The organism is Pseudomonas sp. SWI44, from assembly GCF_002947915.1.
In the GTDB taxonomy this organism is placed as follows: Bacteria; Pseudomonadota; Gammaproteobacteria; order Pseudomonadales; family Pseudomonadaceae; genus Aquipseudomonas; species Aquipseudomonas taiwanensis.
The window spans coordinates 5,585,181-5,815,058 of sequence record NZ_CP026674.1 but is presented as its reverse complement, the minus strand read 5'-3'; the positions used below and the strand labels follow the sequence as shown (position 1 = coordinate 5,815,058).

General features: G+C 62.1%; 194 protein-coding genes and 7 pseudogenes (1 of these 201 cut by a window edge). 104 read left to right on the top strand and 97 right to left on the bottom strand.

Annotated features, from left to right (window positions below):
• Positions 1 to 116 precede the first annotated feature (116 nt).
• Entirely contained in the window at positions 117 to 1,346 is a 1,230-nt protein-coding gene (locus C4Q26_RS27290) for a pyridoxal phosphate-dependent aminotransferase (protein WP_104883997.1), read from the top strand.
• On the opposite strand, the gene C4Q26_RS27285 is transcribed toward C4Q26_RS27290, so the two are convergent.
• Complete coding sequence (locus C4Q26_RS27285) at positions 1,272 to 1,919, bottom strand: DUF1345 domain-containing protein (RefSeq protein ID WP_023380354.1); 648 nt, start codon at positions 1,917 to 1,919, stop codon at positions 1,272 to 1,274. The two genes, C4Q26_RS27290 and C4Q26_RS27285, sit on opposite strands and share 75 nt — an antisense overlap.
• Positions 1,920 to 2,081: 162 nt before the next feature.
• Between C4Q26_RS27285 and xerC the strand changes: the two genes are divergently transcribed.
• Both xerC and C4Q26_RS27275 read left to right on the top strand, forming a co-directional pair.
• Complete coding sequence (xerC, locus tag C4Q26_RS27280) at positions 2,082 to 2,996, top strand: tyrosine recombinase XerC (protein ID WP_023380355.1); 915 nt, start codon at positions 2,082 to 2,084, stop codon at positions 2,994 to 2,996.
• Between the two features lie 83 nt (positions 2,997 to 3,079).
• A complete protein-coding gene (locus C4Q26_RS27275) occupies positions 3,080 to 3,826 on the top strand; it encodes an SDR family oxidoreductase (RefSeq protein ID WP_104883996.1) in 747 nt (248 codons plus the stop codon).
• Between the two features lie 8 nt (positions 3,827 to 3,834).
• On the opposite strand, the gene C4Q26_RS27270 is transcribed toward C4Q26_RS27275, so the two are convergent.
• From C4Q26_RS27270 to ccoG, 3 genes are read right to left on the bottom strand one after another with little or no spacing between them, the layout of a single operon-like run.
• Positions 3,835 to 5,910, bottom strand: coding sequence for a PAS domain-containing sensor histidine kinase (locus C4Q26_RS27270; RefSeq protein ID WP_023380357.1), 2,076 nt, complete (start codon positions 5,908 to 5,910; stop codon positions 3,835 to 3,837).
• Between the two features lie 56 nt (positions 5,911 to 5,966).
• Complete coding sequence (gene mapR, locus C4Q26_RS27265; protein WP_023380358.1) at positions 5,967 to 7,376, bottom strand: GntR family transcriptional regulator MpaR; 1,410 nt, start codon at positions 7,374 to 7,376, stop codon at positions 5,967 to 5,969.
• Between the two features lie 52 nt (positions 7,377 to 7,428).
• On the bottom strand, positions 7,429 to 8,826 hold the full coding sequence (ccoG, locus tag C4Q26_RS27260) for a cytochrome c oxidase accessory protein CcoG (protein WP_023380359.1): 1,398 nt from the start codon (positions 8,824 to 8,826) through the stop codon (positions 7,429 to 7,431).
• 192 nt (positions 8,827 to 9,018) lie between these two features.
• On the opposite strand from ccoG, the gene C4Q26_RS27255 reads away from it, so the two are divergent.
• On the top strand, positions 9,019 to 9,549 hold the full coding sequence (locus C4Q26_RS27255) for an MgtC/SapB family protein (protein ID WP_023380360.1): 531 nt from the start codon (positions 9,019 to 9,021) through the stop codon (positions 9,547 to 9,549).
• A 532-nt stretch (positions 9,550 to 10,081) separates the two neighbouring features.
• Here the strand turns inward: C4Q26_RS27255 and C4Q26_RS27250 are convergent.
• Genes C4Q26_RS27250 through C4Q26_RS27240 form a run of 3 tightly spaced genes read right to left on the bottom strand, consistent with a single transcriptional unit; the run spans position 10,082 to position 12,339 of the window.
• Positions 10,082 to 10,981, bottom strand: coding sequence for a hydroxymethylglutaryl-CoA lyase (locus tag C4Q26_RS27250; protein WP_023380361.1), 900 nt, complete (start codon positions 10,979 to 10,981; stop codon positions 10,082 to 10,084).
• Positions 10,982 to 11,001: 20 nt separating this feature from the next.
• Positions 11,002 to 11,400, bottom strand: a complete 399-nt coding sequence (locus C4Q26_RS27245; protein WP_023380362.1) for a MerR family DNA-binding transcriptional regulator — start codon at positions 11,398 to 11,400, stop codon at positions 11,002 to 11,004.
• 54 nt (positions 11,401 to 11,454) lie between these two features.
• The gene (locus C4Q26_RS27240; protein ID WP_023380363.1) at positions 11,455 to 12,339 is read right to left on the bottom strand and encodes a helix-turn-helix domain-containing protein; all 885 of its coding nucleotides are present in this window, start codon (positions 12,337 to 12,339) and stop codon (positions 11,455 to 11,457) included.
• A 173-nt stretch (positions 12,340 to 12,512) separates the two neighbouring features.
• On the opposite strand from C4Q26_RS27240, the gene pobA reads away from it, so the two are divergent.
• The 9 genes from pobA (at position 12,513) to ureG (ending at position 19,597) form a co-directional block, all read left to right on the top strand.
• Entirely contained in the window at positions 12,513 to 13,700 is a 1,188-nt protein-coding gene (gene pobA / locus C4Q26_RS27235) for a 4-hydroxybenzoate 3-monooxygenase (RefSeq protein WP_023380364.1), read from the top strand.
• 356 nt (positions 13,701 to 14,056) lie between these two features.
• Positions 14,057 to 14,890 carry an urease accessory protein UreD gene (locus C4Q26_RS27230; RefSeq protein ID WP_027907612.1) on the top strand — a complete coding sequence of 278 codons (834 nt, stop codon included), beginning with the start codon at positions 14,057 to 14,059 and terminating at the stop codon, positions 14,888 to 14,890.
• Between the two features lie 9 nt (positions 14,891 to 14,899).
• Positions 14,900 to 15,202, top strand: a complete 303-nt coding sequence (locus tag C4Q26_RS27225; protein WP_023380367.1) for an urease subunit gamma — start codon at positions 14,900 to 14,902, stop codon at positions 15,200 to 15,202.
• A 10-nt stretch (positions 15,203 to 15,212) separates the two neighbouring features.
• Positions 15,213 to 15,530: an urease subunit beta gene (locus C4Q26_RS27220; RefSeq protein WP_023380368.1), complete on the top strand. Its 318-nt coding sequence runs from the start codon at positions 15,213 to 15,215 to the stop codon at positions 15,528 to 15,530.
• On the top strand, positions 15,527 to 17,230 hold the full coding sequence (gene ureC, locus C4Q26_RS27215) for an urease subunit alpha (protein WP_104881837.1): 1,704 nt from the start codon (positions 15,527 to 15,529) through the stop codon (positions 17,228 to 17,230). Before C4Q26_RS27220 ends, ureC begins: the two co-directional genes overlap by 4 nt.
• A gap of 10 nt (positions 17,231 to 17,240) precedes the next feature.
• The gene (ureE, locus tag C4Q26_RS27210) at positions 17,241 to 17,726 is read left to right on the top strand and encodes an urease accessory protein UreE (RefSeq protein WP_023380370.1); all 486 of its coding nucleotides are present in this window, start codon (positions 17,241 to 17,243) and stop codon (positions 17,724 to 17,726) included.
• 16 nt (positions 17,727 to 17,742) lie between these two features.
• On the top strand, positions 17,743 to 18,288 hold the full coding sequence (locus C4Q26_RS27205) for a HupE/UreJ family protein (protein WP_023380371.1): 546 nt from the start codon (positions 17,743 to 17,745) through the stop codon (positions 18,286 to 18,288).
• On the top strand, positions 18,288 to 18,962 hold the full coding sequence (locus C4Q26_RS27200; RefSeq protein WP_023380372.1) for an urease accessory protein UreF: 675 nt from the start codon (positions 18,288 to 18,290) through the stop codon (positions 18,960 to 18,962). Before C4Q26_RS27205 ends, C4Q26_RS27200 begins: the two co-directional genes overlap by 1 nt.
• Positions 18,963 to 18,973: 11 nt before the next feature.
• Positions 18,974 to 19,597 carry an urease accessory protein UreG gene (gene ureG / locus C4Q26_RS27195; protein WP_023380373.1) on the top strand — a complete coding sequence of 208 codons (624 nt, stop codon included), beginning with the start codon at positions 18,974 to 18,976 and terminating at the stop codon, positions 19,595 to 19,597.
• On the opposite strand, the gene C4Q26_RS28570 is transcribed toward ureG, so the two are convergent.
• The 4 genes from C4Q26_RS28570 to C4Q26_RS27180 form a co-directional block, all read right to left on the bottom strand.
• The gene (locus C4Q26_RS28570; protein WP_256583346.1) at positions 19,560 to 20,099 is read right to left on the bottom strand and encodes a GGDEF domain-containing protein; all 540 of its coding nucleotides are present in this window, start codon (positions 20,097 to 20,099) and stop codon (positions 19,560 to 19,562) included. The genes ureG and C4Q26_RS28570 overlap by 38 nt on opposite strands.
• Entirely contained in the window at positions 20,089 to 20,535 is a 447-nt protein-coding gene (locus tag C4Q26_RS28565; protein WP_256583345.1) for a hypothetical protein, read from the bottom strand. Before C4Q26_RS28565 ends, C4Q26_RS28570 begins: the two co-directional genes overlap by 11 nt.
• A 73-nt stretch (positions 20,536 to 20,608) precedes the next feature.
• Entirely contained in the window at positions 20,609 to 21,337 is a 729-nt protein-coding gene (locus tag C4Q26_RS27185) for a thioredoxin family protein (RefSeq protein ID WP_023380374.1), read from the bottom strand.
• A gap of 209 nt (positions 21,338 to 21,546) precedes the next feature.
• Entirely contained in the window at positions 21,547 to 22,206 is a 660-nt protein-coding gene (locus C4Q26_RS27180; RefSeq protein WP_023380375.1) for an HAD family phosphatase, read from the bottom strand.
• Positions 22,207 to 22,300: 94 nt separating this feature from the next.
• On the opposite strand from C4Q26_RS27180, the gene lexA reads away from it, so the two are divergent.
• The 4 genes from lexA to C4Q26_RS27160 are packed head-to-tail and all read left to right on the top strand — an operon-like array spanning position 22,301 to position 28,040.
• Positions 22,301 to 22,918: a transcriptional repressor LexA gene (lexA, locus tag C4Q26_RS27175; RefSeq protein ID WP_027907615.1), complete on the top strand. Its 618-nt coding sequence runs from the start codon at positions 22,301 to 22,303 to the stop codon at positions 22,916 to 22,918.
• The gene (gene imuA / locus C4Q26_RS27170) at positions 22,918 to 23,538 is read left to right on the top strand and encodes a translesion DNA synthesis-associated protein ImuA (RefSeq protein ID WP_104883995.1); all 621 of its coding nucleotides are present in this window, start codon (positions 22,918 to 22,920) and stop codon (positions 23,536 to 23,538) included. The genes lexA and imuA overlap by 1 nt, the downstream gene beginning before the upstream one ends.
• A 6-nt stretch (positions 23,539 to 23,544) precedes the next feature.
• Positions 23,545 to 24,963: a DNA polymerase Y family protein gene (locus C4Q26_RS27165; protein ID WP_023380378.1), complete on the top strand. Its 1,419-nt coding sequence runs from the start codon at positions 23,545 to 23,547 to the stop codon at positions 24,961 to 24,963.
• Positions 24,960 to 28,040 (top strand): error-prone DNA polymerase, encoded by a 3,081-nt coding sequence (locus tag C4Q26_RS27160; protein ID WP_104883994.1) that lies wholly within the window; start codon positions 24,960 to 24,962, stop codon positions 28,038 to 28,040. Before C4Q26_RS27165 ends, C4Q26_RS27160 begins: the two co-directional genes overlap by 4 nt.
• A 114-nt stretch (positions 28,041 to 28,154) precedes the next feature.
• Here C4Q26_RS27160 and C4Q26_RS27155 read toward each other — a convergent pair whose 3' ends face one another.
• Positions 28,155 to 28,976, bottom strand: coding sequence for an aldo/keto reductase (locus tag C4Q26_RS27155; RefSeq protein WP_104883993.1), 822 nt, complete (start codon positions 28,974 to 28,976; stop codon positions 28,155 to 28,157).
• Positions 28,964 to 29,869, bottom strand: coding sequence for a LysR family transcriptional regulator (locus C4Q26_RS27150; RefSeq protein WP_104883992.1), 906 nt, complete (start codon positions 29,867 to 29,869; stop codon positions 28,964 to 28,966). Before C4Q26_RS27150 ends, C4Q26_RS27155 begins: the two co-directional genes overlap by 13 nt.
• Positions 29,870 to 30,010: 141 nt before the next feature.
• Between C4Q26_RS27150 and C4Q26_RS27145 the strand changes: the two genes are divergently transcribed.
• From C4Q26_RS27145 to C4Q26_RS27125, 5 genes are all read left to right on the top strand, one after another.
• The gene (locus tag C4Q26_RS27145) at positions 30,011 to 30,709 is read left to right on the top strand and encodes a CoA transferase subunit A (protein WP_023380382.1); all 699 of its coding nucleotides are present in this window, start codon (positions 30,011 to 30,013) and stop codon (positions 30,707 to 30,709) included.
• A gap of 35 nt (positions 30,710 to 30,744) precedes the next feature.
• The gene (locus C4Q26_RS27140) at positions 30,745 to 31,401 is read left to right on the top strand and encodes a CoA transferase subunit B (protein WP_023380384.1); all 657 of its coding nucleotides are present in this window, start codon (positions 30,745 to 30,747) and stop codon (positions 31,399 to 31,401) included.
• 153 nt (positions 31,402 to 31,554) lie between these two features.
• Complete coding sequence (locus tag C4Q26_RS27135) at positions 31,555 to 32,973, top strand: short-chain fatty acid transporter (RefSeq protein WP_023380385.1); 1,419 nt, start codon at positions 31,555 to 31,557, stop codon at positions 32,971 to 32,973.
• 183 nt (positions 32,974 to 33,156) lie between these two features.
• A complete protein-coding gene (locus C4Q26_RS27130) occupies positions 33,157 to 35,379 on the top strand; it encodes a TonB-dependent siderophore receptor (RefSeq protein WP_104883991.1) in 2,223 nt (740 codons plus the stop codon).
• A gap of 17 nt (positions 35,380 to 35,396) precedes the next feature.
• Positions 35,397 to 36,173, top strand: coding sequence for an AraC family transcriptional regulator (locus C4Q26_RS27125; protein ID WP_023380387.1), 777 nt, complete (start codon positions 35,397 to 35,399; stop codon positions 36,171 to 36,173).
• 239 nt (positions 36,174 to 36,412) lie between these two features.
• Here C4Q26_RS27125 and C4Q26_RS27120 read toward each other — a convergent pair.
• From C4Q26_RS27120 to C4Q26_RS27105, 5 genes and pseudogenes are all read right to left on the bottom strand, one after another.
• A pseudogene (locus C4Q26_RS27120) lies at positions 36,413 to 36,751 on the bottom strand (IS5 family transposase); the annotation flags it as partial.
• Between the two features lie 459 nt (positions 36,752 to 37,210).
• Complete coding sequence (locus tag C4Q26_RS27995; RefSeq protein WP_158664930.1) at positions 37,211 to 37,543, bottom strand: hypothetical protein; 333 nt, start codon at positions 37,541 to 37,543, stop codon at positions 37,211 to 37,213.
• 38 nt (positions 37,544 to 37,581) lie between these two features.
• Positions 37,582 to 37,668 (bottom strand): annotated as a pseudogene (locus C4Q26_RS29010) (polymorphic toxin type 37 domain-containing protein); the annotation flags it as partial.
• 204 nt (positions 37,669 to 37,872) lie between these two features.
• A pseudogene (locus C4Q26_RS29005) lies at positions 37,873 to 38,079 on the bottom strand (RHS repeat-associated core domain-containing protein); the annotation flags it as partial.
• Positions 38,057 to 38,230, bottom strand: a complete 174-nt coding sequence (locus C4Q26_RS27105; RefSeq protein WP_023380396.1) for a CHC2 zinc finger domain-containing protein — start codon at positions 38,228 to 38,230, stop codon at positions 38,057 to 38,059. The gene C4Q26_RS27105 and the pseudogene C4Q26_RS29005, both read right to left, overlap by 23 nt.
• A 129-nt stretch (positions 38,231 to 38,359) precedes the next feature.
• Between C4Q26_RS27105 and C4Q26_RS27100 the strand changes: the two genes are divergently transcribed.
• Complete coding sequence (locus tag C4Q26_RS27100; RefSeq protein ID WP_049818826.1) at positions 38,360 to 38,719, top strand: helix-turn-helix domain-containing protein; 360 nt, start codon at positions 38,360 to 38,362, stop codon at positions 38,717 to 38,719.
• Between the two features lie 71 nt (positions 38,720 to 38,790).
• On the opposite strand, the gene C4Q26_RS27095 is transcribed toward C4Q26_RS27100, so the two are convergent.
• The 9 genes and pseudogenes from C4Q26_RS27095 to C4Q26_RS27060 form a co-directional block, all read right to left on the bottom strand.
• Positions 38,791 to 39,039, bottom strand: a complete 249-nt coding sequence (locus C4Q26_RS27095) for a hypothetical protein (RefSeq protein ID WP_104881831.1) — start codon at positions 39,037 to 39,039, stop codon at positions 38,791 to 38,793.
• A gap of 15 nt (positions 39,040 to 39,054) precedes the next feature.
• Positions 39,055 to 39,294: a hypothetical protein gene (locus tag C4Q26_RS27990; protein WP_158664929.1), complete on the bottom strand. Its 240-nt coding sequence runs from the start codon at positions 39,292 to 39,294 to the stop codon at positions 39,055 to 39,057.
• 93 nt (positions 39,295 to 39,387) lie between these two features.
• Complete coding sequence (locus tag C4Q26_RS27085) at positions 39,388 to 39,669, bottom strand: YrhB domain-containing protein (protein ID WP_104881828.1); 282 nt, start codon at positions 39,667 to 39,669, stop codon at positions 39,388 to 39,390.
• Positions 39,669 to 39,950, bottom strand: a pseudogene (locus tag C4Q26_RS28560) (toxin glutamine deamidase domain-containing protein); the annotation flags it as partial. The gene C4Q26_RS27085 and the pseudogene C4Q26_RS28560, both read right to left, overlap by 1 nt.
• A gap of 156 nt (positions 39,951 to 40,106) precedes the next feature.
• A pseudogene (locus C4Q26_RS28555) lies at positions 40,107 to 40,683 on the bottom strand (RHS repeat-associated core domain-containing protein); the annotation flags it as partial.
• A 141-nt stretch (positions 40,684 to 40,824) separates the two neighbouring features.
• Positions 40,825 to 41,460: pseudogene (locus C4Q26_RS27075) on the bottom strand (IS30 family transposase); the annotation flags it as partial.
• Positions 41,461 to 41,518: 58 nt separating this feature from the next.
• Positions 41,519 to 41,926, bottom strand: coding sequence for an Imm44 family immunity protein (locus C4Q26_RS27070; protein WP_023380392.1), 408 nt, complete (start codon positions 41,924 to 41,926; stop codon positions 41,519 to 41,521).
• Between the two features lie 9 nt (positions 41,927 to 41,935).
• Positions 41,936 to 46,615: an RHS repeat-associated core domain-containing protein gene (locus tag C4Q26_RS27065; RefSeq protein WP_158664928.1), complete on the bottom strand. Its 4,680-nt coding sequence runs from the start codon at positions 46,613 to 46,615 to the stop codon at positions 41,936 to 41,938.
• Between the two features lie 153 nt (positions 46,616 to 46,768).
• On the bottom strand, positions 46,769 to 47,350 hold the full coding sequence (locus C4Q26_RS27060) for a LysE family translocator (RefSeq protein WP_027907766.1): 582 nt from the start codon (positions 47,348 to 47,350) through the stop codon (positions 46,769 to 46,771).
• A gap of 259 nt (positions 47,351 to 47,609) precedes the next feature.
• On the opposite strand from C4Q26_RS27060, the gene C4Q26_RS27055 reads away from it, so the two are divergent.
• Positions 47,610 to 49,181, top strand: coding sequence for a TerC family protein (locus tag C4Q26_RS27055; protein WP_023380403.1), 1,572 nt, complete (start codon positions 47,610 to 47,612; stop codon positions 49,179 to 49,181).
• Here C4Q26_RS27055 and rarD read toward each other — a convergent pair.
• Complete coding sequence (gene rarD, locus C4Q26_RS27050) at positions 49,144 to 50,031, bottom strand: EamA family transporter RarD (RefSeq protein ID WP_023380404.1); 888 nt, start codon at positions 50,029 to 50,031, stop codon at positions 49,144 to 49,146. The genes C4Q26_RS27055 and rarD overlap by 38 nt on opposite strands.
• 35 nt (positions 50,032 to 50,066) lie before the next feature.
• Positions 50,067 to 51,653: an EAL domain-containing protein gene (locus C4Q26_RS27045; RefSeq protein WP_027907767.1), complete on the bottom strand. Its 1,587-nt coding sequence runs from the start codon at positions 51,651 to 51,653 to the stop codon at positions 50,067 to 50,069.
• A gap of 301 nt (positions 51,654 to 51,954) precedes the next feature.
• Here C4Q26_RS27045 and hppD point away from each other — a divergent pair, with 301 nt between their 5' ends.
• Positions 51,955 to 53,031 (top strand): 4-hydroxyphenylpyruvate dioxygenase, encoded by a 1,077-nt coding sequence (gene hppD / locus C4Q26_RS27040; protein WP_023380406.1) that lies wholly within the window; start codon positions 51,955 to 51,957, stop codon positions 53,029 to 53,031.
• Between the two features lie 19 nt (positions 53,032 to 53,050).
• Here the strand turns inward: hppD and C4Q26_RS27035 are convergent, their stop codons facing one another.
• Together C4Q26_RS27035 and C4Q26_RS27030 are read right to left on the bottom strand one after the other, a co-directional pair.
• A complete protein-coding gene (locus C4Q26_RS27035) occupies positions 53,051 to 53,890 on the bottom strand; it encodes a CSS-motif domain-containing protein (protein ID WP_256583340.1) in 840 nt (279 codons plus the stop codon).
• 96 nt (positions 53,891 to 53,986) lie between these two features.
• Positions 53,987 to 54,673, bottom strand: a complete 687-nt coding sequence (locus tag C4Q26_RS27030; RefSeq protein WP_023380408.1) for a type 1 glutamine amidotransferase domain-containing protein — start codon at positions 54,671 to 54,673, stop codon at positions 53,987 to 53,989.
• Positions 54,674 to 54,918: 245 nt separating this feature from the next.
• On the opposite strand from C4Q26_RS27030, the gene C4Q26_RS27025 reads away from it, so the two are divergent.
• The gene (locus C4Q26_RS27025) at positions 54,919 to 56,985 is read left to right on the top strand and encodes an ATP-binding protein (protein WP_371919572.1); all 2,067 of its coding nucleotides are present in this window, start codon (positions 54,919 to 54,921) and stop codon (positions 56,983 to 56,985) included.
• A gap of 6 nt (positions 56,986 to 56,991) precedes the next feature.
• Here the strand turns inward: C4Q26_RS27025 and C4Q26_RS27020 are convergent, their stop codons facing one another.
• From C4Q26_RS27020 to C4Q26_RS26985, 7 genes are all read right to left on the bottom strand, one after another.
• Positions 56,992 to 58,587, bottom strand: coding sequence for a response regulator (locus C4Q26_RS27020; protein WP_104883990.1), 1,596 nt, complete (start codon positions 58,585 to 58,587; stop codon positions 56,992 to 56,994).
• A 111-nt stretch (positions 58,588 to 58,698) separates the two neighbouring features.
• Positions 58,699 to 59,754 carry a tetratricopeptide repeat protein gene (locus tag C4Q26_RS27015; protein WP_104883989.1) on the bottom strand — a complete coding sequence of 352 codons (1,056 nt, stop codon included), beginning with the start codon at positions 59,752 to 59,754 and terminating at the stop codon, positions 58,699 to 58,701.
• A gap of 189 nt (positions 59,755 to 59,943) precedes the next feature.
• Entirely contained in the window at positions 59,944 to 61,359 is a 1,416-nt protein-coding gene (locus tag C4Q26_RS27010; RefSeq protein WP_104883988.1) for an efflux transporter outer membrane subunit, read from the bottom strand.
• Entirely contained in the window at positions 61,356 to 64,535 is a 3,180-nt protein-coding gene (locus C4Q26_RS27005; RefSeq protein WP_023380413.1) for an efflux RND transporter permease subunit, read from the bottom strand. Before C4Q26_RS27005 ends, C4Q26_RS27010 begins: the two co-directional genes overlap by 4 nt.
• 12 nt (positions 64,536 to 64,547) lie before the next feature.
• On the bottom strand, positions 64,548 to 65,789 hold the full coding sequence (mexE, locus tag C4Q26_RS27000; RefSeq protein ID WP_023380414.1) for a multidrug efflux RND transporter periplasmic adaptor subunit MexE: 1,242 nt from the start codon (positions 65,787 to 65,789) through the stop codon (positions 64,548 to 64,550).
• 318 nt (positions 65,790 to 66,107) lie between these two features.
• On the bottom strand, positions 66,108 to 67,694 hold the full coding sequence (locus C4Q26_RS26990; RefSeq protein ID WP_104881824.1) for a rhodanese-related sulfurtransferase: 1,587 nt from the start codon (positions 67,692 to 67,694) through the stop codon (positions 66,108 to 66,110).
• Positions 67,691 to 68,299 (bottom strand): cysteine dioxygenase type I, encoded by a 609-nt coding sequence (locus tag C4Q26_RS26985; RefSeq protein WP_023380416.1) that lies wholly within the window; start codon positions 68,297 to 68,299, stop codon positions 67,691 to 67,693. The genes C4Q26_RS26990 and C4Q26_RS26985 overlap by 4 nt, the downstream gene beginning before the upstream one ends.
• A 275-nt stretch (positions 68,300 to 68,574) precedes the next feature.
• On the opposite strand from C4Q26_RS26985, the gene C4Q26_RS26980 reads away from it, so the two are divergent.
• Together C4Q26_RS26980 and C4Q26_RS26975 are read left to right on the top strand one after the other, a co-directional pair.
• A complete protein-coding gene (locus tag C4Q26_RS26980; protein WP_104881823.1) occupies positions 68,575 to 69,537 on the top strand; it encodes an ABC transporter substrate-binding protein in 963 nt (320 codons plus the stop codon).
• Between the two features lie 20 nt (positions 69,538 to 69,557).
• The gene (locus C4Q26_RS26975) at positions 69,558 to 70,877 is read left to right on the top strand and encodes an LLM class flavin-dependent oxidoreductase (RefSeq protein WP_027907772.1); all 1,320 of its coding nucleotides are present in this window, start codon (positions 69,558 to 69,560) and stop codon (positions 70,875 to 70,877) included.
• 42 nt (positions 70,878 to 70,919) lie between these two features.
• On the opposite strand, the gene C4Q26_RS26970 is transcribed toward C4Q26_RS26975, so the two are convergent.
• Together C4Q26_RS26970 and C4Q26_RS26965 are read right to left on the bottom strand one after the other, a co-directional pair.
• Positions 70,920 to 72,920, bottom strand: coding sequence for a U32 family peptidase (locus tag C4Q26_RS26970; RefSeq protein ID WP_023380419.1), 2,001 nt, complete (start codon positions 72,918 to 72,920; stop codon positions 70,920 to 70,922).
• A 198-nt stretch (positions 72,921 to 73,118) separates the two neighbouring features.
• Positions 73,119 to 73,478 (bottom strand): RidA family protein, encoded by a 360-nt coding sequence (locus C4Q26_RS26965; RefSeq protein ID WP_104883987.1) that lies wholly within the window; start codon positions 73,476 to 73,478, stop codon positions 73,119 to 73,121.
• Positions 73,479 to 73,624: 146 nt separating this feature from the next.
• On the opposite strand from C4Q26_RS26965, the gene C4Q26_RS26960 reads away from it, so the two are divergent.
• On the top strand, positions 73,625 to 74,320 hold the full coding sequence (locus tag C4Q26_RS26960; RefSeq protein WP_104883986.1) for a tRNA (adenine(22)-N(1))-methyltransferase TrmK: 696 nt from the start codon (positions 73,625 to 73,627) through the stop codon (positions 74,318 to 74,320).
• Between the two features lies 1 nt (position 74,321).
• Here C4Q26_RS26960 and C4Q26_RS26955 read toward each other — a convergent pair whose 3' ends face one another.
• Positions 74,322 to 74,588, bottom strand: a complete 267-nt coding sequence (locus C4Q26_RS26955; RefSeq protein ID WP_023380422.1) for a DUF2790 domain-containing protein — start codon at positions 74,586 to 74,588, stop codon at positions 74,322 to 74,324.
• Between the two features lie 125 nt (positions 74,589 to 74,713).
• Between C4Q26_RS26955 and C4Q26_RS26950 the strand changes: the two genes are divergently transcribed.
• Positions 74,714 to 75,646: a LysR family transcriptional regulator gene (locus C4Q26_RS26950; protein ID WP_104883985.1), complete on the top strand. Its 933-nt coding sequence runs from the start codon at positions 74,714 to 74,716 to the stop codon at positions 75,644 to 75,646.
• A gap of 49 nt (positions 75,647 to 75,695) precedes the next feature.
• On the opposite strand, the gene C4Q26_RS26945 is transcribed toward C4Q26_RS26950, so the two are convergent.
• Both C4Q26_RS26945 and C4Q26_RS26940 read right to left on the bottom strand, forming a co-directional pair.
• Positions 75,696 to 76,055 (bottom strand): hypothetical protein, encoded by a 360-nt coding sequence (locus tag C4Q26_RS26945; RefSeq protein ID WP_023380424.1) that lies wholly within the window; start codon positions 76,053 to 76,055, stop codon positions 75,696 to 75,698.
• Positions 76,056 to 76,169: 114 nt separating this feature from the next.
• Complete coding sequence (locus tag C4Q26_RS26940; protein WP_104883984.1) at positions 76,170 to 77,465, bottom strand: MFS transporter; 1,296 nt, start codon at positions 77,463 to 77,465, stop codon at positions 76,170 to 76,172.
• Positions 77,466 to 77,872: 407 nt separating this feature from the next.
• On the opposite strand from C4Q26_RS26940, the gene C4Q26_RS26935 reads away from it, so the two are divergent.
• Positions 77,873 to 78,748, top strand: coding sequence for an AEC family transporter (locus C4Q26_RS26935; protein WP_104883983.1), 876 nt, complete (start codon positions 77,873 to 77,875; stop codon positions 78,746 to 78,748).
• Positions 78,749 to 78,843: 95 nt separating this feature from the next.
• On the opposite strand, the gene C4Q26_RS26930 is transcribed toward C4Q26_RS26935, so the two are convergent.
• On the bottom strand, positions 78,844 to 79,476 hold the full coding sequence (locus tag C4Q26_RS26930) for a hypothetical protein (RefSeq protein WP_104883982.1): 633 nt from the start codon (positions 79,474 to 79,476) through the stop codon (positions 78,844 to 78,846).
• Positions 79,477 to 79,764: 288 nt separating this feature from the next.
• On the opposite strand from C4Q26_RS26930, the gene C4Q26_RS26925 reads away from it, so the two are divergent.
• The 4 genes from C4Q26_RS26925 to C4Q26_RS26910 all read left to right on the top strand — a co-directional run bounded on the left by C4Q26_RS26925 (position 79,765) and on the right by C4Q26_RS26910 (position 84,639).
• Positions 79,765 to 80,940: a M20 aminoacylase family protein gene (locus C4Q26_RS26925; protein ID WP_104883981.1), complete on the top strand. Its 1,176-nt coding sequence runs from the start codon at positions 79,765 to 79,767 to the stop codon at positions 80,938 to 80,940.
• Between the two features lie 91 nt (positions 80,941 to 81,031).
• Positions 81,032 to 82,342, top strand: coding sequence for a citrate-proton symporter (locus tag C4Q26_RS26920; RefSeq protein WP_104883980.1), 1,311 nt, complete (start codon positions 81,032 to 81,034; stop codon positions 82,340 to 82,342).
• Positions 82,339 to 83,796, top strand: a complete 1,458-nt coding sequence (locus C4Q26_RS26915) for an amidase (protein WP_104883979.1) — start codon at positions 82,339 to 82,341, stop codon at positions 83,794 to 83,796. Before C4Q26_RS26920 ends, C4Q26_RS26915 begins: the two co-directional genes overlap by 4 nt.
• 69 nt (positions 83,797 to 83,865) lie before the next feature.
• Positions 83,866 to 84,639: an IclR family transcriptional regulator gene (locus C4Q26_RS26910; RefSeq protein ID WP_104883978.1), complete on the top strand. Its 774-nt coding sequence runs from the start codon at positions 83,866 to 83,868 to the stop codon at positions 84,637 to 84,639.
• Positions 84,640 to 84,807: 168 nt separating this feature from the next.
• Here the strand turns inward: C4Q26_RS26910 and C4Q26_RS26905 are convergent, their stop codons facing one another.
• Positions 84,808 to 85,686, bottom strand: a complete 879-nt coding sequence (locus tag C4Q26_RS26905; protein WP_027907780.1) for a helix-turn-helix domain-containing protein — start codon at positions 85,684 to 85,686, stop codon at positions 84,808 to 84,810.
• A gap of 178 nt (positions 85,687 to 85,864) precedes the next feature.
• On the opposite strand from C4Q26_RS26905, the gene C4Q26_RS26900 reads away from it, so the two are divergent.
• The 4 genes from C4Q26_RS26900 (at position 85,865) to C4Q26_RS26885 (ending at position 90,163) form a co-directional block, all read left to right on the top strand.
• Entirely contained in the window at positions 85,865 to 86,692 is an 828-nt protein-coding gene (locus C4Q26_RS26900) for an SDR family NAD(P)-dependent oxidoreductase (RefSeq protein ID WP_104881817.1), read from the top strand.
• Entirely contained in the window at positions 86,689 to 88,410 is a 1,722-nt protein-coding gene (locus C4Q26_RS26895) for an FAD-dependent oxidoreductase (RefSeq protein WP_104883977.1), read from the top strand. The genes C4Q26_RS26900 and C4Q26_RS26895 overlap by 4 nt, the downstream gene beginning before the upstream one ends.
• Positions 88,410 to 88,742, top strand: coding sequence for an NIPSNAP family protein (locus tag C4Q26_RS26890; protein WP_023380435.1), 333 nt, complete (start codon positions 88,410 to 88,412; stop codon positions 88,740 to 88,742). Before C4Q26_RS26895 ends, C4Q26_RS26890 begins: the two co-directional genes overlap by 1 nt.
• A 71-nt stretch (positions 88,743 to 88,813) precedes the next feature.
• A complete protein-coding gene (locus C4Q26_RS26885; RefSeq protein ID WP_104883976.1) occupies positions 88,814 to 90,163 on the top strand; it encodes an aromatic acid/H+ symport family MFS transporter in 1,350 nt (449 codons plus the stop codon).
• A 24-nt stretch (positions 90,164 to 90,187) separates the two neighbouring features.
• On the opposite strand, the gene C4Q26_RS26880 is transcribed toward C4Q26_RS26885, so the two are convergent.
• On the bottom strand, positions 90,188 to 90,535 hold the full coding sequence (locus C4Q26_RS26880) for a hypothetical protein (RefSeq protein WP_023380437.1): 348 nt from the start codon (positions 90,533 to 90,535) through the stop codon (positions 90,188 to 90,190).
• Between the two features lie 86 nt (positions 90,536 to 90,621).
• The gene (gene bamA / locus C4Q26_RS26875) at positions 90,622 to 92,985 is read right to left on the bottom strand and encodes an outer membrane protein assembly factor BamA (protein WP_104883975.1); all 2,364 of its coding nucleotides are present in this window, start codon (positions 92,983 to 92,985) and stop codon (positions 90,622 to 90,624) included.
• A 191-nt stretch (positions 92,986 to 93,176) separates the two neighbouring features.
• Between bamA and C4Q26_RS26870 the strand changes: the two genes are divergently transcribed.
• On the top strand, positions 93,177 to 93,869 hold the full coding sequence (locus C4Q26_RS26870; RefSeq protein ID WP_023380439.1) for a response regulator transcription factor: 693 nt from the start codon (positions 93,177 to 93,179) through the stop codon (positions 93,867 to 93,869).
• On the top strand, positions 93,866 to 95,167 hold the full coding sequence (locus C4Q26_RS26865; protein WP_104883974.1) for a sensor histidine kinase KdpD: 1,302 nt from the start codon (positions 93,866 to 93,868) through the stop codon (positions 95,165 to 95,167). Before C4Q26_RS26870 ends, C4Q26_RS26865 begins: the two co-directional genes overlap by 4 nt.
• 98 nt (positions 95,168 to 95,265) lie before the next feature.
• On the opposite strand, the gene C4Q26_RS26860 is transcribed toward C4Q26_RS26865, so the two are convergent.
• The 5 genes from C4Q26_RS26860 to C4Q26_RS26840 form a co-directional block, all read right to left on the bottom strand.
• Entirely contained in the window at positions 95,266 to 96,231 is a 966-nt protein-coding gene (locus C4Q26_RS26860; RefSeq protein WP_023380441.1) for a 2-oxoglutarate and iron-dependent oxygenase domain-containing protein, read from the bottom strand.
• Positions 96,232 to 96,353: 122 nt separating this feature from the next.
• A complete protein-coding gene (locus C4Q26_RS26855; protein ID WP_104883973.1) occupies positions 96,354 to 97,436 on the bottom strand; it encodes a BMP family ABC transporter substrate-binding protein in 1,083 nt (360 codons plus the stop codon).
• A gap of 201 nt (positions 97,437 to 97,637) precedes the next feature.
• Positions 97,638 to 98,564: an ABC transporter permease gene (locus C4Q26_RS26850; protein ID WP_023380443.1), complete on the bottom strand. Its 927-nt coding sequence runs from the start codon at positions 98,562 to 98,564 to the stop codon at positions 97,638 to 97,640.
• 11 nt (positions 98,565 to 98,575) lie between these two features.
• Positions 98,576 to 99,679 (bottom strand): ABC transporter permease, encoded by a 1,104-nt coding sequence (locus C4Q26_RS26845; RefSeq protein WP_104883972.1) that lies wholly within the window; start codon positions 99,677 to 99,679, stop codon positions 98,576 to 98,578.
• 10 nt (positions 99,680 to 99,689) lie between these two features.
• A complete protein-coding gene (locus C4Q26_RS26840; protein WP_104882364.1) occupies positions 99,690 to 101,228 on the bottom strand; it encodes an ABC transporter ATP-binding protein in 1,539 nt (512 codons plus the stop codon).
• Between the two features lie 340 nt (positions 101,229 to 101,568).
• On the opposite strand from C4Q26_RS26840, the gene C4Q26_RS26835 reads away from it, so the two are divergent.
• Positions 101,569 to 102,084: a peroxiredoxin gene (locus C4Q26_RS26835; protein WP_104883971.1), complete on the top strand. Its 516-nt coding sequence runs from the start codon at positions 101,569 to 101,571 to the stop codon at positions 102,082 to 102,084.
• 22 nt (positions 102,085 to 102,106) lie between these two features.
• On the opposite strand, the gene C4Q26_RS26830 is transcribed toward C4Q26_RS26835, so the two are convergent.
• From C4Q26_RS26830 to wecB, 5 genes are all read right to left on the bottom strand, one after another.
• Entirely contained in the window at positions 102,107 to 103,198 is a 1,092-nt protein-coding gene (locus tag C4Q26_RS26830) for a diguanylate cyclase (RefSeq protein WP_023380447.1), read from the bottom strand.
• A gap of 70 nt (positions 103,199 to 103,268) precedes the next feature.
• The gene (locus C4Q26_RS26825) at positions 103,269 to 104,108 is read right to left on the bottom strand and encodes a DUF4434 family protein (RefSeq protein WP_023380448.1); all 840 of its coding nucleotides are present in this window, start codon (positions 104,106 to 104,108) and stop codon (positions 103,269 to 103,271) included.
• Positions 104,108 to 107,107, bottom strand: a complete 3,000-nt coding sequence (locus tag C4Q26_RS26820) for a phage receptor (protein ID WP_104883970.1) — start codon at positions 107,105 to 107,107, stop codon at positions 104,108 to 104,110. Before C4Q26_RS26820 ends, C4Q26_RS26825 begins: the two co-directional genes overlap by 1 nt.
• Positions 107,104 to 109,278, bottom strand: coding sequence for a cyclic di-3',5'-guanylate-activated glycosyltransferase NrfB (gene nrfB, locus C4Q26_RS26815; protein ID WP_104883969.1), 2,175 nt, complete (start codon positions 109,276 to 109,278; stop codon positions 107,104 to 107,106). Before nrfB ends, C4Q26_RS26820 begins: the two co-directional genes overlap by 4 nt.
• A complete protein-coding gene (wecB, locus tag C4Q26_RS26810) occupies positions 109,275 to 110,429 on the bottom strand; it encodes a non-hydrolyzing UDP-N-acetylglucosamine 2-epimerase (protein WP_023380451.1) in 1,155 nt (384 codons plus the stop codon). Before wecB ends, nrfB begins: the two co-directional genes overlap by 4 nt.
• A 178-nt stretch (positions 110,430 to 110,607) precedes the next feature.
• Between wecB and C4Q26_RS26805 the strand changes: the two genes are divergently transcribed.
• The gene (locus C4Q26_RS26805; RefSeq protein ID WP_023380452.1) at positions 110,608 to 111,039 is read left to right on the top strand and encodes a PACE efflux transporter; all 432 of its coding nucleotides are present in this window, start codon (positions 110,608 to 110,610) and stop codon (positions 111,037 to 111,039) included.
• Positions 111,040 to 111,219: 180 nt separating this feature from the next.
• Positions 111,220 to 112,782: a threonine ammonia-lyase, biosynthetic gene (gene ilvA, locus C4Q26_RS26800; protein ID WP_027907586.1), complete on the top strand. Its 1,563-nt coding sequence runs from the start codon at positions 111,220 to 111,222 to the stop codon at positions 112,780 to 112,782.
• Between the two features lie 317 nt (positions 112,783 to 113,099).
• Here the strand turns inward: ilvA and C4Q26_RS26795 are convergent, their stop codons facing one another.
• The 3 genes from C4Q26_RS26795 to C4Q26_RS26785 all read right to left on the bottom strand — a co-directional run bounded on the left by C4Q26_RS26795 (position 113,100) and on the right by C4Q26_RS26785 (position 116,610).
• Positions 113,100 to 114,275 carry a hypothetical protein gene (locus C4Q26_RS26795; protein ID WP_104883968.1) on the bottom strand — a complete coding sequence of 392 codons (1,176 nt, stop codon included), beginning with the start codon at positions 114,273 to 114,275 and terminating at the stop codon, positions 113,100 to 113,102.
• Between the two features lie 84 nt (positions 114,276 to 114,359).
• Positions 114,360 to 114,827, bottom strand: coding sequence for a VOC family protein (locus C4Q26_RS26790; RefSeq protein ID WP_023380455.1), 468 nt, complete (start codon positions 114,825 to 114,827; stop codon positions 114,360 to 114,362).
• A 163-nt stretch (positions 114,828 to 114,990) separates the two neighbouring features.
• The gene (locus C4Q26_RS26785) at positions 114,991 to 116,610 is read right to left on the bottom strand and encodes an NADP-dependent glyceraldehyde-3-phosphate dehydrogenase (protein WP_104881811.1); all 1,620 of its coding nucleotides are present in this window, start codon (positions 116,608 to 116,610) and stop codon (positions 114,991 to 114,993) included.
• 140 nt (positions 116,611 to 116,750) lie between these two features.
• Between C4Q26_RS26785 and C4Q26_RS26780 the strand changes: the two genes are divergently transcribed.
• On the top strand, positions 116,751 to 118,994 hold the full coding sequence (locus C4Q26_RS26780) for a bifunctional diguanylate cyclase/phosphodiesterase (RefSeq protein WP_023380457.1): 2,244 nt from the start codon (positions 116,751 to 116,753) through the stop codon (positions 118,992 to 118,994).
• A gap of 29 nt (positions 118,995 to 119,023) precedes the next feature.
• On the opposite strand, the gene C4Q26_RS26775 is transcribed toward C4Q26_RS26780, so the two are convergent.
• The gene (locus C4Q26_RS26775) at positions 119,024 to 119,197 is read right to left on the bottom strand and encodes a hypothetical protein (protein ID WP_189673033.1); all 174 of its coding nucleotides are present in this window, start codon (positions 119,195 to 119,197) and stop codon (positions 119,024 to 119,026) included.
• Between the two features lie 457 nt (positions 119,198 to 119,654).
• Here C4Q26_RS26775 and C4Q26_RS26770 point away from each other — a divergent pair, with 457 nt between their 5' ends.
• From C4Q26_RS26770 to C4Q26_RS26745, 7 genes are all read left to right on the top strand, one after another.
• A complete protein-coding gene (locus C4Q26_RS26770; RefSeq protein WP_023380458.1) occupies positions 119,655 to 120,803 on the top strand; it encodes a hypothetical protein in 1,149 nt (382 codons plus the stop codon).
• Between the two features lie 69 nt (positions 120,804 to 120,872).
• Positions 120,873 to 121,982: a glycosyltransferase 61 family protein gene (locus tag C4Q26_RS26765; protein ID WP_104883967.1), complete on the top strand. Its 1,110-nt coding sequence runs from the start codon at positions 120,873 to 120,875 to the stop codon at positions 121,980 to 121,982.
• Positions 121,983 to 122,532: 550 nt separating this feature from the next.
• A complete protein-coding gene (gene eppA, locus C4Q26_RS28185; RefSeq protein WP_023380460.1) occupies positions 122,533 to 122,709 on the top strand; it encodes an EPS-associated small membrane protein EppA in 177 nt (58 codons plus the stop codon).
• Positions 122,710 to 122,976: 267 nt separating this feature from the next.
• Entirely contained in the window at positions 122,977 to 123,534 is a 558-nt protein-coding gene (locus C4Q26_RS26760) for a polysaccharide biosynthesis/export family protein (RefSeq protein WP_023380461.1), read from the top strand.
• A gap of 26 nt (positions 123,535 to 123,560) precedes the next feature.
• Entirely contained in the window at positions 123,561 to 124,676 is a 1,116-nt protein-coding gene (locus tag C4Q26_RS26755) for a hypothetical protein (protein ID WP_027907581.1), read from the top strand.
• A 20-nt stretch (positions 124,677 to 124,696) separates the two neighbouring features.
• Complete coding sequence (locus C4Q26_RS26750; protein ID WP_104881810.1) at positions 124,697 to 126,259, top strand: Wzz/FepE/Etk N-terminal domain-containing protein; 1,563 nt, start codon at positions 124,697 to 124,699, stop codon at positions 126,257 to 126,259.
• A gap of 12 nt (positions 126,260 to 126,271) precedes the next feature.
• Positions 126,272 to 127,072 (top strand): CpsD/CapB family tyrosine-protein kinase, encoded by an 801-nt coding sequence (locus tag C4Q26_RS26745; RefSeq protein WP_023380464.1) that lies wholly within the window; start codon positions 126,272 to 126,274, stop codon positions 127,070 to 127,072.
• Positions 127,073 to 127,100: 28 nt separating this feature from the next.
• Here C4Q26_RS26745 and galE read toward each other — a convergent pair whose 3' ends face one another.
• The 3 genes from galE to C4Q26_RS26730 form a co-directional block, all read right to left on the bottom strand.
• Positions 127,101 to 128,063: a UDP-glucose 4-epimerase GalE gene (gene galE, locus C4Q26_RS26740; RefSeq protein WP_027907579.1), complete on the bottom strand. Its 963-nt coding sequence runs from the start codon at positions 128,061 to 128,063 to the stop codon at positions 127,101 to 127,103.
• Between the two features lie 76 nt (positions 128,064 to 128,139).
• Positions 128,140 to 130,737 (bottom strand): cellulase family glycosylhydrolase, encoded by a 2,598-nt coding sequence (locus C4Q26_RS26735; RefSeq protein ID WP_104883966.1) that lies wholly within the window; start codon positions 130,735 to 130,737, stop codon positions 128,140 to 128,142.
• 5 nt (positions 130,738 to 130,742) lie between these two features.
• Positions 130,743 to 132,269, bottom strand: a complete 1,527-nt coding sequence (locus tag C4Q26_RS26730; protein WP_027907577.1) for an O-antigen ligase — start codon at positions 132,267 to 132,269, stop codon at positions 130,743 to 130,745.
• A 429-nt stretch (positions 132,270 to 132,698) separates the two neighbouring features.
• On the opposite strand from C4Q26_RS26730, the gene C4Q26_RS26720 reads away from it, so the two are divergent.
• From C4Q26_RS26720 to C4Q26_RS26675, 10 genes are all read left to right on the top strand, one after another.
• Positions 132,699 to 134,165 (top strand): FAD-dependent oxidoreductase, encoded by a 1,467-nt coding sequence (locus C4Q26_RS26720; RefSeq protein ID WP_104883965.1) that lies wholly within the window; start codon positions 132,699 to 132,701, stop codon positions 134,163 to 134,165.
• Positions 134,166 to 134,308: 143 nt separating this feature from the next.
• A complete protein-coding gene (locus C4Q26_RS26715; protein ID WP_027907576.1) occupies positions 134,309 to 134,926 on the top strand; it encodes an acyltransferase in 618 nt (205 codons plus the stop codon).
• A complete protein-coding gene (locus C4Q26_RS26710) occupies positions 134,919 to 135,875 on the top strand; it encodes a glycosyltransferase family 2 protein (protein WP_023380470.1) in 957 nt (318 codons plus the stop codon). Before C4Q26_RS26715 ends, C4Q26_RS26710 begins: the two co-directional genes overlap by 8 nt.
• Before the next feature lie 8 nt (positions 135,876 to 135,883).
• Positions 135,884 to 136,408, top strand: a complete 525-nt coding sequence (locus C4Q26_RS26705; RefSeq protein WP_027907575.1) for a serine O-acetyltransferase — start codon at positions 135,884 to 135,886, stop codon at positions 136,406 to 136,408.
• A gap of 63 nt (positions 136,409 to 136,471) precedes the next feature.
• Positions 136,472 to 137,446, top strand: coding sequence for a glycosyltransferase family 2 protein (locus C4Q26_RS26700; protein WP_104883964.1), 975 nt, complete (start codon positions 136,472 to 136,474; stop codon positions 137,444 to 137,446).
• 7 nt (positions 137,447 to 137,453) lie between these two features.
• Entirely contained in the window at positions 137,454 to 138,458 is a 1,005-nt protein-coding gene (locus C4Q26_RS26695; RefSeq protein ID WP_104883963.1) for a DUF535 family protein, read from the top strand.
• Between the two features lie 61 nt (positions 138,459 to 138,519).
• A complete protein-coding gene (locus tag C4Q26_RS26690; RefSeq protein ID WP_023380474.1) occupies positions 138,520 to 139,722 on the top strand; it encodes a glycosyltransferase in 1,203 nt (400 codons plus the stop codon).
• Positions 139,719 to 140,906 carry a glycosyltransferase family 2 protein gene (locus tag C4Q26_RS26685; protein WP_023380475.1) on the top strand — a complete coding sequence of 396 codons (1,188 nt, stop codon included), beginning with the start codon at positions 139,719 to 139,721 and terminating at the stop codon, positions 140,904 to 140,906. Before C4Q26_RS26690 ends, C4Q26_RS26685 begins: the two co-directional genes overlap by 4 nt.
• Positions 140,906 to 141,646 carry a WecB/TagA/CpsF family glycosyltransferase gene (locus C4Q26_RS26680; RefSeq protein ID WP_104883962.1) on the top strand — a complete coding sequence of 247 codons (741 nt, stop codon included), beginning with the start codon at positions 140,906 to 140,908 and terminating at the stop codon, positions 141,644 to 141,646. Before C4Q26_RS26685 ends, C4Q26_RS26680 begins: the two co-directional genes overlap by 1 nt.
• 200 nt (positions 141,647 to 141,846) lie before the next feature.
• The gene (locus tag C4Q26_RS26675) at positions 141,847 to 143,265 is read left to right on the top strand and encodes an undecaprenyl-phosphate glucose phosphotransferase (protein ID WP_104883961.1); all 1,419 of its coding nucleotides are present in this window, start codon (positions 141,847 to 141,849) and stop codon (positions 143,263 to 143,265) included.
• 50 nt (positions 143,266 to 143,315) lie between these two features.
• Here C4Q26_RS26675 and C4Q26_RS26670 read toward each other — a convergent pair whose 3' ends face one another.
• The gene (locus tag C4Q26_RS26670; RefSeq protein ID WP_023380479.1) at positions 143,316 to 144,260 is read right to left on the bottom strand and encodes a LysR substrate-binding domain-containing protein; all 945 of its coding nucleotides are present in this window, start codon (positions 144,258 to 144,260) and stop codon (positions 143,316 to 143,318) included.
• 146 nt (positions 144,261 to 144,406) lie between these two features.
• Here C4Q26_RS26670 and C4Q26_RS26665 point away from each other — a divergent pair, with 146 nt between their 5' ends.
• Positions 144,407 to 145,783, top strand: coding sequence for an L-serine ammonia-lyase (locus C4Q26_RS26665; protein ID WP_104883960.1), 1,377 nt, complete (start codon positions 144,407 to 144,409; stop codon positions 145,781 to 145,783).
• Between the two features lie 335 nt (positions 145,784 to 146,118).
• On the opposite strand, the gene C4Q26_RS26660 is transcribed toward C4Q26_RS26665, so the two are convergent.
• From C4Q26_RS26660 to C4Q26_RS26650, 3 genes are all read right to left on the bottom strand, one after another.
• Positions 146,119 to 147,414 (bottom strand): FAD-binding oxidoreductase, encoded by a 1,296-nt coding sequence (locus tag C4Q26_RS26660; RefSeq protein WP_104883959.1) that lies wholly within the window; start codon positions 147,412 to 147,414, stop codon positions 146,119 to 146,121.
• Between the two features lie 13 nt (positions 147,415 to 147,427).
• Positions 147,428 to 148,516, bottom strand: coding sequence for a polyamine ABC transporter substrate-binding protein (locus C4Q26_RS26655; protein WP_027907571.1), 1,089 nt, complete (start codon positions 148,514 to 148,516; stop codon positions 147,428 to 147,430).
• Positions 148,517 to 148,632: 116 nt separating this feature from the next.
• On the bottom strand, positions 148,633 to 149,991 hold the full coding sequence (locus C4Q26_RS26650) for a glutamine synthetase family protein (protein WP_023380483.1): 1,359 nt from the start codon (positions 149,989 to 149,991) through the stop codon (positions 148,633 to 148,635).
• Positions 149,992 to 150,141: 150 nt separating this feature from the next.
• Between C4Q26_RS26650 and C4Q26_RS26645 the strand changes: the two genes are divergently transcribed.
• Together C4Q26_RS26645 and C4Q26_RS26640 are read left to right on the top strand one after the other, a co-directional pair.
• The gene (locus C4Q26_RS26645) at positions 150,142 to 151,041 is read left to right on the top strand and encodes a helix-turn-helix domain-containing protein (protein WP_027907570.1); all 900 of its coding nucleotides are present in this window, start codon (positions 150,142 to 150,144) and stop codon (positions 151,039 to 151,041) included.
• 88 nt (positions 151,042 to 151,129) lie between these two features.
• Positions 151,130 to 153,043, top strand: coding sequence for an AAA family ATPase (locus C4Q26_RS26640; RefSeq protein WP_104883958.1), 1,914 nt, complete (start codon positions 151,130 to 151,132; stop codon positions 153,041 to 153,043).
• Positions 153,044 to 153,078: 35 nt separating this feature from the next.
• Here C4Q26_RS26640 and C4Q26_RS26635 read toward each other — a convergent pair whose 3' ends face one another.
• On the bottom strand, positions 153,079 to 154,464 hold the full coding sequence (locus C4Q26_RS26635; protein WP_023380486.1) for an aldehyde dehydrogenase family protein: 1,386 nt from the start codon (positions 154,462 to 154,464) through the stop codon (positions 153,079 to 153,081).
• Positions 154,465 to 154,569: 105 nt separating this feature from the next.
• Between C4Q26_RS26635 and C4Q26_RS26630 the strand changes: the two genes are divergently transcribed.
• The 4 genes from C4Q26_RS26630 to C4Q26_RS26615 all read left to right on the top strand — a co-directional run bounded on the left by C4Q26_RS26630 (position 154,570) and on the right by C4Q26_RS26615 (position 157,493).
• The gene (locus tag C4Q26_RS26630; RefSeq protein WP_023380487.1) at positions 154,570 to 155,436 is read left to right on the top strand and encodes a LysR family transcriptional regulator; all 867 of its coding nucleotides are present in this window, start codon (positions 154,570 to 154,572) and stop codon (positions 155,434 to 155,436) included.
• Positions 155,437 to 155,513: 77 nt separating this feature from the next.
• On the top strand, positions 155,514 to 155,957 hold the full coding sequence (locus tag C4Q26_RS26625) for a hypothetical protein (protein WP_023380488.1): 444 nt from the start codon (positions 155,514 to 155,516) through the stop codon (positions 155,955 to 155,957).
• A gap of 70 nt (positions 155,958 to 156,027) precedes the next feature.
• On the top strand, positions 156,028 to 156,774 hold the full coding sequence (locus tag C4Q26_RS26620; RefSeq protein ID WP_041925664.1) for a phytanoyl-CoA dioxygenase family protein: 747 nt from the start codon (positions 156,028 to 156,030) through the stop codon (positions 156,772 to 156,774).
• A gap of 197 nt (positions 156,775 to 156,971) precedes the next feature.
• Positions 156,972 to 157,493, top strand: a complete 522-nt coding sequence (locus C4Q26_RS26615) for an acyloxyacyl hydrolase (RefSeq protein ID WP_023380490.1) — start codon at positions 156,972 to 156,974, stop codon at positions 157,491 to 157,493.
• Positions 157,494 to 157,580: 87 nt separating this feature from the next.
• Here C4Q26_RS26615 and C4Q26_RS26610 read toward each other — a convergent pair whose 3' ends face one another.
• The 3 genes from C4Q26_RS26610 to C4Q26_RS26600 all read right to left on the bottom strand — a co-directional run bounded on the left by C4Q26_RS26610 (position 157,581) and on the right by C4Q26_RS26600 (position 162,305).
• The gene (locus C4Q26_RS26610; protein WP_023380491.1) at positions 157,581 to 159,722 is read right to left on the bottom strand and encodes a TonB-dependent siderophore receptor; all 2,142 of its coding nucleotides are present in this window, start codon (positions 159,720 to 159,722) and stop codon (positions 157,581 to 157,583) included.
• Positions 159,723 to 159,878: 156 nt separating this feature from the next.
• On the bottom strand, positions 159,879 to 160,769 hold the full coding sequence (locus tag C4Q26_RS26605; RefSeq protein ID WP_023380492.1) for a universal stress protein: 891 nt from the start codon (positions 160,767 to 160,769) through the stop codon (positions 159,879 to 159,881).
• Between the two features lie 180 nt (positions 160,770 to 160,949).
• On the bottom strand, positions 160,950 to 162,305 hold the full coding sequence (locus tag C4Q26_RS26600) for a delta-60 repeat domain-containing protein (RefSeq protein WP_104883957.1): 1,356 nt from the start codon (positions 162,303 to 162,305) through the stop codon (positions 160,950 to 160,952).
• A gap of 178 nt (positions 162,306 to 162,483) precedes the next feature.
• Between C4Q26_RS26600 and hisN the strand changes: the two genes are divergently transcribed.
• The 15 genes from hisN to C4Q26_RS26515 all read left to right on the top strand — a co-directional run bounded on the left by hisN (position 162,484) and on the right by C4Q26_RS26515 (position 179,954).
• Complete coding sequence (hisN, locus tag C4Q26_RS26595; protein ID WP_104883956.1) at positions 162,484 to 163,275, top strand: histidinol-phosphatase; 792 nt, start codon at positions 162,484 to 162,486, stop codon at positions 163,273 to 163,275.
• Between the two features lie 1,986 nt (positions 163,276 to 165,261).
• Positions 165,262 to 165,993, top strand: coding sequence for a hypothetical protein (locus C4Q26_RS26580; RefSeq protein WP_027906992.1), 732 nt, complete (start codon positions 165,262 to 165,264; stop codon positions 165,991 to 165,993).
• A gap of 305 nt (positions 165,994 to 166,298) precedes the next feature.
• Positions 166,299 to 167,255 carry a benABC operon transcriptional activator BenR gene (gene benR, locus C4Q26_RS26575; RefSeq protein ID WP_023380496.1) on the top strand — a complete coding sequence of 319 codons (957 nt, stop codon included), beginning with the start codon at positions 166,299 to 166,301 and terminating at the stop codon, positions 167,253 to 167,255.
• Positions 167,256 to 167,349: 94 nt separating this feature from the next.
• Entirely contained in the window at positions 167,350 to 168,273 is a 924-nt protein-coding gene (locus C4Q26_RS28550) for an RHS repeat-associated core domain-containing protein (RefSeq protein ID WP_238546551.1), read from the top strand.
• Positions 168,274 to 168,356: 83 nt separating this feature from the next.
• A complete protein-coding gene (gene benA / locus C4Q26_RS26565; protein WP_104881796.1) occupies positions 168,357 to 169,715 on the top strand; it encodes a benzoate 1,2-dioxygenase large subunit in 1,359 nt (452 codons plus the stop codon).
• The gene (gene benB / locus C4Q26_RS26560; protein WP_104881795.1) at positions 169,712 to 170,197 is read left to right on the top strand and encodes a benzoate 1,2-dioxygenase small subunit; all 486 of its coding nucleotides are present in this window, start codon (positions 169,712 to 169,714) and stop codon (positions 170,195 to 170,197) included. The genes benA and benB overlap by 4 nt, the downstream gene beginning before the upstream one ends.
• A 72-nt stretch (positions 170,198 to 170,269) precedes the next feature.
• Complete coding sequence (gene benC / locus C4Q26_RS26555) at positions 170,270 to 171,280, top strand: benzoate 1,2-dioxygenase electron transfer component BenC (protein ID WP_023380501.1); 1,011 nt, start codon at positions 170,270 to 170,272, stop codon at positions 171,278 to 171,280.
• Between the two features lie 159 nt (positions 171,281 to 171,439).
• Positions 171,440 to 172,201 carry a 1,6-dihydroxycyclohexa-2,4-diene-1-carboxylate dehydrogenase gene (locus C4Q26_RS26550; protein ID WP_104881794.1) on the top strand — a complete coding sequence of 254 codons (762 nt, stop codon included), beginning with the start codon at positions 171,440 to 171,442 and terminating at the stop codon, positions 172,199 to 172,201.
• A gap of 54 nt (positions 172,202 to 172,255) precedes the next feature.
• Complete coding sequence (locus tag C4Q26_RS26545) at positions 172,256 to 173,584, top strand: MFS transporter (RefSeq protein ID WP_023380503.1); 1,329 nt, start codon at positions 172,256 to 172,258, stop codon at positions 173,582 to 173,584.
• Between the two features lie 29 nt (positions 173,585 to 173,613).
• Positions 173,614 to 174,735, top strand: a complete 1,122-nt coding sequence (locus C4Q26_RS26540) for a muconate cycloisomerase family protein (RefSeq protein WP_023380504.1) — start codon at positions 173,614 to 173,616, stop codon at positions 174,733 to 174,735.
• A gap of 120 nt (positions 174,736 to 174,855) precedes the next feature.
• Complete coding sequence (gene catC, locus C4Q26_RS26535; RefSeq protein ID WP_023380505.1) at positions 174,856 to 175,146, top strand: muconolactone Delta-isomerase; 291 nt, start codon at positions 174,856 to 174,858, stop codon at positions 175,144 to 175,146.
• Between the two features lie 39 nt (positions 175,147 to 175,185).
• On the top strand, positions 175,186 to 176,100 hold the full coding sequence (gene catA, locus C4Q26_RS26530) for a catechol 1,2-dioxygenase (RefSeq protein WP_027906990.1): 915 nt from the start codon (positions 175,186 to 175,188) through the stop codon (positions 176,098 to 176,100).
• A 143-nt stretch (positions 176,101 to 176,243) separates the two neighbouring features.
• Entirely contained in the window at positions 176,244 to 177,443 is a 1,200-nt protein-coding gene (locus C4Q26_RS26525; RefSeq protein WP_104883954.1) for a benzoate/H(+) symporter BenE family transporter, read from the top strand.
• A gap of 74 nt (positions 177,444 to 177,517) precedes the next feature.
• Complete coding sequence (locus C4Q26_RS26520) at positions 177,518 to 178,768, top strand: OprD family porin (RefSeq protein ID WP_104883953.1); 1,251 nt, start codon at positions 177,518 to 177,520, stop codon at positions 178,766 to 178,768.
• A gap of 127 nt (positions 178,769 to 178,895) precedes the next feature.
• Positions 178,896 to 179,954 carry a metal-dependent hydrolase gene (locus C4Q26_RS26515; protein WP_104881790.1) on the top strand — a complete coding sequence of 353 codons (1,059 nt, stop codon included), beginning with the start codon at positions 178,896 to 178,898 and terminating at the stop codon, positions 179,952 to 179,954.
• Between the two features lie 88 nt (positions 179,955 to 180,042).
• On the opposite strand, the gene C4Q26_RS26510 is transcribed toward C4Q26_RS26515, so the two are convergent.
• From C4Q26_RS26510 to C4Q26_RS26500, 3 genes are all read right to left on the bottom strand, one after another.
• Positions 180,043 to 181,053, bottom strand: a complete 1,011-nt coding sequence (locus tag C4Q26_RS26510) for an aldo/keto reductase (protein ID WP_023380511.1) — start codon at positions 181,051 to 181,053, stop codon at positions 180,043 to 180,045.
• 47 nt (positions 181,054 to 181,100) lie between these two features.
• Positions 181,101 to 182,621 (bottom strand): FAD-dependent oxidoreductase, encoded by a 1,521-nt coding sequence (locus C4Q26_RS26505; protein WP_023380512.1) that lies wholly within the window; start codon positions 182,619 to 182,621, stop codon positions 181,101 to 181,103.
• Positions 182,622 to 182,768: 147 nt separating this feature from the next.
• A complete protein-coding gene (locus tag C4Q26_RS26500) occupies positions 182,769 to 184,097 on the bottom strand; it encodes an MFS transporter (protein WP_023380513.1) in 1,329 nt (442 codons plus the stop codon).
• 243 nt (positions 184,098 to 184,340) lie between these two features.
• Between C4Q26_RS26500 and C4Q26_RS26495 the strand changes: the two genes are divergently transcribed.
• The 11 genes from C4Q26_RS26495 (at position 184,341) to asnB (ending at position 195,970) form a co-directional block, all read left to right on the top strand.
• The gene (locus tag C4Q26_RS26495; protein WP_023380514.1) at positions 184,341 to 184,607 is read left to right on the top strand and encodes a hypothetical protein; all 267 of its coding nucleotides are present in this window, start codon (positions 184,341 to 184,343) and stop codon (positions 184,605 to 184,607) included.
• Between the two features lie 67 nt (positions 184,608 to 184,674).
• Positions 184,675 to 185,322: a zeta toxin family protein gene (locus C4Q26_RS26490; protein ID WP_023380515.1), complete on the top strand. Its 648-nt coding sequence runs from the start codon at positions 184,675 to 184,677 to the stop codon at positions 185,320 to 185,322.
• A gap of 40 nt (positions 185,323 to 185,362) precedes the next feature.
• Entirely contained in the window at positions 185,363 to 186,460 is a 1,098-nt protein-coding gene (locus tag C4Q26_RS26485) for a sugar diacid recognition domain-containing protein (protein WP_023380517.1), read from the top strand.
• A 118-nt stretch (positions 186,461 to 186,578) separates the two neighbouring features.
• Positions 186,579 to 187,733, top strand: coding sequence for a glycerate kinase (locus C4Q26_RS26480; RefSeq protein ID WP_104883952.1), 1,155 nt, complete (start codon positions 186,579 to 186,581; stop codon positions 187,731 to 187,733).
• A gap of 299 nt (positions 187,734 to 188,032) precedes the next feature.
• Positions 188,033 to 189,349, top strand: a complete 1,317-nt coding sequence (locus C4Q26_RS26475; protein ID WP_023380520.1) for an AMP-binding protein — start codon at positions 188,033 to 188,035, stop codon at positions 189,347 to 189,349.
• The gene (locus C4Q26_RS26470; protein ID WP_104883951.1) at positions 189,346 to 191,061 is read left to right on the top strand and encodes a prenyltransferase/squalene oxidase repeat-containing protein; all 1,716 of its coding nucleotides are present in this window, start codon (positions 189,346 to 189,348) and stop codon (positions 191,059 to 191,061) included. Before C4Q26_RS26475 ends, C4Q26_RS26470 begins: the two co-directional genes overlap by 4 nt.
• A 9-nt stretch (positions 191,062 to 191,070) precedes the next feature.
• The gene (locus C4Q26_RS26465) at positions 191,071 to 191,478 is read left to right on the top strand and encodes a hypothetical protein (RefSeq protein WP_023380523.1); all 408 of its coding nucleotides are present in this window, start codon (positions 191,071 to 191,073) and stop codon (positions 191,476 to 191,478) included.
• Positions 191,475 to 191,759 (top strand): acyl carrier protein, encoded by a 285-nt coding sequence (locus tag C4Q26_RS26460; RefSeq protein ID WP_104883950.1) that lies wholly within the window; start codon positions 191,475 to 191,477, stop codon positions 191,757 to 191,759. Before C4Q26_RS26465 ends, C4Q26_RS26460 begins: the two co-directional genes overlap by 4 nt.
• On the top strand, positions 191,756 to 192,751 hold the full coding sequence (locus tag C4Q26_RS26455; protein WP_023380526.1) for an AMP-binding protein: 996 nt from the start codon (positions 191,756 to 191,758) through the stop codon (positions 192,749 to 192,751). Before C4Q26_RS26460 ends, C4Q26_RS26455 begins: the two co-directional genes overlap by 4 nt.
• Positions 192,738 to 194,123 (top strand): amidase, encoded by a 1,386-nt coding sequence (locus tag C4Q26_RS26450; RefSeq protein ID WP_027906974.1) that lies wholly within the window; start codon positions 192,738 to 192,740, stop codon positions 194,121 to 194,123. Before C4Q26_RS26455 ends, C4Q26_RS26450 begins: the two co-directional genes overlap by 14 nt.
• An 11-nt stretch (positions 194,124 to 194,134) precedes the next feature.
• The gene (asnB, locus tag C4Q26_RS26445; RefSeq protein ID WP_104883949.1) at positions 194,135 to 195,970 is read left to right on the top strand and encodes an asparagine synthase (glutamine-hydrolyzing); all 1,836 of its coding nucleotides are present in this window, start codon (positions 194,135 to 194,137) and stop codon (positions 195,968 to 195,970) included.
• Here asnB and C4Q26_RS26440 read toward each other — a convergent pair.
• Entirely contained in the window at positions 195,959 to 196,930 is a 972-nt protein-coding gene (locus C4Q26_RS26440) for a LysR family transcriptional regulator (RefSeq protein WP_104883948.1), read from the bottom strand. The genes asnB and C4Q26_RS26440 overlap by 12 nt on opposite strands.
• Before the next feature lie 175 nt (positions 196,931 to 197,105).
• Between C4Q26_RS26440 and C4Q26_RS28545 the strand changes: the two are divergent.
• Both C4Q26_RS28545 and C4Q26_RS28540 read left to right on the top strand, forming a co-directional pair.
• Positions 197,106 to 197,693: pseudogene (locus C4Q26_RS28545) on the top strand (SDR family NAD(P)-dependent oxidoreductase); the annotation flags it as partial.
• 27 nt (positions 197,694 to 197,720) lie between these two features.
• Positions 197,721 to 198,830 carry an SMP-30/gluconolactonase/LRE family protein gene (locus C4Q26_RS28540; RefSeq protein ID WP_371919408.1) on the top strand — a complete coding sequence of 370 codons (1,110 nt, stop codon included), beginning with the start codon at positions 197,721 to 197,723 and terminating at the stop codon, positions 198,828 to 198,830.
• Between the two features lie 107 nt (positions 198,831 to 198,937).
• Here C4Q26_RS28540 and C4Q26_RS26430 read toward each other — a convergent pair whose 3' ends face one another.
• The 3 genes from C4Q26_RS26430 to C4Q26_RS26420 all read right to left on the bottom strand — a co-directional run bounded on the left by C4Q26_RS26430 (position 198,938) and on the right by C4Q26_RS26420 (position 205,855).
• Positions 198,938 to 201,268: a bifunctional diguanylate cyclase/phosphodiesterase gene (locus C4Q26_RS26430; RefSeq protein ID WP_104883947.1), complete on the bottom strand. Its 2,331-nt coding sequence runs from the start codon at positions 201,266 to 201,268 to the stop codon at positions 198,938 to 198,940.
• Positions 201,269 to 201,349: 81 nt separating this feature from the next.
• The gene (locus C4Q26_RS26425; RefSeq protein WP_027906971.1) at positions 201,350 to 202,336 is read right to left on the bottom strand and encodes an SCO family protein; all 987 of its coding nucleotides are present in this window, start codon (positions 202,334 to 202,336) and stop codon (positions 201,350 to 201,352) included.
• A 123-nt stretch (positions 202,337 to 202,459) separates the two neighbouring features.
• Positions 202,460 to 205,855, bottom strand: coding sequence for an Ig-like domain-containing protein (locus tag C4Q26_RS26420; protein ID WP_104883946.1), 3,396 nt, complete (start codon positions 205,853 to 205,855; stop codon positions 202,460 to 202,462).
• Positions 205,856 to 206,523: 668 nt separating this feature from the next.
• Here C4Q26_RS26420 and C4Q26_RS26415 point away from each other — a divergent pair.
• Positions 206,524 to 207,843, top strand: coding sequence for an ammonium transporter (locus C4Q26_RS26415; protein ID WP_023380541.1), 1,320 nt, complete (start codon positions 206,524 to 206,526; stop codon positions 207,841 to 207,843).
• 11 nt (positions 207,844 to 207,854) lie between these two features.
• Entirely contained in the window at positions 207,855 to 208,193 is a 339-nt protein-coding gene (locus C4Q26_RS26410) for a P-II family nitrogen regulator (RefSeq protein ID WP_027906968.1), read from the top strand.
• Between the two features lie 41 nt (positions 208,194 to 208,234).
• Here C4Q26_RS26410 and C4Q26_RS26405 read toward each other — a convergent pair whose 3' ends face one another.
• The 8 genes from C4Q26_RS26405 to C4Q26_RS26370 all read right to left on the bottom strand — a co-directional run bounded on the left by C4Q26_RS26405 (position 208,235) and on the right by C4Q26_RS26370 (position 217,444).
• The gene (locus C4Q26_RS26405) at positions 208,235 to 210,580 is read right to left on the bottom strand and encodes a DUF1989 domain-containing protein (protein WP_104883945.1); all 2,346 of its coding nucleotides are present in this window, start codon (positions 210,578 to 210,580) and stop codon (positions 208,235 to 208,237) included.
• Between the two features lie 70 nt (positions 210,581 to 210,650).
• Positions 210,651 to 212,021: an NAD(P)-binding domain-containing protein gene (locus C4Q26_RS26400; protein ID WP_023380545.1), complete on the bottom strand. Its 1,371-nt coding sequence runs from the start codon at positions 212,019 to 212,021 to the stop codon at positions 210,651 to 210,653.
• A complete protein-coding gene (gene folD / locus C4Q26_RS26395) occupies positions 212,018 to 212,920 on the bottom strand; it encodes a bifunctional methylenetetrahydrofolate dehydrogenase/methenyltetrahydrofolate cyclohydrolase FolD (protein WP_104883944.1) in 903 nt (300 codons plus the stop codon). The genes C4Q26_RS26400 and folD overlap by 4 nt, the downstream gene beginning before the upstream one ends.
• Positions 212,917 to 213,771 (bottom strand): formyltetrahydrofolate deformylase, encoded by an 855-nt coding sequence (gene purU / locus C4Q26_RS26390; RefSeq protein ID WP_023380547.1) that lies wholly within the window; start codon positions 213,769 to 213,771, stop codon positions 212,917 to 212,919. The genes folD and purU overlap by 4 nt, the downstream gene beginning before the upstream one ends.
• 18 nt (positions 213,772 to 213,789) lie before the next feature.
• Positions 213,790 to 214,920 carry an aminomethyltransferase family protein gene (locus tag C4Q26_RS26385; protein WP_027906965.1) on the bottom strand — a complete coding sequence of 377 codons (1,131 nt, stop codon included), beginning with the start codon at positions 214,918 to 214,920 and terminating at the stop codon, positions 213,790 to 213,792.
• Positions 214,921 to 214,958: 38 nt separating this feature from the next.
• Positions 214,959 to 215,975, bottom strand: a complete 1,017-nt coding sequence (locus C4Q26_RS26380; protein ID WP_104883943.1) for a DUF3445 domain-containing protein — start codon at positions 215,973 to 215,975, stop codon at positions 214,959 to 214,961.
• A gap of 15 nt (positions 215,976 to 215,990) precedes the next feature.
• Complete coding sequence (locus C4Q26_RS26375; protein ID WP_023380550.1) at positions 215,991 to 216,920, bottom strand: PDR/VanB family oxidoreductase; 930 nt, start codon at positions 216,918 to 216,920, stop codon at positions 215,991 to 215,993.
• A complete protein-coding gene (locus C4Q26_RS26370; RefSeq protein ID WP_027906962.1) occupies positions 216,917 to 217,444 on the bottom strand; it encodes a dimethylamine monooxygenase subunit DmmA family protein in 528 nt (175 codons plus the stop codon). Before C4Q26_RS26370 ends, C4Q26_RS26375 begins: the two co-directional genes overlap by 4 nt.
• A 171-nt stretch (positions 217,445 to 217,615) precedes the next feature.
• Here C4Q26_RS26370 and C4Q26_RS26365 point away from each other — a divergent pair, with 171 nt between their 5' ends.
• Complete coding sequence (locus tag C4Q26_RS26365) at positions 217,616 to 218,281, top strand: LuxR C-terminal-related transcriptional regulator (RefSeq protein WP_104881779.1); 666 nt, start codon at positions 217,616 to 217,618, stop codon at positions 218,279 to 218,281.
• Positions 218,282 to 218,402: 121 nt separating this feature from the next.
• Here C4Q26_RS26365 and C4Q26_RS26360 read toward each other — a convergent pair whose 3' ends face one another.
• From C4Q26_RS26360 to C4Q26_RS26340, 5 genes are all read right to left on the bottom strand, one after another.
• Positions 218,403 to 219,113, bottom strand: coding sequence for an SDR family NAD(P)-dependent oxidoreductase (locus tag C4Q26_RS26360; protein ID WP_104883942.1), 711 nt, complete (start codon positions 219,111 to 219,113; stop codon positions 218,403 to 218,405).
• A 30-nt stretch (positions 219,114 to 219,143) separates the two neighbouring features.
• Positions 219,144 to 219,800 carry a DsbA family oxidoreductase gene (locus tag C4Q26_RS26355; protein WP_104883941.1) on the bottom strand — a complete coding sequence of 219 codons (657 nt, stop codon included), beginning with the start codon at positions 219,798 to 219,800 and terminating at the stop codon, positions 219,144 to 219,146.
• Positions 219,797 to 220,012: a 4-oxalocrotonate tautomerase family protein gene (locus C4Q26_RS26350; protein ID WP_023380555.1), complete on the bottom strand. Its 216-nt coding sequence runs from the start codon at positions 220,010 to 220,012 to the stop codon at positions 219,797 to 219,799. The genes C4Q26_RS26355 and C4Q26_RS26350 overlap by 4 nt, the downstream gene beginning before the upstream one ends.
• 214 nt (positions 220,013 to 220,226) lie before the next feature.
• Positions 220,227 to 221,381 (bottom strand): gamma-butyrobetaine dioxygenase, encoded by a 1,155-nt coding sequence (locus C4Q26_RS26345; RefSeq protein ID WP_104883940.1) that lies wholly within the window; start codon positions 221,379 to 221,381, stop codon positions 220,227 to 220,229.
• Positions 221,378 to 222,361: a DMT family transporter gene (locus C4Q26_RS26340; RefSeq protein WP_023380557.1), complete on the bottom strand. Its 984-nt coding sequence runs from the start codon at positions 222,359 to 222,361 to the stop codon at positions 221,378 to 221,380. The genes C4Q26_RS26345 and C4Q26_RS26340 overlap by 4 nt, the downstream gene beginning before the upstream one ends.
• Before the next feature lie 100 nt (positions 222,362 to 222,461).
• On the opposite strand from C4Q26_RS26340, the gene C4Q26_RS26335 reads away from it, so the two are divergent.
• Positions 222,462 to 223,367, top strand: coding sequence for a LysR substrate-binding domain-containing protein (locus C4Q26_RS26335; protein ID WP_023380558.1), 906 nt, complete (start codon positions 222,462 to 222,464; stop codon positions 223,365 to 223,367).
• A gap of 94 nt (positions 223,368 to 223,461) precedes the next feature.
• Here C4Q26_RS26335 and C4Q26_RS26330 read toward each other — a convergent pair whose 3' ends face one another.
• Entirely contained in the window at positions 223,462 to 224,640 is a 1,179-nt protein-coding gene (locus C4Q26_RS26330) for an MFS transporter (RefSeq protein WP_104883939.1), read from the bottom strand.
• A gap of 4 nt (positions 224,641 to 224,644) precedes the next feature.
• A complete protein-coding gene (locus C4Q26_RS26325; RefSeq protein ID WP_023380560.1) occupies positions 224,645 to 225,271 on the bottom strand; it encodes an isochorismatase family cysteine hydrolase in 627 nt (208 codons plus the stop codon).
• 133 nt (positions 225,272 to 225,404) lie between these two features.
• Here C4Q26_RS26325 and C4Q26_RS26320 point away from each other — a divergent pair, with 133 nt between their 5' ends.
• Both C4Q26_RS26320 and C4Q26_RS26315 read left to right on the top strand, forming a co-directional pair.
• The gene (locus C4Q26_RS26320) at positions 225,405 to 225,923 is read left to right on the top strand and encodes a helix-turn-helix domain-containing protein (protein ID WP_104883938.1); all 519 of its coding nucleotides are present in this window, start codon (positions 225,405 to 225,407) and stop codon (positions 225,921 to 225,923) included.
• A 123-nt stretch (positions 225,924 to 226,046) separates the two neighbouring features.
• A complete protein-coding gene (locus C4Q26_RS26315; protein ID WP_104883937.1) occupies positions 226,047 to 227,024 on the top strand; it encodes a DNA-binding protein in 978 nt (325 codons plus the stop codon).
• Between the two features lie 15 nt (positions 227,025 to 227,039).
• Here the strand turns inward: C4Q26_RS26315 and C4Q26_RS26310 are convergent, their stop codons facing one another.
• A complete protein-coding gene (locus C4Q26_RS26310; RefSeq protein WP_023380563.1) occupies positions 227,040 to 227,753 on the bottom strand; it encodes an MgtC/SapB family protein in 714 nt (237 codons plus the stop codon).
• Between the two features lie 417 nt (positions 227,754 to 228,170).
• Between C4Q26_RS26310 and C4Q26_RS26305 the strand changes: the two genes are divergently transcribed.
• Complete coding sequence (locus C4Q26_RS26305; RefSeq protein ID WP_023380564.1) at positions 228,171 to 228,638, top strand: sterol desaturase family protein; 468 nt, start codon at positions 228,171 to 228,173, stop codon at positions 228,636 to 228,638.
• A gap of 1 nt (position 228,639) precedes the next feature.
• Here the strand turns inward: C4Q26_RS26305 and C4Q26_RS26300 are convergent, their stop codons facing one another.
• Positions 228,640 to 229,539 (bottom strand): bile acid:sodium symporter family protein, encoded by a 900-nt coding sequence (locus C4Q26_RS26300; RefSeq protein ID WP_023380565.1) that lies wholly within the window; start codon positions 229,537 to 229,539, stop codon positions 228,640 to 228,642.
• A 103-nt stretch (positions 229,540 to 229,642) separates the two neighbouring features.
• Positions 229,643 to 229,878, bottom strand: the 3' portion of a protein-coding gene (locus tag C4Q26_RS28535) for a hypothetical protein (RefSeq protein ID WP_238346476.1). It continues 4 nt past the right edge of the window; the window shows 236 of its 240 coding nt (coding positions 5–240); its start codon lies off the right edge, out of view — the gene reads right to left on this strand; its stop codon occupies positions 229,643 to 229,645.

Here is a 229,878-nt window from a genome sequence, read left to right as displayed (position 1 = left end):
ACGTTTTCCTTCGCGGCCTGCCGCTAGCTGAGCCGTGGCCTCTGCTATGTTTAACCCCAGTTGGCGCACAGCGTTTTCGGACGAGCGGTGCGGGCTGGGCAGACAGGGAGACAGTCATGCGCTATTCCACGCTCACGCAACGCATCGCCGGGGACGCCAGCTCTGCCTGGGACATCCATTATCAGGCTCAGGCCCTGCGACGCGAAGGGCGAGAGATCTTCCTGCTATCGGTGGGCGACCCCGATTTCGACACGCCCAGACCCATCGTCGAGGCGGCGGTCAGCAGCCTGCGCCGCGGCGATACCCATTACAGCGATGTGCGCGGCAGCCTGGCCTTGCGCCAGGCCATTGCCCGGCGTAGCGGCCCGCAAGTCACGGCGGACCAAGTGGTGGTGCTGGCGGGCGCGCAGTGTGCCTTGTACGCCGTCGCCCAATGCCTGTTCGAGGCGGGAGACGAGGTGATCGTCGCCGAACCCATGTACGTTACCTACCCTGCGGTACTCGCCGCCTGTGGGGCGCTACCGGTCGTGGTGTCGGTCAGCCCCGAGCAGGGGTTCCGGCTCGATCCGCTGGCCGTGGCCCGGGCCGTCACCCCCCGTACCCGGGGCTTGTGGCTCAATACCCCGCACAATCCCACCGGCGTCGCCATCCCAGCCCAGGACATGGCGCAACTCGCGCAGCTATGCCGCGAGCACGACCTGTGGCTAGTGTGCGACCAGGTCTACAGCGGGTTGTTGTTCGAGGGCGAGGTGATCGACCCGACCAGCCTGCCGGGCATGGCCGAGCGCTGCGTGATCATCGACAGCCTGTCCAAGTCCCATGCCATGAGCGGCTGGCGAATCGGTTGGGTGGTCGGACCGCTCCCGCTCGCCGCGCACTTGGCCAACCTGGCCATGGCCATGCTGTTCGGCTTGCCGGAGTTTGTGATGCAGGCAGCCTGTGTTGCGTTGGAAGGAGACCTGCCGGCGGTGCGGGAGATGCGCGAAGCGTATCGACAGCGTCGTGACCGGGTGTGCTCGGTCCTGGCCGATTGCCCGGGGGTCAGGGCTCACAAGCCCTCAGGCGGCATGTTCGTCATGCTCGACATCAGCGCGACCGGGCTTAGTGCCCAGGCGTTCGCCCAGCGTCTGCTAATGGAGGAGGGCGTAGCGCTGCTACCGGGCGATGCCTTTGGCCCCAGCGCGGCAGGGCATGTACGCATGGGGCTGGTGCTGGAGACTGGTCAGTTGGAGGACGTTTGTCGCCGTGTCGCTGCTTGTGCCTGGCGTGCGCTAGCCCAGCAACCCGGCGGCGATGTTGATCGTGAACCCCAGGATGGCCGTATTGAACACGAAACCTACCAATGAGTGCGCCAGCACTACCCGTCGCAAAGCCCGCCCTGCGACGCCGACATCCGACGTTTGCACCGCCACGTTGAGGGTGAACGAGAAATAGTGGAAGTCCCAGTAATCCGGGTTGCATTCATTGTCCGCGAAGCGCAGGGGCGGTGCCTTGCCATCGTCGGTGTAGAACAGGCGGGCGTAGTGCAGGCTGAAGATGCAGCCAATCATCAACCAGGAGCCGGCAACGGTCAGCCCAGTATAGAGGTAGTGCAGGACAAGGTCGCTGCCGTGCAGCCCGCGGCTGGATACCAACTGCAGGGTGACCGCCGCCAGGCTGGCGATGGCTGCGATGCAGACGGTGAACAGCACCAGGCCTGCGTTCTCGTCTTCGATGCGGGCGACCCGGCGCACGGTATCGGGACTGGCCCGCCAGGTCAGCCACAATACCAGCAACAGGTAAAGCCAGACGCCGATGTTCCAGCCGATCAGCACCTGCTGGACGGTGTCGTCGGCGGGAACCAGCCAGGCGCCGACAACGCCTGCCAGGGTGGCGATGCTCAGGCGGGGATGGGTGCGGGTCAGTCGATGGAACGCCATGCGGCCTCGGCGATGGTGAGTCATGGCTACCACGATAGCCTATGGGGTACCATCATGGGCCGTGCCACCGTCAAACCCCTTGAATATCAAGGTGATGGCATTGATTCGCTTCACGCCTGGCGTGGCGTCACGCCGCCCTGGGCTTCGCTACAGGATCACGTTTTGTCCGACCTCACGCAAAACCCGCTGCTGCAGTACCTGGCCCGGCTGGCGCCCTCCAGCCAACAGACGATGCGCTACATTCTCCAGGATGCCGCCGACCGGCTTGGTTTCGTCGATTACGATATCGTCGATGTACCCTGGCACCAGCTCGAGCCTGGGCATGTCATCGGTCTGGTGGCCGCGTTGCGGTCGGACGGTTACGCGCCGAACAGTTCGTCGTTGTACGTCAATGCGGTGCGCGGGGTGATGAACGAAGCCTGGCGCCAGGGGCTGATCGAGCATGAGCGGCTGCTTCGAATCCGCGAAGTCAAGCCAGACACCGGCAGCCGTCTGCCACCGGGGCGCAACCTGCGACGCAGTCTGATTCGCGAACTGATGGACGTCTGTGCAGCCGACCCACGCCCACAAGGCGTGCGTGACGCGGCGATCATTGCGCTGTTGTATGGCACCGGCATGCGCAAGTCCGAGTCGGTGGACATCGACCTGACACAGGTCGATTTCATCGAACGCAGCTTGCAGGTGGTGGGCAAGGGTAATCGGCAGTTGGTCAAGTACGCGCCAGCCTGGGCCTTCGAAAAGCTTCAGGCCTGGCTCGACCTTCGTCGCCAGGCGTTGCCCGAGGGGGCTGCGGACGACCCGTTCCTGTTCAACCGTATCCGCCGTGGCAACCACATCACCCGCGCGCGCATCACCAAGCATGCGATCTACTACATCGCTCGCCAACGCGGTGCCCAGGTGGGGGTCAAGATCATGCCCCATGATTTTCGCCGTGCGTTCATCACCCGGGTGATCGAAGAGCACGACCTGTCGATTGCCCAGAAGCTTGCGCACCATGCCAACATCCAGACCACTGCCAGCTATGATCGGCGGGATGACAACGAACGGCGGCGTGCGGTCGATCGCTTCGATTACTGAAAAAGCGCCGGTGCCCAAGGCATTCCCATGCGCAGGCTTTTCCCCTATTGTCGGTGACTCCCAACCAAGCGATTGGCAGTGACATGGACAACGTTATCGTCATCACCGGTGCCAGCCGTGGCATCGGCGCCGCAACGGCATTGTTGGCGGCAAAGCAGGGTTACCGTATCTGTATCAATTACCACGCCGATGATCAGGCCGCCGAGAGCGTTCTGACCCAGGTCCGGGCGTTGGGCGCCGACGCCATTGCCGTGCGTGCCGATGCCAGCGTCGAGGATGAGGTGATCCAGTTGTTCCAGCGGGTCGACCACGATCTCGGTCCGGTCACCGCGCTGGTCAACAATGCCGGCACCATCGCCCAGCAAAGCCGGGTCGAGGACATGTCGGAGTTTCGCCTGCTCAAGGTGATGAAAACCAATGTGGTCGGGCCGATGCTATGCGCCAAGCACGCGCTGCGGCGTATGTCCCGACGCCACGGCGGTCAGGGCGGCGCCATCGTCAATGTCTCATCGGTGGCGGCGCGCCTGGGTTCTCCTAACGAATACGTCGACTATGCCGCATCCAAAGGGGCGCTCGATACCTTCACCCTCGGCCTGGCCAAAGAGGTGGCGGGCGAGGGCGTGCGCGTCAACGGTGTGCGGCCCGGCTACATCCACACCGGTTTCCATGCCCTGTCCGGCGACCCGGGGCGGGTGAGCAAGCTCGAACCGGGCCTGCCCATGGGGCGCGGGGGGTACCCCGAGGAAGTCGCCGAGGCGATTCTCTGGCTGCTATCGGACAGGGCGTCCTATTCCACCGGCAGTTTCATTGACCTCGGCGGTGGGCGCTAAGCCCGCCGTCACTTCTGCCCATTGTCGAGCAACTGGCGCACCTGGTCAGCCAGTGCTCCGAGTTCGAAGGGCTTGGTCAGAACGCGCGTGCCCTGGAGCAGTTGCCCCTCGCTAAGCGCCGCACTCTCGTCGTAACCGGTGATGAACAGCACGCTCAGGTCCGGGTAGCGGGCCCGGCAGCGCTCGGCCAATTGGCGACCATTGATCCCGCCGGGCAGGCCAATGTCGCTGAGCAGCAGGTCGGGCCGTTCGCCATTTTGTAGATGATCCAGTGCCGCCAGGCCGTTTTCGAATGCCTCGACCTGGTACCCCAGCTCTTCCAGCACCTCGCTGACCACCATGCGCAGCGCCACTTGGTCCTCTACCAGGAGGATTCGCTGGCCGCTCGGGTGTGTGGACGCTGTCGGATTGCTTGCCGATTCGACACTGCAAGCAACCGGCTGCTCGTAATGGCGAGGCAAGTAGAGTGCTACCTCGGTGCCCTCGCCGAGGGTCGAGCGCAGGCGCATTTGCCCGCCGGACTGGCGCACGAAACCGTAGGTCATCGACAACCCCAGCCCCGTCCCTTGGCCCATCGGCTTGGTGGTGAAGAACGGATCCACCGCCCTTGCCATCACCTCCGGCGTCATCCCACGGCCGTTGTCCGAGATGGTCAGGCACACATATTCACCGGAAGGCAGCTCCACTGCACGTGCCTGGTCGGCATCCAGCACCCGATTCTCGCCCTCGATGACGATGGTGCCACCAGCAGGCAGCGCATCGCGAGCGTTGATGCACAGGTTCAGCAGAGCACTTTCCAGCTGAGGTGGATCGATGAACACCGGCCACAGGGGCGAATGGAACCGACTGCTCAACTCAATCGATGGCCCGATGGAGCGGCGCACCAATTCCTCCATGTCATGCACGAGCGCGGTGATGTGGGTGGAACGTGGTTGCAGGGTTTGCTGGCGGGAGAAGGCCAGCAGGCGGTGCACCAGCGATGAGGCGCGCTTGGCCGAGCTGTTGGAAAGGTCGAGCAAGCGGTGCAGGTCGTCGTACTGCTCCCGGGCCAGGCGCTGGCGCATCAGGTCCTGGGCGCCAAGTATGCCGCCGAGCAGGTTGTTGAAATCATGGGCGATACCGCCGCTGAGCTGTCCCACGGCCTCCATTTTCTGTGCCTGGCGCAAGGCTTCTTCGGCCTTTAGCCGCCGTTGCTGCTCCTGGAAACGCTCGGTGACGTCGTAGGCGAACAGGTAAGCGCCCTGGATCGTGCCGTCATGGTCGCGCAAGGCGTTGAAGTGCAGCTCGAAGTGGCGCACGTAGTGCTCGCTGCCGAAGACGCTCATTTCGAGGAAGCGCTCGCCTGCCAGGGCCCGACGCCACATTGGCAGGAACCGCGCGCGGTCGTCATCGGCATCGCCCATCAGGGCCGGCATGGACGCACCGACTTGCGGCGTGTGCCCATACAGTTTGTGGAAGTCTTCCTTGGCCTGCCGGTTGACGGCCAACCAGCGCATGTCGGTGTCGACCACATGCACATTGACCACGCTGTGCTCGATCAACTCGGCAAATAGCCGGCGTTCGGCCAGTGCTTCGCTGACCCGTTGCTCGAGTTCCTCGTTTAGCCGCTGCAGGGCAAGCTCGGCCTTGCGGCGTTCGGTGACATCCTTGAACAGCACCGCGACCTGACGTTTCTCGGGGGGCTCGACACGAAAGGTGGTGACCGAAAGTACACGGCCGGTGGCGACCAGTTCCTGCTCGAAGTGCAGCGGTTCGCCGGTGCGCAGCACCGCGCCGTAGCGCTCCACCCAGTCATCGGCCTCGTCGGGGACCATCTGGCGAAGCTTTTGCCCCACAACGTTGGGGATGCCGGCGTGCTTGGTGTAGGCGGCATTGGCCAGCACATGCACATAGTCGCTCAGTGGGCCATGGGGGCCATCGAAGAACTCGATGATGCAGAAGCCTTCGTCCATGGTGTCGAACAGGAAGCGATAGAGACCATCACCGAGCGTCTGTTGCTGCGCCAGCGTGGCTTCGAGTTGGCTGGTGCGCTGTTGCAGTGCGTCGAGTTGCTGGCGCAAATGGAGCAATTCGCGAGAGGGCATGCGGTCGTCCGACAGTGGGGCATGGCCCCACTGTAGCCTGCCCGTCATGGTGGCGGCTAGAAGGATCGCACGATGCGGCCCAGTGTCTCCATGGCCTGCTCGGCGCCATCATGCCAAGGGCTGCCGTAGTTCAGGCGAATGCAATTGCCGAAGCGTCGGGTCGGCGAGAAGATCGGCCCCGGGGCGATACTGATGCCTTGGGCCAGCGCCATGTGGAACAGCTTCAGCGCGTCCATCTGCTCGGGCAGTTCCAGCCACAGGAAGTAGCCCCCGGAAGGCTGGCTGACCCGTGTCTGCGCCGGGAAATACCGGGCGATGGCCGCCAGCATGTTGGCCTGCTGGCCTTCGAGGGCATAGCGCAGCTTGCGCAGGTGGCGGTCGTAGCCACCGTGCTGCAGGTAATCGGCAATGGCGGCCTGGGCGGGCATCGAGGCGCATAGCGAGGTCATTAACTTCAAGCGTTCGATTTTCTGGGCGAATCGCCCGGCTGCGACCCAGCCGATCCGGTAACCGGGTGCCAGGCTCTTGGCGAAGGAGCCGCAGTGCATCACCAGGCCTTCGGTGTCGAACGCCTTGGCCGGCTTGGGGGCTTGCTGGGCGTAGTACAGTTCGGCATAGACATCGTCTTCGATCAGCGGCACCTGGTGGCGGCGCAACAGTTCGACCAATGCCTGCTTCTTGGCCTCGGGCATGCTGGCGCCCATGGGGTTCTGGAAGTTGGTCATGCACCACACAGCCTTGATCGGGTGCTTGTCCAACGTTTGTGCCAACACGCCGAGGTCCATGCCTTCGCGTGGCTGCACGGGAATTTCCACCGCCTTGAGCTTGAGTCGCTCCAGTACCTGCAGGCAGGCATAGAAGGCAGGGGCTTCGATGGCTACCAGGTCACCGGGTTCGGTGACGGCTTGCAGGCACAGGTTCAGCGCTTCGAGTGCGCCATTGGTGATCAACAGCTCTTCCATGGGCAGCATCAGGCCGCCGACCATGTAGCGCAGTGCGATCTGCCGCCGCAACTGCGGGTTGCCAGGCGAAAGGTCGGTCACCACCATGCGCGGGTCCATCGTGCGGCTGGCGCTGGCCAGCGAGCGCGACAGGCGCTGCAAGGGGAACAGTTCGGGGCTGGGGAACGCCGAGCCGAACGGCACGGTGTTGGGGTCCTTGATCGACTCGAGGATCGAGAACACCAGGGCGCTGACATCTACCTCGGTGGATTCGCTGAGCGGCTGTAGCGTTTGCGGCTCGCTGAACGGGCGCGGTGCGTGAGCGTTGACGAAATAGCCTGAGCGCGGCCGGGCACGAATCAAGCCGCGTCGCTCAAGCAGGTAATAGGCCTGGAACACCGTGGACGGACTGACCCCATGGGTCTGGCTGGCATAGCGCACCGAAGGTACGCGCTGGCCTGGGCCGAGCACCCCGGTGCGGATCAGTTCGGCGATGTCGTCGGCAAATCGTTCGTAGCGTTTCATCGTGGCTGTTTGTCGTGGCCTGGCGGGCAAGGTGAATGGGCAGTGTAAGGGATCAGCGGTTCATCGGTGCCACGAAGCGGCTCTGGGCCACGCTCCGCACCTCGGGCTCGTCGCTGTCCTGAACCACGAAACTCAGCGCCTGCGAGCTGCTGGTCGGGCGCTCGGCGAGCAGGGCGACCGATACCGGCACTTCGCTCATTTCCCCGGCTGGCACGATCAGTTCGTCCGGGCCTTGCAAGGCAAAGCCTTCGGCGTCGTCCAGGCGCAGCCGATAGCGCTGTGTCTGTTCGGTCTTGTTGATGATTTTCAGCAGGTAGATGTTCTCGATCTGGCCCAGGGCATTCTCCCGGAACAGGCCGCGGTCCTTGATCACGTCCAGCGACACCATCGGGCGCACCTGCAAGGCCACCACCAAGGCGCCGAGCATTACCACCAGGGCGCAGGCATAGCCTAACAGACGTGGGCGCAGCCAGTGGGTGGTGCCGCCTTGCAGGCTGTGTTCGGACTTATAGCCGATCAGGCCACGTGGGTAGCCCATCTTGTCCATCACGCCATCGCAGGCATCGATACAGGCGGCGCAGCCGATACAGGCCATCTGCAAGCCGTCGCGGATGTCGATGCCGGTGGGGCAGACCTGCACGCACAGCGTGCAGTCGATGCAATCGCCCAGGCCCTGGGCGCGGGCCTCGGCGCCCTTCTTGCGTGCCCCGCGTGCCTCGCCTCGGCGTGGGTCATAGGCCACGGCCAGGGTGTCCTTGTCGAACATCACGCTCTGGAAGCGCGCGTACGGGCACATGTGCAGGCACACCGCCTCGCGCAGCCAGCCGGCGTTGATGTAGGTGGCGGCAGTGAAGAACAGCACCCAGAACAGTGCCGTCCCCCCCAGTTGCAGGGTGAACAGCTCAGCCGCCAAGGGGCGGATCGGCGTGAAGTAGCCCACGAAGGTGAGGCCGGTTAGTACACCGATCGCCATCCACAAGCTGTGTTTGAGTGTACGGCGGGCCGCCTTCGCCAGGCTCCAGGGCGCAGTGGCGAGTTTGATGCGCTGGTTGCGGTCGCCTTCGGTGACCTTTTCGCACCACATGAACAGCCAGGTCCAGGTGCTCTGTGGGCAACTGTAGCCACACCACACCCGGCCGGCGTATACGGTGATGGCGAAGAGGCCGAAGGCACAGATGATCAGAACTGCCGAAAGCAAGATGAAGTCCTGTGGCCAGAAGGTGGCGCCAAAGATGTGGAACTTGCTGTTGGACAGATCCCACAGCACGGCCTGGCGCCCGTTCCAGTCGAGCCAGGCGGTACCGAAGAACAACACGAACAGACTGCCGGCGAAGACGATTCGCAGGTTGCGGTACAGACCTTTGAAGCTGCGGGTATGGATGCCGCTGTCGACGGGTTTGGCGGTGCTTCGCGGGGCAGCGATCTCGACGAAGGGAATGCGTTCGCTCATGGTTCTGTGCTCATCAGGCCTGCATCAGGGTTGCTGCACTATCGCCGTCAAACTGTTTTCAGCACAGACTCAGGTTTTGCAATAAAAACCGTATCAGATGGCCAGGCGTGTTGCTCGCCAGCCGGTAGGCGGCACTCCTGGCACACAGCGCGGTCCACCGTTCATGTGAGTGGCCTGATGCGGGAGGCGGTTATGGAACCTTGGTGGCGACCTGTGGTGCTGGCCATTGAGTCCGAATTTGCCGATGTGACCGACGAAGGCGAGGTGACGCGGATTCTGCTGCGTTTGCTGATGGCGGCATTGCTGGGGGCGGTGCTGGGGTTCGAGCGTGAGCACAAGGGTAAATCGGCAGGTGTGCGCACCCATATGTTGGTGTCGCTTGGGGCCGCGCTGTTTGTCCTGGCACCAGCGATGGCCGGGGCGGATGAGCAAGCCTTGAGCCGGGTGATCCAGGGCATCGTCGCGGGCATTGGTTTTCTGGGGGCGGGCACCATTCTCAAGGGCAATGGGCAGGACACCAGCCATGTGAAGGGGTTGACCACCGCTGCCGGACTCTGGATGACCGCTGCCATCGGCACGGCGGCAGGCATGGGGCGAGAAGTGACGGCGCTGGTAAGCACGGTGATGGCGCTACTGGTGCTGGGCACGATGCCCAAGGTGGTGGAAAAGGTCGAAGGGCATGAGGAGGCGAAGCAGGAGGAGGGCGAAGGCAGGAAGCACTGAGGGGAGCCGGAGCTCCCCTCAAAGCGTTGTTGCTTGCTCTTTTTTATTATTGAAGACCGACCATTTGTTGTTTTTGTTAGCCTGTCTTGGTACTGCGGCCGACCCCCATCCGGGGTCAAGAGCAAACGTATTTTTTTGAGCGCTGATCTGCTTTCACCAGGGCTGGTCCGGTCCTGACCGTCTCTACCTGAAGGTAGTTTTATTGTTCTGTGTCAGACCGCGGGGCGAACCCCTGAAAAGCGTATCTACTCCAAAAAAATCTGCTTGCTACGCCTCTGCCGTGTTGTTTTTTTTATGTCAGAGCCGTTATCTGTTGTTTTTATTGGGTATCACGTTTTTGTTCTTGTTATGCCAAAGATATAGCAGGTGGCGTGCCAACTTTTCAAAATCCTTTAAAATCAATAGGTTGGCGTTCTGGGCGTGTGGCGGGTGACCTGAGATTTTGTCGATTTGTTTCCCTGTTACCCGATTTTTTGCTGGTTTTTGTGGGGGCGGTAACACTCCACCCACACAAATGTGACAGCCGTGTGAACTAGCCCGCAGTGCGCGCCCGCGCCACCCGTGAACCATTGGCTCGGCCCAGCACGGTACTGATACGCTGACCGGCTGCAATCAGTCGGTCCAAATCGATACCGCTGTCGATGCCCAGCCCCTGCAGCAGGTAAAGCACGTCCTCCGTGGCGATATTGCCGGTGGCGCCCTTGGCGTAGGGACAGCCCCCAAGGCCTGCGACCGAGCTGTCGAACACGTTGATACCCTCCAGCAGGCTGGCATAGACGTTGGCCAGGGCTTGCCCATAGGTGTCGTGGAAATGCCCGGCCAGTTGCTCGCGTGGCACCTGTTTCGACACCACCTCGAACAGGCGCCGGGTATCGCCGGCGGTTCCGGTGCCAATGGTGTCGCCCAGCGACACCTCGTAGCAGCCCATGTCATGCAGGGCACGGGCGACCGGTGCGACCTGTTCGGCGCTGACCTTGCCTTCATAAGGGCAACCGAGCACGCACGACACATAGCCGCGAACACGCACGCCGTGGCTGCGTGCCGCGTCCATGATCGGTTCGAAGCGCGTGAGGCTTTCACTGATCGAGCAATTGATGTTGCGCTGCGAGAAGGCCTCGGAGGCGGCGGCAAATACCGCGACCTCCTTCACACCGGCCGCCAATGCGTCTTCGAACCCGCGCAGGTTGGGTGCCAGGGCGGCATAGGTAACGCCTGGGCGCTGACGAATACCGGCGAACACCTCGGCGGAACCGGCCATCTGCGGTACCCATTTGGGCGAAACGAAACTGCCGACTTCGATGTAGCTCAGCCCGGCTTCGGTGAGGTCGTCCACCAGGCGCACCTTGTCGGCAACACTGATAGGTTGGGCTTCGTTCTGCAGGCCGTCGCGCGGGCCGACTTCGACCAGGCGAACGTGTTTGGGCAAGGACATGGCAGGGTTCCTGTGGCGGATCAACGGTTGTCGTTCTTGTTCAAGGTGGCAGCCAGGGCTTGTTCGCAGCGCTCCTGGGCGGTGTCCAGTTCCAGTTGCATCTGGTGGATATCGAGCATCTGCTGTTCCAGCTGCGCACGGCGCTCGGCGATTTTCGCCAGCATGCTGTTGAGCTGCTTGAGGTTGCCGCTGGTGGGGTCGTATAGCTCGATCAATTCACGGCATTCGGCCAGCGAGAAACCGATACGCTTGCCGCGCAGGATGAGCTTGAGGCTGACCTTGTCGCGCGCCGAATAGATTCGCTCCAGGCCGCGGCGCTCTGGGCTCAGCAGGCCCTGTTCCTCATAGAAGCGGATAGCGCGGGTGGTGATGTCCAGCTCGCGGGACAGGTCGGAAATACTGTAGGTCTGGCTGCTCATGCTCGGGCTCGCAGGATGGTATGTGGCTAACCTAATGGCAGGTTGACGTATACGTCAAGCAGGCGCGTGCGAAGCCGAACGCCTGAATGCATTGGGCGTCTGGCCGGTCAGCCGTTTGAAGAACCGTGCAAAGTAGGTGGGGTCGCTGAACCCCAGGCTGTCCGACAGTTGGCTGATGCTCATACGCGTGTAGATCAGGTTGCGCCGGGCCTCCAGCAGCAGGCGCTGATGGACGACCTGCAAGGCCGTCTGGCCGCTGAGCTCGCGGCATAGCTGGTTCAGTTGCAGGCTGGAAATATTCAGGTGCGCGGCGAAGTCCTCCACCGACAGGTGTTCGCGGTAATGAGCCTCGACCAGGCGCAGGTACTGGCCCAGCAACAGGCGGTCGCGTTCATCGCGGTTGCGTGGTGCCAAACCTTGTTGCTGGCGACGGCTGATCCACACCACCAGTGCGGTGACCAACGCCTGGAGCATGGTCGACCGCGCCGGGGCACTGCCCTGGTATTCCTGCTGCAAGGTGTCGATCAGCGTGCGCAGGTGCTGACGATCCTTGCCCAACGGGTAGCAGGCCGGTGTCGAAAGCACCCGCAGCGGCGTGCCCAAGCGCTGTTCCAGATCGGCTACCAGGGCTGCGCCGAACGTCACCACATGCCCTTGAATGTCCGCGCTAAAGCGAAAGCCATGCACCGTCAGTGGCGGCACGACCTGGATCGCGGCCTCGCGGATTTCGCTGTGCCGGCCCTCGATCTCCACCTCGGCCCGACCCCGCTGCACGTAGAGCAACTGGAACAACTCGGCATGTTGGTGCGGCTTGATTTCCCAATGGTGCAGGCGGCTGCGCACCGGGATGGTCTCGCAATGCAGCAAGTCGGTGGCGGGCCAGGCTTGGTTTTCGCCATACAACTGGAACAGCGGGACGCCGGGGAGGGTGGATTTCATTGTTCTTGTTCCTGTCCGTTAATCGAACGCTTTTTGCAAAAGTGCAGTTTTTATATTGGATAGCACACTTTTTAGCGGTGCATTGCCAGTAAAAATGCAGGGGCAAACCCTAACAGCAGATGCCCAGCCACTGCCAGTCGTGGGCTGGCATCGCCAGACAAGAGACAAGAACAATGAACACTCAGGTTGCAATCATCGGCGCAGGTCCGTCCGGCCTGCTGCTTGGCCAGTTGCTGCATAACGCTGGCATCGACACGGTCATCGTCGAACGCCAGACCCCTGAATACGTGTTGGGCCGGATCCGTGCAGGCGTCCTCGAACAGGGCACGGTCGACCTGCTGCGCGAAGCCGGTGTGGCCGCCCGCATGGACTGCGAAGGGTTGGTTCACGAAGGCGTCGAGCTGCTGGTTGGCGGGCGTCGCCAACGCCTGGACCTTAAGGCCCTGACGGGTGGCAAGACCGTCATGGTGTACGGCCAGACCGAAGTGACCCGCGACCTCATGGAGGCCCGCAAGGCCAGCGGCGCACTGACCATCTATTCCGCCAGCAACGTCCAGCCCCACGAACTCAAGGGTGAACGCCCTTACCTGACCTACGAGAAAGACGGCCAAACCTATCGCCTGGACTGCGACTACATCGCTGGCTGCGACGGTTTCCACGGTGTGTCGCGACAGAGCATTCCTGAAGGTGTGCTCAAGCATTACGAACGGGTCTACCCCTTTGGCTGGCTGGGTATGTTGGCCGACACCCCGCCGGTGAACCATGAACTGATCTATGCCCACCATGAACGCGGCTTCGTGCTGTGCAGCCAGCGTTCCCACACCCGCAGCCGCTATTATTTGCAGGTTCCACTGGAAGATCGCGTGGAGGAATGGTCCGACGAGCGCTTCTGGGAGGAGCTCAAGGCGCGCCTGCCTGATGACGTTGCCGAACGTCTGGTCACCGGCCCTGCACTGGAGAAAAGCATCGCTCCGCTGCGCAGCCTGGTGGTCGAGCCCATGCAGTACGGGCACCTGTTCCTGGTTGGCGATGCCGCGCACATCGTCCCGCCCACCGGCGCCAAGGGCTTGAACCTGGCCGCTTCCGACGTCAACTACCTGTTCCGTATCCTGGTCAAGGTGTACCGCGAGGGCCGCACCGACCTGCTGGCGCAGTATTCGCCACTGGCGCTGCGCCGGGTGTGGAAGGGCGAGCGCTTCAGCTGGTTCATGACTCAGTTGCTGCATGACTTCGGCGACCACAAGGATGCCTGGGACCAGAAGATGCAGGAGGCCGATCGCGAGTACTTCCTGACCTCGCCGGCTGGTCTGGTGAACATCGCCGAAAACTACGTCGGGCTGCCCTACGAAGCGGTGGAGTAGGCGCAGTTTCCGTGGGAAATTCCAGGGTTGGGGGCAAAGCTTTCTTGCCCCCGCCAACTCTTCACCCCAGGTAAAACCAGGGGCCACCAAACGATCCCGTCCGAACCCACGCCACTTCCACCGCCATGGCCCAAAACGGGGCTCTGTACCGCCCCTCGTTTGTGCGCCATAGCCCTGTGTGCCCGATGCCAGAGCAGTCGCCACACACGTTTCATTTTCCTTCACCTGCGTAGTTGGCCCGCAACCTGCTATATCCAGCCATCGAATTTGATCGAGTGGTCAGGCAGGCAATGCTCAGCGGCGCCGCGCCAAACCCTCACAACGGCCGTCAGGCCACGGATATCAGGGGCCGCAGGATGTCGCTCGCGGAGCAGATCGAACATACCGAACAGGATGCTGGCTGGAGCGCGCACTTGCAGTTGCGCTTTGTCGAACGCGCCGGCGTGACCCGTCTTGGTGCGCGCCATCATTTTGGTCCTCTTTTGGTGCAGCGACCGTTCTACCCGGAAGGTGCACCGTGTCACGTCTATGTGCTGCACCCACCCGGCGGCATCGTTGCTGGCGACCGCCTGGAACTGGACATTCATCTGGAACCAGGCAGTCACGCGCTGCTGACCATGCCCGGCGCCAGCAAGTTCTACCGCAGCATCGGCCCTACCGCCCGATTACGTCAGCGCTTTCACCTGCAGCCGGGCAGCACGCTGGAATGGCTGCCTCAGGACAGCATCTTCTTCTGCGGTGCCCGAGCGAGCCTCGACAGCTGTTTCACCTTGGAGCCTGGTGCCCGGCTACTGGCCTGGGAAACCCTCTGCCTGGGGCGGCCAGTGATGAACGAACGCTTCGAGCAAGGCGCCCTGGATAGCCGACTGCGCATCGACATGCCCGGTGACCCGGGGCTGCACGAGCGCCTGCGTATCGAAGGCGGGCGCCTGGACAAGGTCGCTGACCACCCGCTGCTGGCCACCTTCTGCGCCGCGCCCGCCGACCAGGCGCTGCTGGAGCAGGTGCGGCCTTTGCTCGAAGCACTGGGCAACCCCGCTGGCGCCACGCTGCTGGGGCAACTGCTGGTGATCCGTCTGCTCGATCACGACAACCAACATCTGCAACGCACCCTGCAGCGCCTCTGGCATGTGCTGCGGCCGGCCGTTCTCGGCCTGCCGGCATGTCCGCCGCGCATTTGGGCTACCTGAGAACGCGCCATGGAACTGACCCCGAGAGAGAAAGACAAACTGCTGCTGTTCACCGCCGCGCTATTGGCGGAGCGGCGCCTGGCCCGCGGCTTGAAGCTGAATTACCCGGAAGCGGTGGCATTGATCAGCGCCGCGGTGCTCGAAGGTGCCCGCGATGGCCGGACTGTGGCCGAGCTGATGAGCCTGGGCCGCGAAGTGTTGAGTCGCGAGCAGGTCATGGAAGGCGTCGCCGAGATGCTCCACGACGTGCAGGTCGAAGCCACCTTCCCGGACGGCACCAAGCTGGTGACCGTGCATGACCCCATCGTCTGAGGAGCCACCCATGATTCCCGGAGAAATCCAGGTCGCCGATGGCGACATCGAGCTCAACGTCGGCCGCGCCACTGTCAGCGTCAGCGTGGCCAACCATGGCGACCGGCCGGTGCAAGTCGGCTCGCACTACCACTTCTACGAAGTCAACGACGCGCTGGTGTTCGAACGTGAACCTACACGCGGCTTTCGCCTGGACATCCCCGCCGGCACCGCCGTGCGCTTCGAGCCCGGCCAGTCACGCACCGTGCAACTGGTGGCCTACGCCGGCAAGCGGGAAGTCTACGGCTTCCAGGGCAAGATAATGGGCGCACTGGAGGGCCAGGCATGAGCCGTATTTCCCGTCGAGCCTACGCCGACATGTTCGGCCCCACTGTCGGCGATCGCGTGCGCCTTGCCGACACCGCGCTGTGGGTAGAGGTGGAGAAGGACTTCACCCTCTATGGCGAAGAGGTCAAGTTCGGAGGTGGCAAGGTCATCCGCGACGGCATGGGGCAAGGCCAGATGCTGGCGGCCGAGGCCATGGACCTGGTGCTGACCAACGCGCTGATCATCGACCACTGGGGCATCGTCAAGGCCGACATCGGCGTCAAGCATGGCCGCATCGCCGTCATCGGCAAGGCCGGTAACCCCGATGTGCAGCCTGGCGTGACCGTGCCGGTCGGGCCAGGCACCGAAGTGATCGCCGCCGAAGGCAAGATCGTCACCGCCGGGGGCATCGATTCGCATATCCACTTCATCTGCCCGCAGCAGGTGGAGGAGGCGCTGACCAGCGGCGTCACCACCTTCGTCGGTGGCGGCACCGGGCCGGCTACCGGCACCAACGCCACTACCTGCACCCCAGGTCCGTGGTACCTGGCGCGCATGCTCCAGGCCGCCGATTGCCTGCCGATCAACATCGGCCTGCTGGGCAAGGGCAACGCCTCGCAACCTGAAGCCTTGCGCGAGCAGATCGCCGCGGGAGCGGTGGGCCTGAAGCTGCACGAGGACTGGGGGTCGACACCCGCGGCCATCGACTGCTGCCTGGGCGTGGCGGAAGAAATGGACATCCAGGTGGCCATTCATACCGATACGCTCAACGAATCCGGCTGCATCGAGGACACCCTGGCCGCCATCGGTGACCGCACCATCCACACCTTCCACACCGAAGGTGCCGGGGGCGGTCATGCCCCGGACATCATCCGTGCGGCAGGCCAGGCCAATGTGCTGCCATCCTCGACCAATCCGACGCTGCCTTACACGGTCAACACGGTCGATGAGCACCTGGACATGCTCATGGTCTGCCACCACCTGGACCCTAGCATTGCCGAAGACGTGGCTTTCGCCGAGTCGCGCATCCGCCGTGAAACCATTGCCGCCGAAGACATTCTCCACGACATGGGCGCCTTTGCCATGACCTCGTCCGACTCCCAGGCCATGGGCCGGGTCGGCGAAGTGGTGCTGCGCACCTGGCAGGTCGCGCACCAGATGAAATTGCGCCGTGGACCGCTGGCCCCGGATACCACCTACAGCGACAACTTCCGGGTCAAGCGCTACATCGCCAAGTACACCATCAACCCGGCGCTGACCCATGGTATCGCCCATGAAGTCGGCTCGGTGGAAGTGGGCAAGCTGGCCGACCTGGTGTTGTGGGCACCAGCCTTCTTCGCCGTGAAGCCGGCCCTGGTGATCAAGGGCGGCATGATCGCCACTGCACCGATGGGCGACATCAACGGCTCGATCCCGACGCCGCAGCCGGTGCACTACCGTCCGATGTTCGGCGCCCTGGGCGCTGCCCGGCATGCCACGCGCATGACCTTCCTGCCCCAGGCCGCCATGGACCGCGGTCTGGCCGAGGAGCTGGGCCTGCGCAGCCTGATAGGGGTGGCCCACGGCTGCCGCCGGGTGCGCAAGGCCGACATGGTACACAACACCCTGCAACCGGTGATCGAAGTCGATTCGCAAACCTATCAGGTGCGTGCCGATGGCGAGCTGCTGGTGTGCGAGCCAGCCACCGAATTGCCGCTGGCTCAGCGTTATTTCCTGTTCTGAAGGAGCAAGCATGATTGTCCTGACCCGCCGGATCCCTGCATCCGACACTGTTACCGGCACTGTCACCCTGGATGTGGACAGCCGAATCAAGAGCCGCTTGCGCGTCACGCTCGACGACGGTCGCGAGGCTGGCCTGATGCTCGAACGTGGCCACCTGCTGCGTGGCGGCGAGTTGTTGGCCGATGCCCAAGGCAGTCAGGTGATACGTGTGCTGGCTGCCCCGGAAGCGGTGTCGACGGTGCGTTGCGCTGATCCACACCTGCTGGCCCGTGCCGCGTATCACCTGGGCAACCGTCATGTGCCGCTGCAGATCGAACCGGGCCTGCTGCGCTTTCAGCACGACCATGTGCTGGACGACATGCTGCGCGGCCTGGGCCTGACGGTGGAAGCCGAACAGGCCCCTTTCGAACCCGAGGCCGGCGCCTACCAGAGTGCGCCGCATAGCCACAGCCATGGCCACGATCACCCGTTCGTGCGCATGCCAGCCCATTCTTGAGTACACGGAGTCAACCATGAAAAAAACGATCGCCTTTGCCTTGCTGATGGTGGCCTTGCCAGCCTTCGCCCACCCTGGCCACGATGCCAATCCGTTGCAGGACGGTCTGCTTCACCCGCTGACTGGCCTTGACCACTTGCTGATGCTGCTAGGTACCGGCGTGCTTGCTGCGCTGACCCGCCGCAACCTGACACTGCCGCTGGCCACCTTGGCGGCGATGTTCGGTGGCGCCATCTGCGGTCACGTGTTCGGTGACGTGTTAGGCATGGAAACCCTGATTACCGTCTCGCTGCTGGTTGCCGCTGGCGCGTTGTTGCTGCCCAGCCGCCAGCTGGTGTTGGCTCTGCTCATGCCGGTGTTCGCGCTGTTCCACGGCTGGGCCCACGGTGTGGAAGCTACCCCTAGTGCCTTCTGGCTGTTCAGTGCAGGCTTCGTCACCGTCAGCGGCCTGCTGCTGGTGGTCGGGTTCGCCGTCGGTTGCCTGCTGCGTCGCCATAGCGGCCTGCAGAAGGCCTTCGGCGGTGGCCTGCTGGCCGGCGCCGCCTTGGTGCTGGCCGGTTGATGAACAGCGACCTGGCACTGCTACGCCTGCTGCAGCTGGCCAGCCCCGGCCTGCCAGTAGGCGGGTTCACCTATTCGCAAGGTCTGGAGTGGGCTGTCGAGGCAGGTTGGGTGCGCGACATCGCCAGCTTCAGTGCCTGGCAACGAGAGCAGTTGCACGACACCCTCGGCCACCTCGACTGGCCGCTGCTGGCGCGCTTGTACCGGGCCAGCCAGGCCGATGATGCCGAGGCGTTCGGCCGCTGGAGCCGGTTCCTGCTGGCCAACCGCGAAACCGCCGAGCTGCGCCTGGAAGAACAGCAGCGCGGCTCGGCCCTGGCGCGCATGCTCGACGGCTGGCAATTGGGCCAGGACCCGGCCTGGCGCGCCAGCCTGGAACTCAGCCAGCTCGGCGGCATGGCCTGGCTCGGCGCCCACTGGTCGATCCCGCTACGCCAGTTGGCCCTGGGCCATGGTTTTGCCTGGCTGGAAGGCGCCGTGATGGCAGGCGTGAAGCTGGTGCCCTTCGGCCAACAAGCGGCCCAGACACTGCTGCGCGACCTGGGCCAAGCGCTGCCCGGCGTGCTCGACCATGCCTTGGCGCTGGACGACGATCAGCTCGGTGGCGGCCTGCCGCTGCTGGCTATCGCTTCGTCGCGCCATGAAACCCAATACACCCGTTTGTTCCGTTCTTGAGGACTGCCTGCATGCAAAACTATCAGCAACCCCTGCGCGTCGGTGTCGGCGGCCCGGTCGGCTCGGGCAAGACCGCCTTGCTCGAAGCCCTGTGCAAGGCCATGCGCGATCACTATCAGATCGCCGTGGTCACCAACGACATCTATACCAAGGAAGACCAACGCATCCTTACCGAGGCCGGCGCCTTGGAACCTGAGCGCATCGTCGGCGTGGAAACCGGCGGCTGCCCCCATACCGCCATTCGTGAGGACGCTTCGATGAACCTCGCGGCGGTGGAAGCCCTGGCGCGCAAGTTCGGCAACCTCGAAGTGATCTTCGTGGAAAGCGGCGGCGACAACCTCAGCGCCACCTTCAGCCCTGAATTGGCCGACCTGACCATCTACGTGATCGACGTGGCTGAAGGCGAGAAGATTCCGCGCAAGGGAGGCCCTGGCATCACCAAGTCCGACTTCCTGGTGATCAACAAGACCGACCTTGCGCCCTATGTCGGCGCTTCGCTGGAGGTGATGGAGCGCGATACCCAGCGTATGCGCCCCGAGCGCCCCTGGACCTTCAGCAACCTGAAGAAAGGCGAAGGCCTGCAGGCGGTGATCGACTTCATCGTTGAGCGGGGGATGTTGGGTGTGCGGGGCTGAAGCCCAGCACTTCCACACGGTTGCGGCCATTCTGCTTGGCCTTGTAGAGCTGCTCGTCCGCCTGCTTGAGCAGCGTCTCGGCTTGATCGCTATCGGTCTGCCGGCAGACCACGCCAATGGACAACGTGAGTCGGCCAACATGGGCGGTATCAGCTTGTTCGACCGCCTCACGAATTCGCCCGGCGATGCGCCGTGCATCGGCATGGCCGGTGTCGGGCAGCAGCAGGGTGAACTCCTCGCCAGCCACCCGGCAAGGCAGGTCTTGCTGGCGTGACTGCTGGCGCAGCAAAGCGGCGAGGTGTTTGAGCACTTCGTCGCCTGCGTCATGGCCAAAGGTATCGTTGACCCGTTTGAAATGATCGATATCCAGCGCCAGCACGGCGAACGGGCGTGTGCCTTGCATCAGGGCGTCGAGGGTATGGTACAGCGCCCGTCGGTTGGCCAGGCCGGTGAGCGCATCGCTCTGCGCTCCCTGGCGCAAACGACCGAATTTATCCCGCAACAGTTGATCGCACGTCAGCAAGGCCTGGCGGATGGATTTCCGGCGAGCGCTGGCGGCGGCTGGCGATCTGGCGGATGTCGGGGTAGGCCATCAGTACCTGGCTATCGGGGTTAACCATGACGATCGAGTTGAAGTCCTTGTCCTGCGCTTGCAGGCGGTGCGCTTCGCTTTGCAGCAGGGCTGTATCGTCCAGGCCTGTGGCCAGTTTTCGAGCGCTGTAGCGCAGGTGGCTGTGGGGCGAGCGCAGAAACTCGGCGATGCTGGACGCTACCTTGCTGGCGTGGGCCTGGTTGGCCCGTAGGGAAAGCTGTATCAGGGTGCCGTGCTGGACCCGATTGGTCACGTAGAGGGTGTTGCCCAAGGTGGCCAGGCAGGCCAGCAGCACCATGCCCAGCACAAGGGTACGCATATCGGTACGCGGACGGATACTGGGCATGGCGGGCCTGTGAGGCGGGGGACGGCCTCAAGTATGGCTGCTTTCCTGGCGAATGCCCGCCATGGGCGTAGTGCTACTGATGGCAGCAATGCGGTGCTGCTGGCGCCTGTTCGTAACGGTCGTGGTGGCGTACCCAGTCCATGGTGCCGCCCTCGTTGCGGCCCAGGGGCGCGATATCGAGGAAATTGTAGGTGTTGACCAGGATGTCGAGGCCGCGGGCATAGGTGGAGTAGGTGTGGAAGACCGTCCCGTCGTGGTCGCGGAAGAACGCGCTCAGGCCGGGCAATTCGCTTTCGTTGCCGGTGTATGGCGCGTAGTTGTACTGGCGTTGGCCCTGGCTGGCGACACTGACGCCAAAGTCTTCGTTGAACGTGCTGCCGTGGGAGGAGTACCACGGGAAGCGCCAGCCCATGCGCTGGCGGAATGCCTGGAACTGGGGGTAAGGCGCCCGCGAGACGGCGACCAGCGAGACATCGTGGTGCGCCAGGTGCAGGTTGGCGCCGTCGAAGTGGTCGGCGAGGAACGAACAGCCTGGGCAACCTTCGCTCCAGCCTTCGGCGAACATGAAGTGATACAGCAGCAACTGGCTGCGGCCAGCGAACAGGTTGGCCAGGCTCAGATCGCCGTCGGGTCCCTGGAAGCGATAGGGCTGCTCGACCTTGACCCAGGGCAGGGCGCGGCGGGCGGCAGCCAGTTCGTCGCGTTGGTGGGTGAGGGCTTTTTCGTGCAGCCACAGTTGCTGGCGGGCGGCCAGCCATTGACTGCGTGAGACCACTTCGTGCTTCGGTTCCGGGGTGCTCATGATACTGACTCCGCGCTTGGGGATTCAGTAATGGTCGTGTGGGAGGGGTGAGATTCGACCGGGGAATCGAGAGGGCGACGAATGGTGGTTGGCCGGTGGCGTTTTGGGCGTATGCCGGAAGTGGTGTAGCGCCTGGGCGATCGAGCGCCGCCCGCGCGGCGCTCGATCGTCCAGGCGCTACACCGCTTGCGTCATGCACCAGCAAACCCTCACCCCTGCATCCGCTCGACCACCTCCCACAGCCGCGAATCAGCGAAATCCGCGACCACTAACTGTGCACCTGCCGCCAGCAACCGCTCAGGCGTCTGGGTCGTGGCAATCCCCACGGTGAAGATCCCGGCCCCGCTGGCCGCCTTCACCCCCGGCAACGAGTCCTCGAAGGCAAGTGCCTGTCCGGCCTCTGCCCCAAGGCGTTGCAGGCCGGTGAGGTAAGGCAGGGGGTCTGGCTTGGGTCGGGCCAATTCCTCAGCCACCAGCACATGCTCGAATCGCGCGCCCAGGCCCATGGCCGAGAGCATGTGCTCGGCGTTGAGCCTAGGGGCGTTGGTCACCACGCACATGCCGATGCCTTGCGCCTGGGCATGCTCCAGCAGGCGCAACAGCCCTGGCATGGGCTCAAGCGCCGGGGCCAACTCGCGGAACAGCGCCTCCTTGCGGTCAGCCAGCGCCAGGCGCTGCACCGTACTGGCCTTGGGAAACAGCTCGGCAAACAACTCGCCATTGGCCCGGCCACTGACCTGGGCATCGAACTGCGCCTGGGTCAGCTCGCGGCCATCATGTTCGCGCAGCAGTTGGCGAAAGGCCTGCAAGTGCAGGGTGTCGGTGTCGGTAAGGGTTCCATCGAGGTCGAACAGCAGGGCAGTCAGCATCAGGCATCCAGGCATTGAAAAAACACACGCCTGGGGATGATAACCAAACCTGGCGACGAGGGGGGCTGTTCAGTGCGCTCCGAAAAGAGTACAAATGTGCTCCATGGACAACTTGACCCCCAAACGCCGCGCAATCCTCGACTTCATCCGTGAACGCATCGCCGATCACGGCCAGCCGCCGAGCCTTGCCGATATCGCCACACGCTTCGGCTTCGCCTCGCGCAGCGTGGCGCGCAAGCACATCACCGCCTTGTGCCAGGCTGGCTACATCGACGTCACGCCGAACCAGGCGCGGGGTATTCGCCTGGCCGAGCCGCTGCGGCGCCCGGAAATCCTTGAAGTGCCCGTGCTGGGTCGCGTCGCGGCGGGCGCGCCTATAGGCCCGGACCTGGACATCCACGAGCAACTGTTGCTCGACCCCAGCCTGTTCCGCCGCCCCCCGGACTACCTGCTGAAAGTGCGCGGCGACTCGATGGTCGACGATGGCATCTTCGACGGCGACCTGGTGGGCATCCGTCAGCAGGCCGATGCCCGCGATGGCGAAATCGTGGTGGCGCGCCTGGACGGCGAAGTCACCATCAAGCGCCTGCAACGCCAGCCTGGCGGCTACCGGCTGGTGCCGCGCAACCCGGCCTATGCGCCGATCGAAGTGGGGCCGGAGCATGAGTTCTTCATCGAAGGCGTGTTCTGCGGCCTCTTGAGGCGTGACTGATGGGCGCGGTGGTCGAACTCGACAGGCTGCTCGACCAGCGCCAGGTGTGGCGCGGTCGGCAGGTCCGGGCACGCCCACTCGGGTTGCAGCCTACCGGTCACGACGCCCTCGATCAGCGCCTGCCCGATGGTGGCTGGCCCGCCGCCGCACTGACCGAACTGCTGCTGGTCAGCCCCGGTTGCGGTGAACTGCAACTGTTGTGGCCCTCCCTGGCGCGCCTGAGCGCCGACGGGGGGCGGGTGGTGCTGGTGGCACCGCCTTTCATCCCCTATGCACCGGCCTGGCAGGCGGCCGGCGTCGACCTGCGCTGGCTGGCCCAGGTCGACGCCGAGCCAGCCGACGCGTTGTGGGCCGCCGAGCAATGCCTGCGCTCCGGCAGTTGCGCCGCCGTGCTGTGCTGGCCGCAGCGGGCCGACGACCGCTCCCTGCGGCGCCTGCAGGTGGCCGCCGAGACCGGTCAGGCCCTGGCGTTCGCCTGTCGACCCCAGCAGGCCGCGCACAACCCGTCGCCGGCCGCGTTGCGCATAGCCATCGACACCCGACCGGCGCAATGGCGGGTGCTCAAGTGTCGGGGTGGCCTGCCGCCGGCGGTTCCCATTGCCTGTCCAGGGCGGGGCTGATGCGCCATGCTCTGGGCCTGCATTCTTCTGCCACAGCTGGCGCTGGATTCGGTCCTGCGCGAGCGGGACGATGCCGATACGCCGTTGGTGTTGATCGGTGGCCCGACCCAGCGCCGTGTGTTGCAGGCGGTCAACCCGGCTGCAGCGGCGCTGGGCCTGCGCGCCGGGCAGACCCTGACCGCGGCACGGGCCCTGGCCGATGGCTTTACCTGCGTTGAGGTCGATGCGGCGCACATCGAGCAACTGCAACAGCTGCTGGCCGCCTGGGCCTACCGTTTCAGCGCCCAGGTGAGCCTGCATTATCCCCGCGCCTTGCTGTTGGAGGTGGGCTCCAGCCTGCAGTTGTTCGGCCCCTGGCCTGCGTTCGAGGCCCGCTTGCGTCAGGAGCTGGGTGAACTGGGGCTGCGCCAGCGCATCGTGTTGGCCAGCAACCCGGTGGCGGCCCGCATGCTCGCCAACGCCCACGACGGCCTGGCCGTGGCCTGTGCTGAAGATACCCGCGCAGCGCTGGCACGCCTGCCCATCGAGCGGGTCGGCTTGCCCCGTGACGCCGCCGAGGCCTTTGCCCGCATGGGCCTGCGTCAGCTCGGGCAGGTCCTGGCATTGCCCCGTGATGCCCTGGCCAAGCGTTTTGCTGCCCAAGTGCAGTTGCATCTGGATCAACTGCTGGGCCTGCGCAAACTGGCGCTGGACTTCTACCAGCCGCCTGACCGCTTCGAGACGCGGCTTGAACTCAACTTCGACGTCGAATCGCACCAGGCCCTGCTGTTTCCGTTGCGGCGCATGCTCGGCGACCTGGCCGCCTTCCTTGCTGGCCGTGATTGCGGCGTACAGCGCTTCAGTCTGCACCTGGAGCATGCCGAAGGGCCGGACACTGTGCTCAAGGTCGGCCTGCTGGCCGCCGAGCGCGACGCCGGCATGTTGTTCGAGCTGTCTCGCGGACGGCTTGAACCATTGCGCATTCCCGCGCCGGTGCGCAATCTGCGTCTGGTTGCCGATGACCTGCCGCCATTCGTGCCCCAGCACCAGGCCTTGTTCGACTCCCGTGCGCAACAGGCCCAACCCTGGGAGCAGCTGCGCGAACGCCTGCGCGCACGCCTGGGCGACGAGGCCGTGAAGGGACTGCGCGCCGAGGCCGACCATCGTCCCGAATGCGCCTGGCAGCGGGCAGAGCAGGGCGCGCAGGGCAGCCTGCCGGTGGCGCCTGGCAGCCGCCCGGGCTGGCTGCTTCCGACCCCCCAGGCGCTGGACGAGGCAGGCCACCGCCTGCTGGGGCATGCCGAGCGCATCGAATCGGGCTGGTGGGACGGTGGCGACGTACGCCGTGACTACTATCGCATCGAAACCCGTGAAGGCTTGCGCGGCTGGGCCTACCGCGACCTGGCCCAGCCCGGTCCGCTGTGGCTGCAAGGCTGGTTCGCATGAGCACCCCCGGCTATGCCGAGCTGCACTGCCTATCGAACTTCAGCTTCCAGCGCGGCGCCTCGAGCGCCGACGAGCTGTTCCGGCGCGCCCTTGAGCAGGGCTATGAGGCGCTGGCGATTACCGACGAGTGCACCTTGGCGGGCATCGTGCGTGCCTGGCAGGCGGCCAAGGCCCACCCGCTGCGGCTGATCGTCGGCAGCGAGGTGCGTCTGCAGGACGGGCCGAAACTGGTGTTGCTGGTGGAGAACCTCACGGGTTACCAGAACCTCTGTGCGTTGATAACCCGGGCGCGGCGGCGGGCGCGGAAGGGGGCTTACCAACTGTTGGGCGAAGACCTGCAACACCATCATCAGGGGCTGCTGGCGTTGTGGGTGCCCGATGACCTGGGCGACACGGCTTCCGGCCAATGGTTGCAAGCGCTGTTCGGCGAGCGCCTGTGGCTGGCGGTGCACCTGCACCGGGGCAGCGATGACCAGGCTCGTTTGGTCCGCCTGCGGGCCTTGGCGGCAGGCTTGGGTGTTCGCGCCGTGGCTTGTGGCGATGTGCACATGCATAACCGCCGCCGTCGTGCCCTGCAAGATTGCATGGTCGCCATCCGCGAGCATTGCAACGTGGCCGAGGCCGGTCGTCACCTGTTCGCCAATGGCGAGCGGCATCTGCGCAGCTTGGCGCAGTTGAGCGAACTGTACCCCGACGACCTGCTCGCCGAGACCCTTGTCATCGCCGAACGCTGCCGCTTCGAGCTGAGCGAAGTGAAGTATCAATACCCACGGGAATTGGTGCCCGAAGGGCACTCCCCGGCAAGCTGGCTGCGCGAACTGTGCGAGCGCGGCCTGCCCATGCGCTGGCCGCAAGGGCCAAGCGACAAAGTACGCACGGTGCTGGCCCGGGAGTTGGCGCTGATCGCCGAGTTGGGCTATGAAAGCTACTTCCTGACCGTACACGACATCGTCGCCTTCGCCCGTAGCCAGGGCATCCTCTGCCAGGGGCGGGGCTCTGCGGCCAACTCGGTGGTGTGCTTCGTGCTGGGTATCACCGAACTCGACCCCGTGGTGCATCGCCTGCTGTTCGAGCGGTTCCTGTCCCGTGAGCGCAACGAGCCGCCGGATATCGACGTGGATTTCGAGCACGACCGCCGGGAGGAGGTGATCCAGTACATTTTCCGCCGTTATGGCCGGCACCGGGCGGCGCTCACCGCGGTAGTCAGCACCTATCATGCCGCGGGTGCGGTACGGGACGTGGCGCGCGTGCTGGGGCTGCCGGCCGACCAGGTGGATGCCCTGGCCAAGTGCTGTGGCCGTTGGAGCGACCGCATCCCCGATGCCCAGCGCCTTGCAGAGGCCGGTTTCGACGCTGCCAGCCCTTCGCTGCGACGCATCCTGGTGCTGGCAGGCGAGCTGATCGGCTTTCCACGGCACCTGTCGCAGCATCCGGGGGGCTTCGTCATCTCCCAGCAGCCGCTCGACCAACTGGTGCCCGTGGAAAACGCCGCGATGCCCGAACGCACGGTCATCCAGTGGGACAAGGACGACCTGGACATGCTCGGCCTGCTCAAGGTGGATGTGCTGGCTCTGGGCATGCTCAGCGCCTTGCGCCGCTGTTTCGACCTGCTGCAGCGCCATCGTGGGCGGCACCTGACTCTGGCGACCATCCCCGCCGAGGATGCCGCCACCTACGAGATGATCGGGCGCGCCGAGACCATGGGGGTGTTCCAGATCGAATCACGGGCACAGATGGCCATGTTGCCCAGGCTCAAACCCTGCAAGTTCTACGACCTGGTGATCGAGGTCGCCATCGTGCGTCCGGGGCCGATTCAGGGCGACATGGTGCACCCCTATCTGCGTCGGCGTCTGAAGCAGGAGCCAGTCACTTATCCATCGCCGGCGCTTGAAGAAGTGTTCGAGCGCACCCTGGGGGTGCCGCTGTTCCAGGAGCAGGTCATGGAGCTGGCCATGGTCGCCGCCGACTACAGCCCCGGCGAGGCCGACCAACTGCGTCGCAGCATGGCCGCCTGGAAGCGTCATGGTGGGCTGGAGCCACACCGCGAACGGCTGGTGCAAGGCATGCTGCGCAACGGCTATGACCTGGCGTTTGCCGAGCGTATCTTCGAGCAGATCAAAGGTTTCGGCAGCTATGGCTTCCCCGAGTCCCACGCCGCCAGTTTCGCCTTGCTGTGCTATGCCAGCAGCTGGCTCAAGTGCCATGAACCGGCGATTTTCACCTGTGCGCTGGTCAACAGCTGGCCCATGGGTTTCTACAGCCCTGACCAACTGTTGCAGGATGCGCGGCGCCAGGGGATCGAGGTCAGACCGGTGGATGTGTACCACAGTGACTGGGATTGCACCCTTGAGCCTATGGCCAATGACGCCTTGGCCATTCGACTCGGGTTGCGGCAGATTCGTGGCTTTGCCGAAAGCGATGCCCGTCGGTTGGTGCAGGCGAGGGCAGGGCGGCCCTGGCGCGATGTCGAGGACCTGTGCCTGCGCGCCGGCCTCAACAGTCAGGCCCGCGCCCGCCTGGCCGATGCCGGTGCGCTACGGGCCTTGGCCCGCAACCGCCATCAGGCGCGCTGGCAGGTGGCGGCGGTGCAGGCGCAGTTGCCGTTGTTCGCGGATGTGCATGCGGCCCCTGAAGCCGAGGTGGTGCTGCCTGCACCCACGGTCGGGGAGGATCTGTTCGCCGATTACCAGAGCTTGGGCACTACCCTCGGCCCCCATCCACTGAGCTTGTTGCGACCCCGCTTGCGGGCGCTGGGCTGCCGCAGCTCAAGCGAACTGCCGGGCGTCGAGCATGGTGACAACATCGCCGTGGCAGGGCTGGTGGTGGGGCGGCAACGGCCGCAGACGGCCAGTGGCGTGACCTTCGTGACCCTTGAGGACGAGGCCGGCATGGTCAATGTGGTGGTCTGGCGCGACCTGGCCGAACGGCAGCGGCGGGCATTGGTAGGGTCGCAGTTGCTCAAGGTGAGTGGGCGGCTTGAGCAGGAGAATGGGGTGCGGCATCTGATCGCCCGGCGCCTGGAAGATATCACCCCGTTGCTGCAAGGGCTGGATGTACGGAGCCGGGACTTCCACTGATTGCAGCGACCTTTTCGCGGGTAAGCCTGCGCCTGCAGGTCTCCCTGGATTCTCGAGGGCAATGCAAAAGCCGTAGGAGCGGTTCTACCCGTGAAAAGGGCTGTCAACGGCCGTTCAGACCATCGCCAGGGGCTGCTTGCGTGTCGGCGCCGGAAATGCCCGGTCGATCGCCCGCAGGTCCTCGCTGTTCAAACTCAGCACCCCGGCCGCAGCATTCAAGCGCACATGCTCCGGTGTGACTGCTTTGGGGATGGCAACGACCCCATCGTTGCGCGTCACCCATGCCAGGCTTACCTGGGCCGGGGTTGCGCCGTGCCGCTCGGCGATCTCGCTGAGCACCGAGTGCTGCAACAGCTGTCCCGCCTGGGCCAGTGGGCAGTAGGCCATGGTCGGCAAGCCGCGCTTCTGGCTCCAGGGCAACAAGTCGAACTCGATCCCGCGTTGCGTCGGGTTGTACAGCACCTGGTTGGTCGCGCAGTTGGCATCGTCGAGTTCGCGCAGGTCGACGACATCGAAGTTGGATACCCCCCAACGACGGATCTTGCCTTGCTCGCGCAGCCGCTCGAACGCCTCGACGGTTTCCTCCAGCGGGTACTGCCCGCGCCAGTGCAGTAGATACAGGTCGATGCAGTCGGTGCCCAGGCGCTTGAGGCTGCGCTCGCACGCGGCCGGCACGCCGCGCTGACTGGCGTTGTGCGGGTAGACCTTGCTCACCAGAAACACTTGGTCACGGCGCCCGGCGATAGCCTGGCCGACCACTTCCTCGGCGCCGCCCTCGGCATACATTTCCGCGGTGTCGATCAGGGTCAATCCCAGTTCGATACCTTGCTGGAGGGCCGCTACCTCCGCGGCCTTGCGATGTGGGTTTTCGCCCATGTACCAGGTGCCCTGGCCAATGGCCGGAACGCTGGAGCCTGCCAGTTTCACGTAACGCATGTCACCTCCGGGGGCTGAGTGTGGGAAAGCAGTACCTCGAGCAGCGCCTGCGCTGCGGTGGACAGTTTGTGGTCACTCAAGGCGATCACGCCGATACGTCGTTCGACGATCGGGTCGACCAGCGCCACGCAACGTGCGCCGAGCTCCTGCATCTGGTTGATGCACAGCGCAGGCACTGCGCTCACGCCCAGCCCGCTAGCCACCATTCGGCCGATGGTCGACAGCTGATGGCTCTCGAACGCCACCGCCAGCTTGCCGTGCTGCGCCGCCACATTGTGTTCGAGCAACAGGCGAACCGCAGAAGGGCGTTGCAAGGCGATGAAGTCCTCGGCCAGCAGTTGGTTCCAGGTGGCCTGTTGCTGCGCTGCCAGTGGCGAATCGGCCGGCACCACGGCGACGAAACGGTCCAGGTAGAGAGGGTGGAAGTCCAGGCCTTCGTTGTTGTCCGGTTCGAAGCCGATGCCCAGTTCTACGCGACGATGACGCACCAGCTCCAGCACTTGCTCGTTGATCACATCATGCACTGTGACGTTGACCTTGGGGTACCGCTGGCGAAAGACCTTGAGCGAGTGTGGTAGCAGATTGCCGGCGAAGGCGGGTATGGCGGCCACCGACACTCGCCCCAGCTGCAGGGTGAAGCGCTGGCGCAGCATCTCCTCGGTGTCGTCCCAGTCGGCCAGCAGGCGTCGGGCCATGGGCAGCAGCACTTCACCTTCGGCCGTCAGGCTGACGCTGCGGGTGGTGCGGGTGAGCAGGGCGCCGCCGAGGTTGTCCTCCAGCGCCTTGATGGTCAGGCTCAGCGCCGGTTGCGACACATGCAGGTGTTCGCCGGCCTGGGCGAAGCTCTGGTATTTGGCCACGGTGACGAAGGCACGCAGTTGCTTGACGTTCATGACAGGGCTTGGCCTTTGTTTTGAATTTATTATCAATTGATGATTAAAACAAAATTAACAAATCAGTCGCCAGCAGTGAAGATGCCTCCACACGCTCACCGACAGCCTCGTCGGTTCAACAACTACAAAAGGCGGATCAGCATGGCCGGACTGGACAAGCGCGTAGCAACCTATGAACAGGCCCTCGAAGGCCTGAACGACAACATGACGGTACTGGCCGGTGGCTTTGGCTTGTGCGGTATCCCCGAAAACCTCATTGCCGAAATCAAGCGCCGTGGTGTCAAAGGCCTGACCGTGGTGTCCAACAACTGCGGCGTCGATGGCTTCGGCCTGGGTGTGCTGCTCGAAGACCGGCAGATCCGCAAGATGATCGCCTCCTACGTCGGTGAGAACGCCGAGTTCGAACGCCAGCTTCTGAGCGGTGAACTGGAGGTCGAACTGACCCCGCAAGGCACCCTGGCGGAAAAAATGCGTGCGGGCGGTGCGGGCATCCCGGCGTTCTATACCGCCACCGGTTATGGCACTCCAGTTGCCGACGGCAAGGAAGTACGCGAGTTCAACGGCCGCAAGTTCATCCTCGAAGAGTCCATCACTGGTGACTTCGCCATCGTCAAGGGCTGGAAGGCCGACCACTACGGCAACGTGGTGTACCGCAACACCGCACAGAACTTCAACCCGTTGGCCGCCACTGCCGGCAGGATCACCGTGGTGGAAGTCGAAGAGATCGTCGAGCCTGGCGTCTTGCTGCCCAGTGAAATCCACACTCCGGGCATCTATGTCGACCGCGTGATCGTCGGCACTTTCGAGAAACGTATCGAAAAACGCACCGTCAAGGCCTGAGCGCCGTCCTGAAGAACAACAAAGAGATCCTGACCATGGCATTGACCCGCGAACAGATGGCGCAACGCGTCGCCCGTGAACTGAAGGACGGTTACTACGTCAACCTTGGCATCGGCATTCCGACGCTGGTCGCCAACTACGTACCCGCCGATATGGACGTTATGCTGCAGTCGGAAAACGGCCTGCTGGGCATGGGCGAGTTTCCGACCGAAGGCACCATCGACGCCGACATGATCAATGCTGGCAAGCAGACCGTCACCGCCCGTCGTGGTGCCTCGATCTTCGACTCGGCCCAGTCGTTCGCCATGATTCGTGGCGGCCATGTCGACCTCACCGTGCTGGGCGCTTTCGAGGTGGACGTGGAGGGCAACATCGCCTCGTGGATGATTCCCGGCAAGTTGGTCAAAGGCATGGGCGGCGCCATGGACCTAGTGGCCGGAGCCGAGAACATCATCGTCACCATGACCCACGCCTCCAAGGACGGCGAGTCCAAGCTGCTCCCGCGCTGCAGCTTGCCGCTGACCGGTGCGGGCTGTATCCGCAAGGTGCTCACCGACCTGGCCTATCTGGAAATTGAAAACGGTGCGTTCATCCTGCGCGAGACGGCGCCAGGGGTGAGCGTCGAGGAAATCATCGAGAAGACCGCCGGCAAGCTGATCGTGCCCGATGATGTGAAGGAAATGACCTTCTAAGGTCATTCCCCATCCCCTGTGGGAGCGGATCTGCCCGCGAATGCATTGGCCAACTGACTGCTGCATTCGCGAGTGAACCCGCTCTCACAGGGTTTTTGCGTTTCCGGCAGATTTGCCGTTGCAACCAATAAAACCAATAAAAGGAAGTTTACCGTGGCCGCTGAAATTCAAGACAGCCGCTCCGCCCGCTTTGCCTTGCGCTGCTCCAACTGGGCCGAACGCTGGTTCCCCGACTCCTGGGTATTCGCTGCCCTGGCGGTGATGCTGGTGTGCCTGGGCGCCCTGGTCATGGGCGCCAAACCGACCGACACCGCCAAGGCCTTTGGCGATGGCTTCTGGAGCCTGATCCCATTCACCATGCAAATGGCCTTCGTGGTCATCGGCGGCTACGTGGTCGCCAGCTCGCCGCCGGCTGCGCGGTTGATCGACCGCCTGGCACGCCTGCCCAAGAACGGCCGCTCGGCTGTGTGCTGGGTCGCGCTGATTTCGATGTTGGCCTCGCTGCTCAACTGGGGCCTGTCGTTGGTGTTCGGCGGTCTGCTCGTTCGCGCCCTGGCCCGCCGTACCGAGCTGAAGATGGACTACCGCGCCGCTGGCGCAGCCGCCTACCTGGGCCTCGGCGCCGTCTGGGCACTGGGCCTGTCGTCTTCGGCCGCGCAGTTGCAGGCCAACCCTGCCAGCCTGCCGCCGTCGATCCTGTCGATTACCGGTGTGATTCCGTTCACTGAGACCATCTTCCTCTGGCAGTCCGGGGTGATGCTGGCCGCGCTGGTGATCGTTTCGTTGGTGATCGCCTATGCCACTGCACCCGGCCCGAACAGTGCGCGCAGCGCCGAGGATTGTGGCGTCGACCCAAGCTTCACCGCGCCGCCCGCGCCTCAGCGCACCCGCCCCGGTGAGTGGCTGGAATACAGCCCGATCCTGATCCTGCTGCTGGTGGCGCTGGCCGGTGGCTGGCTGTACCAGGAGTTTGCCACCAAGCCGGCGATCACCGCGATTTCCGGGCTGAACACCTACAACCTGTTGTTCATCATGCTCGGCGCCTTGTTGCACTGGCGCCCGCGCAGCTTCCTCGACGCTGTGGCCCGCGCCGTGCCGACCACCACCGGGGTCCTCATCCAATTCCCGCTGTACGGCTCGATCGCCGCGATCCTCACCCAGGTCAAGGGGGTCGATGAGCAGACCTTGGCTCATCATATTTCGCTGTTCTTCACCCAGATCGCTACCCATGACACCTATGCGTTGCTGATGGGCGTGTATTCGGCGGTGCTGGGCTTCTTCATCCCTTCAGGCGGCGGCAAGTGGATCATCGAGGCGCCGTACGTGATGATGGTGGCCAATGACTTGCAGTACCACTTGGGTTGGGCGGTACAGATCTACAACGCCGCCGAAGCGCTGCCGAACCTGATCAACCCGTTCTACATGCTGCCGCTACTGGGCGTGCTGGGGCTCAAGGCACGTGACCTGATCGGCTTCTCGTTCGTGCAGTTGCTGGTGCATGTACCGTTGGTGCTGGTGCTGCTGTGGGCATTGGGGACTACGTTGCAGTACCTGCCGCCGGTGATGCCTTGAAGTGACGGGCTGTTGCTGAAAGCCTCATCGCTGGCAAGCCGGCGATGAGGCCAGTACGGACAGCGCGATCTTTACGTTTCGATGACATATCGATAACGATTCTTATCCGAGATTCGTTTTCATGTGAATGCTGCCAAACGGCAGCCATGGATTTTCATCGGACGTACAAGGAGTAAGGCAGCGATGTTCGCGCCCATCAGCCGTTCCATGACCCTGACCCTGGGTCTTTGCACCACCTTCCTCAGCACTGCGACACTGGCAGAAGACAACGAACCAAGGCCGCAGGAAGGGGTGCTGGAACTCGGCTCCACGCAAATTCTTGCTCAAAGCCTGGGCAGCACCACCGAAAACAGCGGGTCTTACACCACGGGCAGCATGAGCGCAGCCACGCGGCTGAACCTGTCGATCAAGGAAACTCCGCAATCGGTCTCGGTGATCACCCGTCAGCAACTCGATGACTTCCAGCTCGACACACTGTCCGAGGCCATGGCGCACGTCACGGGCGTCACCGTGCAGCGCAACGACTCGGAGCGGCCGACTTACTACTCCCGTGGATATGCCATCAACAACTTCCAGATCGACGGGATGCTCAACACCTTCTCCGGGCTCAAGTCGGATTCGGACACCATCATCTATGACCATATCGAGGTCGTGCGCGGCGCCACTGGCTTGACCACCGGCGCGGGCGACCCGTCTGGCACCATCGCCATGGTGCGCAAGCGTCCGACCCATGAGCTGGCGGTCAACAGCGGTGTCAGTGCAGGCAGCTATGACAACTACTACAGCCACCTGGATGTCGGCGGCCCGCTGGGTTGGGAAGGGCGCCTGCGCGGTCGCACGGTGCTGGCCTACCGGGACAGCCAGTCATTCATGGACAAGTACGCCACCCAGCGCGAGGTGGCCTATGGCATCGTCGAGGCAGACCTGACCGACAGTACCGTGCTGGCGGTAGGCTACGATTACCAGAACAAGCATGTACAAGGCGCGTCCTGGGGCACGGTACCTTACTGGAGCGCCGATGGCGGCAAGGCCGATCTGCCCCGTTCGACCAACCTGGCTGCGCCCTGGTCGTCCTGGCCACTGAAAGACCAGGCCTTGTTCGCCACCCTCGACCAACGCCTGGGTAACGATTGGCTGCTCAAGGCGGCCTACACCCATCGCCAGACCGACAGCGACGGCAAGGTGTACTACGGCGGCAATGGCTTCCCCGAGGCCGACCGCAGCGGCATGAAGGCCTGGTCCAGGCACATGTCTGGCCAGGAAAAGATGGACGCGATCGACTTCAACCTGGCCGGCCCGTACCAGCTGTTCGGGCGCAGCCATGACTTCATGGTTGGCTATGGCGAGTCCGAGCGGCGCAACAGCTCGCCCTATCTGATTGCGCTCTCAGTGCCTGATGGCTACACCAGCATTCCCGACTGGAAGTACATGGGGTCGATACCCAAGTTCTACGACATCGACACGGGCCTGGATGCTTCGCGCAGCTACATCCGCCAGAAAGCCGGTTACATTGCCACGCGCCTGAACCCCACCGACCGCCTGCATGTGGTGCTGGGCAGCCGTTACGGCAGCTGGCAGACCAAAAGCCGCGACTGGACCTATGACGATGCGCTCAATGCCGCTGAAACCCAGAGCAAGCAGACCCAGAACGACCAGTGGACACCCTATGCCGGCGTGCTCTACGACCTCACCGAGCAGTACACGGCGTATGTCAGCTACACCGACATTTTCAACCCGCAGACGGTGCGTGACGTCAACAAGCAGTACCTCGAACCTATCGTCGGCAAGGTCTACGAAGTGGGCCTCAAGGGCAGCCTGTACGACGATCGCCTCAACCTGAGCACGGCGGTGTTCCGCAGCAAGCAGGACAACGTCGCCGAACAGGACGACTCGGTGCCGCCGGGGCCGGACGGTGAAATCTATTACAAATCCGGTGGCAAGGGCGTGGTGGTCGAAGGCTTCGAAGCCGAGATTGCCGGTGAGGTGATGCCCGACTGGCAAATGAGCCTGGGCTACAGCTACACCCATGCCGCAACGGGCGACAAGCAGCGCAAGAATACCGAGCAGCCGCTGAACCTAGTGCGTTTCTCCACCACCTACAAGCTAACCCCGGTCTTGACCGTGGGCGGCAACCTGGACTGGCAGAGTGACAACTTCAAGGCGGCCAATCGTCCGGTGGGGCGAGAGGCGGACGGCACGATCATCACGGTCAAGGACACCATTAGCCAGAAGGCCTTCTCGGTGGTGGGGCTGATGGCGCGCTATCAGTTCGATGAGCATGTGTCAGCGTCATTGAACGTGAAAAACCTGTTCGATGAGCACTACTACAACAACCTTGGGTTCTATAACGGGGTTTATCATGGCGAACCGAGGACGATGATGGTTAGTCTTGACTGGAAACTGTAACGCGTGAGGAGTGCTCGATGATCGAGGTGTCGCGGTTTTGGCGGGATCCAACCTTGCCTTTCGTCGAAGCCCGGCGGGTAGGGGATGGGCGCAAGGTGTGTTACGCCGCCCATTCCCATGAGAGCTTTTCCATCGGTGTGATCACTGGCGGGCGTAGCCGTTACCTGACCGGTGACACTCAGGTCGAAGTCAGCGCCGGTACCACGGTGCTGATGAACCCTGGCGTGGTGCACACCTGCAACCCGATCGAAGGGGAGGCATGGTCTTACCTGATGCTGTTCGTCGACCTGCCGTGGTTGCAGACGCTGGGGTTCGAACTGCCTGGGCACACCTGTAGCACGTCGCCGAGGCTGTACGGCCGGCTGTTGCAGGTGTTTGCCAGCTTGTTCGACGACGCTGAGCCCCAGCGTGAGGCGCTGCTGGCGACGTTTTTTACAGACCTGCCAGGTTATCTTGGGGCACCTACGCGCGTCAGCGCGTCAGGCCATCCGCGTCTAGAGACGGCCGCTGCCTTCATTCGTGCGCACCGCACCGACCCACTGAGCCTTGAAGATATCTGTGCCGCTGCCGGGCTGTCGCGGGCCTATCTGATCCGCGCATTCCGACAACGCTTCGGCCTTACGCCCCATGGATACCTGGTTGATCAGCGGGTTCAGCATGCCCGGGCGCAATTACGCCAGGGCAGGGCGATCGCCGAGGTGGCAGTGGAGGCTGGGTTTGCGGACCAGGCGCATCTGCAACGGGTGTTCAAGCAACATCTGGCGGCGACGCCTGGGCATTATCGTGATGCTTGAAGTGGGTTGTGAGCAGGCTGATAGGGTCTTGACTGGTTAAACGACACGTTGTCGGATCATGGTGTCGGTACCGATTTTAATGCAGCCGGCCTGCCGAGGTGATGACAGTGGTACCAGGCAATCGCATCGAAATCTTGCGCCCTATTTGCGCGATAGTCCGGTGTCCCCCTTTGTCGTCCCAGCAGGATTTCTGCCCTGATGGCTGACAGCTGGTGCATCGTTGTAGCCATATACCGCGGCGCTCCAGATGAAGCACGGGTTGCTCGAACAGCGGTCGAATCGATCATCCAGGTGTGGGGATCGATCAAGCCTTTGTCATTGAGTCTGAGGTGCAATCGTCTGAGCATCTGATCGAATGTTCCGCGGTTTCTCCAGACCCGGAAGCGGTGATAGACCGTCGCCCAAGACCCGAAGCGCTCGGGCATATCTCGCCAGGCTGCTCCTGAGCACAGCACCCAGAGCACACCATCGAGCATCAAGCGATCACTGCTGCGGGGCCTGCCCCTGACGTGGGCTGCCGTAAAGAGATCGGCGACCACTGCCCACGCCTCATCCGAGAGTTCATAACGCTTTGCCATCACAGAATTCCTTTCCGCAGATGGCCGGCGACTGTACAGAACCCCGGCTGTTCCGGGGGCCACATTTCAGTTTCTTGGGATTTCAGACAGAGCCTAGGTGCGCTGCCCATCTTTGGTTGGGTGGGGTTTATGGAGCGCTTACAACACTACACTGGAAATAGTATGGTTGTTCAATACTTCAACCTCTAGGCTCTGTACGAAAAGCCTTGAAACTCGGTGATGCTGTGTTGAAAACAGCCTCGGAGTGCTCATTTACAACCCGTAAACTCCGCTTCCTCGGCTGTTTTCGCCTTGCCTGACCTTCGTCTCAAGACTTTTCATACAGACCCTAGATCTGGATATTTCTCTACCACCTCTAGCCAAACAGCATCGTCTGCCTCCTCTTTTACACGATCGCGCTCTTCGCCTTGGGCGGAATCGAATATGCATTTAAACTCGTCCGCGGCCCTAATCAATTGATTACCCCTTACATTTCATGTTCTTCATGGGCATCACGCTTCCAGTTTTCCCCTTATGCTTGTCTATGAAATCACTGGAGTGTTTATTTGCAAACATGGATTCGTGCCAGTAATAATCACTATCTTTTATCCAGGCATGGCGATTCCCATTGGCGATCGCCGCAAGCGGCGTCAAGTTAACGCCGTACCTGAAAAGTATTGAAATAAGTTCTCGCGCATTCTCTTTTGAGAGTTTTCGCCTGTCTATTTTTATACTCAGCCCTTTACCGGTTCCGCGGATATCGACTATGGCGGGATTAGAGGTGATACCTTCAAAAAAGCGAACTTCATCCAAGTTGGAAAAAAACTTGGGAGCTTTATTAATATGTTCATTTATCTTCGTCTCCCACCTGGATAGACATTCTCGTATTCGCCTTTAGGTTTTTGTACATCCCAGTGTGGCCCACCATGAGCCTTTGATCCAGGACCCTCAGGACCTGTAGGAACCCAAACGTTATCATATTTGTCGAGCCATCCTTATCCACGCCCATCATCAAGTTTTGCCCAAGTCTCTCCAAACTTGCATTCACAAAAGCCTTCTGCCTTTCCAGGCTTTCCCGGGGATTTAGAACCATGGGGATCATGGGCATCCTCAGGCGGGCGGCGAACTTTATACTTATTGTTTGCTAACCCTAATGGGTCAACCCAGAGGACCGGATTGGCCGTATACGCAAATAAGTTAATTCCGCCTCTGTAGCTTATTGGGTTTTTGTTAATAAATCGCCCTGCTTTAGGAGCATAGTATCTATGTCGATTGTAATGCAGCCGAGTCTCATGATCGTGGTACTGCCCCTGGAAGCGAATCGGGTTACTCAGGCCATGCTGCTTGGCCCGACAGGCTGGGAGTGCTTTCGTCATGGAACACGCAGTGCACCCAATCCTTGCCACGCTTTTTCAGCTCATGGCCCTGCGACTGGATCAGCCGAACCAGCGACACCTCACGCTTAAGGCGTTCCAGTTCGGCTTCGGGGATGCGGGCCATCGGGGTTTCTCCAAAATACGTCAGCGCTTGTTTGAGGTTTTATTTTGATACCTTACACTGTGTCAAAGTCAAACCTTATCAGAGACAGGGCACACAGTTATGGAGTCCGAAACGATCTGGTTCCTACCCATGCATTTCCCCACACGCCTGATTCAGTTGCGCAAAGCCGCCGATCTCACCCAGCAAACTCTGGCTGACACCGCGTCAGTGCACGTTAATCAGATTCGGCGTTATGAGACAGGGACGGCTCAACCAACCTTAGAAGCCCTGATCCGGCTTGCTCAGGCTCTGCACGTCAGTCTGGATGATTTGGTGTTTGCAGAAGGGGAACGCGGGCCATCCGACGACTTGCGCCTGCGTTTCGAGGCCATTAGTCATATGCCCGAAGCCGAGAAGTCAGTTATCAAGGCACTACTTGATGGGATGATTCTCAAATACCAGGCGTCGCGAATTATGGGGACAAGCAGCAACAACCAAGCGGGCAGCTAAGAAGAAAAACTAACGCAGATAAAACAACACCGGCGCAAGGCCGGTGCTGGGAGAGTGCTACCACTGTACAGTCAACTGAACTCAATTGATTTCAGCTGCCCCTTGCCATCGCACAAAATAATGACCGTACCGTACGGACAATCTAGGGTTATTACCCTGTCCTTGAGCTCATTATCAACCATTCCGGATGCCTTACGAGTAGGGCTGTCAAATCTAATCTCTAGAAAATAGCCCTCCCCATTTGCTTGATTTGGCAAGGCATCTTTATTGCCTTGCTCAGACAAGATTTTTTGAATTTCCTCAATATGAGTTGACGCCATAAGCCCTCCGCGAACTCAAGGTAACGGTATAAAAACGCCTTTGCCTAATAAGTTTTTAACTTGATTATGTCTAATTGGTCCAGCGAAAATAATTTTCATCTCGTCTCTTGGCGCAGCAATTCGAATCACCTTCCCTTCAATTTCTTTAATTACATTGATATGCCCTGTCCTTGCGTCCATAAACCGAGTAGCGCTGGGGTTATTGGCAAGTTTCCGCAAAGCATCGGCATCAAGCTTTCCTGCAAGCTGACCCATTCGAGGATCGTTGAGCTGGCCAAATACGCGATCAGCAATTGAGAAGTTTTTTGCGGAACCAGCAATTTCGCCTGCGTCTTTTGCACCATTAAATCACTTCGATTTCAAGGACTTCTCTTTTATATAGTCATTCAAATAGCTATCTATGGGCTTTGCTGTTCCAAGAACATGAAGCTCACCAGACTGCCTATCAATTAAAAACGGGGCATTCCCTGCGAGCTGAGTTGACAACTCACCTGTTTCCAAAAATTCTTTTGATTGGTAGCAGAAATACCATCCCTCGGAAAATTCTCCCTCATATGTAATTTGCAAAGGAACTTCGGAGTCCTTTAGATATTCCTTCGCCAACTCCAAGGCATACGCATAAGTGACCATCAATTTGTCCTCAATAGCTGCAGTGTTTTGAAATTACTAAGGTTTGCTGGCTTCCCGGTCTGCCCATCAAGGAATCTAACAACACTGTTCTGATTAATCACATTGAACACATGCCCTGGCTGACCCGGCCCATAAGAACCAAACACGATACCCCGAGCACCATTGCCGGAGCTTGCCATTTGTTGCGCAATATTCTCAGACGCTATTACAGGGCCAAATTTAGAGCTGAATTGCTTTTCCAGTATACTCAATGGAACACCTTTCGTATGGTTGATTGGCAATGCAGATGCAGGATTTTCCGCCAGTGTCGCATCAGTAGCAATAGAGCAATTGACACAGTTATGAGCTCGACCTGCCTCTGGATAACCCGGATTAACATTCTTTATTGATCCGGCAGTTTGATCGGCCACATCTGTCGCTTTTGGGTCGCAGCAACTTTCTTTTGCTAATCCTAGTTGATCAATCCGACTTATAGGGTTTGGAGTATATGCATATTGATTTAGCCCCCCGGCATAGCTAATGGGGTCTTTACAAATGAATCGAGCACCCCGAGTATCATAATACCGATGTCGATTGTAATGCAGCCCCGTCTCGTGATCGTGATACTGCCCTTGGAAGCGAATCGGGTTACCCAACCCATGCTGCTTGGCCCACTCCGAACGCTCCTCCCGCACCTCTCCCCACGCCTTGTACTGCCCCGCCCAGGCAACGTTGCCGTGCTGATCGGTCAGCTCCATCGGCGTGCCGAGGTGGTCGCAGTGGTACCAGGCAATCGCATCGAACGCCTGCGGCGGCATCGTCGTTTGCCACAACGGATCCTGATCGAAGTCGTACTCGCGCTGACGCCAATCCGGCTGCCTGTGCAGCACGATCGGGCGCTTGCGCAGGGCCTGGGCCACCGGCACGAAGCTGCCCGGTTCATACAGGTAATGCACAGTACGCCCGGTATTGCCATCGTCCCGCTTCCGGCCGGTCCCAGTAGTGCGCTACCGTATACTTATGCAGCCGGCCGCCAAAAGTCGCGGTGCGAACAGTACGGAAAAGTGCTTCCCAGATATGTCAGACGCAGTTCGACACGACTCGTAGGATGCGGACTACATCAGGCGGGATGAGTAAACGTGGCCTTAAAAGGTGCGAGATTCGTGGGCAGCCTCCGCTCATTTTCACAAGCATCAAGTAACCTGTGCTGCGTTCGACCAGCGTACCCACCGCAGAAGCATTGGCTTTGCCTTTGATAAGGTCGCCCTCCCAATGGCATGGCATTTGGCGATCTTCCACCTCGGGCGGGCGAACGTGAATGCTGACCAAGTCGGGTATTTGACCACGGCGATCCACCCCGCCAGAACGTGGGCGGCGGTTGGTTTTGCCCTGTCGCAGACAGATGATCAACTCCTTGCGAAGCTCGCCCACCGGCAGCGCATAAATGGCGCTGTAGATCGTCTCGCGACAGACGTATGCATCTTCAATATTCGGAAATTCCATGGCGTTAAGCTTGCCGGCAATTTGCTGGGGAGAAAAGCATTTACGCAGCAGATAAACCACCAGGTCAAACGGTTGGCTTCCGGGCAGCAGCTTACGCTTGGGGCGGCAAGCCAGGCGCCGGTGTCGCATGTGCTGATGAGCCTGACTCGCCGAGTACCGGCCCGCCTCAGGGGCGTTGCGACGAAGCGCTCGGCTAATGGTCGAGGGGCTGCGATCAAGCAGCCTGGCAATAGCCCTCTGGCTCATGCCTTGGAGTTGGCCAAATTGAATCGTGATGCGCTCTTCGATGCTGAGTTCTTGATAGGACATAGGCACACTGTACCGGGTTGGTCAGGTGTTGCACTCAGTTTTTGCCGTCGCCCTATGTTTATGCATTCAGCTTCGCCCGAGCCTTGTCAATGGCGTCCATAAGCACACGAGCATCGTCCACCGTCAGCTTTAAACTTTTTATTCCGCCCATCATTTCGACAGAGCGAGCCAAAGCGTCAAACATCAGATTAGCCTGCTGAAGGCCTTCAGACTCCTTAAACTCACGAAATGGTAACTGCACACGCAACTCAACAACATTATTTGATTTATGGTAGCGCTTAACCTCCGGATAGTCCTCGACTATATCATCCGGCATAACAATAGATATAAAACTCCACTGTTTCGCACCACATGATAGGTCTACACCTTTAAGCAACTCAGAGATGATAGGCTCTACCGCTTTGCGAGCAGCTCTCTCTGAGTCACCTACTTGCACATCCTTCTCACTTGACATCCAGAAATCCATCAAAACCTCCTAGTAATCACTTCTATTTAGCGGGGGTCTATCCCCACCATTTTTAGCCTTGTGCTCAAGAATTTTCTCATGTTGCCAAGAGTGCATCTCCCTCTTACTACCGGATGCTTCCCTGAACATTTCAAGATTATTTTGCCGCATATACTTTTCTGGATAACGCCGCGTACCCATGGTGGTTTCTCCATATTTCATTATTTCACCCGTATCGCGATCCCTAAGCGTATATCCAATTGCTGGCTTGGTAGTGTTATGACTATTTCCATGGGTACCCTCCGTCTTACACGGACACGGTTTCGAAGGATCTTTTCCCGCACCAAACTGCCCATTCGCCTGCCGCGGCTGGCCTTTCCATAGCCCTAACGGGTCAATCCATTCAACAGGGTTCGGTGCGTAGACAAACAGATTGAACCCACCGATGTAACTGATCGGGTCCTGATTCAGGAACCTTCCAGCTCTTAGGTCATAGTACCGATAGCGGTTGTAGTGCAGCCCCGTCTCGTGATCGTGATACTGCCCTTGGAAGCGAATCGGGTTACTCAGGCCATGCTGCTTGGCCCACTCCGAACGCTCCTCCCGCACCTCTCCCCACGCCTTGTACTGCCCCGCCCAGGCAACGTTGCCGTGCGGATCGGTCAGCTCCATCGGCGTGCCGAGGTGGTCACAGTGGTACCAGGCAATCGCATCGAACGCCTGCGGTGGCATCGTCGTCTGCCACAACGGATCCTGATCGAAGTCGTACTCCCGTTGACGCCAATCCGGCTGCCTGTGCAGCACGATCGGGCGCTTGCGCAGGGCCTGGGCCACCGGCACGAAACTGCCCGGTTCATACAGATAATGCACGGTACGCCCGGTATCGCCATCGTCCCTTGGCGGTGAGCTTTCCCAGGCCAGGGTGTCGCCGTCCCAGCCGAACAGGGTGAATCCGCAACCCAGTTCACGTTGGCGCTTGGCCCGCTGCATCTGGTTCCAGCCGGTACCCGCTTCCGGCCTATCCCAGTAATGTGCGACCGCGTTCTTGTACAGACGTCGACCCAGGGCGTCGTAGGCGAAGTCGACCTTGAGCTTGTCGTCGCTGTAGCTGGCCAACCGGTCGAACAGGTCCCAGGTGAAGTGGGCGTGCGCGCCGTTTTGTAAGCGGTGCACCAGGTTGCCGCGTTCGTCGTACTTGTAGTGGGTGCCGGCATATTCACGCAGCAGGTTGTCCATCAGCTTGTTGCGACGTGGGTCGGCTTCCAGCGGGCGGTTCAGCTCCTGGGTCTTCTGGTCCAACAGGTTGCCGGCGGGGTCGAAGGCGAAGGTTTCGATGCCCAGGCGGCTGGTGGCTTTGAGCAAGCGGCCGACGGGGTCGTACTGGTACTCCAGCGGGCCGCGTCGGGTGTCGTGGATGTTGGTGAGCTGGCCGGCGGCGTCGTAGCGGTACTGGCGCTTGAGCAGCGTGGATTGGCTGTCGTGGCTGCCGAGCCACTGCTCCTGCAAACGCCCGACCGGGTCCCAGGCTTGGGTCTGCATCAGCTGGTTGCCCTGGTGCCGAACCCCTTCGCGGTGCAGGTCGTCGCGCTCGTAGGCGAGCATTTCGTGGTGGTCGAGGGTCATGCCCAGCAGGTGGCCGCTGCCGTAGGTGAGCCAGCTGACTTTGTGGCCGTCCGGGCGGAGGGTCGAGATGCGCTGGTTGAGGGCGTCGTAGGTGTGCTGCCAGACCGCAACCATCGGCGAACCCGTCATCAGGTAGTGCTGGTGCTCGCGGGTCAGGTTGCCGGCTGCGTCATGGAACCACTGCAGTTTGCTGACGGCGTTGATGGCCTGGATCAGCTTGCCGTTGCCGTCGTAGGCGAAGGTTTCGGTCTGGCTCTGATCGCCCAGGCGTGCGGTGCGTTCGACCAGCCGGTTCATGCGGTCGAAGCGCAGGTCGAGGCGGCGTTGGCCGACCTGGGTGGAGGCCAGGCGACCGGAATACGGGTCGTATTGGTAGCGGGTCACCAGACCATCGAATCCAGTTTCCTGGAGCAAACGACCTACTGGATCGTAGAAGAACGTCGCCTTGCTTTCGTTTTCGTTCTCCAGGCCGATCAGGCGTCCGAGCTTGTCCCAGCGGTAGCGCAGGGTGTGTTCGTTGGCGTCGATGCGCTCAGCCAGCAGACCGGCGGCGGTGTAGGACCAGGAGGTGCAACGATCAAGGCCATCGGAGTGAGCCAGCAAGCGACCTTCGGCGTCGTAGTCGAAACGCTCTTCGGTGTTGTCAGGGTGGGAGACCTTGGCCAACTGACCGGTCTTGTACTCATAGGCGGTTTTGTTGCCTAGTGCATCGGCGAACTCGATCAACTGGCCGAAGGCGTTGTAGGCCCAAACACTGGTCTTGCCTGAGCAGTCGGTGTACGCCAGCAATTGCCCTGCGTCGTTGTAGGCGAGTGTCTTTTCGTTGCCGTTGGCGTCCTTGATCGCCTTGACCAAGCCCGCCGGGGTATAGGCAAACTCGGTCTTGTTGCCCAGCGGATCGGTGGTCTCGACCAGGTTGCCGCGCGCGTCGTAATCGCGCAGCCACAGCCCGCCTTCGGCATCGCGAATCTTGATCAGTTGGTCGTGGTCGTCGTAGGCATAGTGCTCGACGCTGTGATCGGGGCGGATGTGCTGCAGCAGATTGCTGCGCTCATCGTAGGCGTAACGGTCCTGGCTGCCGTCGGCATGGACGTGGCGGATGACGTTCTTGCGTGCGTCGCGGAACAGCCATTCGGAGTTGCCGTCCGGGTGCTTGATCCGGTAGGTGTAGCCTTGGGCATCGTAGTAATGCCAGGTTTCCTGACCCTGGGCGTCGGTGACGTAGGTCAGGCGGATGCGCGTGTCCCATGCCAGTCGGGTTTCGAAGCTGCCATCGTCGGCCCACTCGCGAATGACCTTGGCCTTGGCGCCAGAGCCATCCCACTGCAGGTTCATCCCGCGACCCGTACGATCGGTGTAACGGGTGATCAGGTGATGGCGGTAGCGGTAGTGCCAGGCGGCGCCGTTTTCATCCTGGGCGCCGATCAGGTCGCCCTGGCCATCGTAGTGATACCCGCACAGCTGACGCAGCGGCTTGCCGTCGACCACCTGCCACAAGCCTTGAATGTGGCCGTGATCGTCGAGCAGGGTGCCCAGTTGCAGGTGGACCTTGTTTGGGTCGTTGTCGAAATAGGTGTTGATGTCCGACAGCACCGGCTGGTCGTGGTGACGATGCTCGTAATGCAGCATCGCCCCCGCGCCACTGCGCAGCTGGATATGGGTCAGGTAGAAGCGGTCACCGTGACGGGCATAGGTTTCCCGGCGGCTCAGGCCGCGCAGCAGCACCAGTTGCTGTTCACCGGTGCGCACCCAGGTGAAGTACTCGACTGCGTCATACTGCGGCTTGCCCTTTTTCGGCAGCGCGAAGGCATGGCTGCGTCCGTCCATGTCGTGGAACAGCAGGCCTTTGTCGACCACGTCGATGCAGGTGGTGAACTCGGTGATCCAGCGGGCGCCGAGGATGCCGTTGTCCAGCTTGTCGAGGCGCGAGTTGTAGGTGCGAGTCCACGTGACCGGGAACGGGCCGGACAGGCTGAAGTCGGTGTGCGACAGCAGCTCGTTACCCAGTGCATAGCCAATGCTGTGCGCCGTGCACGGGCATGGGCCGTTCTTGCGGGGATTGGGCGCCTGGCGCACCGGGGCCTGCCGGGACAGCGACTCGTTGTGCCCCTCGCTGAGCACGTGACGGGCCTGCCGGGTGGTGTCGGCCTTGACCGCCGCTGCCATCCCTCGCTGGGGCGGGTGGGCGCGCACGGTCTGCAGCAGGCGTTGCAGCAACCAGGCGATGCTCTGTTCGCGCTTGGCCTGGCCCAGCGTGTCGAGGAAGCGCGGAACACGGGCGGCCAGGCGCTCAAGGGTATCGATCAGGGGCTGCAACAGTTTCGGCAAGGCTTCGTCGAACTGTCGCGCAACGCCGTTGTAGGCGCTCTTGAGCAGGCCTTCTCCAGCATTGGCGAGGGCCGCGGCGGCCAGGGTCCAGGCGTCGACTTCGAACAGGGAGTCGTACAGCGCCACCTGGGCCAGTTGCTGGCGGGCCCGGGCATGATTGACCTCGGCGTCGAGGTTGCCGCTAGCGGCGTCCTTGAGCAGCCCGGCCAGCCCACCGAACAGTTGGCTGGCGGTCTGGCCGGCGGCTTCGAGCATGGCAGGCAATTGCTCGAGGGCGCCGTCGACGTAGTGCTCCAGCTCACCGCGAAGGTTGGCGTGCAGGTGGCCTTCGAGGATTTCCAGGAACACCGCGCCCAAGTTGGCCCGGGGGTTGCGCCGCAGCTTCTGCCGGGTCAGGTGCAGCACCGGCCGCAGCACCATGCGCGCCCGTGCCAGGCCGAGCGGAACCGGCACCACGCCAATCAGGTTGATGCCCAGGCTGACCCATTGCAGCGGATCGTTGCTGGGATTTCGTACCAGCTCGGCGATGTCGAGCAGCGCATCCACTAGGGCGAAGGCGTTGGCCACAACCGGCACCGAGGCTTCGAGGTGGTAGCGCACCGATTGCAGGTCGAGCAGGCCGCAGCTGATGTCCTGCAGCCACTGGTCGACGGCGGCGGCAGCGGCACCGAGGTCTTCGCGCAGCAGGGTTTCCAGCGGGGCGATGGCGATCTGGACCTCGCGCTCGGACAGCGCGGATCCGGGGGAACCTTGGGGCATTTGGCAGGCCTTCCTAGCCGGGGGATTACCCCGGGAAATCCGAGAAGGCCAAAGGGTATGAGTGGGGTTACCTGACTAGATGCCAGGCAAATTCGATCCGCACTGTAGGAAAAGTCGACGCGTGCAGATCGGATCTTGTGCGCCGATCTTCCATTAAATGACCAGATACCCCGCACTGGCCACCAGCAACGCCGCCAACCCTCGATTGAACACCCGCACTCGCCGTGGGTTACCCAGATACCGTCGAATCACACTGCCGGCCCAGGCCCAGCCGGCCACCGACACGAAACAGATCGGCCCGTAGATCCAAGTGAACAACCACAGCAAGTGCTGCTCGCCACCGGTGTAGGCACCGACCCCGGCCACCGCCGCCAGCCAGGCCTTCGGGTTGAGCCATTGCATGACTGCGCCATGCCAGGCAGTGGGGGCACTGTGGTGCAGTGCACTGTTCAGCTGACCGTCATCCAGGGCCAGCTTCCATGCCATGTACAGCAAGAATGCTACGCCCCCCCAATGCAACAGCACACCAACCATGGGCCAGCGCGCAAGGAGTTCGTGCACCCCGAGCCCGACCAGCAGCAACAGTGCACAGAACCCGAGCGTGGCGCCTGCCACGTGGCCCAGACTGGCCCGCAGACCATGGCGGGCACCGCTGCCCAGGGCAACGATGTTTACCGGGCCCGGTGAAATGGAAGCTGCCAGCGCAAAGGCGGCCATGGAAAGCGCGAGAGTCATGGGTGCATTTCCTCGTGTGGAAGATGCCACGATCCTGGCCTGGTAGGTGGGCGATGTATTGAAGAAAAGTCCCTCACAGCGGCGGTTACAGCTTTTGTAATATTTTTGCGCTGTCGAAAGAACCCACGGTGATTGTAGGATCACCTTCCTATTTCTTGATCAAGGTACGTATGAGCACCTTCGCGGAGCCCCCCAGTCTCCGGCCTTCCTGGCCATCCTTCCCCCGTCCTTGTGACGCTTTCCCCGTGAGTACCCGCTAATGGAATGGCTAGCCGACCCCACGGCCTGGCTGGGCCTGCTGACGCTTATCGTCCTCGAGCTGGTGCTGGGTATCGACAACCTGGTGTTCATCGCCATTCTGGCCGACAAGCTGCCACCCCATCAGCGCGATCGCGCGCGGGTGATTGGCCTGAGCCTGGCCTTGATCATGCGCCTGGGCCTGTTGGCCAGTATCTCGTGGATGGTCACTCTCACCGCGCCGCTGTTCGAGGTATTCGGCAAGAGCTTCTCCGGCCGTGACCTGATCATGCTGTTCGGTGGTGTGTTCCTGCTGTTCAAGGCCACCATGGAGCTGCACGAACGGCTGGAAGGGCACGTGGCCCAGAGCAGCGGGGTGGCACGCCATGCCGCGTTCTGGCCTATCGTGGCGCAGATCGTGGTGCTTGATGCGGTGTTCTCGCTGGACGCCGTGATCACCGCCGTGGGTATGGTCGAACACCTGTCGGTGATGATGATCGCGGTGATCTTCTCGATCGGCATCATGATCGTGGCCAGCAAGCCGTTGACCCGCTTCGTCAACGCCCACCCCACGGTGATCATGCTGTGCCTGGGCTTTTTGATGATGATCGGCTTCAGCCTGACCGCCGAAGGCCTGGGCTTCCATATCCCCAAAGGCTACCTGTACGCGGCCATTGGCTTCTCGCTGCTGATCGAGCTGTTCAACCAGTTGGCCCGGGCCCGTCGCAAGCGCAGCCTGCAACAGCACCGACCGCTGCGTGACCGCACCGCCCATGCCGTGCTGCGCCTGTTGGGCGGGCGACGGGTGGAAGCTGACGAGGTGGGCGAAGAAATTGCCGACCTGGTCGAAGGTGGCGAGGAGCAAGTGCTGTTCGACCGTCGCGAGCGGGTCATGATCAGTGGTGTGCTGAACCTGGCCGAACGGCCGATTCGCACAGTGATGACGGTGCGTACCCAAGTCGATGCCATCGACCTGGCGCAACCGGCCCAAGCCATTACCCAGGCGCTGGCCCATTCTCCGTATTCGCGTCTGCCGTTGATTCGCGATGGCCGGATCGACGAGCCGCTGGGCTTCGTGCACAAGAAGGAACTGCTCAAGGAGCTGTTGTCAGGCAGCCAGTTCGATCTCGAACGCATGGCACGGGCGCCGCTGAACCTGCTGGAGAGTTTCAGCATCCTTAACGCGTTGGAGCAGATGCGCAGCCAGTCGACCCACATCGCGTTCGTGGTCAACGAGTTCGGTGATTTCACCGGTCTGCTGACTATGACCGACATCCTCGAGTCGATTGCAGGCGAGCTGCCCGATGCCAGCGAAGTCGAGGGCCCAGGCGTAGTCGAAGACAGCGATGGTTTCGTGGTCAACGGCGCCCTGAACCTGAGCCAGGTGCAGGCGCGAACCGGCTTCAGCGCCCGTGCCACCGAGGACTACCAGACCCTCGCGGGCCTGGTCATGAGCTTGCTGGACCGCTTGCCGGTGGTCGGTGACCGTCTGGCCTGGAATGGCTGGGTCATGACGGTGGTGGCGGTGGAGGAGCGCCGGGTGCGCCAGGTGCGCCTTAAACCGGACGACGACGTTGGCGTAGCAGGTGCTTGATTCCTTCGAGCACCAGCACCAACACCGCGGCCCAGATCGGCAGGTAGGTCAGCCACTGGTCTGGGCCGATGGTCTCGCCCAGCAGCAACGCTACACCTACCAGCAAAACGGGTTCCACATAGCTGAGCAGGCCAAACAGGCTGAACGGAAGCAGCCGGCTGGCAAGCACGTAGGCGATCAGGGCGCAGGCACTGATCGCTCCCAATAACGGAATCAGACCGTATAGGGCAGGGTGCTGCAGCAGGTCGTTGGCGCTCAGGGGGCCTTGGGTCACAAAATACACGGCCCACGGCAGCAGCAGGCACATGTCGCACCAAAGCCCGCCCAGGTGGTCGGTGCGACAGCGGCGACGCAGCACGAAGTAGATCGGGTAACCGAGGGTCACCAGCAAGGTTTCCCAGGCGAAGCTGCCGTTCTGGTACAACTCGTGCCCCACGCCCAGCGCGGCGCAGGCCACTGCCACTTTCTGCAGGCGGGACAGCCGTTCGCCGTACACCATGCGCCCGGTCACCACCATCGCCAGGGGCAGCAGGAAGTACCCCATCGACACTTCCAGGCTACGCCCGTGCAGAGGAGCCCAGAGAAACAGCCACAACTGCACGCCCATCAACCAGGACGTGCCAACCATGCCCAGCAACAGCAGCGGATTCTGCCGCACTCGGCCAAGCAGCCCGCCGACCAGCTTGATGTCCTTGGTCAGCAGCATGAACAGGGTAAGGCAGGGAAGGGTCAACAGCGTGCGCCAGCCGAAGATTTCTTCGCCGTCGAGCGGTGAGAGCAAAGAGGTATAGAAGTACATCACAGCGAACAGACAGGACGCCATGACCGACGAGAGAATGCCTTTTGACACGAATGCCTCGAAATAGGGGGAGTTAAGCCGCTGGATCAGCCGCGCATGATCTCAGGGGGCGCGCCCTGCGGCAACTGCGTGATGCCTGGGCGGGCCGCCAGTGCCTGGAGAAACTGCGCCGCCGGCATGGGCTTGGCGAACAGGTAGCCCTGCTGGAAATCCACCTGGTGGTGTGCCAGGTAGTCCCGTTGGGCAGTGGTTTCCACACCCTCGGCGACGATGCCCAGGCCCAGCTTGCCCGACAGTTCGATAATGCTGTCGAGGATATGCTGGGACAGGGCATCGCCACCGATCATGGCAACGAAACTCTGATCGATCTTCAGGTAGTCGACCTGGAACTGCCGCAGGTAGTTGAGGCTCGATTGGCCGGTACCGAAGTCGTCCAGGGCGATCATCACCCCCATTTCATGAAGTTTCTCGAACAACTCCAGGGTGACGGGTGTGGGCTCGATCAGTTTGCGCTCGGTCAATTCCAGAGTCAGGATCACTCGGCCGGGCGGGAAGTGCTGGAGGAAAGTTCGACAGTCGTCGAGCAAGCCGAGGTCGCGGCAATGGTCGGCGGTAATGTTGATGCCGATGTGGAATCCGTCTTCGATCAGCGAGCAGTAGGGTGCCAGGGTCTGTGCCGTGTGCACCATCAGGGCGCGGGTCATGGCGACGATCTGGCCGCTGTGTTCGGCATATGGAATGAACAGGTCGGGGCGCACCAGTCCTTCGCGAGGATGGTTCCAGCGCATCAGCACCTCGGCCCCCGCCCAGCGATAGTCACCCTTGCGCACCACCGGCTGGAAGTACGGCAGGAACTCGTCGGCCTCCAGGGCGCGCCTTAGTTCATTGCGCGGCGACGAGGCACGGCGGATCTGCCAATGACATGCAACCCCGGCCACCGCGCCGATGAACAGCAACAGGCTGAGCAGCGCCGGGTAATGACTGCGCAGCACCGCGCCTTGCTTGCCTGCCTCATAACCGCCGTGGATGCTGAAGGGATAACGGGTGGAGCTTCGTTCGACACTGGCGATGGGCGCAACGGGGGGCATGCCCTGGCGTACCACGCCGTCCTTGCCCATCCATTTATCGCCGACACGGATCTGCAATACTTCATCTGGGCCGATCAGGCGCAGCGCCGTAAGCAGGTGTTCACCATCGACCGTGGTGATGGCGCCCCGGTCACCTTCGCTGGCACGGTACACCAGCAATGGATGACCGGGAGTCACCGAATTGCCGTCCATCAGCCACAGTTTACCCTCGGTGTAATCGCGGGCATCGACTGGCTCATCGAACTCGCCGAACAATGAGGTGCAGTACAGGCTGTTGTGCTGGAACAGGTTGGTCGAGCGCACGAACGCGTTGCGGGTTACCTGGCCGCGCAGGTTGAGCTTGATCTGCTCGCATGGGCTGCCGGCCAGTGGCAGCAAGGCCTGGGCGGCTCCAGAGAGGTTGTCGAGAATGCGCTCGACATGGGTCACCACCTGGCTCGTGGTGGCCAGGCTGTTGGCGCGCAGCTCGCGTTGGGTTTGCCAGTCGATGACCACCAGCCCGCACGCCAGTGGCAATACGCCAATGAGCCAGGGGAGCAGTGCTCGCCAACTCCAGCGGGCGGGGCGTTTAACCGTGAGGGGCATGCTGACCTAATCTTGTAAAGGAAGACCTGCACAGGATAGCCGCTCGTCGGCGTGCAGCGCGAACTAAAGCGCGACAAAGGTATTTACGCAATGTAGAATCGGTTTACGAATACAACAATAAGGTCCTTCGCCTACGGAGGATCCAGCCCGCCGAGAATGGGTCCATATGACATACCATGGGTTCAAGCTGATCATTGGTGACTTCCTCGCCCGCAGCGTGCGGGGTATCCCGTGCTCCCCACCATCTACGTTCCGCATCACAGGCAATTGATCATTTTTCGCTGCAGATGAGGACACGAACATGGCTGATATCTTCGACAATCCAATGGGCCTGATGGGCTTCGAGTTCATCGAGCTGGCGTCGCCGACGCCGGGGGTGCTGGAGCCGGTATTCCAGATGCTCGGTTTCACCAAGGTGGCGACCCACCGCTCCAAGGATGTGCACCTGTACCGTCAGGGTGGCATCAACCTGATTTTGAACAACGAACCGAAAAGCATCGCATCGTACTTCGCAGCCGAGCATGGCCCGTCGGTGTGCGGCATGGCATTTCGTGTTCGCAATTCCCATGAAGCCTACGCCCGGGCCCTGGAGCTGGGCGCTCAGCCGGTCGAAATCGAGACCGGACCGATGGAGCTGCGCCTGCCGGCAATCAAAGGCATCGGGGGGGCACCGCTGTACCTGATCGACCGTTTCGAGGAAGGCAGTTCGATCTACGATATTGACTTCAATTTCATCGACGGCGTGGATCGCAACCCCGTCGGTGCTGGCCTGAAGATCATCGACCACCTGACCCACAACGTCTATCGCGGGCGTATGGCTTACTGGGCCGGCTTCTACGAGAAGCTGTTCAACTTCCGCGAGATTCGCTACTTCGACATCAAGGGCGAATACACCGGTCTGACCTCGCGCGCCATGACCGCGCCCGATGGCATGATCCGTATCCCGCTCAATGAAGAGTCGTCCAAAGGTGCAGGGCAGATCGAAGAGTTCCTGATGCAGTTCAACGGCGAGGGTATCCAGCATGTGGCCTTCCTCACGGACGACCTGCTGAAGACCTGGGACGCCCTCAAGGGCTTCGGCATGCGCTTCATGACCGCACCGCCGCAGACCTACTACGAGATGCTCGAAGAGCGGCTGCCAGGCCACGGTGAGCCCGTGGCCGAGCTACAGGCTCGCGGCATTTTGCTCGACGGCGCGTCCGAAGCGGGCGACAAGCGCCTGTTGCTGCAGATTTTCTCGGAGACCCTGCTGGGGCCAGTATTCTTCGAGTTCATCCAGCGCAAAGGTGATGACGGCTTTGGTGAAGGCAACTTCAAGGCCCTGTTCGAATCCATCGAGCGCGACCAGGTGCGCCGCGGTGTCCTGAACGTCGATTGACGACACAGGGGTGCTGCCGTCATGACCTGCTGGCGGTGGCACCCAACGCCTTGCGACGCACCCTTACCATCCCCCAGTAGACGATCGAGCCTGTCAGTATCCCGACCAGGGCGATTGACGGCATTGTCTGCAACAACGACTGGCGGGCTTCTCGAGCGGTAAACCCTGTTTCATAGCCGCCTTTGACGGTATAGCCGTACTTCTCGGAGTGAGCCGTTTCAAAGAACTCCGATTGGGAAGGCCGATCAGCGTCGCGGCTGTCGCCATGACTCCAGATATAGTCCTCGCCAAATTCAAGGAGCAGCGTCAGGCCATCCTGGAAGCCGCGCAGCTCGTTACGGAGTTCCATGCCATAGGCTGATGCGTAGACACGCAGGTTGTCCTGCCTCAGCTGATACACGACCAACACTGCGTTAGGCGCAGTGGGCGGGTCGAAGACGAGCATTGCAGGGTGGTCTTGGTCGATGAACAGGCTGTCGTACAACAGCGCGTCATCCATCGACGAGCAATAGCCCTTGCCCTCCTGCGCCAGCACCAGCGATTGAAGGCGTTGCCCTCCCTGCAGCAGGCCCACCAGCTTCTCTTGGGCTTGCGAACAGGGTTTGCCAGCCAAAGGCAAAACCAGTTCTGCCGACGCGTGCAACCGATCCAATGCGCCATCGATCGCGTAGACGGCTTCCTGAACGGAAACTCGCGCGTTTTCTTCGAGCTTGCGCTCCAGTTGGTAGAACATCACCACCAGCCCACTGGCAACCGGCATCAGGCTGGTGGTCAAGGCCAGCATCGGTGCCAGCATGATGCGGCCGATCTGTGTGAGTTTCGCCATAGCCTGCATTTCCCCCTCGTAGGTCTGCCGCATGAGCAAACGAAGGGTGAGCCTAAGTAAGCTGTGTTACTCAGGCTGTAATCCGCAGGCGATGCGTAGGTAGGGATCAGGGGGAAATCGCTGTAAGGTTCATCGCACCTTGAGCTTTGCCAGTACCTTTTCCGCCAGCGCGCCCGTGGAGGCGGGGTTCTGACCTGTAATGAGCCGGCCATCTTCAACCACGAAGGGCTGCCAAGGGTCGTCGTGTTTCAGGTACTGACCGCCCCGCGCTGTCAGTTCGTTCTCGGTCAGGAAGGGCACCACGGCATCGAGCTCGGCCAGTTTCTCTTCAATATTTGAAAATCCGGTGACTTGCCGATCTTTCAGCAACAGGCTGTTGTCACTGAGTTTTATGTTCAGCAAGCCCACGACACCGTGGCAGACGGCGGCAACGATGCCTTGGTTTTCGTAGATTCGACGCGCAAGGTCCTGCAGCGCCGGGTTGTCGGGGAAGTCATACATGACCCCATGTCCCCCCGTGTAATAGATGACCTTGTACTCATCGGCCTTGACCTGCCCGGGCTGCAGCGAAGCGCCTAGCCGGTTCATGAACGTCTTGTCGTTGTACCACTGCCAGTCCAGGTCTGGGGCCAGTTGCAGGCTGTGAGGGTCGATCGGCACATAGCCGCCGCTGGGGCTCACGTAGTCCACGGCATAGCCGGCCTGTTGCACTTTTTCGACGAAGTGCACTGCCTCCCCCAGCCACAGTCCGGTCGCTCGCTTGAGTGTCGGGTACTTGGCTGTATTGGTCAGCACAACCAGAATCTTCTTACTCATGACCAGGCTCCATTGGCAGCGAAGGAATAAAGCAACAGGCGGCAGGTGAGGCCTAATCAGCATAGCTGGGGTTTTCGCTCACGCCATTGTGATGGTGGCGTTATGCTATCTTCCTGAGGGCGCGCCATTTCGCAGCGCGTGTGGTGCACGCGTAATGGTTAACATTACAGATGTCTTGCAGAGGCGCTCGTTCGCGCAGATGATGCAGCCAATCCTTTCTTCTACCCCACAGTGGAATCGACATATTGGGCGCAAACCGTACGCCACACCCACCCGGTCCGCGGGGCGTTCCCCAGGCGACAGACACCGATGCCGCAGGCACCCTCGCCGAGCGAATCGCGCGCTTCGACTGGGGGCGTACTGCTTTGGGCCCCTTGCCGCGTTGGCCAGCTCCGCTGCGCATTGCGGTCGACATGGTGCTCAACACCCCATTCCCTAGCGCCTTGGTCTGGGGGCCGGACCTGACGGTCATCCACAACGAGGCTTACCAGGCGCTGCATCCCGTGCAACAGGATACCTTGGGCCAAGGGTTCGACAGGCTATGGCATGAGGCCTGGGACGAAGTGGGGCCGTGGGTATTCAAAGCGCTGCAAGGCCACGCGAGCTGCATCGGGGACAAGCCCATTGTGGTCGGTCGTGGCGCCCAGGGAGAGCAGGGCTCCTTCGCCTTTTGCTACTCCCCTGTGCGTGATGACCATGGGGAGGTGGCAGGTTTTCTGCACACGGTGATGGAAACCACGGCCGGCGCCGAGTTGCAGCGAGCGTGGCGGGACCAGGTGCAGGTGTTGCAGGCGCAAATCCAGAAATACATGGTCGACCGCGAGCACCTCTGGGCGCTGTCGCGCGATGCGATGGTGACTGTCACCTCGGAACTTGTGTTGAAGGATGCCAATCCCACCTGGTACCGCATTCTGGGGTGGAGTGAAGACCAGGTACGCGACCGTTCGGTACTTGAGTTGATCCATCCGGCGGACCGCGCCGAGGTGCAGGTGGCGGTGGTCGACTTCATCCTTGGCAATGCCGACGATACGTTCGAAACCCGTTTGCGTCATCAGGACGGGCACTACCGATGGTTCCGCTGGACCGCCAAGTTCGACGGCTCGCTGTTGACCGCGGTCGGCCGCGACATCACCGATGATCGTGACGAGGCCATGCGCCAATCCCAGGCGTTGCTACGCAACAGTCAGCGACTCGAAGCCGTTGGCCAGCTGGCAGGCGGTATGGCACATGAGATGAACAATTTGCTGTCCGGCATCGGCGGTAGCCTTGAGTTGTTGCAGCGACGCTTGGACCAAGGGCGTATGGAGCGTTTGGGGGACTACGTCGACATGGCGCGCGATTCAGTGCAGCGCGCCATGAACCTGACCCATCGGTTGCTGGCTTTTTCCCGCAATCAACCGCTCAAGCCCCGTCCGTTGAACCTCAACCGGCAGTTGTCGGCACTTCAGCCCGTGTTACTTCAGACCCTGGGTGCCGAGATGCGCCTGCAATGGCAACTGGATATCGAACCCTGGACCGTTTGCCTTGACAGTACGCAGTTCGAGACGGCCTTGATCAACCTGTGCAGCAATGCTCGCGAAGCCTGCCTGGAGCGTGGCTGCGTGACCATTCGCTGCGCCAACGAGCGCCTTGCCACCGCGTTTCCCGATGAGACGGGTTTGCCGCCAGGGGATTATGTAGCGGTGCACGTGGAGGACGATGGCCATGGTATGTCCGAGGTGGAGATGGCCCGTGCCTTCGAACCGTTTTTCAGCAGCAAGTCCATAGGTAGCGGTGCTGGGCTGGGGCTGCCGATGGTCTACGGTTTCGTTCGCCAGTCCGGCGGATACGTATGGATCACTTCAGCACCGGACAAGGGTGCCAGGGTCTCGATGCTGTTCCCGCGCTGCCACCAACCACTGCCCGTTGAGCCCCCCCCACCGACGCCGGTGGTGGAACGGGCCCGCGGACAACGCCTGCTGCTGGTGGACGATGAGCTGAACTTGCGCGCGCTGATGCGCGAGTATCTGCACGAGTGTGGCTTCGACGTTCACCAGGCCAGCGATGCTGACGAGGCCCTGCAGCGTTTCCGCCAAGATGGCCCCTTCGACCTGGTCATCACCGATATCGGCTTGCCGGGTGGATTCAGCGGTCGGCAGCTGGCACGGGCGATGCGCCAACTGGTGCCCGAACAGCGGGTCCTTTTCATCACGGGTTTTGTCGAGCCTGCATTGCAAACCCAGTTGTTCGAAGAACCGGGCACCGCGCTGCTGCTCAAGCCTTTTGAGCTCCAGAGTCTCGCCAGCCAGGCCTTACGGTTGCTGGCCGAGTGAGTCATCTCAAGGTTTGCCCAGCATCCTGGCAACCTGTCGCTGCAGCTCCTTGAGCTCGAACGGCTTGCTGATCAACTGCATGCCAGGCGCCAGGAAGCCTTCGCGGGCCATGGCCGTCTCGGCATAGCCAGTGATGAACAGCACCGCCAGCCCCGGCCGGAGGGTGCGAGCAATCTCGGCCAATTGTCGGCCATTCATGCCAGGCAGACCGACGTCGCTGATCAGCAAATCCACGTTTTGCGCAGAGCGCAACAACTTCAACGCGTCGTTGGCATTGCTGGCGCTCTGGCAGTTGGCCCCGTCCTCCTGTAGTGCCTGGCACAACAAGCAGCGCACATGTGGGTCGTCCTCGACCACCAGCACGTCACGGCTCTCCATGGGCGAGGTCGGTGGGTCCACGGCCTGCACTGTCTGCGCCGGCCCAGCATGGCGTGGCAGGTAAAGGTCCACCCGCGTACCCTGGCCGATCTGGCTGTACAGGGCGACATGGCCACGGGACTGTTTGCTGAAACCGTACACCATCGAAAGGCCAAGGCCGATACCCTGGCCCACGGGCTTGGTGCTGAAGAACGGTTCGAAAGCGTGTTCGAGGGTACTTTGCGACATACCTTGGCCATCATCGATGATGCTCAGCCGCAGATAGTCGCCGGTACTCAGGCTGTCACCCCTTCCGGGATCGGCTTCTACCCGCTGGTTGCTTGCCTCTATCCTCAACGCGCCGCCGCTGGGCATGGCCTCACAGGCGTTGAGCAGCAAATTGTCGAGGGCCTGCTGCAGTTGCACACCGTCCGCCTCGACGGCCCATAGTGTATCCGGCAGCTGCAGCTCAAGCGTGACCGAGTCGCTGTAGTTGTCCTGCAACCGCTGAGCCTCCAGTAAGGCGCGCAGTTCGATGCGCTGGCTGTGCAGCGACTGTCTGGAAGAAAATGCCAGTAGACGGTGGGTCAGCAGGGATGCCCGGCTGACGGCCTCCCGGCCCATCCGCAGCACGCTTTCGAGGCCCTCGCTGCGGCCTTGCTTCAAGCGGCGGTCGATCAGTTCGAAACTGCCTCCGATGCTGGTCAGCAGGTTGTTGAAGTCATGCGCCACGCCACCAGCCAACTGGCCGATGGCTTCCATCTTGCGTGCTTGATGCACAGCCAACGCCGGCGTCTGGCTGCGCGAATCGAGTTGTTGTTGCAGCGCTTGGAGCTGGTCGCGTGCCAAGTACTGGCGGCGACGATTACGCAGCGCATTCCTGGCCAACAGCAGAAGTTGTTCATCGGCGAAGGGTGAGCCCAAAAGGGACAAGTTTCCCAAGGGGTGCCCAAGGGGGGCGGTGAGGGGGGAGCGGGGGGCGGTGAGCAGCACGATGGGCAGGTCCGACCAGCAGGGCTGATCCTTGATGAACTCCCGCAACAACGTATCTTTGCAACTTTTGAGTGTCTTTTCGGCGATGATCGCTAAGCCTGCGCCCTCGACCAGGCAGCCATGCAGATGGTCGATATCGCGCGCGCACAGGCAGTCTATACCGGCTGTCGCCAGTAGCTTCGAGGTGCTCGCGCCGAGCTGGGCGGGGGCCAGGATCAGGGCGCGCTCATCCAGCGACAATGAACTGGCCAAAACGACTCTCCCGTGTCGATGGGCAGCGCCTGGGGGCGCTTTCGCCTTGAGGTCCGATAACCTCTGGACCACGGCGCATCGTCAAGGGTTCAACGACAATCTCCGAGCTTGCTACAAACCTTGTTGAAGCACCGGATCATCAGGGTTCTGTCGTTCCAGTTCAGCCAACAGCACCTGCACGTTCTGCAGTTGGCCGGTCTCTTTCCAGTACTTGATCAATAACAGCCTGGCGCGCCGGTTTGCCGGTTGACGGTTGAGCAGGGTTTCCAGTTGCTTCTGCGCGGCATCGCCCTGTTCCAGGTCGTGCAGGGTCACCGCCAGGGCATAACGATAATCAGCGTTGTCGGGTTCCAGTTCCACCGCGCGGGCCAGGGCCAGCAATGCGTATTCGCGTTGTTCATGACGGTTCAGCCATCGCCCGAGCTCGTACTGCAGAAACGCCGAGTCTGGGCGCAAGGCCAGCGCCTTGGCCAGCACCTGACGTGATTCATCATGCTGTCCCTGGCGCTCGAGCAAGCGCACCTGAGTGGCCAGGGCATCGAGGCCGTCCGGCGCCACGGCCAAGCTACGTTGCAGGGCCATGGCAGCCTGGTCATAGTCGTTTTCATGCAGATACAGGCGAGCCAGGTGCACCTGCGCGGCGGCATCCTCGGGCTGCTTTTCCAGCGCCTGCTGGTACTGCTCCAGCGCCGCTTGCAGGGGGCCGAAATACAGGCCGATGGCGTCCGGGTCCAGACCCAGCAGGGCGTCCACCGCCGCGAAGCGCACACTCTGGTCGTCGTCGTCCAGCAGCGGCCCCAGCACCAGGCTGCGCTGCGCGGCAGGCAGCAACCGACGAATGCCGGCGATGGCAGCCCGGCGTACCAGCGGCTCGTCATGCTCCAAATCTTGCTGCGCAAGCTTCAGTGCTTGTGGCGACGGGTAGTTGGGCAACTCGGCGTAGAGTGCGGCGCGGCGAATCGGCGCGAGGTCGTTGCGTTGCAATTGCTGGTACAGCACCCGCGCGGCGCCTGGCAGGCCTTCATGGGCCTGGCGCAATGCCTTGGCATAACTGTGCGCAGGCAAGGTCGGCGGCGTGGGTTGGTCATCGCGGCGCAGGAAGACCAACGCAGTCGTCGCCAGGACCAGCGCCAGCAAGGCGATCAGGTAGTGGTGGCGTTTGAGCATCGGGCGATCCATGGCGGTGGGAAGGCAGAGCTTGGGGCAGAATGCCCCTGTCTGCAAGGTGCATTGGCTCAACCCTTGTCTGGGGTCGGCTCGGTGCCGCGTAGGCGAAGGATGAACAAAAAAGCCCCGCAGGCGCGAGGCCAGCGGGGCAAACGGTTGGCGGAGGATCCAACCAAAGGAGTCGTTGAATCAGTGGGCGCTGGCCACTGTCTCGGGTTGCCAGCCGCCACCGAGGGCTTTGTAGATCGAGACGATGCCGCGATACAGCTCGACTTCACCCTGGGCTTGGGCGTCTTCGGCGCTCAGGCGTTCGCGTTCGGCGTCCAGTAGCACCAGGTAGTCCACCGTGCCCTCGCGGTAGCGCACCGAAGCGAGTTCGGCGGCCTTGCGGCTGGCGTCGCTTTGGCGCATGAGCGACAGCAAGCGTTGTTGCCGCTTGCCGTAGTCGCTGAAGGCGTTGGCCGATTCTTCCAGGGCCAGCAATACCTGCTGCTCGTAGTTGGCCAGGGCGCCTTCGGCATCGGCTTTGGCTCCACGCAAGCGTGCCCGCACGCTGCCCAGATCGAAGGCGGCCCAGGTGATGCTGGGGCCAAGCGCCCAGGCATTGGCCGCGGACGAGCCTATCTGCGAACCGCGCGCGGCGGTGAAACCCAGGAAGCCGCTGAGGCTTACCCGTGGGAACAGGTCGGCGGTAGCCACCCCAACGTTTGCCGTGGCAGCGGCCAGTTGGCGTTCGGCGCTGCGGATGTCCGGGCGGCGGCGCAGCAGCTCGCCCGGGTCACCCACCGGCAGGGCCTTGGCGATGGCCGGCAGCGCCTTGGGCGAGAGGTCGACACTCAGTGCATCCGGACGCTGGCCAAGCAGGGTGGCGATGCGGTTGCGCGCCCGGACCTGTTCGGCCTGCAGTTGCGGTACGGTCGCCTCGACCCCGGCCAGCCGCGCGTCGGCGCGCACTACGTCCAGTTCGTTGCCGACCCCGGCGTCACGCAGGGTTTCGGTGATGGCACGCGACTCCTCCTGGGTCTTGAGGTTGGCCAGGGCAATTTTCTCGCGCAACTGAGCACCGCGCAGTTGACCGTAGGCGTCGACCAGTTCAGCGATCAGGCTGACCTGCAGCTGTTGCAGGTCGGCATGGGCGACTGCCTCCTGGGCTTCGCTGGCCTCGATCTGGCGTTGGATGCGGCCGAAAAGGTCGAGCTCCCAAGCCATGTCCAGGCCCAAATCATAGCGCTCGCTGTTGACTCGCTGTTCGGTCTGGCCGGGAATCTGGCCCTTGCCGATTTCGCTGCTGGCGCGACTGGTCACCACCGGCAGTTGATCGTTCGAGGCATCCTCACGGATCGCCCGCGCCGACTTGAGGCGGGCGAAGGCCACGCGCAAGTCGCGGTTGCCTTCCAGCGAGGCCTGCACCAGCTGGTTGAGCACCGGGTCGTCGAACTGCTTCCACCACACGCTTTCGAAGTGGCTGCGATCGAACGCCTGGGCTTGGGCCTGGGTGTCCAGATGCGCAGGTTCGGTGTCCGGTGTCTTGTAGTCCGGGCCCAACGCGCAGGCCGCCAGGGCCAGTGCCAGCAGGCTAGGCGTCAGGGGTTTGAGCAGGTTCATGCGTGGCTCTCCAGCGATGGCACGTGCGAAGCCTTGCGGGCCTGGCGACGCTCGACGAAACGGCGGATCAGGAAGAAGAACACTGGCGTCAGGAACAGCCCGAACACGGTCACCCCGATCATTCCCGAGAACACCGCGACACCCATGGCATGGCGCATTTCCGATCCGGCGCCGGAGGAGAACACCAGGGGTACCACACCCATGATGAAGGCGATCGAGGTCATCAGGATCGGGCGCAGGCGCAGGCGGCAGGCTTCCAGTACAGCCGCCAATGGGTCCAGGCCCTTGGCCTGTTCATCCTTGGCGAACTCGACGATCAGAATCGCGTTCTTGCATGCCAGTCCGACCAGTACGATCAAGCCGATCTGGGTGAAGATGTTGTTGTCGCCACCCGATACGATCACCCCGGTAATGGCCGACAGCAGGGTCATCGGCACGATCAGGATCACCGCCAGCGGCAGGCTCCAGCTTTCATACTGGGCGGCCAGCACCAGGAACGCCAGCAGCACGCACAGCGGGAACACCAGCAGTGCGGTATTGCCCGAGAGGATCTGCTGGTAGGTCAGGTCGGTCCATTCGAAGGTCATGCCATTGGGCAGTTCCTCTTTGAGCAGCTTCTCGATGGCGGCCTCGGCTTGGCCGGAGCTGTAGCCAGGTGCGGCCGCGCCGTTGATTTCCGCGGTGATGAAACCGTTGTAGTGCATCACCCGATCAGGTCCGGAGGTGTCGCTGACCTTGAGGAAGGTCGCCAGCGGGATCATCTCGCCGAGGTTGTTGCGTACCTTCAACTGGCCGATCTGCTCGGCATCGAGGCGGAACTGCTGTTCGGCCTGGACGTTGACCTGGTAGGTGCGACCGAAGCGGTTGAAGTCGTTGGTGTACAGCGAGCCGAGGTAGACCTGCAGGGTGTCGAAGATGTCGGTGATCGCCACGCCATGGGTCTTGGCCTTCTCACGGTCGATGGCGGCATCGACTTGTGGCACATTGACCTGGTAACTGGTGAACAGGCCAGCCAGCTCCGGCACGTTGTGGCTCTTGGCGATGATGTTCTGGGTTTCCTTGTACAGCGCTTCGTAGCCCAGGTTGCCCCGGTCTTCGATCTGCAGGCGGAAGCCGCCGATGGTGCCCAGGCCTTGTACCGGTGGCGGTGGGAAGATCGCGATGTAGGCGTCTTGGATGTCAGCGAACTGGGCATTCAACGCAGCGGCGATGGCTGCAGCCGACTGGCTCGGGTCCTTGCGCTCATCGAACGGCTTGAGCGGGGTGAACACGATGCCGCTATTGGGGCTGTTGGTGAAGCCGTTGATCGACAGCCCCGGGAAGGCTACCGAGTCGGCGACGCCGGGTTGCTTGAGGGCGATTTCGCTCATGCGCTTGATGACCGCCTCTGTACGGTCGAGGCTCGCCGCGTCTGGCAACTGGGCAAAGGCCACCAGGTACTGCTTGTCCTGGGCCGGTACGAAACCGGTCGGGGTGGACGAAAAGCCCAGGTAGGTGAGGCCCATCAGGCCAGCGTAGACGAACAGGGCGATGCCGCTGGAGCGGATGACCCGGCGCACGCCGCCGACGTAGCGATTGGAGGCACGGTCGAAGAAACGGTTGAACGGCGCGAACAGCCAGCTACCCAGCAGCTTGTCGAGGAACCGCGAGAAGCGGTCCTTGGGCGCGTGATGCTCCTTCAACAGCACGGCAGCCAGCGCCGGCGACAGGGTCAGCGAGTTGAATGCCGAAATCACGGTCGAAATGGCGATAGTCAGGGCGAACTGCTTATAGAACTGCCCGGTCAGGCCAGAAATGAACGCAGCAGGCACGAACACCGCGCACAGCACCAGGGCAGTGGCAATGATCGGACCGGTCACTTCGCCCATGGCCTTTTGCGTGGCCTCAAGCGGTTTCAGGCCAAGCCCGATGTTACGTTCGACGTTCTCCACCACGACGATGGCGTCGTCCACCACGATACCGATGGCCAATACCAACCCGAACAACGACAGGGCATTGAGCGAGAAACCGAACAGGTGCATCACCGCGAAGGTGCCGATCAGCGACACCGGGACGGCCAGCAGCGGGATGATCGAGGCGCGCCAGGTCTGCAGGAACAGGATCACCACCAGCACTACCAGCACCAGCGCTTCGAACAAGGTGTGCACTACCGCTTCGATGGAGCCACGAACGAAGATGGTCGGGTCATAGACGATGCTGTAGTCCATCCCTTCCGGGAAGTCCTTCTTCAGCTCGGCCATTTTCGCCCGCACTTCGTCGGAGATTTCGATGGCGTTCGAGCCAGGCCGCTGGAAGATCGGGATGGCCACCGCCGGCTGGTTGTTCAGCAGCGAGCGCAGTGCGTACTGGCTGGAGCCCAGCTCGACGCGGGCGATGTCCTTCAGGCGAGTGATTTCGCCATCGGCACCGGCACGGATGATGATGTTCTCGAACTCTTCCTCGTTGACCAGGCGACCTTGGGTGTTGATCGACAGCTGGAAGCTGGTGCTGCCAGGGGCGGGCGGGGCGCCCAGCTGGCCGGCGGCCACCTGGCGGTTCTGCTCGCGAATGGCGGCCACCACATCGCTGGCGGTCAGGTTACGCGAAGCGGTCTTGTTCGGGTCGAGCCATACCCGCAGCGAGTAGTCGCCCATGCCGAACAGTTGCACGTCGCCGACGCCGCCCAGGCGCGCCAGTTCGTCCTTGATGTTGAGGATGGCGTAGTTGGACAGGTAGAGCATGTCGTAGCGGTTGTCCGGCGAGGTCAAGTGCACGACCATGGTCAGGTCGGGCGATGCCTTGTCGACGGTGATACCAATGCGGGTCACTTCCTCAGGCAGCTTGGGCTGGGTACGCGTGACGCGGTTCTGTACCTGCACCTGCGCGTTGTCCAGGTCGGTGCCCAGGGCAAAGGTGATGGTCAGGGTCAGCTTGCCATCGGCGGTGGACTGCGAGGACATGTACAGCATGTTCTCGACACCAGTGATGGCCTGCTCCAACGGCGCTGCGACGGTTTCGCCAATCACCTTGGGGTTGGCGCCGGGGAAGTTGGCGCGCACCACCACGGTGGGCGGTACCACTTCCGGGTATTCGCTGATCGGCAGCTTGAACAGCGAGATCGAGCCCGCGATCAACAGCACCAGCGACAGCACGGCAGCGAAGATCGGCCGGGTAATGAAGAATTTCGAAAAGTTCATCGGTGTGATCCCTTAACCGCGTGGCGCTTGGGCGCTGGCGACTTTTTCGGTGGAGCCCGCTACCTTCTGCGTCCGATTGCTGGCCTCGAGGGCTTGGCGTTGCTGGGCGAGGGCGGCGAGGGTCTGCTCGCTGGCCATAGGCGTTTCTTCCGGCGTCACTGGCGACCCCGGACGCACACGCTGCAGGCCCTTGACCACGATGCGATCGTCCTTGGTCAGACCGCTGCGCACGATGCGCAGTCCTTCAAGCTTCGGCCCCAGTTCTACTGGGCGATAGCTGGCCTTGTTGTCCTTGTCCATGACCAGCACGAACTTCTTGCCAAGGTCCGTACCCACGGCTTCGTCGTTGATCAGCACCGCATCGTACTGGGCGCTGCCGACCAGCTTCAGCCGCGCATAGAGGCCTGGCGTGAACTGGCCGTCGCGGTTATCGAACACGGCGCGGCCGCGGATGGTGCCGGTACGTGGGTTGACCTGGTTGTCGACGAAGTTCATCTGGCCCAGGTGTGGGTTGCCGGTTTCGTTGGTCAGGCCCAGGTAAACAGGCGTGCTCTGACCGCGCTGGCCTTCGCGGGCCAGTTGGGTGTACTTCAGGTACACGCGTTCGTCGGCGTCGAAGTAGGCATACACCTTGTCGGTGGACACCACGCTGGTCAGCGGGGTGACATCGGCGGTGACGATGTTGCCGGCGGTGAACTGAGCGCGGCTGACCCGGCCGCTGATCGGCGCAGTGACGCGGGTGAAGCTCAAGTTCAGGCGGGCCAGGTCCAGTTGGGCCTGGATGGCATCGACGCCGGCACGGGCTTCGGCGGCGGCACTGCTGCGCGATTCGGCCAATTCCGCGGAGATCGCGTTGCTGTCGCGCAGGCGCTCGCCACGGCGGGCTTCGTTGGCGCTGCGAATGGCGGTGGCCTTGGCTTGTTGCAGTTGGGCTTCGAGTCGGCGGACTTCAGCCTGGAACGGACGTGGGTCGATCTGGAACAACAGGTCGCCTTTCTTGACCTGGGCACCTTCGGTGAAGGCTACCAAGTCGATCTGGCCTGAGACCCGAGGGCGTACTTCAACGGTTTCTGGCGCTTCGAGGCGGCCGGTGAACTCGTCCCACTCGTTGATCGGTTGCTCGATCACCTTGGCGACGCTGACTTTCGGTGCGGCGGGGGCCTGCACGGCGTCCGGGGTTCGACCGCATGCGCTCAGCACCACGACTGCCAGGGCAGCGAGGGGGAAGCGCAAGGGTTTGAGTGATTGTTCCATGGAGAACTCCGCCAATGTATTAGTAGTGGGCGGAGTGTGAGTGTCTTGCGCGTAGCGCACGAATCGAATGGAACGAAGGTTATTATCACGCGCAATGATAAGGCGTGGTCAGACATCGATGTGGGGCATGGATCAGCGCTGCAGGCGTCCCTCCGAGCGAAGCGGCCCCGTTTTCTCCAGGCTCTGTACGAAAAGCCTTGAAACTCGGTGATGCTGCGTTGAAAACAGCCTCGGAATGCTCTTTACAACCCGTAAACTCCGCTTCCTCGGCTGTTTTCGCCTTGCCAGACCTTCGTCTCAAGACTTTTCTTACAGACCCTAGCTCAGCACCTGGAATCCATGAGTGCCATCGCGCTCCAACTGCGCAATCAGACCAAACTCCCAATCCAGATAACCTTGCATGGCCTCGCGCGGGTTATCGGTGCCTTCATAAGGCCGGCGGTAGCGGTCGGTGCGCGCCACCGCCAAATGGGTCTCACCGCTCTCCAGCGGCTTGCCAGCGGCAATCCAGCTGGCGGTGCCCCCGCTGAGCAGATACACGGGCGTGTGGGTCAGTGCTTGCAGGTCGACGGCTGCGAAACGGGCGAGCAGGCCAGTGCCGCAAGTCAACACATAACGTTCGGCTACAGGCAACCGCTCCAGGGCCTGGGGCAGTTGCGCCCGGATAGCCCAATGGGCACCCGGAACATGATGCTTGACGTAGTTGGCACTGGCCGTGAAATCCAGCACTACGGTACTGGCGGATTCGAGCCAGCCTTGCAACTGCTCGACACTGATTTCGGTCACTTGCGGCAGTGGCGGCAGCGGGGCTTTCCAGTCACCTGTCTCGCTGAAGTGGTCCTGGGTAAGCCCATCCAACACAGCCACCTGCCAGCCCATCTGCGCCAGCCACGAAGCACTCATGTTCGCCCGCACGCCATCGTCATCGACCAACACGATACGCGCACCGCGCACGCTGGCCACATGGTCGGTCTCCTGCACCAACTGCCCGCCAGGCACCGAACGGCTTCCAGGCACATGGCCCTTGGCATATTCCTCAGGTGTGCGCACATCGAAAAGGTACGTGGTGCGGTGGCTGTCGGCCTGCCAGACCCTGAGCCCCTTGACCTCCAGGCGCAGCACACCGGCCTTATCGGCAACCTTGCGCGCACGCTTGGCTGCCACGGCACGGTTGGACTCGGTCACTTCGGTAAAGCGGCGCTGTTGGCCATGGGCCAGTTGTTGCCCCGCCAAGGTCCAGCCGATGGTGCCATTGCGCAGCGCTGCCACCGGGTTGGGGATCCCGGCATTGACCAGTGACTGAGTGCCGATGATGCTGCGGGTGCGCCCGGCGCAGTTGACGATCACCTGGGTGTCGGCGCTGGGCACCAGCTCGGCAACCCGCAGCACCAATTCCGCACCCGGCACGCTGATACCGCCCGGTATGCTCATCGTCTGGTATTCATCGAAACGCCGGGCGTCGAGTACCACCACATCGGCCTTGGCATCCAGCAACGCCTGCACCTGCTCGGCCGCCAGCGACGGGGTATGGCGCACGCTCTCGACCCACTCGCCAAAGGCTTTGCTCGGTACGTTGACGTCTCTGAACAGCTCGCCGCCGGCAGCGCGCCAGCCGGCCAGGCCATCCTGCAGCAATGCCACATCGCTGTAGCCCAGCGCCAGCAGGCGCTCCGCCGCTCGGTCCGCGAGTCCTTCACCATCGTCATACAGGGTGATGGCGGTACTGCGACGCGGTACGCGGGCGAACATTTCCAGTTCCAGTTTCGACAACGGAACGTTGGCGGCGAACAATGGGTGCGCCTGGGCAAACGGGTCTTCTTCTCGGACGTCGATCAGTGCCAGCTCCTGATGGGCCAGCAGGGCTCGACGAATGTCCTGGTAGGTCCGGGTGGTCACAGTACTCATAGGTCAGGGGTCTCTTTGGACAGGTCCCAGATGTTGGGCAAGCGGGTATTGGTGTATCCGGAAATGAAGGCTTTTTCGCTGCCGTCGGCCAGGTATACGGCGCGCCGAACGGCACCGATGTTGGCGCCATAGACATGGATGCTGATCGACACCCTGTCGTCGAAGGCATTGCTTACTTGATGGATGTCGCCGATGCGGGGCGAGACAGCTTCGACATGCCCCGGATCGATGCGTACAGGTTCGCCAGCGGGCACCAGTGCGCCCTGTTCGGTGCGGGCAAAGCCTTGCGAGTATTCGGCTCCGCGCAGCATGCCGATCAGGCCCCAGACGCGATGGTCATGGATCGGGGTGCGCTGCCCCGGTGCCCAGACGAAACTGACGATGGAAAAGCGTTGGCGCGAGTCGCAATGCAACAGGTACTGCTGGTAACGGGTCGGATCGGGCTGAGCCAGGTCCGCGGGCAGCCAGTCATCGTGAGCGACCAGGCTGCCAAGCAGACCCTGGCCGTGGTCGAGGAGGGCGGCCTCGTCGGTCTCCCGGTCCAAAAGATCGGAAAGTTCGCTTATGAACAAGCGCAAACGGTCAAGACGCAGCGGTTGGCTCATGGTAAGGGCTCGATGGAGAGGTCTGAATCACCCTAGCAAAGTTAGAAAATATTCTCAAAATGCAAAATAATAATAAGCTAATATGCATATTTGGTATTTAGTGGCGCGCATTTCAGAAGCATTAGGTTATGCCTAAAACGCATTTCACAGGGGTGTTTCGAGTCGTTAGCTTATAAGCAGGCCTCTGTTTAGATTCAAAACACATAAATAATCTGCGAGACCGCACGGGCGGATCGACTTGCCATGCTGTGCCCCAAGGGCACCTGGAGACGAACGTGCGATACCTCAAAAAATTGGCTGCAGGCGTGCTGGCCTCAGCCCTGAGCCTGGCCGTCAGTGCGCAAACCCTGGTAGTGGGTGACCAGAGCTTCAATGCCCGCTCCGTGATGGAAGCAGCGGGTGTGCTCGATGACTTGCCCTACACACTGGAATGGAAGCAGTTCACTGCCGGCTCCCCAGTGGCCGAAGCGCTGAACGTCGGTAGCTTGGACCTCGGCCTGCTGGGCGATGCACCGCCGCTGTTCCTCGGGGCCCTGGGGGCGCCGATCAAAGTCATCGCGGTGAGCCGGCAGAATCTGGACGGTGTGGCGATCCTCGCGCGCAAGGATTCGAACATACACAGCCTGGCTGATCTGCGTGGCAAGCGCGCAGCGATCTGGAAAGGCTCGTGGAGCCAACAACTGTTGTTCAGCGCCCTGGACAAAGCCAATGTGCCCCGCGACTCGCTCGAGCTGCGTTATCTCAGCGCACTGGATGCTTCTCACGCCCTGGATGGCGGTTCGGTCGACGTGATCGCCACCTGGGAACCCTACGTCACCCAGCAGGAGCGCCAAGGCGCACGGGTACTGGCCACTGCGCAAGGGCTGATTCCAGCGCAGAGCTTCGTGGTGGCGAACGCCAAGGCCGTCGAGGGCAAGCGCGCGCAAATCGCGGACTTCCTGCAGCGCCTGAAAACAGCCCGCGAATGGGCCTTGGGCGACCCGGCCAATACCGAAGCCTATGCCGACGACTGGGCCAAGCGTACCCGGGCCGACCGCGACATCGCCCACATCTGGTTCGCTCGCGCCCGTACCGACCTGGCACCGTTGAACCCACAGGTGGTGGTCGATGCGCAAAAAACCGTGGACTTCTTCGCAGGGCTCGGTTTGATCAAGGCGTACCCCGCCGCTACCCTGTTCGACACTTCGTTCTCTGCCGCCCTGCAACAGCCAGCCACGGCGCAGGCCAAAAACCAGTAGGTCCAAGGAGGCTAGCCCGTATGAGCAAGAGACAGATCAAATTGGGCGCGCTGACCATGGGTTGCGGCGGCCCTGGGCGGCACAACCTGTGGCTGGACCCGGAGTTGCCGGCTGATGCCAGCGTCAATATCGACTGGTATATCGATATCGCCCGCCAGGCCGAAGCTGCGCTGTTCGACCTGGTGTTCATCGTCGACAGCCAGTTCATCACACCTGGCTCGCCGTCGCATTATCTCAATCGCCTGGAACCGCTGACCCTGTTGTCGGCGCTTGCGGTCAGTACCCGCCATATCGGCCTGGTCGGGACCCTGACCACATCCTACAACGCGCCTTTCAACGTAGCCCGTCGCCTGGCGTCCCTGGACCTTATCAGCAAAGGCCGCGCTGGCTGGAACGTGGTCACCAGTGGCGACGCTGGCACCGCCGGCAATTATGGTCGAGACGAACACTACGATTACGATACTCGCTATGCCAGGGCCCAGGAGCACGTCCAGGTGGTGCAAGGGCTCTGGCATTCCTACGAGGACAATGCGTTCCCCCGCGACCGGGCCACGGGGCAATTTCTCGATCCGTCCAGGCTGCATGCGCTCAACCACAAGGGTGAGCATTTCTCGGTGGTGGGGCCACTGAACATCCAGCGCTCGCCCCAGGGGCAGCCGGTGGTCTTCCAGGCGGGTGATTCGCAACAAGGGCGTGACTTGGGCGCAGCCACTGCCGATGTGGTGTTCACCCATGCGTCTAGCATCGAGCAGGGGCAGGCGTTCTACCAGGACATCAAGGGCAGGGCGGCGCGACTGGGGCGCGACCCGGACCAGTTGCTGGTCTTGCCGGGCGCCGAAATCTACGTCGGTGACAGCGATGCCGAGGCCCGAGAGATCGAGCGGCACTATCACCAGCAGGACCACAGCTTCGAGCTGGCGCTCAAGGAATTCGGGCGCAATTTTGGCTGGCACGATTTCAGCCAATACGACCTGGATGCGCCGTTTCCCCAAGAAAGCCTTGAGTACGCGCGAAGTAGCTTTTTCACCAATGCCAAGCGCATTGCCGATCAAGCGCGGGACAAGGGCTTCAGTCTGCGCCAAGCCGTGGAGTATGGGCGCCAGCTGAGGCCGGGAGCGTTCGTCGGGTCGGCCGAAACCGTGGCGGCGAAGATGACTGAGTGGTTCGAGGCAAGGGCGCTGGACGGGTTCAATATCTACATTGGGCATCCGAGCCAGTTCAAGCGCTTCACCCGGGAGGTCGTACCGTTGCTGCAGGCGCGCGGGGTGTATCGCACCCAGTATGAAGGCACGACGTTGCGTGAGAGCCTCGGCCTGCGGATTCCGCGTTTCGTCCGGTAGCGAAAGCCGCTGGGAAAGGGGCGCAATGCGCCCCTCTGGCTATCAATGTGGCGCGCGGACAATGGTCTTGAGCAGGTCTTCCGGGCTGATGTGTCCCACTACCTGAGCCACCCCACTGCCAGGTGTCGGCAGGTCGATGATGTGCGGCTTCATCTTGCCGATCACATGCATCTCGCAGGGCTTGCAGTCGAACTTCAGGGTCAGTACTTCATCCCCCTGAATCAGCTGCATCGGCGCCACCTTGGTGCGAACGCCCGTCACACCCTTGGCCTGCTTGGGGCACAGGTTGAACGAGAAGCGCAGGCAGTGCTTGGTGATCATCACCGGCACTTCCCCATGTTCCTCGTGGGCTTCGTAGGCGGCATCGATCAGTTGCACACCATGGCGATGGTAGAACTCGCGAGCCTTCTGGTTGTATACGTTGGCCAGGAACGACAGGTGCGACTCCGGGTACACCGGTGGTGGGTTGGTTTCGGCTTTGCGTCCACCCCGCGGGTGAGCCTTGACCCGCGCTTCGGTCAGCGCCTCGATGGCTTCCCGGCGCAGGGCCTTGAGCTGCGAGTTGGGGATGAAATAGGCTTGCGGCGCATCCAGTTCGATGGCATCGGCGTGGTACTGGGTGGTGCCCAACTGACCGAGCAGGTCGTGCAGTTGTTCCAGCGCCTGTTGCGGCTTGTTGGCCTCGCCGAACGGGCCATCCAGCGCCACTTGCACGCTCACGCCTTCCTCGCTGGTGGCCGTCAGCGCCAGCCGCTGTTCGCGTAGCACGGCGTGCCATTCCACGCCTACACGACGCTCGGACGAAGTGCGCAGCAGGGCCTGCTGCCAGTTGTGATCCAGATTGCGCGACAGTGGGTGGTTCGGGCGCAGCTTATGCAGGCCCTCGGGCATTTCGTTGGGTTCGACCCTGTAGCGGTAGCGTTTCTGGCCGTCTTCTTCGAACTCGCCCCGTGGTTCGGCGATATTGGCGCGGAACCCCACCACCTCACGCTTGACCAGCACATTCAGGCCGTCGCCATTGGTCAGCGGCACCTCGGTGACCACCAACAGGTCGCGCTTGCCGACTTTCTCAACCACGCCTACCGGCAGACCGGTGAAGGTCGGCGAGTCGAAAGCACCGATGTCGACCTTGCGGTCGGTGACGAAGTAGTCGGTGCTGCCACGGTGGAACGTCTTGTCCGGGTCGGGCACGAAGAAGTGCTGGGTACGACCGCTGGAGGCGCGTGCCAGGTCCGGGCGGTCTTCGAGGATGGCGTCCAGCTCTTTGCGGTAGTGGGCGGTGATGTTCTTCACGTAGCCCATGTCCTTGTAGCGGCCTTCGATCTTGAACGAGCGCACGCCAGCATCCACCAGGTCGCGCAGGTTGGCGGTCTGGTTGTTGTCCTTCATCGACAGCAGGTGCTTTTCGAAGGCCACCACACGGCCCTGGTCGTCCTTGAGCGTGTAGGGCAGGCGGCAGGCCTGGGAGCAGTCGCCACGGTTGGCGCTGCGACCGGTCTGGGCATGGGAGATGTTGCACTGGCCGGAGAACGCCACGCAGAGCGCGCCATGGATGAAGAACTCGATGGCGGCGTCGGTTTCGGCGGCAATGGCGCGGATCTGCTGCAGGTTCAGCTCGCGGGCCAACACCAGTTGCGAGAAGCCGGCCTGGTCGAGGAACTTGGCCCGCTCCAGGGTGCGGATGTCGGTCTGGGTACTGGCATGCAGCTCGATCGGCGGAATGTCCAGCTCCATCACACCCAGGTCCTGGACGATAAGCGCGTCGACACCTGCGTCATAGAGCTGGTGGATCAGCTTGCGCGCCGGCTCCAGCTCATTGTCGTGGAGGATGGTGTTGAGGGTGGTGAACACTCGCGCATGGTAGCGATGGGCGAATTCAACCAACTCAGCGATATCGCTGACTTCGTTGCAGGCGTTGTGGCGCGCGCCGAAGCTCGGGCCGCCGATGTAGATGGCGTCAGCGCCGTGCAGGATGGCTTCGCGGGCAATGGCCACGTCGCGGGCAGGGCTAAGCAGTTCCAGGTGATTCTTTGGAAGGGACATGTCGTTATGGTCGGGCTGTCACGGTCAAGGCGGGCATTGTAGCGGTGAATTGGGTTGGCGGCATCCTCGGGCTGCTCAGTGGGAAAGAAACACTGGCGTTGCCGGTGATCGCCGGCAAGCCGGCCCCGACGGCAGATGCTGAAACAAACGCAGGACCGTTGGGCGCTGGCTTGCCAGCGGCGGGGTGTTGCCGGCGGATCAGCGCTTGGCGGCCATCGCCGTCACTTCGACGCGCATGGTCGGGAACGCCAGCGCCGACACGCCCACGGCGGCACGCACCGGCCACGGCTTTTGGAAGAAACGCTGATAGACCTCGTTGAACGCAGGGCGGTCAGCCATATCGGTGAGGTAGATGGTCAGGTGCATGACGCGGTCCATGCCGCTGCCGGCTTTTTCCAGCGCGTCCTTCAGGGCCTGCAGGGTACTTTCGCTCTGCGCGGTGATGTCAGCTTCGATATCGGCGGGAATCTGGGTGGTGACCAGAATGCCGTTGAACTCGGCGACGTCGGAGGAAATGGAGTCGGCGTCGGAGTCCGGGGTGTAGATGAGGTCTGCCATGGGAGTTTGCCTTGCAACGGAATGAAACCCGCAAGCCTACGCGAGCACGACGAGCGGGTCGAGCGACACCGTTGGGCCAACGTCCGTTGTAATGCCGGGCGCTGGCCGTCAGAATCGCGCCCGATTGTTGAGCAAGGGGCTTCACGTTGAACGAACAGACTTTGTCGATGCGCCTTGAGCGTGTGGCGGCCTATGTGCCGCGAGGCGCGCGGCTGGCCGATATCGGCTCGGACCATGGCTACCTGCCGGTAGCCCTGATGCTGCGCGGCATCATTGAAGCTGGGGTGGCGGGTGAAGTGGCGCAGACGCCTTTCGCCTCGGCCCAGCGCAAGGTGCGCAAGAACGGCCTGGAAGGTCGCATCACTGTTCGCCTGGCCAATGGCCTGGCGGCCATCGAACCTTCCGACCGGGTCAACACCATCAGCATCTGCGGCATGGGTGGCGAAACGATTCGCGACATTCTGGAACAGGGCAAGGCCCGCTTGCAGGGCGTGACGCGCCTGATTCTGCAGCCCAATGGCGACGAGCGGGAACTGCGTCAGTGGCTGATGGACAACGGCTACCGGATTTGCCGCGAAGAATTGCTGCGCGAAAACCGCTTTGACTACGAAATCATCGTCGCCGAGCCTTGCGAAGCCGTGAGCTACACCGCCGAACAACTTTACTTCGGCCCAATGCTGTTGCAGGAAAAAAGTCCGGCGTTCATTACCAAGTGGCAGCGCATGTTGCGTCAGAAACAGCAGACACTGGCCCATTTCGAGCGCGCCCGGGACGCAGTACCGCAGGAAAAGACCCGTGACTTCACTCGTCAGGTCGCCTGGATCACCCAGGCCCTGGCCTGAATCACTGCTGAGAACAGTTGCCCATTTCCCGGTAGGCGACTTCGTGGGTCTGGCCCTTGTGGTCGACGTACTTCATATGTGCGGTACCAACCTGGCAGTCGGCGACGTTGCTGGCTGGGGTGACGGAGATGACTTTGGCCACATCCAGCGGCATGCCGTATTCGTAGGTGGCCTCGCTGGAGGCCGGTTGGCCGGCGCTCTGGTCGGCCACGGCGCCGAACGAGGCGAGGGCGGCGGACAAAGCAAGCAAAGCGATCGAACGTTTCATGGCAGGCTCCTTCTTCAATGTTTTACTAATGATGTATTCATTGATGATCCACAATAAATGGCCTAATTCGTGATAGATTCCTGCCTTGGATGTACGAATAAGGCCGAAGAAAGGAGCCGAATACGATGGACATGCTGCACGCCATGCGCACCTTCGCCCGGGTGGTGGAGTGCGGCAGCTTTGCCGCGGCCGCCAATGCCCTGGATATATCCGCGGCGCAGGTGTCGCGCATCGTTGCCGAGCTGGAAAACCAATTGCAGACCCGGCTGCTACACCGCACCACGCGGCGCTTGCGCATGAGCGAGGCGGGGGAGCGATTTCTTGAGCGTTCACGGCACATTCTGTCGTTGACCGACGAAGCCATGGATGAGGCCCGGGGTGCCCACCTCAACCCCCGGGGGCGTCTGCGTTTTCACTGCACCCATGGCCTGGGCTTGTTGATGATGCCCTTGGTGGCACGCTACAACGCGGCGTGCCCGGAAGTGGTGATGGAGTTGACCCTGTCACAGCGCAACCCCGACCCGTTGGACGAAGGCCACGATATCGTGATCACCATCGGCAAAGGGTTGCCTGACTCGCAATTGATCGCTATCCCGTTGGGCAGCATCTACAGCATCCTTTGCGCATCACCCGAGTACCTGGCGCGGCATGGCGTGCCGACCAAGCCGGAAGACTTGAACGATCATGCCTGCCTGCGCATGGTCGACCCCTTGTTCGAAGAGGACTGGTCATTCGAGCACGACCAGGGACGCAGTGTGGTCGTGCCCCAGGACACCTTCCTCACCAACGTCGCCGATGCCATGCTCAAAGCCACTGAACTGGGCATGGGGGTGGGCTTGTTGCCATACTACTCTGCCAGCCATGCCATCGAGGAAGGCCGCCTGTTCCGCCTGCTGGCGCCGCACCGGTTGCGCCAGCGGGAAATCTACGCCATCTATCCGTCGCGTCATTACCTCGATGCCAAGGTACGCACCTGGCTCGATTACCTGAAGGAGCAACTCCCGGCGTTGTTCGAAGCCCATCAACAGGTGGTGGACGACCCCAGGTTCTGGCGCTGACCGCGAACCCGTGCCTCGGGTCGCGGTGGGGGCCTGACCGGGTTGCTTCTCAACGGCTGTCCTGGTCCTCGGCGGTACCCCCCGTACTGCCCGCGCCAGACCCTGTCGCTTCACCGGTGCTGTTGGAACCACCGCTGGCGCCATCGGCGGCGTCGGAGTCGCTTCCCGTGTCACTGCTGTCGTTATCCTTACTGCTGCCCGGGCTATTGACGCTGCTGCCTTTTTCGCCAGCAGTCTTGCCTTCGTCGTACGTTTTGCCTTCATCGTAAGGCTTAGGCTTGGAAGGGGCGCCAGACGGGGTTGCCGGGGGCTGGGTGTCGTTTCCATACCCGCCGCTGGCGGCGAAGCTGCCTGAGGCAATACCCAAGGTCAGGGCGAGGCACAGCGAAAGCGAACGAATGCGGACCATGTTAAATCTCCCGTGGGAACGATCTGTCATTCATTCGGCTTTCGCTGGACCTTGACGTGCCTTTCGGGCGACGGGCGGTCACCGGAAGTATCGTGGACCCGCCTGCGATGGATATCACCCGATGTCAGCCTTTGGCGCTGCCTGCGAGGGAGCAGGCTGTTGGGGGGGATGCTCCTGGCACGCGTGCATCAAATCTTCTGTCACCCGCAGCTCTGCGCCAGTGGGCGAGAAGGTCGTGGCCGGGGCGAAGGGAGCAGGGTGTTCAGGTGCCGGTCGCTTGCCCCTGCGCCACATGAAGAAGCTGACCATGGCCAGGTTGATGACGGCGAAGGCCCAGAACAGCCCGACTTCGCCGTAGCTGGTCATAACCGGCGAGATAGCCAGCGGGGCCAGCGCCGAACCCAGTGAGTTGATCAGCAGCAGGCCTTGGATCATCGGTACCAGCGCTTCGGCCGGGGCGCGGTCGGCTGCGTGGCTGACTGCAACCGGATACAGTGCGAACACCCCGCCACCCAGCAGGAACAGCATCGCCGGCAGCAACACCGACTGCGAGGGCAGCAACACGATCACTACCGACAGTACCGTGCACAAGGCGCCAAGGGCTATCAGCACGTCCTGGCGGTCCTTGCGGTCCGACCACCGGCCCACCGGGTACTGCAACAGCATCGCACCCAGGATCACCCAGGCCATCATGGTGCCGACCTCGCCCACGTCCAGGCCGATACGTTGCAGGTACAGTGGCAGCAAGGCATAGACGCCAGCGATGGCCGCGCCCGAGCCGAAGCAGCCGACCAGCCCGGTTGGGGCCACGCCCAGCAGTTGGCGAGGCTTCAGCGGTTCGACCTGCTCCAGCAGCGGCGACACCTGCGGCAGAATCACGATAGGCATCACCGACAGCGCCGCGAGCATGCCCGCGACCATGAACGGTGCGGTTGCGCCCCAGCCAGTGATTTCGCCCAGGGCCGCCTGGGCTACCACGCCAGCACCGTAGAAGGCGATCATGTACAGCGCCAGCAAGCGCCCCCGGATCTTCGCGTCGCCCGCCAGCAGCAACCAGCTTTCGATGACCAGGAACACACCGACGGTTGCCCAGCCGTTGATCAGGCGCAGGGCGATCCACCCGTGGGTATCGTAGAACAGTCCCTGCAGCAGGATGGTCGCGGCGATCAGCGAGGCGAAACTGCTGTAAGCGCGGATATGGCCGATGCGCAGGATCAGGCGGTCGTTGAAGATCGCGCCCAGGGTCAGGCCGACGAAGTAGGCCGAGGAGACGATACCGATCATCGAGGGCGACTCACCAGCGGCGTCCAGGCGCAGGGTCGTCAGGGAAGACATGAAGCCGTTGCCCAGGGCAATGATGAACAGCCCGAGCAGGGGTGCCAGCGCCATGGCCAGCAAACGCGGAGACATAGGTACCTCTGGTTGAGTAAGCGAAAAAAAGCGCCTTTTCTGACGCGCACGCTTTCCCGGCCTTGAACGGCCAGGGTTGTTGCACGGGTGTGCCTTCGTGATGCGACCTGGGCAAGACTCAACCGGAACCTTGGCAAGGGCGGTCGGGTGGGGTCGATTGAGCCTATTTCACATGTGCGGCCATGTGCTTAGGCGCGGACTCTGTCATTGCTGCCGGTTGCCACCGTTCAAGGCGACGGGCGAAAAGGAGGCGCGATTCTAAGGCCTTGGAAGGTTTTGCCCAAGAGCCTGCAGCCTGCGGCATAATGCCGCTTTTTGCCCTTTGGGATGTCGCGCGCTGGGGCTGGATCGGTCAACGCTCGTCACGCCTTCACGTGCACAGGGCAGCTCCATGGAGGGCTTGGTAGATGTTCGCTTCGTTGTTCGCCGTACTGGCGCCGGTGTTTATCGTCGCCGGTATCGGTTACGCCTGGGCCCGCAAGGGCTTGAGCTACCCCACTGAGTTCATTGCCAGCCTGGTGATGACCATTGGCACGCCGTCGTTGGTGTTGTCGACGCTGAGCCGCACCGAACTGGACCCGACGGCTTTCGCCAGCATGGCTCTGGGCTGCCTGCTTTGCCTACTCGGCATGGTCGTGGTCGGCTTGCTGGTATGCCGCAGCTTCGACCAGCACTGGCGGGTGCTGCTGCCAGCGTTTCTGTTTCCCAACACGGGCAACATGGGCCTGCCGATCAGTCTGTATGCCTTTGGCGAGCATGGCCTTGCGCTGGCGGTGGCGTTTTTCCTGACGCTGTCGATATTCCAGTTCACCGCCGGCATGGCCATCTCCGGTACCGCGGCGTCACCCAAGGCGCTGTTGCGCAACCCCATCGTCATCAGCCTGGCCGGTGCGATGCCGATCATTTTCCTGGACGTCGAATTGCCCCGCTGGCTGGCCAACACGGTAGACCTGCTGGGCGGCATGACCATTCCGTTGATGTTGTTGACCCTCGGGGTATCGCTGGCCAGCATTCGTCTGCGGCACATTGGCAGCGGCATGCTGCTGGGTGGCCTGCGCATCGTGCTGGGGGCTGCGGTGGGCTGGGCGGTCGGTGCCCTGCTGGGTATGGAAACCCTGGAGCGGGCGGTGCTGATGGTGCAGTCGGCAATGCCGGTGGCGGTGTTCAACTACCTGATGGCGGTACGGGCCAACCGCTCACCAGAGCAGGTAGCGAACCTGGTGATGTGTTCGACGGTGCTGTCCTTTGTCTGGCTACCGGTGGTGTTGGCGTGGTGGTTGTGAACCTGCTCCGGCCTTATCGCCCGCAGACTCCCAAAGGGACCACGCAGATCCTGCAGGAGCCGGCTTGGCGGCGATAGGGCCCGTACAGGCAAACATCACTTGTCGAACAACCGTTCGTGTACCCAACCCTGTTCTGTCAGCACCATCAGGCGCTTTTCCCGCATGGGTACGTCGTGGGTCGCCACCGCCCGATCCAGGTCTTGAATACTGGACCTGACGTTGTCATTCGCTGCCCAGGCCGGCAATCCGGTGATCTTGTAGGTATAGGTCACGTCGGAAACCGTGTGCCCCATCTTCTCGCCAGGTTCGCTGAACTGTTCAATGGCCATGACCTGTGCCTTGCCGAAGCACAGCCCGCCGCGGGTCTTGCCGTTGACCGTCCGTTGTGCATCGGCCTTGTAGTACTTGCGACCTTCTTCGGTGAGGTCGTAGGCGTAGTAGATATCCGTGCGGGCTGGTTGCCACAGACGTTCGGGAACCTGCGTGCGCGAGATTTCCTTCTCGCTGACCACTCCGACCTGGGCCAGGGCGTGCAGGGCCTTGTTGGTGCCGTTGACGTCGAAGTCCTTGGTTTTGGTCGGGAACGAGCTGACCACGAAACAGTGGGGGTATTGAGTGTCGAGATAGGCTTGGGCGGCCTTGTGAAAACTGGCCTCAGTGGCCTCAGGCGTGTCGGAGCAGCCAGCCAGGGTTGCCAGCAGCGCCAGCGGTACGATCTTCCTGTACATGATGAAGCGTCCTTGGATTGCGAAGATAAAACCGGTGGGTCGGAATTAGAACCCACGCGCTAGAGCGGGTGCAATCATGGCAGGACGGCATCTCGACGGAGGTCTCAAAACTGGCGGGGCGAATGATCGCCCCGGACAGCACCAAGCGTGTTCCACTCCTCGGAACCACATTCGATTGTGCTTGCGCACTACACGCGTTTATCTGTCGCCAAGCACGACCTGCCTTACCTGTCGTGATCTCGAAGCGAACAACAAGAACGGGAACCCACCCGCGCGAGGAGATTTCACATGTCCCGACATCAACACATCCTGGCCTGGCTCGACGATGTGGCCAGTGACCTGCATGCCATCCGCCACGACATCCACGCCCATCCCGAACTGGGTTTCGAAGAAGACCGCACCTCGGCACTGGTCGCCCGGTTGCTCAAGGACTGGGGATACCAGGTACACACCGGCATCGGCAAAACCGGAGTGGTTGGTGTACTGCGCAACGGCAGCAGCGCGCGCACGCTTGGGTTGCGCGCGGACATGGACGCGCTGCCGATCGTCGAGGCCACGGGCGCGGCCTACAGCAGCCGACACCAGGGCTGCATGCACGCCTGCGGTCACGACGGGCACACCGCCATGCTGCTGGGGGCCGCGCGCTACTTGGCAGCGACGCGTCAGTTCGATGGCACCCTGACGCTGATCTTCCAGCCTGCCGAGGAGGGCCAGGGAGGGGCCGAGGCAATGCTGGCCGATGGGCTGCTGGAGCGCTTCCCCTGCGATGCGCTGTTCGGCATGCACAACATGCCCGGGCTGCCCGCAGGGCAATTGGGTTTTCGCGAAGGGCCGATGATGGCGTCGCAGGACCTGCTCACGGTCATCATCGAAGGCGTCGGTGGCCATGGTTCGATGCCGCACCTGACGGTCGACCCACTGGTGGCCGCCGCCAGTGTGGTGATGGCGTTGCAGACAGTGGTGGCACGCAACATCGACGCCCAGGAAGCGGCCGTGGTGACCGTCGGCGCCTTGCAGGGGGGGGAAGCGGCCAATGTGATCCCGCAGCAGGCCCTGCTGCGCCTGAGCCTGCGTGCGCTCGATGCCCAGGTGCGCGCACTGATGCTCGAGCGAGTGCGGGCGATCATCATCAGCCAGGCCGAAAGCTACGGTTGCCGCGTCAGTATCGAGCATCGCCCGGCCTACCCGGTGCTGGTCAACCATGCCGCGGAAAACGCCTTCGCCCAGCAGGTAGGGGTGGAGCTGCTCGGCGCCGAGGCGGTCGATGGCAACACCCGCAAGCTGATGGGCAGCGAGGACTTCGCCTGGATGCTGCAGCGCTGCCCGGGCGCGTACCTGTTCATCGGCAATGGCCTGCAGCGGCCGATGGTGCAAAACCCGGCCTACGACTTCAACGACGACATCCTGCTGACTGGCGCAGCCTACTGGGGCGCGCTTGTCGAGCGCTGGCTCGAGCCTGCCTGACCACTTCATTGACGACTGCCGCTGGAACCTGGGCGCGTGCGTCCGGGCTGTTCTGAACCGTTTCTGGCCAACAGATGGATGGAGTGTTCCCATGCAGATTTCCAACACAGGCGCGTCGCGTACCCGGCAGGTGGTCGCGGCTGTCATCGGTAACGCGCTGGAGTGGTATGACTTTATCGTTTACGGCTTTCTGGCGAGCATCATCGCCCGGCAGTTCTTTCCTTCCGACGACGAATACGCCTCGTTGCTGATGGCCCTGGCCACCTTCGGCGTAGGCTTTTTCATGCGCCCTGTCGGTGGCGTGCTGTTGGGGATCTACTCTGACCGCAAGGGGCGCAAGGCGGCGATGCAGTTGATCATCCGCCTGATGACGGTATCCATCGCCATGATCGCCTTTGCCCCCAACTACCTCGCCATCGGCATGGGTGCGCCGCTGCTGATCGTGGTGGCGCGGATGCTCCAGGGCTTCGCTACTGGGGGTGAATACGCCAGCGCCACAGCGTTCCTGGTCGAGAGTGCCCCCGCCCATCGCAAGGGCCTGTACGGCTCGTGGCAGCTGGTAGGGCAATGCATGGCGGTGTTCTCAGGCGCGGCGATGGTGGCGCTGGTCACCCACCTCTGCACCCCCGAGGCGCTGGACAGCTGGGGCTGGCGGATTCCGTTCGTGCTCGGCTTGCTGATCGGGCCGGTGGGGCTGTGGATTCGCAAGCACATGGAGGAGCCGGAGGAGTTTATCGAGGCACGCAAGCAGGCCAAGGGGCAGGCGCCGAGCCTGTGGCGGGTGCTGCGTGAACACCGTCGCAGCCTGTTGGTGTCCATGGGCCTGGCCAGTGGCGCGACGGTGTCGTTCTACGTGGTGCTGGTGAACATGCCGACCTTCGCTCACAAGAATTTGGGCCTGCCGCTGGACCAGGTGCTGCTGGTGCAGATGCTCGCGGTGGGGCTGATGACCGTGGTCATTCCGTTGTCGGGTGCGCTGTCGGACCGTTTGGGCCGCAGGCCGGTGCTGATGGCCTTCACTTTGGCGTTCTTCGTGATGGTGTACCCGCTGTATGTGTGGGTGGCGGCGGCGCCGTCGATCGAACGGCTGTTACTGATGCAACTGCTGCTGTGCTCTGCCATTGGCGGCTTCTTCGGGCCTGCGCCCACTGCACTGGCCGAGCAGTTTCCGGTGGAGGTGCGCTCCACCGGGGTGTCGGTGGCCTATAACGTCGCGGTGATGGTGTTCGGCGGCTTTGCTCCGCTGATCGTGACGTGGCTGAGCAAGGTGCTGGGTACCCCCGTGGCGCCGTCGTTCTACGTACTGTTTGCCTGCCTGCTGACCCTGCTGGGCACCTATTGCCTGAAGGAAGCACCGCGTGGGGGCAGGTCTGCAGCGTTCAACCTTGGAGTGAAACCGTGATGCCGTTAGCTATCGACCCTATCGTCGCCCTCGATGCCGAAGCCCTGTCCCAGGCGATCCATGGGCGTCGGGTATCGTGCCGTGAGGTGATGCAGGCTTACCTCGGCCACATCGAGCGCTTCAACCCGCACGTGAATGCGCTGGTGTCGCTGCGCCCGGCTGAGGCGGTGCTGGCCGAGGCCGATGCCTGCGACCGCGAATTGGCCAGCGGCCGGTCGCGCGGCTGGATGCACGGCATGCCCCAGGCGATCAAGGATTTGGCAGCCACGGCCGGGCTTCGGACCACAATGGGCTCACCGCTGTTTGCCGAGCAGGTGCCGCAGCAGGATGCGGTCAGCGTAGCGCGGGTAAGGGCCAACGGGGCGATCATCCTCGGCAAGAGCAACGTGCCGGAGTTTGGCCTGGGTTCGCAGACCTACAACACGCTGTTTGGCACCACCACCAACGCCTACGATCCAAGCCGGGTGGCCGGCGGCAGCAGTGGCGGGGCAGCGGCGGCGCTGGCCCTGCGCCTGCTGCCGGTGGCCGACGGTAGCGACATGATGGGGTCGTTGCGCAACCCGGCAGCGTTCAACAACGTCTATGGCCTGCGCCCCTCCCAAGGCCGCGTGCCCCACGGCCCGGCACCAGAGGTCTTCATGCAGCAACTGGCGACCGAAGGGCCGATGGGGCGTAGCGTAACGGACGTAGCGCGGTTGTTGTCGGTACAGGCCGGTTACGACCCTCGAGTGCCGTTGTCGTTGAATGCATCGCCTGGTGAATTCGCCCAGGGTCTGCAGCGCGACTTCAAGGGTGTTCGGGTGGGTTGGCTGGGCGATTACAACGGCTACCTGCCCATGGAGGACGGGGTGATGGGGCTGTGCGAAACGGCATTGGCGGATTTTGCCGAGCTGGGTTGTCACGTCGAGGCATGCCAACCGGACTTCGCCTTGGAACGTTTATGGCAATGCTGGCTCACCCATCGCCATTTCCTGGTGCACGGCAACCTCGGCGCTGCCTATGCCGACCCCGGCAAGCGGGCACTGCTCAAACCCGAGGCGCAGTGGGAAGTGGAGGGTGGGCTGCACTTGAGCGGGGCACGGATATACCAGGCTTCGGTCGACCGCAGCGCGTGGTATCACGCCATGGGCCGCTTGTTCGAACGTTACGACTTCTTGCTGTTGCCCGCGGCGCAAGTGTTTCCATTCGAGGCCCGCGAGGCTTGGCCTAAGGTGGTCGGCGGGCGGACGATGGACACCTATCACCGGTGGATGGAGGTGGTGATCGGCCCGACCCTGGCGGGCCTTCCCAGCATCAGCGTGCCGGTCGGCTTCAATCCCCAAGGTTTGCCGATGGGCTTGCAGATCATCGGCCCGGCACAGGCCGACCATGCCGTGCTGCAACTGGCCCACGCCCATGAGCAACTCACCCATTGGGTCGAAGGGTGTCCGCCGCCATCACTGCTGGCACCGTGACAGCCCTTGGCAGGCCCGTATCTTGCTGGGCATTCTGACCATCCACGCACAGACAGGGAGGTCATACCCATGGGCAGCACGGCAGACACCGGTGGCGTACGTTCGGTGGAGCGTGCGCTGGCGATCGTCGAATTGCTTGGCGAGCACCAGGCGCTTGGGCTGGAGGAGCTGCATTACCTGACGACGCTGCCCAAGGCGACGGTGTCGCGGATGCTGTCGACCTTGCAGGAGCAGGGATGGGTGTATCGAGGCCTGAGCGACCGGCGTTACCGGCTGTGTGCCCGGCGCCTGTTCGGCGACCGCCAGCTGCGTTTCAAGCGCCAGTTGGTCGAGCGTGCGGCGCCCTTGTTGCAGGAACTGAGCGAGCGCACCGGGTTGGTGGTCGACCTGTCCAGTTTCGATGGCCAGCGCCTGGAGGTCATGGAAAGCGCGATACCCCAGGTGCTGCGCAAGCGTTACCCGAACAACTGCCAGATCGTCGGGCACTACGCCAGCCTGTTCCATTCGGCGATGGGTCGGGCATGCCTGGGCGAACTTGGGCGTGAAGAGGTCCAGCGCCTGGCGGCCGATGAGCGGCTGGGGGATGAAGCGGTCATGCGTAACCTGGAAGAAGATGCCCATAACGGTTTTGGGCAACGTACCGAAGGATTCTGGGAGTACCCGGTGCGATTGCCGTTCCTGATCCGCGCGATTGCCTTGCCAGTGCATGCCGATGGGCGGCTGGCGGGCAGCATCGCCTTGCACTGGCCGCTGGACCAGGCCCCGGTGGAGCGTGTGCTGAGCCTGCACCTGAACAGCCTGGCGAGCACCGTTGGCGAGGTGCAGCAGGCGCTGGCGGTGTGAACGCAGTCTCCAACAGTCTCCAACGCCTAGCCAGATCGGTGTGGGGGCGGCCTTGTGTCGCGATAGGGCCGCGCAGCGGCCCTTGCCGTCTGTTCACAGCCAAACAGCTGTCCCTCCACAAACGCCCTGGCATCTTGAAACACGCGCGCAAACCCGAGACAGACGCAATTACGTGGCCTTGTTGGCCCGAAAGGTACTCGGGCTCACTCCGCACTGTTTGCGAAAGAACCGACTGAAATAGCCCACATCGGCGAAGCCCAGTTCATGGGCGATCTCCTTCACGCAGGCGTCCGAGTGGCTCAATGCACGTTTGGCCTCCAGCACTAGCCGCGCATTGACTACGTTCATTGGCGTCATGCCCAAGTGCTCCTGGCACAGCCGCCCAAGGGTCGCCAGGGTCATGCCCAGTTCGCCGGCATAGAAGGCCAGTGGCGGGTGCGCACGGTAATGCATGTCCACCAGTTCACGGAACCCGGTCAACTGCTGGCTACGCCTTGAAGGTGGGCGGCGTGCTTCGTCGGGTGCGTGATGGGCGTGTCGCAGCGCCTGGATCAGCAACGCCAACAGCAATGACATGCTACTTGCCACATGTTCGCGGGCGCGGTTGTGGTACTCCTCGCTCAAGGCCCGGCACAGCGGTAGCAGCGGGTCTTCCTCCCCGCGCCATAGCGGCAGGGCGAGCACCTGCGGTTTACGTATCTGTGCCAGCAAGGTGGGCGCCAGCAGCTGGGCAATGCTCTCCAGGGGATGCTGCGCGGCAGTGATGACCTGGCCCTCGACCTGGCCGGCCCAATGGAAACCATGCACCACCTGCGCCGGCACATAGACCACGCACGGCGCGTGCACCTGCACGAGTTCACTGTCGAACAGCACCTCGCCACTGCCGCTTTGCAGGTAGAGCAATTGCAGGAGCCCGTCGTGACGGTGCGCGGCTATTTCCCAGTTGTGCGCGCCGGAACGCTTGGAGATCGACTCCACATGCAGGGACTCATGCCACACCGGCTGTGCGGTCTCGCCGTAGAGGGCGTAATTCGGGATCTTGTTCATGGTTGTTGTAATTGTTCTGGTCGTTACTCGATCACTCTGCCACAGCCGCACGCGAGCTTCAGGGGGCATGGACGAAATTGTCGGGAATGTGGGGTTGCTTGCAGGTTTTGTCCATTCTGCCGGGCGGGGCCTCGGCCCTAGGCTGACGACCAGATCAAGTAACACTCTGGAGAGCGGCATGCATAACAACAAGATTTCCTCCCACTGGTTGGGTCTGGACGGGGCCGTCTGCGTGGTCACCGGCGCGGCCGGAGGCATCGGTGCGGCGCTGGCTGGCGCCCTGGTCGAGCAGCAGGCCCATGTGGTACTGCTCGACCGCGATCGAGACAAGTGCCGGGCGCTGGCCGCCACCTTGGGTGAGCACAGCGTGGGTGAAGTGAGCGCCTTGGCATGCGACATTGCCGACCCGGCCAGCGTCGAGCAGGCCGCGGCCCAGGTGCAAGCCATGCACGGGCGCTGCGATGTGTTGGTCAACAACGCCAGTGTGCTGCGGCCTGGCGCGCTGCAGACCCTGACCCTGGAGCAATGGAACCAGGTGTTGGCGGTGAATCTCAGCGGTTATCTGCTGTGCGCGCAGGCCTTCGGCCAGGCGATGCTTGCCCGCAGGCAGGGGCGCATCGTGCACGTGGCGTCGATTGCCGCCCATTTTCCGCAGCCCAACAGCGGTGCCTACAGTGCGGCCAAGGCCGGGGTCAGCATGCTCTCGCGGCAGATCGCCGTGGAATGGGGACCGTGTGGCGTGCGCAGCAACACCGTATGCCCTGGGTTGATCCGCACGCCGCTGTCGGCGGCGTTCTATGCCGACCCGCAAATCGAACGCCAGCGCAGCGCGATGACCGCCAACCAACGCATCGGCGAGCCGCAGGACATCGTCGAAGCCGTGCTGTTTCTGGCAAGCCCGCGAGCCGACTACATCAATGGTGCCGAACTGACCGTTGACGGCGGGCTGGAGAGCATGCCCATGGCGCTCATCCCGCGCCCAGGCTTCGAGGGGGTACGTCCATGAACACGCTCACATGTGATGTGCTGGTCATCGGTGCAGGTGCTGGCGGCCTGGCCACGGCCATCACTGCCAAGCAGCATGGGCTGGACGTACTGGTGATCGAGAAAGACGACTGCTTTGGTGGCACCACGGCCTTTTCCGGCGGGGTGCTGTGGATACCGGGCAACCCATTGACCGGCAAGCGCGATAGTCATGACGCGGCGCTGAGCTACCTGCGAAACGAAGCCGGAGCCTGCTTCGAGCGGGCCGAAGTCGAAGCTTTCCTGCGTTACGGACCGCAAATGGTGGAGTTTTTCGAACGCGAGACCGCGGTCAAGTTCGTCCCGACGTTGTACCCCGACTACCACCCGCTGGTCGAAGGCGGAGTCGATGTGGGCCGCTCGATACTTGCCGCACCCTATGACATCCGCGAGCTGGGTGCCGACATGGCACGACTGCGCCCGCCACTCAAGACCATTACCTTCATCGGCATGATGTTCAATTCGTCGAACGCCGACCTCAAGCATTTCTTCAACGTTACCCGTTCGCTGACCTCGTTCTTCTATGTGGCCAAACGGCTGTTGACCCACCTCAAGGAGCTGGCGCTGTACCGCCGTGGCACCCAGGTGACCAGTGGCAACGCCCTGGCGGCGCGTTTGGTGAAGTCAGCGCTTGACTTGGGTATTCCGATCCTCACGGGCACCCCGGCCAGGCAGTTGCTGCGCGAAGGCGGGCGGGTCAGCGGGGCCTTGGCCCGTCAGGGGGCGGGCGAGTTGCGCATCGAGGCCCGGCGTGGCGTGGTGCTTGCGTGTGGCGGTTTTTCCCACGACCTGCAACGCATCGGCCAGGCATATCCCCACGTGCGCCGGGGCGGCGAGCACTTTTCGCCTGTGCCAGCGGGCAATACCGGCGATGGCGCGCGCATGGCCGAGGCGCTGGGCGCCCGGGTGGATATGCGCTTGCAAGCAGCGGCTGCCTGGATGCCGATATCGAAAGTCCCGATGGGCGCCGGACGCCATGTTGCTTTCCCGCACTTGCTTGACCGTTACAAGCCGGGGGTGATTGGTGTCTTGCGTTCTGGCCAGCGCTTCACCAACGAGTCCAATTCCTACCACGATGTGGGCGCGGCCTTGATCGAGGCATGCGCCGACCAGGCCGAAACCGCCATGTGGCTGGTCTGTGACCGCCGTACGCTGGCCAAGTACGGACTCGGTTACGCCAAACCCGCCCCCATGCCGCTGGGCCCCTTGTTGCGCAATGGCTACTTGCTCAAGGGCAACAGCCTTGCCGAGCTGGCGTGCAAGGCTGGTATCGATGCACGGGGGTTGGAGCGCACGGTTCGCGAGTACAACCTTGGCGCCGTACACGGTGAGGACCGCCAGTTCGGCCGGGGCAGCACCAGTTTCAACCGCTACTTGGCCGATCCGCAGCAGCAGCCCAATCCTTGTGTCGCACCCGTCGGCGACGGGCCCTACTTTGCGGTGAAAGTGGTGATGGGCGACCTCGGCACCTTCGATGGCCTGCGCACCAGTGTGGTCGGCGAAGTACTCGGTGCCGACCAGCGCGCCATAGCCGGGCTGTATGCGGTGGGTAACGACCGAGCCAGCATCATGGGCGGCAACTACCCCGGCGCTGGCATCACCCTGGGGCCGATCATGACCTTTGGTTACATCACCGGCCGCCACCTGGCGGGTATCGACCAAGGACTGGCCGCGGCTGGCCCGGCACAGGAGGTGGCGTGATGGACAAGGCGATTGTCGACCACCGCATCTACACCATCCGGCCTCGGTGCATGCCTGCTTTCCTGGCGGCATTCGACCAGTTGGCGATGCCGATTCTGCTGCGTCACCTGGGCCCGCCGCTGGCGTTCTATGTGAGCAGCATCGGCACATTGAACCAGGTCGTCCACCTGTGGGGCTACGACAGCCTCGATGACCTCGAACGCCGCAGCGCGGCCCGCGACGCCGATCCGGACTTCGCCGCGTATCTGCATGCCACCCGCGACCTCGTGATGGCCCAGGAGACGCGAATCATCAAGCCCGTGCAATTCAAGGCCCTGGCAAGTCGCCTGTAGGAACCGGCCCGGCGCCGCCGAAAAAAACCTATGGCCCAACGCCCTCGATAACAACAAAAAGAGGTAAGGCAATGCGAACTCCCGACCCTATCGATATTCGCCAGTTGATCGACCAGCAACCCATCGGCCGCTACCAGAAATGGGTGGTCTTCCTCGGCTTCCTGATCATCGCTCTGGACGGACTGGACGTCGCCATAATCGGCTTCATCGCCCCGCAACTGAAAAGCGAATGGCAGCTGGGCCCTCAAGCCCTCGGCCCGGTGCTCAGCGCAGCACTGATCGGCCTGGCCCTTGGCGCTCTGGTGGCCGGCCCGCTGGCCGACCGTTACGGGCGCAAGGCTGTGCTCTTGGGCAGTGTCCTGCTCTTTGGCCTGTGGACCCTTGCCTCGGCCTTTTCCCCCAACTTGGAAACCCTGGTAGCCCTGCGTTTCCTGACTGGCCTGGGCCTAGGCGCGGCGATGCCCAATGCCAGCACATTGGTCAGCGAGTACGCACCGGCGCGCAGTCGCTCGTTGCTGATTACCCTGGCATTCTGCGGCTTCTCTCTCGGTGCGGCCATGGGCGGCTTCGTCAGTGCCTGGATGATTCCCAATCTAGGCTGGCGCAGCGTACTGGCGCTGGGCTGCGTGTTACCGCTGCTGGTGCTGCCTTTGCTGTGGCTGCGTCTTCCGGAATCCGTGACCTTCCTGGTCAGCAAAGGGGGCGACCCACAACGAATCCGCGCCATTGTCAGGCGCCTGGCACCTGGACACTGCGGCCCCGACAGCAGCTTCGTACTGCCCGCATGCGCATCCGTCAAGGGTGGGGCCATAGGCACCATCCTGTCCTCTCGCTACCGCTTCGGTACGATGATGCTGTGGGTGGGTTACGTGCTGGCTCTGTTTCTGGTCTACCTGTTCAGCGGTTGGTTGCCGACGCTGGTGAAGGAGGGAGGGGGTTTTTCGGTGTCCGAAGCGGCCATCGTCACCGCTTGCTTCCAGATCGGCGGCCCGCTGGGCGCCATCACGGTGGGCTGGGCGATGGATCGCTGGCATCCGCAGCGAGTGCTGATGCTGACGTTCCTGTTCAGCGGCGCGGTGATCTTCGCCATCGGCCAGGTGGCCGGGCATTTCGCCTGGCTGTGCGCCATTGCCTGGGCCGTGGGCTTTGGCCTGAACGGCGCCAGTGTAGGCATGAATGCGTTGGCCGCGGGCTTTTACCCGACCGAGGCGCGGGCCACTGGGGCCAGCTGGATGAGTGGTATCGGCCGGTTGGGGGCGATTCTCAGCGCCTTCGCCGGTGCGCAGATGTTGGCCATGGGTTGGAGCTTCAGCCAGGTCTTCGCCGCCTTGCTGATACCGGCTGGGTTGGCAGCCTTGGCAGTGTCGCTGCAGGGCTGGCACGCCAGATTGCGAGGTTCGCAGCGGCTACAGGCGATTTAAGGTTGCCGGAGGGAAGACATGCGCTCAGGCGTCGTCGCTGATCCAGGTCAGTGGCCGCGCCGGGTCGTCACTGAGCATGCGTTCGAATGCGGGGGACTCGATCATCGCGCGGGTTCGCTGGCCCAGCGTCAGCAGTTGCTCGATGAAACCAGGTTCGACGACGCCGCTGTGCTCCAGTGAAACGCCGCTGCGACCGTGTTGGATGGCCAGATGGTAGTGGCTGATTCCCCCACCTTCACCGCTGCCACACAGCACCACCGTGTAGTGCGGCCCGACCATCTCGGCCAGTCGCCGTTGCACCAGGTCGAGCACGGCGATTGGCGCTTCGCTGTGCAGCGCTGTGGCCAGCGCGCAGACGTTGAATGGAGTCATGGGTTGACCTGCTTGGCGTGAAGGGTTTCCAGCATAGGCAAGGTCACTGTCAACTTGGGTTAAGCGGGGGTAAAACCGAGTAATCATCAGAATGTCTGCCCCAAGGAGAATTGGAACATTTCGGTTTGCGCCCCCTCTGGCTTCTTGATCGGTGCGGCCAGGCTGAAGCTCAGCGGGCCCAGGGGGCTATACCAAGTGAAGCCCAGCCCCACCGACAGCGCCATCTGATCGAGACTCACGCCCCCGCAGCCCTGGGTGGTTGACAGATAACAGGTGTCGGCAAACACGTTGCCTGCATCGACGAACACCGAGCTGCGCAACTGCCGCTGGTCCTTGACGAAGGGCAGGGGAAAGAGCACTTCGGCGCCTCCGGTAATGAGGATGTTGCCGCCCAGGGCATCGGTGTCGCGGTCGGAGTAGTACGCCTGACCGGCGCTGGCGTAGTTGCCGGTCGCGGGCGTGTTGCGCGGGCCGAGGGTGCCGCTCTTGAATCCGCGTACCGAATTCAGGCCTCCGGCGGTGTAATTTTCATAGAAGGGCAGGCTGTCGGTCGAGCCGTAGCCGTTGCCGTAGCCCAGGTTGGTGTGCAGGCGAAGCGATGTGCTCTGGGTCATGGGCAGGTAAGTCTGACCGTCGTATTCGAGTTTGTAGAACGACAGGTCGCTGCCGGGGGTGGTGGCCATGAACGTCAGACCCTGGGAGTGACCGCGAGTCGCCAGCACGCCTTTGTTCAGGGTCGACTCGGACCAGCCGACCGATGCCTTGAGGTTATTGAAACTGTCGCCTTCGCGCTGGATGAAGTCGTAGATCTCGTCGGCGCTGTAGGTGCCTGGGTTGATATCGTCGTGTTGCAGGGTCAGGCCGAAGGTCAGGCGTGATGTCTCATTGATCGGGTAGCCGAAACTGACGCCAGCACCATAGCTGTTGATGGCGTAGTACGACACGCCATCGTCGTAGTAATCGCTGTAGTCGGTGGTGCTGTAGAAGACGTTGTAACCCAGGCTGACACCGTCCTTGGTGAAATAGGGGTCGGTGAAGGCGAAGTTGTACTTGGTCTGGTATTCCGAACGGGTCAGGCCGATGGACACCTTGTTACCGGTACCCAGGAAGTTGGTCTGGCTGATCGAGCCTCCCAGGATCAGGCCGGCGCTCTGGGCGAAACCAACGCTGGCGGTGATCGAGCCGGAGGCCTGTTCCTCGACGCTGTAGTTGACGTCGACCTGGTCATCGGTGCCCGGCACCGGTGGGGTCTCGACGTTGACTTCCTTGAAGAAGCCCAGACGTTCCAGGCGGGTCTTGGACTGGTCGATCAGGTAGGTCGACGCCCAGCCACCTTCCATTTGGCGCATCTCGCGACGCAGCACTTCGTCTTCGGTCTTGGTGTTGCCGCGGTAGTTGATGCGGTTGACGTAGGCACGCTTGCCCGGGTCGACCACGAACATGATGTCCACGGTGTGGTCTTCGTCGTGCGGCTGAGGCACGCCGTTGACGTTGGCGAAAGTGTAGCCCTCGTTACCCAGGCGGCGGGTGATCAGGTCGGAGGTGGTGGTCATGACCTTGCGCGAGAACACCTGGCCCGGCTGCACCAGCAGCAGCGACTTGACCTGGTCTTCCGGCACCTTCAGGTCACCCGACAGCTTCACGTCACGGACGGTGTACTTCTCGCCCTCGTTGACGTTGACCGTGATGTAGACGTGCTTCTTGTCCGGGGTGATGGACACCTGGGTGGAGGCGATGTCCATGTTGATGTAGCCGCGGTCCAGGTAGTAGGAACGCAGGCGTTCCAAGTCACCGGAGAGCTTCTCGCGGGCATACTTGTCGTCGTTCTTGAAGAACGACAGCCAGTGGGTGGTCTTGAGCTCGAACAGCTGCGCCAGCGCTTCATCGTCGAACACGGTGTTGCCGACGATGTTGATGTGCTGGATGGCCGCCACGGTGCCTTCGTTGATCTTGATCTTCAACGCCACACGGTTGCGCGGCTGCGGCACCACCTCGGCGTCGACCTCGGCCGAGTAGCGGCCCTGGGCCACGTACTGGCGCTGCAGTTCGTTACGCACGCCTTCGAGGGTGGCTCGCTGGAAGATCTCGCCTTCGGCCAGGCCCGACTGCTTCAGGCCCTTCATCAGGTCTTCGGTGCTGATCGCCTTGTTGCCTTCGATCTCGATGCTCGACACCGAGGGGCGCTCGACCACGTTGATGATCAGGACATTGCCGTCGCGGTTCAGCTGGATGTCCTGGAAGAAACCGGTCTTGAACAGCGAGCGGGTGGATTCCACCAGGCGTCGGTCATCGGCCTGATCGCCCACGTTCAGGGGCAAGGCGCCAAAGACGCTGCCGGCGGACACCCGCTGCAGGCCGTTGACGCGGATGTCAGCGATCTTGAAGGCTTGCGCTTGGGCCAGGGAGGCGTGGAGCAGCAGGATCGACAACATCAGGCGCGGGTAATTCATGGGTGGGTTCCACACAGGCGTATTCAAAGGGCGGGGCCAGCCAGGCCAGCGGGCGATGAGCATACGGGTGGGGTGTGTTCGGCGCGGTTAACCAAGGGTAAAGATGTGTAAAGTTTGCTGGCCTGGCGGTGACAGTAAGCGCCCGTGCAGGGATCATGGCGCCCAGTAGAACCTGCCGAAGCGTAACCTTGATGATCCCCGTGCTGTTGGTCGATGACGACCGTGAATTGACCGATATGCTTGCTCAGTACCTGGCCCGCGAGGGGTTTTGCGCCACCTGCAGTGCCACCGGCGCGGAGGGTGAGGCACTGGCCCTGAGCGGGCGTTTTCATATGGTGGTGCTCGATGTGATGCTGCCGGACTTCTCGGGCATCGAGGTACTGCGCCGCATCCGTGCACGCAGCCAGGTTCCGGTGTTGTTGCTCACCGCTCGTGGTGACAACATCGACCGCATTGCCGGGCTGGAACTGGGCGCCGATGACTACGTGCCCAAGCCCAGCTCGCCGGGCGAGTTGGTGGCGCGGCTGCGGGCGATCCTGCGCCGGGTGCAGCCACAGTTGATTGGCGATAACGCTATTCCCGATGCCATCAGCAGCGGCGCCTTGACCCTCTGGCCGAGTCGTCGGCAGGCGCTGTGGGAGGGGCGTAACCTTGAGCTGACCGGCACCGAGTTCAGCCTTCTGGAGGTGCTGACGCGCCAGGCTGGTCAGTTGGTCAGCAAGCAGAACCTGTCGCTGGATGCCCTGGGCCGCCCGTTGACCCGGTATGACCGGCGTATCGACGTACACGTCAGCAGTATCCGCCACAAACTGGGCCCGCGGCCTGACGGCAGCAGCTGGATTCGTAGCGTGCGGGGCATGGGCTACATGCTGATCGCCGAATGAAGCGTCGGCGTCTGTTCTGGAAGCTGTTTCTGGCGTTCTGGCTGGCCAACTGCCTGACTTTCCTGGTAGGTGCAGGCGCCTTCATGCTCGACGAGCTGCGCGGCGACAACCCAGCGCTGAGAACATTGCTTGGCACCGAACTGCACTTGCTGCAGCGATTTGGCGAGCAGGCTGGGCGCCAACTGCTGGAGGTTTCGCCACAGCCGCCTGACGTACAGATTGGCCTGTACGATGCCCAGGGCCGATTGCTGGCTGGCAAGCCGGTGCAGGTGGTGCGGTTCGAGCAGTCGGTGCTTGACCGTGATGGTCGCTTGCTGCTGTTGCGCGCTTCGGTGCCCAGTGTCTCCGGCCAAGGGCCACCGCCACGCGGGCTGGGCCCTTTGGTCACCGGGACCCTGATGAGTGCCCTGTTCGCCCTGCTGTGCAGCTTGTACCTGACCCGGCCGTTGGCTTGGCTGCGCGAAGCGATGGGGCAGGTCGCCCAAGGCCGCTTCGAAGTGCGGGTTCGGCCGCGCCTCGGGCGACGCCGCGACGAGATCGTCGATCTGGCCGAAGACTGCGACCGCATGGCCGGCCAACTGAAGACGCTGGTGGAAGCGCAACAGCACCTGCTGCACGATATTTCCCATGAACTTCGCTCACCGCTCACGCGCCTGAATGCGGCCATCGGCCTGATGCGCCAACAACCGGACCGGCGCGAGATGATTGCACGCATCGAACGCGAGTCACGGCGAATGGACGACCTGATCGAGCAGCTGTTGACCCTGGCGCGTGCCCAGTCCCCCCACGACAGCGGCATTTACGAGGCGCTGGACGCAGTGGAGCTGCTGGCGCAGATCGTAGAGGACGCGCGTTTCGAGGCGGGTATCAAGCAGTGCCAGGTGCTGCTGGTGGCACCGCAACCATTTATCACGGTCGGACATGAAGAGCTGTTGTACCGGGCCTTCGAAAACGTTATCCGCAATGCGGTGCGGTACACGGCACCAGGCACCGAGGTGCGGGTAGAGGCAAGCCTGTTGGCCGACGGTGAACGGCTACAGGTCAGCATCAGTGATCATGGGCCAGGGGTTGCCCCAACACGACTGGAGAGCATCTTCCAGCCGTTCGACCGGGGGGCTGACAACGGCGGTGACGGCTTTGGTCTGGGCTTGGCCATTGCGCGACGGGCCATCGAACTGCACCACGGCAGTATCAGTGCCCAGGCAGCCGATGACAGGGGGTTGATGGTGCGCATCGAGCTGCCCCAGTTGCAGGGGCTGCGAGCGCGTTCGCGTGGCGACGAGCACAACCTTTGGTGAGGATCATCCCGTGCCCCGGAGCCATGCTCGGAACGGTGCTCTGCGATTCCTAGGTGGACGTCAGGGGTGCCTAAGCGTTGGCCTGGGCACCCTGGTTTTCAGGCCTCGGTCGGTTCGCGGCGATAGGCGTAGGTTTCGGCAAAGCGCGAAAGCATGTAGTCGCTACAGGAAATCGGCGGGTACTTGGCAGGGTTGTGCTCACTTTGGCAGCCGGGCAGGCAACTGATCTCGGTGTCCGGGTGCGGCTCTGCGAAAAACGGCATGGCGTAACGATCCACGCCCACGGGGCTGATCACCCGGTGGGGCGTTGATTTGTAACGGTCATTGCTCCAGCGCGCCATCATGTCGCCGATGTTGACCACATAGGTGCCTTCGATCGGCGGTGCGTCGACCCACTGGCCACGCACATCCTGCACCTGCAGGCCGCCAATGTCGTCCTGATACAGCAGGGTCACGCAGCCGTAGTCGGTATGCGCGCCGGCACCTTGTTGTTCGGCACGGGTAGCGGCCTGGCGCGGAGGGTAGTGGATCATGCGGAACACGCTGATCGGGTCGGCGAAGCGTCGGTCGAAGAAATCGTCCTCGATGCCCAAGGCCAGGGCCATGGCACGCAACAGGGTCAGCGACAGCGCATGCATATCCTGGTAGTGGCATTGCACCAGGGCTTCCCAGCCCGGGATGTCCGGGTGGCGATTGGGCCCACGCAGCGGTTTGCCCGCTAGCACGTCGGGGTGGTCGGCGGGCAGGTGCAAGCCCATGTCGAAGGTTTCCTTGAGGTCGCTGGGCTTGGTGGGGTCCAGCTGCTCGGTGGCGATGGCGCCGTAACCACGGTGGTGGGTGGACCGGGTGATGTCGATTTGCAGTTTTTGCTCATCGGGACGGGCGAAGAAGTCGACTGCAGCGGCCTTTAGCTCGGCGATGCGCGAAGGTGCAATGGGGTGGCCCTTGATGTAGTAAAAGCCCCACGCTCGGCAGGCGTGGTCGATCTGCCGGGCAACGTCCATCCAGGCGTTGCGGTCATTGCTGTACAGCGGGGCGATGTCGATGATGGGCAGCGTGTTCATGGTGGCTCCGGGGGTTAGGTGCTGCGAGTCTTCTCGTACCCAGGGCAGCGGAAAGGGCGCCGCTTGGGCGCCCTGGTGCGCGGTTCTTTCACGATGGAAAGGGACGGCGCGTGTTGCGTCGGTCACTGCGGCAGGTTGGCGGTGATGCCCTTGACGTAGTAGTTCATGCCCGCCAACTCGGCATTGCTGGCCACTGCGCCAGCGGGAATCCGTACCTCGCCTTTCTGGTCCATGATCGGGCCGGTGAAGGGGTGGAAGGCGCCGCTCTTGATACCGGCGATGATCTGCTCGGCTTCTGCTCTCACATCGGCAGGCACCAGGTCGCTGATCGGCAACTCGATGGTGCCTTCGGCCAGGCCGCCCCAGTAGTCCTCGGGCTTCCAGTCGCCATCCATCACTGCCTGGGTGCTGCGGATATAGTGCGGGCCCCAGTTGTTGACGATGGAGGTCAGCACCGCCTTCGGCCCGAAGTGGGCCATGTCCGAGGCGTAGCCAATCGAGTAAACGCCACGGCGTTCGGCGGTCTGGATCGGTGCTGGGCTGTCGGTGTGCTGGAACACCACGTCAACGCCTTGGTCGATCAGGGCGTTCGCGGCATCGGCTTCTTTGCCTGGGTCGAACCACGAGTTGACCCAGACCACCTTGATCTCGGTACCGGGGTTGTACTTGTCCAGGGCCAACTGGATCGCGTTGATGTCGCGAATGACTTCAGGAATCGGGAACGAGGCGATATAGCCGATCTTCCTGGTCTTGGTCATCTTGGCGGCGAGGAAACCGGCGACGTAGCGACCCTGGTACGACGTCGAGAGGTAAGTGCCGACGTTCTTGTCCTGCTTGTAGCCGGTGGCGTGCTCGAACGTGACCTTGGGGAATTGCTTGGCGACCTTGATGGTGGGGTTCATGTAGCCGAACGAGGTGGTGAACACCAGGTTGTAGCCGCCCTTGGCCATGTTGCGGATCACCCGCTCCGCGTCGGCGCCCTCGGCTACGTTCTCGACATAGCTGGTCTGCACCTTGTCGCCGAGCTGCTTGATCAGTGCCTGGCGGCCTTGTTCGTGCTGGTAGGTCCAGCCGTGGTCGCCAATGGGGCCGATGTAGACGAAACCGACCTTGAGCGGGTCGGCAGCCTGGGCGCCGAGAGTAGCGGCCAGGCCAAGGGCGGCAGCGACACCGCGTACCAGGCTTTTCAGGGAAGGGATGGACATAGGGTTGGGGCTCCGTGTCTGTCGTATTGTTCTATTGGGCCGAAGTTGGCATTCGGCGTGTTGCAAAAAATTGACCAAGAGGACAACAAGCCGAGAACTTTCCGCGTCCCCGCGCGAATCGCAGGGGCGCGTCGGGCAGAAAGCTGTCGGCAAGGTCAAAAAAGGTGCATGACGAGTCTGCGCCGCCTGAAACGGGTGCGCTCAGTGCCCCGCACGCCAGGGCTGGCCGAGCGACACTGGCGCGTACAGTCGGGTACGTCGTGCATCACGCGACAGCAGCACCAGCACCACGATGGTCGCCACATAAGGCAGCATCGCCAGCAGGTTCGAAGGCACACTGATGCCGACGCCTTGGGCCACCAGATGAAGGATGCTGGCCAGGCCGAACAGGTACGCCCCAAGCAGCACTCGCCAGACCCGCCAGCTGGCGAATACCACCAGGGCCAGGGCGATCCAGCCGCGGCCGGCACTCATGTTCTCTGCCCACATGGGCGTGTAGGCCAGCGACAGGTAGGCACCGGCCATGCCGGCCATGGCACCGCCGAACAGCACCGCCAGGGTGCGCACCCGCAACACCGGCAAGCCCATGGCACTGGCGGCGTTCGGGTTCTCGCCGACAGCTTGCAGAATCAGGCCCAGCCGGGTGTTGAGCAGCACCCAGGCGATAACCCCGAACAGCGTGAACGACAGGTACACCAGCACATCCTGATTGAACACCATGTGACCAATCAGGGGGATAGCGCTGAGCACAGGGATGGCCACCGGCTCGAAGCCCGTCAGCGGCTTGCCGACCCAAGCCGAACCGACGAACGCGGAAAGGCCAATGCCGAAGATGGTCAATGCAAGGCCGGTGGCTACCTGGTTGGCCTGGCAGCCCAGGGCCACCAGCGCGAACAGCGCGGCCAGCAGCATACCGGCCAGGCAGGCCAGCAGTACGCCCAGCCACAGGCTGCCGGTGGAAAAGGCGACGATGAAGCCGATCACCGCGCCGAACAGCATCATGCCCTCCTGTCCGAGGTTGAGTACGCCGGTTTTCTCGCACACCAGCTCGCCAAGGGCTACCAGCAGCAGCGGGGTGCCGCAGCGCACCATGGCATAAAGGATGTTACTGACAAGGTCGAGATCCATGGTCACTCCGATCAGGCGGTGGCTTGCGCGGTGTTGTTCGAGGCTACCGGCCGCAGCCAGCGGCCCAGGCGCACGCGGTAGAGAATCAGCAGGTCGCAGGCCAGCAGGAAGAACAGCATCATTCCCTGGAACAGCTCGGTCAGCGATTGCGGCAGGTTCAGGGCCATCTGGGCGTTTTCGCCGCCAAGGTAGAGAAGGGCCATGAGCAGGCCCGCGATCACGATGCCCAGCGGGTTGAGGCGGCCAAGGAAGGCCACGGTGATTGCCGCGTAGCCATAGCCTGGCGAAACTTGCGGTACCAGTTGGCCGATGGGGCCGGTCACCTCGCAGACCCCGGCCAGGCCTGCGAGCGCGCCGCTGATCAGCAGGGCCAGCCAGACCAGGCGCTTTTCGCGAAAGCCCATCAGCCCGGCGGCCCGGCTGTCCAGCCCCAGAACCCGTACCTGAAAGCCCATGAAACTGCGTGATAGCAGCACCCACACCGCGACGGCGGCCAGCAGTACCAGGTAGACCCCGGCGTGCAGGCGCACATCCTCGAACAGCGTCGGCAGCCGACTGGCCTCGCCGAACATGGCCGACTGCGGGAAGCTGTAGCCGTCGGGGTCCTTCAGTGGGCCGTGCACGAAGTACAACAGCAGGTTCAAGGCTATGTAGTTCAGCATGATGGTGGTGAGGATCTCGTTGGCGTTGAAGTGCGTACGCAGCCATGCAGCCATTGCGGCCCAGGCTGCCCCAGCCAGCACGCCGGTCGTGATCACCAGCGCCAATGCCCACGGCGAGGTCCAGTCGATGATGTTCACTGCCAGTGCACTGCCGGCCAGGGCGCCGATCAGTAGCTGGCCTTCGGCGCCGATGTTCCAGATGCGCGCCTGATAGGCCACCGACAGGCCCAGGGCGCACAACAGTATGGGGATGGCCTTGATCAGCAGCTCGCTCAAGCCATACAGGTCCTGCACCGGTTCGATGAGCAAGGTGTGGAAGGCCGCCAGTGGGTCGTGGCCGAGAGCGGCGAACAACAGGGCGCCGCTGAGCAGTGTCAGCAGGCCGGCCAGCAGCGGTGAGAGCAGCAGGTGGCGACGCGATTGCTGCAGACGAGGTTCGAGGGTCAATAGCATGGGTTTCTCTTCAAGCTGCAGCTGGGTTATCGAATTGTCCGGCCATCCAGCGGCCGACTTCGGTCAGGGTGGTCTGCGCGGTAGCCTTGAGCGGCGACAGGCGGCCACCGCACAAGGCACCGAGACGGTCGCTGATCTGGAACAGCTCGTCGAGGTCTTCGGAGATCACCAGAATCGACGCACCGGCATCGCGCAGGGCGATCAGCTCGCGGTGAATGGTGGCCGCCGCGCCGACGTCCACGCCCCAGGTAGGGTGTGCCGCGACCAGTAGCTTGGGTTGCTGCAGCACTTCACGGCCGAGGATGAACTTCTGCAGGTTGCCGCCGGACAGGCTGCGTGCAGGGGTATGGATGTCCGGGGTCTTGACCCCGAAGCGCTGGACGATGCGCTGGGCCAAGGCCTGCACGCGGTTGCGGCGGACCATGCCGTGCTCTACCAGCTCTTGGTGGAAGGAGGACAGCAAGGCGTTGTCGGCAAGGCTCATGTCAGGCACCGCGCCGTGGCCCAGGCGCTCGGCTGGGACAATGGCCATGCCCAGGCGGCGACGTTCGTCCGGATGCAGGTGAGCCATTGGCTGTTGGTCGAGGGTGAGGCGTTCGCGTTCGCTGCGCGGCAGACGGGCTTCGCCGGACAACAGCGCCAGCAGTTCATCCTGCCCGTTGCCGGCGACCCCCGCGATGCCGACGATTTCACCGCTACGCACTTCCAGCCGCACTTGGCTTAGTGAGGTGCCGAACGGATCGGCGTTGCGCCAACTGAGGTCGTCCACGCGCAAACGGACAGGTCCGCCATCCACTTTTGGGTAGCTGGCTTCCAGGCCTTCGGCATCGCCGACCATCAACCGCGCCAGTTGCAAGTCGCTGCACTGGCGTGGCACACAGGCCCCGGCAACTCGCCCACCGCGCAAGACCGTCGCGGTGTCGCAGAGTGCGCGGACTTCGTTCAGTTTGTGGCTGATGAACAGAATGCTGCACCCTTCGGCCGCCAGGGCGCGCAGGGTGATGAACAGCTCATCGACCTCCTGGGGCGTGAGCACCGAGGTGGGCTCGTCGAGAATCAACAGGCGAATGTCCTGCATCAGGCAACGCACGATTTCCACCCGCTGACGCTCGCCAATCGACAGGCTATGCACCAGACGCTCCGGCGCCAGACCCATGCCGTAGCGCTGTGACACCTCGCGAATGCGCGGCTCCAACTGCTTCGGCGTACCGGCTTCACGACCGAGGGCCAGGGCGATGTTCTCGGCCACGCTCAGGGTTTCGAACAACGAGAAATGCTGGAACACCATGCCAATGCCCAGTGCGCGGGCTTGCGCCGGATCGCGCACCCGTACGGGCTGGCCTTGCCACAGGACTTCGCCGCTGTCTGGCGCGGTGACGCCGTAGATGATCTTCATCAAGGTGCTTTTGCCCGCGCCGTTTTCACCCAGCAAGGCATGGATTTCGCCTGGCTTGATGGTGAGGTCGACACGGTCGTTGGCCAGCGTGCCGGGGTAGCGCTTGGTGATAGCGCGCAACTCGAGACGCAAAGGTGCAGTGGCGGTGGGCATGGGCAACTCGCTGTTGGTGTGCGGTGGCAGGTCTGCTGGGTAAAGCAAAAACATGGCCAACTGGTCAGGTTGTGGCGCAAGGGCGGATGTAGAGGGGGATCGGGCGCTGGCGGGGAGGGTGCGAATGGCGTACTTGCAATCGGTTGGTGCGCGTGACTGCTCCGCAATGGTGCGCATGGCGTGGTGTTTGAGCGTGCCTCAGATTGAACGCCGACTACAGGGTGGTGTGACCTTGCGAGGCTAGCGCAGGTGGGAGGCGTTATGCTGGCACCCTGGGCGGAGGCTTGCGACACTACGCCCGACGCGAAGCATTCCACATGTTCAGCCTTTGGAGCCCCCCATGATCAAAACCGGTGATCTGCTGCCTGAAGCGACCCTCCATGAGTACAGCGAGGGGCACAATGCCTGTCCGATAGGCCCGCAGGCGTTTTCGCTGCACGCGCGCTGCGCAGGCAAACGGGTGGTGATCTTCGGCTTGCCTGGTGCGTTCACTCCAACCTGTTCGCAGCGCCATGTGCCCGGATACCTGGCGGCAGCCCCGGAGCTGTTTGCCCAGGGCGTGGACGAAATCCTCTGTGTGGCGGTGAACGATGCCTTCGTGATGAACGCCTGGGGCAAGACCTTCCCGGTGCAAGGCGAGGTGGCCATGATCGCGGACGGCAACTGCGCCTTCACCGATGCCTTGGGGCTCGCCCAGGACAGCTCGGCCCGGGGAATGGGCCGCCGTTCGCAGCGCTATGCCTTGCTGGCCGATAACCTGGTGGTTCGACGCATCGAGGTTGATGCACCGGGCAAGCTGGACGTCAGCGACGCGCAGCGCATGTTGGATTTCCTACGCGACCAGGACGGGGCCTGACTACCGCGCCATGGTTTGAACCTCACACCGGCCCCGCCAGCCGCTCGGTCCATAACACGAAGCGGTCCTTGCCGGTGTGCTTGGCTTCGTACAACGCCTGGTCCGCTTTGATCAGGGCCCTGGTCAAGGTGTCGCCGTCCATCACTTGGGCGAGCCCTATGCTGATGGTGACCGGGTGCGCGCCGAGATCTTCTCGCACCCTCTGGCAGAGCTTGTCGACCTGCTGCTCGGCGCCATGTTGGTCCAGGCCCTGGAAGAAAATGGCGAACTCTTCGCCGCCGAGCCTGGCGTACTCGAAGGGACCCATTGAGCTCTTGATATGGGTGGCCACGCGCTTGAGTACCTCGTCGCCGATGTCATGGCCGTACAGATCGTTCACCTTCTTGAAGTTGTCGATGTCGATCATCGCCAGGTACTGGCCGGGCTTGGCCGATTGCAGTTGCCGTTGCGCCTTGGCCATGAACGAGCGGCGGTTTGGGATGTCGGTGAGCACATCGATGTAAGCCTGGTCGAGCAGCACTTTGGACATGTAGAAGTTGTGCAGCTTGGCCTGGCGGATGCGCAGGTAGCTGTAGATCACCAGGCCACTGAGAAACACCGCATAGCTCAGCAGCATCGCGGCTTCCAGGTCGTCGAGGTCGATGTTGGTGCCATAGAAGGGGTTGAGCATTGCCCAGGTGATCGCCATGGCGCAGAAGAATGACCAGCGCCGTACCGGCAGTACCGAGGCGCTGTACAGCACGGTGGATGTACCCAGTACCAGCCATACCGGGCGCAGGGCGATCGGGATGCCATCGATGACCAGGCGCATGCCAAGGGTGATGACTGCGATGAACAGCAGGTTGAGCACATCGAAGTGGTGGCTTTTACGGGTGAAGCCAAGGATCACGGTCAGGCTGCCCATCACGGCGAGGAACAACCCGGATAGCCAGGTGAAGTCCTGATTGCCCAGGTAGCTGACAATCAGGTCGAAGATCAGCCAGATGGCAATGCTGACGCAGAAGATCAGCTGGCAGAAGCGGCGCATGGCCTCGTATTCGTGTTGGCGGAATTCGGCGCGTATGGCGGCGGGCGCGACCTGTTTGCGCACATGTTCTTCGATGGTTCTCAGCATCAAGTAATCCTTTGAGGACTGCTCTGGTCAGCACCGGCTTATCGTCGGCGATAAGGCCGCAGCCAACGACTCAATTCTGTGGCAAGACACCCCGTGCCCAAGGTCGGTAACGCAACGCGAACACCGCTTCGGCATGGCAACCGGCGGTCAGCCCAGGCTGCATCGGCTCGGCGCGGAACGTCTGTCCCGCAGCGCTGACCTGACGGAACGCTTCACGCACCACGCCCACCCGGCACGGCAGCGCCTGTTCATAGCCCTGGCGCACCAGTGCAGGCAACCGTGCGGTGCCAGCGCCATCCTGCCACCAGACCTTCAAGCCTAGCCCGGCCAGTTGATCCAGCCACGCGGCGTTGACCCTTGGTGCAAGCGTGCCGGCGCTGAAGGCGCTGATGTGCAGCGGCTTGTCTAGCTTGCGATTGAATGCTTGCAGCTGGCTGTACAGCGCCTCGCGCCGGGCGGCATCACGAAAGTGGTGGTCATCGAGTTCCATGGGCAGGTACCAGCCCGCCACCGGCAGGTCCCAGTGCTGGCGAAGGGTGTTGTATTGACTCAGCGAGCGACCTAGCTGCGCTTTCCAGTAGCTGCCCAGCCCCTCGCCATCGAGCGCGTCCAGACGCTGGTAGTAGGCCGGGTCCATGTACAGGCCAAGTACCAGTTCCAGACCTTGGGCATGGGCTTCGCGCAGGCTGCCAGCCAGCCAGCCCTGGGCGCCGCCAAACTCGCTGGTGCCGTAGGCGCTCCATTGCACGATCAGTGTCTTGCCGCCTTGCGCAACGGTGGCGTGCCACAGCTGCCGCCATTGCTCAGGGGACACAGCGGCATCGCGGTCCAGCGGTTGGTAGAACAGGCGCTGGTCGGCCGCCACGGGCAGGCACAGTGCGAGCAGGCAGACTGCCAGGATCGTTCGCATCAGAAAGTCATCTCCGCACCAAGCAGCACGCCGTTGGCGCGCTCGTACAGGTTGCCGCCCAACGACTGCTGGTACTCGGCGCGCACCTTCAGCGAGCCGCGGTAAGCGTTGTAGCGGTCGTCGTCGAACCACCACTGCCAGCGCACGCCGACGCCGGTACGCAAGTCCTGACGCCAGTCGTTGCTTGGGTCCTGGCTGGAAAACTCAAGGAAGCCGTAGGGCATGATCGTCTGCGGGGACGTACCCGGCAGTTTCCAGGCGTGGCCCTGCTGAAAACGTGATAACCAGGCATGGTCGCCCGCGCGGGTCCACCAGGCGGCATCGAGGTAAAGGAAGCGCTCGTTCCAGTCGTCCTCGTCCACCCGCCAATCGTTGCGCCAGTCGCCTTGGTCGAGGAACGAGGCTGTAGCGCGCAACAACAGGTCGTTACTGGATTCGGCGTGGCTGCGCAAGTCGCCCCAGTTGCTGCCGACCTTGCTGGGGCTGAGCAGCTCGCCCAGGCTCAGGCCGCGGTAGTGGTCGTCATCGATCTGGCGCTGATGGTACAGCTCGGCATAGAGGTTGAGGTTGGCCCGGCCAAAGGGTTTGTAGCGCAGGCCGATGCCGGTGCCCATGCTCTGGGCATACTCATTGCGACTCTGGCCACCGAACAGCACTCGACCATAGACCGACAACGTACTGCCATTGCGGCTGGGTTCTTCACCTAGCGCGTGGTCCCACATGGCCAGTTGCACGTTCTGCGACTGGGCCTTGCGCGAGGTGCCGCTACGTACGCCGTTGTCCAGGAAGCGGTCGTTGGTCGAGGTACCGGCTGGCGACCAGGTGCTGGCCAGGGTGATGGTGTCGCGCCGTGACAGGGTTTCATGGGCGCGGCGCTGGCGGTACATGCGCGCTTCAAGGCTACCGTACGCATCATCGCCGTCGACCAGATTCTGCTCCACGTCGATGACGCGGCGCAGCTCGCGCCGCGCGGAGGCACTGTCCTCCACCTCGTCATAGCGTAGCGCCAGGGTTTCGCCAAGGCGGTAGTCCTCGGGAAAATCGCGGGTCGCCTGCTCCAGGTAGGGGATGGACTGACGCCGTTGAGCCTTGTCGCTGGCGCTGGCCAAGCGCATGCCATAGTCGGCCCGGTAGCGAGGTTGGGCAGGATCCAGGCGCACGGCTTCGGCAAGCCATGCCGTGCTCTGCGCGGTGTCACCGGCGCGTTGCGCGGTATTGGAGGCCGCATAGTAGTGGTCGGCCCGTGGGCTGTGCGCCAGTGCCTGACGCTGGAAGTCCAGGGCTGTCTGGAGGTCGCCCTGTCGCTGGGCGATGGCGGCGCCCAGGGCCCAGTCGTCGGCGCTGGTGTGGGCGGCGGCGTCCCAGTAGCGTCGGGCGGTCTCGGCATCTCCGGCGTTGAGCGCACCTTGCGCGGCGGTGAGGCGGGCGTTGTCGCTCCAGGCATCGCTTGGCAGGCTGCGCCAGATCGGCAAGGCAGACTCGGAGTCGCCAGCGGCTTCCAGGGCATAGGCCAGCGGCAGGCGGCTGGAGCCGGGATCCAGGCGTTCGGCGGCCTGGTAGTAGACCACGGCTTCGCCAGGTTGGTCAGGCATGGCACAGCGCCCCAGCGCGCGGTACTGGCCTGCTTCGCTAGGGTTGGCGGGAATGGCTTGGCGCACTGCATCGCACTGGCCGGCTTCGGCCAATCTACTCAGCAGTTGAGCGCGGGTATGGCTGTCGACCCTCGGGACCAGGGCAAGTACGCGCCGGGTATCGAGCGGGGCGTCGCTGCGTGCATAGAGGTTGCCCAGGCGCTGCAGCAGGGAAGGTGTCAGTCGGCCTTGGCGGCGGTCGAAGGCCTGCTCGATCAGTTGGCGGGCGCGTGAATGCTGGCCTTGCTCCATCAGCAAGAAAGTGACTTGTTCGAGCGCGGCAAGATCGCCGCTTTGCCGGTAGCGACTTTCCCATTCGCCAGCGGTGCGTGGCTGCGGCGGTTGAGGAGGGTCGCCATACAGGCGCTGCTTGAGCACGGCGTAGGCGCGGGCGTCGGTGCTCGGGGTGCAGTCCTTGAACTGTTCACGGGCAAGGTCCGGGTCGCGGCGCGACAGCCAGTCGACCGTATCCAGGCAGGGGCGTTGCAGTTCGTTGCTCAAGCGCCGAACCAGCGCGGCATCGTCGCCACCACGTGCCAGTTCCCACAATTGTTGGCGCTGCTGTGGTTGTTGCAGTTGTTCGGTGGGCAAGCTCTGCAGCCAACGTTGAGCCTGTTCGTTATGGCCCACGGCAATGGCCCGGTTGGCCATGGCCAGGCGGGCCTGATTGGCGGCTTGCGGCGATGGGGCGCTATCCAGCAACCGCGTCAGGCCTTTTTCATCCAGTTGCTGCACGTAGGCATTGGCCAGCCGTTGCCAGTCCTTGGCCGGCAGTTTGCCTTGTTCGGCCAGCGGCTCCAGTTGTTCGATGGTCTCTTTCCAGTTGCGCAGCTGCTCGGCGAAGTTGGCGCGCACCAGGCGCATGACCTGGCCGTCCTCTCTTGGCGGCAGTTGGTTCAGCCAGTCCAATGCCCGGGCCGCACCGCCGAACTTGGCCAGGCTCAAGCTGTAGGCCTGCCACAAACGCACGCGTTGATTGCCGTCGGTGGTGGCCAGCCAACGTTCTACCTGGCTCGCCGGTGGCGGGTCTTGCTCGATCCAGGTCAGGCGAAGCTCCATCACAGCGTCGGCGAACTCGGGGCTGTCGCTCAGCGTCTGGGCAAGGGATTCGGCTTCCTTGTAGCGGCGCTGGTGGGCCAAGGCCTCCACCAGCAGGGCGCGAGCCTCGTCATTGTTGGGTACACGCTTGAGCACATGCCGGGTCAGGCGTTCCACTTCGACCCAATTGTCCTTCTTCGCTTCGCGGTAGCTGCGCTCCATGAAGGGGTAGCTGGTAAAACGCTGGAACTCGGTCATGGGCGCGGCCAGGACGGGCACGGCGGTGGTGCACAGCAACAGGCCGATAGAGAGGGTAACGCGCGGCTTCATACCACCTCCCGCGTCAGGTCAAAGGCGGCCTGCTGTTCGCTGGCCTGTTCGGCAAGGGCCTGTTGCAGCACCTCCTCGGTGATGATGCCGCGGGCGATCAAGTGCTCGCCGAGGCTTTGCATCTGTGGGTCGAAGTCGATCAACGCCTGGTTGAACAGGGTGACCGGGACCATGCCACGCACCTGCAGTAGTGTGCCCAGCATCACCTGATGCTGACTGACCCGCTCTAGCAGGTCGGTATCGTCCTGGTGGCGCTCCAGCACCTGCAGCATCTCGTGGACCTCGGGCTCTTGCCAGCGGCTTGGGTAGTGATAGCGAAGGCCCAAGGTAACCCGGCCCTGTGGGGCCAGGCGGCATTTGACTGGACGCTTGAGTTGGCGACTGATGACGCCGAGCGATACCTGGCTGACCGGGCTTTCGCTGGCCAGGATCAGGGTGTCGCCGTCTTCGGCTACTGGCAGGACACCATAGTGCGTTGCCAGCTTGCGGGGCAGCTTGGCGATCAGTTGCCGATCGAGCTTGAACGGGTTCAGCGGTGCCCAGGGCAGGTCCAGCTGCTCGGCCAGGGCTTCGACCAGTTGTTCGCTGTTGATCCAGCCGCGCAGCAGCAGCTCGCGGCCAAGGCGGCGACGTACCGGGCTGGTGATGGCTTGTTGCAGTTGTTCCTCGCTGATCAGCCCTTTGGCTACCAGGCGCTGACCCAATGGAGTACGTGCCGGCGAGGTGAGGGCGGGGAACTCATGGGTGGTCTTGTCCCAGGCGACGCGCCGCGAGTCACCCATTTCCATGACCTGGCGCAAGGCGCGCAGGTTGGCAAAGAAGTTGACGAAGTTGCTCCACATCATCCGGGGCGCTGACAGCAGCCCCTCGCCGATGCCGTAGTAACGGGTGACGAACCAGCCACGCTGGAACAAGCGGTTGAGCAGCATGAACCCGTTGAGCCAGAGCAGTGTCGAGAGCAGCCAGCTGTCTCCCAGAATCGACATGAAACGCCAGGAATCGGGGGCGATCACCGTCACCAGCCACATCGCCAGCAGCACCAGGAACAGTAAGTTGACCAGGAAGCTGAGCAGGTAGGCGAACAGCCCGCGGCGGTCGCGCCAGAGGAAGTAGTTAAGCGCGCCCTTGCGGCTCCAGCCCAGGTTGCTGGTGCCCTGGAACACGATACCGACGATCCACCGAGATTTCTGGCGGATGGCATGCTGCCAGTCACGAGGAAAGTGCTCGCGCACGCAGATGACCTGGGAAAACTCGCGGCTCATGCCCACGCGCCAGTCGTGTTTGAGCGCAAGCGCCGGGTCGGTGATCGAGTAGCGGGCGAAGATGCACTTCATGCCCTTTTGCTTCAGGCGAAAGCCGATGTCGTAGTCTTCGGTGAGGCTCTGCACGTCGAAGGCGATGCCGTCACCGTCTTCGAGCAGGGCGCTGATGGCCCGGCGGCTGAAACAGGTCCCGACCCCGGCACTGGGCACCTGGCCGGTCAGTGCCTCGCGCACGATCACATCCTTGCCATGGTTCTCGGCGAACTCGTCCACATAGTGCCCGGCGGTGAAGCCTTTCCACTCCGGTGCGTAGGGGTACACCGGGATCTGGATCATGTCCTTGTTCGGCAGCAGGTAGTTGAACAGGCGCAGTTCCATGGGCGAGATCACGTCCTCGGCATCATGCAGGATGAAGCCGGCGAACTCGATGCGTGCATCGTCCTGGAACCTGAGGATGGCGTCGATGATGTTGTTCAGGCAGTCAGCCTTGCTGGTCGGGCCGGGGCGGGCACAGACCACCTTGTGGACGTTGGGATAGTGCAGGCAAACGGCATCGACATCGGCCTGGGTCTGCGGGTCGTTGGGGTAGGTGCCGACGAAGATCTGGTAGTTCTCGTAGTCGATGGTCGAGGCGGCCAGGCGGGCCATTTCACCCACCACACCGACTTCGTTCCAGGCCGGGACCATGATCGCCAGCGGTTTTTCCGGCACTTCGTACAGGCGTTTTTCGTCGGCTTTTTCGTATTTGTCATAGATCCGGAAGCGGCGGATCAGTTTTCGGCACCAATAGCAGAGGTCGATGAACAAGTCGTCCAGGCCCAGCAGAAACATCAGTGTCGCCAGGATGATGGCGAGGATTTTCAGGCCGAACAGCACATAAGTGAGGAAGTCGATGAAAGCCAGGCTCATGCGTCATCTCGTTTAACGGCGGTGGCGTCCAGCCAGTCGCTCAGGCGATCGGCGATCTTCTCGCTGGCGTGACCATCACCAAAGGGGGTGAAGACCCTGGCCATCTTGCTGTACGCCTCGGGGTCGTCGAGCAGTTGGCTGGTCTCCTTGACGATGCGTTCGGTCAGGGTACCGACCAGCTTGACCGTGCCGCCTTCGAGCACCGAGGGTCGCTCGGTCACCTTGCGCAGCACCAGCACCGGCTTGCCCAGCGCGGGCGCCTCTTCCTGCACGCCCCCGGAGTCGGTGAGGATCAGGTAGGCACGGTTCATCAGCCAGACGAAGTGCTGGTAGTCCTGGGGGGCAACCAGGTGAACGTTCTCGCGGCCCGACAGCACGCCATACACGGCTTTTTGCACCTGTGGGTTGAGGTGCACCGGGTAGACGAATTGCACGTCCGGGTAACGCAGCGCCAGTTCGGCCAGGGCCAGGCAAATACGCTCGAAGCCCGCGCCGAAGTTTTCACGGCGGTGGCCGGTGACAAGGACCATGCGCTGATCGTCGCGCAACTTGCCGAGCGGCGAGTCGGCAGCAGGGCGCCAGTGGCTGCGCGTCAGGTGTTCGCGCATCCAGAGCAGGGCGTCGATGACCGTGTTGCCGGTCACCTCGATGTGCTCCAACGGCACACCCTCGTGCAGCAGGTTGTCACGAGCCTTGGTGGTGGGTGCGAAATGCAGGTCGGCGATCACCCCGGTCAAACGTCGGTTGGCTTCCTCCGGCCAGGGTTGCTGGAGGTTGCCGGTGCGCAGCCCGGCTTCGACATGACCGATGGGGATGTGCCGGTGGAACGCTGCCAGGGCGGCGATGAAACTGGTGGTGGTGTCGCCATGGACCAGCACGATCTTGGGTTGTACCTGCTCGTAGGCTTTGTCGATCTTGTCGAGCAGATCGCGTGCCAGCCCGTTGAGGGTCTGGTTCTGGGTCATGACCTTGAGGTCCTGGTCGACGGTCAGACCGAAGGCGGTGAGCACCTGTTCAAGCATTTCCCGGTGCTGGCCGGTGGAGCAGATGTGCAGGTCGAGCGCCGGGCAATCGCGCAGTACGCGTGCCAACGGTGCCATTTTGATCGCTTCAGGGCGGGTACCGAATACCATCATGACGGTTTTGGACATCGTCGTGCTCCTCGTCCGATTCCATGTCCGAAGTTGTACGATTGCGTCGCGCTTGCAGGATTTAGATACAAGCAGGGGAACCAGAGCTTGTCCAATCCGGCAGGCGCGCTGAATGTGCACGTTGAACATGCCCGTCAACCGGCGTACCGTTCGCTTTCGCGTGACTCAGGAGCCCCACATGCAAGGCAAGGCCCGCAAGGTCGTTCAGGCCATCCTTTACGAAATCATCGCCGTGGCGTGCGTGGCGCCGGCGTTGTCGTTGATGTTCGATGCAGGCATGGCCCATTCGACGGTGCTTTCAGTGCTGATGTCGGGCATCGCCATGAGCTGGAACATGGGCTTCAACTGGGCCTTCGAGCGTTGGGAGGCGCGTCAGCGCCAGCGCACCCGCACGTTGTGGCGGCGGTTCCTGCATGCGCTGGGCTTCGAGGGCGGACTGGTGTTGATACTGTTGCCACTGGTGGCGTACTGGATGGACATCAGCTTGTGGGCGGCGTTGCTCACCAACCTGGCACTGTTCGTGTTCTTCTTCGTGTACGCGTTCGTGTTCCAGTGGGGCTTCGACAAAGTGTTCGATGTGCCGGTCTCGGCGCAAGAAGCAAAGTGTTGACTTCCTGCTTAGCGGCGGGATAACTTCCCTACCCATGAACACATTCCCGCACGCCAACGCCATTATTATTACCGCCATTATCAGTTTGGCGGGCTAGCGCGTACGTGCACCGAACCCGCCCTGGAGGCGGGTTTTTTCTCTCTGACTCCTGGGCAACGTGAAAACAACCAGGAGTCATCGATGACCAACCTCAGTGTCAGCCCGCGTCCCCTCGTCACCCCCCAGCAACTGCTGTCGGAACAGGTTCGGCGCATTCTCGCCGCGCCGGTGTACGACCTGGCGATCGAGACTCCCTTGCAAGTCGCTCCGGCGTTGTCGGCAAGCCTGGGCAACCAGGTGCTGCTCAAGCGCGAAGACCTGCAACCGACGTTCTCGTTCAAGATCCGCGGTGCCTACACCCGCCTGTCACGCTTGAGCACGGCGCAGCGTGAGCGCGGGGTGATCACTGCATCGGCTGGCAACCACGCCCAGGGTGTCGCGTTGGCGGCGGCGCACCTGGGGATCAAAGCGACCATCGTCATGCCCACTACCACCCCGTCGCTGAAGGTCGAAGGCGTGCGCTCCCGTGGCGGCCATGTGGTGTTGCACGGCGAGAGTTTCCCCCACGCGTTGGCCCATGCCCTGAAGCTGGCGGACGATGAGGGGGCGACCTTCGTGCCTCCGTTCGACGACCCGGATGTCATTTCCGGGCAGGGCACCGTTGCGATGGAGATCCTGCGCCAGCACCCAGGTGCGCTGCACGCGATCTTCGTGCCGGTTGGCGGCGGCGGACTGGTGGCGGGCATTGCCGCATACGTGAAGTACCTGCGCCCCGAGGTCAAGGTCATCGGTGTCGAACCGGAGGATTCCAATTGCCTGCAGGCTGCCATGGCCGCCGGTGAACGGGTGATTCTGCCCCAGGTCGGTACTTTCGCCGACGGCGTGGCGGTGGCGCAGATCGGCGCGCATTGCTTCGAGTTGTGCCGTCACTTCGTCGATGAGGTGGTCACCGTCAGCAGCGACGAGCTGTGCGCGGCGATCAAGGACATCTACGACGACACCCGTTCGATCACCGAGCCTTCCGGCGCCCTGGCCGTGGCGGGCATCAAGAAATACGTAGCCCGTGAAGGCGTGCAGGGTAAGGCTCTGGTTGCCATCGACTCGGGCGCCAACGTCAATTTCGACCGCCTGCGCCATGTCGCCGAGCGCGCCGAACTGGGCGAGCAGCGCGAGGCGATCATCGCCGTGACCATCCCTGAGCAGCCAGGCAGCTTCCGCGCCTTCTGCCAGGCGCTGGGCAAGCGGCAGATCACCGAGTTCAACTACCGCTATTATCCAGGCAAGGAAGCGCGGCTGTTCGTGGGCGTTCAGACGCACCCGCTGCATGATCCGCGCGAGCAACTGCTGAACCATTTGCGCGAACAGGGCTACAACGTACTCGACCTGACCGACAACGAACTGGCCAAGTTGCACGTTCGTCACACCGTCGGCGGCCACGCGGCACCAGGCGCCAATGAGCGGGTGCTGCGCTTCGAGTTCCCCGAGCGGCCGGGGGCCTTGCTGGGCTTCCTGGAGCGTCTGGGCAAGCGCTGGAACATCAGTTTGTTCCATTACCGCAACCACGGAGCAGCCGAGGCCCGGGTGTTTGCGGCGTTGGAAGTGCCGGACGACGAGCAGGGCAGCTTGCCGCAGGCGTTGGACGAGATGGGCTATCGGTATTGGGACGAGACGGATAACCCGGCGTATCGGTTGTTTCTTGGGTGATTCCGGGGAGGTAGGGGCGGTGAAGTGGCGGTCTTGTGTTAGGAGGTGATGCGTAGATCGAGCGCCGCCCGCGCGGCGCATCGCGAGCAAGGCTCGCTCCTACGTCGGTTTCGGGCCAATGAATCTGTGGGATATGCGCGCGAACGCTTTAGAGCACGGCGCAATATGGGGTCGTACAAACCAGGCGGACGCGCGCGCCTGTCACTGACGTTACTGGCCCGCAACAAACGTAGGAGCGAGCCTTGCTCGCGATGCGCCGCGCGGGCGGCGCTCGATCTCACCAGCGCCGCCAAGCATCCACCCCCCAAAAAAGCACTTCAGCGCTCCCGCATGAAGAACCCCGCCACATACTTGCGGAAGGTCTCCAAGCTCTTGAAGTCGGCGTAGCGTTTGAAATGTTCGGTCTCAGGCTCTGGCCCCAGCGGCTTTTCCAGCAACGATACCGACAACACGCGATCCTGGTCCGACGTGAGCACCAACTCGTCCATCACCTGGCCACCAATCACCGGTCTGCGCATCTGCACCTTCACGCCCTTGCTGGCCATCCAGTCGATCAACGACACCAGCGCCTTGAGCGGCTCGCGCTCTTCGTCACGGTACACCGGGAACAGGTGAGCTCGCGACAGCACCGGCACGCTGGCCACGTGAATCAGCTCATAGAAATGGCTGCCGGCCGTGGTCGGCGAGTAGAGCGCCAACGCCAGCAACGGCCCGGATGCGCGGCTGCCGCCCCAGTACAGGTGGTGGCCCTGGAAGTCGAAGCCGTCCTCGTTGCGGTTGTTGAACAGCTTGCGCCCCTTGATCTGGTCGACGCAGTCGAGTATCAGCCCATGGCGGCGGTGGTTGCCGAACACCGTCGCTTCGCGCAGCCTGGCCTTGAGCATCATCATGTGCTTCATGTCCAGGCGGGTTTCCAGGTAATTGCTGGCTGGCACCCGCGCCAGCAATGGGTAGCGACCGGCCACGCCACGCAGCTCGGCGAACTGCCCGGTAAGGTCCTTCTTCAGGTGCGAGGCATACAGATTGAGGCCGCTGGTCTCCATCCAGGTCAGCAGCAGCGACAGCAAGCGCTGCTGTTCGCGTCGCTCGCTGGTTTCAATGCCATCGCCAGCCTTCTGGAAGTCACCGATCAGACGCAGTGGTGTATCGGGCGCAAGCCAGGCAACCGGCGAACTGGGCGCTTGCTCGTCCTCGCTGTCTTCGCGCTCATCCTTGCTGAACGGGCAGCCGGGAGCATGTTCCGCAGTGCCGGGGTTGTTCTTTAGAAACAGCGTGCCAGTGTTGCCGTTGAGCGTGACATTGAGCACGGGCAGGGCGTCCTTGCGGCAGTCGCATGCCAGCCACTGGTTGGCGCTGCGCACTTTCATCAGCCACTGGTTAGCCTGCAGTAGGCGTGGGCCGGCGAGTGTGCCGTTGGCGAAGCCGACCAGCAGCTCCTCTTCAGCGGGCGTGAGGCTGCGCACCAGCGCGGCGGTCTTGTCGATGATTCGCATTGAGCAGCTCCAAGCTACGAGCCCCAAGCTTCAAGCAAAGCCGCGCGGGTTTCAACTTCAAGCGTGAGGCAAGCTGCCTGGCGCTCAGTTGCCGCCGAACATTTTCGCGGCGCGTGCGCGTATCTCCTCGACGCTGAGGTCTTCCTTGTGGGTTGAGATGAACCAGAGGTTGCCGAACGGGTCTTTCAAGGTGCCGCTGCGGTCGCCATAGAACTGGTCTTGTAGCGGATGCAGTTGGGTGGCGCCAGCGGCAATTGCCTGGGCATAGACGCTGTCGCAGTCCGCGACGTACAGGTGCAGGCCAACGGCGGGTGCACTGATGGTTTGGCTGGCCTTGAGGCTGCCTTCCATGTCGCAAGGGTCGGCGAGCATCAACGACGAGTCGCCGATCTTCAGCTCGGCATGGCCGACACGGCCATCCGGGCCATCGAGGCGAAACATCTCGATGGCGCCGAAGGCTTTCTTGTAAAACTCGATGGCCTTGCTCGCATCCTTGATACCCAGATAGGGGGTGATGCTGTGCTGGCCTTCGGGGATGGGTTTGACTGTCATTTTTCATCGCTCCTTTGACGTGGATGCCGGAAGACCCGGCGAGCGAGCCTCCCAACGTTACCTACTGCATAGAGTCGTTTGCGCGCTTGAAAAATCGACAGGGTGGTTAGAACAAATTCCTATAAACGTTATACCGCCAGCCTGAACTGGCGGCTGCAAGACATCAGAAGATGTAGTCAGTGGTCAGGAAACTCGACTGACGGTTACGGATGATCTCGCTGATCAATGCTTTGTTGGCCTCCTGGAACTTGGTCGCCACCAGGGTCCGAATCGAGAACACCCTCAGGGCATCGTGTACGGACAAGGTGCCCTCGGCGCTGTTCTTGCGGCCATTGAACGGATACGTGTCAGGCCCTCGCTGGCACTGTGCATTGATGTTGATGCGGCCTACCTGGTTGGCGAAGGTGTCGACCAGGTTGCCAATGGTCTGCGGGTCGTTACCGAATAGACTCAGTTGCTGGCCGTAGTCGGAGTCGAGCACATAGTCGACCACCGTCTGCAGGTCGCGGTAGGGCACCACCGGCACCAGCGGGCCGAACTGCTCCTCATGGTAGACACGCATGCTCGGTGCCACCGGGTAGAGCAGGGCGGGGTAGAAGAACGAGCCTCGGCTTTGCCCACCCCCTTCGTTGAGCACCCGCGCGCCTTTGGCAATGGCATCGGCTACCAGGCCGTCGAGGTAGTCGACCTTGCCCTGCTCGGGCAGCGGGGTCAGCGCTACACCCGGCGCCCATGGCATGCCCGGCTTGAGGGTAGCGAGCTTGCGTTGGAACTTGTCGAGGAAGGCATCGACCACATCCTCGTGCACGAACAGGATCTTCAGCGCCGTGCAGCGCTGACCATTGAACGACAGGGCGCCGGTGACGGCTTCTTCCACCGCGTTGTCCAGGTCAACCTCGGGCAACACGATGCCGGGGTTCTTGGCGTCCAGGCCCAGGGCGGCACGCAGGCGGTGCGGGCGCGGGTGAAGCTTCTTCAAGTCACTCGCCGCCTTGTGGGTGCCGATGAAGGCGAACACGTCGATGTCGCCACTGGCCATCAGGGCACTGACGGTCTCGCGGCCACGGCCATAGATGACGTTGATGACACCTGGCGGGAAACTGTCGCGGAAGGCTTCGAGCAACGGACGAATCAACAGAACGCCGAACTTGGCCGGTTTGAACACCACGGTGTTGCCCATGATCAGTGCCGGGATCAACGTGGTGAAGGTTTCATTGAGTGGGTAGTTGTATGGCCCCATGCACAGTGCCACGCCCAGCGGCGCTCGGCGGATCTGGCCGAGGGTGCCCTGTTCCAGCTCGAAACGGCTGGAGCGGCGGTCGAGGTCCTTGAGGGCGTTGATGGTGTCGACGATGTAGTCGCAGGTGCGGTCGAACTCTTTTTCCGAGTCCTTGAGATTCTTGCCGATTTCCCACATCAGTAGCTTGACCACTGCCTGGCGTTGCTCAAGCATGCGGGCCAGGAAGGTTTCAACGTGCTGGATGCGCTCTGCCACGCGCATCGTCGGCCAGGCACCGCGGCCCTTGTCGTAGGCCTGCACCGCGGCATCGAGGGCGGTGAGTGCGGTATCGGCATCGAGCAGCGGCGCACTGCCGAGGATGACTTGGCGCTCTGTATCGCTTTCCTTGATCCAGACCGGGCTGCGGACGGTGGCCAGGGGGCCGTCCCAGCGCTTCAACTCGCCATTGACGAGGTATTCGCGCTGTTCCAGCGGCGCTCCCAGGCGCCACGCTTCGGGGATGTCATCGGCAGTGGGAAACAGCGAATCGAGCAGACGGTCCATGGGTACTGCACCTCACATATTTGGCAGGGTGAAACGCTTCAGCACCTGAGCATGCACCCGCCGGAAGAAAAACACCAGTCTGGCTCAACATTGCCCGGTTTGCGCCGATACACAGTCAATCGACCTCCAGCATCGGGACCATGAGCATTTTTTACCCATCTCCAGACGAGCCGGCCCCGACGTCAGAGGCCATTCGCCGTCATGCCAGCCGTTTGTTGCCCATCGGTTTCGCCCTGGTCGGTATCGGCTTGTCGGTGTTGCTTGGCCGGCTCGATGTCCAGCGTGAACGCAGCGACCAGGTCAGCACCTTGAGCGCGCAGTTGTCGGGAGTGCGCGCAGCGCTGGAGGCGCAGTTACGCGCGGCGTTCGGCGAGACCGAAGGCATCGCGCAATTAATTGCCGCCGATGGTGGTATCAGCCCTGAGCATTTTCGTGTCATGGCACGCGAGGCATTGGCGTCGGTGCCTTACATGCGCCATGTGGCGCTGGCCCCCAACGACGTGATCCGCGATATCTATCCGCGCAAGGGTAACCAGGCGGTCATTGGCCTGGATTATCGCAGTCTGCCGGACCAGTATCCGGTGTTGCAGGCAGCCAGGGAGCGGCATCAGCCGATACTGGCCGGCCCGGTGCACCTGTACCAGGGGGGCACGGCGCTGATCTATCGGCGGCCGGTGTTCATGGCTGACGAGGGGAGCGCCAAGCGTTATTGGGGCAGCGTGTCGGTGGTGACCGATGTGGAGCGGCTGCTGGTTTCGGCCGGTTTGCGGCCTGACCTGAACATTGCCATCGCCTTGCGCGGTGTCGATGGCAAAGGCGGTGAGGGCGCCATGATCTGGGGGGATGCACGGTTGTTCGAAAGGCCGCTGCTCAGTCTGCCGGTGGAGGTGCCGGGTGGGCACTGGCAGCTGGTGGCCGCGCCGCTTCACGGCTGGCCGTTGTTTCCGGGGCTGCTGGCTTCCCCCTGGTTCCTGTTCTCGCTGGGTTGTACCGGGCTGCTTACCCTGTGCATCTCGCAACTGAGCCGCAAGCAGCGTCTGTTGCACCTGCGGAACGTGGAACTCAGCGAATCCCAGGCCAAGCTTGAGCGCTCCGCTCATTACGACACCATCACCGGGCTGCCCAATCGTGTGCTGTTCCAGCAGCAACTGACCCAGGCTATCACCCAGGGACGTGGCTTGGCGGTGTTGATGCTCGACATCGACGGTTTCAAGCAGGTAAACGACAGCCTCGGCCATGCCATGGGCGACTTGCTGCTGCAGCAAGCTACCGCCCGTTTTCTCCAGGAGCTCGACAGTGCCGACCGCGTGTGTCGCCTGGGGGGGGACGAGTTCGTGTTCATGCTCCAGGGTAGCCAGGGTCAGGTGAACCAGCAGGTGCGCGCACTGTTGCGCTGCTTGCAACGGCCATTCGACCTCAACGGCAATGCTGGCCTGGTCACAGGCAGTATCGGTCTGGCCTGGTGCCCGCAGCATGGTGCGGACGCCGACAGCCTGTTACGACATGCCGACACCGCGATGTACGCAGCCAAGGAGGGCGGACGCAATGCCTGGCAGCCTTACCAGCCTGAGATGACCGAACGCTTGCAACAACGCCTGGAACTGGAGCGCAATCTGCGCCGGGCGCTGCAGAACAATGAATTCGAGCTGTGGTACCAGCCTAAGCTCGACCTGTTCAGCGGTCGGTTGGAAGGGGTGGAGGCGTTATTGCGCTGGCGAGACCCGGAGCATGGCCTGGTTTCCCCCGGTGAATTCATCCCGCTGGCCGAGCGTACAGGTTTGATCATTCCCCTGGGCGAACTGGTGCTGGAGCTGGCCTGCGCGCAGATGGCAGCCTGGAGGGACCACGACTGCCTGCCCGGGCCATTGGCGATCAACGTGGCGGCACTGCAGATCGAACGTAGCGATTATGTCAGCACCTTGGCACTGGCCCTGGAGCGGCACGGCTTGTCGCCCAGCCTGCTGGAGGTGGAAATCACCGAGAGCCTGTTGATGGAAAGCCAGCAGCAGGCCTGCGCGGTACTGGCCCAGCTGCAGGCGATGGGTGTCGCAACGGCCGTGGACGACTTTGGTACTGGGTATTCATCCTTGGCCTATTTGCGCGCCTTGCCCATCGACCATCTGAAAATTGACCGTGCCTTCATCAAGGACTTGCCCGAAGACGATGATGCGGTGGCGGTGGCCCGGGCCATCGTCGACCTGGGGCACGCCCTGGGTTATCGCATCACCGCGGAGGGGATCGAAACCCAGGCGCAATACGACTTCCTGCGCAACACAGGCTGCGACCAGGGGCAGGGCTATTTGCTGGGGCGGCCGATGCCCGCTGCCGAGTTCCAGCGTTGGTTGCACCAACATCCACAACGCCAGCGATCGACGGGCGCCTGACAGGCGCCGGCGGTGCGTCGTCCGAGCGATTACAGGGCGGCCAGGCAGGGCTGGTCCAGGTAGCGCTCCTGAACCTCGACATTGCAGGGGGGCTGCGTCAATTCCAAGGCGCTGATCTCGAAGCCCCCGACGACCACTGGCTGCCGCAATGGCGGCTCTGCGGTGTGTTCTGCCAACCCTTTGGCCATTTTGGCGTGGTTCATAGCAATTTCACTAAGCGTTGACACGTTACATCTCCGGTGACTGACCAGGCGCCATTGCACGCGTGGGTAGGCAATAAAAGTTGGCCGTTGCTGCGTCGGAATGTCGTCTTGCTTGGCGGCGAAAACCGATGTTGCAAACGACACGCCAAGCCATTGGGCAAAAGAATAGCTGGGGTGTTGAAAACGACGAGTGGTTTAAAACGGCGCAATACGCGATAAACCGAGGTACTCAAAGAGAACTTCAGTCAAAGAAATATTGACGCCATAAAACAGCACTCGATGGTGTCAAAGTGCCGCTTGCAAAGGGGTAGCCTTGCATCTTTAATTATCGCTGAATAGGCGCGCATTATTTTCTGATTAAGTCATGCGTATCAAGTGTTTAAATACACGTTTCGCGATGTATCCAGATCTTTTTCCGACCTGCCCACAGACAACATCACAGGACGTCGAAGAAGCAATGAAAAAGACCTTGGCGGCGGTTGCTCGCACATTCATCTCTCCCTCCACGCGTTACGAGATCAAGACTGCTTCGCACAAGATACGTGAGCTGATGGGGCGGGCATGTGTCTGGCGTTGGGAGGTGGCTCGCTTCCGGCTGGGTCAGGAGAGTCCGTACGAGGTGCTGTACATCGGCAGAAAGCAACAGCGCGAGCTGGCTCAGGTACTGATTTCCGGCAAGGAGCAAGGGGAGGCGGGCGAGGGGCACTCGACGCCGGTTGCATCGGGGCATGTGGTGGTAGTCAGCGAAATGCCCACCTCAGGCGCCTTGACGGTTCCCCATTATCTGAGCGCCGTGGTGCCGCTTGGTCGGTCGCTGGAGGATATCACCGCACGCTACGACAGCGAGTTGAGGCGCAGCATCCGTAAGAACCGGCCGCTTTACAGCATGCGTCAGGCGTTGTCCGATGAGGACATCGCAATGGCCGATACGCAGTTGCTTCGCCCCTATGCCACCGCCCGGCAAGGCGGCAGGGCGGTGCAGATCCCCAGTGAAGAGGTGCTGCGCCTGGCCAAGGGCTTTGGCCGTCTCGACCTGATCACCCTGGGCGACGAAGTCGTGGCCTGTCATCTGGGATGCGAAGTCGTTCGAGGTGGCAAGCGCTACTGGAGTACGGTGCGCTTCGGCTATTGCGAGGCTGTGTTTTCGGACGCCAGAAAACTGCGCGAGGTCAATTCGATCACCACGTTCATGGCCCTTGAGTGGGCGCTGGCCAACGGCTTCGACTATTACGACATCGGCATGTGCCTGGCGCGGCCCGATGACGGGCTGCTGAAATGGAAACGACGGCGCGGTGGCGATGTCGACCCCTTCGGCAACTACGGCTACCTGTTCGTTCGTTTACCCAAGACCGGCATTGCCCGGTTTTTGTGGGACACCCCCTTGTTTGCCGTCGAAGGCAACAAGTTGACACTTCACCTGGGCCTGCCTGAGGGGCCGAGCGAAGAAGAGATTGCCAGCCGTTACCGTGAAATGGTCTTCGGCGGCCTGCACAAGATTTATCTCTATGGCGCACGGACGGCTGCCGAGCAATTCGTCGAAACCTTGCGCAGTCGTTATGCCGACGTTCAGTCCCCGCCCAAGATGGAAAGGGTGTTGTCCAATTGATCCGCATTAAGGAAGAACACGGATCAGCTGATTTTTTGGCGATTAGCCGCGCAGCCTTGGGAGCTCACTATGGGAAGCGATGTCACGCCCTTCAGTGCCACACCTGCTAGGGGTCGAAAAAAATTGACGCTGGCCGCCTACAAATACATCGCCCGCAAACGGTTCTCCCGACAGGCAGAGATCGACCTTAAAAGCATTGCCGAGAAAAGTTGGGAGATTGCCCCGAGTGAGACCACTGTGTCGCCACGCGCTATCTTCCTGCCCAACCAGCTGGAGCGTGTAACCGGTTGGGAATTTCATCCCTTCGAGCACCCGCGCCGGACGATGGAAGGCGGCTTGACCGTCGACCATGGCGCCACGCGAGGCTACCTGATCAAGGATGTATGGTTGATCGACGGTGCCCTGTACAAGGACGATGCCTGCCACTGGCTGTCCTTGCGCCCTACGCATTTTCCCGGAATTGTCGTAGAGCATGAAATCGAGCGTGCGGCGGCCTATTGCACGCTGCACGGCAACTCCTGGTTCGGCACCTGGTTGATGGAGGATTGCGCGACGTATCCGTTGGCTTGTAATGAGGGCGTACCGATTACTACAGCGCCTTCGGCGAAATTCCCCTTGTTCGCCCAGGCCCCTGCATATGAAGACTGGTTGGGCATGCGGCCGCTGCGTTTGCGTAATGCCTTCATTCGCGAACTGGTGTTGTTCGACGACCAGAGCAATAACCGCAACAGGCACCTGCGTTACCGGGGCATGGGGGAGAAGTTGCTGTCCCATGTCGAGCATGCGCCCCATCCTGGTGTTTTCCTGTTGCGCGGTGGCGATGGCGAACTACGGCTGTTGCGCAACGAGCTTGAGATTGCCGAGCACCTGCGCAAGCACCGAGGCTTTCGCATCATCAATCCCCTCAAAACCGATGTGCCGAGCATCGTGGCGGCCTGTGCAGGTGCTAGAACGGTGATAGGTGTTGAAGGCAGCCAGTTGGCGCACGGCGTGAATGTACTTCAGGACGGAGGCTCGGTGCTGGCGCTACAACCGCCTAACCGGTTCGTCAGCTACTACAAGTTCATAACCGATCGTGATCACCAGCATTTCGGTTTTGTGGTCGGGACACCGGACGGCGAGGGTTTCAAGATCGATATCGACGAGGTTGAGCGCACACTGGATCTACTGCCGTCATAAACCGGTTGCCTGTACCGCGTCCCCCCTCTCACCGGCACGCGGGGCCTAAGCTCTGTACGCAAAGCCTTGCTACCCGGTGATGCTGCGTTGAGAACAGCCTCGGAAGGCTCATTTACAACCCGTAAACGCCGCTTCCTCGGCTGTTTTCCCCTTGTCTGACCTTCGTCTCAAGACTGTTCACGCAGAGCCTGGAATGCGTCAAATCTGGGTTGGACTTACAACGATTAGCATTTGGGTTATCACCCGTGAAACACATCGGCCGTTTCAACGCAGTGACAACCCGCGCGGTGAGCCCGGGTAGGGCACGGCGTATGTTCAGACTCGTCGCGTAAGGGTTTTGCAATGGAATCAACGTCTTCGGTCAATGGGGCGTAACGCGCAAAAGCTTACAAATTTAACCTGGCAACTTTTTGACGATATTGGGCCTGCCTCATTGAGATATATTATGGTGTCGGATCGTTGACGTAATATCATTGTGCCCATAAGCTCCAATCAGCAGCTAATAAGACACTTCCTTCCCCGTGTTTATCCTCTTTGTCAGGAGGGGATCATGCGCTCGACACTGTTCATTAAATCTATATTTTTATTGATACTTTTGAGTGGCGCGGCGCGCGCTGCCGACTCCTACATCAACCAGGCGAGTGTAATTCCGTTGGCGACGGCTGGCTGGCTCTTCGCAGTCGCTGTCATCGGCTTCGTCGTCGTGGCTAACCGAAGAAAAGTTTGATTTTTACAAGGAGAGTCAACGACTTGGGTGCCCTGTCGGGCATTTGACGCGAGGTCGTTGGCATCAGGGGTCGCAGCTTGTCAATTCGCGAGCCGTTGCTATATTCCACTTGCCGACAACCTGAAGGTTGCCTGGTTGCAGTGAGTGGTTTGTGGTGTCGCGGTCAACTGTCGCAACAGGTGGTTTGACCGGTGTGGAGCGAGAAGCTGTTTTTTGTTGTTCTCACATAGTGCTCTTTACATGGCTACTTGCCTGGAGGGATCCCCCATGGTGCGTTTGATGTGTTCTGTGCTCTGCGTGCTGCTGGTTGGGGTGGGTACCAGCCATGCCGAAGATCAGAGTCCGGTTTACCAGCTCAGTGCCGGCGATAAATTGATGATTTCCGTGTGGCAGGAAGAAAGCCTGCGCCAGGAAACCACGGTCCTGCCCGATGGCAGTATCACCTTCCCCCTTGCCGGGCGTGTCGATGTCGCCGGTCTTGATGTCACGACCGTCGCGCAGAAAATCAAAGTCAAACTCGAACCCTTCTTGGCCGATCCGCATGTAAGCGTCGTGGTCACCAGTACGGCTGGCAATCTCGTCTACGTGCAAGGTAAAGTGATCAAGCCTGGGCCGGTTGAAATGTATGGACCCACGGCAGTGTTGCAGGCGCTGAGCATGTCAGGCGGCCTGGACAAGTTTGCGGACGAAAGCGAAATAAAAGTTGTTCGCCAAAACGGCGACTCACAAAAAGTACTGCCAGTACGCTACAAGGATTTGGTGTCTGGGCGCGACATGTCCACCAATTTCCAACTGCGCGCTGGTGACACATTGATCGTACCTTGATCTTGCCATGTGCAGTAAGGCTCAGAATGCCGCTTCTCAGAAATACGGGTGTTGCCACAGCACTCTTGATTTTGCCGTACTCGGGGATGGTTCATGCCGCTATCTGGCACAGTTCGGTTGCCGTACCGACGACGGTCGAGTATGACAGCAACCCCTTGCTGTTGACGTCTGACGAAAAGGCAGTGACGCGCACGATCATTGCGCCTGACTTTGGCCTGGTCGGCACGCTCGGCCGCGACGAGTTCAGTTTTGGTTTGGGCGTGCAAGTGCTGCGCTCGTCCGACACGGCCATTATCAAGGACCGTGAAGACCCCAACGTCAGCCTTGGCTGGCAGCGGGAAACGGAGCGCGGCCGCTTCGGCCTGAGGGCGAACTACAACGAAAGTTCGACGTTGTCGGCGCTGGTCCAGGACACCGGCGTGGTGACAACCGACGGCACGCAGAAGCTCTCGACGGTGACCGCCAACTGGAGTGATGCCATTACCGAACGCAGTACGTTGGCCAACGAAACCACGTACTCCCACGCCCGATACGACATCACCACGCTGACCGGTTATGACGAGCTGGCGAACGTGCTGACCTGGACTTACAACTGGAGCGAGCGCACCGACCTCTATACCAGCTTCATCGCACGGCGTTACGAGCCGCAGGACGACACCACGGCGTTCGCCTCCAACAGCTACACGCCTACGGTGGGGTTGAAGTACCAGTTCTCCGAACGTTTCACCGGGGATGTGCATGTAGGGGTAAACCAGGTGTCCGGCTCCGAAGGGGGCAGGCGCGGGGAGGGAGGGGTCTCGCTGCGCTACATCGGGGAACGAGCCGATGCGATTTTCAGTGCCGAGCGAAGCACCATTGCCAGCGCATCCGGGGGCTTTGCCGAACTCGATGCAGTACGTGGCAGCTGGAGTTATGCGCTTACCGAGCTCACTCGTGTGGGGCTGGATGCCTCCTGGCAAGACGCCAAAGGCACCACACCCAATACTTTGCAAAGCTACAGCGCGTGGGCGAGTCGTGAACTCTCGCCTTTTTGGGATCTGCGCCTATCGTTGATGTACAAGGAACGCCAGCAAGACAACTTGCCGGATGCAACAGGCACCATCATTGGAATGACCTTGACGTATAGATTACCCGACCTCTGAATTTCAGCGCGGTGGCCTCTATGAAGTCTGAATACGAACTGTCCCTCAAAGATTACCTGGCAATCATCAAGGAAAGAGCCCTGCTGTTGGGGGTCAGTATCGTGGTCATTCTTGCACTCACCGTGGCAGTCGCTGTCACGGTCCCTCCCATCTACCAGTCGACCGGCACCATTCTGGTGGAGTCACAGCAAATCTCGCCAGAGCTGGTGTCGGCAAACAACAACAGTTTTGCCGATGAACGCATCGAAGTGATTCGCCAGCGGGTGATGACCCGCGAGAACCTGTTGCGCATCATCGACAAGTACGGCCTGTTCGCCGACAAGGGCAAGCAATTCAGCGAGTCGGACAAGATCGAGAAGATGCGCAACTCCATCGTGGTCGCCACCGTCAGTACCTTCGTGAAGGGACGCGGCGAGGCAACGGTGGCTTTCAATGTGTCCTACGAGGACAAGCGTCCAGAAGTGGCCAAGGAAGTGGCTAACGAACTGGTCACGCTGTTTCTCAACGAGAACGTCAAGCAGCGCACCGAGCGGGCCAGCGAGACCACCGAGTTCCTGACCCAGGAAGCGAACAAGTTGGGTGCCGAACTGGCGAGCCTGGAGAACCAGCTGGCCGACTTCAAGCAGGCCCACGCCAATGCCTTGCCGGAGCATCAGGAGCTGCGCATGAGCATGCTGTCGCGCTCCGAGCTTGAGTTCAGGGAAGTCGACCGTGACTACAAGGCCGCGCAGGAAGAGCTGCGTTACCTGGAGCTGGAACTGTCCGCTGCCAAGGCCGGGTTGACCGTCAAGCCGGACAACGGCAGGAGCGTGGCAGATCAACCGCAGGACCTGGCCAGCCTCAAGGCAGAGTACGCCAGGCTGCTTGGCAGGTATAAAGATGCCCACCCTGACGTACAGGCGGTCAAGCGCAAGATCCAGGCACTTGAAACCGCCGGCGGCAATGGTATGGCAGTAGCTGAGACGAATCTGGATGCAGCCCGGGTGCGCACGCGCATCGAGGCTGCGCAATCACGCATCGCCTCGCTTGCCGAGCAAAAGCGTCAGCTGACCAAGAAGATCGAAGGCTACGAGGCGGAGATTCTTGAAGCGCCTCAAGTCGAGCGTGGCCTGGTGACGTTGATGCGCGATCACGATAACGCGCGCAAGAAGTACGAAGAAATTCGCGCCAAGGAGATGGGCGCGAAAATCACCGAAAGCCTGGAAGAGGAAAACAAGGCGGAACGTTTCGTGCTGCTGGAACCGCCGCTGATGCCGGAAAAACCCGTCAAGCCCAACCGCAAGAAAATCGTTGCCTTGGGGGTATTGCTGGCCCCGGCCGGTGGCGGTGCACTGGTGATGTTGCTGGAAATGCTCAATCAGCGCGTACGCGGTGTGGGTGCCCTGGAAAGCGTGGTGGGCAAGCGTGTGCTGGTTGCAGTGCCGTTTATCTCCACCCAGGCCGAGCTGGCCCAGCGCAAACGCTCGCGAACCCTGATGGTGGTCGCCGGGTTGTTGTTGGTTGCTATCATATTAGCGATGGTCCATTTCTTGTACATGCCGTTGGACCTTCTGCTTTTCAAAGCTATGGCTCGGTTTGAATAGGGAACAGCAGCGATGGACAGAATTACGCCGGCTATTGGAAAACCCCTGCACCAGGTATCGCCCAACGCTTCGGACACGCCGCTACCTGCGGTCGAGCAAACCGAAGTACTTGGCCCATTCGACTATGTACAAACCACCGTTGTGCCGCTGCGGGCCGAGCACCTCGAGCGACACCGAATCGTGGCGTACAACAAGAACTCGAACATGAGCTGGGCCTTCGACCTCCTGCGTACCCAGGTGCTGCAGGCCATGGAGGAAAATGGCTGGCGCACCTTGGCCATCACCTCGCCGACACCCGAGGCAGGCAAGACGGTGCTGGCAATCAACCTGGCGATGAGTATCGCCCATCACACTACCAAGACCGCACTGCTGGTGGACTTCGATCTGCGCCGTCCAAGGGTGGGTGCCAGCCTTGGGTTGCCGATGGGCAAGGCCATGAACGAACTGTTGTCTGGCAAGGCCGGACTGGAAGAGGTGCTGGTCAACCCAACGTTGCCGCGCTTCGTGGTGCTGCCGACCCGTGAGCCGATACCGCTGTCCACCGAGGTGTTGTCTTCGCCTAGGGTGACCAACCTGATCGGCGATCTGCGCGATCGCTACGACTCGCGCATCTGTATCTTCGATCTGCCACCGCTGCTCAGTTCCGACGACGCCATCACCGTGCTGCCGAAGTTCGACTGCGTGCTGTTGGTGGTGGCCAATGGTCAGAACAGCAAGAAAGAGATCGAAGACTGCCTGTACCACTTGGGTACTGCCAACCTGATCGGCGCGGTACTGAACAAGGCAGAGCCGCAGACTCGCTCCTACTATTGATTGAAGGCGACCGGCATACCCTTGGCAGTCAGTGCCAGGGGTACTGCTGCTCCCAACTCCAGGCGTGCGAGACGATTTGCTCCAACGCGGTGAATTGCGGTTTCCATCCCAGCACGGTTTCCGCCTTGCCGGCATCGGCGACCAGCGTCGGTGGGTCGCCGGCGCGGCGCGGCGCCTTGTTGACGTTGATCGGCCGACCAGTCACCGCGCGGGCAGTGTCGATCACCTGCTGGACGGAAAAGCCTTGGCCGTTGCCCAGGTTGAAGACCGTGCTGGTGCCGCCCTTCAACAGATAATCCACGGCCAGCGCGTGCGCCGAGGCCAGATCGTTGACATGGATATAGTCACGGATGCAGGTGCCATCGGGGGTATCGTAGTCATGGCCGAACACGGTAATCGCCTCGCGTCGTCCTGACGCGGCCTGCAAGATCAACGGGATCAAGTGGGTTTCCGGTTCATGGCACTCGCCGATCTGACCGCCTGGGTCTGCGCCGGCGGCGTTGAAGTAACGCAGGCATACCGATTTCAGTCCATAGGCCCGGTCGAAGTCCTCCAGAATCTGCTCCACCATCCATTTGCTGCGCCCATAAGGGTTGATCGGCAGCTTGGGGTGTTGCTCGTCGATGGGGGTGTACTGCGGGTCGCCATAGACGGCAGCGGTGGAGGAGAAGATCAGGTGCTTGATGTTCGCCCGTACCATGGCATGCAGCAGGGTCAGGGTGGCTGCCACGTTGTTCTGGTAGTACTTGGCAGGGTCGGTGACCGACTCACCCACCTGGATGTGGGAGGCGAAGTGGAAGACCGCATCGAAAGGGGATTCGGCGAACAAGGTGTCCAGTGCGTGCTTGTCGGCGACATCCAGCCCGACCCACTTGATGTCAGGGCGTGCTTGCGCGATATCCGCCACGACCACCTCGTGACCTGCGTCCGCCAGGTACTTGACCATGTGCGAACCTATATAGCCTGCGCCTCCGACAACCAAGTACTTCATCCAATCCTCCTGGAACAGATTCAGTGTTGAGGGCCTGCCAATACAGGTCTTTTCAGAGCGTAGAAGGCCGAATGGCCTATTTCAAGAACAGCCAATTGGCCATGTGCTGGCCGTCGAAGTTCAGGGTGTAGCGGCCATTTTCGTAACGGGCTGGAAGCACTGTTTCTTGTCCCGAGGCACTGCGGGCATAGGCCTTCAGGCCCGGCGGTGCGGCGATACTCAAGGCACCGACCAGGGGCTCGACATAGAACGGGGTGCTTTTGTCTTCCTTGGGCACGGCCCGCGTGCCGAGCGAGACCAGCAGGCTGTGCGACTGGCCGAGCGGCTGGTTGTCCAGGCTCTGCACGGCCACGCTGGCATAGGGCGTCTTCAGTTGCACCTGAAGGTTCGACAAGCGGGTCGAGCGGCCGCCGAGCCAGCCGCTGGCGACCTGGGTCTTGGGCGTATCGATGGTGTAGAGGCCTTGCTGCCAATTGCGCGTGATCTCACCGGTATCCGTGGTGGCCTGGGTGGCATTGTTGTCGAGCAGCGACTGCTCAGGGTCATGCAGCAACTGGGCGTTGGCCGGGATGTCGCTTTGGGCGAGCCATGGCAATTGCGGCGTTTGCGGCAGGGCGATCTGCAACATGCCTTTTTCCATGGCGGTACGCAGCAGCACCGAATCACTCGGTGAGATCGAGCGGTTGAACAAGGTTTCGACCGACGGGGCGAAGACGTAGCGGGTCTGCGCCTGCTGCACATCGCCGCGTCGATACAGCAAGGCCGCCGCCGGGAGGGTGGCGATCAGGGCAGGGTCGTTGTAGGCATGCCAGTTGTCCGCCGTTTGCCTGCCATCGCCAAGCCCCTCCTGGCTATAGGCATATTGCATCAATGCGTCCCAGCCCTGATGGCTGGCGGTACCCGCCACGATCAAGGGCAGTGAGTGGCGATCGGGGAGCGGGAAGGGCTCGTTGTTCCACTCCGTGACGGTCAATGGCTTGCCCACTACCTGGGCGGCTGCCAGCCAGTCGACCAGCCCATCGCTGGTCAGCGGGTTTTTTTCCAGCTGGCCGATGCCGCCGTAGCTGTGAACGTCGATCAGATCGCCCGTGGTGAGCGCCGGCAGCGAACTCAAGCCATTGCCGCCCCAGCTACTGGTAGTGGCGATGGGCACTTTCACGCCGATCTTGCGCAGGTGTTCGATCATCTCGACATCGAAGCGATGCTCCAGGTCGTTGAGGAACAGCTTGGCCGGGCCATGCTCCCAGGCGCGCCAGGTGGCGTCCTCCGGCAGGTCATGGCGACTGGCAAACGCCTTGGCCTCATCCATGTAGAGCCGGCTGTGTCTGGGCACATTCTTGTCGGGCAACAGCGCGTTGCCGAAGTGATGGGTGATGTCGTTCTCGTTGGTGATCAGCACCGCCGCGATGGCGGGGTCGTCCTTGTAGGCCAATTGGGTATAGGCATTCACATGGTTCAGGTACTGCTCGGCGAACTGCTTCATGCGTTGTTGAATGGTGACGTTCACATAGGCGTAGCCTTTGAATTCGGCTCGCCCGTATTGTTTGGGCAGTTCATCGAAGCCATAGATGCCGTCGCTGTCCATCAGCGAGCGCTGTACGTGCAGGTCGAGCCACACATAGATGCCTTCCTCCTTGAGGCATTTGATCCACAGATCGAGTTTTCTCAGCGACTCGGCATCGAGTTGCTGGGTGTTCTTGATCGTCCTGCCATCGCCGAAGATGTTGGGCAGCACCCAGAGTGAGTCATGGTGGTGCAGGCGCACGAGGTTGAAGCCCAGTGCCGATAGGCGCTTGGCTTGTTGCTTGATGTATTGGTCCGGGGTGTCGAACAGGGCAGAGGCCGACAGGTTGGTGCCCCAGAAACGCACGGGCGTGTTGTCGGCGAACACCAGTCGTTCACCGTCAGCCTTGACGAAGCCGTGCTTGCCAGCTGGTTTTTCTGCTGCGTTGAGAAACGACAGGTCGACCGGCGAGGTTTTCCAGTCCAGCTGGTCTTGTGGCCAGCTTTTCGGGTCGCTCAGGCCAAACCGTTCGGACTGGGTCTGGCCGATGGCGATGTCGCCCGTCACGCTCAGCACCGCGTTGATCTGTTGGCGGCCTGGGGTTATCTGGCGGTCATAGAAGAATGCGCGCACCTCATCCGGGTTGCCACGCTCGAAGTACACCTTCGCCAACGGTGGTTCGAAGCGCATCTCGACACGGCGTTTACCTTCCGTACCCCAGGCCCAGCCTCGATTGCCGGGGAGCAATTGCGGTGCACCCATTTCGCCGGCGAACAGCGACGGGTCGAAATTGAACACCATGCCGCCGCCCATGACATCGTCGTGCCGTTGCTCGGTCTGCAGGTCGAATGCCCAGGTCAATGATTGCGGGGTATCCTTGCGGATGTCTGCGACGAGCTTGAAGTTCAAGTCCTTGTTTTCACCGGCGAGGGTGTACTGCTGCGGGGCTTTGACCGTGAAGGTGGGGTAATAGCCGGTCCAGTTCCACTGTTGTGCGAAGAAACTGAACTTGGCGATCATCGCCGGCCCGCCACCCCGGGTGATGTTGGGCAAACCGTTGCGCTCTTCGATGTTGACGGCCCAATCGGACGACCACGTTGCCATGGGCAACGAAACCAGGCCAAGCAGAGCCGTGGCCCGGATGAGGGAATGCAGGGGGCTTCGTGTCATCGAGTTTACCTGGCTTGAAGGCGGGCATGGGGCAACTCGGCGGCCTGCTCTTGCCGGAGCTTGCGCACCATATGGATGTAGGCCACACCCAGCCCGCCAACGGACCAGTAGATCACCGGAATCACGGTGATGCTGCTGACGGTAAAGATAATGACCATGATGCCCAGCAGCGTGGCCAGCAGCGCCCTTCCTAGAAGGCGTTGTTTATCGTCCTTGTCGGGGAATGCCCGCATCGATCTGCGGATGCCCATCAGGATGACCACGAAGAAGGCGATGAACAGCGCAAGCCCCACCATGCCGACCCGCAACGCCAGGCTGACATAAGTGTTGACGATATCGATGATGCCTTGGCCCTGGATCATCGACTGCATCTCGGGGGTGCTGCGGAAGTCGAACGAGCCGAACCAGGGGTTGCGCTGGATGACGATCCAGGAGTTGTCGATCAGGCGCTGGCGGTAGGTGATGTTCTCGGTTTCGATGTTGCCAATGAAGGGCAGCAGGTTCAGCACTTTTTCTCCGCCCGGTATCACGGTGAGCAGGGGCACGCACAGCACACCGGCCAGGCCGAGCAGGATGAAGCGCCTGACCGCGCCCCGGCCTGTGGCGATGAAGGCCGCGACGATGACCCCAGCGCCGATCCAGGGGCCGCGCGACAGGGGCGCGAACAACCCGGCCGCCAGCAGCAGGGCGCCCAGGTAGCGATGGATGGGTTTGCGTACATAGGCCTGCACGAACAGGAACAAGCCAATCGCCACGCTGATCACGTAGCCCAGCACGATGGCCTGGCCGGTGGTGGCGCTCGCGCGCAGCGAGCCGCCACGGCTCAGGTAGCTGCTCATGCTCCAGGGCACGCCCATGGCGTCGGTCAGTGCGTTGTACAGCAGCCAGTGACGTGCGTACTCGGCCACGCCGATGATCGACAGTAGGAACGAGGCCAGCACGAAGGCCAGCAGGGCATCCTTGAAGTCTTCCAGGTCCTTCAGCGCGCGGCTGGCGACGTAGTAGGGCAGGAACATGTCCACATACAGGTACAGCGCCTGACGCAGCGTGTCGGTGACGGTGGTTTCGCGCAGCGACAGTACGCACATCAGCAGCATGCTCGCCGCCAGCAACTTGTCGGGCCAACTGCGACCGAAGGGTTGGGTGTCGCCTTGCTTGCTCAGTGCCCATGCCGCGGGCAGTAGCACGCAGAGGGTGAGCAGGCGCACATGGGTGAGGTCGACCAGGTAATTGATCAAGCCAAAGCCGGGTATCGGTACAGCGGCCGGTGGAATCAGGAACAACAACATGAAGAACAACGCCATCGGGTTGCGTTCGCGACGCCCGGCCAGGCTCATGATGACCGCACCCGCCAGGGCATAAAGCCAGAAACTATGGGAAAAGAACGCCAGCAGTGTCAGGCCGAACCATAGGTTACGGCGACGTTTGAAGTCCCGCTCCGGGATCAGGTCTGTCGCTGGTCGGCGCGCCAGCACGAATACGACGCACGCCAGGAACAGAATGACGATCAGGGCACGTAAATGTTCAGGCATTGGCTGAGGGCACCTATCCCTTGGTGGAGGTCGGCTAGCATCATGGCTGATTGAAACTATAGTGAACTGTAGCGCTATCGGTTGGAGATTGAAGCCGTGCCGGCGATTCATCTGCTGGCATTGGCGAACCTGCAGCAAGCCGGTCAGGGCTCGGCATAGAAACGGGCACCGAGGCAGGATTCGCGCTTTCCAATGGCTGGGACGCCTCTCGATAACACTTGGCATAGGTCCGGGGATCATGGGGAAGCTTCAGTTTTGTGCGCCATTTCTGGGTCGTAGGCGGTTTCTACGCAATTGCGTCCTGCTGGGCATTGGGGGCGCGGTATTCGGCACCGTTTCGCGGGCGACGCCAAAGCCGCAGGCCAAGTCCGAGTTCGTCGTCATCAATGGATGGGTATTGCCATCTCAGTACTTCCGGGACGGGCAGGCATGATCAAGGACTATCAAACGCAAAAAGAACTGCGTGACGCCTATGATTTCTGCGTTGTCGGTGCAGGCCCGGCCGGTATAACCCTGGCGATACGCCTGGCCAAGGCCGGTTGGCTCGTGGCGCTGCTGGAAGGCGGCGGAGTCGAACACTCGGAACGCTCCCATGCGCTCTACACGTGTACGTCCACAGGCCTTGAGTTGTACCCGGCCGAGACACGTCTGCGTTTTCTGGGGGGTACGTCCAACCATTGGGCGGGCCGCTGCCGTCCTTTCACACCCTCCGATTTCGCCGTTGCGCCCCCCGGCGACTTGCCGGGTTGGCCCATCCCCTATTCGGAGGTGGAGCGCTACCTGCCAGCGGCGATGGACATTGTCGACCTGCCTAAAGGGGCCGACTTTCGCCCGATAAATACCGGCCTCAAAGGCGGTGATTTCGAGGCTGACGTGTTTCTGCTCAGCCCCCCGACGCGCTTTGCACAAAAATACGAAGCGGAACTCAAGCAGACCGATGGCCTGGATGTGTTCATCAACTGCAACTGTGTCGACCTGGAGTTCGACAGCGCCTCGGGCAGCGTGACAGCCGTGGTGGTGTCGGACTACGACCGTCAACGCGAGCGTCTGAAGGCCAAGCACTTCATCCTGGCCACGGGCGCCATCGAGAACGCCAGGCAGTTGCTAAACAGCAAGTCCCTTCAGCAGGCGGGTATCGCCAACAAGGAAGGTTGGGTCGGGCGTTGCTTCATGGAGCATCTGAATGTCGACCTAGGTTCTTTCATCCTGAAGGAGGGGCAAGCCACCGACCGCCGCCAGTACTACACCACCGATGCTTTCGTCGCCGAGTATCACGCTGGCAAGGGCAATGTTTCGGCGACCGTGGTGGAGGAGGTGCAGACCTACGGGCGGACCGCCGAAGTCAAGAACTTCCTCGAGAACCTGGCATGCGATTGGGGCGTGGCCAGCAAGATCGAATGGATTGCACAGTTCAGTTGTCCAGGTGACGGCGTAATCGGGACGATGATCGAGCAGTTCCCCAACGCGCAGAGCCGGATCTCGCTGCTGGATGAAAAAGACGCCCTGGGCATGGCCAAGGTGAATGTCAATTGGGTGCTCAGCCCTACCGATCGACACACCATCAAGTGCATTGGCAGTGAGCTCGCCAAGCAGTTCGCCGAAGCACAACTTGGCTTCGTCAAGCTCAACCCATTCGTCTACGACACCTCCATACCCCTGAAAATGTCGCCGCACGCCCATCACATGGGCACAACGCGCATGGCTGCATCGGCGCAGCACGGGGTCGTGGATACCGACTGCAAGGTTTTTGGGACCGAGAATCTCTACGTGGCAGGGAGCAGCATCTTTGCCACCGGCGGGGCTTCGAACCCGACCATGCCACTGCTGCAATTCGCGCTGCGGCTGGTGGATCACCTCAATGACAAGATGCGCACGACGAGCCGAACGGTTGTCTGAAGGAGGGCAATGGCGCCAGTGGGGCGCGACAGCGACAGCGCGGTTGATAACGGGTTGAGTGCGAGGCGGTCAGTACCAACAAGAACGAGACCGAAGTCGCCTCAGGGACAGTCCATGATCGCATTACGTGCGAGGCCAGCAACATGATCGGATGGATACGCAGCGCTTTGAAGCATTACGCACTCTCAACAGGACGTGGCGGTTCGCTTTACAAAAAGATTTGCCACCCCAATGCCAGGGATTGGGGAGAGTACCTGACACGCTGGGGCAAGTTCTACTCGGTTGGGGGCAACCTGCATGTGAACGTGGGCTGCAACGTGACGGACCCTGTGCTGGTGCGTCTGGGCACCAACGTGGGGCTGTCGGACTGTACCCTTTTGGGCCACGATGGCGTCGCCGCCTTGATTGGCGTGTGCTATGGCAAGCATCTGGATTCGGTGGGCTATATCGACATTCGCGACAACTGCTTCATCGGCCACGGGGTCATCGTCATGCCCCGGGTGACCATCGGGCCCGACTCGGTCGTTGCCGCAGGTGCCGTGGTCACCAAGGACGTCCCGCCCGGAACGGTGGTGGGCGGCAACCCGGCCAAATTCATCTGCACCACCGAAGAACTGATCGAGCGAGTAGAGCGGCGCTGTGAGGCATACCCGTGGGCCGACCTGATCAAGCAGCGCAAAAGTGGCTATGACCCGGTAATGGAACCGAAGCTGGCGGCCATGCGGCGCGAGTATTTCTTCGGGGAGGGCAACAATGGATAGAAAGCCCGTCGATGTGATGGTGGTGAACTTCAACACGGCATCCTTGCTGCAGCCGATGTTCGATGCCCTGCGCAAGGCCAGGGGCGAACAGCTGGCAAGTTACCTGGTGGTGGACAACGCCTCGGTCGACGACTCGGTGGCGCGCATGGCCCAGGTCTGCCCCCAGGCATTGTTGGTCAGCAACAAGCACAATGTCGGTTTTGGGCGGGCCAATAACCAACTGCTGGAACACCTGCAGGGTAAGTACGCGCTGTTGCTCAATACCGATGCATTCGTGGCAAGCGACACCCTGGACAAGACTCTCGAATACATGGAGGCCCATCCGGAGTGCGGTGTGCTGGGCGTACGCCTGGTGGGGCGTGACGGTGATCTGCAGCCCTGTTGCCGATACTTTCCGACCCCTTTGAACATCTTCGTCTCCCGAACCGGGCTGGACCGGTTCTTCCCTGGCTTGAAGATGGTCGACGAAATGAGCTGGGACCACGGCACGGTCCGCGAATGCGATTGGCTGCCGGGCTGCTTCTACCTGGTTCGCCGTGAAGTACTCGACCAGGTCGGTCTGTTCGACCCTCGCTACTTCTTGTATTACGAGGAAGTGGACCACTGCAAGCGCGTCAAGGAGGCAGGCTGGAAAGTGGTGTTCTACCCGCACACCACCGTGGTGCATATCGGCGGCGAAAGCTCCAAGTCGGTGGCGGAACTGGAGGCGGCCAGCCGGCAGATTTCCACCTATCAGATTGAAAGCGAACTCCTGTACTTCCGCAAGCACCACGGCGTCACGGGGTTGATCCTGCACATGCTGCTGGTCAGTCTCGGCGATGCGATCCTGGCCCTCAAGGCGCTGTTGAAAGGGCGTGGCTGGGCGGCTATCAAGGCGTGCTGGCTGCATACCCAAGCCACCTGGTCGTCACTGTTCGCGACCCGGTTCGCACGCCAACCCACACGGTAGGTTAAACCATGTTCGAGAACATTCGTGCCGACCTGCGAGCACATGGTGGAGATTGGGGGGCCCAGGGCTTCTGGGTTCTGCTGGTCTACCGGTTCGGTCGCTGGCGCTACGGTGTGCGCCCAGCGATCCTGCGCAAGCTCTGCTCGTTGGTCTACAGAGTGCTGTTCAAGCTGATTCAGATCATCACGGGGGTTGAGTTGCCCTGCGAGGTGGTGATAGGCCGCAATTTCGTCATCGACCATTTTGGCGGCATCGTGATCAGCGGCTACGCGCGCTTTGGCGATGACTGCCGGATTCGCAATGGGGTGGTGGTGGGCTTGAAGAATGTGGAGGAGCCTATCGCGCCGGTGTTCGGCAACAATGTCGACATTGGCACCGGGGCCAAGGTGCTGGGCAATATCCGCATTGGCAACAACGTACTGATCGGCGCCAATGCCGTGGTCCTCACCGACGTGCCGGACAACTGCGCGGCGGTGGGTGTCCCGGCCACCATCAAGGCGAGAAAGCCGGTCGAGGCCAATTTGTGTTCCTGAGGTAGCCGCAGGGCAGCGCGGTAAAAGGCGTGTTTCGTTCAAGGCAGACGAGTGAGGCCCAGGGTGACAGGCATCGGAGTCGTGATAATCGGCCGTAATGAAGGGCTGCGCCTGGAGCGTTGCCTGGCCTCCGTGGCAGGCTGTGCGGACACGGTGGTGTATGTCGACTCGGGGTCCACCGATGGCTCGGTGCAGCACGCCTTGGACCAGGGTGTCGAGGTGGTGTCGCTGGATCTGTCCATCCCGTTCACAGCAGCGCGTGCACGCAACGAAGGCTTTGCCCATTTGCACGGGGTAATGCCGTCGCTGCGCTTGGTACAGTTCGTCGATGGCGATTGCGAAGTGGTCGCCGGTTGGCTTGAGCAAGCCCAGGCTTTTCTGCAGGCGCATCCAGAGGTTGCCGTGGTCTGCGGTCGGCGTCGCGAGCGGTACCCGCGGCATTCGATCTACAACCTGTTGTGCGATCTGGAATGGGACACACCACTGGGTGAAACCAAGGCGTGCGGGGGCGACGCGCTGATACGTGCCGAAGCCTTCCTGGCGGTGTCGGGCTTTCGTGCCGACCTCATCGCCGGCGAAGAGCCCGAGATGTGTGTGCGGCTGCGCGCCGGCGGTTGGAAGATCTGGCGACTGGGCGTGGAGATGACCCTGCACGATGCCGACATGACCCGTTTCAGCCAGTGGTGGCGGCGGAGCATGCGAGCGGGTTACGCCTTCGCCCAAGGGGCGCACTTGCATGGCGAGACGCCCGAGCGACATTGGCGCAGAGAATCTCGTCGGGCCTGGTTCTGGGGCCTGGGGCTGCCGCTGGCCAGCGTGGTGGCCAGCCTGTCATTGGGCAGTGTCGGGCTGCTGCCACTTCTGATCTACCCTTTGCAGACGATGCGCCTGGCACGCCGTGGTGGGCGAACATGGCGTGAGAACTGGCTGCAGGCGGTGTTTCTGGTGCTTGGGAAGTTCCCCGAGATGGTGGGGCAGGCGAAGTTTCTTTTGAACAGGTTCGGCGCTGGCAAATCCGCGCTGATCGAGTACAAGTGAGAAACCCATGACATATCGGTCGATCGTGAAAAGCGTGCTCACACTGCAGCCCGGTTACTCGCTACGGGCACTGAACAACAAGCTCAAGCTGGGAATACTGATCATCAAGCAGCGGGAAGACCTCAAGGCCTTCGTGGCGCGCATGTCGGCAGCACTGGGCCCCAAGGGGTTCAAGGCGCTGGGTTTCGACAGCATTGGCGTGGTGCAGTGGCCCTACATCAGCAAGGCGTGGGAAGCGCCGCAGCGGCTGGATGCGGTAGCGTCGCACTATGAAGTGGTCGCCGAGCAGTTCCCGAGGCTGTTGCTGATGGGGCGTGACGAGCATCAGGTGCTGTGCGATCTGTCGGGGTATTCCAGCCAGTGCACCCTGGTGCTGGACCGGCCTGTCTGGTTCCGGCGCGAGGGGGAGTTGGTGCTCAACCTGTTCCAGGGCGACCTGCGTGTGGCATCACTGGCCTTCAGCCTTGGCAGTACCGGGGGTGAAGTCTTCGTGCTGATCGGTGCCGTGCAGGGAATACACAAGGGTATCGACAGCGAAAGGTCGTTGAGTATCTACCGGGACCTGACCAAGGATTTCGAAGGGCTGCGCCCGAGAAGTTTTTTGATCGAAGTCCTAAAGTGCCTGGCCAGAACCCTTGGCGTTGCCCGTATCTATGCGGTCGGTGACCGCTATCGGCACCATCGTCATCGCTATTTCGGCACCGAAAAGGCCGACGATCTGGCGGCCAACTACGACACCATCTGGCTGGAGAACGGCGCATCGCCGTCGGAGCGCGAGGACTTCTTCACGATTCCGCTGGAGGCCGCCAGACGCTCGGCCGACGACATCGCCCCGAAAAAGCGGGCGATGTACCGCAGGCGTCACGCCATGCTCGACGATGTGTTTGGCCATATCGAGGGCATGTTCCCCGTTCAACCCGCAGCCTGGCCATCACCACTACAGCAGGGACAGGAAACGTTGCATCACCTGACGAAATCGGGGGACAGGCCAGTGACCAACAGCCTGGAGTAACGGGCTGGAAACGACTGAGCAAGCCTGGTCATTCATCACGCGGGCATCGACTTGGATTCCTATGCGCATTGCTTATTTCATCAATCAGTACCCGAAGGTCAGCCATAGTTTCATTCGACGGGAAATCCTCGCCCTGGAACGCCAGGGCATGGAGATCCAACGCATCGCCCTGCGTGGCTGGGATGCCCAATTGCAGGATGACGAAGACCTCGCAGAACGCGACAAGACCCTCTACGTGCTCAAGGACGGCCTGAAGGGGTTGTTCATGCCGTTGTTTGAGGTATTACGTGCCCAACCGCGGCGCTTCATGTCGGCGCTTGGCCTGGCGCTGCGCCATGGGCGGCGGGCCGACCGCCCCTGGCCGTACCATCTGGTCTACCTGGCCGAGGCCTGCCGTGTAGTGCAGTGGCTGCAGGCATTCGGCGCCGAGCACGTGCATGCGCATTTCGGCACCAACTCCACTGAAGTGGTAATGCTGGCCAACGCCCTGGGCGGGCCGAGCTACAGCTTCACCGTGCACGGGCCGGAAGAGTTCGACAAACCGCAGTTTCTCCATATGGGCGAAAAAGTGCGGCACGCCGCCTTCGTTGCCGCGGTGAGCTCCTATGGGCGCAGCCAGCTTTACCGTTGGGTAGCCCATGAGCATTGGGCGAAGGTGAAAGTGGTGCATTGCGGCCTGGAGCGCTCGTTCCACGAAGTGCCAGCGGTCGACGCGCCGGCGGTGCCTCGGCTGGTGTGCGTGGGGCGGCTGTGCGAGCAAAAGGGGCAATTGCTGTTGCTGGAGGCTGTACGTCTGCTGGCGGCACGGTCGGTGCCGTTCGAGGTGGTACTGGCCGGCGACGGTGAGATGCGTCCACCCATCGAAGCTTTCATTGCGCAGCATGGCTTGCAAGGGCAAGTGCGCATCACCGGCTGGATCAGCAGTGCCCAGGTCCGTGAGGAGATCCTCGCCGCCCGGGCACTGGTGCTGCCCAGTTTTGCCGAGGGCCTACCGGTGGTCATCATGGAGGCGATGGCCTTGCGCAGGCCGGTGTTGACGACCTACGTGGCCGGTATCCCCGAACTGGTCCGCCAGGGCGAGAGTGGCTGGTTGTTCCCGGCAGGTGCAGTGGAAGAATTGGCCGACGCCATGGCCGAATGCCTGGACCAACCTGCCGAGGTACTGCAGAAAATGGGCGATGCGGCGTATCGCCGTGTGTTGCAGCGCCATGATATCGACACCGAAGCGGCCAAGTTGGCTCATTACTTCAGGACCTGCGCATGATTACCGTGCTGGGATGGCTGTTGGTGGCGGTTTCACTGGTCATGCTGCTGCCAGTGCTGGTGCTGTTCACCCAGGTGCTGGCGGCCTGCCTGCCAACACGCTCACCGCCGGTGCTGGCCGGGGCGCGCCCCCGCGTGGCGGTGCTGGTACCGGCGCACAATGAATCACCGGTGATTCGCGCAACGCTCGACAGCATCCGCCCGCAATTGCGCGAGGGCGATCGGTTGCTGGTGGTGGCGGACAATTGCACCGACGACACAGCGGCACTGGCACGTTGCACGGGGGCGCAAGTGGTCGAGCGCCAGCATGCGCACCTGCGCGGCAAGGGTTATGCGTTGGACTTCGGCGTGCGCCACTTGAAGGATGACGCGCCTGAGGTGCTCATCATCATCGACGCCGATTGCCGGGTGGCAGAGGGTGCTATCGAACGTCTGGCGTGCGCCTGCGCTGCAGCCGATCGGCCGGTGCAAGCGCTCTACCTGATGCATGCACCCCAGGGGGCGGGGCTGAAGGTTCAGGTCGCCGAATTTGCCTGGCGTGTGAAGAACCTTGTGCGCCCCCGGGGCTGGGCTCGATTGGGCCTGCCGTGCCAGCTCATGGGAGCAGGGATGGCATTGCCCTGGCATGCGCTGGCCTTGGTCGACTTGGCCAACGGGCATCTGGTCGAGGATCTGAAGCTGGGCTTGGATTTCTGCCAGCGCGGCAAACCGCCTGTGTTCTGCAGCGATGCGCAGGTCACCAGTGTCTTTCCGAGCAGTCAGGAGGGTTTGAACACCCAACGCACCCGTTGGGAGCACGGTCATCTGGGCGTGCTGCTGGCGGATGCCCCCAGGCGACTTGCGGCTGCCTTCACGCAACGCAACGGCGCACTGCTGGCCATGGCCCTGGACCTGATGGTGCCGCCGCTGGCGCTGCTGACGCTTTCCTGGGTGGCGCTGTTCTGCATTTCATGGCTGGCGGGCGTGTTGTTCGGGACCTGGCTGGCGGCCGTGATCGCCAGTGCTGCGATGGGGCTGCTGATGGGGGCGGTGTGGCTGGCGTGGTGGCGCTTCGCACGGCGTTTGATCTCGTTTTCGGTGCTGCTGTACGCACCGTTCTATGCCGCCAGGAAGATCCCTCTGTACCTGGGTTTTCTGATCAAGCGCCAGGTCGATTGGGTGCGCTCGAAGAGGGACGACGGCTGATGGACAAGCACCCCTGGCAACAGCGCTGGAAGACGATCCTCGGCAAGTTGCGGGTGGTCAGCGATCCGGCGGACGAGCAGCGGATACTGGCAGCGCTGTCAGCGCCACTGGCGCCGACCGTGCTGGGTTTCGTCAACGCCCATGCCATGAACCTGGTGGTGGGTGATGCGCAATACGGCCATGCGTTGTCAGGCGCTGACGTGCTGCTGAGGGACGGGGCAGGCATGTCGATCCTCTATCGCCAGCTGGGCCTGGACCCTGGCCTGAACATGAACGGCACCGACTTCATCCCAAAACTGTTGCAGAGCTACAAGGGGCGTCGCGTGGCGTTCTGGGGGACCCAGGAACCCTTCCTGAGCCAGGCGGTGGCACACGCTGCGAGCGTTCATGGCGTAGTGCCTGTTTCGATTCACCATGGTTTCGCCGATGCCGACACTTATCTCGAACTGGCGCGCGAGGTCCGCCCGGAGCTGATCGTTCTGGGCATGGGCATGCCTAAACAGGAGGCCGTTGCCGTCCAGCTGGCGCGGGCTGCCTCGCCGTGTCTGATTGTCTGTGGTGGGGCCATCCTGGATTTCCTAGGGGGCAAGGTCACCCGCGCGCCCCGCTGGATACGGCGCCTGGGCGGCGAATGGGCGTTCCGCTTGTTCAGGGAGCCTAAACGGTTGTTCGTGCGCTATGTGCTGGGCAATCCGCTGTTTCTGCTGCGCACCTGGTTGCTTAGCCGGCGGGGCGTGTGAACCGGCCAAAAGCAAGGGCAGGAGGGCACTGCGACCACGCGGGTGACACGGCGCTGCTACAGTTGATTACAACCGCCTCGTTGGCGGGCTGGGGTGGGGCTTTCATTGGGCGTCGGGCTTTCAGGCACTGAAAGCGGCTGTTGCGCCCGTTGAAGCGGATGCAAAGACGTTTGCTACGCTCACATAGATGAGGTCGGAGAATGGTTTTCGAACCCAGAAGCAGTCGCTCCTTACTCCAGCGCAGAAGCAGCGTCAGCAACGCCATTCAAGCTGGCCTCGATGGAATCGCCGTCACCGGTATCGCCTGGTACTTGATCTACACCCAGTTCGGCTACATCACTTCCGACTACGTCATCATGCTGCTGTTGCTGATCGGCGCGCTGGCGGTGGTCTACGACCACTATGCGATCTACCGCAGCAATGCCAAGCTCAGCATCAAGGCCTTCAGGCTGTTCAAGGCTTGGTCGGTCACGTTCTGCTTTCTCGTGGTCATGGCGTTTCTCACCAAGCAAAGCGAGACCTACTCGCGCTTACTGGTGGGCAAGCTGTTCGTGATCGGTTACTTCGCCCAACTATTCCTGCACATCGCCGTGTGCGAGGTACAAAAGCGCTTCATGACCCACGGGCTGGACAATGCCCTGATCATCGGCACAGGGGAGCTGGCCAACTTCCTGCATCAGAAGATCAGCAACAACCCTTGGCTTGGCGAGCGGGTAGTGGGCTGTGTGCTGATGGAGGCGGGGCAGGACAATGGCAAGGACGGCGTTGACGGCAAGCAGCGCTTGCCGGTGCTCGGGCATGTTGGCGACCTCGATGAAATCGTCACGCGCCATGCGGTGCGCACGGTCTACCTGGTCACCCCCTTGGGCGGATCGGAGGTCATCAGCGAGGTTTACCTCAAGCTGCTCGACAGGTGCATCGCCGTCAACTGGGTGCCTGACATCTTCTCGCTGCGCCTGATCAACCACAGTGTGCGTGAAATTGCCGGTATTCCCGTGTTGACCTTGTCCGAGACGCCGTTGACGGGGATGAGCCTGTTCCTCAAGAACCTGGAGGACAGGGTGCTTGCCGCGCTGATCGTGCTGTGTGCATCACCGGTTCTGTTGGCGATTGCCGCTGCCATCAAGCTGGACAGCCCGGGGCCGGTGTTCTTCCGCCAGGAACGCACCGGCTGGACCGGCGAATCGTTCCGCATCTGGAAGTTCCGCAGCATGCACGTCCACCAGCCGGAAGCTGGCGTGGTCAAACAGGCGCAAAAGAACGACCCACGGCTGACCCGGGTAGGCGCATTCATCCGCCGCACCAGCCTGGATGAACTGCCGCAACTGTTCAATGTGCTGACAGGTGAAATGTCGCTGGTGGGGCCACGTCCCCATGCCCTGCAACATGATTCGCTGTATTCCCAGGACATCGTGGATTACTTCGCGCGCCACAACATCAAACCGGGTATGACCGGTTTGGCCCAGGTGCGCGGCTTCCGTGGGGAAACCAAAGACATCGAACAGATGATCCAGCGCGTGGACTCCGATATCGAGTACATCAACAACTGGTCGTTGTGGTTGGACTTCGTGATTCTGGTGCGAACGCTCAATGCCTTTACGGGCAAGCACGCCTATTGAAGCCATCAGGGCTGCCCAGTCGCAGCTTGAAGCTTCCGTTGAGCATTGCTTCAGTCCTGAGCGTGCAGAGGGTGTAACGCCCGAAACCCTTCGGCTTCTTCGACCAGCCAGTCATGCACCGCACGCGCCCCTGGCTGGCTCAAACCGCCAGGCGCGTAGTGCAGGACATAGCGTTTGTGGTTGGCGATCGGTACACCGAACGGCACGATCAGCGCGCCTCGTTCGAGTTCGTCGTTGAGCAGTGTGCGCCGGGCGATGGCGACGCCAATGCCGGCAATGGCGGCTTCGATGGTCAGATGGTTGCGGTTGAAGGTATGGCCGCGGCGTACATCCAGTCCACGGGCACCAATGCCGTCCAGGTAGAACTCCCACTCGGCATACTCGGAACTGCCGCGCCAGGCCGTAATGTCGTGCAGCAAGGGGTAGTGCACCAAGTCCGCTGGCCCGTGCAACGGTGGGCGCCCCCTTAACAGCGCGGGCGAACAGACCGGGAAGATCTGCTCGTCCAGCAATGGCGTCGACAGCATGCCGGGATAGCTGCCGTCGTTCAGGTCGATGGCCAGATCGAAATCATCCGGGTGCAATGCCTGGGCACTGTCCTCGGCCACCAGGCGCAGTTCGATATCCGGGTAGCGCTGTTGGAAGCGTGGCAGGCGAGGGGTGAGCCATTTAGCCAGGAAGGAAGGAATCGACCGCACGCGCAAGGTGCCACGAATCTCCCCGGCATCCAGGCGCAGCAACTCGGCCTCGATGCTGCCATAGGCTTCGGCCACGGTCTGGGCCAGGCGCTGGCCCTCGGCACTCAGTTCCACGCCCCGCGCCCGGCGCAGGAACAGCTGGTAACCCAGGCGCTCTTCGAGCTGGCGCATCTGCTGGCTGACGGCGCCGGGGGTGATGTGCAGTTCCTGGGCGCAGCGGGTGAAAGACAGGTGTCGGGCCGCACAGGAGAACACATGCAGCCAGACGAACGTCTGGCCATTGAGTTGTCGTCTCATCTTTTAGTTAAGCTAAAGCCTTGCTTAGAAAGTTTCGTTGGTCATCCGAAGGTATGCGCGGCAGTATCGCGCAACTTCGTATCACCGTTCAATTTTTCCGGAGGTCCGTGCAGCGGCGTACGTGGCTGGCACGGTCAGGCATTAGCATGACTATCAGTGTTTTCGACCTATTCAAAATCGGCATCGGCCCGTCCAGCTCTCACACAGTGGGCCCGATGCGCGCGGCGGCAAGCTTTGCCCTGGCCCTGCGTGAGCAGGGGTTGCTGGGGCGGATTCGTCGGGTGCAGGTGCGTCTTTACGGCTCGCTGTCGGCCACCGGCGTGGGTCATGCTACAGACCGCGCGTGCCTGCTCGGCCTGATGGGTCAGTGGCCGGACCGCATCGACCCGGCAACCATCGAGCCGCGAATCGGGCAACTGATGCAAGAGCGATGTCTGATGCTCGATGGCAGCCACCCGCTTGCGTTCGACTATGACCGCGACATGCTGTTGCTGGACGAAAGCCTGCCGTACCACCCCAATGCCATGACCTTGGAGGCACAGGGTGAACAAGGGCTGCTGTTCAGCCAGACCTACTACTCGATTGGCGGTGGCTTCATCGTCGAGCAGGGCGAAATCGACGCACCGCGCGACGACGCGCATCGCGTTACCTTGCCCTACGAGTTCTCCAGCGCCGACCAACTGTTGGCCTTGTGCAAGGCCCACGGCCTGAGTGTCAGCCAGTTGATGATGGCCAACGAGCGCGCCTGGCGTTGCGAGGAGGACGTGCGCCAGGGCCTGTTGGGTATCTGGTCGGCCATGCGCGAGTGTGTCGCCAATGGGCTGCGCAACGAAGGCATCCTGCCGGGCGGGCTAAACGTCAAGCGCCGCGCCGCACGCCTGCACCGCAGCCTGCAGGAGCTGGGCAAGCCCAATGTCATCGGCTCGACCCTGAGTGCAATGGAGTGGGTGAACTTGTTCGCCCTGGCGGTGAATGAAGAAAACGCTGCCGGTGGTCGTATGGTCACTGCACCCACCAACGGTGCGGCAGGGATCATTCCGGCGGTGCTGCACTACTACATGAAGTTCAACCCCGACGCCTGCGATGACGATGTGGTGGCATTTCTGCTGGCGGCCGCTGCGGTTGGCATCCTGTGCAAGAAGAACGCGTCGATCTCGGGTGCCGAGGTGGGGTGCCAGGGGGAGGTGGGTTCGGCCTGCTCGATGGCTGCCGCCGGTCTGGCCGAGGTGCTCGGCGCCACTCCCGCGCAACTGGAGAACGCTGCGGAGATTGCCTTGGAGCACAACCTGGGCCTGACCTGCGATCCGGTCGGTGGTCTGGTACAGGTGCCTTGCATCGAGCGCAATGCCATTGCTGCGGTGAAGGCAATCAATGCCGTGCAGATGGCCCTGCGCGGCGATGGCGAGCATTTCATTTCCCTTGACCGCGTAATCCGTACCATGCGCGACACGGGGGCAGACATGCATGCCAATTACAAGGAAACCTCGCGAGGTGGTTTGGCGGTGGCGTTCGTGGAATGCTGAAGACGCGCTGAAATATGATTGTAAAATGGCATGTAAGACAATAGGTTACAGTCGATACTTTGAGTAAATTATCGGATAAGTATCTACTTAAAGTCATATCTCAGATCTGGTGCTTAAAGCATTGAATGTATTGCTGATAAGTCGGAGAGGCTGCACCGCGTCGAGTTCTTCGCGGGTAAACCCGCTTTTGCCTTGATCGGCGTGGAACAACCGAAGGAGCGAGCCTTGTTCGCGATGCGTCGCGTAAGCAGCGCTCGATCCCACGCCAGCCCCATATCGGCGAACAAAAAGAGCATCGCGGGCGAGGCTCGCTCCCCCAGGGTGAAGCGGCCTTCTTAACCGAGTACCTCCCTCAAGCGGTACCACAGCATCCCCAATGCCAGCAGCGGTGAACGCAGCGCCTTGCCACCCGGGAAGGTCAGATGCGGAACGGCGCTGAATACATCCAGCCCCTGGCTTTGCCCAACCGCAATCGACTCCGCGAGCAGCTTCGCAGTCCAGTGGGTCACGTTCAGGCCGTGGCCGGAGTAACCCTGTGCGTAGTACACGTTCGGATGCTGGCTCAAGCGCCCGACCTGAGGGAATCGGTTGGCGGTGATGCCGATCATGCCGCCCCACTGGTAATCGATGCGTACGTCTGCCAACTGGGGAAACACCTTGAGGACCTTCGGCCGCATGTAGGCCGCAATGTCCTTTGGATCGCGCCCCGAGTAGTGGCACGCGCCGCCGAACAGCAGGCGGCGGTCGGCGGTAAGGCGGTAGTAATCCAGGCCGACTTTCTGGTCGCACAGCGCCATGTTCTGAGGGATCAGCGTGCTGGCAAGCGAGTCGGGCAGCGGTTCTGTCGCCACCACATAGCTGCCAGCGGGCAGTACCTTGCCGCTCAGGCGCGGCTCCAAGTCGTCCAGGTGAGCGTTGCAACCCAATACCAGGCTTTGCGCGCGCACTTTGCCGCGCGCGGTGTGCAAGGTCACCGTGGTGCCATGTTCGATGCGCAGCACTGGGCTCTGCTCGAAGATCCGTACGCCCAGGGCCAGGGCGGCCCGCGCTTCGCCCTGGACCAGGTCCAGTGGGTGCAGGTGGCCGGAACCCATATCCACCAGTCCGCCGGCGTACTGGTCGCTGGCGACCACCTCATGCAGGTGTTCGGGGCCCACCAGGCGGGTTTCGTGGCGATAGCCAAGCGCTGCCAGTTCAGCTTGTTCATCCTGGAAGGCCGCGAACTGGGCAGGTGTGTTGGCCAGTTCGCAGAAGCCCCAGCGCAAGTCGCAGGCGATGGCATATTGTTCGATACGGCGGGCGACCAGGGCCACCGAATCGATGCCGGCGTGCTTCAGGTAACGCACGCCTTCCTGGCCCACATAGCGGGCGAACCCGCTGACATCGTGGCCGATACCGCGAATCAACTGACCGCCATTGCGCCCGCTGGCGCCCCAGCCGATGCGCCGGGCTTCCAGCAAGACCACCGAGAGGCCACGTTCGGCCAGTTCCAGTGCGGTATTGACCCCGGTCAGGCCACCGCCGACCACGCACACATCGGCTGTCAGTTCGGTATCGAGGCTGGGGTAAGGTGCAGTGCTACGCGCCGTGGCGGCATAGTAGGACGCAGTGTGTTGGGTATTCAGAGGCATGGCGCGAACTCGCTCAGCGGTTGGACTTGATCTTGCTCCAGGAGCGGGTCATGACACGCATGATCTTCGGGCTCGGCGTGCTCGACACATACAGCTTGTCGAGTACCTCCTGAGGCGGATAGATCTCGGGGTTGTTGACCAACGATTCGTCCATGTAGGCCTTGGCATCGGGGTTGGCGTTGGCGTAGCCAACCGTGGCGCTGACCTTGGCGATCACCTGTGGGTCAAGCAGATAGTTGATGAAGGCCAAGGCCTGTTCCGGATTGTTGGCATCCTTGGGAATGGCCAGCAGGTCGAACCACAGGTTGCTGCCTTCCTTGGGGATGCTATAGGCGATTTTCACGCCGTTCTTGGCCTCGATGGCCCGGTTGGCGGCCTGGAACACATCGCCGGAATAACCAAAGGCTACGCAGACATCGCCGTTGGCCAGGTCGGACACGTATTTGGAGGAATGGAAGTAGGTGATGGAGGGGCGCAGTTCCAGCAAGCGGGCCTCGGCTTTTTCATAGTCTTTCGGGTTTTCGCTGCGCGGATCCATACCCAGGTAGTTGAGCACGGCCGGGAACAGTTCGTCCGGCGAGTCCATGAATGCCACCCCACATTGCTTGAGTTTCTTGAGGTTCTCGGGCTCGAACAGCACAGCCCAGGAGTCGATCTTGTCGATGCCAAGCGCGGCCTTGACCTTGTCGACGTTGTAGCCAATGCCGTTGGTGCCCCACAGATACGGCACCGCGTACTGGTTGCCCGGATCGTTTTGTTCAAGTTGTTTCAGCAATTTGGGGTCCAAGTGCTTGAAATTCGGTAACTTGCTGCGGTCCAGTGGCAAAAAGGCGCCGGCCTTGGCCTGCCGGGCGAGGAAGTGGTTCGAGGGCACCACCACGTCGTAGCCGGTGCGGCCAGCCAGCAGCTTGCCTTCGAGGGTCTCGTTGGAGTCGAAGACGTCATAGACCACCTTGATTCCGCTGCTGGCCTGGAAGTCTGCCAGCGTGGTGTCGCCGATGTAGTCGGTCCAGTTGTACACGCTCACGGTGGGCTGGGCCTGGGCGGCCGCTGCGAACACCAGGGTGAATGCTGCGGGGATCAGGGACTGCAAATGACGCATGTCGACACCTCGTTGGTCTTTTTCTTTGAGTTGGGTGTAGGGGGCCGCAAGGCGGCCCAGCGCCCCGGTTCGTCGGGCGCTTGCAAGGCGGTTGGGGCGCTGGGCGCCCCGGGGAATCAAACGCTGAGCAGCAGGAACTCGCGCTCCCAGGAGCTGATCACACGCTTGAAGTTCTCGTGCTCGGCACGTTTGACCGCCACATAGCCCTGGACGAACTGTTTGCCCAGGTATTGCTGCACGGTTTCACAGTCTTCCATGTGCTGCAGGGCGTCTTCGATGGTGATCGGCAGGCGCAGGTTGCGTCGCTCGTAGGCGCGGCCCTGCACCGGTGCGCTCGGCGAGATTTTCTCGACCATGCCCAGGTAACCGCACAGCAGGCTCGCGGCGATCGCCAGGTAGGGGTTGGCGTCTGCGCCCGGCAAGCGGTTCTCCACACGCATGGCCTCGGGGCTGGAGGTCGGCACACGCAGGCCGGCGGTACGGTTTTCCTCGCCCCACTCGACGTTCACCGGTGCCGAAGTGTCGGGCAGGAAGCGGCGGAACGAGTTGACGTTCGGAGCGAACATCGGCAGCAGCTTGGGGATGTACTTCTGCAGGCCGCCAATGTGGTGCAGGAACAATTCGCTCATGCTGCCATCGTCGTTGGCGAACACCGGTTTGCCGGTGGCGATGTCGACCACGCTCTGGTGCAGGTGCATCGCGCTGCCTGGCTCATCGGTGATGGGCTTGGCCATGAAAGTGGCCGCCACGTTATGCTTGAGCGCAGCCTCACGCATGGTGCGTTTGAACACCGTGATCTGGTCGGCCAGGTCCAGGGCATCGCCGTGGCGGAAGTTGATCTCCATCTGCGCCGGGCCGTCTTCGTGGATCAGTGTGTCCAGGTCCAGCCCCTGGATCTCGCACCAGTCGTAAACGTCTTCGAACAGCGGGTCGAACTCGTTGGCGGCGTCGATGGAGAACGACTGGCGGCCGCTTTCGGCACGGCCCGAGCGGCCCAGCGGCACTTGCAGCGGCAAGTCCGGGTCTTCGCAACGCTGGGTCAGGTAGAACTCCATCTCGGGCGCGACAATCGGCTGCCAGCCTTTGTCGGCATACAGCTTCAGCACCTTCTTGAGCACGTTGCGCGGCGACAGCTCGATGGGGTTGCCGTGTTTGTCGAAGGTGTCGTGGATGACGATCGCGGTGGGTTCGATGGCCCAAGGGATCTGGTAGACCGCCGTCGGGTCTGGGCGACAGACCATGTCGATGTCGGCGGCATCGAGCAGGTTGTAGTAGATGTCATCGTCGACGTAGTCGCCAGTGACTGTCTGCAGCAAAACGCTCTCTGGCAGGCGCATGCCGCGCTCGTGAAGAAACTTGGCGGTCGGGGCGATCTTGCCGCGGGCGATGCCGGTCAGGTCGCTGATCACGCATTCGACTTCGGTGATCCGGTGTTCTTTCAGCCAAGTGGACAGCTGATCGAAGGGGGCGTTCATACAGACCTCTTGATTGGGTTTTTGTGGCGCGGTGGGGGCCGGTGGCTTCCCAGGTGACGCGCTGAGGGCTATCTTGGCCGCAGCAGCGCGCAGCGATCTATCCACTTTCTTCGTCAATAAATGCACCAAAAGAGTGCAAAGGGACAGCGTGTGACAACGCCCAATGCCTTGCAGGTCCAGGCCTTCACCACCAGCGATGTAACCGAGCAAGTCCGGGCCACCCCAGGCTGGCAGCAGCAGTACCGGCAGATGTCGCCGGGGCTGTTCAATGGCCAATTGCGGTGCCTCGGACTCGATGGCGTGGAGGTTTACGAAGAGCGCCTGAATACCCGCGTGGAGCAATTCTTCACGGCGCCGAGCGGGTCGCTGGCGTTTTGCTTTGACCGCAGCGAAGACAGCCTTTACCTGCTCAACGAGCAAAGCCGCAACATCTGGATCACCCCGGAGAACTACCAGGAAGTCGCGGTGGTGTTCGACCAGCGTTTCCTTTCCAGCCACGGCCTCGACCCGCAGCGTCTGGAGGGGTTGTTCATGGTGCCGTTGGGCAGTGGCCAGAACGCGTTGTTCGGCAGTTGGCTGAGCGCCACCCTGACACGCCTTGGCCGTGCCGACTGTCCGCTGGAGGGGCAGGCTTTGGCCGAGCAACTGCTGGAGGACTGCCTGTTCATTCTCGACAACGCCTGCCAGCGACTGCAGGGAGGGGCCTTGGGACGGCGTGGCGAGGAGCGGGCGATCATGCACAGGGTCAGCGAATGGGCGGCGGACTGCCCGGAAGAAACCCTGAACCTGATGCAACTGGCTGAGGTGGCGGGTGTGTCGCTGCGACAGCTGCAACAGGCGTTCAAGGCCTTCACGGGCCTGGCGCCTGCACAGTGGTTGCGGTTGCGGCGGCTCAACGGCGCACGCCGTGACTTGCTGCGCGGCGGCGAGGTGACCGTGGCGGAAGTCGCCATGCGCTGGTCGTTCTGGCACCTGGGGCGGTTTTCGGAAAGTTACCGACAGTTGTTCAGGGAGCTGCCGAGCGAAACGCTCAAGCGCGTCAGGGCCTGAGCCGGTCGTTTGCGCAGGTTCGGCACTGAGCCCAGCATTTGTGGGCGAAAATTGTTATCGTGCCCGGCTGTTCTGCCTCGAGGTGTCGATGTTCTACCTGCCTTTGTCCAGCGATCGAGCTGACCGTCTTGCCCGTGAGCCTGCCGCCGGCGACTTCTTTCTGTCCGCCAGCCTGCTGGAGGCTGCCGCCGTGCTGTTCGTGCAGAACCTGCCGCGCCAGTCAGGCACTCCATCGGTCGAAGCCCAGGAGCGCCGACTGGCGGAGATGGTGCGTATCGCCAACGACGTGGAAGCAGCTGCGCCTGGTCAGTTCCAGGCGCAGGTCGCGCAACGCTACGACCGCGAGGCATTCGCCATGGGCTTGGGAATGCTGGGCGAGAACGGTATCGGTCTGCTGTCGGCCGAGGTCCAGTATGACACTCAGGAGTTGCTCGACGACGACGGTCAGTGGAGCTTTCAGTTCGCCGATATCTACCGGCAGCGCGCCACGCCCTTGCACCCCGTGTACTTGCCGTCGCTGGCCAGTGACCTGATGCTGAGCGACCAGCAGAACCGCCTGCTGCGCGAGTTCCTGTCATGTGCCGACGAGTCGGTGGCGGTGCAGGGCTTCGCAGGCACTGGCAAGACCTTTCTGATTCACCAGTTCGCCCGCTTGCTCGACCCTTCTCGTACATTGTTGCTGGCGCTGACGGAAGGTCAGCTCAGGGCGCTGCAGGCCAGGGTCAAGGATGCCCAGGCGTACACCGCGATGACATTCGGCCAACTGGCCGACGAAATACTCAACCGCGACCTGACCAGCAATGGCTGGCGTTTGCGTGATCCGTACCGGACCAAACTGTCGTGGCGCCCGCAGGAGGCGCAGGTGGTGAAATGGCTGGGTATCCCGGACATCGGCCCACTGGCAGCCCGCGATGTGGTGGCGCTGTGCATCAAGGCCGTGCGTGCGTTCTGCCACAGCGGGGACGACCAGTTGCAGCTGCACCATCTGCCCTGGGCCGGCCCGGGTATCACACCCTTGGACCAAGAGGTGCTGCTGGATAAAGCGCGCCTGTACTGGCAAGAACTGGTTCGCCCCTCGGCCCGTGAGATCCAGTTGCCGGTGCGTGACTACCACCGTGTGAAGCTGTTGTCGCTGACCTTCGAGGTGATCGACGCCCGCTACACCCATGTCATCGTCGATGAGGCCCATGAACTGTCGGCGCCCATGCTGGCCGTGCTCGACCGCAGCCCGCAGTCGGTCATCGCCCTGGGCGACGAACTACAGAATCTCAACGGCCTGAGCCCGCACCATGGCGGTTTCATCCGCCAGCGTTACATCGATCATTCGCTGCGCGCCGGGCCGGCCATGGACGCGGTGCTCAACCCGCTGATCCAGGCCCACCCGGCGTCGATCCAGGCAGCCTTCAGTGGCAGCGCCGAGCACTATACGCGCGTCAGCTTCTTCGATGCCGTGACGGTTCCCGAGCAGCCGACGGCGTTGATCGTCGATGACGAGTGGGGGCTATTCGGCTGGTTCCAGCGACTGACGCACCAAGGGGTGCCGTTCGTCCTGCTGCAAAGTGCACGCAAGGATTTCGAGCTGTTCGTCGAGGACTGCATCGAGCTGTACCGGTACGGAACCCGGCCACGCCACCCGATGTTGTTCCGCTATGCCAGCTGGCAAGCGTTGGAGCAGGACAAAGGCGACGACAAGGCCTTCATCGCGGTGGCCAACATGCTGCGCAAAGGCTATACCCCGGAGCATTTCGCCAAGGCCAAGAGCCGTTACCGCTGGGACAAGGCGCCGAAGCTGTTCCTGGGGCGGGTGCGGGATGTGAAGAACATGGAGTTCGCCCGGGTGATGGTATCGCCGGAATTGATGGTGGCGCCGAGCACTGGAGGAGGCCGCAATGAGCGGGCGCGGACGCTGGCCGGGCTTTATACCGCGTGTTCACGGGCGCGGCATGAGTTGATCGTGCCGGGTGGGATGCTGGACTGGGTCAAGGACCAGGCGCGGGGTTGAGGGTAATGGGGCCGCAAAGCGGCCCCATTGATCGGTCAGTTCCGATCCAGCCAAACGGTCTGGGCGTTGGTGAACTCCCGCACACCAAAGTGCGAAAGTTCACGGCCAAAGCCGCTCTTCTTCACGCCACCGAAGGCCACGCGGGGGTCGGAGGCGCAGTAGCCATTGATGAACACGCCACCCGTTTCCAGTGCGGCAGTCATGCGCTCGGCCAAAGCGTAATCGGCGGTGTAGATGGTCGAAGCCAAACCAAACTCGCTGTCGTTGGCCAGCTCCACCGCGTGGTCGGCGTCGCGTGCGGTGATGATCGCCGCCACCGGTCCGAACAGCTCCTGCTTGAACGCGGTCATGTCAGGGGTGACGTTGCCAAACACTGTCGGTTCGTAGAAGTTGCCCACGCCTTCGACCTTGTGGCCACCGAGCAGCAGGGTCGCGCCTTCGGCGAGGGTCGCCTGGACCTGGCCATCAAGCTCGTCACGCAGGTCGTAGCGGGCCATCGGGCCAATGTAGGTGTCATCTTCCAGCGGGTTGCCGACTTTCAGCTGGCGGGTCGCCTCGACGAACTTGCGGGTGAATGCTTCGGCGATGCTCGCTTCGACGATCAAGCGCTTGGCGGCAGCGCAAACTTGGCCAGTGTTCTGGTAACGACCGATCACAGCAGCCTTGACCGCGGCATCCAGATCCGCGTCCGCCAACACGATGAACGGGTCGGAGCCGCCAAGTTCCAGCACGCACTTCTTCAATGCAGCACCGGCTTGTGCGCCGATGGCCATGCCGGCGCGCACGCTTCCGGTGAGGGTGACGGCCGCAATGCGCGGGTCGTTGATAGCCCGAGTGACGCCGTCGGGGGTGACGTTCAGCACCTCGAACACGCCTTCAGGCAAACCTGCATCCTTGAACAACTCGGCCAGCAGATAGGCGCTGCCCATGACGTTCGGCGCGTGCTTGAGCACGTAGGTGTTGCCGGCCAGCAATGCAGGGACCGCGCCTCGCAATACTTGCCAGATCGGGAAGTTCCACGGCATCACGGCCAGGATCGGGCCAAGCGGGCGGTATTCGATACGGGCTTTTTCGACTTGGGTCGGCTCCGGCGCCAGCATCGCCGGGCCGTGTTCGGCATACCACTGGCACAGACCAACGCACTTGCTCACTTCGCCACGGGCCTGGGCGATCGGTTTGCCTATCTCGCGGCTGATCATCTGGGCGAAGGTTTCAGCCTTGGCTTGCAGCGTGTTGGCCAGGGCCAGCAGGTACTCGCTGCGCTGACCCAGGGACACCTGGCGCCATTGGCTGTAACCCGCCTTGGCACGCTGCAGCGCCGCTTCCAGTGCGGCGTCGGTATCGAAAGGGTAGTGGCCGATCTGCTCGCCGCTGAAGGGGTCGACGGAGATGGCGTGGGTCAGGCTGCTGATCTGGCTCATGGATGTACGCTCGTTGTTGTTTATCAGTCAGCCCAGACTAGTGGTGTAGGACTTTATTGAAAACTGAATAATAATGAGCGAAACATTCACGTTTGGAGAATGACTTTGGATCTGGTGCAACTGGAGATCTTCAAGGCGGTGGCCGAGCAAGGCAGCATCAGCGCTGCCGCCCAACACATTCATCGGGTGCCGTCGAACCTGACCACCCGCATCAAGCAGTTGGAAGAAGACCTGGGCGTTGAATTGTTCATCCGCGAGAAGAGCCGCTTGCGCTTGTCTCCGGCAGGCTGGAACTTTCTTGAGTACACCCGGCGCATTCTCGACCTGGTCCACGAGGCGCGGCTTACCGTGGCCGGGGAGGATCCCCAGGGCACTTTCGCCCTGGGTTCGCTGGAAAGCACCGCGGCGGTACGTATTCCGGCGTTGTTGGCAGCCTACAACCAGCGTTACCCGAAAGTGGATCTGGACCTTTCCACCGGCCCTTCCGGGACCATGCTCGAGGGCGTGTTGTCCGGGCGCTTGGTGGCCGCGTTCGTCGATGGCCCGGTGTTGCACCCGACACTGGAAGGCATTCCGGTGTTCGAGGAGGAGATGGTGATCATTTCGCCCCTTAACCATACCCCGGTAACCCGCGCCCAGGATGTCAACGGCGCAAGCATCTATGCGTTTCGCGCCAATTGCTCATACCGCCACCATTTCGAGAACTGGTTCGTCCAGGACCAGGCGGTACCAGGCAAGATCCATGAGATGGAGTCGTACCACGGCATGCTGGCATGCGTGAGCGCGGGCGCGGGCCTGGCCATGCTGCCGCGCAGCATGCTCGACAACATGCCAGGGTGCAGCACGGTCAGCGCTTGGCCGATGTCGGAAGATTTCCGTTACCTCAAGACCTGGCTGGTATGGCGGCGAGGGACGGTCTCGCGCAGCCTGAGCATGTTCGTGAAATTGCTCGAAGAGCGCCGCGTCGGCTGACCCTGCGCAGGCACGAACTCGGGCATGGCCGCGGCGTCAAATGCTAGGTAAGCCGTTCCCATGTGGAGGGTCGAATCATGCGCAATCATCACTATGCACTGGGCGCTTTGCTGTTGCTGACGCTCGCCTTGCCGTGGACGCTGGCGGCCACCGCCGACCTCAATGCACCCATCGACATGCAGGCGGTGCAACTGCAACCCCAGGAGCAAAATGGCATCCGTTACCTGCAGGGCGGTATCGGCCAGGATGAAGCCAATGCCTTGCGCAAGACGCCGGGCTATGACTTGCATGTCACCCTGTCCACTGGGTCGGAAGGGAAGTTCCAGACCGGCGCCCAGGTCGATATCCAAAGCGCCCAGGGCCAATCCGTGCTGAGCTTGAGTGACGTCGGGCCACTGCTATTCGTTCAACTGCCGCCAGGGCAATACAAAGTCGTCGCCAATGCCCAGGGCCAGACGTTGCAGCAACCTGTGGTGGTCACTGGCAAGACCCCTGCACGGGTGGACCTGAACTGGCGTTGAATCGTTAACGTCTGCGCAGGAGTACAGATGTGCTCCTGCCGCTCAGGAGCGTATCGCCATGAACCTGGCCATGAACCTGGAGCGCCAGCTCAAGTCGCTGGACGAGCAGGGCTACGTGCTGATCCCCAATGTGCTCGACCCCTTGCGGGTGGCCTTGGTGCGCTGTGCCATCGACGACTTGCAACCCATCCACTGGGACTACCAGGGGCTGCTGGAGCACTACAAATGCGTCTTCAATCGTAACCCGCTGTGGTTACCGTTTCTTGATCTGCCGCCGCTTATCAGCTTGGCTGAAGCCGTGCTTGGTCACGACTGCCACGTGATCGGTCAGACGGCATGGCGCAGCCATCCGGGTTATCCGGGCATGGCGCTGCATCTGGACCATCTGCCCATGGCGCTACCAGCCTGGCTTCGCGAACACGGCGATTTCACGCAACCAATACAGATCCTCACGGCGCAGTTGTACCTCACCGATGTCGACCAGTCCCTCGGGCCTACATGGGTGGTGCCGGGTAGCCATCGCGCGGGCCGTACGCCACGGGAAGGCGAACGCCAATGGCAGGGCAGAGAGGCCGAGCCAGTATTGTGCAAGGCGGGCGATGCCTTGGTGTTTCGCAGCGACCTTTGGCACAGCGGCGGCGCCAACCTCAGTGAATCGCGCGATCGCGACATGCTGCAGGTGCATTACGGGCGGCGCATGGTGGCGCAGAAATTCTCGCCGTACCTGGCCTGGCGCTTCAACCCGGAGGTGCTGGAGCATGCCACGCCCAGGCAGCGACGTTTGCTGGGCGAGCATGATGAGGCGGAGTACGACTAAGTCGTGGCTATTAGCCAATAGTGGCAAAAGCCTTTCAACTTTTTGATTAACTGGACAATAATCAAAAAAGTATTACCTCGTGTGACCGGTTGGATGCACCGGCCACCGCCATAAGTGAGGGGTTCAAGCCCCCGTGTGCCTAGCAGGCCCCGTCTTGGCAGCGGCCTGCTTGTGTTGACCATCAGGAGAAGTCATTGATGAAAACCCGTCTCGCCGCTTCGCTGGCCGCCGCTGTGCTGGCCCTCGCCGGTGCCAACCTGGCCCAGGCTGCACAGGTGTCCGGCGCCGTTGGGGCCACTGGCCAAGGCGACATGACCTACCGTATCGGCCTGTCGTTCGATTGGGACAAGAAGTGGTTGGAGAGCAGCACCGGCTACCTGAGCGGCTACTGGGATGCAGCCTACACCTATTGGGAAGGCGGTGAGGCAAGTGGTGCCCACTCGCTGTCGTTCAGCCCGGTGTTCACCTACGAGTTCAGCGGTTTCACCTATACCCCCTACATCGAAGCGGGTATTGGGCTGGCTGCGTTTTCCAAGACCGACGTCGGCGATCAGCGCCTGGGGTCGGCCGTCAACTTCGAGGACCGTATTGGCTTCGGTCTGAAGCTGCCGGGTGAGCAGAAAGTCGGCATTCGTGCCATGCATTACTCCAACGCCGGCCTCAAGCAGCCAAACGATGGGATCGAGTCGTACTCGCTGTTCTACAGCAAGGGCTTCTGAGGTTCCTGGGGTCGCCTTGCGGCCTCGTCGCCGGCAAGCCGGCGCCTACAAAAGTAGGCGCTGGATGCCCGATCCGACGATCACACTTCAGAAGGTGTACGAAACCCCGGCCTGCACTGTGCGCGGTTCGCCTGGGTAGACGTAGTTGTTGAACGCGCCTTCGTCGTAGCCTTTGTCGAAGACATTCTTCAGGTCCAGGTTCAAGCGCACGTGTTCATTGACCTGATAGAAGCTGAGCAGATCGACCACGGTGTACTGCTCCATGGTGTAGGTCGTGGCGGCGGTCTGGCCTTGACGGTCGTCCACGTACTTCACCCCAACCCCAAGCCCCAGCCCCTTGGCCAGTCCATCTTGGAACTCATAGGTGTTCAACAGGCTGAAGCTGTTGCGCGGAATATTCGCCAGCCGTGTACCAGTGGGCAGGCTGGTGTCCTTGGTCACCTCGGCATCCACATACGCATAGCCGCCAATCACTCGCCACTCAGGGGTGATGTTGCCCGCGATGTTGATGTCCAGGCCACGGCTACGCACTTCGCCGGCTGCAATCTTGTAGGTGCCGGTGGGGTCGTTCGGGTCGTTGGCCAGGACGTTTTCCTTGACGATGTGGTAGATCGCCGCGTCGACGCTCAGCTGACGATCGAGCGCTTCCCATTTCACGCCCAGTTCGTACGACTTGCCTTTCTCGGGGTCGAAACCACGGCCTGAGCCGCCTGCAGGGGCACCGCTGTTGGGCTTGAACGAGCGGGCAGTGTTGGCATACACCGCGACGGTATCGGTCAGGTCGTACAGCAGGCCGAAACGAGGCGTGACGCCATTCTCACCCTTGTCGAAATCGCCTGCCTTGTTGAGCTTGTTGACGTAGTCATGCTCGAAGCGCTCGAAGCGCACGCCGGCCAGGGCTTTCAGGCGCTCGGTCAGGGCAACCTGGTCCTGGATGAAGAACGCCCAGGTCTTGAGGTTTTCCTTGTCATGGGTCGTGGTGCGGGTCAGGGCAGGGCGGGACTGGTCGTAGACCGGGTCGAACAGGTCGATCGGATAGTCGGTTTTGCCACCGGCCGAGCGCAGGATGATCGAGTTGTAATCGTAGTCTTCGTACTCGATGCCGGTCAGCAAGGTATGGCTGAAACCAGCGGTGTCGAAGTGCCCGGTCAGGTTGAGTTGGTAATCGCGGTCTCGCCACTCCAGGTGGCGGTAGTTGAAGTTGCGTCCCAAGGTACGACCGTCGGCCTGCAGACCGTTGGCTTCGATGGCATTGCCCTTGAGCGAGCCGTCCAGCCACTGCGTGCCGCCGCCCAGGGTCCAGTCCTCGTTGAGCGCATGCTCGAAGCGCAGCTGTGCCATGTTGTTGTCGTTGTGCAGCATGTTGTCGCTGCCTTTGCCCCACACGTTGGTGTCACGCGAGGCCGACCCAAGCTGGTTGGGCAGGCGGGTCAGGCCACGGTCCAGCGGGTGGTTGTTACGCATGAAGTCGCCTTCGAAGACGATCTTGGTCGCGTCGTTGACCTGCCAGCTGAGCACGGGTGCGACGCTGTAGCGTTCGCTTTCGACATTGTCGCGGAAGCTGTCGCCGCCTTCGCCGAGCACGTTGAGCCGGTAGGCGAGGTTGCCGTCCTGGGTCAACGGGCCAGTGGCATCCAAGGTTGCCCGCTGCATGCCCTGGTCATCGAGCTGGCTACCCAGGGTGACGTGCGACTCCGGCAGCGGCTGCTTGCTGACCACATTGAAGGTGCCGCCAGGATCGCCACGGCCATACAGGCTGGTCGCCGGGCCCCGGATCACTTCCAGACGCTCGACGGTGTTGGCATCGGGGGCGTTCGGGTAGCCGCGGTTGATCGGGAAACCGTTGCGGTAGAACTCGCCGGTCGTGAAGCCACGCACGGTGAAGGTGGTCAGGCCCTGACCGCCGAAGTTGTTGGCACGGCCGACACCACCGGCATAGTCCAGGCCGTCCTGCAGGCGGGTGGCGCCGGTGTCCGTCAGCACATCCTTGGGCACCACGCTGACCGATTGTGGGGTTTCGTGCAGGGCAGTGTCGGTACGGGTGGCGCTGGCCGAGCGGGTGGCCTTGTAGCCGGTGACCGGGCCGTCCGCGCGCTCACTGTCGGCGGAACTGGTAATGCTCAGAGCCTGAAGCTCGATCTGGACGGGTTCACTCTGGGGGTCGGGCTCAGCCCAAGCCTGCGCAGAGACAGCATGAAGCACACAAAGCGAAACGAACGTGCGACGCATCGACGGTACGATCCTGGAGAGGGGCGCTGGAGGTTAAGGGGGATAAGTGTCGCAAATTACTACGAATCATTATCAAATGCATTCTTTTTAAGTGGAGCGCGCGTGCCAGGTCCTAGTCCACCGCAGCACGGGTGCGTGCTGCGGTGGACGGTCAGCTCAGCGGGTGGCCTTGATCGCGAGCACGTTGCACAACGGATGTTCCAGCACGTGCGCCGTGGTGCCGCCCAGGAACGTTTGCATGGCGTCGTGCCGGTGGCTGCCCATGACGATCACGTCCGCCCGGCTGTGGTTGACGAACTCAGCGATGGCGCGAATCGCCGGGCCTTCCAGAAAATGCCGGCGTTCGAGGGGGATTTCGTGGTGGTCACCCAAGCGGTTGAATGCTGCGCGTTGCGCGGTGCGCACGCTGCCATCGAAGCCTGGCATGGTCACGGTGCCTGCGCCGAAGTCAGCAATGTGGGTCTTGGTCGCATCGCACACATGCAGCAGGTGCAGCTCGGCATTGCATTGCAGCGCCAGGGCGTGGGCACTGCGGATGACCTGCTCGTCGAGGTGCTCGCCGGCGCCATGGCTGTTGAGGTCGACCGCCGCGGCGACCTGCCGCGGCAGGGGTAGGCGGATATCGCTGACCAGGTGCACGGCCACCGGACTGTCCTTGAGCAGTTGCCAGTCCAGCGGCGTCACCAGCAGGCGCTTGAGCACGGGTTCGTGTTGCACGTCCTTGATCAGCAGGTCGCAACCAAGGCGCTCGACTTGTTCGAGGGCGCTGGCCAGTGGGTCGCGGGTCAGCAGTAACTCGGTGGAGACATCCAGGCCTGAGTTGGTCAGTTGTTCAGCTTCGTCGGCCAGCCATTGCCGGTTGTCGCTGAGCAGGCGCTCACGTTCGCGGCCATCGCTCATCAGACCAAAGGTGTCGACGTCGTCGACGAAGACATTGATATCCAACAGCGCACCGCTGGATTCTGCCAGCGCGGCGGCGCGCTGCAGGGCGGGCGTGTGGCGCATTTGTGGGCCGAGCATGACGAACAAACGCTTGAACTGGCTCATCTCACACCTCCACGTGTGGCAGCCCCCCGGTTCATGCCTGTGTAGTTTTCTGGTCGTTGATGCCGTGCTTGTTCGTTCAGTCTAGACCTCGTGCGCAACGATGGCTTTGATTCGGTCGTGTCGGGGGCGGGCCGTTTTGACGTGGTGCCGTCCCCCGTAGCGGAGGTGCACTAACTTTATTCAGACTTGAAACTTCGCCACCTTCTCGTAGAACGCGCCTATGGTGATTGGCATCAATGTCAGTATACGAACTCCGCTCTCGTCGACGTGGATGCCATTGGCGGCTGCATGATAAACGTTAAGTTCCGAAAAGCCGTTTTTTCCGAAGTCATTATCGACTGTTCCATCGACGTTGAGTCTTGCTACGTGAAGGCTGGATTGTGCCTCTGGATCGTCACCACTTCGATAGGTTCGAGTTCCGGCCAGCAGCAACCTTCCTTGCGTGTCGAATTGCAGATGGTCGAAAACTTGCCCACCTTCAAGGTCCCCCCTGACTTCACGGGTGAACTGGGCAATTGGTTCGCCCTGCACGGTGTAGCCGTGCAAGTGCGTGCTGGTCGTGATGCTTGGCCAAACGGAAACGCTAGCCACTATCACGTCTTTGTGGATGGCAAGGCCTGCTCGGTTGGCGTTGCCACTGTCCGGTATTTTGATGGACCCTTGTACTCCAAAGGACGTATCTGGCAGAGCGTTCGGTTGATAACGCTGAAGGTGGATGGCCCCATCGGCTTGCCCAACCACAACGAAACCACCGTCGGCCATGAATGCCACATGGTAGGGAACCAGCGCTTGCCCATTGATTCTTGGCAGTTTCAACTGACTGGACTTCCCATCCTCGCCCAGGCCGGGCACTGGTGCTCCTGTTGCAGCATCCAGCAGCGCACACCAGAGGTCGTCATCCTGCGCCTCCCACGTTGCCACCGAGCCAGGGAAAACGGTGATGATGCGGTCATCGATAAGTGCAAGTTTTGGCTTGTATCTATAGTCAACGGCCTTTTGAAATTCGTTATACCCGAGGGTTTTAACAAGGGCCTCGGGCAGTAACGTGTTTTCTTTTTTGAAGGGCGGAGATGGAAGGGCGATGCCATCATCACCAAATCCGGCGACCGGAGAGAATGTTCTATCGTAGGCTCCCACTGCTACATGTACGGCAGCTTTGTCCGTGTCGCCGGCGTAAATCACAGTCGAGGCTGCCAGGTAGCGTTCTTCATTTTTGTATTTTGCAAAGGTCATTGCATTGAAGTTGAAAACCTCGTAGGGAAGTGGCGAACTCTGCTTTTTGGAAACTTCAACATGGCCGGTTGCTTCATCCCATTGGCCGTCAGCACCAAGGCGGGTAAATACACCTTTTTCTCTCGTTGTGACATCATCAGTGTCGTAGCCGTAAAAGACCATGCTGCCATCGTCAGCGCTGGTGTATGGGTAAACTTGAAGCGTTTCTTTATCTGGGTTCTTGGGGGGCAGGGGCGGTACGCTTGCTTCTCCCTGATTGCCATACGATTTGTCGAGGTAGCCCGCACCTTCATTGGTGTTCATGCTCACGATTCTCCTGTTTCAAGACACGCTCACGTTGAGCGATTGGCTCTTGTCCAACAACTGTTAGAAATAACAGGTGGGTCGGGAATGCAGTCGGACACTTCGCGGGTGCTCGCTCCACCGCCAAGCGCTATGTCAGGTATGATGCGAGCCCCATCATTTCCACGAGGCCTATCCCATGTCCCTGAGCGTTGAACAGATTGGCGAATTCCGTGCCTTTGCCGAGCAGTTGGCTGACGCAGCTGCCTTGGCGATCAAGCCGTACTTTCGCGCCAGCCTGGATGTCGAGGACAAGGGAGGGCGCTTGTACGATCCGGTGACCGTGGCCGACAAAGCGGCTGAGGATGCGATGCGCGAACTTATTCAAGCTCGTTACCCTGAGCATGGCATTCTCGGTGAGGAGCTTGGCACGGCGCTGGGCAGCAGCCCGTTGCACTGGGTTCTGGACCCGATTGACGGCACTCGCGCGTTCATCACCGGCTTGCCGCTGTGGGGTACCTTGATCGCGTTGAACGATGGATCGCGTCCGGTGGTGGGTGTGATGAACCAACCTTTTACCGGCGAGCGGTTCGTGGGTACGCCTGAGGGGGCCTGGGGTAACAAGACGCTGCTTAAAACTCGGGCCTGTTCTGACTTGGCGTCTGCCACTTTGATGTGCACCACGCCGGATATGTTCGACATACCCGCACGCAAGGCGGCCTTCGAAGCCGTTGCTGGCAAGGCGCGGTTGATGCGTTATGGCGGCGATTGCTATGCGTACTGCATGTTGGCTTCGGGGTTTGTCGATGTGATTGTCGAGGCGAGTCTGCAGCCTTATGACGTGCAGGCGCTGATGCCGATCATCGAAGGGGCGGGTGGGGTGATTACGGCGTGGGATGGAAGTTCTGCGCAGCATGGTGGGTGTGTGGTTGCATGTGGTGATCCTAAGTTGCATGCACAGGTGCTGGAGATGTTGCGGTACGCGATGTAAATATAAATGAGCGGAAACTTCGATATTCAATCCGTGCGGTGATCTGGGCTCTGAGCTGGTGTTGCTTTATAGTGCTGTGAGTGTTTGTGCTACGTATTCGGTTTTAGGTTTGACGCTTTGGTGTTTGGGTTTATGAGCATATCCATTTGCCAAGGCGACGCTCAATCACCTTTCCGCTCTTACAGCGGGTCACTTTTTGGCAGACGCCCCAAAAAGTAACCAAAAAAGTCTGGCTCCTATCATCCGGCCCCTGCGCTGCGCTCCGGGGTTCCCTCGCTCCGGGCTTGCTCCGGGAGGACCGCGCTGAACGGCCCCTCCTGGGCCGCAGCGCTTGACGGGCATCCATGCCCGTCACCTCCCTGCGCAAGCCCTCCGCTCGGCCTCCTGAAGTCGCACCAGGTGGCGCCTGAACTACCGCGCGCCAGAAGCAAGAGCAAAGCGAAGCAAAAGAAAGTCCGCCTCGCATTTTGTAATTTTAATAGTTAATGTGCGGCTGATTTAGTTGTTATTGTTATTGTTGTTTTTTATTTTATTTTATTTTATTTTTATTTTTATTGTTCGGAGTTGGTATTTGATGCTTCGCTTTTGCTTTTAATGCGCGATATCCCAGACGCTGCAAATTGCGACGTCAGTAGGCCGAGCGTAGGGCTTGCGGAGGGAGGTGACGGGCATGGATGCCCGTCAAGCGCTGCGGCCCAGGATGGGCCGTTCAGCGCGGTCCACCCGGGAGCAAGACCGTAGCGAGGGAGCCCCGAAGCGAAGCGTAGGGGCCGGATGATAGGAGCCAGCGGTTTTTGCCTACTTTTGCCCAAGAGCAAAAGTAGGTCGCCGTAAAGGCGAAAAGGTGAATGAGCGCCTCCATGGCGAATGGATATTCACGCTATCTGAATGCCGCCCTTAAATCTGTGCTTTGAAGTTTGAAGTTTTGGTTTCTGGATGCGTGAGCATATCCATTTGCCAAGGCGACGCTCAATCACCTTTCCGCTCTTACAGCGGGTCACTTTTTGGCAGACGCCCCAAAAAGTAACCAAAAAAGTCTGGCTCCTATCATCCGGCCCCTGCGCTGCGCTCCGGGGTTCCCTCGCTCCGGGCTTGCTCCGGGAGGACCGCGCTGAACGGCCCCTCCTGGGCCGCAGCGCTTGACGGGCATCCATGCCCGTCACCTCCCTGCGCAAGCCCTGCGCTCGGCCTCCTGAAGTCGCATCAGGTGGCGCCTGAACTACCGCGCGCTAGAAGCAAGAGCAAAGCGAAGCAAAAGAAAGTTTGCCTCGAATTTATAGTTTTAATGTTGGATTTAGCTGTTGTTGTTTTTCGGGTTTGGTATTTCATGCTCCGCTTTTGCTTTTAATGCGCGATATTCCAGACGCTGCAAATTGCGACGTCAGTAGGCCGAGCGTAGGGCTTGCGGAGGGAGGTGACGGGCATGGATGCCCGTCAAGCGCTGCGGCCCAGGAGGGGCCGTTCAGCGCGGTCCTCCCGGGAGCAAGCCCGTAGCGAGGGAACCCCGGAGCGAAGCGTAGGGGCCGGATGATAGGAGCCAGCGGTTTTTGCCTACTTTTGCCCAAGAGCAAAAGTAGGTCGCCGTAAAGGCGAAAAGGTGAATGAGCGCCTCCATGGCGAATGGATATTCACGCTATCTGAATGCCGCCCTTAAATCTGTGCTTTGAAGTTTGAAGTTTGAAGTTTGAAGTTTGAAGTTTGAAGTTTGAAGTTTGAAGTTTTGGTTTCTGGATGCGTGAGCATATCCATTTGCCAAGGTGACGCTCAGTCACCTTTCCGCTCTTACAGCGGGTCACTTTTTGGCAGACGCCCCAAAAAGTAACCAAAAAAGTCCGGCTCCTATCATCCGGCCCCTACGCTTCGCTCCGGGGTTCCCTCGCTCCGGTTTCGTGAAGCCGCGTATCGCACTTTTTCTCGTTTCTGGGTTCTATGCTTGGCCAGGCCCCGCCGATCCCCTGCGTGGCCGCCGACTTCGACCCGGTGCCAATGGTTGTACGCAAAACCCAATTCCTAAGACGACTGCTGCTGGCAGGAACCTTGATGTCGCTCGGCGCCTGCACCCAGCAACAGGGCCGCGATATCGTCAGCCAGCTCGGAGACGGCAAACCCAGCGAGCTGTTCCAGACCAGCGTCGACCGCTTGGCCACGCTGTCCATGCGCGACAACCTTCAAAGCCTGTACCTGCTGATGAACAAGCTCTACCTGCGTAACCCCAACCAGGTGAAATTGTCCGGCTACCTCGACGCCGCCACCGCCGAACGGCAGATACGCCACGCGATCGAGCAGCGCCAACCCCTGGCCCAACTGGGCAACAGGCGTGATCTGGCCGCCTTGAGCTATGCCCTGAGCCCGGAATTTCGCGGTGATCGCGTCGGGGCTTTCATCTATGCCATCGGCAGCATGCTCATCACCGCACACGGTGGGCGCACGGCGTTTTACATGACCGACACCATCGACCCCTTGTTCATCAACAACGCCGCCCGCAACATCGAAAAAGCCACCTGGATGCTCAGCCAACGACAAGATGCCAATGGTGTATTGCTGCTGTTCTCCAACGAGATCTCGGAAGAGGGCAGCAACCTGAGTTTCGCCGTCGAGTTCGGCAAGATCGTCGCGAGGCTGGACCTGCTGGCTGAACTGCTCGACGAACGATACCGACGCATCGGCCTCAACTACGCCCAGAGCCTGCTGCTGATGAACTTCCTCCCCGTGCAATGAGCCCCAACGTCTGCACTGCCCCTGTAGTCATTGCCTTGCCAGCGATCCGGACGTCAACGCCAAGCAGAATGTTCGATAATCGCACCAAGCTCTCCCTCCAGCCGTTCGCTATCCGCACGCCCAATCCGGGCCTCAGATTGCCACTCACCCGCCTTTTTGCTTAGTGTGTGGCGATCCGCCGAACGTCGCCTGCCCCAGTGGACGCGCCTCAGGCCCGATAGAATGATCGTGAACGACCGCAACCACAGGCCCCAGGCCAGTAGGACGCGGCGACCAGAACAATAACGAGACCGAGTGCCTTGCCTATGGAAAGCCGCCTGCTGAGCGAGCGCAGTAGCGTGTTCCATCACGCCGACCCTTATGCCGTGTCCGATTACGTCAACCAGCACGTGGGCCACCATTGCATCGGCCTGTCCCGCACCACTCATCCCCAAGCCAGCCTCAGCCACCGCAAGTTCGCCGAGCTCGACCTGTGTCGCATCAGCTATGGCGGCAGTGTGCGCGTCACCTCGCCAGCGCTGGAAACCATCTACCACCTGCAAGTCCTGCTCAACGGCAATTGCCTGTGGCGCGGGCACCAGCGCGAGCACCACCTGGTGCCGGGCGAGTTGTTATTGATCAACCCGGACGATCCGGTCGACCTGACATATTCGGAAGACTGCGAGAAGTTCATCCTCAAGGTACCGACCCATCTGCTCGATTCGATTTGCGCAGAGCAGCGCTGGCAGCGCCCTGACGGCGGCGTGCGCTTCCTGCGAAACCATTACCGGCTCGAAGAGCTGGACGGCTTCGTGAACCTGATGGCAATGGTTTGCCATGAAGCGGAAGTGAGCGATTCGCTACCCAGAGTGCAGAGCCATTACAGCCAGATTGTCGCCAGCAAGCTGCTGACTCTGATGAGCACCAACATCCGCCGCGAAAGTCTTAGTGCGCCGCAGGCCGGCCTTGAGCGCATTCTTGACTACATCGAGCGCAACCTGAAACTGGAGCTGTCGGCTGAGGCGCTGGCAGAGCAGGCCTGCATGAGCTTGCGCTCGCTGTATACCTTATTTGACAAGCATCTGGGTACTACGCCCAAGCATTACGTGCGTCAGCGCAAGCTGGAGCGGGTGCATGCATGCCTGAGCGACCCGACTTGTAGTGTGCGCAGTGTGACCGAGGTGGCCCTGGATTACGGGTTCCTGCACCTAGGTCGTTTCTCTGAAGTATACCGGCAGCAGTTTGGCGAACTGCCTTCGCAGACGTTCAAGCGGCGCGGATGATGAAATCTGGTTTGCCCTCCTAGCATTTCTGCCAGTTGCGAGTGCGCTGCTCTCGAACCACCATTTGCTCTATATCAGCTAGATGGTGGCAGCCATGACGAAATCGCAGAAGCAGTTATATTTCTACTCTCCTGAAGGTCTTGCGCTAGTCAAGCGTCCCGGTGCGGGTGCTACACGTTTTTTGCGCGCTGCAACTCGCATCCTGGCACAGTGGGATGAAGGGCAGGTAGCACTTTATACTACGGACTTACAAGGTTCGGTCATCCGATTTGCAAGGCGCGACTTATGCTCGATGAATTATACCGTGTATGGGTACGACGCCGAAAAAACATGTGCGTCCGCACTGCGATATTGTGGGCAGCTAAAAGAACCAGTAACAGGGCACTATTTACTCGGGGATGGCTACCGTGCATTCGTCACAGGGTGGATAATGAGGTTCAACGCCCCGGACAGCCTCAGCCCGTTCAGAGAAGGTGGACTGAATGCTTACAGTTACTGCGCTGGAGATCCAGTCAATAGGGTTGACCCCACTGGGCACATGTTGAAATCATTGTTCCGCAGGAAAACATCACGAGAGCAGGCGCCGAGGCGCTGCAATCGTCCTGTGACACCCGAGCCACTTGAACTTAACAGTCGCAGGTCTGCCAATCGTCCTCTGCCACCCGAGCAACTTGAACTTAACAATCGCATGTCTGCGAAGCTAAAAGAACACAACGGAGTGTTTCGTTTGCAAAGATTTGAACACTCAGGTCGGCTTACCGGTGCTGGCTGGGGAGGTAAAATAAATAGTATGTATGAGGCTGATAGTTGGTCTTGGAAGGAGCTTGATGATGTAGAGATTTATGCTTTGAATATGAGGCATAAATGGAGAGATCTGGATTCGAATGATATAGTGGCCTTGCGCGACGTAGAGGGGCTATTAAAAAAGATTGAGTCTAATTTGCCTGAAAGAACCAAAGGGAACGAGAGGATGCACTGGAGGTTAAAAAACGGCCATTACATTCGCACAGATGGATAGCACTCTGCACAATCCGGATAGTCCCTCATCCCCCGAATCCCTAACCTGACATGGCCTTACCAATAACAATGGAGACCCTGGCCATGTCCCTGGGATTCGACTACCTCAATGCCATGCTCGAGGACGACCGTGAAAAAGGCGTCTACCGGTGCAAGCGTGAAATGTTCACCGACCCGCGCCTGTTCGACCTGGAGATGAAGCACATCTTCGAGGGCAACTGGATCTACCTGGCACATGAAAGCCAGATCCCCGAGAAGAACGATTTCCTCACCCTGACCATGGGGCGTCAGCCGATCTTCATCGCGCGCAACAAAGACGGGGAGCTCAATGCCTTCCTCAACGCCTGCAGCCACCGCGGCGCCATGCTCTGCCGGCACAAGCGCGGCAACCGCTCCAGCTATACCTGCCCGTTCCACGGCTGGACCTTCAACAACAGCGGCAAGCTGCTCAAGGTCAAGGATCCGAGCAACGCTGGCTACCCCGACAGCTTCAATTGCGATGGCTCCCACGACCTGACCAAGGTGGCGCGCTTCGAGTCGTACCGTGGCTTCCTGTTCGGCAGCCTCAATGCCGATGTCAAACCGCTGGTCGAGCACTTGGGCGAGTCGGCCAAGATCATCGACATGATCGTCGACCAGTCGCCTGAAGGCCTGGAAGTGCTGCGTGGCGCAAGCTCCTATATCTACGAAGGCAACTGGAAGCTCACTGCCGAAAACGGTGCCGATGGTTACCACGTCAGTTCCGTGCACTGGAACTACGCCGCCACTCAGAACCAGCGCAAGCAGCGCGAGAGCGGCGAAGAAATCAAGACCATGAGCGCAGGCTCCTGGGCCAAGCAGGGCGGTGGCTTCTACTCCTTCGACCACGGCCACCTGCTGCTGTGGACCCGCTGGGCCAACCCCGAAGACCGCCCAGCCTATGAGCGCCGCGAGCAACTGGCTGCCGACTTCGGCCAGGCACGCGCCGACTGGATGATCGAGAACTCGCGCAACCTCTGCCTGTACCCGAACGTCTACCTGATGGACCAGTTCAGCTCGCAGATCCGTATCGCCCGGCCGATCTCGGTGAACAAGACCGAAATCACCATCTACTGCATCGCCCCCAAGGGCGAGAGCGCGGACGCCCGCGCCAAGCGTATCCGCCAGTACGAAGACTTCTTCAACGTCAGCGGCATGGCCACGCCGGACGATCTGGAAGAGTTCCGTTCCTGCCAGACCGGCTATGGCGGCGGCATTGGCTGGAACGACATGTCCCGCGGCGCTGAGCATTGGGTCGAAGGCGCCGACGACGCAGCCCGCGAAATTGAGCTCAAGCCGTTGTTGTCGGGTGTGCGCACTGAGGATGAAGGCCTGTTCGTGCTGCAGCACAAGTACTGGCAGGAAACCATGCTCAAGGCCCTTGAGCAGGAACAGCGACTGATCCCAGTGGAGGCCGTGCAATGAGCCTGCATGACACCGTGCGCGACTTCCTTTACCGCGAAGCGCGCTACCTGGACGATGCCCAGTGGGACCTTTGGCTGGAGCTGTACGCAGCCGATGTAACGTTCTGGATGCCCTCCTGGGATGACGACGACACCCTGACCGAAGACCCACAAAGCGAGATCTCGCTGATCTGGTATGGCAACCGTGGCGGTCTGGAGGACCGGGTGTTCCGGATCAAGACCGAGCGTTCCAGTGCGACTGTGCCGGACACCCGCACCTCGCACAACATCAGCAACATTGAGATCGTCGAGCAAGGCGAGGGCAGCTGTCAGGTGCGCTTCAACTGGCACACCCTGAGCTTTCGCTACAAGACCACCGACAGTTACTTCGGTACCAGCTTCTACACCTTGGACCTGTGCGGCGAGCAACCGCTGATCAAGGCCAAGAAGGTGGTCCTGAAGAACGACTACGTGCGTCAGGTCATCGACATCTACCACATCTGATCCGCAGTAACGCGAGCGCCGTTCGGCGTGCCACACGGCGCGCCGCGGCCAGGCTCGCCCGCGAGGTGCAACATGAGCTTCCAGATCGCACTGAATTTCGAAGATGGCGTCACCCGTTTCATCGAGGCCAGCGGCCATGAGACCGTCGCCGACGCCGCCTACCGTCAGGGCATCAACATTCCGCTGGACTGCCGCGACGGCGCCTGCGGTACTTGCAAGTGCAAGGCTGAATCCGGGCAATACGACCTGGGCGACAACTTCATCGACGATGCCCTGAGCGAGGACGAAATCGCCGAAGGGTATGTGCTGACCTGCCAGATGCGCGCCGAAAGCGACTGTGTCGTGCGTATTCCGGCGTCCTCGCAAGTCTGCAAGACCGAACAGGCCAGTTTCGAGGCGGCCATCAGCGATGTGCGTCAGCTGTCGGAAAGCACCATTGCCTTGTCGATCAAGGGCGAGTCCCTGAGCCGCCTGGCGTTCCTGCCAGGGCAGTACGTCAACCTCAAGGTGCCCGGCAGCGACCAGAGCCGTGCCTACTCCTTCAGCTCGCTGCAAAAGGATGGCGAAGTCAGCTTCCTGATCCGCAATGTCCCGGGCGGCTTGATGAGCAGCTTCCTCTGTGGCCTGGCCAAGGCCGGCGATAGCATGAGCCTCACTGGCCCGCTGGGCAGCTTCTACTTGCGGCCGATCCAGCGCCCGCTGTTGCTGCTGGCAGGGGGCACCGGCCTTGCGCCGTTCACCGCGATGCTGGAGAGAATCGCTGAACAGGGCAGCGCGCACCCACTGCACCTGATCTACGGAGTCACCAACGATTTCGACCTGGTCGAGCTGGACCGCCTGCAGGCCTTGGCTGCACGCATCCCCAACTTCACCTTCAGCGCCTGTGTGGCCAACCCGCAAAGCCAATACCCACGCAAAGGTTACGTCACCCAACACATCGAGCCGCGCCACCTCAACGACGGTGACGTGGACGTGTACCTGTGCGGGCCGCCCCCGATGGTCGAGGCGGTTAGCCAGTACATCCGCGAGCAGGGCATCACACCGGCCAACTTCTTCTACGAGAAGTTCGCGGCGGCTGCCTGAGTTTTCATGGGGCTGCCTGCATCGTGCGGGTGAAGGCGGCCCCCTTTTATTCGATTGGCACGTCCTGTAGGGCACGGCGTTGGCTCCGCCTTCGATCGTCGGCAAGCCGGCGCCTACAGGGTGTGTCGAGCGCCTGATCGCAGGTTGAGGAATGGAACAATGAACAATCGATTCCAAGGCAAAGTCGCCCTGGTCACCGGTGCCGCCCAAGGCATCGGCCGTGGCGTGTGCTGGCGGCTCAAGGCCGAAGGCGCGCAAGTGGTCGCGGTAGACCGCTCCGAACTGGTCCACGAGCTGGCCGGGGAGGGCATGCTGACGCTGACCGCCGACCTCGAGCAGTACAGCGACTGCGCCCGTGTCATGGCGTCTGCGGTCGAGACCTTCGGCCGCCTCGACATTCTCATCAACAACGTCGGCGGCACCATCTGGGCCAAGCCGTTCGAGCACTACGAAGTGGAGCAGATCGAGGCCGAAGTGCGCCGCTCGCTGTTCCCCACCCTGTGGTGCTGCCACGCCGCACTGCCGTACATGCTCGAACGCGCCAGCGGCGCCATCGTCAACGTTTCGTCCATCGCCACCCGTGGCGTCAACCGCGTGCCTTACGGCGCGGCCAAGGGCGGTGTGAATGCGCTGACGGCGTGCCTGGCCTTCGAGACCGCTGGCCGTGGCATCCGGGTCAATGCCACCGCTCCCGGCGGCACCGAAGCACCGCCGCGCCGCGTACCGCGCAACAGCGCCGAGCAGAGCGAGCAGGAGAAAGTCTGGTACCAGCAGATCGTCGACCAGACCCTCGACAGCAGCCTGATGAAGCGCTACGGCAGCATCGACGAGCAAGTCGGCGCGATCTTGTTCCTGGCCTGCGACGAGGCCTCTTACATCACCGGCGTCACCCTGCCGGTGGGGGGCGGTGACCTCGGCTGACGGCCGCCCCAGGCAAGGTTTTCTTCCACAACAAAAACAACAGAGACAGATGCCATGCGAACCCTTGATGTTCAACCGATCATCGATAATGCCCGTTTTACCCCGTTCCACTGGATGGTCATGGCCTGGTGCGGCCTGCTGCTGATCTTCGACGGCTATGACCTGTTCATTTACGGCGTGGTCTTGCCGGTCATCATGAAAGAGTGGGGCCTGACCCCACTGCAGGCCGGGGCGCTGGGCAGCTACGCGCTGTTCGGCATGATGTTCGGTGCCTTGGTGTTCGGCAGCCTGGCGGACCGCATCGGGCGCAAGAAGGGCATCGCCATCTGCTTCGCCTTGTTTTCCACGGCCACCATCCTCAACGGCTTTGCCAGCAGCCCCAGCGAGTTCGGCATCTATCGCTTCTTCGCCGGGCTCGGTTGCGGCGGCTTGATGCCCAATGCCGTGGCGCTCATGAATGAATACGCCCCCAAGCGGCTGCGCAGCACACTGGTAGCGATCATGTTCAGCGGCTACTCACTGGGCGGCATGCTGTCGGCCGGCGTTGGTATCTTCATGTTGCCACGCCTGGGCTGGGCGTCGATGTTCTTCGCCGCCGCCGTGCCTTTGCTGCTGTTGCCGGTGATTCTCCACTACCTGCCGGAATCCATCGGCTTTCTGGTGCGCAAAGGACGTACCGAACAAGCCCGCGCACTGCTCAAACGCCTCGATCCAAGCTGCGACGTGCAACCTGACGACGTGTTGCAGGCCCATGACCGCAACGGCAAGGGGGCCTCGGTAGTCGCGTTGTTCCGCGACGGCCTGGCCGTGCGGACCCTGGCGTTGTGGCTGGCGTTCTTCTGCTGCCTGCTGATGGTCTACGCGCTGAGCTCATGGCTGCCCAAACTGATGGCCAACGCCGGCTACAGCCTGGGTTCGAGTTTGTCGTTCCTGTTGGCCCTGAACTTCGGTGGCATGGCCGGTGCGATTCTGGGCGGCTGGCTGGGCGACCGCTTCAACCTGGTCAAGGTCAAGGTCGCCTTCTTCATCGCCGCCGCCGTGTCGATCAGCCTGCTCGGTGTCAACAGCCCCATGCCGGTGCTGTACCTGCTGATCTTCATCGCCGGCGCCACCACCATCGGTACGCAAATCCTGCTGTATGCCGGTGCCGCGCAACTGTACGGGCTCTCAGTGCGCTCCACCGGTCTGGGCTGGGCCTCAGGGATTGGCCGTAACGGGGCCATTGTCGGCCCACTGCTGGGCGGTGCGCTGATGGGTATCAACCTGCCGCTGCAACTCAACTTCATCGCATTCGCCATCCCCGGCGCGGTTGCCGCGCTGGCCATGGCGGTGCACCTGGCCAGCGGCCGGCGCGACGGTATAGCCGCGCCGGCGCAGGCCTGATCTTCAACTCACTGAACCGGAGGCCTTGCATGACAAGCCCGATTATCGAACGGCTGGAGGCGATCATCGTCGACCTGCCGACCATTCGCCCGCACAAGTTGGCCATGCACACCATGCAGCATCAAACCCTGGTGGTATTGCGCCTGCGCTGCAGCGATGGCGTGGAAGGCATCGGCGAAGCCACCACCATCGGTGGGCTGGCATATGGCTACGAAAGCCCGGAGGGTATCAAGGCCAACATCGACGCGCACCTTGCGCCAGCGCTGATCGGCCTGCCAGCGGACAACATCAATAGCGCCATGCTCAAGCTCGACAAAATGGCCAAGGGCAACACCTTCGCCAAGTCCGGCATCGAGAGCGCCTTGCTCGATGCCCAGGGCAAGCGGCTAGGCGTGCCGGTGAGCGAGCTGCTTGGCGGGCGCGTGCGCGACAGCCTGGAGGTGGCTTGGACCCTGGCCAGCGGCGACACCGCCCGCGATATCGCCGAGGCCGAGCACATGCTCCAGGTGCGCCGTCACCGGGTCTTCAAGCTCAAGATCGGCGCCAACCCGCTGGAGCAGGACCTCAAGCACGTGGTCGCGATCAAGCGTGAGCTGGGCGAGCGCGCCAGCGTGCGGGTGGATGTCAACCAGTACTGGGACGAGTCCCAGGCCCTGCGTGCTTGCCAGGTATTGGGCGATAGCGGCATCGACCTGATCGAGCAGCCGATTTCACGCATCAACCGCCGCGGGCAGGTCCGTCTCAACCAGCGCAGCCCGGCGCCGATCATGGCCGATGAGTCCATCGAAAGCGTCGAGGACGCCTTCAGCCTTGCCGCCGACGGTGCCGCCAGCGTCTTCGCCCTGAAAATCGCCAAGAACGGCGGCCCCCGGGCCGTGCTGCGCACCGCGCAGATCGCCGAAGCTGCGGGTATCGCCCTCTACGGCGGGACCATGCTCGAAGGCTCGATCGGCACCCTGGCTTCGGCCCACGCCTTCCTCACCCTGCGCCAGCTGACCTGGGGCACCGAATTGTTCGGCCCGCTGCTGCTGACTGAGGAAATCGTCAACGAACCGCCTCAGTACCACGACTTCCAGCTCCACGTACCGCGTGCCCCCGGCCTGGGCCTGAGCCTGGACGAACAACGCCTGGCGCGCTTCGCCCGCCGCTGAAGCGGTTACGGAAGAAACACGCATAACCCCGTAGGCGTGGTTCTAGCCGCGAAGCAGACGCCACGGGGATGACATCGCCCCTAACGATTTACCCGCTAAGCCAGAAGCAAGGAGATCCCTATGTTGTTCCACGTGAAGATGACCGTGAAGTTGCCGGTCGACATGGACCCGGCCAAGGCCGCGCAACTAAAGGCCGACGAAAAGGAGCTTGCCCAGCGCTTGCAGCACGAGGGCACCTGGCGCCACCTGTGGCGCATCGCCGGGCACTACGCCAATTACAGCGTGTTCGACGTGCCCAGCGTCGAGGCGCTGCACGACACCCTGATGCAACTGCCGCTGTTCCCCTACATGGACATCGAGGTCGATGGCCTGTGCCGTCACCCCTCGTCGATCCACAGCGACGACCGCTGATTCGCGCAACCGCACAAGAACAACACGAGGTACACCATCATGACCGTGAAAATTTCCCACACTGCCGAGATCCAGAAGTTCTTCGAAGAGGCCGCAGGCTTTGGCAATGATGACGGCAGCCCGCGCCTGAAGCGCATTATCCAGCGGCTGCTGCACGACACCGCACGCCTGATCGAAGACCTGGACATCACCGACGACGAGTTCTGGTTGGCCGTCGACTACCTCAACCGCCTGGGCGGTCGCGGTGAGGCCGGGCTGCTGGTGGCGGGCCTAGGTATCGAGCACTTCCTCGACCTGCTGCAGGACGCCAAGGATGCAGAAGCCGGCTTGCTCGGCGGCACTCCCCGCACCATCGAAGGGCCCCTGTACGTGGCCGGCGCGCCGATTGCCCAAGGCGAGGTGCGCATGGACGATGGCAGCGAGGAGGGCGTAGCCACTGTGATGTTCCTGGAAGGCCAGGTACTCGATCCACAAGGCCAGCCGCTGCCAGGCGCCACCGTTGATCTGTGGCACGCGAACACCAAGGGCACCTATTCGTTCTTCGACCAGAGCCAGTCGGCGTACAACCTGCGTCGCCGCATCATCACCGATGCCGAAGGCCGCTACCGCGCACGCTCCATCGTGCCGTCCGGGTACGGCTGCGACCCACAGGGGCCGACCCAGGAGTGCCTCGACCTGCTCGGTCGCCATGGCCAGCGCCCCGCGCATATCCACTTCTTCATTTCGGCGCCGGGGCACCGTCATCTGACCACCCAGATCAACCTGGCGGGCGACAAGTACCTGTGGGACGACTTTGCCTATGCGACACGCGATGGGTTGGTCGGTGAAGTGGTGTTCCACGAAAGTGCCGAAGGGCGCCATGCCGAACTGAAGTTCGATTTCCAGCTGCAAAAGGCGACGGACAACGACGCCGAACAGCGCAGCGGGCGCCCACGCGCTCTGCAGCAGGGCTGATCCAGCGAGGCGAGTTGCTCGCGGGTGAACCCGCTCCTACGGGTACTGCACAGGACCTGTAGGCGTGGGATTACCCGCGAAGCAAGCGACACGACAACAAGAGCCGGCAACACAACCCGGCCAGTAGTCTTACGAGAGGTCCAATGAAAGACCTGTTCAAAGATTGTTCGATGTCGGCCATCGTTGCCGGCTGCATCGCTACCCTGATTTCCTACGCCGGCCCGCTGGTCATCATCTTCCACGCTGCCGAGGCTGCCACTCTGTCCCATGGGCTGCTGTCGTCCTGGGTCTGGGCGGTGTCCATGGGCAGCGCCGTACTGGGTGGAGTGCTGAGCTTGCGTTACCGGGTACCGGTGGTGATCGCCTGGTCTATCCCGGGGGCGGCGCTGTTGGTCACTGCCTTGCCGCAACTGGGCATCGAACAAGCCGTCGGCGCCTACCTGGTGGCCAATCTGTTCCTGCTGCTGATCGGTATGAGCGGGGCGTTCGACCGCATCATCGCCCACTTGCCAGGCTCCATTGCAGCCGGCATGCAGGCGGGCATCCTGTTCAGCTTCGGTACCGAGGTGTTCCGCGCCTTGCCCACACAACCTGTGCTGGTGCTGGCGATGTTCGTCACCTACCTGCTGATGCGCAGGGTACAGCCGCGCTACGCGGTGGCGGCGGTGCTGTGCGTTGGTGCTGCCGTTACCGTGGCCAGTGGCGCATTTCGCAGCGAGGCGCTGGTGCTGCAACTGGCGACGCCTCAATGGATCACGCCGCAGTTCAGCCTGCCGGCGGTCTTCAGCCTGGCCCTGCCCATGGCGCTGGTGGCCCTGACCGGTCAGTTCATGCCCGGCATGGCGGTGCTGCGTACGGCCGGTTATTCGACACCCGCCAGCCCGCTGATCAGTGCCAGTGCGTTGGGCGGTGCGTTGCTCGCGCCGTTTGGTTGCCACGGCCTGAATCTGGCGGCCGTCACCGCCAGCCTATGCACCGGCCACGAAGCCCATGAAGACCCCCGTCGGCGTTACGTGGCGGCGGTCTGCGGCAGTGTCTTGTACCTGCTGCTGGGCATCGCCGGCGCCACATTGATGTCGCTGTTCGCGGCCTTTCCCGCCGCCCTGATCGCCGCACTCGCCGGCCTGGCCCTGTACGGCGCGATCAGTGAGGCCTTGGCGCGCAGCCTGGCCGAGCCTGTCGAGCGCGATGCGGGGCTGTTCACCTTTCTGGTCACTGCGTCTGGCGTTTCTTTCCTGGGCTTGTCCGCCGCGTTCTGGGGCCTGCTGTTCGGCCTGCTGGCCCATGCGCTGCTCAGGTGGCGACGACCGCAAGTTCTTGGCGCCCTGCGCCGCAACCCGTGAAAGGAGCCTTGTCACCTGCCAAACCCGTGTTCCCAACGCTTCATCAATAAAAACAAGATCAAGAGAGCTTCGGAATGAACCACACCCCTTGCGTCGCCCTGGGGCTGACCTTGCTCAGCCAACCGCTTCTTGCCGCCGACGGCGGTTTCTTCGAGGATGCCAAGGCCACCCTTAGCGCCCGCAACTACTATTTCAGTCGTGACTTTTCCGACATTGTCGGTGCCAACCAGCAATCGAAAGCTGAGGAGTGGGCCCAGGGCTTCATTCTTGATTTCAAGTCAGGTTACACGCCGGGTACAGTTGGTCTCGGGGTGGATGCCCTGGGCCTGCTGGGCATCAAGCTCGACAGCAGCCCGGACCGGGTCAATACCGGGTTGCTGCCGGTACAGGGTGATGGCCGGGCTGCCGATGAGTACAGCCGCCTGGCGCCAACCTTCAAGGCCAGGCTGTCGAAGACCGAACTGCGGGTTGGCGAACTGCAGCCCAACCTGCCCGTGTTGACCTTCAGTGATATCCGCTTGTTACCGCCAACCTACCAAGGTATGAGCCTGAGTTCGGCCGAGCTCGATGGCTTGACCGTGCAAGCAGGGCACTTGAGCTCGAGTCACCTGCGCAACGAAGCCGGTGATGGCAAGATGAACGCCATGCTCGGCCATGTGCCGCAGCGCCAGGCTCAAAGCGACGCCTTCAACTACGCGGGCGGTGACTATGCGTTCAACGCCAATCAAAGCAGCGTTAGTCTGTGGTATGGCCAACTCCAGGACATCTACGAGCAGGGTTTCGTTGGCCTCAAGCACAGCAAGCCGCTGGGCGATTGGGTGCTCAGTGCCAACCTGGGCTACTTCACGGCCCACGAAGATGGCGACGCACTGCTGGGCAACATCGACAACCAGGCGTTTTTCTCGCTGTTCACGGCCCGGCGTGGCGGACACAGCTTCCATGTGGGCTACCAGGGGATCTATGGTGACAGCCCGTTCCCACGGGTATTCGCCAATGTGTCGCCCTTGGGCAACGAGGTGCCGACCTATGAGTTCGCCTCCACCGATGAGCGGTCCTATCAGGTGCGCTACGACTACAATTTCGCGGCCATGGGCATTCCTGGACTGACCGCGACCGTACGCTACATCACCGGCGACAACGTCGACACAGGCCGTGACTACGAGGGGAGGGACCGCGAGCGCGATCTGGACCTTGGCTACGCCGTGCAGAGTGGCGTGTTCAAGGGGCTGGGCATTCGCCTGCGCAACGCCATGGCGCGTTCGAACTATCGCAGCGATATCGATGAGAATCGTGTGACGCTGGTGTACACCTGGCAGTTGTTCTGAAACGATGGCGGGGCTGCGATTGTGGCGCGAGGCGGCCCCGTGCCTACAGGACATCGCCGTCATTAGATTTGCGTTATTGGTGCGGACAACGGTAGGTTCCTGGTAACACTTCATCAGGAGTTTCACCTTGGACTCACTGACCCAAGCCGTGCTCGGCGCCGCGCTCCAAGGCACGGTGCTCGGCCGCATACAGGGCCGTCGCTCGCTGGCGTACGGCGCCTTGCTGGGTACCGTGCCGGACCTCGATGTGGTCATCCGCTATGCCGACCCGGTGTCGCAGATGACCTACCACCGCGGTTTCTCCCATTCCCTCTTCGTGCTCACCGGTCTGGCCCTGATGCTGGCGTGGTTGGTCGCCTGGCGCTGGCCCGACAAGGGCTACACGCGTGGGAGGTTGTTCCTCGCCTTCTGGCTCGTGCTGGTCACGCACCCGGTCCTCGATTCATTCACCGTCTACGGTACCCAGTTGTTCTGGCCACTACAGCTCACTCCGCTGAGCTGGGCCGCGGTGTTCATCATCGACCCGGTCTATACCGTGCCACTGCTGGCTGCGGTGTTCTACGCCGCCTGCAAGGGGTTGCAGGGACGGGGGGTGCGGGTGCTCTCACTGGCCCTGCTGTTCAGCAGCGCCTACCTGGGTTTTGGCCTGGCGGGCCGGATCACCGCCGAGCAGCGCTTTGCCGCGGCCCTCGACCAGCAAGGGGTCGTGGCGAGCGACGTGCGGGCTGTGCCCATGGCCTTCAACAGCCTGGTGTGGCGGGTGCTGGCCAAGACGCCGGATGGTGATTACTACGAAGGTATCAGCAGCATTTTCGACCGCACACCGCCCGAGATGCAGCGCCTGTCGCGCAATCTGAACGTGGCCACGGCGCTCACAGACGCGCCCCTGCACAATCGCCTGCGCTGGTTCACCGATGACTGGCTGCGCTATGACGTGATTGGCGATGCGTTGGTGGTCACCGACCTGCGCATGGGGATTCCGGGCAACTACACCTTCCGCTTCGCCATGGCCCGCCGTGATGGCCAAGGGCGATGGATCGTGGATACGCCGACCTCTTGGCCGAAGGCGGGGGTGGGCGGCATGTTCAATGGCCATGACTTGGCGTTGATCTGGCGGCGCATCTTCGATCAACAGCCGCCGCTGCCGTTGGCGGCCTGGAATACTCAATACCTGGCCGAGCCCTGATCGGCTGGTCCGCTCGCGGGTCAACCCGCTCCCGCAGGCGCAGCACGGTATGGGCGTGGGTTTGCCCGCGAAGAGGTCGGAAAAACACTCAGCGACGTGCCCGCCTGCCGCTGACAAAATGCGCCACGTCATTGAATCCAGGCGTCGAGGCGTGACCTGGCGTGACCAACGAATCGATGAACGCTTCATCCTCTGCCGTGATCTTGACCTCCAGTGCCCCGGCATACGTGTCCCATTGCGCCTCGGTGCGCGGACCCACGATTGCCGAGCTCACCAGCTCGTTGTTCAGCACCCAGGCAATGGCGAATTCGACGATCCCTACGCCTTTGGCCTCGACGTAAGCCTGGATCTGGCGGGCAATGGTCAACGACTCCTGGCGCCATTCAACCTCCATGATCCGCCGGTCCTGGCGCGCCGCACGGCTACCGGCCTGCGGCGCTGCGCCGGGGGCATACTTGCCACTGAGCACGCCTCGGGCCAATGGGCTGAATGGCACCACGCCAAGGCCGTGGTAGGCCGCGGCCGTCATCTGCTCGGGCTCGGCCTGGCGGTTGACGATGTTGTACAGCGGCTGGCTTACCACTGGCTTGGCTACCCCCAGGCGCTCGGCCAGGTTGCAGATTTCGGCGATTCTCCAGCCACGGAAGTTGGATACGCCCCAGTAGCGGATCTTGCCTTGCTGCAGCAGGTCGCCAATGGCGCGCACGGACTCTTCCAGCGGAACCTTGTGGTCTTCACGGTGCAAGTAGTAGACGTCGAGGTAATCGAGGTCCATGCGCGTGAGTGTGGCGTCGATGGCATTGAAGATGTGCTTGCGCGACAGACCGCTGCGGTTGGGCAAGCCGTCGGCAGGCCCAAAGCCCACCTTGGATGCCACGATCCAGTCCTGCCGATGACGGGCGATCGCTTCACCGACGATTTCCTCGGCGCGGCCCGCGTTGTAGACGTCGGCCGTGTCGATGAAGTTGATACCTTGGTCCCAGGCCTTGTCGATGATCCGCAACGAGTCCTCGGTGCTGGTCTGCTCGCCGAACATCATGCTGCCCAGCGTCAGGGCTGAAACCTGCAGACCGCTGTGGCCGAGGGAGCGATAGATCATGCTGGGAAGTCCTTTGCAGTGGGGGTGTCCGTTCGTTTTACACAGGTTCAGCCAATCAGTTCAAGCGCCTGAGTCAGGCTCAGGGGCCGCTTCATCCGTTGCGACAACTGCGCCATCGCATCCGAATACCCCTGGGCAATCACCGCCTCGACCTGGTCGTCGACGCATTGCAAGGCAATGAAGTCGCCTTTTTCCGGCTCGCCGACGAATTCCATGCGGTTGAAGTCTCGTGCATGCCCGAGCACTTCATAGGTGCGCCCATGCTGGTAGGTCCAGAAGAACGGCACGTCATCGTAGCGCCGCTGTTGGCCGAGCATGTTGGCCGCAGCGATCACGCCTTGTTGCTGGGCCAGTCGCCAGTGCTCGATGCGTACCGGACGTCCCGAGAGGGGGAAGGTGGCGATGTCACCGGCGGCCCACAGTCCATCGGCTGCCTGCATGTGTGCATCGACGTTCAACGATTTGTCTTGGGCCATCACCAAGCCTTGGACGCAGCCAGTGGCCGGGCTGACACCGGTGCCCAGCAGAACCACGGAAGCGGCCAAGGTTTCGCCATTGGCCAGCACCACAGTGTCGACCTGGCCCTTTCCGGCCAGGCGTTCGACCTCGGTAGGGCCGTGGAAAATCACGCCCTTGCGCTCGTGCAGCGCGCGGATGCTGCGGCCGATGCGCTCCCCGAGCGGCTTGGCCAGCGGCACTTCATGACGGGTCACCACATGCACCTGGGCACCGTATTTGCGCAGTGCCGAGGCAGCTTCAAGGCCAATGAAGCCATCACCGACGATCACCACGGGATGCCCTGGTTCGGCGGCATCGAGCAGGCGGGCTGCGTCCTCGCGTGAGCGCAGGGTGAACACGCCAGGCAGCTCGACACCGTCGATGGCGGGGCGGTGCGGCTTGCCGCCAGTGGCAAGCAGGGCTGCGTCGTAGTCGATGTGCCTGCCGTCAGCAAGGGTAATCCGGCGCTTCTGCGTGTCCAGTACGCGCACCTTGCCGAACAGCCGCTCCAGGTGGCCTTTGCGAAGTGCCTCTGGCTCTAGCAATGCTGGCACTTCATCTGCGGGCATTTGCCCGGCGATGACGAATTTGCTCAGTGCGGTACGGTCGTAGGCGCTTTGGTGCTCCTGGTCGAGCCAGACCAGACGGCCACCAAAGCCGTGGGCCAGCAGCGTGGCGACCGCTGCCGAGCCAGCGGCGCCGGCACCGATCACCGCGAAACAACGGGCATCGCTGTGACGGGGTGGCTCGACCTGCGCCAGAGGTTGGTCGTCGACCCATACCGCTCCGTCCTTCACCCACGCCCGGTAACGGCGCAGATCGGTCAGCGCCGGGGGCTCGCAAACCGCGCCTTCATCGACGGCGAATGCAGCTTTGTGCCAGGGGCACACCAGCAGGCCGCCACAGACCATGCCCTCGTCGAGAGGCGCACCGGCATGGGGACAGTTGGCTTGGTAGGCGTGTACCTGGTCGCCCTGGAGGACCAGGACGAGCTCTTCGCTGCCGGCCTGCACGCGCAGGGGGCGACGGGGATCGAGTTGTTCGACGCGGGCGACGTTGTGCTGGGACATGAGGCTTCTCCAAATGGCCATTGCAACCATTTGACGCCTTTGCCTTTGGGGTGATGCAGCGAGCTGACGATCGGGTCGAGGATTGCTGGATGTTTCGCCGGCAAGCCGGCTCCTACGGACAGGAGCCCACTTGCTGGCGAACGGGCATCAATTGGTTTGGCAAGCGCGCAGCACGCCAGCGCGCGAAACGCGCAGGGCAACCAGGCTACCCAGCACGATCAACGCCGCCAGCGAGTACAGCGCCGCGTCGGTCGAGCCGGTCTGGTCCTTGATGAAGCCCACCAGGTAGGGGCTGAGGAAGCCGGCCATCTGGCCCACCGAGTTGATGATCGCCAAGCCCGCCACGGCGGCGCTCGCGCTCAGCAGTGCGGTCGGCATCGGCCAGAACATTGGCAGGCCGGTGAGGGCACCCATGGTGGCGATCGAAAGTCCGAGGATGGCAATGGTCGGGTTGCCTGCGAAGTTCACCGCGATCAGCAGGCCGGTGGCGCCCATCAGCATCGGTACCACAAGGTGCCAGCGGCGCTCGTTGCGCAGGTCCGCCGAGCGCCCGCAAAGGATCATGAACACACCCGCGAGCAAGTAGGGGATGGCGCTGAGCCAACCAATCAGCAGCGGGTTGTCGAAGCCCATGTTCTTGATGATCGACGGTAGCCAGAAGTTGATCGCGTAAACCCCGCTTTGGATGCAGAAGTAGACGAAGCCGAAGGTCCAGATCAACGGGTTGGTGAGCACACTGACTACGCTGTCACCCGTCGTGGCAGGCTTGCTGGCGGCGTCGGCCTTGAGGTCGGCTTCGATCAGCTGGCGTTCGGCTGGGCTCAGCCAGGCGGCTTTCTGGTAGCCGTCACTGAGCAGGCCGATGGCGAGCACGCCCAGTATGACGGTCGGCAGGCCCTGGATCAGGAACATCCACTGCCAACCGGCCAGGCCATGTTGGCCGGCGGCGAAGTGTTCGAGGATCCAACCGGAGAACGGCCCGCCCAGCAGGCCGGAGACCGGAATCGCCGACATGAACAGCGCCATGATGCGGCCACGACGATCAGCCGGGAACCAGCGCGAGAGATACAGCACTACGCCAGGGAAGAAGCCGGCCTCCGCGGCACCGGTCAGCAGGCGCAAGGTGTAGAACTCGGTGGGCGTGGTGACGAACAGCAGGCAGGTCGAGAGGCTACCCCAGGCGATCATCATCGCTGCGATCCAGCGTCGCGGACCGAAGCGGTTGAGCGCCAGGTTGCTGGGCAGTCCGCAAAGGACGTAGCCGATGAAGAATATCCCGGCGCCAAGGCCATAGACGGTTTCGCTGAACTGAAGTGCATCGAGCATCTGCAGCTTGGCGAAGCCGACGTTGACGCGGTCCAGGTAGTTGAACAGGTAGCAGATGAAAATGAACGGAATCAGCCGCAGCGTGATGCGCCGGTACAGCGCATTGCGGGTGGTGTCCGTGCCTTGGTCAAGGGCGGGGCTGTGTGCCATGATTGTGATCTCTGTTGTTATGGTTGTCGCCGCGTCGCCTGTTCCGGCGCTCGCCCTGAGGAGTCTCGGGGAGTGCGAGGCGGCTGTCTTTGTGCTTTTGCACAGTGTCCTGGGCGGGCTGCTGTGCCGTCGAACAAGCGGCCAGGGCGAGAGGATCGGCCAGTGATCATTTCAGCTTGGGGGCAATCAAGGCTAGAATGTAAGAAATCCAGTTTTGCCCGGAAGTGAACAACGGAGGCAACCATGGCGGCAAAAGCCTTAAAGCACGATCTTTCAGAGAAGGCAATTGACAATCTCGAGGTCAGCATCCCTCAAACGGCTGCTTGCGCGACATATGCTGCATATGTTCGTGCCTTGGCTGCAGGCCACACGGTGTTGCGGGTTGAAGGTTCCAACATTGTCGCAGCGAGTGCTGAAGGCGTTGTCCGCGTCGTGAACAAGACCAAGCCGCGCAGGAAAGTGACTGTTGGCGAAGTGGTCAAGGTGCGTCGGTTGGAAGCCAGTGCCTAGACTACGCGTTTTCGCTGGCCCAAACGGTTCGGGCAAATCAACCATAAAGGACCAAGTACCCCCTAACTTGATTTCGACCTATGTGAATGCGGACGATATCGAGAAGGAAGTAAAAGCCAGCGGCTTGCTCGACCTGGCTCAGTTCAACATCACTCCGACCTCCGAAGAGCTCCACGGGTTCTTGGGGCCACACCCGTTGATGCGCAAGGCTGGATTGGCGGGGACAGTGCAGGACATTGAATTGCACGGCCAGAAGGTCGACTTCAGTAAAGTGGAGATGAACTCTTACTACTCCTCGGTGATTTCCGATTTCATCCGGAACAAGCTGTTGGAACTCAAGGAAAGCTTCACTTTTGAAACCGTCATGTCGAGTGCGGACAAGGTCCGCTTTATCGAGTTGGCGCGAGCCAGCGGATATCGCACCTACCTTTATTTCGTCGCAACGGATTCAGTTGACATCAACATCAGTCGTGTAGCCAACCGAGTCAGCGATGGCGGGCACCCTGTCCCCGAAGACAAGATCCGGCAACGCTACGTACGCTCGCTAGAACTTCTGCCTTCCGCGGTTGCCGCTTCTAACCGGGCGTTCATTTTCGATAACTCCAGTGAGCAGTCGATCTTGCTGGCCGAGATCACCCATGGCACCGATCTGCGGTTCAACGTCGAGGAGCTCCCAGACTGGTTCGCGCAAGCGTACGTGGACAAAGTCATCTAGGCCCTCGGCCAAGCCACGCCTAACCTGCTGAGGAGCTGGAATGTTCGAACTGGACCACGACTTGGCTCAGGATATCGTCGACCGGGCGATGGCGATTTTGCCCTGCAACGTCAACGTCATGGACAGTCAGGGGTTGATCCTGGGCAGTGGCGAGTCTGAGCGCATCAATACCCGTCACGAAGGGGCCCAGCTGGTATTGGCCAACGGGCGGATCGTGGAGTTGGACGTGGATGCGGCCAAATGCCTGAAGGGTGTGCAGCCCGGGGTGAACCTGCCACTGATGCTCGATGGGCGGCTGATCGGCGTATTGGGGCTTACGGGTGACCCACGGCAGTTGCGCACCTATGGCGAACTGGTGCGGATGACCGCCGAAATGCTGCTGGCCCAGCGGCACCAGCAGGTGGAGCAGCAATGGCGGCGCCAGCGCTGCGATGACTTGCTGGCGCTGCTGCTGGGCGGCACCGGTGACTCGCCACGGCTTCTGGACGAAGCACAGCAGTTGGGGCTCAAGCCACAGTTGCCGCGCATACCCTACCTGTTCGAACTCAAGTCAGGCCCGCCTTCGGAGGCACTCTCGGCCTGGCTGATGAGCCGCTACCCGGACAGCTGGTGCGTAAGCCCCGCGCGCCAGTCCTTGCTGTGGTGCCGCCCCGCTGGCGTGGTTGTGGACGAATCCAGGCTGCTGGAGCGTTTGCAGCGCCATGGCTGGGAGGTCGAGCGGATGGCGCTGGGTACCGTGGCGCACAGCCTCGACCAGTTGCGCCGGGGCTACCGCCGCGTGCGGGACCTGCTGGCCTATGGACGCGAAGTCTTGCCCAATGAGCCACTGCTTAGCCTGGCGCGCTACCGGCTTCCGGCTCTGCTTTGGCGACATCGCAACGACGATGCGCTGGATGAGCTGCTGGAACCTTTGCAGCGCATACGGGCCAAGGATGTCAGTGGTCAACTGCTCGCCACGTTGCGGGCATGGTGTGCGCATGATGGGCAGAGCCAGGCCTGCGCCGACGCACTGGGTATCCACCGTAACAGTCTGCGCTACCGGCTGGAGCGCATTGCAGAGCTGAGTGAGGTCGATCCCTTGCGACTGGAAGGCATGCTAAGCCTGTACCTGGGGTTGCAATTGCTGCCCGCGGATTGACCTGGCCTCCAGGGGCAGGCATTTGCCCAATCATCCCTGCGAACGTGTTGTGCATTCGACCGAGGCCAGCCAGGCGGCCACCTGTCAGCATGCCGGTCATCTGGACAGGAGAATCCCCATGAAGATCGTCATCGCCCCCGACTCGTTCAAGGACAGCCTCGACGCGGCTGGCGTCGCCCGTGCCATCGCCGGTGGCCTGGCCGAGGTATGGCCGCATGCCGCGCTGGTTCAGTGCCCGATGGCGGACGGTGGCGAGGGCACCATGGAGGCGATCCTGGCGGCCAGCCATGGCGAGCTTCGTCGCCAGCGCGTGCGCGGCCCCCTGGGGGAACCTGTGGAAGCCGGTTGGGGGTGGTTGGCCGACAGCCGCACGGCAATTATCGAGATGGCCCAGGCCAGTGGCTTGCAACTGGTCCCGCCCGGCCAGCGCGATGCCTGCCGCACTAGCACTTGGGGTACCGGCGAGCTGGTTGCCGCTGCCCTGGCAGCCGGTGCCCAGCGGATTGTCCTGGCGATTGGTGGCAGCGCTACCAACGACGGTGGCAGCGGCATGTTGAGGGCACTGGGCTTGCGTTTGCTGGACGCCGACGGCCAGGCGCTGGAGGAGGGCGGCTTGGCCCTTTCCAGGCTGGCGCGTATCGATGCCAGTGGTCTCGACCTGCGCCTGCTGGACGTACAGGTCGAAGTGGCCGCCGACGTCGACAACCCCCTGTGTGGGCCCAATGGGGCTTCGGCGATCTTCGGCCCGCAGAAAGGCGCAAGCCCGGAGCAGGTGCAGGCGCTGGATCTGGCGCTGGGCCATTTTGCCGACCACTGTTCGCGGTTGCTGGGTGAGGATGTGCGTGATCTTCCAGGCTGCGGCGCCGCTGGCGGTATGGGCTTTGCGGCCAAGGCCTTCATGGGGGCGCGGTTTTGCCCTGGCGTGGAGGTGGTAGCCGACCTGGCGGGTCTGGACGCTTTGGTGCAGGGCGCTGACCTGGTCATTACAGGCGAAGGGCGTTTCGACGCCCAGACGCTGCGCGGCAAGACGCCGATGGGCGTCGCTCGGGTCGCCAAACGCCACGGTGTGCCGGTGGTGGTGCTGGCTGGGACCTTGGGTGAAGGCTATCAGCAGCTGTATGTCCACGGTATCGACGCTGCATTCGCCCTGGCCAACGGGCCGATGAGCCTGGAGCATGCCTGTGCCAACGCCCCGGCGCTACTGCATGCCAGAGCACGTGATATCGCCCGGCTGTGGCGTATCGCCCGTCAAGCGGTTGCCCCCTCGGCATAAGCAACACCCCTGATCCGAGCCACTGCGCTGTTTTTCTGTTGGAACGGCCTGGCGCTGCGCGCGAGGCCGCTCTCACAACGACCCCAGAAATACTTAAATCATCTCTGACTGATATCCCTCCGGAAATCGGGGGCCAAACGGCCTTTGTCCATCAGCAAAAGGCACCGTTTGGTGCGCAAAAGCCCACTATTTGACCCGCTTTGATACTTTTCAGCGCTCACCGCACTGTTGAATTAAGTATTTTACTTACCCTCCGCGCTCGCCAATTCTCGCCCCTGTTTTTTCCAGAGGGCGAGTCGATGCTAGTTCACAGCGACAAGGATTACGGCGTACTGAAGGACGCAGAACGCGAACTTCAGGTGCACATCGGGCGCATTCCCGACGCCGGTTTTTATGAGCGTAAATTGCAAGCCGCATGGACCAGGGCGCGCCAGAGTGCCCAGTACGCGAACATCGGCCACTACCAATTCTCGGCGTTCCAGCAACTGCCGCCGACCCCAAAAGCCTTGCTCAAAAGCCAACCGCTTCAATTCTGCACGGTGGCACTCAGCGAGGCCGCCAAGTACTACGCCACCACTGGCACCACCGGTGAGCCGACACCCACCCCACGTCTGAAACAGGACATCATCTGGAACGCCGTCAGCGTCGCCGGGCACTGGCGCGCGGTGCTGCAGCCCGGCACGCGGGTCGCCAGCCTGATGCCGTCGGATATCGTCCCGGTAGGCGACTTGATTGCCCATGTCTGTGAGTACCTGGACGTTTCCCATGTACGGCTTTACCCCTTCACCACCGGGATCACCGACTGGGAGCGGGTGTGCAAGACATTCGCCAGCTATCGCCCGACGGTGATGTTCATTGCTCCGGGCGTGCTGGTGCAACTGACACGCTTTCTGAAGCAGCGCGGGCTGCTGGAGGGTTTCGCTGAGTCGGTGCGCACGGTCATGCTGCTGGGTGAGGTCAATACCAGGCCATTGCGCGAACGCCTGGCCCGTGAATGGCGCTGCGATGTGTTCGACGCCAGTTATGGCAGTACCGAAACTGGGACGCTGGCAGTGGTGGGCGAAGATCAGCAGATGCGCCTGGCGACGGCGACCAACTATTTCGAACTGCTGCTGCCCGACGGGCAACTGGTGACGCCGGCCGAAGGCCTGACCGGGCGCTTGGTGGTCACGCCGCTCAACCTGTTCGCCCGCCCACTGTTGCGTCTGGACACCGGCGACAGCGTCACCATCACCGCGCCATGGATACCGGGCCAGGCCAGCCCGAGCGTGCTGGTCAACGGCCGGGACAGCGACACCGTGGTGGTGGCTGGTGCCGACCTGGATATCCGCGCGGTCGAAGAGGTGGTGTACGGCACTTGCAATGCCACCGGCTATGTCATCGAAATCGACCGCCAGGCCGATAGCGCCGCGCTGATCCTGGAACGTGACGTGGACTGGGACAGCGGCGCGGAACAACACCTGCAGGCTCAGTTGCTGGTGCGCTCGCAGCAGCGCATGGGGTTGCGTTGGAGCCGGGTGTTGTTCGTCAACAACCTGTCGGCCGTGAACAAGAGCGGCGCATCGCAAAAGAGTTGGAAGAAGACCAACCTGCGCTTCGTCGGAGGCCAGCCATGATCGGGCCACGGTTCCCCGAAGGGCATGGGCTGGCCAACGGTCAGCCGGACCTGTGGTGCACCTACGCAGCCATTCGCAGCCTCGCCTGGGTCGAGCGGTTGGACGCCGTGGACAGCCTCGCCCTGCAGCGCTACATCCAGTCCCGGCGCAACCGCGATGGCGGCTTTGCCTGGAGCAAAGGCATGCCGTCCGATGCATGGGCCACTTTCTATTGCACCCAGACACTCCAGGACCTGGGCATCGCCGTTGACCGATCCGAGGAAACCGCCCACTGGCTTCACAGCCTGTTCGACGGCGAGGCCTACGCCATGTGCCCAGGACAGACCGCAGACGTTTGGGCCACGCATTACGCCTTGCGCACCTTGATCGAGGTCTGTGCAGGCAAGGTGGCCGAGGTGCAGGCGCTGTACACCTGGCTGGGCGGTTTGCAGTGCGCCAATGGTGGTTTGAGCTGGTCCGCCGATTTCGCCCAACGCAACCACGCCGATACGCGGGCCTGCTTTTACGGGGTGATGGCGGCACGCGCCCTGGCAAGCCAAGGGTTGCCAGCACCTGATTGGAACATCGACAAGTTGATTGGCTGGTTGCAAGCCCAGCAGACGGATAGCGGCGGGTTTCGCTTCAGCGAGGCCGCCGACGTGCCGTGCCTGTGGGCGACCTACCGTGCCACAGCCAGCCTTGCGGTATTGCAGGCCGAGCCCTTGGGTCGCAGCGAATGCATTGCCTGGATCGCGTCCCTGGTAGGCCCGACGGGTGCTTTCGTGCGCTGGTCTGGTTACGACGGCGAGGATGTCTGGGCGGCGTTCTGCGCCGTGGGCACGCTCAAGGCCCTGAATGAACCCTTGGGACACCTTGCAGACGACGTGGCCAGGTTCATTGCCAGCCTGGCCGTGCCTGAAGGCGGCTACACCTACCGCCGTCAGGACGATGCCGCGGATGTGCTCACCACCGCGGCGGCCATACTCGGCGGCGTCTTGCCGCCTGCACGGCAAGCGGAGGCGCTGCGCTGGATCGAAGGCTGCCAGATGCCCAACGAGCCGGGGGTGATGTACATGCCCGGACGGGGTGCCGAAGTGCGTTGCAGCAACTGGGCCCTGGCGGCTGGCGCGTTCGCTGACTTGCCGGCATCGCGCGGGGCCATCGGCCAATGGCTGGCCACGCTGCAGAACCCTGACGGCGGCTTCGGTTTCTGGGAGGGGCGAGGCTCGGACATGGTCTCCACCGCATCGGCGGTGGCGGTACTGCGGCAGCTGAACGACGACGCAGGCGTCGATCTGGCGCAGTTGGAGGCGTTCGTGGCCAGCTGCCGGCAGTCCGGCGGCCACGCAACCTACCCGCGCGGGCAGGCCACCTTGCGCGCTTCGCTGCAGGCGCTCGGTTGCCTGGCGTTCATTGGCCAGGATGTCAGGCAAGCGGTCATGCCATTGCTGGAGGCACACAAGGTACCCCAGGGCGGCTTCGCCAACCAGGGCCGGCGCATTCCGGACTTGCTCAGCACTTACCAGGCTATGGCGCTGATGAGCGATCTGGACATTACGTGCGACCTTGCGCACCTGCGCTTTTTCCTCGGCAAGATACGCAGCGAGCAGGGCTATGCCTGGTCGCCGCTGTACCTGCCTGGGCATGACGCGCTGTCGACCTGCCTGGGGCGGCTGCTGGAAGCCTTTGCCGAGGGCAAGCGCCAGCGCCTACCCAACCTGTATTTGTCGTGAGGTGCGGCGATGCCAACCATCACCGTATCGAGCGCTGCGCTGCAACCTGTGGAACGCAAGCGTGTGGCCCTGGCGTGTACCCGGCAGCTCAAGCAGCTCGGGGCTGACCCGGCGCATTGCCTGGTGTTGTTCGAAACGTTGCCCCCGGGCCATGCCTTCAGTGCGGGCATGCCGTTGCCCAGTGCCGATCAGCACGGGGCGCCTTTGCAGTTTCACCTGCGTATCACGCTGTCGGTCGAGCGCGACCTGCAGCAACAACAGCGGTTGGCTCAGGGGCTGCACAGCTGTCTGCGCAGTGTGTACCCGAGCGCCTTCATCTACATCCACATCAACCTGATCGAGCCCGCGCAGGTGTACTACAGCGCTGGCCCGGAACTGATCAATGCCGACCACCGACAAGGAAGCACAGTCTCGTGACACACCACACCCATGAACACCGCATTCGCCAGGCCCTTGCGCAATTGCTCGGCCCGGAAGTCGAACTGATCGGTATGCGCGATAGCTTCCGCGAGTTTCTCGGCGAGCGTTTCGACAGCCTGATGGCGGTCGAGGTCGTTACCGTCATCGAGGCTAGTTTTGGCTTCGAAGTGGATTACCTCAGCGACGATATTCGCTTCTGGTTCGAAACCCTGGAAAAGATGGACCAGTTCATCGGCCAGAAACTCGAAGACCAGTTGACCTTGCAGGCCGTCCAATGAGCGCCGACCACCTGTTCACGACCTCCGGCACAACCGCCGCCCCCCGTCAGTGGCTACGTAGCCAGGCGCAGATGGTCAGTGAAGCGGCGCTGATCTACGGCAAGTGGTCGCCAGCCGTTGGCGAGATCATCTCCTTCGCGCCGACCCGCCACAGCTACGGCATGATCCTCGGCCAGGTTGGCGCCCAGGTGATGAACGCACGCTTGCAAGTCTGCTCGCTCGAGCGCCAGCAGTTGCCGACGCTCGAGGGTGAAGGCGCGTGCGTGATCCTCGCCATTGCCAGCACTTGGCGGGTGTTGCCGATGTTGCTCAAGCAACTGGCCGACCGACGCCAGGTGCTGGTGGTGCACAGCGCTTCTGTACTGCCTCCAGGCGCGCTGGCCACGGTGCATCGCTTTGCGGGGCCGCAGGTCGGCTTCGTCGAGTTGTTGGGCTCTACCGAAACCGGTGCCATGGCCTACCGCGAGTTGCAGGGGACTAGCACGCCAGCGCAACCGTGGACGCTGTTGGACGATGTCACATTGTTCAGCCAGATAGGCGAGGTCGGCCCATTGGAGGTCGGCAGCTCGCGCATCGCGCGAGCGCACGGCGCCGATGCAGCCGCCGCCCGACATCGTTGCGATGACCTGGTCCAGCCACTGGATGCCCGGCGGCTGCTGTGGGTCGGTCGCGCCAGCAGCCTGATCAAGGTCAACGGTCTGCGTCTGGACCTGGCCAGCCTGGCCAGCGACCTCAGCCAGCGCCTGGAGTGCCCGGCCTTGGCCTGCGTACCGCGGCGCGATGCACTGCGCGCCGAAACCTTCGAGGTGCTGTACAGCTCCGGCACGCTCACCGAGCAGGCGGTGCTGAACGCCTTCGATCACCTGGCCCCCGGCCACCCACGACCGGCCGCCGTACGTCGTGTCGTCGATCTCCCCCTGTCCGCCACCGGCAAGCCCCAGGTATGGGCCGCCTCATCTTCTGTCAAGGAATGCAAGCATGACCCACGCTAATACCCAAGACACCATCGCCCATTACTTCAATCACTGCGGCGCCGATGCCGCTATCGGCCGCGAGCAGCCGGAGTACCTGGCGCTGAGCCTGCGCAAGCGGCTCGAACTGCTGGAGCGCAACCCGGCGCTGGCCGCCGATTGGGCTGCGCAATATGAACAGTGGTGTACACATGCCGACAGCGATTACCGCTGCCTGACCAGCACGCGAGCGGTCATTGCCCCCTGGTTCCGCCTGGGTGTGAAGGACACCGTGGACGTCGCCGGGCTGCCGACCCGCCTTGGCCTGCGCAGCTACCGGCACTACCCCAAGCGCACCGCTCAGGCCCTGGTGTCCCTCGACCCCCGCATCGCACTGACCAGCAAGGTCGCCACCACCGAGCTCAACATCGGCTTCGGCGCGGGTTGTCGCAATCCGCATTTCCCGACGATCGATCCGTCCGGATCGAGCACCGGTTCCGCGGTCTCGGTCGCTGCTCGATTGTGCGACATCTCGCTGGGCACCGATGTGCTTGGTTCGGTGCGCTGGCCCGCGTCCCATTGCGGCATGATCGGCTTACGCATGACGCAGAAGGCCGAAAGCCTTGGCGGGGTGTTCCCGTTGTCGCCGCGCATGGATGCCCTGGGATGGGTCACCCGCAGCGCCGATGACCTGGACCTGCTGTTCCCGTTGCTGGGCCTGGAGCCTCTGCTGGGCGAGCAACTGCCCGTCAAGCCCCGCTACCGCATCGGTGTGCTGGAGCACGCCCTGGACCCGGCGCTGACCAGCACGGCGATGCTCGAGATGCTGGCCAAGGCGTGCAGCGCATTGGCCGACCTGGGCATGCCACCTTGCGAGGTGTCCATGCCTGAACTGTGGGCCCGACGGGGTGATGCCTGGCAGTTGTGCGCGCGTGACGCCTGGTTGGCCTCGGCGGCCTGGGCACGCCAATTCGATTGCGAACTGCACTGGTCGACCAACAGCGCCCTGGCGGTCGGGGCTGGGGTCAGTGACAGCGACTACCAGCGGATTCACCAGCACATGGACCAGGTGCGCGCTGGTATTGGCCCCTGGTTCGACAACGCCAAGGTGGACTTCGTGATCTTTCCCATGGATCCGAACCGGCCCTTCGACCGCCGTAACCCTCAGCCGGGCGACTCGACCATTCCATCGCCGGCCGATGAGGGTTACGCACAGAAAATCGGTTTCACCCCGCTGGCCAGCTTCAGTGGGCTTCCCGCGATCACTGTGCCGATCTGCGTCAGCGCCGACGGCAAGGCGCCGCTGGCCGTGCAGATCATGGGCCGGCGCGATAGCGAGCGGCAGTTGGTGGATATCGCCAAGCGCCTGCAAGCGCTGGTGGGCGCACTACCTACCCGTCGTCCCGTGGTGTAAGGAGTTCGCCTATGTGTGGAATCACAGGCTGGGTGGACTACACCCGCGACCTGACACATCAAACCTGCGTCCTTGGCGCCATGACCGAAACCCTGGCGTTGCGGGGGCCGGACGCCAGTGGCCACTGGCAACACCGCCATGCGCTGCTGGGCCATCGTCGGCTGGCGATCATCGACCTGAGCGGCGGTGTGCAACCGATGACCTACCGCTTCGCCAACGGCCAGGAGGTGGCGTTGGTATACACCGGCGAGGTCTATAACCATGACGCGCTGCGGGACCGTCTGCGCAGGGCGGGTCATGTCTTCGTCACACGCAGCGACACCGAAGTGGTGCTACACGCGTACCTGGAGTGGGGCGAGCGCTGCTGCGAGTACTTCAGCGGGATGTTCGCTTTCGCCCTGTTCGACGAGCGCGACGGCCACTGCCTGCTGGTACGTGACCGGCTGGGTGTCAAGCCGCTGTACTACGCGCACCACCATCAAGGCCTGCTGTTCGGCTCCGAGAGTAAGGCGATCCTTGCCCATCCGGCGTTCGAACGCGCGCTGGATGTGGTCGGCCTGGTGGACGCCCTAAGCCTGGCCCGTGGCACGCCCCGCACGGCCTTGCGCGGTATCGTCGAACTGCCGCCGGGGCACCGGTTGTCCTGGCGGCCCAACGGGCAGATGAAGGTCTGCCGCTATTGGCAATTGCAGCGACGCGAGCACCAGGACGACGTGTCGACCACCGTCGAACGCACCCGCGAGCTGCTGGCAAACGCCTTGGGCGAACAATTGCACGCGGACGTCCCGGTGTGCTCCCTGCTGTCCGGTGGGCTGGATTCCACGCTGCTCACCGCCCTGGCTCAGCAGCGCCTTTGGGCAGAGCAGGGCGGTAAGGTCAATTCGTTCTCGGTGGATTTCGTCGGCCAGGCCGAACAGTTCCAGGCCGATGCGTTTCGTCCCGAGCGCGACCAGCCCTACGCGTTGGCTGCCGCTGAGCACATCGGCAGCCGGCACCAGACCATCCTGATCGACAACCGCCAACTGGTCGCCGAGCAAGCACGTCTGGCGGTGTACCGCGCCAACGATTCGGCCGCCACGTTCGGCGACGTCGACACCTCGCTGTACCTGCTGTTCAAGGCGATTCGTGAGCACTCCACAGTGGCCATTTCCGGTGAAGCCGCAGACGAAGTATTCGGTGGTTACGCCTGGTTCCGAGACCCCCAGGCCATTGCCGCGCCGCGCTTGCCGTGGCTGTCACGCATGCAGTTACTGCAAGCGGAGCTGATCAATCCGGAGTTCGACCGCTTGTGCAACTTCGCTGAACATCAGGACAACGTATACCGCCAGGCGCTGGAGGCGGTCGAGCACCTGACAGCGGATACGCCGCACGAGCGGCGCATGCGCGAGATCTGCCACCTGCACCTGCACCACTGGCTGCCGACTCTGCTCGACCGCAAGGACCGCCTGAGCATGGCGGCAAGCCTGGAAGTGCGTGTGCCGTTCACCGACCATGCCCTGGTGGAATACGTGTACAACGTACCCTGGTCGATCAAGGGCCATGGCGGTGAAGAGAAGTGGCTGCTCAAGCAGGCCGGTGCCGATCTGTTGCCGCCATCGGTGCTGGCCCGACGCAAGAGCCCGTACCCGACCTCGGCGAACCTGGCCTACGAGCGCTTCCTGCGGGAGCGCTCACGGCAACTGCTGAGCGACGTCGCCAGCCCGGTTTTCCAGATCATCGACCACCGTCGCCTGGCTTGCGAGCTGCAGCAGCCCCAGGGCTATTTCAACTCGCAGCTGCGTCGCAACAACCTGGAAACGGCGTTGGCACTGGACACCTGGTTGCGTGAGTACGGGTTAACGGTGTAGTTCGCGCTGGTCGATGCCATCCAGGATGATCGGGTTCTGGATGGTGTCGCTGAAGCGCCGTGGCGCGCCGACATCGAGCATGGAAATAAAACTGCCCAGGGCGGGGGAGGCGTTCTGGATGTTCCAGTTCATGTACAGGCCCATGGTCGGAACGGGCTGGTCCTTGATCGGGCGGATCGGCCGGAATTGCACGCGGTCGCGCAAGGTCGAATAGGCAATGGATTCGGGTACCAGGGCTACACCGAAACCACAGGCTACCAGGCCGATCAGGGTATGGATCTGCGCAGCTTCCTGGACGATTTTCGGATAGAAACCCGCCGATTCGCACAGGGCGATCAACTGACTGTGATAGCCGCTGCCCAGGGCCTGTGGGGTGAACACGAAGTCGTCTTCGGCGAAGTCGCGCAGGTCGACCACCGGCTGCGTCACCCGTGGGTGACTGGCCGGCAAGGCCATCACGATCTGCTCGTTCAGCAGCAGGCGTGACTCGATGGTGTCGGGCGGCATGGGGAGCTTGCGCATGAAGCCGATGTCGGCTTCGCCAGCCATCAGTGCCTTGGCCTGGGAGGCCGAAGGCATCTCGCGAATGGTCAGGCGCACGTTGGGGTACGTTTCGCGGAATCGTCGCAGCGTACTGAGCAAGGACTCGTAGTAGGCGATGGAAATGGCGGTGATGGTCAGCTTGCCGCAGATGCCTTCGGAGACATTACGGGCGTACTCGATGCCTTGTTCCAGTTCCTTGAGCGTGCGGTAGGCCGTTTCCAGGAAGGCCATGCCCGCTGCGGTGAGCTTGACCCCGCGCTTGTTGCGCAGGAACAGGCTGAAGCCCAGTTTTTCCTCAAGTCTGTTGATCGCCTGGCTCAGGGGTGGTTGCGCCATGTGCAGGCGGATGGCTGCTTTGTGAAAGTGCAACTCCTCAGCCACGGCAATGAACTGCCTGAGCAAACGTGTCTCGATCATTCTCCGTTCCTTCATCGAGCCGAACTGGTGCCAGCGGGGCTGCACCCCCAACCCTGCGAGGCGGCAATCATAGCTCGGCGTGATATCTCGCAGATATCAAAGTTGCATGCTTTTAATATTAAGTCATTGATTTTTTTATTGTTATCGTAAAAAGGAGCATCGAAAGGGCGCGATTATGCCGTTCACAGACCCATTCAAGAATAAAGTCGCCATCATCACCGGCGCAGCCCAGGGGTTGGGCCTGGCCTATGCCAAGGCCCTGGCCGAGTGCGGCGCACGGGTGGTGATCAGCGACCTTGGCACCGACCGTTCAGGTTGCGGACAAGACCTGACAGCCGTCAAGCGGGCGCTCGAAGCCCTGCAAGCGGCAGGACACCAGGCCGTCGCCCATGTCGGGCACCTGGAAAGCGAATCTGAATGTCAGCAATTGGTGGAACTGGCCATCGAGCATTTCGGCGGGCTGGACATCCTCATCCACAATGCTGGCTGGGTTGACTACCAGGGTATAGAAGTTCAGGAAGAAGCGTTTCTGCAACGTGCGCTGGGCATCAGCGTGCATGCGCCCGTCTGGCTGGCCAAGCATGCCTGGAAGTACCTCAAGCGCTCCCACGCACCGCGGGTGGTGCTGACCACCTCGGACCGCGCCATGTACCAACGCTATGCCCAGCCGGGCCTGGTGGCGTACTCGGCGGGCAAGATGGCCCAGATTGGCATCATGAACGCTTTGAGCATGGAAGGCCTGGAGCACGGTATTCTGGTCAACGCGGTGTCTCCGGTGGCCAAGACCCGCATGTGGGGCGTAACGCAGCCACCGGAAGAACTCAAGCCCGAATGGGTTACCCCAGGCGTGCTCTACCTGGCCAGTGATCTGTGCCGCGATACCGGCTACATCCTTAGGGCCAGCAACGGCCAGTTCACAGCAACGCGATTCAGCGAGAACAGCGGTGTCAGCTACCCCAGGGACCTGGCGCGGGTCGAGGCTGCCAGCCTGGCGGAAGTGGCCGAGCGCTGGAGTCGCATCAAGGAGTGCCACTACCTGCCGGTCAAGGTCGCCAACACCCGTGCAGACCTCGGCGAAAGCCCGGTCTGGGATGCGCAAAGCGGTGCCTTGTACTATGTCGACATTTCCGACGGCTGCATCAACCGGCTGACCCGTGACGGCGAAGTGGAACGGCTCTACGAATCGGCGGCACGCATCGGCGCGCTGTCGTTGACCGACCAGGACAACCTGATCTTCACCGAGGATGCCAGCGTGGCCATCCTGGATGTGGCCGAGCGCAAGGTGCGGCGGTATTCCAGCCCCGTGCATCATCGTCCAAGCTACCGTTTCAACGATGGTGCCTGCGACCCGCAGGGGCGTTTCGTCACCGGATTGATGGATGAAGGCCCGAGCGGCAAGACCGGCGTGCTGTACCGTTTCGACCAACAGCTCAGCGCGCAGATCCTGCTCGATGGCTTGGCGCTGCCCAACGGCCTGGCCTGGTCGGAAGATGGCCGCACGGTGTATTTCGTGGACTCGGCTGCCCGGGCCATTTACCGTGCCGAGTACATGCGCGAGGGCCGCCTTGGTCAGTACACGTTGTTCGCCGAAACGCCTGCCGAGCTGGGGCGTCCGGATGGCATCGCGCTGGACCGTGAAGGCGGCTTGTGGGTGTGCCAGTTCAATGGCAGTTGCCTGCTGCACTATGACCGCGACGGTTACCTGACCGATCAGGTCAGCATGCCGGTGCCGCGTCCGACCAGTTGCTGCTTCGGCGGGGAAGACCTGGACACCCTGTACATCACCACCGCACGGTTCGGCATGACCCCGGCCGAGCTGCGGCATTACCCCGATGCCGGTGACCTTTATGCAATCCGACCGGAAGTCGGGGGCATCCGTCGTTTCACGTTCACGGAATGAGGTGGCCGAATTCGTGCAGCGTAGGTGGCCCTTTCGCGGCACAAGGGCGCTCGTGCGCGGTACTTGTAGGTGCTGGCTTGCCAGCGATGAGGCCAGCCCAAGCTTGCTTACAGGTACTGCAGCGTCTTTTCCTCCCGGCCATTGAACGGCGGGTATACGCGCAACTGCGTCGGCGACAACGGTCGACTGAAGTGATAGCCCTGGGCGATGTCGCAGCCAGCAAGCTTAAGGCACACCACCTGTTCGCGGGTCTCGACGCCCTCGGCCACCACCTCGAGCCCCAGGCGCTTGGCGAGGATGATGGTGGAGGAAACGATCGGGCTGTCATCGTGGCTGTTGGACAATGGAGCGATCAACGAGCGGTCGATCTTGAGCTTGCTCAAGGGCAGTGACTGCAGGTGGGCGAAGCCCGCATAACCCCGACCGAAATCATCCAGGCTGATGCCCAGGCCCGCCCGGCGCAGTCGGTGCAGGTGGTCGACTGCCGTGCCTTCGGAATCAAGCACGGTGGTTTCCGTGATTTCCAGTTCCAGCCGCTGCGGGGCAATGCCGTAGCGCTGCAGCTTGGACAGCAGGCGTGAGCTGAAATCGGGCTGGCGCAATTGCAGCGCCGATACGTTCACCGCAAGCCGCGTATCGCGACCCTGGACCATCCATTGCGCCAATGCTTCGCAGGCCAGGCGAATCACTTCCCAACCCAGTTCGACGATGAACCCGCTGCGCTCCGCCACGCCGATGAACCGGTCCGGGTAGAGCAGGCCGAATTCCGGGTGCTCCCAACGTACCAGTGCTTCGTACCCCTGCACTTGGTGTGTATCGAGACGAATTTGAGGTTGGTAGTGCAGCACGAACTGGCGCCCGGCCAATGCTGTGCCGAACGCCTGCTCCAGGGTGAAGGCCTGGATATCCGAGAGGTTCAGCGAAGGGTCGAAGAATCGGTACTGGGCGCGTCCGGCCTGCTTGGCCGAATACATCGCCGCGTCGGCGCTGCGGATCAGGCTGTCGATGTCCTGGCCATCGCGCGGGCAGATGCTGACCCCGACACTGGGGCTGGTGTTGACCTCCTGGCCGTCCAGGGCATACGTGGCCGACAGTTTCTGCACCAGGCTGCGCACCCAGGCGTCGATCTGCTCTTCACTGCGTTCACCCGCCAGTAACACCACGAACTCGTCGCCGCCGAATCGCGAGGCTTCATCCCCGGGCTCCAGCAGGCGCTGGATGCGCCCAGCCACGGCCTGCAACAAGAGGTCGCCGATCTTGTGCCCGAGCGAATCGTTGATCGACTTGAAGCGGTCCATGTCGATGAACAGGATCGCCATCAGCCGTCGCTTGCCGCGCTGGCGAGTCAGGGCCTGGCTCGCCACTTCGACGAACTGGCGGCGGTTGTGCAGGCCGCTGAGGTGGTCGGTGGCCGCTGCATGGCTGCTGCGGCGGTGTTCCTCTTCAAGGCGGCCGATCAGTTGCTGGTTGACCTGCTGGGCATGCTCCAGAGCGGTGAATGCCTCTTGGCGCTTGCGCAGCAGGCGCAAGCTCCAGGCAAGGCCGGCGAGGATCATCAGGGTCATACTCATATTCAGCCAGAACTGGCGCGTATAGGCCTGTGCCGAGGGCGTGAGAATTTCATCCTCGCGCTGGGTGACCACTACGCTGAAACCCCGCTCGGCGACGCGTCGGTACAGGCTCTGGTAGGGGTGGCCGAAGGCATACTGAGTCAACTGGCCAGACTCTTGGGCAGTCTTCGGCAAGCCTGGCATCAGTGTATCGTTGGCCATCACCAACCCGCTGGTGTCGATGCGCAACCGTTCTTGTCCGTCGTCCTGGAGCAAGCGCAGCAGGCCGGTGCTGCCCAAATCGATGTGCTGGAACAATACCGCCAGGTAGCCGATATCCAGGTGAATCACCAGGATGCTGTCGATCTCGCGCCCGGGCAGGTCGGTCAGCGGTAGCAGGAAGGGCAATCGCCAGTTGGGCATGCCGTTGGGGTCGGTGCCTGGGGTTATGCGCGGCAAAAACGGTTTGAATCCGTACTGGGCGACATGGACCTTGAGCTGTTGCAGCCAGTCCTCGGGCAACTGAGGGGGCTCGTCGGGCTGGCTGGAGGACAACAGCTGACCGCGCCGGTCGTAAAGGCTCATGCGTTTGAACACCGGGTCTTCGGCGAGGATTCGCGCCAGGCTGAAGCTACCTTGACGCAGCGCTTTGATGTCGTCCTGGGTAACCCTGCCGACCGCTTGGGCACGGTCAACCAACTGGCGCAGGCTTTCGCTGACGATGCTGGCCAGGTTCAGGTGCTCGGCGGCCTTGGCTGACAGCGCATCCTGGCGCGAGGCTGCTTTCTGGCTGACATGCAGCCCCCAGAGGAACGCCAGTGTAGCGGCACAGAGCATCAGGATCAGCAGGCGCAACAGGCCTGCTGACGAGAGAGAACGGCGTATCACTGGTGGTAGTCCCGACCCTGGGTGAAGCTCGGAAAAATACGACAGTCAGATGACAAGCTCATGACTAGTGGCTATTGGCCTCTAGGGCTTTCCCTTGTCCGCGAGGGGCGACTGAACGCGCGCGGTCTCTTCTTCCAGGTAAGCCAGCACCGCGTCTACCTCGGCCTCGCCAAGACGCATGTTGGGCATCGCCAGGCGGTTGTATTGCTCGTACAGGAGCAGGGCCAAAGGATCCTTTTCGGCGAGCATCCGGTCGGGCTCTTTCAGCCAGCGGGCCAGCCAGCGCGGGTCGCGTTGGCGGGTCACGCCGAGCAGGTCAGGCCCGATACCGGGCAAGCCGCCGGGTTCGGCATTGCCCACCGAATGGCAGGAGGAGCAGCGTGTGCGGAATATCTGCTCACCACTGCTGGGCGGACGAACCGCCGGGGCATTGGCGTAATCGTTGTGCATGCTGCTGGCCTGCTTCCAGTTGTGCAGGCTGTTGCCCAGACGGTCGGCCAGGATGTAGGGGCTTTCGAAGGGCGAGGCTTTCATCCAGCGGCCGGTGGCCTGGTTGCCAATGATCAGGCTCAGGTTGTGGTCTTTGGAGCGACCGTTTTCCAGCCCTTCTATATACAGGCCAAGGCTGCGGCGCAGTCTTTCGATGTCCTCGGGTTGCCCGGTTAGCAGGGTCCAGCCGGGGCCGATACCGAACTTCTCGGCATAGCGCTTGAGCGTCTCGGGGGTGTCGTTGTAAGGGTCGATGCTGATGGAGTACAGGAAGATGTCCTTACCCACCCGGTCGCCGAGGATTTTCTGTACTTGGCGCAACCTGGCGGTTTCCACGGGGCAGGAGTCCGAGCAGCCGGTGAAGATGAAATTGATGGCGACCACCTTGTCCTTGATCAGGTCGTCGAAGAAGCGAACGGCCTGGCCGTCCTGGGTCACCAATAGGGTATTGGGAAAGTAGTCGGCGCCCCATGGCGTGGTGGTTTGGGCTTGAGCCTGGCGGGTAGGTTGCACGGGCCAGAAATGAACGCTGGCGGCGAACAGCGAAAGTGCGAGGAGTACACGCCATGAGCTTGTCATGATGCAGCCCTTCTTAGTGGGAAAGGAAGTGCCTCGCGACGCTGCCTGCGGACACCGCGCGCACCTGTGCGAGCAGCCTCGTACCGCGAACGGGGCGCGAAGCGCCCCCATGCGATTAACGATTCAACGGATACTCACCGGCACCGTCACGCTCTGCCCCAGTGCCGACCGCACGGTCGCCGTCGCGGGTGTGGCGGGCCAATTGCCAGTGGTTGTGACCGACACCCGCCAGCGCGCCCCCGTCCCCGAAGTGCTCAGTGTCGCTGCACCCAGGTTCAGCGGTCCGGCGGTAGTGGCGACCGACACCGTGATGCTGTTGTTGGCCGCCACCGAGGTGGTGCCGGACAGCTCCCAGGTATAGCGATTGTTGCTGCGTACTTGCACGGTTGCGCTGCTGACCTGGATCTCGTCAGCGACCGCTGGAGGGCTCACGGCAATGTTCACGGTCGCAGGCACCACCGATTCCGCCCCCTTGGCGTCACGCGCGGCATAGGTGAAGCTGGCGGTAAATGACGTGGTAACCGTGGTTGGTGGGGTGTAGGTCACCTGCGTGCCATCGGTGCTGACCGAGCCTTTGCCTGAGTCGGGCTGGCTCAGGCCGACCACCGTCAGCGGCAGATTGCCCTCAGGGTCGGTGTCATTGGCCAGGACGTTGAGCACGATAGGCTTACCAGCCGCGGTTGCAGCGCTGTCGTTCACTGCCATGGGGGGCTTGTTGCTGGTGTCATCGCCGTTGCTGCTGCTTGCGTTGCGGAAGGTTGGCAGGCCAACCGACGCGACATACTGCACACCGTCCCAACCGGGTAGCGGGGTTGGCATCACCTGGAACTGGCCCGGATGCTCGATGTCCCACCGCAGCAGCATCGAGGAGTCCTCATGCTGAGTGTTATGGCAGTGTTCCATGTAGGTGCCGGCGAACTCACGGAAACGAATGGCCATTTCCACCTCTTCCGAAGAGTCGGCGTCCGGGCCGATACGGTAAACGTCCTTACGTGCCCATTTTTCCCATTCTGGTGGCGCTTTGCCGTCGCGACTGAGAATGACGCCTTCTTCGAAGTGAACGTGTACCGGGTGGCTCCAGCCGTTGCCGCCATTCTTGATCTTCCACACCTCGAGGGTTCCGTCGCCGCTGAAGCCGCCCTGGGTCGCCTCGCTGGCCAATTGAGCGGCGGCAGTGATGCGCCGTGGATCCATGCTGAAACCGAAGCCACCATCGGTCTTGATGGTCCATGGCTTGGTATCGGTGCCGTCGGATCGGCCGAAGATGAACTCACGGTGCCGGGCGGTCTTGATCTTGTCCTGGTCGGCGATGGCGTTGCGGTCCAGCGGCAGCGGGATCATCTTCAGGCCTTCGGCCTTGCCTGGCTTGGCCGGCTCATAGGCGGTAGGGTCCATGCTCACGTCTTGGCCGGTATACGGCTGCACCAGCAGTTGCAGGAACTTGCCGACCACAGGGTCGCCCCTGTCCCACTCAGGCCCGTTGCTGGTCTGCTTGATCACGGCCTTGTACTTCTCGGACAGCACATCGGCCAGCGAAATGGCCTGCTTGGGGCCCTTGCCGGTTTCGTGCTCCATCAGATTGACGAAGTACAGCTTGTCACCGGCCTTGATGCCGTTCCTGGCGAAGTTGATGATGATGTCGTAGCGTTCTGCGATGCCTTGCAGTGGGAGGATGCCGTTGTTGTCCTGGCGGTCGCCGTCGCCATTGAGGTCCATGGTGCCGTCGAAGGGTACGGCGTGTTCCATGATGTTGCCGTCGTTGGCGATCATGTGGAACGGCACCCGCGCGTAGGAGATGTTCGAGCCGGTCGGCCCTTTGAACTCGCCACTGGTGCCGGCGATTTCACGCACCACGGCAAACTTGAAGTAGCGAGATATCGAGCCGTTGAGGATACGGAAGCGATAACTGCGAGCGCGGACCTTGAGCTTGGGCTGGTACTGCCAGTTGACGAGGATCTGGTCACCCAGGAAACCGTCGGTGTTGAACGGGTTGAACCACAACTGGCCGTTGTCGTCCCAGGCCTTGTCGGCCACTACCAGGTTGATGTCGTAGTCACGGTTGCCCCAAGGCATGGCCGAGCCGCTGGGGAAGCGCAGGTTGACGCCGTCCTGCAAAGCCTCGTTGCCCCGGTCCAGGGCGCTGTAGTAGTTCATCATCACGGCGTTGCCTTTGTAGACGTTCTGTGCCGTGAAATCCATCATGTGGTCGTGGAACCAGTGGGTGCTCATGGTTTCACGCCAGTCACCGCGAATCTTGATGCTGCCGTTTTCGCAGGTCTTCAGGCCAGGCGATGCGTCGTTGACGAACAAGGTTTCGCCGGGCGAGCAGGGGAAAGCCGCACGTGGGTCCTGGGCGCGGGTGTTGATGGTGTCGTAGCCCGCCAACTGTATCGGCCAGCGATAGTCGTAGTACTGGCCGGGGAAGAAGTAGGCATTGGCAAAGCCGTCGCTTTCGGCCGGGGAGTGACCATTGTGCTCATGGGTCGAGATGGTGTGCAGGCCGAATCCGCCATTGGCCGACGGGTCGATCGGCAGCGCATTGTAGTGGCGCATGATGATGGGCTGCCCATACCGGACCATCAGCAGTTTCGGTGGGAAGGTACCGTCGAAGGTCCACAATGACTTGTGGTTCTGCAATGGAAAATTGGGATGAAAGCGGGTGTCGATCCCCTTGGTGGTACCGAGCGTGGTAGGGATGTCCGAGGTCTGGTAATACAGCCCGCCGGGGCCGAACTCGCCGACGGCATAATTGTGCATCTGCTTGCGGTCGCGCAGCCCCTGGTTGATACGGGCACCGGCCTGAGCAGTCTTGAAGCCAGCCTGGGGATAGAACTCGTTCCAGCGCTGGTGCGACCAGCCTTTTCCTGGTGGGCGGCCTTCAGCCGGCGAGCCGATCGGTTGGCGATTGAGAAACATCTCGATCTGCGCTTTCCAGGGGTTGCGGTCGAGGGTGTTCGAATACTGGGTGGGGAACGGGTACAGGCCTGGCTGCTTGAGGAAGGCTTCCAGGGCGTTGCCGTTCGGGCTGCTGCGGGCGACGATGTTGGGGTCCTGTGCCGGCGCCTGGCCGAGCGTGGGGACCGGAAAAGTGAGCGTCGGCGGCGGCAAGGTAGGGTCGAGTTTTTCCGGGCCGAATTCCTCGAACAGCAGTAACTGCTGGGTGAAGGGTTGGGCGCCGAACAGCGGACTTGGCTTGCCATTGGTCGGGTAGTTGCGCGAGGTCTGCTGGGCAGGCTGCAACACGTTGTCGATACGTACCGTGTTGCGGTCGCCGTACATGCCGTCCTTGAGTTCAAGAGCACCTTCGTTGGCTTCCGGCATGGTGTCCAGGTTGAGCAAGGCCTGGGTAGGGTCTGCTGGCTGGTCGGTATAGGCCGAGGCGTCCGTGGGGGGCGGCTGGCTCACATCATCCATCGAAGCGGCCAGGGCCGAGGCTAGTCCGAGGCCAAGCATCAGCGCAGTGACTGATGACAGCCTGAACGCAGGGTTGCAGGGACTGACCACGGCTTGTTTTTTCATGGTGTAAAGCCTCGCTCGCGGCTAAATGGCCTGGGGCCATCGATGGCGTATTGCCTTGTCGAGAGGGCAGGAGCAACGCCTGTGCCAACCTTTGCTCAAGTAATGCTTTGTTAAACAAAACCTTGTGGCGCCTGATGCTGGCGAAATAATGGAGCGTCAAAAATGGGTATAGATCCCCACAACCGGGGAATCTGACAGCCCATTTTCGGTGGTTGGACGGATGCAAGGCGTACCGAATGACTCGCTTCAGCCCAGGGTAATCCGAGTAAGTCCGGCGACTGGTCGGGCCATCATTCGCCGGAGCAGAGCACGATAACTACCGATGAATACCCTCGAGTGGCGATCAGACGACTTCATGGGGTGAAATCAATGACGGTCACTCTCGGGGCCGGAGCAATTGAATGCGCACCAACAACAGGCGCTTTGACAAGCTCACGTATCCCACGGTTACAAACCCCGCCAAGCAAATAGATTCCAATTCAAGCAGTTAGCGCAATTTCGTAGACGATACGCAGGATTGGCAGGTCAATTGCTTTGCCTGCTGGGAAACTAAATTGAACCACAGGAAGTTTGGTCGCCGTTCTTACCGAGCTTTCCTGCGGTTCGAATCCAGCCCGGTTACCCGACAGCGGGTTGGATATTTTTCCCGTCGGTTGGAGGCAGAAGGCATGATCCGGTTTTCCCATGTGTGCCGCGGTACGTTGGGTTTTTCCCTTTTGTTCGCAAGTGCCACCGCCCTTGCCAGCGAGGCCCCGCCAGCCATCGACAGCGGTGACACTGCCTTCGTCGCGGTGTGTTCGCTGGTGGTGCTGCTGATGACCCTGCCAGGTCTGGCGCTGTTCTACGGTGGCATGGCGCGTACCAAGAACGTGCTGTCGATCCTGATGCAGGTGTTCTGCACCGCGGCACTGATGTCCGTGCTGTTCGCGCTCTACGGTTACAGCCTGACCTTTACCGACGGCGGTGCCTTGCAGTCGGTGCTCGGCGGCCTGGACAAGCTGTTCATGGTGGGCATCACCAAGGATTCGGTGGTTGGCACCATTCCGGAATACCTGTACTTCCTGTTCATGCTGCTGTTTGCCGCCATTACCCCGGCGATCATCGTCGGCGGCCTGGCCGAACGCATGAAGTTCGCCGCGGTGATGGTGTTCATGGTGGTGTGGCTGACCATCAACTACATCCCCATGGCGCATATGGCCTGGGGCGGTGGTTGGGTGTTCAACCTCGGCGTACAGGACTTCGCCGGGGGTAACGTGGTGCACCTGAACGTCGGCATCGCCGCGTTGGTAGGGGCCTGGTTGCTGGGGCGCCGCCGTGGTTTTGGAACGCCCTCGCTGGCACCGCACAACATGACCATGACCCTCACCGGTGGCTCGCTGCTGTGGGTGGGCTGGTTGGGCTTCTGCGGCGGTTGCGCCCTGGCCGCCAATGGCTTTGCCATGTTGGTGATGGTCAACACCATGCTCGCCAGTTGCGCCGGGGCGCTGGGCTGGATGTTGGTCGAGTGGCAGCACCGTGGCCGGCCGAGCATGTTCGGTGCGCTGTCCGGCGCCATCGCCGGGCTGGTGGCGATTACCCCGGCTTGCGGTTATGTCGGCCCCATGGGCGCCATTCTGCTTGGGCTGATCGCAGGTCCCGTGTGTGTCTGGTCGGTGGAGAAACTCAAGCCGATGATTGGCCTGGACGATGCCTTCGACGTGTTCGGCGTGCACGGCGTCGCTGGCATCCTGGGTGGGCTGCTGACCCCGGTGTTCGCACTGACGGCCATCGGTGGACAGGGCTTCGCCGACGGCCGTGGGTTGCTCGACCAAGTGTTGGTCAATGCCGGTGCGATCCTGTTCAGCGTGGCGTTCTCGGGCATTACCAGCTTGATCGCGTACAAGGTTGCCGGTGCGCTGTGCGGTGGATTGCGGGTGGATGAAGAGTCCGAAGTGGACGGGCTTGACCTCTCTGCCCACGGTGAAGTGGGCTACAAATATTCCAACTGAGGGCTGCGCCGATGAAACTGATTACCGCGATCATCAAGCCCTTCCGCCTGGACGCTGTGCGCGAGGCCCTCACCGAGGTAGGGGTGAGTGGCGTCACGGTCACCGAAGTGAAGGGTTATGGGCGGCAGAAAGGGCATACCGAGGTATACCGAGGTGCCGAGTACCTGGTGGAGTTGTTGCCCAAGGTCAAGCTTGAAATCGTGGTGAGGGATGGCGTTTGCCAGCTGGCCGTCGAAGCGATTCTGAAGGCGGCGCGCACCGGCAAGATCGGGGACGGCAAGGTCTTCATCCAGGATCTGGAGGGGGTTATCCGGATAAGGACCGCAGAGATGGGGGACGATGCGGTCTGAGCGTTGATGCGGGGCTGCGCAGCAGCCCCAAACCTCTCGAATCAGGCGCGCACGCGCGTCTTCTGTGGGTCATACGCGACGGTGCTGGACGCCACGATCGCGCGAATACGCTTCTGCTGGCCGTCCAACTTGCCGACTTCCAGCTCGGTACCCGGCTCGCCATAGGCAACGTCCAGTCGACACAAAGCGATGTTCTTGCTCAGCACCGGCGAGCGTGTGGCACTGGTGATGATGCCCACCTGTGCACGGCCGTCATAAACGCAATCGCCATGGGCTGCCACCTCGTTGCCGTCCAGCTCCAAGCCCACCAGACGCTGTTGTGGGTTGGCTGCGCGGCGCAGCAAGGCGTCCCGACCGATGAAGTCAGCCTGCTTGGTCTTCAACGGTACGCAAAAGCCGATGCCCGCCTCGAAGGGATCAGTCTGGTCGCTGAACTCGTAGCCGGCGAAGATAAGCCCGGCTTCGATGCGTAGCATGTCCAGGGCATGCAGGCCCAACGGTACCAATCCCAGCGGTTCACCCAGTTGCCACAGGCGCTGCCAGACGCGCGGTGCGTCGCTCGGATGGCACCAGACCTCGTAACCCAGCTCGCCGGTATAGCCGGTACGCGACACCATCAGTGGCGGGCCGTTGTAGTCGTCGAGCCGTCCGGTCAGAAAGCGGAACCAGCCGAGCTCCTCCAGCTTCGGTTGAGTTCCGGGCGTCCAGATCATGTCCTTGAGCAGCTCGCGCGACAGCGGTCCTTGCACCGCGACGTTATGGATCTGCTCCGAAGCGCTCTTGATCCACACCTTCATGCCGAGCTTCTGCGCTTGCTCGCGCAACCAGGTGCCGGCCTGGTCCTCGCCGCCAATCCAGCGGAACGCATCCTGGCCCAGGCGCAGCAGGGTGCCGTCGTCGAGCATACCGCCGTGCGCGTAGCACATCGCTGAGTACACCACTTGACCGACCGCCAGCTTGCGCACGTCGCGGGTCAGGCAATGGTCCAGCAGGGATTCGGCGTCCGGACCGAGCACCTCGAATTTGCGCAGCGCCGAAAGGTCCATCACCGCCACCCGGTCGCGGCAGCCATGGTATTCCTCGATGGCACCGTAGCCATCGTAATGCGTGGGTGTCCAGACACCTCGGTAGTCGCTGAACTGGCGGGTCAGTGTCGCAGTGCAGGGATGGAATCCGCTTTCGCGGGTCAATACGGGGTCGGCGTCGGGCGCCTTGCGGTTGGCCATGGCGATACTGAAACGCTCCTTGTCGCTATACACGCGTAGATGGATATCGGTGGGCTGCCAGCCGTTGGCCGGGTCGATATCGTCGGGGCAGGATGAGCTGGCGCACACCAGGTCGGTCATGGCGCGCAACAGTACATAGTCGCCGGGCCGCGACCAGGGTTCGTCGAGGGTCAGTTGCTGGTGAGCATCGACCCCGGTGTTGAAGAAAAAGTTGATCGCAGGCCAGCCACCACGCTGTTGCACGCCAAACCCGGCCAGGGCGCGGCTGATATTGTCACTGCAGTTGGCATGGCCGAAATAGCCGTGGGCTTCGTAGTAGCGTGACGTGCAGGCGAGGGCGAAGGTGTCGTGGCGGCCAACGGTGTCGCGGACCACCTCCAGCATCGGTTGCAGGTTGCGGTCGTAGAAACGGCTGAACAGGCCTGGGCCGGGATAGGCACTACCGTTCAAGGTGCGGGTAACGGTGGGGTCGAGGTCTATTTCGCGCCCTTCGTCCAGCCCCCTCCGGTCGAAGGCTACGAAGTCAGAGCACTGGCGCCCGGCCACATCCAGGACCTGGATGTATTGGCCTCGGGCCACGCGATACGCCATCGCATTGCCGGGGGCGATGGTGAACTCGTCCACCACCTCGCCCAAAGGCGGCGGTAGCGGGGGCGTGAGAAGCGCGCGGGGGTTGGCGCGGTGAATCAGCAGGCGCAGTTCGCTCGCGCGTAACTGGCTGTCGACCGCTGCCGGTGCACCCGGCGCGGCGACGATCACCAGCAGCGCTTCGCTGGTGCGAAGGCTGCGACCAAAGCCGGCAGGTGTTTCGCGTTCCCACAGCGATGCCGCGCAGGGCAGGTGGCGGTAGTCGATGCCACGCCGCGCCAGACCCATGCTGACATGGGCGGCGCCGCGGCTGCCATCGTGGAGCAACTGGGAGATGAATCTGGCATCCAGGCTGGCGCTCAAGCCTAGGGCCGACAGCGCCGCACGACCGTCGCCGGCGAAGGCCAGCAACTCGGCGCGCTGGTCGCCCTCGAGGTCGATCACGTCGAGCCGGTCACCCGGCTCCAACGCCACTACCGTCAGTCCACCGGGGGCGACGGTGTGGCGTTCGAGGCTGGGCGCACGGGCAAACAGGGCCGGTTCTCGTGGCCTGGAAATCAAAGGAGGGTTCATGGCGAGACTCCACTCAGGGCAATGGATAGGGCCTGCCCGGTGGGTGAGCGCCCGGGCAGATCCGGGGAGGTCAGCTTGCCGTTTTCAACGGGTCGAACGTGGTGTCGGTCAGGTAGGCCGCCAGCGAATCGTCCAGTGCCTGCAGCCAGGGTGTGTGGTGCGGGGTGGCGAGGGTTCCGGTGATGAGCGAGCGATGGCACTTGTCGCGGTAACCCATGATGTCTTCGTACTTGTCGTGCTTCCACGCCAGGAAAGTACGGTTGACCTCGGCGATATCAAAGCTCGGGTAGTCGGTGGCTTCGATCAGCTGGCGTATGTACTCGCCCTGGAATTCGAACATTTGCTGTGCGGTTTCCAGGCGCTCCTCTTGCGCGCGCCAGGCGAGGTTTTCGGCGTGCATGACCGCTTGTGCAGGCAGCGCGATGCGTTCGAGAATGACATCGCGCACATACCAGGCCTGGGCGTCGAACATGTTGAAGCTGTACCACTGGTCCTGCATGCCCAGGTAGATCAGCCGAGGGTTCTGCTCCCAGAACACACCCTTGTACAGGTTCAGCGGCCACAGGCGGTTGGCGGTCTTGAGACGCAGGTCTTCGGCAAGGAAGGGGAAGTGATGCTTGTAGCCGGTGCACAGGATGATCGCATCGACAGGCTTGCTGCTGCCGTCGCGAAAGAACGCCATGTGGCCGTCGACGTGGGTGAGCAGCGGTTTCTCCTCCCAGTTGTCCGGCCACTTGTAGCCCATCGGCGCACTGCGGTAGCAACTGGTGATGGTGCGCGCACCGTACTTGAAACACTGCGAGCCGATGTCTTCAGCCGAATAGCTGCCACCGACGATAAGAACGTCCTTGCCCTTGAACTCCAGCGCGTCGCGAAAATCGTGGGCATGCAGTACCCGTCCGGCGAAGCGTTCGAAACCTTCGAAGTAGGGCACGTTGGGGGTGGAGAAGTGACCACTGGCGACCACCACGTAGTCGAAGGTCTCGCTGTAGGTCCGGTCGTCCTGGTAGCTGTGGGCGGTGACTTCGAAGGTGCCGGTGGAAGGGTCCCAGGTCACATTGCGCACGGTGGTGTCGAAGCGGATGTAGCCACGGACACCCGCTTTCTCGACCCGGCCCTTGATGTAGTCCCACAGTACTTCGCGGGGTGGGTAGGAGCCCATGGGGCGGCCAAAGTGTTCATCGAAACTGTAGTCGGCGAACTCCAGGCACTCCTTCGGCCCGTTGGACCACAGGTAGCGGTACATGCTCCCGTGCACCGGCTCGCCGTGCTGGTCCAGCCCGGTGCGCCAGGTGTAGTTCCACATGCCGCCCCAGTCCGACTGCTTCTCGAAACAGACCAGTTCAGCGATAGCGGCCCCTTTATCCTGGGCCGACTGGAAGGCACGCAACTGGGCGAGGCCGCAAGGGCCGGCGCCGATGATGGCGACGCGTTGTGTCATGCTGGAATCTCCATTGCAGGTTGGGACCGGTCGACGCTTGAATGCTGCAGACGTGCCGCGGCCAGGGTGTTCTTCATCAGCAAAGCGATGGTCATGGGACCGACGCCGCCGGGGACTGGCGTGATGGCGGCGGCGCGGGTGCAGGCGGAGTCGAAGTCGACATCACCGACCAGGCGAGCGCGCCCGCCTTCGTCGAGTCGGTTTATGCCGACGTCGATCACTACCGCGCCATCCTTGAGCCAGTCGCCCTTCACTAGGCGAGGGCGACCGACAGCGGCAACGACGATGTCCGCCAGGCGGCACAGCTCAGGCAGGCGGGTGCTTCGGGAGTGCACCACGGTTACCGTGCAGTGCGCCTTGAGCAGCAGGGCGGCCATGGGTTTGCCGACGATGTTGGAACGGCCGATCACCACGGCGTGCTTTCCGCTCAAATCGCCGCAGGTGTCTTGCAGCAGACGCAGGCAACCGGCAGGCGTGCAGGGCGTCAGCACTTCGCGCCCCTGGGTGAGGCCTCCGACATTCGCGGCGTGGAAACCGTCGACGTCTTTGACGGGGGCGATGGCCTGCAGTACGAGGTGTTCGTCGATGTGCGCGGGCAAAGGCAGCTGGACCAGGATGCCGTGTACACTGGCATCGGCATTCAGCGTGTCGATCAAGGCCAGCAAGCGGCCAGCCTGGCACTGCGAGGGCAACTCGAACTCCAGCGAGCGGATGCCACATTCCTCGGCGCGCCGCACTTTATTGCGCACATAGACCTGGCTGGCCGGATCTTCACCGACCAGCACCACGGCCAGCGCGGGGGCGATGCCGTTGGCCTTGAACACCTTGACCTCATCTGTGACTTCGGCGATTACCCGCGCGGCCGCTGCTTTGCCGTCGATCAGTGTCACGGCGCTCATCGGAAAATCACCGTCTTGTCACCGTTGAGCAGCACGCGGTGTTCAAGGTGGTACTTCAGCGCCTTGGACAAGGCGACGGTCTCGGTGTCCCTTCCGATCGCCACCAGGTCCTCTGGCAGGTAGGCATGATCGACACGCTGTACTTCCTGCTCGATGATCGGCCCTTCGTCCAGGTCGCTGGTGACGTAGTGGGCGGTGGCGCCAATCAGCTTCACACCCCGTTCGTAGGCCTGGTGATAAGGTTTGGCTCCCTTGAAGCCCGGCAGGAACGAATGATGAATGTTGATCGCCCGGCCCGACAGCTGCTTGCACAGGTCGTCGGAAAGAATCTGCATGTAGCGGGCGAGTACCACCAGTTCGGTACCCGTCTCCTCGACCAGCTTGAGCAGCGCGGCCTCTTGCTGGGCCTTGGTGTCGCGCGTCACCGGCAGGTAGATGAAGCGAATGCCTTCGCGCTCGGCCATTGGTCGCAGGTCGAGGTGATTGGATACGATGGCGGTCACCTGCATGTCCATCTCGCCTTTCTGATGCCGATAAAGCAGATCGGCCAGGCAGTGGTCATACTTGCTGACCATCAGCAGCACCCGCATGGGGCGGTCGCCCTCGAACAGCTCCCAGTCCATGGCAAAAGGCACGGCAACATCTTCGAAGCCTTGGCGCAGCGCCTCGATGTCGGCCTTCACACCGTCGTTGAAACGAAACACCGCGCGCATGAAGAAACGTCCAGTGACTTCGTCGTCGAACTGGGCCAGTTCGCTCAGGTAGCACGCGCGACCGGCGAGGTAGGTGGTGACCGCTGCGACGATGCCGGAAGTGGCGGGGCAGCTGATCTTCAGTAGGTAGTGGCTCATGTGGGGTCCCCGTACAGGTCAGCCTTTGGCGGTGCGTTTTTTCTTTTCCGGGTCGTCGAATGGCAGCGTGTGGGTGATGGCGTTCACCTGCAGGCTGCCGCGTACCTGCAGCGGCACGCCTTGCTCGGCGATAGGGGGGGCGACGCGGGCGATGGCCATCGAGCGATCGGTCAGGCGCGAATACATCGCGCAGGTGATCACGCCGACCTGGCGGCCCTGATGCCACAGCGTGTCGCCGGCCTCGGCAGCGACGGCGCCTTCGAGCAGCACGCCAAAGATCCGAAAGCGCTCCTTGCCCTTGAGCCGCAGGTGCTCGCCTGCACCGCGAAACGCTTGCTTACCGGGAGAAACGGTGAAGTCCAGGCCCAGCTCCCACAGGGTGTCGCCGGCTTTCTGATCGGCGAAGGGGTACATCTGCGAGTTGTCATAGGGGAAGAACAGCAGGTAGCTCTCCACCCGCAGCCAGTCCAGTGCAGTGAACGCGCAAGGGATGATGCCGTGGGCCTTGCCCTGCTCAAGAATGCCGTCCCAAAGCATGGGAGCGTCAGCGGCCTTGCAGAAGATTTCGTAGCCACGTTCGCCGGTGTAGCCCGTACGCGAGATCATCACCGGACGGCCGAACAGGTGGGTCTGCAGGTGGTGGAAGTAGGGAAGCTCGCGTATGCCTGGTACATGCTCGGCGAGAAAGTCCACCGCGCGCGGGCCTTGCAGCGACAGGTCATGCAGGTCGTCGTCGAACAATACCGCGACCTGACGCCCCTGGGCCGAGCGGATCAGCATCTCGTGGCCGCTACCGGCGCCATGCACCACCATGAAGGCATTGGGGCCGGTGCGGTAGATGATGCAATCGTCGATGAACATGCCATCGTCGTCGAGCATGCAGGCGTATACCGACTTGCCCGGATACAGCTTGCTGACATCGCGGGTCGTGGCGTAGTCCAGCAGGCTTTCGGCGTGAGGGCCGACGTAATGCACCTTTTTCAGGCCCGACACGTCCATCAGTCCTGCTTGGGTGCGGATCGCTTCGTGGTGGTCGGCCAGGTCGCTGGCGTAGGTCCAGGCGGTGCCCATGCCGTTCCAGTCTTCCAGGTTCGAACCGAGCGCCAGGTGACGTTCGCGCAATGCACTGATGCGCCATGAGTTAGCCATGGGCAGTTCCTCTCGTTGTGGTTGTTCAGGCAAGTGATTCAGGCAGTGGCATCGAAGCGGCGCAGCCATTGGACCAGGGGCTGGCGGTAGCGGGTGATGCCTTTGTAGTCGGCGATCGGGTCGGGCAGGTCGCGCATTACCCGGTGCAGACGCTGCGCCCAGGCCGGATTGCTGACCAATTCGTCGAAGCTGATCAGGTAGGTACGGATGCCGAACAGCAGGGCGTGCGAGCGTGGCAGGCGACTCATGGTCTGCAGCTCGACGCGCAGGTGCACCAGGCGTCCGACGTTCTCGACGGTGACCTTGCCGCGGTCGCTTCCCCACTGGTGAAAGGTCTCAGGCGAGGTGTCAAGGCGCGGGTTGATGGTCAGCGTCCAGTTCAGGCGGCGCACCGGGTGGCCGACCTTGAGGTTGAGCAGGTACTTCAACGCACGATCGAACACACCCATCTGGTGCGCCATGGGCACCGGCGAGTGCCATTGCTTGAAGCTCATGCCAGCGTCGAAGCGCAATGACCAGTCCGCGGGGCAGGTGACCATGCCGGCATCCATGTAAAGGTCGCTGTCACGCTGATCGAGCACGGCGAAGTCGCCTTGCATCTGGCGGGTGACGTACTCCAGCGGCTCGCATGGCAGCGTGCTGGCATCGCCGTAGGTGAAATGCTGGTCGATGTTCAGCGCGAAGTTCTGCCAGTGCCAGGCGGCGCCGTCACGGCTCAGACGGAACACCTCGGGATAGTCCCGGGCCAGATGCTCCATGAGCATTTCCAGGGTGTCCCAGGCAGCCTGGGCCATGTGCGGCATGACCAGGCAGCGCTGCGGATCCTGCTCCAGTACCCGGGCGCGCTCGGCGATCTCCGATAGGTAGTGCTCATCGATGTCGAAACAGTGTTCGAACACCGAGCCCGGGTCGCGGGACACGGCCGGCTCCAGGTTTACCGAGTACATGTACTGGTCTTGCGCAAACGGGAAGGGAAAACGGGCGATGGCCGCCGGGCTGTTGCGGAAGCTGAAGTCGTCCCGGTAGGTTTCCAGAGGCTTGAAGGTAAGGGTCATGGGAGCGTCTCCGGTTCAGAGGTCAAGCAGGATCGGGCTGCCGCAACCGCGCGAGACGCACGGCATCAGATGGCGGGTGCGGTCTTCTGCGCTCAGGAACAGGTCGCGGTGCTCGACATCGCCCCTGAGCCAGGACGTCTGGCACTGCCCGCAGACGCCACCGCGGCAAAGATTTGGGACTTCCAACCCTGCTTCTTCGAGGGCTTCGAGCAGGCTCTGGTGGGCAGCGACCTGCAGCTGTCGGCCACTGCGCAGCAACTCGACACTGAACGGCTGGCCTGGCTCGGCAGCGGCGAAGGCTTCCCTGTGCACCCGACGGGGGCTCCAGCCTTGCTTGCGGCTGTGTGCCTGCAGGTCGGCGAGCAGTGATTGCGGGCCACAGGCATAAATGTGCGTACCCAGTGGACGGCCTTGCAGGATTGCGGCGATGTCCAGGCGGCGCGCGCCGCTCGGGTACTCGTGCAGGCGCGGCCCCAGCCATTGGCGAAGCTCGTCCAGGTAGGCATCACTGCTTGCGCAGCGGTAGGCATAGTGCAGTTCGAACTCACTGCCGTTGCGGAGCAGTTCGTGGCTGTAGGCCAGAAATGGCGTGATACCGATACCGGCTGCGATCAACACATGCTGGCGGGCTTCCCGGTGCAGCGCGAACAAGTTGGCTGGCGCGCTGATGCGCAACCGGTCGCCAATCTGCAGTTGCTGATGTATGTAGAGCGAGCCACCCCGGGAGTTGGTCTGGTGCCGCACCGCAATGCGGTAATGGTCATGCCTGGCCGGGTCGCCAAGCAACGAGTAGGCGTTGCGCCGACCGTTAGGGAGATGCAGCTGCACATGGCTGCCTGCCGAGAAGCGGGGCAGCGGTTCCCTGACGGCTTCGAGGCGGTACTCGCGGATCACTGGCGTGAGGGGCCGGATGGCGGCGACCCGTACTTCGATCAAACCGCTCATGGGTGCACCTCCTTATACGGCTGGTCGGCATCGGCGCAGACGCCGAGATAAGCGCCCAGGCGTTGGGAAAAGTGGCGGCGAACTTCCAGCACGACACCGCAATGGGAGCAGGTCAGGTGAGGTGTTGCGCCGGTGGGCTGGCAGTGCGTGCAGTGCACGCAGAACACCAGACGACTGCCTTGCGCGCTGCTGCTGATGGTTATCTCGTCCTCTTGCAGGCCGGCAGCGCGCGCTTGGGCATGCAGTGGCCAGACGAACGCCTGGTCGCCGCGCAACTCTAGGTGCAAGCCAACCTGGGCCGATGCCAGCCGTTGGGCCAAGGCGCGTTGAAGTGCAGCCATGTCGGCGTAGTCAGGCAGAGCCAGGTGGCCTGCCTGGGCATCGCCGAGTTCGCTGGCCACGGCGGCTGACTCGTCGCGCCCTGGCGCCTGGCTCACCAGCAGGTAAGTGGTCGCGGCCTGGTTAGGGTCACCGCAGGGGTAGCGCGGCACGCTGAAAGGGTGATCGGTGGCGGCACTGCTCATGCTGTCCTCGCACGGGTCGTTGTTTCCTGTTGGGGAAGATATTTTCTCTTCGGGAATCAACGTTCAATCCGCTAGGGGAGGTATGCACAAAGGGGTAGTCGTGCGCGCAAGGCATAAAAGTTGCTGTTCGAATGCGCGCCAAGCCATCGAGTGCCGCGGAGGAACAGAGGGATGCATCACGCCAGCGTGTTACCGACCGTCTTACCCCAGGCTCCCGTATGGGATGCGCTGACCGAGCGCGAGGGCCAGACCCTGGCATTGCTGACATCGGGGCTGAGCAACAAGCAGATCGCCCGCGAGCTGGGCATCAGCGACGGCACGGTCAAGATCTACGTGCGTAACCTGCTGCGCAAATTTCGCCTCAACTCTCGCTTGGAGCTGGCTACCCGCATTCACCGCAGCGGGGCGTCGTGGCGCCTGGCGGACGACCTTTCGCCGCCCAGTGAGGGTGCGCCTGCGCCTTTCGATGCACCGATTCCGTCCATGGTCGGCTTACTCGATGAGTTGCCCGGGCTGATCTATCGTGGGGACAACGACCGTACCTGGTTCATGGACTATGTCAGCGCTGGCTGCTTGAGCCTGACCGGATACCCCGCCGAATACTTGACCAGCAGCCCGCAACGCAGCTATGGCACGCTGATTCTCGACGAGTATTCCGACTACATCTGGTACTGCGTGCAATGCGCGCTGCTCAAGCGCGAGCCGTATCAACTCGACTATCGCATTCGCTGTGCCGATGGGCAGGTCAAGCGGGTGTGGGAGACCGGGGTCGGTATCTATTCGAGCAACGGCGAGGTGCTGGGTGTGGAAGGGGCAATTTTCGAGCGTCGGGACTGACGACGGCACTTGCCGCGCTCCCCCTGCAAGATGTTGGCGTTCTCATTCCAAGGCACGGCCGCCAGTAGGCACCGTCAAGTTGCTCATCACCGGGACATTCCGATGATGAGCACTGGCTCGATCAATGACCTGCGCTCTGACCGCCGTCGACGTGCAGAATCTCGCCGGTCACAAATGCTGCGCTGTCCAGGTAAAGAATCGCTTGAACGATGTCATCGATCTCACCCATGTGGCCGACGGGATGGAGTTGACCCAGGGCTTCGTGCGTTTCAGCGCCGTGCATCGGGGTTTTGATGATGCCAGGCGACACGGCATTGGCGCGGATGCCTCGCTTGGCGTACTCAATGGCGATCGATTTGGTCGCAGCGTTGATACCACCTTTGGTAAGCGACGCCATTACCGACGGAACGCCGTCGATAGCATGATCCACCAAGCTGGTGGTGACGCTGACTACATGCCCGCTACCCTGCTTTTCCATTTGCGCGATGGCAAGTTGCGAGATATAGAAGAAGCCGCTCATGTTTGTTGCGACGACATGCGCATAGTCTTCTTGGGTGTAGTGGGTAAAGGGCTTGGCGACGAAAATCCCTGCATTGTTGACCAGTGTATCGATGCGCCCAAAGCGGGCCACGGCCTCACTAACCACTCGCTGCGCAGTGGCCGGGTCCGCGATATCGCCTGCAACGGTCAGGATATCCGGATCCGTCGATGGCTGAATGGACCGCGAGGTGGCGACAACGTTGTGACCCAGGGCTCGGAACCCTTTGACCACCCCCGCACCGATGCCCTGAGATGCGCCAGTTACAATGATCACTTTTTTAGGGTTGCTCATGATAATTCCTCCGTTATCGATTAACGTTCTTTAGGTGGGCGACGTGATGCGTGCCGACTGTCTTATGGCCTGCTCGTAAAACTCGACAGATTGCGAGCCGGCAACGACGTACTGTTGATTCAGGATCATTGCAGGCACCGCACTGATGCCGCGTTCCCTGTAGAAACTTTCAACTTGGCGAACTTCGTGCGTGTATTGCCCGCGCTCCAGGATTTGCAGCGCATCCTTGGCATTCAGTCCGACGTTTTGGGCCAAGGTCGTCAAGGTTGCGTGGCTGCTGGGGTTTTGTCCGTTGACGAAGTACGCCTCGATCAAGGCCTGGTGCAACTCAGTTTGAAGCCCTTTGCTGGCCGCCCAGTACAGCAGGCGATGAGCATCGTGCGTGTTGAAAAAATGAGTTCGCTTTTCAAGGTTGAACTCAACGCCGATTTCTCGTCCTCGTTCGATCATCAACTGGTTGCGCGCCGCCACCTGCTCCGCGGTTCTACCGTATTTGCGAACCATGTGTTCGAGGGCATGTTCTCCCTCGGCAGGCATCTCGGGATTGAGCTCGAACGGTTTGTAGGTCAACTGAACGTTTATCTCGTCGGCTACGTTGGCGATGGCTTGATTCAATGCCGCCGAACCGAGTGCGCACCACGGACAGACGACATCGGAAACGAAATCGATTTCTACTGTCCGTTTCATGACTTCGATTCCGACAACTGCCGCCTGTATTCAGTGGTTGTAATACCTGAGTAACCCCAGTTATCAGTGTCGACTTCTTCTATCACGATATGCGTTAACAGCGGGTCTTTATGGAGAACGCGCTCCATGGTTTCAGTGATTTCTTTTATTACCTGAGCCTTTTGCTCCCGGGTAACGCCATCACGGGTGATACGAACGCTGATAAATGGCATGATCAGTTCCTCTATCCAGTGTGCTGTGGGTAATGAGCAGCGGATGGAGAAACTTTAAGAACTCACGGCCAACTGATAAATGGGCCGTGAGTTACATCATTTGTGACGTCGTGTATCGAATGATGCATGCCGCGCCTGGGTTGCCCCTCGTTATGGGCCAGAAAAGAAAGTGGCGGTAATGGCCGGGGGCGCCTATCGAGCCCCCGCGGCGGTCCTACCGTTGCAACACCAGGATGCGTGACAACAATTCATCCCGATCCACATAGCACCCCTGGAAATGCCGGTCACCGCTTGCCGGATCGAAGGCATCTCGGGCATGCAGCACGCGTCGGTTGTCAAAGCACCACAGTTGCCCCGCTTCCAGCCGGCGGGTAAAGCAAAAACGTGGTTCCCGGGTCATCTGGATGAAGCGTCGGTAGGCGAGGTAGTAGTCCGGCATTCGCTGGGCATCCATCTGGAAGGGGGCGCGCAAGAAGTTCGCCAGGCGGATCTCGCGCACTTCGCCGCTGCTGTCCAGCGCGATCACGGGGGCGGTGCAGCGGTAGTCGCTGTGACGGTCCTTGTTGCGAAACTCCACCGGCGTTTCGCAGAGTAGCCGGTAGGCGGCCGGGGCCTCGATGCGCAGCGCCTCGGCGATCGCGAAGCCATCGACGAAGGTGCTGTTTCCTCCGGTGGCGTCATTGACCAGGCAATGCAGGAACTGTAAACCCGGTTGCAATTCACGGGTCGGCAGGTCGGTGTGCAGGGGCAGGTTGAAAGCCGTGTAGGCATTGCTGTCCGCATCGGCCTTGGAGCGCACGTCGAACAATACGCCGAAGTTGCTCTCGCGAATGAACGAGATGCGCTTGGCCAAGGGAATCAGCGCGCCGGGCTCGGTGGGAACACCGTGCAACTGCGTCAGGCCCACGTCGCGCACCGCCAGCAGCCATTCGAGCAGCGTGTCGTCATCCTGCATCACCGCCCCATGATCGTAGACAGGCAACGACAGACCTTGCATCCAGCGGTGCTTGTGCGGCCTGGCCGCCTCGCGCTCGGCCAGGCTCTGGGCATCGTAGGCATGGGCGCGCAACCAGCCGGGGTGATAGGCGCTGGCATGGCCGTCGTCCCATTGCACGACCAGCCGGCCATCGTCGCCGATGGTGACGGCTTGCACCTGGATGTCTTCCGGTACGTCGGCCACCAGAAACACCTGTTCGCGGGTGACCTCGTAGACACAATCACCGCAAGGGCAGTTGTCGCGCAACCAAAGATTGTGGAACGGGCTGATCCGGCCGTCGGCCCAGGTTACCGAGACCCCGCCGGCGAAGGATGCGGCACTGGCCAAGGGGCTGATGAGCGGGAAGGTGCGGTAGTCCGCGATCGCGTTCATTTCGTTGAGACTCCTTTGCGGTGGGTAGGCGCCACGCCCGAGTGGGCAGGGGCGAGAATGATGTGGATGGCGCGCGCGGTGCCAGCGAGCACCAATAGCAGGCCCGCTGTTTCCAAAGCGCTTGGTGCACGGCCGACGAACGCCAACCCCATCAGGCTGGCGAACACCGACTCCAGGGCGATCAACTGGCCAGACAGCACCATGGGCAGATGGCGGGTGGCGATGTTCCAGGCTGCGGCGCCGACCAGCGACGAGGACACGCCGATCAGCGCTGCCCAGCCATACAGGTGCAGCGCGCCCTCGGTGCTCCATTGAGCCCCCTGCCAGCGCAGCAGGTCGTAGGCACTGGCAAGGGGCGCGAGAAGGGCTGCGACCAGGCCTGCGCCAACCATCATCAGGCAAGTCCAAGCTGCGGTAGCCCGCGGCGCGAGATCGACGACCGCGTTTTGGTTGATGACGCTGAACGACAGCCAGGCGAGGATCGCCAAGCCAGCGAATATCCCGGCGAGCACACCGTCAGCAGGGGCGTAGGGGCTGGTGAACAGGTCCAGGTTGATCAGCGAAAGGCCGATGCCCAGCAGCCCGATCGGCAGCGCCAGACGTGTCCATGCCACCCGTTGCGCGTGCACATTGCCCAGCAGCGCCTGGAGCACCGGCACGCAGCCGATGAAGGCGGCGATCAGGGTCGGGCCGCCGAAGATCACGCTCCCCGCGATGCTGGCGCTGTAGACCAGATAGCCGATGACGCCCAGGGCCATGCCGGTCAGCCATTGCCGGGGCCCCAACTGGCGCAGCCGCTCGCGATACAGCAGCAGGCCAATCAGGCCCAGAGCACCAGTGAACAGGTAACGCACCAGCAACACGTCGAGAATCCCATATTCACCCGTGACGTAGGGGGTGATGAAGTTGCTGGCCCAGAACAGCGTGGCGATGACGGCAAAGACCACGCCCCGGGCGCTGGATGAGGGTGAGGCGAGCATGTTGGCTCCTGGCCGGGGGCGGTGGTGGGCTGTGTCCATGCTGCGGGCGCGCAGGCTGTGCTACAAATGATCTTTCGGTCCAGAGGGTTAACCTGAAGTCATGAATAGGCTCGGCAAGTCACTCCCCCCACTGGCCTCGCTGCTGCCGTTCGAGGCAACCGCCCGGCTCGGCAGCGTATCGCGTGCGGCCCAGGAGCTGCATATCACCCAGGCAGCGGTCAGCCGGCAGATTCGCGCGCTTGAGGCAGACCTTGGTGTCGCGCTGTTCGAGCGGCGTAACCGCGGCGTGTACCTGACCGAGTCGGGGCGCAGTCTTGCCTATATCCTGGGTAATGCATTGGCTGGGCTTGCCAACGAGGCCGACCGGCTGCGCGGCGTTGCCGGAACCAACCAAGTGGTGCTGCTGTGTCAGATGTGCGAAGCATTCCACTGGCTGATGCCTCGGCTATCGAGCTTTCACCAACAATTCCCGGAGATCGAACTCAAGGTCGCGACGTTGCTGCGGCCATTGGCCGAGTACGAGGGCTATTTCGACGTGGCGATGCAGAGCAGCTGTCGGGACCGAGGGGCGCATCCGCTGCTGTTCAGCGCCAGCGATGAAGTGTTCCCTGTCTGCAGCCCCAGCTATCTGGCGCGCATGGGCAGCGATGCGCTGACGCTTGACCAGGTGCAGCGCTGCACCCTGCTGCTGCACCAGACAGTGCCGCAATACGAATTGGAATGGGACACCTGGATGGCGGCCCATGGCCTTGAGTTGCCAAGCGGCGGCAAGTCGTTGAGCTTCGATAACTACTCGTTGATGCTCCAGGCCGCTGTTGCCGGACACGGGCTGGCCATGGGCTGGCGACGCACCGCAGAGGGGATGCTCGCGCGGGGTGAACTGGTTGCGCCATTCGCCGAGACCGTCGTGCTGCAGGACGCTTTGTCGGTATGCGTGCGACACGGCCAGGAGCGCCGCCCAGAGGCACAAGCGCTTGCCGCCTGGCTGAAGGCGCAGCTCAGCTGATAGGCGTGGCGCCCGCGACTTTCGTGGTCGATGCTGGGATGGGACCGATGATGCGAAGGGGGCAGCCCTGAGCTGCACGCCATCGACGTGCGTGCTAGCGTCGCTGCCCTTCAGCCCCAGGCGCGAGTGCTCCGAGCAGCCCGGCCGCCACGGCCAGCGCGCCACCCACCGCCGCCAGGCCCGCCCATCCGGCCTGGTGCGCACCGTAGCTGCCTAGCGCCGCACCGGTCGCCCCGCCGAGGAAGTAGGTGCTCATGAACACCGTGTTCAGTCGGCTGCGCGCTTCAGCGCGCAACGCATAGACCCGCGCCTGGTTGGCCACCAAACCCGCACGATTGCCCAGGTCGAGCAGTGCCATTCCGGCCAGCAGCGCGGTCAGGCTGTGGTCTGCAAAGGCGACCAGACTGAACCCGATGACCAGCGCTGACACGCCTGTCATCACCGTACGCTGCGTGCCGATGCGGTCCGCCAGCGCGCCGATGTGTGGCGAAGCGAATATACCGATCAGCGCCACCAGGCTCAGCAGGCCAACGGTGGCTGGGCCGAAGCTGTAGGGCTGCTGGCTCAGTAGCGAGGCCAGCGATGCCCATAGCGCGCTGAACGCGGCGAACATCAGGAACCCGCTGGCCGCGCACAGGCGCAGCACTGGCTCTTCGCGCAGCAGCGTGGACAGAGAACGCAGCAGATGTGTGTAGCCAATCGAACCCAGGCTCGGGTTGAGCGGTAGCTGGCGGGCGACGATCCATAGCAAGCCCAGGTCGGCCACTGCCGCCATCAAGAACACCGCCTGCCAGCCCGCCTTGGCGCCGAGCAGGCCACCCACCGTGCGCGCCAGCAGCAGGCCACTGGACAGCCCACCCAGCAAGCTGCCGACCACCCGTGCGCGGCTTGCCGCCGATGCCGCGCCGGCGACGGTGGGAATGATCAACTGCGCGCTGATCGCGGTCATGCCCACGGCGAAGCTCGCCGCACACAACATGGCGAAGCTGGGGGCCCAGGCACAGGCAAGCAAGGCCACCAGGTTGGCGATGATCGCCACCGAGGCGAGCTGGCGCGGTTGACGCACGTCGGCCAGCGGCACGATCAATAACAGGCCCAGGGCGTAGCCGAGTTGCGTCAGCGTGGCGATGGCGCTGGCGTGTGTCGCCGTCAGCCCGAAGCTTGCTGCCATCTGTGCCAGCAGGGGCTGGTGGTAGTAGAGCGCGGACACGGCCAGCGCGCAGCTTGCCGCCATCACCGCCACCAAGCGGCCGGAAGGTTCACTCACGGGCATGTACTCAACGTTCGGCCAGCGACTGCGCCAGTTCGGCGGTGGTGGCGATGCTGTGAGCGAAGGTCGGGCCATTGAGCGTGTGGGCGGCGTGCATCATTTCCGGCGTGAAGGCGGCGGTGGCATCACGCACCAATGTGACGTGGTAACCCAGTTCCATGGCGAAGCGTGCCGTCGATTCGATACAGGTGTTGGCGAGCAACCCGACCACGATCACGTGAGTGATGCCTTGCTGCTTGAGCTGGAAGTCCAGATCGGTGTTGGCGAAGCCGCTCTGGCCCCAATGCTCATGGACAATGATATCGCCTGTTTGGGGGATGAAGTCCGGGTGCCATTCGCCGCCCCAGGTGCCCTTGGCGAAGGTTTTGCGCTGCTGCACCAGGCGCTGGGTCGGGTTCGGATGGCTCCAGTTATCGTAGTCGCCGGGCTGCCAGCGGCGGTGGGGCACATAGAACACCTGCACGCCGTTGGCGCGCGCGCTGGCAACGGTGCTACGCAGGTTGTCGAGCAGGTGCACGTGCTCGGCGACGTCCTTGAGTAGCGGGAACAGCTTGCCGCCTTCGGAAAGGAAGTCGTTGTAAGGATCGACCAGCAATAGGCCGGTGCGTGACAGGGGGTAGGCGGTGTCGGTCATGGGGGAGGCTCCGGGATAGGTGTGCCGAATATCAGCTATGAAAATCATAGTGTCAATGGTTTCGGTGGTTCTAGCCGTTTCTTTAGGTGGGCCAAAGGCTGGTTGCCGTGTTACTTTGAAAATCAAAGTGACTATGGAGAGAAACGTTGTGACACAACGGCCAGCCGATGCCTCATCCACGCTATGCCCAGTGAGCCGATCAGTGGAGCAGGTAGGCGACAAATGGACGCTCTTGGTATTGCGGGAGCTGTACATGGGCGCGACGCGCTTCGAGGATATCCAGATCCAGACCCAGGCAACCCCGCAAATGCTGACTACCCGGCTCAAGGCGCTGGAGGCCGACGGTCTGGTCGAACGCCGTCCATACAGTGACAAGCCCCGGCGACACGGCTACCACCTGACCGCCAAGGGCCAGGCGTTCTACCCGGTGATCTATGCCTTGCGTGCCTGGGGAGAGCGCTGGTGCAAAGGCGAGGGGGAGGCGGTGGCGGTACGTATGGTGCACAGGGCATGCGGGCATGACGTGGGCCTTGCCAGCATTTGTCCGCAATGCGGCGCGCCGGTGACGCGTGATGATCTCGAAGCCCACGTGAGTGAGGAGTTCGCCCACGAGCGGGCAGCCCGGCGCGAGGCATTCAAGCGAAAAGGCTAGATCGTGCAGCAAGAATCGACCCGGCGGGCTTGCGAGGGAAACCTTGAAATTGCCTTGGAACAAAGGGAAAATTCGTACGTAAATACATAGTACATACTATGGTACGAAATATCAGGAGCGGCGATGGCCCGGGTCGGAATCAATAAAGAGGTGGTGCAACAGGCACGGCAAGCGTTGCTAGCCCGTGGCGAACATCCCAGTATCGATGCGGTACGTATCGAGCTCGGGAATACCGGGTCCAAGACCACCATCCATCGTTATCTCAAGGAGCTAGAGAGCCTTCAGCCGGCCACACCAAAGGGCACGGCGGCGCTAAGCGAGCCACTGGGACGTTTGGTGGAGCAACTGGCCAGGCAATTGCAGCAGGAGGCCGACCTGCGCATCGAGGCGGCCGAAGTTGCATTCAGCCAGCAGCGTGAGCAACTTGAAGCCCGTTTTCAGCTCGCCCAGCAGGCATTGGCTGCGACCCATCAACAGCTGCAGGTTCAAACCCAGGCATTGGAGGCAGCGTCGGAAACGCTCGGCACCACGCAACGTACCCTGCAGACCGAACAGCTGCGCAACGCAAGCCTCAGCCAGTCGCTTGGCGAATTGAAGGTGCGCCTCGCCGACAAGGACGAACAGATTCTTTCATTGGAGGAAAAGCATCGTCACGCCCGCGATGCGCTAGAGCAAGAGCAGCGCCGCCATGAAGCGCAGCTGAAACAGCTGCAGGCGCAAGTGCGCCAGTTGCAGCAAGGCTTGATGTTCAAGCAAGACGAACTGACCCGGCTGCACCGGGACAATGAGCGCATGCTCGGCGAGCAGCGACAGTCAACCCGTGAACGCGAGGTTCTGGACAGCGTGCTGGAGCAGCGCGACGCCCAGATCCAGGGGCTGCGGACGATCCTGGCGCAAGCGCAGGGGGCGAGCGATGAAATGCGGCGTCAGCTGCAAAGCCAGACTCAGCAGCTGGAAGCCAAGCGCGGTACTTGCGCTGACCAGGTACGGGAACTACAGCGACTGAACGATGAGCTTAAGCAGCGCGATCAAGCGCTCGAGGCGTGCCAGCTACAGCTCAAGGGCAGGGCACAGCCCCACAGTAAGCGCCCAGGCGCTTGACGCGCCTTGACCGGTTCAATCAGCCGCCAGTGCCTGTGGCTGTATTTGCCAGCGCACGGCACTGACGCCCTTTTCCAGGCTGACCCGACTGACCAGGCGCTCAAGCTGCCCAGCCGCTTGCGGGTTACCCAGCAGTTCGGCGCGAACCTCCAGGCGCTTCGGGTCGGCCAGGTCTTCGCTGTGCAGCGACTGCAAGCGCAGGCCAGGGTCAGCAAGGCTATGCAGCATCAGGCTGCGTACCTGGATTTCGTCCTCGGCTCGGCAAACGATGCGCACTTCGAAATGCTGTTCGACTTCACTGGCAGGCACGACCTGTTGCTGATCCAGGCGCTGGGCGATATCACGCAGCAAAATGTTCGCGCACAACACCACCAGGCTGCCCAAGCTTGCCTCCAGCAGCAGGCCCAGGCTGCACAGCACACCGATAGCGGCAGTACACCAAAGGGTGGCGGCGGTATTGAGGCCACGCACGTTGAAACCATCACGCATGATGACGCCGCCCCCCAGGAATCCAATGCCCGAGACCACATAGGCCGCGATACGCGAGGCATCGTTGGGGGCCATGCCGGGTACCGCCTGGGTCATCAGCACGAACAAACAGGCGCCGGTACTGACCAGCGCATTGGTGCGCAGGCCGGTCATGCGTTGACGTAGTTGACGCTCGGCGCCGATCAGTGCACCGAGCAGAAGGGCAGTGCTGACGCGCAGCAGAAAGACTTTCCAATCCATAGCAAACCTCTTCGATGGGCAAATGCCCATGCGAGCGCCACCATACGGCGCGGTTGAAAAACCAGAAATGCGCAGGACCACCGGTGGTGGTACAAGAGGGAGGAATTGGCCTTGAAGAAGGAGCATTCCACTGCCTTGCCAATGGCGAGACAGTGGCAGGAATCTGCCGGACTAGCTCGCCGGGTGGGCCTGTCGCAAACGACTGGGGCTACTGTCCAATGCAGGACTCCTGTTCAGGAATGCAAAAGTGCGACGCGGACCATACGCCGCGAAACCAGGGCGGTCAAGGCTAAAAACATGACAATGGCTTCATCAGGAAAACGGCTACAAACAACGCGTAAACCTGACAGTTTCGTGGAAAAAAACGGTGGCAGCCGGTACCCTTGGCCATCCGTTTTCCATCGCCCGGACCTTGACATGCTGTTCAATCTTGCCGTGCTGTTCGGCACCCTGGTGGCCATGGAGGGCGTCGGTACGCTGGCTCACAAGTACATCATGCATGGCTGGGGCTGGTGGCTGCATCGCTCGCACCATGAACCGCACCTGGGCATGCTTGAAACCAACGACCTGTACCTGCTGGCCTTGGGATTGATCGCTGCCACGCTGGTGGCGTTGGGCAAGTCAGGCTACGCGCCGCTGCAGTGGGTGGGCGGTGGCGTGGGCGGTTACGGATTGCTGTACGTGCTGGCCCACGATGGTTTCTTCCACCGGCACTGGCCCCGTAAACCGCAACCGGTCAATCGTTACCTGAAGCGTTTGCACCGCGCGCACCGCCTGCACCATGCGATCAAGGGGCGCGAAGGCTGCGTTTCGTTCGGCTTCTTCTACGCACCACCCTTGAGCAAACTGAAAAGGCAGTTGCAGCAGCGCCGTAAACGGCCGTGAATCAATTGGCCGTTTCGCCCTTGGGCGCAGGTGCCGCCGCACCATGCCCGCGGCTGACCCACCAACCGAAGCCTGCTGCGGTGAAGAACATCAGCAAGCTGTAGAGCGCTGCCGGTACGGCCATGGTCGCGTTGTTGAGCAGTGACGGGCTTAGCGCCAGCGCAATGGCCAGTGTTCCATTGTGAATACCGATTTCCATGCCGATGGCGATAGCCTGGCGCTTGGGAATGTTCAACAGCCGAGGCACCCAATAACCGACAGCCAGGCTCAGCAAGTTGAACAGTAAGGCCGCCAGGCCGACGACGGGGGCATACTCCACGACGGTCTGCCAATCCTTGGCCAGTGCCAGGACGATGGTGAAGGCCAGGAACAACGCAGCGATCAGCTTCATCGGTCTTTCCATGCGAGTGGCAAAGCGCGGTGCCCAGTGGCGAATCAACATGCCGAGGCCGACCGGTAGCAGCACGATCGCGAATACCTGCAAGACCTTGGCGAACTGCAGCGGGATGGCTTGCTCAGAAGCCATGAACCAGGCCAACGACAGGTTCACTAGCAGCGGCATGGTCAGAATGGCGATCAGCGAGTTCACTGCCGTCAATGTGATGTTCAGCGCGACATCGCCATGAGCGAGGTGACTGAACAGGTTGGCCGTGGTCCCACCCGGGGACGCGGCCAACAACATCAAGCCCACTGCCAGCGCCGACTCGAGGCCAAAGCCGTTAGCGATCAGGAAACAGACCAGTGGCAGCAGCAGAATCTGGCACGTCAGGCCAACCACCACGGGCTTGGGGTACTTCACCACGCGGGCGAAGTCTGCCAAGGTCAGCGACAGCCCAAGGCCGAGCATGATGATGCCCAAGGCCAGGGGGAGGACAGCGGTCAACAGGGGAGAGGCGGTCATCGGCGGGTTCTCGGGCGCATGATCCGAGGAGTGTAGGTCGGCTTAACTGACTCGCTAATCGCACAATGCCAGTGCTTGGTAACCTTTTGTTACTGCACCCGCTTCAGCCCAGGGCGTCCGGCAGCAAGAGGACCCCGATACGCTCGGCCAGGTCGAGCAGTTCGGTGAATGCGGCCGGGTCTACCCGCACATCTCGGCTGGCCTCGAACTTTGCTGGCACCAACGCCTGGACGATGCGCTTGATGGCCTCTTCGGGAGCGCCGGCGATTCGCGTCGAGAAGTACTGGCCGAATATGCAGCGGCCGCTTGCCGCGTTGCGGTGAGGCCGCGGGCGCAGTA

Bases quoted from the DNA above. Each gene is read 5' to 3' on its own strand.
- C4Q26_RS27230 (WP_027907612.1), top strand. From the start codon at position 14,057: ATGTCGCTCGCGGAGCAGATCGAACATACCGAACAGGATGCTGGCTGG.
- C4Q26_RS26900 (WP_104881817.1), top strand. From the start codon at position 85,865: ATGCATAACAACAAGATTTCCTCCCACTGGTTGGGTCTGGACGGGGCC.
- C4Q26_RS26350 (WP_023380555.1), bottom strand. From the start codon at position 220,012: ATGCCATTTATCAGCGTTCGTATCACCCGTGATGGCGTTACCCGGGAG.
- C4Q26_RS27255 (WP_023380360.1), top strand. From the start codon at position 9,019: ATGGAACCTTGGTGGCGACCTGTGGTGCTGGCCATTGAGTCCGAATTT.
- pobA (WP_023380364.1), top strand. From the start codon at position 12,513: ATGAACACTCAGGTTGCAATCATCGGCGCAGGTCCGTCCGGCCTGCTG.
- C4Q26_RS26925 (WP_104883981.1), top strand. From the start codon at position 79,765: ATGTCCCGACATCAACACATCCTGGCCTGGCTCGACGATGTGGCCAGT.
- C4Q26_RS26650 (WP_023380483.1), bottom strand. From the start codon at position 149,991: ATGAACGCCCCCTTCGATCAGCTGTCCACTTGGCTGAAAGAACACCGG.
- C4Q26_RS26795 (WP_104883968.1), bottom strand. From the start codon at position 114,275: ATGCGAATCATCGACAAGACCGCCGCGCTGGTGCGCAGCCTCACGCCC.
- C4Q26_RS26970 (WP_023380419.1), bottom strand. From the start codon at position 72,920: ATGTCCCTTCCAAAGAATCACCTGGAACTGCTTAGCCCTGCCCGCGAC.
- C4Q26_RS26735 (WP_104883966.1), bottom strand. From the start codon at position 130,737: ATGACACGAAGCCCCCTGCATTCCCTCATCCGGGCCACGGCTCTGCTT.
- C4Q26_RS26910 (WP_104883978.1), top strand. From the start codon at position 83,866: ATGGGCAGCACGGCAGACACCGGTGGCGTACGTTCGGTGGAGCGTGCG.
- C4Q26_RS27130 (WP_104883991.1), top strand. From the start codon at position 33,157: ATGTTCGCGCCCATCAGCCGTTCCATGACCCTGACCCTGGGTCTTTGC.
- C4Q26_RS26865 (WP_104883974.1), top strand. From the start codon at position 93,866: ATGAAGCGTCGGCGTCTGTTCTGGAAGCTGTTTCTGGCGTTCTGGCTG.
- C4Q26_RS27185 (WP_023380374.1), bottom strand. From the start codon at position 21,337: ATGAGCACCCCGGAACCGAAGCACGAAGTGGTCTCACGCAGTCAATGG.
- C4Q26_RS27100 (WP_049818826.1), top strand. From the start codon at position 38,360: ATGCATTTCCCCACACGCCTGATTCAGTTGCGCAAAGCCGCCGATCTC.
- C4Q26_RS26755 (WP_027907581.1), top strand. From the start codon at position 123,561: ATGCCGCTTCTCAGAAATACGGGTGTTGCCACAGCACTCTTGATTTTG.
- benR (WP_023380496.1), top strand. From the start codon at position 166,299: ATGGAAAGCCGCCTGCTGAGCGAGCGCAGTAGCGTGTTCCATCACGCC.
- C4Q26_RS26340 (WP_023380557.1), bottom strand. From the start codon at position 222,361: ATGCTCGCCTCACCCTCATCCAGCGCCCGGGGCGTGGTCTTTGCCGTC.
- bamA (WP_104883975.1), bottom strand. From the start codon at position 92,985: ATGAATTACCCGCGCCTGATGTTGTCGATCCTGCTGCTCCACGCCTCC.
- C4Q26_RS26760 (WP_023380461.1), top strand. From the start codon at position 122,977: ATGGTGCGTTTGATGTGTTCTGTGCTCTGCGTGCTGCTGGTTGGGGTG.
- C4Q26_RS26730 (WP_027907577.1), bottom strand. From the start codon at position 132,269: ATGCCTGAACATTTACGTGCCCTGATCGTCATTCTGTTCCTGGCGTGC.
- benA (WP_104881796.1), top strand. From the start codon at position 168,357: ATGTCCCTGGGATTCGACTACCTCAATGCCATGCTCGAGGACGACCGT.
- C4Q26_RS26775 (WP_189673033.1), bottom strand. From the start codon at position 119,197: ATGAACCACGCCAAAATGGCCAAAGGGTTGGCAGAACACACCGCAGAG.
- C4Q26_RS27285 (WP_023380354.1), bottom strand. From the start codon at position 1,919: ATGGCGTTCCATCGACTGACCCGCACCCATCCCCGCCTGAGCATCGCC.
- C4Q26_RS27160 (WP_104883994.1), top strand. From the start codon at position 24,960: ATGAGCACCCCCGGCTATGCCGAGCTGCACTGCCTATCGAACTTCAGC.
- C4Q26_RS26870 (WP_023380439.1), top strand. From the start codon at position 93,177: ATGATCCCCGTGCTGTTGGTCGATGACGACCGTGAATTGACCGATATG.
- benB (WP_104881795.1), top strand. From the start codon at position 169,712: ATGAGCCTGCATGACACCGTGCGCGACTTCCTTTACCGCGAAGCGCGC.
- catC (WP_023380505.1), top strand. From the start codon at position 174,856: ATGTTGTTCCACGTGAAGATGACCGTGAAGTTGCCGGTCGACATGGAC.
- C4Q26_RS26305 (WP_023380564.1), top strand. From the start codon at position 228,171: ATGCTGTTCAATCTTGCCGTGCTGTTCGGCACCCTGGTGGCCATGGAG.
- ureG (WP_023380373.1), top strand. From the start codon at position 18,974: ATGCAAAACTATCAGCAACCCCTGCGCGTCGGTGTCGGCGGCCCGGTC.
- C4Q26_RS27070 (WP_023380392.1), bottom strand. From the start codon at position 41,926: ATGGATTTCTGGATGTCAAGTGAGAAGGATGTGCAAGTAGGTGACTCA.
- C4Q26_RS26580 (WP_027906992.1), top strand. From the start codon at position 165,262: ATGGTTGTACGCAAAACCCAATTCCTAAGACGACTGCTGCTGGCAGGA.
- C4Q26_RS26300 (WP_023380565.1), bottom strand. From the start codon at position 229,539: ATGACCGCCTCTCCCCTGTTGACCGCTGTCCTCCCCCTGGCCTTGGGC.
- C4Q26_RS26770 (WP_023380458.1), top strand. From the start codon at position 119,655: ATGAAAAAGACCTTGGCGGCGGTTGCTCGCACATTCATCTCTCCCTCC.
- C4Q26_RS27270 (WP_023380357.1), bottom strand. From the start codon at position 5,910: ATGCCCTCTCGCGAATTGCTCCATTTGCGCCAGCAACTCGACGCACTG.
- C4Q26_RS26495 (WP_023380514.1), top strand. From the start codon at position 184,341: ATGGCGGCAAAAGCCTTAAAGCACGATCTTTCAGAGAAGGCAATTGAC.
- C4Q26_RS27150 (WP_104883992.1), bottom strand. From the start codon at position 29,869: ATGAACGTCAAGCAACTGCGTGCCTTCGTCACCGTGGCCAAATACCAG.
- C4Q26_RS26525 (WP_104883954.1), top strand. From the start codon at position 176,244: ATGAAAGACCTGTTCAAAGATTGTTCGATGTCGGCCATCGTTGCCGGC.
- C4Q26_RS26625 (WP_023380488.1), top strand. From the start codon at position 155,514: ATGCGCAATCATCACTATGCACTGGGCGCTTTGCTGTTGCTGACGCTC.
- C4Q26_RS27240 (WP_023380363.1), bottom strand. From the start codon at position 12,339: ATGAAATCCACCCTCCCCGGCGTCCCGCTGTTCCAGTTGTATGGCGAA.
- C4Q26_RS26330 (WP_104883939.1), bottom strand. From the start codon at position 224,640: ATGCCCGTGAGTGAACCTTCCGGCCGCTTGGTGGCGGTGATGGCGGCA.
- C4Q26_RS26415 (WP_023380541.1), top strand. From the start codon at position 206,524: ATGATCCGGTTTTCCCATGTGTGCCGCGGTACGTTGGGTTTTTCCCTT.
- nrfB (WP_104883969.1), bottom strand. From the start codon at position 109,278: ATGAGCCTGGCTTTCATCGACTTCCTCACTTATGTGCTGTTCGGCCTG.
- C4Q26_RS26820 (WP_104883970.1), bottom strand. From the start codon at position 107,107: ATGAAGCCGCGCGTTACCCTCTCTATCGGCCTGTTGCTGTGCACCACC.
- C4Q26_RS27065 (WP_158664928.1), bottom strand. From the start codon at position 46,615: ATGCCCCAAGGTTCCCCCGGATCCGCGCTGTCCGAGCGCGAGGTCCAG.
- C4Q26_RS26860 (WP_023380441.1), bottom strand. From the start codon at position 96,231: ATGAACACGCTGCCCATCATCGACATCGCCCCGCTGTACAGCAATGAC.
- C4Q26_RS27180 (WP_023380375.1), bottom strand. From the start codon at position 22,206: ATGCTGACTGCCCTGCTGTTCGACCTCGATGGAACCCTTACCGACACC.
- C4Q26_RS26640 (WP_104883958.1), top strand. From the start codon at position 151,130: ATGTTCTACCTGCCTTTGTCCAGCGATCGAGCTGACCGTCTTGCCCGT.
- C4Q26_RS26905 (WP_027907780.1), bottom strand. From the start codon at position 85,686: ATGAACAAGATCCCGAATTACGCCCTCTACGGCGAGACCGCACAGCCG.
- C4Q26_RS26485 (WP_023380517.1), top strand. From the start codon at position 185,363: ATGTTCGAACTGGACCACGACTTGGCTCAGGATATCGTCGACCGGGCG.
- C4Q26_RS28550 (WP_238546551.1), top strand. From the start codon at position 167,350: ATGACGAAATCGCAGAAGCAGTTATATTTCTACTCTCCTGAAGGTCTT.
- C4Q26_RS26410 (WP_027906968.1), top strand. From the start codon at position 207,855: ATGAAACTGATTACCGCGATCATCAAGCCCTTCCGCCTGGACGCTGTG.
- C4Q26_RS26790 (WP_023380455.1), bottom strand. From the start codon at position 114,827: ATGACAGTCAAACCCATCCCCGAAGGCCAGCACAGCATCACCCCCTAT.
- C4Q26_RS26500 (WP_023380513.1), bottom strand. From the start codon at position 184,097: ATGGCACACAGCCCCGCCCTTGACCAAGGCACGGACACCACCCGCAAT.
- C4Q26_RS26805 (WP_023380452.1), top strand. From the start codon at position 110,608: ATGCAAGGCAAGGCCCGCAAGGTCGTTCAGGCCATCCTTTACGAAATC.
- C4Q26_RS26930 (WP_104883982.1), bottom strand. From the start codon at position 79,476: ATGTACAGGAAGATCGTACCGCTGGCGCTGCTGGCAACCCTGGCTGGC.
- hppD (WP_023380406.1), top strand. From the start codon at position 51,955: ATGGCTGATATCTTCGACAATCCAATGGGCCTGATGGGCTTCGAGTTC.
- C4Q26_RS26420 (WP_104883946.1), bottom strand. From the start codon at position 205,855: ATGAAAAAACAAGCCGTGGTCAGTCCCTGCAACCCTGCGTTCAGGCTG.
- C4Q26_RS26965 (WP_104883987.1), bottom strand. From the start codon at position 73,478: ATGGCAGACCTCATCTACACCCCGGACTCCGACGCCGACTCCATTTCC.
- C4Q26_RS27055 (WP_023380403.1), top strand. From the start codon at position 47,610: ATGGAATGGCTAGCCGACCCCACGGCCTGGCTGGGCCTGCTGACGCTT.
- ilvA (WP_027907586.1), top strand. From the start codon at position 111,220: ATGACCAACCTCAGTGTCAGCCCGCGTCCCCTCGTCACCCCCCAGCAA.
- C4Q26_RS28565 (WP_256583345.1), bottom strand. From the start codon at position 20,535: ATGCCCAGTATCCGTCCGCGTACCGATATGCGTACCCTTGTGCTGGGC.
- C4Q26_RS26480 (WP_104883952.1), top strand. From the start codon at position 186,579: ATGAAGATCGTCATCGCCCCCGACTCGTTCAAGGACAGCCTCGACGCG.
- C4Q26_RS26320 (WP_104883938.1), top strand. From the start codon at position 225,405: ATGGAGAGAAACGTTGTGACACAACGGCCAGCCGATGCCTCATCCACG.
- catA (WP_027906990.1), top strand. From the start codon at position 175,186: ATGACCGTGAAAATTTCCCACACTGCCGAGATCCAGAAGTTCTTCGAA.
- C4Q26_RS26405 (WP_104883945.1), bottom strand. From the start codon at position 210,580: ATGAACCCTCCTTTGATTTCCAGGCCACGAGAACCGGCCCTGTTTGCC.
- C4Q26_RS26840 (WP_104882364.1), bottom strand. From the start codon at position 101,228: ATGCCCACCGCCACTGCACCTTTGCGTCTCGAGTTGCGCGCTATCACC.
- C4Q26_RS26675 (WP_104883961.1), top strand. From the start codon at position 141,847: ATGGTTTTCGAACCCAGAAGCAGTCGCTCCTTACTCCAGCGCAGAAGC.
- C4Q26_RS26765 (WP_104883967.1), top strand. From the start codon at position 120,873: ATGGGAAGCGATGTCACGCCCTTCAGTGCCACACCTGCTAGGGGTCGA.
- C4Q26_RS26945 (WP_023380424.1), bottom strand. From the start codon at position 76,055: ATGGTCCGCATTCGTTCGCTTTCGCTGTGCCTCGCCCTGACCTTGGGT.
- C4Q26_RS26940 (WP_104883984.1), bottom strand. From the start codon at position 77,465: ATGTCTCCGCGTTTGCTGGCCATGGCGCTGGCACCCCTGCTCGGGCTG.
- C4Q26_RS27275 (WP_104883996.1), top strand. From the start codon at position 3,080: ATGGACAACGTTATCGTCATCACCGGTGCCAGCCGTGGCATCGGCGCC.
- C4Q26_RS26950 (WP_104883985.1), top strand. From the start codon at position 74,714: ATGGACATGCTGCACGCCATGCGCACCTTCGCCCGGGTGGTGGAGTGC.
- C4Q26_RS27155 (WP_104883993.1), bottom strand. From the start codon at position 28,976: ATGCGTTACGTGAAACTGGCAGGCTCCAGCGTTCCGGCCATTGGCCAG.
- C4Q26_RS26705 (WP_027907575.1), top strand. From the start codon at position 135,884: ATGTTCGAGAACATTCGTGCCGACCTGCGAGCACATGGTGGAGATTGG.
- C4Q26_RS27200 (WP_023380372.1), top strand. From the start codon at position 18,288: ATGAACAGCGACCTGGCACTGCTACGCCTGCTGCAGCTGGCCAGCCCC.
- C4Q26_RS26440 (WP_104883948.1), bottom strand. From the start codon at position 196,930: ATGATCGAGACACGTTTGCTCAGGCAGTTCATTGCCGTGGCTGAGGAG.
- C4Q26_RS26345 (WP_104883940.1), bottom strand. From the start codon at position 221,381: ATGAACGCGATCGCGGACTACCGCACCTTCCCGCTCATCAGCCCCTTG.
- hisN (WP_104883956.1), top strand. From the start codon at position 162,484: ATGTCCCTGAGCGTTGAACAGATTGGCGAATTCCGTGCCTTTGCCGAG.
- eppA (WP_023380460.1), top strand. From the start codon at position 122,533: ATGCGCTCGACACTGTTCATTAAATCTATATTTTTATTGATACTTTTG.
- C4Q26_RS26600 (WP_104883957.1), bottom strand. From the start codon at position 162,305: ATGAACACCAATGAAGGTGCGGGCTACCTCGACAAATCGTATGGCAAT.
- C4Q26_RS26680 (WP_104883962.1), top strand. From the start codon at position 140,906: ATGGACAAGCACCCCTGGCAACAGCGCTGGAAGACGATCCTCGGCAAG.
- C4Q26_RS27205 (WP_023380371.1), top strand. From the start codon at position 17,743: ATGAAAAAAACGATCGCCTTTGCCTTGCTGATGGTGGCCTTGCCAGCC.
- C4Q26_RS26715 (WP_027907576.1), top strand. From the start codon at position 134,309: ATGATCGGATGGATACGCAGCGCTTTGAAGCATTACGCACTCTCAACA.
- C4Q26_RS26635 (WP_023380486.1), bottom strand. From the start codon at position 154,464: ATGAGCCAGATCAGCAGCCTGACCCACGCCATCTCCGTCGACCCCTTC.
- imuA (WP_104883995.1), top strand. From the start codon at position 22,918: ATGGGCGCGGTGGTCGAACTCGACAGGCTGCTCGACCAGCGCCAGGTG.
- lexA (WP_027907615.1), top strand. From the start codon at position 22,301: ATGTGCTCCATGGACAACTTGACCCCCAAACGCCGCGCAATCCTCGAC.
- C4Q26_RS26370 (WP_027906962.1), bottom strand. From the start codon at position 217,444: ATGAGCAGTGCCGCCACCGATCACCCTTTCAGCGTGCCGCGCTACCCC.
- C4Q26_RS26955 (WP_023380422.1), bottom strand. From the start codon at position 74,588: ATGAAACGTTCGATCGCTTTGCTTGCTTTGTCCGCCGCCCTCGCCTCG.
- C4Q26_RS26425 (WP_027906971.1), bottom strand. From the start codon at position 202,336: ATGACAAGCTCATGGCGTGTACTCCTCGCACTTTCGCTGTTCGCCGCC.
- C4Q26_RS26825 (WP_023380448.1), bottom strand. From the start codon at position 104,108: ATGCGAACGATCCTGGCAGTCTGCCTGCTCGCACTGTGCCTGCCCGTG.
- C4Q26_RS26315 (WP_104883937.1), top strand. From the start codon at position 226,047: ATGGCCCGGGTCGGAATCAATAAAGAGGTGGTGCAACAGGCACGGCAA.
- C4Q26_RS26660 (WP_104883959.1), bottom strand. From the start codon at position 147,414: ATGCCTCTGAATACCCAACACACTGCGTCCTACTATGCCGCCACGGCG.
- C4Q26_RS27105 (WP_023380396.1), bottom strand. From the start codon at position 38,230: ATGGCCCGCATCCCCGAAGCCGAACTGGAACGCCTTAAGCGTGAGGTG.
- C4Q26_RS26720 (WP_104883965.1), top strand. From the start codon at position 132,699: ATGATCAAGGACTATCAAACGCAAAAAGAACTGCGTGACGCCTATGAT.
- asnB (WP_104883949.1), top strand. From the start codon at position 194,135: ATGTGTGGAATCACAGGCTGGGTGGACTACACCCGCGACCTGACACAT.
- C4Q26_RS26545 (WP_023380503.1), top strand. From the start codon at position 172,256: ATGCGAACCCTTGATGTTCAACCGATCATCGATAATGCCCGTTTTACC.
- C4Q26_RS26895 (WP_104883977.1), top strand. From the start codon at position 86,689: ATGAACACGCTCACATGTGATGTGCTGGTCATCGGTGCAGGTGCTGGC.
- C4Q26_RS26890 (WP_023380435.1), top strand. From the start codon at position 88,410: ATGGACAAGGCGATTGTCGACCACCGCATCTACACCATCCGGCCTCGG.
- C4Q26_RS26470 (WP_104883951.1), top strand. From the start codon at position 189,346: ATGATCGGGCCACGGTTCCCCGAAGGGCATGGGCTGGCCAACGGTCAG.
- C4Q26_RS27030 (WP_023380408.1), bottom strand. From the start codon at position 54,673: ATGAGTAAGAAGATTCTGGTTGTGCTGACCAATACAGCCAAGTACCCG.
- C4Q26_RS28540 (WP_371919408.1), top strand. From the start codon at position 197,721: ATGTGGGGCGTAACGCAGCCACCGGAAGAACTCAAGCCCGAATGGGTT.
- C4Q26_RS27140 (WP_023380384.1), top strand. From the start codon at position 30,745: ATGGCATTGACCCGCGAACAGATGGCGCAACGCGTCGCCCGTGAACTG.
- C4Q26_RS26885 (WP_104883976.1), top strand. From the start codon at position 88,814: ATGCGAACTCCCGACCCTATCGATATTCGCCAGTTGATCGACCAGCAA.
- C4Q26_RS27245 (WP_023380362.1), bottom strand. From the start codon at position 11,400: ATGAGCAGCCAGACCTACAGTATTTCCGACCTGTCCCGCGAGCTGGAC.
- C4Q26_RS26835 (WP_104883971.1), top strand. From the start codon at position 101,569: ATGATCAAAACCGGTGATCTGCTGCCTGAAGCGACCCTCCATGAGTAC.
- C4Q26_RS26985 (WP_023380416.1), bottom strand. From the start codon at position 68,299: ATGAGCCAACCGCTGCGTCTTGACCGTTTGCGCTTGTTCATAAGCGAA.
- C4Q26_RS27045 (WP_027907767.1), bottom strand. From the start codon at position 51,653: ATGCCCCTCACGGTTAAACGCCCCGCCCGCTGGAGTTGGCGAGCACTG.
- C4Q26_RS26365 (WP_104881779.1), top strand. From the start codon at position 217,616: ATGCATCACGCCAGCGTGTTACCGACCGTCTTACCCCAGGCTCCCGTA.
- C4Q26_RS27145 (WP_023380382.1), top strand. From the start codon at position 30,011: ATGGCCGGACTGGACAAGCGCGTAGCAACCTATGAACAGGCCCTCGAA.
- C4Q26_RS27125 (WP_023380387.1), top strand. From the start codon at position 35,397: ATGATCGAGGTGTCGCGGTTTTGGCGGGATCCAACCTTGCCTTTCGTC.
- C4Q26_RS27035 (WP_256583340.1), bottom strand. From the start codon at position 53,890: ATGCGGCAGACCTACGAGGGGGAAATGCAGGCTATGGCGAAACTCACA.
- C4Q26_RS27165 (WP_023380378.1), top strand. From the start codon at position 23,545: ATGCTCTGGGCCTGCATTCTTCTGCCACAGCTGGCGCTGGATTCGGTC.
- C4Q26_RS27005 (WP_023380413.1), bottom strand. From the start codon at position 64,535: ATGAACTTTTCGAAATTCTTCATTACCCGGCCGATCTTCGCTGCCGTG.
- C4Q26_RS26375 (WP_023380550.1), bottom strand. From the start codon at position 216,920: ATGAGCGGTTTGATCGAAGTACGGGTCGCCGCCATCCGGCCCCTCACG.
- C4Q26_RS26335 (WP_023380558.1), top strand. From the start codon at position 222,462: ATGAATAGGCTCGGCAAGTCACTCCCCCCACTGGCCTCGCTGCTGCCG.
- C4Q26_RS26455 (WP_023380526.1), top strand. From the start codon at position 191,756: ATGAGCGCCGACCACCTGTTCACGACCTCCGGCACAACCGCCGCCCCC.
- C4Q26_RS27990 (WP_158664929.1), bottom strand. From the start codon at position 39,294: ATGGGTCAGCTTGCAGGAAAGCTTGATGCCGATGCTTTGCGGAAACTT.
- ccoG (WP_023380359.1), bottom strand. From the start codon at position 8,826: ATGAGCGAACGCATTCCCTTCGTCGAGATCGCTGCCCCGCGAAGCACC.
- C4Q26_RS26610 (WP_023380491.1), bottom strand. From the start codon at position 159,722: ATGCGTCGCACGTTCGTTTCGCTTTGTGTGCTTCATGCTGTCTCTGCG.
- C4Q26_RS27015 (WP_104883989.1), bottom strand. From the start codon at position 59,754: ATGCTCAAACGCCACCACTACCTGATCGCCTTGCTGGCGCTGGTCCTG.
- wecB (WP_023380451.1), bottom strand. From the start codon at position 110,429: ATGTCCAAAACCGTCATGATGGTATTCGGTACCCGCCCTGAAGCGATC.
- C4Q26_RS26380 (WP_104883943.1), bottom strand. From the start codon at position 215,975: ATGACCCTTACCTTCAAGCCTCTGGAAACCTACCGGGACGACTTCAGC.
- C4Q26_RS26665 (WP_104883960.1), top strand. From the start codon at position 144,407: ATGACTATCAGTGTTTTCGACCTATTCAAAATCGGCATCGGCCCGTCC.
- galE (WP_027907579.1), bottom strand. From the start codon at position 128,063: ATGAAGTACTTGGTTGTCGGAGGCGCAGGCTATATAGGTTCGCACATG.
- C4Q26_RS26695 (WP_104883963.1), top strand. From the start codon at position 137,454: ATGACATATCGGTCGATCGTGAAAAGCGTGCTCACACTGCAGCCCGGT.
- C4Q26_RS26655 (WP_027907571.1), bottom strand. From the start codon at position 148,516: ATGCGTCATTTGCAGTCCCTGATCCCCGCAGCATTCACCCTGGTGTTC.
- folD (WP_104883944.1), bottom strand. From the start codon at position 212,920: ATGAGCGCCGTGACACTGATCGACGGCAAAGCAGCGGCCGCGCGGGTA.
- C4Q26_RS26465 (WP_023380523.1), top strand. From the start codon at position 191,071: ATGCCAACCATCACCGTATCGAGCGCTGCGCTGCAACCTGTGGAACGC.
- C4Q26_RS26615 (WP_023380490.1), top strand. From the start codon at position 156,972: ATGAAAACCCGTCTCGCCGCTTCGCTGGCCGCCGCTGTGCTGGCCCTC.
- C4Q26_RS27010 (WP_104883988.1), bottom strand. From the start codon at position 61,359: ATGAACCTGCTCAAACCCCTGACGCCTAGCCTGCTGGCACTGGCCCTG.
- benC (WP_023380501.1), top strand. From the start codon at position 170,270: ATGAGCTTCCAGATCGCACTGAATTTCGAAGATGGCGTCACCCGTTTC.
- C4Q26_RS27085 (WP_104881828.1), bottom strand. From the start codon at position 39,669: ATGGTCACTTATGCGTATGCCTTGGAGTTGGCGAAGGAATATCTAAAG.
- C4Q26_RS26850 (WP_023380443.1), bottom strand. From the start codon at position 98,564: ATGGATCTCGACCTTGTCAGTAACATCCTTTATGCCATGGTGCGCTGC.
- C4Q26_RS26385 (WP_027906965.1), bottom strand. From the start codon at position 214,920: ATGGCTAACTCATGGCGCATCAGTGCATTGCGCGAACGTCACCTGGCG.
- C4Q26_RS26450 (WP_027906974.1), top strand. From the start codon at position 192,738: ATGACCCACGCTAATACCCAAGACACCATCGCCCATTACTTCAATCAC.
- C4Q26_RS27220 (WP_023380368.1), top strand. From the start codon at position 15,213: ATGATTCCCGGAGAAATCCAGGTCGCCGATGGCGACATCGAGCTCAAC.
- C4Q26_RS26690 (WP_023380474.1), top strand. From the start codon at position 138,520: ATGCGCATTGCTTATTTCATCAATCAGTACCCGAAGGTCAGCCATAGT.
- C4Q26_RS26745 (WP_023380464.1), top strand. From the start codon at position 126,272: ATGGACAGAATTACGCCGGCTATTGGAAAACCCCTGCACCAGGTATCG.
- C4Q26_RS26845 (WP_104883972.1), bottom strand. From the start codon at position 99,679: ATGCTATTGACCCTCGAACCTCGTCTGCAGCAATCGCGTCGCCACCTG.
- C4Q26_RS26670 (WP_023380479.1), bottom strand. From the start codon at position 144,260: ATGAGACGACAACTCAATGGCCAGACGTTCGTCTGGCTGCATGTGTTC.
- C4Q26_RS27095 (WP_104881831.1), bottom strand. From the start codon at position 39,039: ATGGCGTCAACTCATATTGAGGAAATTCAAAAAATCTTGTCTGAGCAA.
- C4Q26_RS26550 (WP_104881794.1), top strand. From the start codon at position 171,440: ATGAACAATCGATTCCAAGGCAAAGTCGCCCTGGTCACCGGTGCCGCC.
- C4Q26_RS26935 (WP_104883983.1), top strand. From the start codon at position 77,873: ATGTTCGCTTCGTTGTTCGCCGTACTGGCGCCGGTGTTTATCGTCGCC.
- C4Q26_RS26685 (WP_023380475.1), top strand. From the start codon at position 139,719: ATGATTACCGTGCTGGGATGGCTGTTGGTGGCGGTTTCACTGGTCATG.
- mexE (WP_023380414.1), bottom strand. From the start codon at position 65,789: ATGGAACAATCACTCAAACCCTTGCGCTTCCCCCTCGCTGCCCTGGCA.
- C4Q26_RS26880 (WP_023380437.1), bottom strand. From the start codon at position 90,535: ATGACTCCATTCAACGTCTGCGCGCTGGCCACAGCGCTGCACAGCGAA.
- C4Q26_RS26400 (WP_023380545.1), bottom strand. From the start codon at position 212,021: ATGACACAACGCGTCGCCATCATCGGCGCCGGCCCTTGCGGCCTCGCC.
- C4Q26_RS27225 (WP_023380367.1), top strand. From the start codon at position 14,900: ATGGAACTGACCCCGAGAGAGAAAGACAAACTGCTGCTGTTCACCGCC.
- ureE (WP_023380370.1), top strand. From the start codon at position 17,241: ATGATTGTCCTGACCCGCCGGATCCCTGCATCCGACACTGTTACCGGC.
- C4Q26_RS26520 (WP_104883953.1), top strand. From the start codon at position 177,518: ATGAACCACACCCCTTGCGTCGCCCTGGGGCTGACCTTGCTCAGCCAA.
- C4Q26_RS26710 (WP_023380470.1), top strand. From the start codon at position 134,919: ATGGATAGAAAGCCCGTCGATGTGATGGTGGTGAACTTCAACACGGCA.
- C4Q26_RS26510 (WP_023380511.1), bottom strand. From the start codon at position 181,053: ATGATCTATCGCTCCCTCGGCCACAGCGGTCTGCAGGTTTCAGCCCTG.
- C4Q26_RS27060 (WP_027907766.1), bottom strand. From the start codon at position 47,350: ATGACTCTCGCGCTTTCCATGGCCGCCTTTGCGCTGGCAGCTTCCATT.
- C4Q26_RS26785 (WP_104881811.1), bottom strand. From the start codon at position 116,610: ATGGACCGTCTGCTCGATTCGCTGTTTCCCACTGCCGATGACATCCCC.
- C4Q26_RS26855 (WP_104883973.1), bottom strand. From the start codon at position 97,436: ATGTCCATCCCTTCCCTGAAAAGCCTGGTACGCGGTGTCGCTGCCGCC.
- C4Q26_RS26310 (WP_023380563.1), bottom strand. From the start codon at position 227,753: ATGGATTGGAAAGTCTTTCTGCTGCGCGTCAGCACTGCCCTTCTGCTC.
- C4Q26_RS27250 (WP_023380361.1), bottom strand. From the start codon at position 10,981: ATGTCCTTGCCCAAACACGTTCGCCTGGTCGAAGTCGGCCCGCGCGAC.
- C4Q26_RS26605 (WP_023380492.1), bottom strand. From the start codon at position 160,769: ATGAGCCAGTTCAAGCGTTTGTTCGTCATGCTCGGCCCACAAATGCGC.
- C4Q26_RS27290 (WP_104883997.1), top strand. From the start codon at position 117: ATGCGCTATTCCACGCTCACGCAACGCATCGCCGGGGACGCCAGCTCT.
- C4Q26_RS26975 (WP_027907772.1), top strand. From the start codon at position 69,558: ATGAGCAAGAGACAGATCAAATTGGGCGCGCTGACCATGGGTTGCGGC.
- C4Q26_RS26780 (WP_023380457.1), top strand. From the start codon at position 116,751: ATGAGCATTTTTTACCCATCTCCAGACGAGCCGGCCCCGACGTCAGAG.
- C4Q26_RS26355 (WP_104883941.1), bottom strand. From the start codon at position 219,800: ATGAAACGGACAGTAGAAATCGATTTCGTTTCCGATGTCGTCTGTCCG.
- ureC (WP_104881837.1), top strand. From the start codon at position 15,527: ATGAGCCGTATTTCCCGTCGAGCCTACGCCGACATGTTCGGCCCCACT.
- C4Q26_RS26505 (WP_023380512.1), bottom strand. From the start codon at position 182,621: ATGTCCCAGCACAACGTCGCCCGCGTCGAACAACTCGATCCCCGTCGC.
- C4Q26_RS26620 (WP_041925664.1), top strand. From the start codon at position 156,028: ATGAACCTGGAGCGCCAGCTCAAGTCGCTGGACGAGCAGGGCTACGTG.
- C4Q26_RS26475 (WP_023380520.1), top strand. From the start codon at position 188,033: ATGCTAGTTCACAGCGACAAGGATTACGGCGTACTGAAGGACGCAGAA.
- C4Q26_RS26990 (WP_104881824.1), bottom strand. From the start codon at position 67,694: ATGAGTACTGTGACCACCCGGACCTACCAGGACATTCGTCGAGCCCTG.
- C4Q26_RS26360 (WP_104883942.1), bottom strand. From the start codon at position 219,113: ATGAGCAACCCTAAAAAAGTGATCATTGTAACTGGCGCATCTCAGGGC.
- C4Q26_RS26830 (WP_023380447.1), bottom strand. From the start codon at position 103,198: ATGCTGAGAACCATCGAAGAACATGTGCGCAAACAGGTCGCGCCCGCC.
- C4Q26_RS26540 (WP_023380504.1), top strand. From the start codon at position 173,614: ATGACAAGCCCGATTATCGAACGGCTGGAGGCGATCATCGTCGACCTG.
- purU (WP_023380547.1), bottom strand. From the start codon at position 213,771: ATGAGCCACTACCTACTGAAGATCAGCTGCCCCGCCACTTCCGGCATC.
- C4Q26_RS26920 (WP_104883980.1), top strand. From the start codon at position 81,032: ATGCAGATTTCCAACACAGGCGCGTCGCGTACCCGGCAGGTGGTCGCG.
- C4Q26_RS26750 (WP_104881810.1), top strand. From the start codon at position 124,697: ATGAAGTCTGAATACGAACTGTCCCTCAAAGATTACCTGGCAATCATC.
- C4Q26_RS26325 (WP_023380560.1), bottom strand. From the start codon at position 225,271: ATGACCGACACCGCCTACCCCCTGTCACGCACCGGCCTATTGCTGGTC.
- mapR (WP_023380358.1), bottom strand. From the start codon at position 7,376: ATGAAACGCTACGAACGATTTGCCGACGACATCGCCGAACTGATCCGC.